Source organism: Aerococcus sanguinicola (assembly GCF_008726925.1).
In the GTDB taxonomy this organism is placed as follows: Bacteria; Bacillota; Bacilli; order Lactobacillales; family Aerococcaceae; genus Aerococcus.
Genome location: NZ_VYWO01000001.1, coordinates 574792 through 805477, shown reverse-complemented (window position 1 = coordinate 805477; position 230686 = coordinate 574792). Strand labels below are relative to the sequence as shown.

Annotated in this window: 213 protein-coding genes, 4 pseudogenes, 1 CRISPR repeat array and 1 riboswitch (2 of these 219 running past the window's edge); of the genes and pseudogenes, 170 read left to right on the top strand and 47 right to left on the bottom strand. The window is 45.9% G+C overall.

Features of this window, described 5'->3' with window-relative positions; all coding sequences use genetic code 11:
* The 5 genes in view from gtfA to F6I03_RS03820 are tightly spaced (at most 27 nt apart) and all read left to right on the top strand, a layout consistent with a single transcriptional unit that may run on beyond the window.
* On the top strand, positions 1-689 hold the final stretch of the coding sequence (gene gtfA / locus F6I03_RS03840; RefSeq protein ID WP_070430492.1) for an accessory Sec system glycosyltransferase GtfA. 823 nt of this gene lie to the left of the window's left edge; 689 of the gene's 1512 nt are visible here — the last part of the coding sequence; its start codon lies beyond the left edge, outside the window; it ends in the stop codon at positions 687-689.
* Positions 686-2020 carry an accessory Sec system glycosylation chaperone GtfB gene (gtfB, locus tag F6I03_RS03835; RefSeq protein ID WP_070430491.1) on the top strand — a complete coding sequence of 445 codons (1335 nt, stop codon included), beginning with the start codon at positions 686-688 and terminating at the stop codon, positions 2018-2020. Before gtfA ends, gtfB begins: the two co-directional genes overlap by 4 nt.
* A 7-nt stretch (positions 2021-2027) precedes the next feature.
* Positions 2028-2222: a hypothetical protein gene (locus F6I03_RS03830; protein WP_070430490.1), complete on the top strand. Its 195-nt coding sequence runs from the start codon at positions 2028-2030 to the stop codon at positions 2220-2222.
* 27 nt (positions 2223-2249) lie between these two features.
* Positions 2250-4913, top strand: a complete 2664-nt coding sequence (locus tag F6I03_RS03825; protein ID WP_150983068.1) for an SP_1767 family glycosyltransferase — start codon at positions 2250-2252, stop codon at positions 4911-4913.
* Positions 4913-6193, top strand: coding sequence for a glycosyltransferase (locus F6I03_RS03820; protein ID WP_070430488.1), 1281 nt, complete (start codon positions 4913-4915; stop codon positions 6191-6193). The genes F6I03_RS03825 and F6I03_RS03820 overlap by 1 nt, the downstream gene beginning before the upstream one ends.
* Before the next feature lie 105 nt (positions 6194-6298).
* Here the strand turns inward: F6I03_RS03820 and F6I03_RS03815 are convergent, their stop codons facing one another.
* Both F6I03_RS03815 and nth read right to left on the bottom strand, forming a co-directional pair.
* Entirely contained in the window at positions 6299-7447 is a 1149-nt protein-coding gene (locus F6I03_RS03815) for a M20 family metallopeptidase (protein ID WP_070430487.1), read from the bottom strand.
* A 14-nt stretch (positions 7448-7461) separates the two neighbouring features.
* On the bottom strand, positions 7462-8100 hold the full coding sequence (gene nth / locus F6I03_RS03810; protein ID WP_070430486.1) for an endonuclease III: 639 nt from the start codon (positions 8098-8100) through the stop codon (positions 7462-7464).
* Between the two features lie 115 nt (positions 8101-8215).
* Between nth and F6I03_RS03805 the strand changes: the two genes are divergently transcribed.
* Positions 8216-9157, top strand: coding sequence for a CPBP family intramembrane glutamic endopeptidase (locus F6I03_RS03805; RefSeq protein WP_070430485.1), 942 nt, complete (start codon positions 8216-8218; stop codon positions 9155-9157).
* A gap of 15 nt (positions 9158-9172) precedes the next feature.
* Positions 9173-10129, top strand: a complete 957-nt coding sequence (locus F6I03_RS03800; protein ID WP_070430484.1) for a nucleoside hydrolase — start codon at positions 9173-9175, stop codon at positions 10127-10129.
* Between the two features lie 85 nt (positions 10130-10214).
* Here F6I03_RS03800 and F6I03_RS03795 read toward each other — a convergent pair whose 3' ends face one another.
* Both F6I03_RS03795 and F6I03_RS03790 read right to left on the bottom strand, forming a co-directional pair.
* A complete protein-coding gene (locus F6I03_RS03795; protein ID WP_070430483.1) occupies positions 10215-10745 on the bottom strand; it encodes a QueT transporter family protein in 531 nt (176 codons plus the stop codon).
* Positions 10746-10969: 224 nt separating this feature from the next.
* The gene (locus F6I03_RS03790) at positions 10970-11479 is read right to left on the bottom strand and encodes a hypothetical protein (protein ID WP_070430482.1); all 510 of its coding nucleotides are present in this window, start codon (positions 11477-11479) and stop codon (positions 10970-10972) included.
* 341 nt (positions 11480-11820) lie between these two features.
* Between F6I03_RS03790 and F6I03_RS03785 the strand changes: the two genes are divergently transcribed.
* Positions 11821-12429, top strand: coding sequence for a nitroreductase family protein (locus F6I03_RS03785; RefSeq protein WP_070430481.1), 609 nt, complete (start codon positions 11821-11823; stop codon positions 12427-12429).
* 533 nt (positions 12430-12962) lie between these two features.
* Complete coding sequence (gene gdhA / locus F6I03_RS03780; RefSeq protein ID WP_070431089.1) at positions 12963-14312, top strand: NADP-specific glutamate dehydrogenase; 1350 nt, start codon at positions 12963-12965, stop codon at positions 14310-14312.
* Positions 14313-14393: 81 nt separating this feature from the next.
* On the opposite strand, the gene F6I03_RS03775 is transcribed toward gdhA, so the two are convergent.
* The gene (locus tag F6I03_RS03775; protein ID WP_141737860.1) at positions 14394-15077 is read right to left on the bottom strand and encodes an RluA family pseudouridine synthase; all 684 of its coding nucleotides are present in this window, start codon (positions 15075-15077) and stop codon (positions 14394-14396) included.
* Positions 15078-15233: 156 nt separating this feature from the next.
* On the opposite strand from F6I03_RS03775, the gene galE reads away from it, so the two are divergent.
* Positions 15234-16250 carry a UDP-glucose 4-epimerase GalE gene (gene galE / locus F6I03_RS03770; protein ID WP_070431091.1) on the top strand — a complete coding sequence of 339 codons (1017 nt, stop codon included), beginning with the start codon at positions 15234-15236 and terminating at the stop codon, positions 16248-16250.
* Between the two features lie 33 nt (positions 16251-16283).
* Positions 16284-16640, top strand: a complete 357-nt coding sequence (locus F6I03_RS03765) for a hypothetical protein (protein ID WP_070431092.1) — start codon at positions 16284-16286, stop codon at positions 16638-16640.
* A gap of 124 nt (positions 16641-16764) precedes the next feature.
* Here F6I03_RS03765 and F6I03_RS09915 read toward each other — a convergent pair whose 3' ends face one another.
* From F6I03_RS09915 to F6I03_RS09825, 3 genes and pseudogenes are all read right to left on the bottom strand, one after another.
* A complete protein-coding gene (locus tag F6I03_RS09915) occupies positions 16765-17175 on the bottom strand; it encodes a hypothetical protein (RefSeq protein ID WP_256365976.1) in 411 nt (136 codons plus the stop codon).
* Between the two features lie 51 nt (positions 17176-17226).
* A pseudogene (locus F6I03_RS09910) lies at positions 17227-17946 on the bottom strand (FAD/NAD(P)-binding oxidoreductase); the annotation flags it as partial.
* A gap of 51 nt (positions 17947-17997) precedes the next feature.
* A complete protein-coding gene (locus F6I03_RS09825; protein WP_070431093.1) occupies positions 17998-18123 on the bottom strand; it encodes an NADH peroxidase in 126 nt (41 codons plus the stop codon).
* Positions 18124-18263: 140 nt separating this feature from the next.
* Here F6I03_RS09825 and F6I03_RS09735 point away from each other — a divergent pair, with 140 nt between their 5' ends.
* The 7 genes from F6I03_RS09735 to F6I03_RS03725 all read left to right on the top strand — a co-directional run bounded on the left by F6I03_RS09735 (position 18264) and on the right by F6I03_RS03725 (position 23534).
* Positions 18264-18431: a hypothetical protein gene (locus F6I03_RS09735; RefSeq protein ID WP_168160475.1), complete on the top strand. Its 168-nt coding sequence runs from the start codon at positions 18264-18266 to the stop codon at positions 18429-18431.
* 3 nt (positions 18432-18434) lie between these two features.
* Positions 18435-18932 (top strand): GNAT family N-acetyltransferase, encoded by a 498-nt coding sequence (locus tag F6I03_RS03750; RefSeq protein ID WP_150983067.1) that lies wholly within the window; start codon positions 18435-18437, stop codon positions 18930-18932.
* 176 nt (positions 18933-19108) lie between these two features.
* The gene (locus tag F6I03_RS03745; RefSeq protein ID WP_070431095.1) at positions 19109-20047 is read left to right on the top strand and encodes a metal ABC transporter solute-binding protein, Zn/Mn family; all 939 of its coding nucleotides are present in this window, start codon (positions 19109-19111) and stop codon (positions 20045-20047) included.
* 88 nt (positions 20048-20135) lie between these two features.
* Positions 20136-20876 carry a metal ABC transporter ATP-binding protein gene (locus tag F6I03_RS03740; protein WP_070431096.1) on the top strand — a complete coding sequence of 247 codons (741 nt, stop codon included), beginning with the start codon at positions 20136-20138 and terminating at the stop codon, positions 20874-20876.
* The gene (locus F6I03_RS03735; RefSeq protein ID WP_070431097.1) at positions 20869-21747 is read left to right on the top strand and encodes a metal ABC transporter permease; all 879 of its coding nucleotides are present in this window, start codon (positions 20869-20871) and stop codon (positions 21745-21747) included. Before F6I03_RS03740 ends, F6I03_RS03735 begins: the two co-directional genes overlap by 8 nt.
* Complete coding sequence (locus F6I03_RS03730) at positions 21747-22835, top strand: metal ABC transporter permease (RefSeq protein WP_070626253.1); 1089 nt, start codon at positions 21747-21749, stop codon at positions 22833-22835. Before F6I03_RS03735 ends, F6I03_RS03730 begins: the two co-directional genes overlap by 1 nt.
* Before the next feature lie 102 nt (positions 22836-22937).
* A complete protein-coding gene (locus tag F6I03_RS03725) occupies positions 22938-23534 on the top strand; it encodes a DUF4230 domain-containing protein (protein ID WP_070431099.1) in 597 nt (198 codons plus the stop codon).
* Positions 23535-23595: 61 nt separating this feature from the next.
* Here F6I03_RS03725 and gcvPB read toward each other — a convergent pair whose 3' ends face one another.
* The 6 genes from gcvPB to F6I03_RS03695 form a co-directional block, all read right to left on the bottom strand.
* On the bottom strand, positions 23596-25086 hold the full coding sequence (gene gcvPB, locus F6I03_RS03720; RefSeq protein ID WP_070431100.1) for an aminomethyl-transferring glycine dehydrogenase subunit GcvPB: 1491 nt from the start codon (positions 25084-25086) through the stop codon (positions 23596-23598).
* On the bottom strand, positions 25086-26450 hold the full coding sequence (gcvPA, locus tag F6I03_RS03715; protein WP_083290575.1) for an aminomethyl-transferring glycine dehydrogenase subunit GcvPA: 1365 nt from the start codon (positions 26448-26450) through the stop codon (positions 25086-25088). The genes gcvPB and gcvPA overlap by 1 nt, the downstream gene beginning before the upstream one ends.
* A 91-nt stretch (positions 26451-26541) precedes the next feature.
* Positions 26542-26907, bottom strand: a complete 366-nt coding sequence (gene gcvH / locus F6I03_RS03710) for a glycine cleavage system protein GcvH (RefSeq protein WP_070431101.1) — start codon at positions 26905-26907, stop codon at positions 26542-26544.
* A gap of 94 nt (positions 26908-27001) precedes the next feature.
* The gene (gcvT, locus tag F6I03_RS03705) at positions 27002-28114 is read right to left on the bottom strand and encodes a glycine cleavage system aminomethyltransferase GcvT (RefSeq protein ID WP_070431102.1); all 1113 of its coding nucleotides are present in this window, start codon (positions 28112-28114) and stop codon (positions 27002-27004) included.
* A 217-nt stretch (positions 28115-28331) separates the two neighbouring features.
* On the bottom strand, positions 28332-29624 hold the full coding sequence (locus F6I03_RS03700) for a putative glycoside hydrolase (RefSeq protein WP_083290576.1): 1293 nt from the start codon (positions 29622-29624) through the stop codon (positions 28332-28334).
* On the bottom strand, positions 29614-30231 hold the full coding sequence (locus F6I03_RS03695; protein WP_070431103.1) for a YkyA family protein: 618 nt from the start codon (positions 30229-30231) through the stop codon (positions 29614-29616). The genes F6I03_RS03700 and F6I03_RS03695 overlap by 11 nt, the downstream gene beginning before the upstream one ends.
* A gap of 194 nt (positions 30232-30425) precedes the next feature.
* On the opposite strand from F6I03_RS03695, the gene F6I03_RS03690 reads away from it, so the two are divergent.
* From F6I03_RS03690 to F6I03_RS03680, 3 genes are all read left to right on the top strand, one after another.
* Entirely contained in the window at positions 30426-31370 is a 945-nt protein-coding gene (locus F6I03_RS03690) for a hypothetical protein (protein ID WP_070431104.1), read from the top strand.
* A gap of 48 nt (positions 31371-31418) precedes the next feature.
* The gene (locus F6I03_RS03685; RefSeq protein WP_070431105.1) at positions 31419-32114 is read left to right on the top strand and encodes a zinc metallopeptidase; all 696 of its coding nucleotides are present in this window, start codon (positions 31419-31421) and stop codon (positions 32112-32114) included.
* An 84-nt stretch (positions 32115-32198) separates the two neighbouring features.
* Positions 32199-32915 carry a DUF975 family protein gene (locus F6I03_RS03680; RefSeq protein ID WP_070431106.1) on the top strand — a complete coding sequence of 239 codons (717 nt, stop codon included), beginning with the start codon at positions 32199-32201 and terminating at the stop codon, positions 32913-32915.
* A gap of 98 nt (positions 32916-33013) precedes the next feature.
* On the opposite strand, the gene F6I03_RS03675 is transcribed toward F6I03_RS03680, so the two are convergent.
* The gene (locus tag F6I03_RS03675) at positions 33014-34357 is read right to left on the bottom strand and encodes a glutamine synthetase family protein (protein ID WP_210383794.1); all 1344 of its coding nucleotides are present in this window, start codon (positions 34355-34357) and stop codon (positions 33014-33016) included.
* A gap of 266 nt (positions 34358-34623) precedes the next feature.
* On the opposite strand from F6I03_RS03675, the gene F6I03_RS03670 reads away from it, so the two are divergent.
* On the top strand, positions 34624-35235 hold the full coding sequence (locus F6I03_RS03670) for a cyclodeaminase/cyclohydrolase family protein (RefSeq protein WP_083290577.1): 612 nt from the start codon (positions 34624-34626) through the stop codon (positions 35233-35235).
* Positions 35236-35311: 76 nt separating this feature from the next.
* On the opposite strand, the gene glnA is transcribed toward F6I03_RS03670, so the two are convergent.
* A complete protein-coding gene (glnA, locus tag F6I03_RS03665) occupies positions 35312-36652 on the bottom strand; it encodes a type I glutamate--ammonia ligase (RefSeq protein ID WP_070431109.1) in 1341 nt (446 codons plus the stop codon).
* Between the two features lie 228 nt (positions 36653-36880).
* Positions 36881-38047 carry a pyridoxal phosphate-dependent aminotransferase gene (locus F6I03_RS03660; RefSeq protein WP_070431110.1) on the bottom strand — a complete coding sequence of 389 codons (1167 nt, stop codon included), beginning with the start codon at positions 38045-38047 and terminating at the stop codon, positions 36881-36883.
* Positions 38048-38463: 416 nt separating this feature from the next.
* Here F6I03_RS03660 and tyrS point away from each other — a divergent pair, with 416 nt between their 5' ends.
* From tyrS to F6I03_RS03535, 25 genes are all read left to right on the top strand, one after another.
* Positions 38464-39726 (top strand): tyrosine--tRNA ligase, encoded by a 1263-nt coding sequence (tyrS, locus tag F6I03_RS03655; protein ID WP_150983066.1) that lies wholly within the window; start codon positions 38464-38466, stop codon positions 39724-39726.
* A gap of 359 nt (positions 39727-40085) precedes the next feature.
* Positions 40086-40625: a C40 family peptidase gene (locus F6I03_RS03650; RefSeq protein WP_070431112.1), complete on the top strand. Its 540-nt coding sequence runs from the start codon at positions 40086-40088 to the stop codon at positions 40623-40625.
* 159 nt (positions 40626-40784) lie between these two features.
* Positions 40785-42788 carry a methionine--tRNA ligase gene (metG, locus tag F6I03_RS03645; protein ID WP_070431113.1) on the top strand — a complete coding sequence of 668 codons (2004 nt, stop codon included), beginning with the start codon at positions 40785-40787 and terminating at the stop codon, positions 42786-42788.
* 134 nt (positions 42789-42922) lie between these two features.
* Positions 42923-43720, top strand: a complete 798-nt coding sequence (locus F6I03_RS03640; protein ID WP_070431114.1) for a TatD family hydrolase — start codon at positions 42923-42925, stop codon at positions 43718-43720.
* A gap of 4 nt (positions 43721-43724) precedes the next feature.
* Positions 43725-44309, top strand: a complete 585-nt coding sequence (rnmV, locus tag F6I03_RS03635) for a ribonuclease M5 (protein WP_070431115.1) — start codon at positions 43725-43727, stop codon at positions 44307-44309.
* Positions 44306-45190 carry a 16S rRNA (adenine(1518)-N(6)/adenine(1519)-N(6))-dimethyltransferase RsmA gene (rsmA, locus tag F6I03_RS03630; RefSeq protein WP_070431116.1) on the top strand — a complete coding sequence of 295 codons (885 nt, stop codon included), beginning with the start codon at positions 44306-44308 and terminating at the stop codon, positions 45188-45190. Before rnmV ends, rsmA begins: the two co-directional genes overlap by 4 nt.
* 99 nt (positions 45191-45289) lie before the next feature.
* On the top strand, positions 45290-47209 hold the full coding sequence (gene asnB / locus F6I03_RS03625) for an asparagine synthase (glutamine-hydrolyzing) (protein WP_070431117.1): 1920 nt from the start codon (positions 45290-45292) through the stop codon (positions 47207-47209).
* 14 nt (positions 47210-47223) lie between these two features.
* Positions 47224-48441, top strand: a complete 1218-nt coding sequence (locus F6I03_RS03620; protein WP_070431118.1) for an ATP-grasp domain-containing protein — start codon at positions 47224-47226, stop codon at positions 48439-48441.
* Between the two features lie 23 nt (positions 48442-48464).
* Positions 48465-49178, top strand: a complete 714-nt coding sequence (locus F6I03_RS03615; protein ID WP_070431119.1) for an aspartate/glutamate racemase family protein — start codon at positions 48465-48467, stop codon at positions 49176-49178.
* A 110-nt stretch (positions 49179-49288) separates the two neighbouring features.
* Positions 49289-49525: a Veg family protein gene (locus tag F6I03_RS03610; RefSeq protein WP_070431120.1), complete on the top strand. Its 237-nt coding sequence runs from the start codon at positions 49289-49291 to the stop codon at positions 49523-49525.
* 146 nt (positions 49526-49671) lie between these two features.
* On the top strand, positions 49672-50541 hold the full coding sequence (gene ispE / locus F6I03_RS03605; protein WP_070431121.1) for a 4-(cytidine 5'-diphospho)-2-C-methyl-D-erythritol kinase: 870 nt from the start codon (positions 49672-49674) through the stop codon (positions 50539-50541).
* Between the two features lie 137 nt (positions 50542-50678).
* Complete coding sequence (locus F6I03_RS03600; protein ID WP_070431122.1) at positions 50679-51671, top strand: metal ABC transporter solute-binding protein, Zn/Mn family; 993 nt, start codon at positions 50679-50681, stop codon at positions 51669-51671.
* An 11-nt stretch (positions 51672-51682) separates the two neighbouring features.
* Positions 51683-52387 (top strand): metal ABC transporter ATP-binding protein, encoded by a 705-nt coding sequence (locus tag F6I03_RS03595; protein ID WP_070431123.1) that lies wholly within the window; start codon positions 51683-51685, stop codon positions 52385-52387.
* Entirely contained in the window at positions 52336-53133 is a 798-nt protein-coding gene (locus tag F6I03_RS03590) for a metal ABC transporter permease (RefSeq protein ID WP_070431124.1), read from the top strand. The genes F6I03_RS03595 and F6I03_RS03590 overlap by 52 nt, the downstream gene beginning before the upstream one ends.
* Positions 53134-53422: 289 nt before the next feature.
* Entirely contained in the window at positions 53423-54463 is a 1041-nt protein-coding gene (locus F6I03_RS03585; protein ID WP_070431125.1) for a YeiH family protein, read from the top strand.
* Positions 54464-54690: 227 nt separating this feature from the next.
* A complete protein-coding gene (locus F6I03_RS09980) occupies positions 54691-54879 on the top strand; it encodes a helix-turn-helix transcriptional regulator (protein ID WP_070431126.1) in 189 nt (62 codons plus the stop codon).
* Positions 54880-54997: 118 nt separating this feature from the next.
* A complete protein-coding gene (locus F6I03_RS03575; RefSeq protein WP_070431127.1) occupies positions 54998-57787 on the top strand; it encodes a CRISPR-associated helicase/endonuclease Cas3 in 2790 nt (929 codons plus the stop codon).
* Complete coding sequence (locus F6I03_RS03570) at positions 57774-59459, top strand: type I-E CRISPR-associated protein Cse1/CasA (protein WP_070626249.1); 1686 nt, start codon at positions 57774-57776, stop codon at positions 59457-59459. Before F6I03_RS03575 ends, F6I03_RS03570 begins: the two co-directional genes overlap by 14 nt.
* 1 nt (position 59460) lies before the next feature.
* Positions 59461-60096: a type I-E CRISPR-associated protein Cse2/CasB gene (gene casB / locus F6I03_RS03565; protein ID WP_070431129.1), complete on the top strand. Its 636-nt coding sequence runs from the start codon at positions 59461-59463 to the stop codon at positions 60094-60096.
* Positions 60089-61174 carry a type I-E CRISPR-associated protein Cas7/Cse4/CasC gene (gene cas7e / locus F6I03_RS03560; protein ID WP_083290580.1) on the top strand — a complete coding sequence of 362 codons (1086 nt, stop codon included), beginning with the start codon at positions 60089-60091 and terminating at the stop codon, positions 61172-61174. Before casB ends, cas7e begins: the two co-directional genes overlap by 8 nt.
* Position 61175: 1 nt before the next feature.
* Positions 61176-61883 (top strand): type I-E CRISPR-associated protein Cas5/CasD, encoded by a 708-nt coding sequence (gene cas5e, locus F6I03_RS03555; protein ID WP_070431130.1) that lies wholly within the window; start codon positions 61176-61178, stop codon positions 61881-61883.
* A 1-nt stretch (position 61884) separates the two neighbouring features.
* Entirely contained in the window at positions 61885-62526 is a 642-nt protein-coding gene (gene cas6e, locus F6I03_RS03550) for a type I-E CRISPR-associated protein Cas6/Cse3/CasE (RefSeq protein ID WP_070431131.1), read from the top strand.
* 2 nt (positions 62527-62528) lie between these two features.
* Positions 62529-63473 carry a type I-E CRISPR-associated endonuclease Cas1e gene (gene cas1e / locus F6I03_RS03545; RefSeq protein ID WP_070431132.1) on the top strand — a complete coding sequence of 315 codons (945 nt, stop codon included), beginning with the start codon at positions 62529-62531 and terminating at the stop codon, positions 63471-63473.
* Positions 63473-64369, top strand: a complete 897-nt coding sequence (cas2e, locus tag F6I03_RS03540) for a type I-E CRISPR-associated endoribonuclease Cas2e (protein ID WP_070431133.1) — start codon at positions 63473-63475, stop codon at positions 64367-64369. The genes cas1e and cas2e overlap by 1 nt, the downstream gene beginning before the upstream one ends.
* Positions 64370-64386: 17 nt before the next feature.
* Positions 64387-65146: a CRISPR direct-repeat array (repeat unit 28 nt; unit sequence CTTCTTCCCGCATACGCGGGGGTGATCC).
* A gap of 46 nt (positions 65147-65192) precedes the next feature.
* Positions 65193-65432, top strand: a complete 240-nt coding sequence (locus F6I03_RS03535) for a helix-turn-helix domain-containing protein (protein WP_070431134.1) — start codon at positions 65193-65195, stop codon at positions 65430-65432.
* 23 nt (positions 65433-65455) lie between these two features.
* Here F6I03_RS03535 and F6I03_RS09730 read toward each other — a convergent pair whose 3' ends face one another.
* The gene (locus F6I03_RS09730) at positions 65456-65629 is read right to left on the bottom strand and encodes a plasmid mobilization protein (protein ID WP_168160476.1); all 174 of its coding nucleotides are present in this window, start codon (positions 65627-65629) and stop codon (positions 65456-65458) included.
* 436 nt (positions 65630-66065) lie between these two features.
* Here F6I03_RS09730 and F6I03_RS03530 point away from each other — a divergent pair, with 436 nt between their 5' ends.
* Positions 66066-66320, top strand: coding sequence for a type II toxin-antitoxin system RelB/DinJ family antitoxin (locus tag F6I03_RS03530; protein WP_070431135.1), 255 nt, complete (start codon positions 66066-66068; stop codon positions 66318-66320).
* 485 nt (positions 66321-66805) lie between these two features.
* On the opposite strand, the gene F6I03_RS03525 is transcribed toward F6I03_RS03530, so the two are convergent.
* The 5 genes from F6I03_RS03525 to F6I03_RS03505 form a co-directional block, all read right to left on the bottom strand.
* The gene (locus F6I03_RS03525) at positions 66806-67144 is read right to left on the bottom strand and encodes a helix-turn-helix transcriptional regulator (RefSeq protein ID WP_070626247.1); all 339 of its coding nucleotides are present in this window, start codon (positions 67142-67144) and stop codon (positions 66806-66808) included.
* Positions 67145-67397: 253 nt separating this feature from the next.
* On the bottom strand, positions 67398-67730 hold the full coding sequence (locus F6I03_RS03520) for a hypothetical protein (protein WP_141737863.1): 333 nt from the start codon (positions 67728-67730) through the stop codon (positions 67398-67400).
* 28 nt (positions 67731-67758) lie between these two features.
* A complete protein-coding gene (locus F6I03_RS03515; RefSeq protein ID WP_070431138.1) occupies positions 67759-69006 on the bottom strand; it encodes an aminopeptidase in 1248 nt (415 codons plus the stop codon).
* A 14-nt stretch (positions 69007-69020) separates the two neighbouring features.
* Complete coding sequence (locus F6I03_RS03510; RefSeq protein ID WP_070431139.1) at positions 69021-69479, bottom strand: flavodoxin; 459 nt, start codon at positions 69477-69479, stop codon at positions 69021-69023.
* 159 nt (positions 69480-69638) lie between these two features.
* The gene (locus F6I03_RS03505; protein WP_070431140.1) at positions 69639-70343 is read right to left on the bottom strand and encodes a winged helix-turn-helix domain-containing protein; all 705 of its coding nucleotides are present in this window, start codon (positions 70341-70343) and stop codon (positions 69639-69641) included.
* 307 nt (positions 70344-70650) lie between these two features.
* Here F6I03_RS03505 and map point away from each other — a divergent pair, with 307 nt between their 5' ends.
* From map to coaD, 4 genes are all read left to right on the top strand, one after another.
* Positions 70651-71466 (top strand): type I methionyl aminopeptidase, encoded by an 816-nt coding sequence (map, locus tag F6I03_RS03500; protein ID WP_070431141.1) that lies wholly within the window; start codon positions 70651-70653, stop codon positions 71464-71466.
* A 242-nt stretch (positions 71467-71708) separates the two neighbouring features.
* A complete protein-coding gene (locus tag F6I03_RS03495) occupies positions 71709-73163 on the top strand; it encodes an LCP family protein (RefSeq protein WP_070431142.1) in 1455 nt (484 codons plus the stop codon).
* Positions 73164-73177: 14 nt separating this feature from the next.
* Positions 73178-74095 carry a ribokinase gene (gene rbsK, locus F6I03_RS03490; RefSeq protein WP_070431143.1) on the top strand — a complete coding sequence of 306 codons (918 nt, stop codon included), beginning with the start codon at positions 73178-73180 and terminating at the stop codon, positions 74093-74095.
* Positions 74096-74104: 9 nt separating this feature from the next.
* Positions 74105-74599 carry a pantetheine-phosphate adenylyltransferase gene (coaD, locus tag F6I03_RS03485; RefSeq protein ID WP_070431144.1) on the top strand — a complete coding sequence of 165 codons (495 nt, stop codon included), beginning with the start codon at positions 74105-74107 and terminating at the stop codon, positions 74597-74599.
* A 73-nt stretch (positions 74600-74672) separates the two neighbouring features.
* On the opposite strand, the gene F6I03_RS03480 is transcribed toward coaD, so the two are convergent.
* Positions 74673-75194: a PTS glucose transporter subunit IIA gene (locus F6I03_RS03480; RefSeq protein WP_070431145.1), complete on the bottom strand. Its 522-nt coding sequence runs from the start codon at positions 75192-75194 to the stop codon at positions 74673-74675.
* Between the two features lie 104 nt (positions 75195-75298).
* The gene (locus F6I03_RS03475; RefSeq protein ID WP_070431146.1) at positions 75299-75934 is read right to left on the bottom strand and encodes a YigZ family protein; all 636 of its coding nucleotides are present in this window, start codon (positions 75932-75934) and stop codon (positions 75299-75301) included.
* A 191-nt stretch (positions 75935-76125) separates the two neighbouring features.
* On the opposite strand from F6I03_RS03475, the gene F6I03_RS03470 reads away from it, so the two are divergent.
* The 20 genes from F6I03_RS03470 to trxB all read left to right on the top strand — a co-directional run bounded on the left by F6I03_RS03470 (position 76126) and on the right by trxB (position 100372).
* A complete protein-coding gene (locus F6I03_RS03470) occupies positions 76126-77457 on the top strand; it encodes a DEAD/DEAH box helicase (protein ID WP_224788486.1) in 1332 nt (443 codons plus the stop codon).
* The gene (locus F6I03_RS03465; RefSeq protein WP_070431148.1) at positions 77450-78139 is read left to right on the top strand and encodes a ComF family protein; all 690 of its coding nucleotides are present in this window, start codon (positions 77450-77452) and stop codon (positions 78137-78139) included. Before F6I03_RS03470 ends, F6I03_RS03465 begins: the two co-directional genes overlap by 8 nt.
* A gap of 126 nt (positions 78140-78265) precedes the next feature.
* The gene (gene hpf, locus F6I03_RS03460) at positions 78266-78823 is read left to right on the top strand and encodes a ribosome hibernation-promoting factor, HPF/YfiA family (RefSeq protein WP_070431149.1); all 558 of its coding nucleotides are present in this window, start codon (positions 78266-78268) and stop codon (positions 78821-78823) included.
* A 171-nt stretch (positions 78824-78994) separates the two neighbouring features.
* Positions 78995-80114, top strand: a protein-coding gene (gene prfB / locus F6I03_RS03455; protein ID WP_150983064.1) for a peptide chain release factor 2 whose coding sequence is annotated in 2 segments (ribosomal slippage) — positions 78995-79066 and positions 79068-80114 — 1119 coding nt in all. Because the reading frame shifts where the segments join, the coding sequence is not laid out codon by codon here.
* A 25-nt stretch (positions 80115-80139) separates the two neighbouring features.
* Complete coding sequence (locus F6I03_RS03450; protein WP_070431150.1) at positions 80140-80916, top strand: response regulator transcription factor; 777 nt, start codon at positions 80140-80142, stop codon at positions 80914-80916.
* On the top strand, positions 80913-82751 hold the full coding sequence (gene pnpS, locus F6I03_RS03445; RefSeq protein ID WP_070431151.1) for a two-component system histidine kinase PnpS: 1839 nt from the start codon (positions 80913-80915) through the stop codon (positions 82749-82751). The genes F6I03_RS03450 and pnpS overlap by 4 nt, the downstream gene beginning before the upstream one ends.
* A 174-nt stretch (positions 82752-82925) precedes the next feature.
* Positions 82926-83822, top strand: a complete 897-nt coding sequence (locus F6I03_RS03440; RefSeq protein ID WP_070431152.1) for a substrate-binding domain-containing protein — start codon at positions 82926-82928, stop codon at positions 83820-83822.
* 96 nt (positions 83823-83918) lie between these two features.
* Positions 83919-84797: a phosphate ABC transporter permease subunit PstC gene (pstC, locus tag F6I03_RS03435; RefSeq protein WP_070431153.1), complete on the top strand. Its 879-nt coding sequence runs from the start codon at positions 83919-83921 to the stop codon at positions 84795-84797.
* A complete protein-coding gene (gene pstA, locus F6I03_RS03430; RefSeq protein ID WP_070431154.1) occupies positions 84797-85615 on the top strand; it encodes a phosphate ABC transporter permease PstA in 819 nt (272 codons plus the stop codon). The genes pstC and pstA overlap by 1 nt, the downstream gene beginning before the upstream one ends.
* A gap of 1 nt (position 85616) precedes the next feature.
* Positions 85617-86408, top strand: coding sequence for a phosphate ABC transporter ATP-binding protein PstB (gene pstB / locus F6I03_RS03425; protein WP_070431155.1), 792 nt, complete (start codon positions 85617-85619; stop codon positions 86406-86408).
* A gap of 195 nt (positions 86409-86603) precedes the next feature.
* Entirely contained in the window at positions 86604-89426 is a 2823-nt protein-coding gene (gene uvrA, locus F6I03_RS03420; protein WP_150983063.1) for an excinuclease ABC subunit UvrA, read from the top strand.
* Positions 89427-89486: 60 nt separating this feature from the next.
* Entirely contained in the window at positions 89487-90647 is a 1161-nt protein-coding gene (locus F6I03_RS03415; protein WP_070431157.1) for an exonuclease SbcCD subunit D, read from the top strand.
* The gene (locus F6I03_RS03410; RefSeq protein WP_070431158.1) at positions 90644-93730 is read left to right on the top strand and encodes an SbcC/MukB-like Walker B domain-containing protein; all 3087 of its coding nucleotides are present in this window, start codon (positions 90644-90646) and stop codon (positions 93728-93730) included. Before F6I03_RS03415 ends, F6I03_RS03410 begins: the two co-directional genes overlap by 4 nt.
* 80 nt (positions 93731-93810) lie before the next feature.
* Positions 93811-95175 (top strand): DUF4097 family beta strand repeat-containing protein, encoded by a 1365-nt coding sequence (locus F6I03_RS03405; protein ID WP_070431159.1) that lies wholly within the window; start codon positions 93811-93813, stop codon positions 95173-95175.
* A 13-nt stretch (positions 95176-95188) separates the two neighbouring features.
* Complete coding sequence (locus tag F6I03_RS03400; protein ID WP_070431160.1) at positions 95189-95485, top strand: PspC domain-containing protein; 297 nt, start codon at positions 95189-95191, stop codon at positions 95483-95485.
* A 180-nt stretch (positions 95486-95665) separates the two neighbouring features.
* On the top strand, positions 95666-96601 hold the full coding sequence (hprK, locus tag F6I03_RS03395) for an HPr(Ser) kinase/phosphatase (protein ID WP_070431161.1): 936 nt from the start codon (positions 95666-95668) through the stop codon (positions 96599-96601).
* Between the two features lie 7 nt (positions 96602-96608).
* Positions 96609-97463: a prolipoprotein diacylglyceryl transferase gene (gene lgt, locus F6I03_RS03390; RefSeq protein ID WP_070431297.1), complete on the top strand. Its 855-nt coding sequence runs from the start codon at positions 96609-96611 to the stop codon at positions 97461-97463.
* Positions 97464-98537, top strand: a complete 1074-nt coding sequence (locus tag F6I03_RS03385) for an NAD(P)H-dependent glycerol-3-phosphate dehydrogenase (RefSeq protein WP_070431162.1) — start codon at positions 97464-97466, stop codon at positions 98535-98537.
* Between the two features lie 22 nt (positions 98538-98559).
* Positions 98560-99441: a UTP--glucose-1-phosphate uridylyltransferase GalU gene (gene galU, locus F6I03_RS03380; RefSeq protein ID WP_070431163.1), complete on the top strand. Its 882-nt coding sequence runs from the start codon at positions 98560-98562 to the stop codon at positions 99439-99441.
* Positions 99442-99445: 4 nt separating this feature from the next.
* Positions 99446-100372: a thioredoxin-disulfide reductase gene (trxB, locus tag F6I03_RS03375; RefSeq protein WP_070431164.1), complete on the top strand. Its 927-nt coding sequence runs from the start codon at positions 99446-99448 to the stop codon at positions 100370-100372.
* Between the two features lie 60 nt (positions 100373-100432).
* Here the strand turns inward: trxB and F6I03_RS03370 are convergent, their stop codons facing one another.
* On the bottom strand, positions 100433-101482 hold the full coding sequence (locus F6I03_RS03370) for a hypothetical protein (RefSeq protein ID WP_070431165.1): 1050 nt from the start codon (positions 101480-101482) through the stop codon (positions 100433-100435).
* Positions 101483-101850: 368 nt separating this feature from the next.
* Between F6I03_RS03370 and F6I03_RS03365 the strand changes: the two genes are divergently transcribed.
* The 14 genes from F6I03_RS03365 (at position 101851) to F6I03_RS03300 (ending at position 115248) form a co-directional block, all read left to right on the top strand.
* On the top strand, positions 101851-102729 hold the full coding sequence (locus F6I03_RS03365) for a DegV family protein (protein ID WP_070431166.1): 879 nt from the start codon (positions 101851-101853) through the stop codon (positions 102727-102729).
* A gap of 21 nt (positions 102730-102750) precedes the next feature.
* Positions 102751-103212, top strand: a complete 462-nt coding sequence (locus tag F6I03_RS03360; RefSeq protein WP_083290582.1) for an NUDIX hydrolase — start codon at positions 102751-102753, stop codon at positions 103210-103212.
* A 27-nt stretch (positions 103213-103239) separates the two neighbouring features.
* On the top strand, positions 103240-104022 hold the full coding sequence (locus F6I03_RS03355; protein ID WP_070431167.1) for a CpsB/CapC family capsule biosynthesis tyrosine phosphatase: 783 nt from the start codon (positions 103240-103242) through the stop codon (positions 104020-104022).
* Positions 104023-104039: 17 nt separating this feature from the next.
* Positions 104040-104780: a YveK family protein gene (locus F6I03_RS03350; RefSeq protein WP_070431168.1), complete on the top strand. Its 741-nt coding sequence runs from the start codon at positions 104040-104042 to the stop codon at positions 104778-104780.
* A gap of 12 nt (positions 104781-104792) precedes the next feature.
* Entirely contained in the window at positions 104793-105527 is a 735-nt protein-coding gene (locus F6I03_RS03345) for a CpsD/CapB family tyrosine-protein kinase (protein ID WP_083290583.1), read from the top strand.
* Positions 105528-105797: 270 nt separating this feature from the next.
* Positions 105798-107519, top strand: coding sequence for a phospho-sugar mutase (locus F6I03_RS03340; RefSeq protein WP_070431169.1), 1722 nt, complete (start codon positions 105798-105800; stop codon positions 107517-107519).
* Positions 107520-107578: 59 nt separating this feature from the next.
* Complete coding sequence (rapZ, locus tag F6I03_RS03335) at positions 107579-108469, top strand: RNase adapter RapZ (protein WP_070431170.1); 891 nt, start codon at positions 107579-107581, stop codon at positions 108467-108469.
* A complete protein-coding gene (locus F6I03_RS03330) occupies positions 108466-109494 on the top strand; it encodes a gluconeogenesis factor YvcK family protein (protein WP_070431171.1) in 1029 nt (342 codons plus the stop codon). Before rapZ ends, F6I03_RS03330 begins: the two co-directional genes overlap by 4 nt.
* 15 nt (positions 109495-109509) lie before the next feature.
* Positions 109510-110442, top strand: a complete 933-nt coding sequence (gene whiA / locus F6I03_RS03325; RefSeq protein WP_224788485.1) for a DNA-binding protein WhiA — start codon at positions 109510-109512, stop codon at positions 110440-110442.
* Positions 110443-110655: 213 nt separating this feature from the next.
* Positions 110656-111255: an NfeD family protein gene (locus F6I03_RS03320; RefSeq protein ID WP_070431173.1), complete on the top strand. Its 600-nt coding sequence runs from the start codon at positions 110656-110658 to the stop codon at positions 111253-111255.
* Positions 111248-112228: a flotillin-like protein FloA gene (gene floA / locus F6I03_RS03315; protein ID WP_070431174.1), complete on the top strand. Its 981-nt coding sequence runs from the start codon at positions 111248-111250 to the stop codon at positions 112226-112228. Before F6I03_RS03320 ends, floA begins: the two co-directional genes overlap by 8 nt.
* Entirely contained in the window at positions 112228-112644 is a 417-nt protein-coding gene (locus F6I03_RS03310) for a hypothetical protein (protein WP_070431175.1), read from the top strand. Before floA ends, F6I03_RS03310 begins: the two co-directional genes overlap by 1 nt.
* Positions 112645-112735: 91 nt before the next feature.
* Positions 112736-113710, top strand: coding sequence for a GMP reductase (locus F6I03_RS03305; protein WP_141737868.1), 975 nt, complete (start codon positions 112736-112738; stop codon positions 113708-113710).
* A 128-nt stretch (positions 113711-113838) separates the two neighbouring features.
* Positions 113839-115248 (top strand): aldehyde dehydrogenase family protein, encoded by a 1410-nt coding sequence (locus tag F6I03_RS03300; protein ID WP_070431177.1) that lies wholly within the window; start codon positions 113839-113841, stop codon positions 115246-115248.
* Between the two features lie 415 nt (positions 115249-115663).
* Here F6I03_RS03300 and F6I03_RS03295 read toward each other — a convergent pair whose 3' ends face one another.
* Positions 115664-116017, bottom strand: coding sequence for a single-stranded DNA-binding protein (locus tag F6I03_RS03295; RefSeq protein WP_070431178.1), 354 nt, complete (start codon positions 116015-116017; stop codon positions 115664-115666).
* A gap of 163 nt (positions 116018-116180) precedes the next feature.
* On the opposite strand from F6I03_RS03295, the gene F6I03_RS03290 reads away from it, so the two are divergent.
* The 3 genes from F6I03_RS03290 to F6I03_RS03280 are packed head-to-tail and all read left to right on the top strand — an operon-like array spanning position 116181 to position 119533.
* Positions 116181-116924, top strand: coding sequence for a response regulator transcription factor (locus F6I03_RS03290; protein ID WP_070431179.1), 744 nt, complete (start codon positions 116181-116183; stop codon positions 116922-116924).
* A 1-nt stretch (position 116925) separates the two neighbouring features.
* Positions 116926-118368: a sensor histidine kinase gene (locus F6I03_RS03285; RefSeq protein WP_070431180.1), complete on the top strand. Its 1443-nt coding sequence runs from the start codon at positions 116926-116928 to the stop codon at positions 118366-118368.
* Positions 118346-119533: a class I SAM-dependent rRNA methyltransferase gene (locus F6I03_RS03280; protein ID WP_224788484.1), complete on the top strand. Its 1188-nt coding sequence runs from the start codon at positions 118346-118348 to the stop codon at positions 119531-119533. Before F6I03_RS03285 ends, F6I03_RS03280 begins: the two co-directional genes overlap by 23 nt.
* 150 nt (positions 119534-119683) lie before the next feature.
* On the opposite strand, the gene F6I03_RS03275 is transcribed toward F6I03_RS03280, so the two are convergent.
* Positions 119684-120952 (bottom strand): NAD(P)/FAD-dependent oxidoreductase, encoded by a 1269-nt coding sequence (locus F6I03_RS03275; protein WP_070431181.1) that lies wholly within the window; start codon positions 120950-120952, stop codon positions 119684-119686.
* 109 nt (positions 120953-121061) lie between these two features.
* Between F6I03_RS03275 and F6I03_RS03270 the strand changes: the two genes are divergently transcribed.
* The 16 genes from F6I03_RS03270 to F6I03_RS03195 all read left to right on the top strand — a co-directional run bounded on the left by F6I03_RS03270 (position 121062) and on the right by F6I03_RS03195 (position 141562).
* Positions 121062-121763: an ABC transporter ATP-binding protein gene (locus tag F6I03_RS03270; protein WP_070626243.1), complete on the top strand. Its 702-nt coding sequence runs from the start codon at positions 121062-121064 to the stop codon at positions 121761-121763.
* A gap of 8 nt (positions 121764-121771) precedes the next feature.
* Positions 121772-124558, top strand: coding sequence for an ABC transporter permease (locus F6I03_RS03265; protein ID WP_070431183.1), 2787 nt, complete (start codon positions 121772-121774; stop codon positions 124556-124558).
* A gap of 170 nt (positions 124559-124728) precedes the next feature.
* Positions 124729-125898: an ABC transporter substrate-binding protein gene (locus F6I03_RS03260; RefSeq protein ID WP_070431184.1), complete on the top strand. Its 1170-nt coding sequence runs from the start codon at positions 124729-124731 to the stop codon at positions 125896-125898.
* 126 nt (positions 125899-126024) lie between these two features.
* A complete protein-coding gene (locus tag F6I03_RS03255) occupies positions 126025-126903 on the top strand; it encodes a branched-chain amino acid ABC transporter permease (protein ID WP_083290585.1) in 879 nt (292 codons plus the stop codon).
* Positions 126904-126911: 8 nt separating this feature from the next.
* Positions 126912-127898 (top strand): branched-chain amino acid ABC transporter permease, encoded by a 987-nt coding sequence (locus F6I03_RS03250; protein ID WP_070431185.1) that lies wholly within the window; start codon positions 126912-126914, stop codon positions 127896-127898.
* Between the two features lies 1 nt (position 127899).
* Positions 127900-128664: an ABC transporter ATP-binding protein gene (locus F6I03_RS03245; protein ID WP_070431186.1), complete on the top strand. Its 765-nt coding sequence runs from the start codon at positions 127900-127902 to the stop codon at positions 128662-128664.
* A gap of 1 nt (position 128665) precedes the next feature.
* The gene (locus F6I03_RS03240; protein ID WP_070431187.1) at positions 128666-129373 is read left to right on the top strand and encodes an ABC transporter ATP-binding protein; all 708 of its coding nucleotides are present in this window, start codon (positions 128666-128668) and stop codon (positions 129371-129373) included.
* A gap of 132 nt (positions 129374-129505) precedes the next feature.
* Positions 129506-130132, top strand: coding sequence for a glycoside hydrolase family 73 protein (locus F6I03_RS03235; protein ID WP_070431188.1), 627 nt, complete (start codon positions 129506-129508; stop codon positions 130130-130132).
* Positions 130133-130208: 76 nt separating this feature from the next.
* Positions 130209-130865 carry a GntR family transcriptional regulator gene (locus F6I03_RS03230; protein WP_070431189.1) on the top strand — a complete coding sequence of 219 codons (657 nt, stop codon included), beginning with the start codon at positions 130209-130211 and terminating at the stop codon, positions 130863-130865.
* A 248-nt stretch (positions 130866-131113) separates the two neighbouring features.
* Entirely contained in the window at positions 131114-133588 is a 2475-nt protein-coding gene (locus F6I03_RS03225; RefSeq protein ID WP_070431190.1) for a UvrD-helicase domain-containing protein, read from the top strand.
* Between the two features lie 19 nt (positions 133589-133607).
* Positions 133608-135602 carry an NAD-dependent DNA ligase LigA gene (gene ligA / locus F6I03_RS03220; RefSeq protein WP_070431191.1) on the top strand — a complete coding sequence of 665 codons (1995 nt, stop codon included), beginning with the start codon at positions 133608-133610 and terminating at the stop codon, positions 135600-135602.
* Between the two features lie 66 nt (positions 135603-135668).
* Entirely contained in the window at positions 135669-136808 is a 1140-nt protein-coding gene (locus tag F6I03_RS03215) for a CamS family sex pheromone protein (RefSeq protein WP_070431192.1), read from the top strand.
* A 175-nt stretch (positions 136809-136983) separates the two neighbouring features.
* The gene (gene gatC / locus F6I03_RS03210; protein WP_070431193.1) at positions 136984-137289 is read left to right on the top strand and encodes an Asp-tRNA(Asn)/Glu-tRNA(Gln) amidotransferase subunit GatC; all 306 of its coding nucleotides are present in this window, start codon (positions 136984-136986) and stop codon (positions 137287-137289) included.
* Positions 137289-138743 carry an Asp-tRNA(Asn)/Glu-tRNA(Gln) amidotransferase subunit GatA gene (gene gatA / locus F6I03_RS03205; RefSeq protein ID WP_070431194.1) on the top strand — a complete coding sequence of 485 codons (1455 nt, stop codon included), beginning with the start codon at positions 137289-137291 and terminating at the stop codon, positions 138741-138743. Before gatC ends, gatA begins: the two co-directional genes overlap by 1 nt.
* 11 nt (positions 138744-138754) lie before the next feature.
* Complete coding sequence (gatB, locus tag F6I03_RS03200) at positions 138755-140182, top strand: Asp-tRNA(Asn)/Glu-tRNA(Gln) amidotransferase subunit GatB (RefSeq protein WP_070626237.1); 1428 nt, start codon at positions 138755-138757, stop codon at positions 140180-140182.
* Positions 140183-140308: 126 nt separating this feature from the next.
* Complete coding sequence (locus tag F6I03_RS03195; protein ID WP_224788483.1) at positions 140309-141562, top strand: hypothetical protein; 1254 nt, start codon at positions 140309-140311, stop codon at positions 141560-141562.
* Positions 141563-141701: 139 nt separating this feature from the next.
* Here the strand turns inward: F6I03_RS03195 and F6I03_RS03190 are convergent, their stop codons facing one another.
* Together F6I03_RS03190 and F6I03_RS03185 are read right to left on the bottom strand one after the other, a co-directional pair.
* Positions 141702-142766, bottom strand: coding sequence for a methyltransferase domain-containing protein (locus F6I03_RS03190; protein WP_070431196.1), 1065 nt, complete (start codon positions 142764-142766; stop codon positions 141702-141704).
* Positions 142767-142818: 52 nt separating this feature from the next.
* Positions 142819-143193: a TIGR02328 family protein gene (locus F6I03_RS03185; protein WP_070431197.1), complete on the bottom strand. Its 375-nt coding sequence runs from the start codon at positions 143191-143193 to the stop codon at positions 142819-142821.
* A 118-nt stretch (positions 143194-143311) separates the two neighbouring features.
* Between F6I03_RS03185 and F6I03_RS03180 the strand changes: the two genes are divergently transcribed.
* The 5 genes from F6I03_RS03180 to F6I03_RS03160 all read left to right on the top strand — a co-directional run bounded on the left by F6I03_RS03180 (position 143312) and on the right by F6I03_RS03160 (position 148527).
* Positions 143312-144139 carry an exodeoxyribonuclease III gene (locus F6I03_RS03180; RefSeq protein ID WP_070431198.1) on the top strand — a complete coding sequence of 276 codons (828 nt, stop codon included), beginning with the start codon at positions 143312-143314 and terminating at the stop codon, positions 144137-144139.
* 421 nt (positions 144140-144560) lie between these two features.
* Positions 144561-146033 carry a C40 family peptidase gene (locus F6I03_RS03175; RefSeq protein ID WP_070431199.1) on the top strand — a complete coding sequence of 491 codons (1473 nt, stop codon included), beginning with the start codon at positions 144561-144563 and terminating at the stop codon, positions 146031-146033.
* Positions 146034-146119: 86 nt separating this feature from the next.
* On the top strand, positions 146120-146851 hold the full coding sequence (locus F6I03_RS03170) for a helix-turn-helix domain-containing protein (protein ID WP_070626008.1): 732 nt from the start codon (positions 146120-146122) through the stop codon (positions 146849-146851).
* The gene (locus tag F6I03_RS03165) at positions 146776-147669 is read left to right on the top strand and encodes an IS3 family transposase (RefSeq protein ID WP_070430008.1); all 894 of its coding nucleotides are present in this window, start codon (positions 146776-146778) and stop codon (positions 147667-147669) included. The genes F6I03_RS03170 and F6I03_RS03165 overlap by 76 nt, the downstream gene beginning before the upstream one ends.
* Before the next feature lie 510 nt (positions 147670-148179).
* Complete coding sequence (locus F6I03_RS03160) at positions 148180-148527, top strand: hypothetical protein (protein ID WP_070698450.1); 348 nt, start codon at positions 148180-148182, stop codon at positions 148525-148527.
* 91 nt (positions 148528-148618) lie between these two features.
* On the opposite strand, the gene F6I03_RS03155 is transcribed toward F6I03_RS03160, so the two are convergent.
* Positions 148619-149599, bottom strand: coding sequence for a nuclease-related domain-containing protein (locus F6I03_RS03155; protein ID WP_070430349.1), 981 nt, complete (start codon positions 149597-149599; stop codon positions 148619-148621).
* 326 nt (positions 149600-149925) lie between these two features.
* On the opposite strand from F6I03_RS03155, the gene F6I03_RS03150 reads away from it, so the two are divergent.
* From F6I03_RS03150 to F6I03_RS03085, 14 genes are all read left to right on the top strand, one after another.
* On the top strand, positions 149926-151341 hold the full coding sequence (locus tag F6I03_RS03150) for an alanine/glycine:cation symporter family protein (protein WP_070430348.1): 1416 nt from the start codon (positions 149926-149928) through the stop codon (positions 151339-151341).
* 764 nt (positions 151342-152105) lie between these two features.
* A complete protein-coding gene (locus tag F6I03_RS03145; protein ID WP_083309249.1) occupies positions 152106-152873 on the top strand; it encodes a YveK family protein in 768 nt (255 codons plus the stop codon).
* On the top strand, positions 152873-153604 hold the full coding sequence (locus F6I03_RS03140; RefSeq protein ID WP_070626201.1) for a CpsD/CapB family tyrosine-protein kinase: 732 nt from the start codon (positions 152873-152875) through the stop codon (positions 153602-153604). Before F6I03_RS03145 ends, F6I03_RS03140 begins: the two co-directional genes overlap by 1 nt.
* 61 nt (positions 153605-153665) lie before the next feature.
* Positions 153666-155465 (top strand): nucleoside-diphosphate sugar epimerase/dehydratase, encoded by a 1800-nt coding sequence (locus F6I03_RS03135; RefSeq protein WP_150983062.1) that lies wholly within the window; start codon positions 153666-153668, stop codon positions 155463-155465.
* Between the two features lie 93 nt (positions 155466-155558).
* A complete protein-coding gene (locus F6I03_RS03130; RefSeq protein WP_070430345.1) occupies positions 155559-156671 on the top strand; it encodes a DegT/DnrJ/EryC1/StrS family aminotransferase in 1113 nt (370 codons plus the stop codon).
* A gap of 6 nt (positions 156672-156677) precedes the next feature.
* Complete coding sequence (locus F6I03_RS03125) at positions 156678-157295, top strand: sugar transferase (RefSeq protein ID WP_070430344.1); 618 nt, start codon at positions 156678-156680, stop codon at positions 157293-157295.
* Positions 157285-157911: an acetyltransferase gene (locus tag F6I03_RS03120; protein WP_070430343.1), complete on the top strand. Its 627-nt coding sequence runs from the start codon at positions 157285-157287 to the stop codon at positions 157909-157911. The genes F6I03_RS03125 and F6I03_RS03120 overlap by 11 nt, the downstream gene beginning before the upstream one ends.
* A gap of 10 nt (positions 157912-157921) precedes the next feature.
* Positions 157922-159046 carry a glycosyltransferase family 4 protein gene (locus F6I03_RS03115; RefSeq protein WP_070430342.1) on the top strand — a complete coding sequence of 375 codons (1125 nt, stop codon included), beginning with the start codon at positions 157922-157924 and terminating at the stop codon, positions 159044-159046.
* A gap of 32 nt (positions 159047-159078) precedes the next feature.
* A complete protein-coding gene (locus F6I03_RS03110) occupies positions 159079-160383 on the top strand; it encodes an O-antigen polymerase (RefSeq protein ID WP_070430341.1) in 1305 nt (434 codons plus the stop codon).
* Between the two features lie 14 nt (positions 160384-160397).
* The gene (locus tag F6I03_RS03105; protein WP_070430340.1) at positions 160398-161315 is read left to right on the top strand and encodes a glycosyltransferase family 2 protein; all 918 of its coding nucleotides are present in this window, start codon (positions 160398-160400) and stop codon (positions 161313-161315) included.
* A gap of 14 nt (positions 161316-161329) precedes the next feature.
* Positions 161330-162106, top strand: a complete 777-nt coding sequence (locus F6I03_RS03100) for a glycosyltransferase (RefSeq protein ID WP_070430339.1) — start codon at positions 161330-161332, stop codon at positions 162104-162106.
* 2 nt (positions 162107-162108) lie between these two features.
* The gene (locus tag F6I03_RS03095) at positions 162109-163206 is read left to right on the top strand and encodes a glycosyltransferase (protein ID WP_070430338.1); all 1098 of its coding nucleotides are present in this window, start codon (positions 162109-162111) and stop codon (positions 163204-163206) included.
* 31 nt (positions 163207-163237) lie between these two features.
* Positions 163238-164731, top strand: a complete 1494-nt coding sequence (locus tag F6I03_RS03090; protein ID WP_150983061.1) for a lipopolysaccharide biosynthesis protein — start codon at positions 163238-163240, stop codon at positions 164729-164731.
* Positions 164732-164874: 143 nt separating this feature from the next.
* Complete coding sequence (locus tag F6I03_RS03085) at positions 164875-167559, top strand: G5 domain-containing protein (protein WP_150983072.1); 2685 nt, start codon at positions 164875-164877, stop codon at positions 167557-167559.
* Between the two features lie 138 nt (positions 167560-167697).
* Here F6I03_RS03085 and F6I03_RS03080 read toward each other — a convergent pair whose 3' ends face one another.
* Together F6I03_RS03080 and F6I03_RS09975 are read right to left on the bottom strand one after the other, a co-directional pair.
* Positions 167698-168561 (bottom strand): acyltransferase family protein, encoded by an 864-nt coding sequence (locus F6I03_RS03080; RefSeq protein ID WP_191622018.1) that lies wholly within the window; start codon positions 168559-168561, stop codon positions 167698-167700.
* Positions 168558-168809, bottom strand: coding sequence for an acyltransferase family protein (locus F6I03_RS09975; protein ID WP_150983059.1), 252 nt, complete (start codon positions 168807-168809; stop codon positions 168558-168560). Before F6I03_RS09975 ends, F6I03_RS03080 begins: the two co-directional genes overlap by 4 nt.
* A 480-nt stretch (positions 168810-169289) precedes the next feature.
* On the opposite strand from F6I03_RS09975, the gene F6I03_RS03070 reads away from it, so the two are divergent.
* Positions 169290-169985, top strand: coding sequence for a hypothetical protein (locus F6I03_RS03070; RefSeq protein ID WP_070430334.1), 696 nt, complete (start codon positions 169290-169292; stop codon positions 169983-169985).
* Between the two features lie 600 nt (positions 169986-170585).
* Here F6I03_RS03070 and F6I03_RS03065 read toward each other — a convergent pair.
* The 4 genes from F6I03_RS03065 to F6I03_RS09725 all read right to left on the bottom strand — a co-directional run bounded on the left by F6I03_RS03065 (position 170586) and on the right by F6I03_RS09725 (position 174302).
* Entirely contained in the window at positions 170586-172211 is a 1626-nt protein-coding gene (locus tag F6I03_RS03065; RefSeq protein ID WP_070430333.1) for a 3'-5' exonuclease, read from the bottom strand.
* Positions 172204-173499: an ATP-dependent nuclease gene (locus tag F6I03_RS03060; RefSeq protein WP_412054928.1), complete on the bottom strand. Its 1296-nt coding sequence runs from the start codon at positions 173497-173499 to the stop codon at positions 172204-172206. Before F6I03_RS03060 ends, F6I03_RS03065 begins: the two co-directional genes overlap by 8 nt.
* Complete coding sequence (locus tag F6I03_RS03055; protein ID WP_150983057.1) at positions 173499-173963, bottom strand: AAA family ATPase; 465 nt, start codon at positions 173961-173963, stop codon at positions 173499-173501. Before F6I03_RS03055 ends, F6I03_RS03060 begins: the two co-directional genes overlap by 1 nt.
* 192 nt (positions 173964-174155) lie before the next feature.
* The gene (locus tag F6I03_RS09725; RefSeq protein WP_168160457.1) at positions 174156-174302 is read right to left on the bottom strand and encodes a hypothetical protein; all 147 of its coding nucleotides are present in this window, start codon (positions 174300-174302) and stop codon (positions 174156-174158) included.
* A gap of 212 nt (positions 174303-174514) precedes the next feature.
* Between F6I03_RS09725 and F6I03_RS03050 the strand changes: the two genes are divergently transcribed.
* The 14 genes and pseudogenes from F6I03_RS03050 to F6I03_RS02980 all read left to right on the top strand — a co-directional run bounded on the left by F6I03_RS03050 (position 174515) and on the right by F6I03_RS02980 (position 191617).
* A complete protein-coding gene (locus F6I03_RS03050) occupies positions 174515-175600 on the top strand; it encodes a DUF5067 domain-containing protein (protein WP_070430331.1) in 1086 nt (361 codons plus the stop codon).
* A 142-nt stretch (positions 175601-175742) separates the two neighbouring features.
* Entirely contained in the window at positions 175743-176924 is a 1182-nt protein-coding gene (locus tag F6I03_RS03045) for an ImmA/IrrE family metallo-endopeptidase (RefSeq protein WP_070430330.1), read from the top strand.
* A gap of 2 nt (positions 176925-176926) precedes the next feature.
* Positions 176927-177321, top strand: a pseudogene (locus tag F6I03_RS03040) (DUF4411 family protein).
* 1096 nt (positions 177322-178417) lie between these two features.
* Positions 178418-179524: pseudogene (locus F6I03_RS03030) on the top strand (PTS transporter subunit EIIC); the annotation flags it as partial.
* Positions 179525-179927: 403 nt separating this feature from the next.
* On the top strand, positions 179928-181514 hold the full coding sequence (locus F6I03_RS03025; protein ID WP_070430327.1) for a sensor histidine kinase: 1587 nt from the start codon (positions 179928-179930) through the stop codon (positions 181512-181514).
* Complete coding sequence (locus F6I03_RS03020; RefSeq protein ID WP_150983056.1) at positions 181492-182253, top strand: AraC family transcriptional regulator; 762 nt, start codon at positions 181492-181494, stop codon at positions 182251-182253. Before F6I03_RS03025 ends, F6I03_RS03020 begins: the two co-directional genes overlap by 23 nt.
* The gene (locus tag F6I03_RS03015; RefSeq protein WP_150983055.1) at positions 182237-183328 is read left to right on the top strand and encodes an extracellular solute-binding protein; all 1092 of its coding nucleotides are present in this window, start codon (positions 182237-182239) and stop codon (positions 183326-183328) included. The genes F6I03_RS03020 and F6I03_RS03015 overlap by 17 nt, the downstream gene beginning before the upstream one ends.
* Positions 183329-183804: 476 nt before the next feature.
* Positions 183805-183918, top strand: a riboswitch (FMN riboswitch).
* A 130-nt stretch (positions 183919-184048) separates the two neighbouring features.
* Positions 184049-185149: a bifunctional diaminohydroxyphosphoribosylaminopyrimidine deaminase/5-amino-6-(5-phosphoribosylamino)uracil reductase RibD gene (gene ribD / locus F6I03_RS03010; RefSeq protein WP_070430324.1), complete on the top strand. Its 1101-nt coding sequence runs from the start codon at positions 184049-184051 to the stop codon at positions 185147-185149.
* The gene (gene ribE, locus F6I03_RS03005; protein WP_150983054.1) at positions 185134-185769 is read left to right on the top strand and encodes a riboflavin synthase; all 636 of its coding nucleotides are present in this window, start codon (positions 185134-185136) and stop codon (positions 185767-185769) included. The genes ribD and ribE (F6I03_RS03005) overlap by 16 nt, the downstream gene beginning before the upstream one ends.
* A 13-nt stretch (positions 185770-185782) precedes the next feature.
* Positions 185783-186991, top strand: coding sequence for a bifunctional 3,4-dihydroxy-2-butanone-4-phosphate synthase/GTP cyclohydrolase II (locus tag F6I03_RS03000; protein ID WP_070430322.1), 1209 nt, complete (start codon positions 185783-185785; stop codon positions 186989-186991).
* 1 nt (position 186992) lies between these two features.
* Complete coding sequence (ribE, locus tag F6I03_RS02995) at positions 186993-187475, top strand: 6,7-dimethyl-8-ribityllumazine synthase (protein WP_070430321.1); 483 nt, start codon at positions 186993-186995, stop codon at positions 187473-187475.
* A 160-nt stretch (positions 187476-187635) separates the two neighbouring features.
* Positions 187636-189504: a flavocytochrome c gene (locus tag F6I03_RS02990; RefSeq protein ID WP_070430320.1), complete on the top strand. Its 1869-nt coding sequence runs from the start codon at positions 187636-187638 to the stop codon at positions 189502-189504.
* 280 nt (positions 189505-189784) lie between these two features.
* Entirely contained in the window at positions 189785-191002 is a 1218-nt protein-coding gene (locus tag F6I03_RS02985; protein ID WP_070430319.1) for a sodium/glutamate symporter, read from the top strand.
* Between the two features lie 111 nt (positions 191003-191113).
* The gene (locus tag F6I03_RS02980; RefSeq protein WP_070430318.1) at positions 191114-191617 is read left to right on the top strand and encodes a VanZ family protein; all 504 of its coding nucleotides are present in this window, start codon (positions 191114-191116) and stop codon (positions 191615-191617) included.
* A gap of 46 nt (positions 191618-191663) precedes the next feature.
* On the opposite strand, the gene F6I03_RS02975 is transcribed toward F6I03_RS02980, so the two are convergent.
* Complete coding sequence (locus F6I03_RS02975; protein WP_070430317.1) at positions 191664-192776, bottom strand: mechanosensitive ion channel family protein; 1113 nt, start codon at positions 192774-192776, stop codon at positions 191664-191666.
* A 135-nt stretch (positions 192777-192911) separates the two neighbouring features.
* The gene (locus F6I03_RS02970; RefSeq protein ID WP_070430316.1) at positions 192912-193283 is read right to left on the bottom strand and encodes a type II toxin-antitoxin system death-on-curing family toxin; all 372 of its coding nucleotides are present in this window, start codon (positions 193281-193283) and stop codon (positions 192912-192914) included.
* Positions 193284-193659: 376 nt separating this feature from the next.
* Here F6I03_RS02970 and F6I03_RS02965 point away from each other — a divergent pair.
* From F6I03_RS02965 to F6I03_RS02915, 11 genes and pseudogenes are all read left to right on the top strand, one after another.
* A pseudogene (locus tag F6I03_RS02965) lies at positions 193660-194367 on the top strand (amidohydrolase family protein); the annotation flags it as partial.
* Between the two features lie 116 nt (positions 194368-194483).
* The gene (locus F6I03_RS09970) at positions 194484-194669 is read left to right on the top strand and encodes an amidohydrolase family protein (RefSeq protein WP_083290495.1); all 186 of its coding nucleotides are present in this window, start codon (positions 194484-194486) and stop codon (positions 194667-194669) included.
* Positions 194670-194760: 91 nt separating this feature from the next.
* Entirely contained in the window at positions 194761-195201 is a 441-nt protein-coding gene (locus F6I03_RS02955; protein WP_070430315.1) for a lipocalin-like domain-containing protein, read from the top strand.
* A gap of 19 nt (positions 195202-195220) precedes the next feature.
* Positions 195221-195976: an SDR family NAD(P)-dependent oxidoreductase gene (locus tag F6I03_RS02950; RefSeq protein ID WP_070430314.1), complete on the top strand. Its 756-nt coding sequence runs from the start codon at positions 195221-195223 to the stop codon at positions 195974-195976.
* 379 nt (positions 195977-196355) lie between these two features.
* Positions 196356-197654, top strand: coding sequence for an SLC13 family permease (locus F6I03_RS02945; protein ID WP_070430313.1), 1299 nt, complete (start codon positions 196356-196358; stop codon positions 197652-197654).
* 166 nt (positions 197655-197820) lie between these two features.
* Positions 197821-198522: a DUF969 domain-containing protein gene (locus F6I03_RS02940; RefSeq protein ID WP_070626188.1), complete on the top strand. Its 702-nt coding sequence runs from the start codon at positions 197821-197823 to the stop codon at positions 198520-198522.
* Positions 198523-198524: 2 nt separating this feature from the next.
* Entirely contained in the window at positions 198525-199448 is a 924-nt protein-coding gene (locus tag F6I03_RS02935) for a DUF979 domain-containing protein (RefSeq protein ID WP_070430355.1), read from the top strand.
* 18 nt (positions 199449-199466) lie between these two features.
* The gene (pcp, locus tag F6I03_RS02930; protein WP_070430311.1) at positions 199467-200117 is read left to right on the top strand and encodes a pyroglutamyl-peptidase I; all 651 of its coding nucleotides are present in this window, start codon (positions 199467-199469) and stop codon (positions 200115-200117) included.
* A 307-nt stretch (positions 200118-200424) separates the two neighbouring features.
* Complete coding sequence (locus F6I03_RS02925; RefSeq protein ID WP_070430310.1) at positions 200425-201084, top strand: TVP38/TMEM64 family protein; 660 nt, start codon at positions 200425-200427, stop codon at positions 201082-201084.
* Between the two features lie 88 nt (positions 201085-201172).
* A complete protein-coding gene (locus F6I03_RS02920) occupies positions 201173-202066 on the top strand; it encodes a methylated-DNA--[protein]-cysteine S-methyltransferase (RefSeq protein ID WP_070430309.1) in 894 nt (297 codons plus the stop codon).
* Between the two features lie 34 nt (positions 202067-202100).
* Positions 202101-202847, top strand: a complete 747-nt coding sequence (locus F6I03_RS02915; protein WP_070430308.1) for an SDR family NAD(P)-dependent oxidoreductase — start codon at positions 202101-202103, stop codon at positions 202845-202847.
* Between the two features lie 96 nt (positions 202848-202943).
* Here the strand turns inward: F6I03_RS02915 and F6I03_RS02910 are convergent, their stop codons facing one another.
* Positions 202944-203444, bottom strand: coding sequence for an ECF transporter S component (locus tag F6I03_RS02910; protein WP_070430307.1), 501 nt, complete (start codon positions 203442-203444; stop codon positions 202944-202946).
* A gap of 250 nt (positions 203445-203694) precedes the next feature.
* Between F6I03_RS02910 and F6I03_RS02905 the strand changes: the two genes are divergently transcribed.
* The 13 genes from F6I03_RS02905 (at position 203695) to F6I03_RS02845 (ending at position 215720) form a co-directional block, all read left to right on the top strand.
* Positions 203695-205182: an FAD/NAD(P)-binding protein gene (locus F6I03_RS02905; protein WP_070430306.1), complete on the top strand. Its 1488-nt coding sequence runs from the start codon at positions 203695-203697 to the stop codon at positions 205180-205182.
* 9 nt (positions 205183-205191) lie between these two features.
* Positions 205192-205785 (top strand): sugar O-acetyltransferase, encoded by a 594-nt coding sequence (locus F6I03_RS02900; protein WP_070430305.1) that lies wholly within the window; start codon positions 205192-205194, stop codon positions 205783-205785.
* Positions 205786-205845: 60 nt separating this feature from the next.
* Complete coding sequence (locus F6I03_RS02895; RefSeq protein ID WP_070626186.1) at positions 205846-206310, top strand: hypothetical protein; 465 nt, start codon at positions 205846-205848, stop codon at positions 206308-206310.
* A gap of 15 nt (positions 206311-206325) precedes the next feature.
* Entirely contained in the window at positions 206326-206685 is a 360-nt protein-coding gene (locus F6I03_RS02890; protein ID WP_070430304.1) for a metal-sulfur cluster assembly factor, read from the top strand.
* 118 nt (positions 206686-206803) lie between these two features.
* Complete coding sequence (locus tag F6I03_RS02885; protein WP_070430303.1) at positions 206804-207394, top strand: YdcF family protein; 591 nt, start codon at positions 206804-206806, stop codon at positions 207392-207394.
* A 223-nt stretch (positions 207395-207617) separates the two neighbouring features.
* The gene (brnQ, locus tag F6I03_RS02880; protein ID WP_083290494.1) at positions 207618-208949 is read left to right on the top strand and encodes a branched-chain amino acid transport system II carrier protein; all 1332 of its coding nucleotides are present in this window, start codon (positions 207618-207620) and stop codon (positions 208947-208949) included.
* A gap of 142 nt (positions 208950-209091) precedes the next feature.
* Positions 209092-210060, top strand: a complete 969-nt coding sequence (locus F6I03_RS02875; protein ID WP_083290493.1) for an LCP family protein — start codon at positions 209092-209094, stop codon at positions 210058-210060.
* A gap of 54 nt (positions 210061-210114) precedes the next feature.
* Positions 210115-210993 (top strand): DUF975 family protein, encoded by an 879-nt coding sequence (locus tag F6I03_RS02870; protein WP_070430301.1) that lies wholly within the window; start codon positions 210115-210117, stop codon positions 210991-210993.
* 367 nt (positions 210994-211360) lie between these two features.
* Entirely contained in the window at positions 211361-212413 is a 1053-nt protein-coding gene (locus F6I03_RS02865; protein WP_070430300.1) for a methionine ABC transporter ATP-binding protein, read from the top strand.
* A complete protein-coding gene (locus tag F6I03_RS02860; RefSeq protein WP_371325719.1) occupies positions 212410-213090 on the top strand; it encodes a methionine ABC transporter permease in 681 nt (226 codons plus the stop codon). The genes F6I03_RS02865 and F6I03_RS02860 overlap by 4 nt, the downstream gene beginning before the upstream one ends.
* A 26-nt stretch (positions 213091-213116) precedes the next feature.
* Positions 213117-214028 (top strand): MetQ/NlpA family ABC transporter substrate-binding protein, encoded by a 912-nt coding sequence (locus F6I03_RS02855; RefSeq protein ID WP_070430298.1) that lies wholly within the window; start codon positions 213117-213119, stop codon positions 214026-214028.
* Positions 214029-214174: 146 nt separating this feature from the next.
* Positions 214175-214690: a GNAT family N-acetyltransferase gene (locus tag F6I03_RS02850; protein WP_070430297.1), complete on the top strand. Its 516-nt coding sequence runs from the start codon at positions 214175-214177 to the stop codon at positions 214688-214690.
* A 10-nt stretch (positions 214691-214700) separates the two neighbouring features.
* Positions 214701-215720 carry a lipoate--protein ligase gene (locus F6I03_RS02845; protein ID WP_070430296.1) on the top strand — a complete coding sequence of 340 codons (1020 nt, stop codon included), beginning with the start codon at positions 214701-214703 and terminating at the stop codon, positions 215718-215720.
* A 287-nt stretch (positions 215721-216007) separates the two neighbouring features.
* Here the strand turns inward: F6I03_RS02845 and F6I03_RS02840 are convergent, their stop codons facing one another.
* Both F6I03_RS02840 and spxA read right to left on the bottom strand, forming a co-directional pair.
* Positions 216008-216655 (bottom strand): adaptor protein MecA, encoded by a 648-nt coding sequence (locus F6I03_RS02840; RefSeq protein WP_070430295.1) that lies wholly within the window; start codon positions 216653-216655, stop codon positions 216008-216010.
* Positions 216656-216833: 178 nt separating this feature from the next.
* On the bottom strand, positions 216834-217229 hold the full coding sequence (gene spxA, locus F6I03_RS02835; protein WP_070430294.1) for a transcriptional regulator SpxA: 396 nt from the start codon (positions 217227-217229) through the stop codon (positions 216834-216836).
* A gap of 449 nt (positions 217230-217678) precedes the next feature.
* Here spxA and trpS point away from each other — a divergent pair, with 449 nt between their 5' ends.
* From trpS to pepF, 3 genes are all read left to right on the top strand, one after another.
* The gene (trpS, locus tag F6I03_RS02830) at positions 217679-218671 is read left to right on the top strand and encodes a tryptophan--tRNA ligase (RefSeq protein WP_070430293.1); all 993 of its coding nucleotides are present in this window, start codon (positions 217679-217681) and stop codon (positions 218669-218671) included.
* Between the two features lie 126 nt (positions 218672-218797).
* Positions 218798-219817 carry a competence protein CoiA gene (locus F6I03_RS02825; RefSeq protein WP_070430292.1) on the top strand — a complete coding sequence of 340 codons (1020 nt, stop codon included), beginning with the start codon at positions 218798-218800 and terminating at the stop codon, positions 219815-219817.
* Between the two features lie 26 nt (positions 219818-219843).
* Complete coding sequence (gene pepF, locus F6I03_RS02820; protein WP_070626183.1) at positions 219844-221643, top strand: oligoendopeptidase F; 1800 nt, start codon at positions 219844-219846, stop codon at positions 221641-221643.
* A 63-nt stretch (positions 221644-221706) separates the two neighbouring features.
* Here the strand turns inward: pepF and F6I03_RS02815 are convergent, their stop codons facing one another.
* The gene (locus F6I03_RS02815) at positions 221707-222444 is read right to left on the bottom strand and encodes a DsbA family protein (RefSeq protein WP_070430290.1); all 738 of its coding nucleotides are present in this window, start codon (positions 222442-222444) and stop codon (positions 221707-221709) included.
* A 33-nt stretch (positions 222445-222477) separates the two neighbouring features.
* A complete protein-coding gene (locus F6I03_RS02810; RefSeq protein ID WP_070430289.1) occupies positions 222478-223068 on the bottom strand; it encodes a CYTH domain-containing protein in 591 nt (196 codons plus the stop codon).
* 356 nt (positions 223069-223424) lie between these two features.
* On the opposite strand from F6I03_RS02810, the gene F6I03_RS02805 reads away from it, so the two are divergent.
* From F6I03_RS02805 to metA, 4 genes are all read left to right on the top strand, one after another.
* Positions 223425-224219 (top strand): NAD kinase, encoded by a 795-nt coding sequence (locus F6I03_RS02805; RefSeq protein WP_070430288.1) that lies wholly within the window; start codon positions 223425-223427, stop codon positions 224217-224219.
* Between the two features lie 32 nt (positions 224220-224251).
* Positions 224252-225175 carry an RluA family pseudouridine synthase gene (locus tag F6I03_RS02800; protein WP_083290491.1) on the top strand — a complete coding sequence of 308 codons (924 nt, stop codon included), beginning with the start codon at positions 224252-224254 and terminating at the stop codon, positions 225173-225175.
* 31 nt (positions 225176-225206) lie between these two features.
* Positions 225207-226577, top strand: a complete 1371-nt coding sequence (gene mgtE, locus F6I03_RS02795; RefSeq protein ID WP_191622022.1) for a magnesium transporter — start codon at positions 225207-225209, stop codon at positions 226575-226577.
* Between the two features lie 379 nt (positions 226578-226956).
* Positions 226957-227895 (top strand): homoserine O-acetyltransferase MetA, encoded by a 939-nt coding sequence (gene metA, locus F6I03_RS02790; protein ID WP_070430286.1) that lies wholly within the window; start codon positions 226957-226959, stop codon positions 227893-227895.
* 69 nt (positions 227896-227964) lie between these two features.
* Here the strand turns inward: metA and F6I03_RS02785 are convergent, their stop codons facing one another.
* The 3 genes in view from F6I03_RS02785 to ppdK are tightly spaced (at most 30 nt apart) and all read right to left on the bottom strand, a layout consistent with a single transcriptional unit that may run on beyond the window.
* Positions 227965-228789, bottom strand: coding sequence for a pyruvate, water dikinase regulatory protein (locus tag F6I03_RS02785; RefSeq protein WP_070430285.1), 825 nt, complete (start codon positions 228787-228789; stop codon positions 227965-227967).
* Positions 228786-229418, bottom strand: a complete 633-nt coding sequence (locus tag F6I03_RS02780) for a CBS domain-containing protein (protein ID WP_070430284.1) — start codon at positions 229416-229418, stop codon at positions 228786-228788. Before F6I03_RS02780 ends, F6I03_RS02785 begins: the two co-directional genes overlap by 4 nt.
* A 30-nt stretch (positions 229419-229448) precedes the next feature.
* Positions 229449-230686: the end of a pyruvate, phosphate dikinase gene (ppdK, locus tag F6I03_RS02775; protein ID WP_070430283.1), read on the bottom strand. The gene runs 1402 nt beyond the window's last position; the window shows 1238 of its 2640 coding nt (coding positions 1403-2640); the start codon falls outside the window, past its right edge — the gene reads right to left on this strand; the stop codon is at positions 229449-229451.

Here is a 230686-nt window from a genome sequence, read left to right as displayed (position 1 = left end):
TCATTGCCTCTACTCAGGCTCAAAAGGAAGTCTTAGACCAGCAATTTGCCCATTATTATAATAAAGAAGCTAAGGTTTATGCTATTCCTGTGGGGAGTATCTCGAACTTAAAATATCCCCAGCCTGGCGAACGACAAGCCTTTAGCTTGATGACGGCTTCGCGATTAGCGGCAGAGAAGCATGTAGATTGGCTCGTTGAAGCAGTAGCAAGGGCGAAAGGGGAAATTCCACAAATTACTTTTGATATTTATGGTAAGGGCAGTAAAGAAACTAGCCTGAGGGAATTAATTAAAGATCTAGGGGCAGAGGACTATATTCAGCTTAAGGGCCACCAGGATCTTGCCCAGGTTTACCAAAAATATGATTTATATTTTGCTGGATCGACGAGCGAGGGTTTTGGCCTGACACTACTAGAAGCTATTGCTGCTGGCCTACCCATTATTGGTTTTGAAGTGAATTATGGCAATGTCACCTTTGTTGAAGATGGCAGCAATGGCTACCTGGTTCCTTACCAGCCGGGCTGCGATGCGGAAGACAATATCGCGGCCTTAACAACTAAGCTACTTAAGTATTATCGCGAAGCTGACCGGCAAGCCATGCAGGAGGCTTCTTACCAGAGAGCTCAAAATTTCTTAGATGAGAAGATTATAGCTGCTTGGCGCAAGTTATTAGAGGAGGTACAGTCATGATTAATTTATTCGAAAATTATAATGAAGCAAGTCGCGACTTACACCATTCTTTAATACAGGCAGGTTACCAGTGGCCAAGCATTGTTCTTAAGGATGAAGGATTCTTACCGCAGGAAGTTCAGAGCCCCTATCAATTCTTTATGGGAGAAGAGGATGAGTCAGGCAAGGCACTTTATTTTAATGAACTGCCTATGGATCCTTTTTGGGAAATATCTGGTGACAATAGTAAGGCCCAGGTCAAAGACTTAGGTCAGCTAAAAGCACAAATCTATTATGCAGACCCTAAGGAGCAGCGTTTAATCAATAAAGTCGACTGGTTGGATGAACAAGGACGGGTGGCTTTTGTTGATCTTTACAATCAATTTGGTCGTCACTTCAGCCGAATTGCTTTTGATACGGCTGGTGGTATGTCCATGCAGACCTACTATGATACTAAGGGACGAGAGGTTATTGTTCATAACTTAGTGACCGCTGCTGTCAGTCTGGCCTATCAAGATAAGCATTATTTCTTTAAAGATTTAATTGACTTTTTCTGCTTTTATCTGAAGGCGAGTGGCCTAGACTTGTCGGAGTTATTGATGAATTCTCTAGGGCTGCCCTTTTTAGTTTCCCACCGTCTGAACTTAGAAGGAGAGGATATCTTGTTCTGGCAAGAACCCATCACAGATGAAATTCCTGGAAATATGCAGTTGATTTTCAATGGAGGAACTGGACGGGCTAAGCGGGTGATTACGGATGATCTGGGAAACTTTGAACGCTTACACCAGTTGATGGACGCGCAAGGCATTGCGTCTATTGATGATAAACTCGATCATTTAGGTTATATCTATCCCCTCGAACAGCCGATGAGTCAAGCAAATGAGGCACTCATTTTGACCAATACGGATCAAGTGGAGTCATTGGAATATATCGTTAAGATGCTTCCTGAATGGGAATTTCATGTGGGAGCCATTACCGAAATGTCGGACAAACTAATGAATCTTGACAGCTATGATAACCTACACCTCTATCCTAATATTTCTAAGGACAGGGTAGCCGACTTATTTAAGAGGTGTAACTGCTATTTAGACATCAACCATAGTATTGAAATTTATAAGGCTGTCCGCCAAGCCTTTAACCATAGTCAAATTGTCCTCGGTTTTAAGGAGACCCTCCACCAACCTAGATATATAGCACCTAGCCATCGTTTTAGCGCTGAGCAACCAGTAAATTTAGTTGCTTTAATGCAGACCTTAGCTCAGGACCAGGAAGAACGTGATAGAGCTTTAGCGGTCCAACTTTCCTATGCTGGCCAAACGACAGTGGCAGATTACCAGAGAGTGTTAGGTTAGAGATGCGATGAAAGATAAAGAAAAGAATGTCCTAGACCAAGAAATTAAACGCATGGTAGCCAAGGAACGCAATGAAAAAATCGAAGATCAGGATAAGGAAGAAGATAAGCTCTCCAAACTCCCAGTCATTTTGGGGATACTGATGGGCCTATCAATAATCCTAGGGCTGGTCTTATCCTTGTTAGCTGTATTTAATAGTTGAGATTTGTAGAGTGAAAGGATAGTTAAGATGAAAAAATTTCTCACAGTGCTCTATGGCCATGCCCAATCTAGCACCGCACAGATTTCACAACACCAGGTCGCTAAGATAGCCAAAGATTTTGGCTTCAATGAACTGGCTATCCCTACCTTAAGTCATGGGCGAGAAGGGGCGGCTGAGCGATCAATTCGGATTGAAGGTATCCTAGCAGGTGTTGAAGCAGGTGACTTAGTGCTGGTGCAATTTCCAAGTTGGAATGAATTGGCCTTTGACCGGGCTTTAGTTAGTCAGTTAAAGCAAAGGAAAACGCGTCTGGCTCTCTTCGTTAACGATGTGCCTTTCTTAATGTTTGAGAGCACGTCGTCGCTAATCCAAGAATATGTGGCGATCTTTAACCAGGCCGATTTACTTATTGTGCCAAGTGAGACTTTGTATAAGCAATTAGTTAGCTATGGCGTCCAAGTTAACCGCTATGTAGTCCAAGAAATGTGGGACTATATCCAGCCCCTCCATCTGGACCAACCGAGATTTACGCGCCAGGTCCATTTTGCTGGAATTCCTGAGAAGTTTCGTTTGGAGAAAGAATGGCCCCTTGATTACCCCCTGACGGTATACGGTGAGGCTCCTGAGGAAAAGAACCACCCAGCTTTTAATTACCAGGGTTGGCTTCCGCAAGAAGACTTGATGCGTCGCTTGTCAAAGGGCGGCTTTGGTTTAGTTTGGGGTGGCAGTGAAGGCCCTTGGCATGATTATTACCATTACAACTGTATTTATAAATTATCGACCTATCTGGCTGCGGGAATTCCAGTGATTATTCCAGAAGATATTGGTCAAAAAGACATAGTGGTCGGTAATGGCTTAGGGCTAGCTATCAGCAGTCTCGATGAATTACCAGATTTATTAGAAAATTTTACCAAAGCAAACTATGATAAACTCCTAAAAAATGTGGCAGAATTTAATCTCTTGATCAAGAATGGCTATTTCACACAAAAAGTACTGGTTGAAACAGTCCACCAGATGATAAGAAAAGATGGACATAGGGCTCAGTCCTTCAAGGGGAAACTTACCGTCTTTACATATTCCCAGGAAATCGAAGCCATCGAAGAGCTGATTCAAAATATGCCGGATTATGCTTTTCGCATTGCAGCTCCCACGAATATGAGTCCCAAGCTTTTGCAGCTCAAGCAATATGCGAATTGCAGTCTCTATCCCTCTGCCGATCAGAGTCTATTTGATCGCTTAATTGAAGAGACAGATATTTACTTAGATATCAATTACCAGGAAGAAATTTCGGGGACTATCGAATCCTGTGTTGCCCAAGAGCTACCGATTCTGGCTTTTGACAGTACCTGCCACCGTCCTGATTTGATTTCGAGACGGCATATTCATTCTAAGGGTGATGTCCAGGGCCTAGCTTGCCATATTGACTGTCTCATGAAGGAAAAAGAATCAACAGCAAGTTGTCGGGCTGTCATCTGTACTAATACGGACCAATTAGAACAGCTCGAAAGCCTGGTTGTTGGATGCCCAGAGATTAGCTTCCATATTGCCGCACCGACCTTGATGGGAGACCGGCTACTGGACCTGAAGTCTTACAAGAATGTCATGCTCTACCCCCAGGCAGGTTCAGAAGAAATGGCGGACCTCTTAGCTGGAGCAGACCTTTATTTGGATATCAACCACTTCACTGAAGTGGGACACAGTGTGGAAACCGCCCACCGTCTGGGCCTTGAGATATTTACTTTTGCCGGCTTGGCCCACCAAGCTGACTTAGCGGGGCAGCATGTTTATGAAACTGAGCAGATTGATACGATGGTCGCTGATCTAAGAAAATTTGCTGAGAAAGTAGGAAAACAGAGCGAGCAGTTGAGCAGTTTCCAGCCTCAAATTTTATCCATTGATGAAAGCCTAGACTATATCGAGGCCCATCACCCTTCAGTGGCACGTTTCGGCGATGGTGAAATGGCTATTATTTCAGGCCTTAGTATCCACTACCAACATTACGATGCAAAATTAGCAGACCGGCTCAAAGAAATTTTGGGGCGGACAAGTGATGAAGACTTTATGGTTTGCTTAGCCGATATCTTCACTGGTTGGGATCGTTATCAGAAACATTTTTATGATTTTTGGAAGGATAATTTGAGCATCTATAGAAAAACTTATGCCCGCTTATGTCCAGCGGAGTGGTATGGGAATTCATTTATTTCAAGGCCTTATAGTGATTTAGTCGATAAAAGGCCGAGTGCTCGCTACTTCGAAAAATTAAAGGCCCTGTGGCAGGACCGTGACCTATTGATTGTTGAAGGTAAATATTCCCGTTCGGGGGTAGGAAATGATCTCTTCAAGGGGGCCAAGTCCATTCGGCGGGTTATTGCTCCACATAAAAATGCTTACAGTCAAATTGACCGAATCGAAGCTGCAATTTTGGATGAACATCAGGGAGCGCTAGTCCTTTTGATGTTAGGGCCAACAGCTAAGGTAATTGCTTATGATCTTTACCAAGAGCTTGATCAAGTTATTGACCTCGGTCATATTGACTCCGAATACGAATGGTTTTTAATGGGGGCAGAGACGAAAGTGAAACTGCCTGCCAAACACACTGCTGAGCACAATTACGATGAAAACATTGCTGAAGCAGTCGACGCAGACTATCTTTCTGAAATTATTTTAGATTTTAGTGATGGAGGAGAATAATGAATATACCTATATCGATTATTATTCCTATCTATAATGAGGAAAAATACCTTATCGAATGTCTCGAATCTGTGAGAAGGCAAACTTTTACAGACTTTGAAGTCATCATGGTCAATGATGGATCCACTGATGCCTCACCTGTTATTGCAGATAATTATTGTCAGAGAGACGAGCGTTTTAAATTGTATCATCAAGAAAATCAAGGCCTGTCTGCGGCACGAAATTTTGGAATTAGCCAGGCTAAGGGAGACTACATTTTTTTCTTAGATTCAGATGATAAGATTGTAGAAAATAGCTTGGACGTGATGTATCGACTCGCCCAAGCAAAAGATGCAGATATTGTGATGTCCTCTCACAGACTGTTTAATAACCAAGGAAATATATTTTATAAATCAATCGGGGATATTGACATTCTTCTTTATGATCCCATTGAAGCAGTTGAGAGAATAGAAACAGCCAATTTCTGGGATTCTTTTGTTAATGTTGGAGGGAAGCTTGTTAATTCAGGAATAGTTCGTAAGCATTTATTTCCAGTGGGAATGTATTATGAAGACCTAGCTGTTACTTATAAATGGTATTTAGAAGCAAACAACATATGTTATATCAGTATTGATTTATATCATTATCGCCAACATGACAATTCTATTATGTCTACTGAACTTACTAGCTTACCCAAGCGTCTAGGTGATTACATCAGTCACTATCAAGAAAAAATCGATTATATGGCTGAGTATGATATCTATCTTCCAGCAACCCTCGCTCTCCACTTATCTAAGCTACACCAAAGTCGGACGGTGTATCAAGATTTCGAAGAAGATTCAAGAGAAGTTTGGAAAGAGGAATACCAGCGTTACTTCAGTCTTAAAGATTTTTCATATCATGCATTCATTTTGACCTATTCAGCTGACTTGGAGCACGTTGAAGACTTAGCTCGTGAACTTCCTGATCTTTGCATTCATATCGCAGCATATACTTCTGTAGCGCCAAACCTCATTGACCTAGCAGAAAGACTCGAAAACATCTTTATTCACCCCTTAGCTCATAACGATCTAATTGAAGACCTACTAAACCAAGCCGACATCTACCTAGATATCAATTATTATGAAGAAGTTGATGATATTGTCAGTCGCGCGATCCAAAAGGGTCTTCCAGTGCTTGCTTTTGACTCGACAGTCCATAGACCAGACTTAATCGAGCCAGAGAATATCTTTACAGGGGATGAAGTGAATCAAATGGCTGAGAAAATTAAGGAACTAGTCCTTGAAGTTTCAGAGCGCTAATTTGTTCCCTAGCTAGAATATAAGATGGTTAAGAGCCTTGTGCGGTATCATTTAGAATAAAAAGCGTTAGCTCCTCTTATCAGTAGAAAAGCTAACGCTTATTTTTTATCCCAAATAGTCTCCAATCAGCTTCTCAAAGAAGCTGATCGCCTGGTAGAAGTCGTCCAAGTCAAGGTGTTCGTCAACCTGGTGCTGGGTCTTGCCAGGTCCAAAGATGACCACTTCCAGTTCGGGATTCTGACTGGCAATAGCCACGCAGTCTGTGCCGCCGAAGAAGGGGGCGAGCTTGGCTTCCTTATTGAATGTTTGCTGGTAGGCTGCCTGGCTGGCTTGGATGAGCTGGGCAGAATGGTCGGTGGCAAGGGCGGACATGTTGGCAATAAGACTGAGCTGGATCTTGGGATAGGGTCGGTTTGCGCTAAGCTGGTCGCTTAGCTCTTGGTAGTTGGCTAGGATCTGCTTGTGGTCTTCCTGGGGCAGTGTCCGCCGGTCCAGGGTCATCCAGGCATAGTCGGGGACGAGATTGGCTTTCTGCCCGGCGTGGAGGCAGGAGATTTGCAGGGAGGGCTGGCCTAAGATGGGGTGGTTGAGGTCAGCTGCTTGGGCTTGGAAGTCTTGGCGGATAGCTTGGGCTAGATCCAAGATAAGATGGAGGGCATTTTCTTCCACTGGAGCAGTCGCCGCATGTCCGGCTTGGCCGAAGCTCTCGAATTTAAGGGAGAGGCCGCCCCGGTGGCCGGTGCAGATGGTGAGGTCAGTGGGTTCGGCGCAGATGAGGGCGTCGAGTTCTGGAATGAGGCCGGCTTGGGCTAAGGCTTCAGCACCCTTGCCTCCGCTTTCTTCATCGGCTGTGATGATAAAGTAAAGGCTACCAGTTTCGATGGTCTGATCCTGGATGAGCCGACTGGCAGCTGCGATCAGAGCGACGAGACCGCCCTTCATATCGGAAGCGCCTCGGCCATAGATCTTGCCGTCTATGATTTGACCTGCAAATGGGGGATAGGTCCAAGCATCTTCCTGGCCGCAGGGAACCACGTCCAGATGCCCGGTCAAGCCGAGCCGGAGTCCAGGCCGACCTGAAGACCAGGCAGCGATTAATTGGTCACGGCCGGGAGCATAGGCTATGGTCTGGCAGTCGAAACCGAGCTTTTCCAAATAAGGGATTAGGCAGTCTAAAGATTGGCTTTCCTGACCTTCAACGGTGTTGACTTGGATAAGACCTTGGAGGATTTTGAGGGCTTCTTCTGAATTCATAATGCATTTCCTTTCTAGTGAGTAGGGGTCTGGTCCGGGCAGGGCCAAAGTTCAGGAATTTCATGGCATTTGGGATGCTTAGGGGTACAGATTTCCCGGCCGAAAGCACCCATGGCCTGGTGGGCGTGGAGCCAATCTTTTTTGGGGAGGAGCTGGGTCACCCGCTCTTCAATGTCTAAGGTAGAGGCTGAAGAATCCACGATTTCATGCCGCTTACAGATGCGGATAACATGGGTATCCACCGCGAAGGCAGGGATTTGGAAGGCATTGGAGAGGACCACATTGGCACACTTCCGGCCAATGCCGGGCAGGCTTTCTAGCTCTTTTTGGCTTTGGGGAACTTGGCCGCCGAAGTCGTTGAGGAGTTTCTGGGCACAGGCAATCATGTACTTGGACCGGTTGTTGTAGAGGCCCAGGCTTTTGATGTAGGGGATGACTTCCTCTTGGCTGGCTTGGGCCAGGTCTTGGGGGCTAGGGAAGGCCGCAAAAAGGGCAGGCGTGATCTCGTTCACCTTGGCGTCTGTTGTCTGGGCACTCAGCATGGCAGCGATCAGGAGTTGGTAGGGGTTATCGAAGTTAAGCGCGGATTGGGTATGGGGATAGCGCGCCATGATAGCCTGGATAACCTGGTGGGCGCATTGGTCAGAGAGCATGGGATTTCCTCCTTAAAACTATATCTAATCAAACACATCTATGCTAAAATTATAGCCAAAGTTTGTCGATAAGGCACGGAAATCCCCTTTTTAGGGGGCTAAAGGAGGGAATCTTTTGAAAGAAAAACAAAATACGGTCAGAGAAGACATGTTACGCAGCCTTGGGGTTGCCTTTGCCTATTCAGCCTTGATGTTAGTTGGCGCTTTCATATATGTTATCGCCTATCTCTTGGTCAAGGCTTGGCTGGTGGGGGACTTCAGCATGGACCAAGCCCTAAGCGATACCATCGATAGCGGTTGGCCCTATCTCATTGCTTGTGGCTTGAGTTTCTTGCTTCTTAGCTATCTCCACCGTAAATGGCCGATCGTTTGGCGGCGGGAGGAGGCGCCTCAGATGACAGGGGGACGCTTTCTTCAGCTGCTGGCTGTTTTTATGATGGGGCAACTTATATTTTCGGGTCTCGCCTATTTGGGAGAAGGCTTAGCCAATGCGTTGGGTTATACGATTCTTCCAGAAGTTGAGATGGCTTCAGCTGGGAGTCAGACGGTGTCCATGTTCCTCTACGCCGGCTTCGTCGGTCCCATCCTTGAAGAGATAGCCTTTCGTGGGACTATCCTGCCCTATCTGGTCAAACACGGTCGTCTCTTTGCGATGACCGTATCGGCCTTTTTCTTCGGTTTGATGCATCTGAATGTGATCCAATCGCCCTTTGCCTTCTTAATTGGTTTGGTCCTGGCTTATGTGAGCCTGACTTATGGGCTTTTGTGGGCGGTAGTCCTTCATATCGTCAACAACTTTGTCTTTGGCGATTTAATGATTTATCTCTTATCTCCCCTGCCGATGAGTCTGCAGGAGGGGATCAACAACTTGATTTCGGTCGGCTTCTTCCTAGCAGGGGCTTGGGTCCTCTACCAGCATCGGGAGTCGATTAAGGCTTATATCAAGACTTATCGGACGGAGCCAGGCACCTACCGTCAGGCAATAGTGTTTTGGCCGGTTTTAATCTATTGTGCCTTGGCTCTCTACCAAATGATCAGCAGCCTACAAGCTTTATAGGAATAGGAGCTTACTATGCGAAGAAAAGTTATTTTAGACCTTGATCCAGGTATTGATGATAGCCTGGCGCTCATTTATACGGTCCTTAGCCAAGCATTTGATATCCTAGGAATTACCACGGTGGCTGGGAATGTGGATCCTAGCCAGGGGGCCTGTAATGCCAGCTATCTCTGTGATGTTCTGGGCCTCGACCAGGTCCCTATCTATGAGGGAGCCCAACAGCCCCTCGAACGTCCCTATCGTGATGCCCGGGATACCCATGGGGAAGATGGCCTAGGCGAAGCAATCTGGGCTAGGGAAAAGCACATCCAGCCCGAGTCTGCTCGAGCCTTCATCCAGTCCATGCTCCAAACTTACCCGAACGAGGTGGAGATCCTTGCCCTGGGCCCCCTGACCAATCTGGCCCAAGTGATCCAGGCCCAGCCTGGTCTCTTAAGTCAGGCCAAGGCCTTGCGGATTATGGGTGGGGCCTACCAGGTGACAGGCAATTGCTCGCCTTATGCGGAATATAATTTCTGGTGCGATCCCGAGGCAGCCCGCCTAGTCTTTCAGAGCGACCTGCCTGAAACTTACCTCTACCCCTTGGACGTCACCTACCAGATTCTAATGACCCCTAATTGTCGCGAATTGATCCGCCAATTCGATACCGAGCTGGGGCAGCTGATCCATGCCATTACCCGCTTCTATGTGGACTTCCACTGGCAGGCCGAGCGGACCCTGGGCTGTGTGATTAATGACCCTCTGGTGCCTGTTGACATGGTGACTGGGATTTGCCAGTTTATCCCAGCAGATATCCAAGTCCTAACCAGCGGCGAGCGCGATGCTCAGTCGGTCATCCAGCCGCATCCAGCCGGTAAGGTTCAAGTTGCTCAAGCAGTGGATGCCCAGGCCTTCTTCAAGAACTTCCTTGGTCAAATCTTCCCTGACCAAGTCCATGATATCCAACACGCTTACGACAAGGGCTGGTTATAATAAATAAGACTAAAAAATACGCACACCGAACAAGTCAAGGGGCTTGTTGGTGTGCGTATTTTGATGTGTTAGTCATTTTTAGAATTTAGTCATAGAAATTAATCCGCTTGCTGATGGGATAGATGATAAAGCCACCGACCACCATGGCGAGGGCTTCTGTTCCAGCCATATTAAGGTAGAGGGGCCAAATCGGACCATCATAGCCGAGGAAGACCACCAAGAAGGTGATGGTGAACATGGACAGGGAGAAGACAATGGTGAGGACAATGTACTTAATGATCATCGGATCAATCTTGAACTGGCTATGTTGGACCACCTGCTCACCCAGCCAGCGTCCAATCCAGAGAAAGATGAAGGTGGAGATACTGCCCACAATCATATCCCAAATCCCATAGCTGAAGTAGTTGACGATGAAGACGCCAAGAGTAATGGCATAGATATAGCGCTTATGGTAGAGGCCTAAGAAGTTGAGCCCCTCTGATAAGCGGATGCCAATGGGCCCAAAAGTTAAGGGCGCGAGTAAGAGAGACATCGCGACATAGAGGGCCGCAATGATGGCAGCCTTGGTCAGGTCTAAAGTCCGGGCCGAGGAAGCCCCGTGTGTATATTTTTGCATAATATCGTCTCCTTTATAGTGGCGGCGGACCGCCCTAGTAATAACTACGACCAAAGGACAAAGAGTAGCTTAATCTACTGAAGAATCGTAGTGTGAGCTTTCCTCAAAGCTAACAGACTTATTTTACAGGACCCTTATCAAAAAAACAACGCCTTTAAAAAGCTTTGTTAACAAAAAAAGCTAGGCGCTTTGCCTAGCCAAACTGTTGTAGTTCTGTCGAGGAATTAGAAGTCAAGTTGGTCGCGCTTAACTTTTCCTTTTTCATTGAAGTAGAATTTGGTTACCTTATCCGTATAAGGCACAGCGTCACCACCGGTACCATTTTTCTTTAAGGCAATTTCATGGAAGACCTTGTCGGAAGTCCCATGTTCTTTAGTGAAACGTTTTAATAATTTTTGTAGAGAAACAGGTTGTTCAGGATCCTTTAAGGAAACGAAAGCAGCTCCAGGGGTTTCAATTGCCTTATAAATTAATTCTTCTAAATCAACTTTAGGATTACCAGGGATCAAGTAATAATCGGCTTCTTTTTCGAAGGCTGACTCATCTTTAACTTGAACAGCTGAGTGTTCAGACTTAGCAGCACCTGAAATCGCCGCAAAGAGTGGTCGGCTACCTGTTGACCGGTGGCCGGCAATAATAACAGATTCTTTGTTCTGGATAGCTTCCTCTAAGTAATTACCAACAGTCTCATTGAATAAACCGCTTTCAACATTACGTTCAATAAATTTATTCATATTCTAAGTCCTCCTCAAAATAATTAACAACTACAGCTTAGACTAGGTAGTGGGGTCAAAACTGTAGTGTCTTATTACTACCATTAATCATATTAGATAAGGGCATTCCGGGCTAAGTGAAAACGCTAACTTATCTAAGTAAGTTGATTATAACATAAAATTCCCCTGTTTTTAAGCTAGGACTCAGAATTGCAGGACTTTTCCTGAATTGTTTCCATCAGTTCTTATTTAAAGGGAGGAAAATAAAAAAATAGCCGAGACTTATTGCTTTACAAGTTGGATTGAACAATTTAAGATGAAATTAAGCAAATAAACTTTTAAAAAATAAGGAGGACGTTTGTATGCAATCGACATTTAATGATTTAATTCAGAAACGCCGCTCAATCTATGGTCTGGGTAAGGATGTTGAGGCGTCAAATGAGGAAATTACTGCCCTCGTTAAGGATATTATCCTACACACCCCCTCAGCCTTTAATAACCAAACGACACGTGCAGTTGTTTTATTTGAAGGTTCCCACGATAAATTATGGGAAATTGTTTGGGACCATGTGAAGAATGCTAATCCTAATGCAACAGAAGAGGATGTAGAAAATACCCGCCAAAAAATTGCTTCCTTCCAAGCAGCCTATGGGACGATTTTATTCTTTGAAGACCAAGAAATTGTCCGTGAATATGAAGAGCAATTTGCCCTTTACGCAGAGAACTTCCAACCTTGGTCGGAACAAGCTAATGGGGCAGCAACCATGAATGTCTGGACAGCCCTAGCAGAACAAGGAATTGGCGCTTCTCTCCAACACTACAACCCCTTAATTGATGAAGATGTTCGTCAAACTTGGGACTTGCCTGAAACTTGGAAGCTCAGAAGTCAAATGCCATTCGGGTCTATCGAAGCAGCTCCTGGCGACAAGGATTCCTATCCTATCGATGCCCGGGTGCTTGCCTTTAACTAGAATACAATGAGAGTGTGACAAAAGTCGGTTAGCCCTGAATCAGCTAACGCATACTATATCTGTAACTCGCTTCGCTTCGAACAGCTATAGCAACTGTCCGCGAATTATGGAAGAACCTTGTCAAAGGATCTTACATAATTCGTAGTTGGGTTCACAGAGGCAAAAAGGGAGTGACTTCAGCAAAGTGGAACGATCGGCTAAAGCCGCTCTTATCCTCTTTGCCTCCAGTCATCCCTTTTTGGACGCCTTTGCTCACACCCTGTACGAAGTGGATGTCAGGGCTGACTTTTGGAGCACATTTTTAAAGAATAGTTCGTATTCTATATAGAAGCCGGGACTTTTATCCCAGCTTCTTTTTTTAGTGCCTATAGATATCATAGTTAAGAAGTATCATGCCTTAGCTAAAAACTTATGGGCAATTATGACAAGTCAATGAGAAACTGTTATAATAAAAAGCAGAGAATATTCGTTCATAAGATAGGGCGAACTAATTACTCAATTGAAAATCATAAAGATGAATGGAGTGGAATGTGATGTCAGAATACATTGATCGTGTACTCAAAGCGACAGAAGAAAAAAATAGCCACGAACCAGAATTTATTCAGGCTGTGGAAGAATTACTATCAACAATCGAGCCTGTGATTGAGGCCCATCCTGAATATGAAGCGAATGGTATCCTTGAACGGATGGTGGAACCAGACCGTGTAATTGAATTCCGCGTGTCTTGGGTAGACGATGAAGGCAAGGTCCAAGTTAACCGGGGCTACCGGGTACAATTCAATAATGCCATTGGGCCTTACAAGGGGGGCTTACGTTTCCACCCATCAGTTAACCTATCTGTGGTTAAGTTCTTAGGTTTTGAACAGACATTCAAGAACTCTTTAACGACTTTATCCCTAGGTGGGGGTAAGGGTGGTTCAGACTTCGACCCACGTGGTAAGTCAGATAATGAAATTATGCGCTTCTGCCAAGCATTCATGACTGAACTCTACCGCCATATTGGTCCAGATACTGACGTCCCTGCTGGGGATATCGGTGTAGGTGGCCGTGAAGTGGGCTATCTCTTTGGCCAGTACAAACGTATCGTAGGCGCCTTCGAGAACGGTGTCTTGACAGGTAAGGGTCTAGAATATGGGGGCAGCTTGATCCGTCCAGAAGCAACGGGCTATGGTGCGGTTTACTTCGCCAATGAAATCTTCAAGCACGAAAACGAAAGTATCGAAGGGAAGACCTTCCTCGTTTCTGGTTTCGGCAATGTGGCTTGGGGGACCTGTACCAAGGTGGCTGAACTCGGTGGTAAGGTTGTGACCCTATCTGGTCCAGATGGCTATATCTATGACGAAGATGGGATCAATACCCAAGAGAAATTGGACTTCATGCTTGAAATGCGTAACAGCGGGAATGACCGTGTTCAAGACTATGCGGACAAGTTTGGTGTGCCTTTCTATGCTGGCGAGAAGCCATGGGGTGTCAAGGCTGATGTGGCCATGCCATGTGCCACCCAAAATGATATTGACTTAGAAGAAGCTAAGCAACTAGCTGAAAATAATGTCAAATACTTGATTGAAGTGGCTAATATGCCTTCAACCAAGGCAGCCATTGATTACCTTAAAGAAAATACTGATACGATTATTGCACCATCCAAGGCTGTTAATGCCGGTGGGGTAGCAGTATCAGGTCTGGAAATGGCGCAAAATAGTGCCAAACGCGCTTGGAAGGCTGAAGAAGTGGATGCCGAATTACACCGTATCATGGAAAACATCCACGAAGCTGCTGCCAGTGCTGCTGAAGAAGCAGGCCTCGGCTATGACTTGATTGCTGGAGCTAATATTGCCGGCTTCAAGAAGGTAGCTTCTGCGATGATGCAAGAAGGCGTCTATTAAAATTTAGGTGATAAATAAGCTGAAAGGCCTCCCGGTCGATTGGACGGGGAGGCCTTTTTTTGCCTATACGAATGGTCAATTTCAAAGCTGGCTGAGGTCAAAGTGTGACCAGATCCCTGTGGCTGGGGGTAGGGCCTGGACGGTAAGGTCTTCTTTTTTAACGGGATGTTGGAGGTGGACTTGATAGGCCCATAGCGCAATCTGTTGGCCCACTTGGTTGACTTTAGCCCCATATTTTTGGTCGCCATAGAGGGGATGGCCTAGGTGCTCCATCTGCACCCGGATTTGGTGGGACCGTCCTGTCTGTAATTGGATGCGGACCAGGCTGAAGTCTCTCGTCTGGTCGAGGACTTGATAGGTCAGTTGGGCTTTCTTGGCTCCTCTATGGTCGGAAGCGACAACATAGGATTGGTTCTTCTTCTTGTCCTTCCATAAGTAATCCGTTAACTGCCCCGAGTCCTTCTTAGGCTGGCCGTGGACAACTGCTAGATAGGACCGGTCAAGAGCTCGGCGCCGGAGGGCATCGGATAGGCGGCTGGCTGCCTTGGAAGTTTTGGCGAAGATGATGAGACCGGCTACGGGACGGTCTAGGCGGTGGACCAGGCCTAAGTAGACATTGCCCGGTTTGTCATCCCTTTCTTTGATGAATTGTTTGTAGAAGGTCAACAGGTCCAAGTCCCGGCTGTTGTCTGCTTGGACAGGCATGTTGGCTGGTTTTTCGACAATGAGGAGGTGGTTGTCTTCGTAGTAAATTTTAGCTTGCACAGTGACTCTCCTTCCTAAGAGCTTTAGCTCCATTGTACCATTCCCTCTATTGGAAGTGCGAAGACTTTGAATTAATGTCAAAAGCTTAGCGCTTCCTTAAAGCTGTCATGTGTTATACTTACTAGTAAGAATAAGCGATAAGGAGTGACGAATGAGATGGCAATCTTAGTAACAGGTGGGACAGGTTATATCGGGTCTCACACCAGTATTGAATTGATCCAGGCGGGCTATGAGGTTGTAATTGTTGATGACTATTCCAATTCCAAACCCACCGTCTTGGACCGAATCGAAGCCTTGTCCGGTCAGCGCCCAAGCTTTTACTGCATTAATGTCTTAGACCAAGAAGCTCTCAGCCAGGTCTTTGAGGCCCATGATATTGAGGCAGTGATTCATTTTGCAGCCTTTAAGGCGGTAGGGGAATCTGTGGCTAAGCCTCTGGAATACTATGAGAATAACCTGGGAGGCTTGCTATCCGTCCTTAAAGTGATGCGCCAACATGGGGTGAAGCGGATTGTCTTCAGTTCGAGCGCTACGGTCTATGGGATGACCAATCCTTCCCCTCTGACAGAAGACCTGCCAGTCAGTGCAACCAATCCCTATGGTTATACCAAGGTCATGAATGAACAAATCCTGAGTGACCTGTATACTTCAGATGACGAGTGGTCTATTCTTCGCTTGCGTTATTTCAACCCTATCGGCGCCCATGAATCCGGTATGATTGGGGAAGACCCTCAGGGGGTGCCTAATAATATTATGCCTTATATCACCCAAGTAGCCATAGGTAAATTGGACCAGCTCCATGTTTTTGGTGATGACTATGACACGCCAGATGGAACCGGGGTCCGTGACTATATCCATGTGGTGGATCTGGCTAAGGGACACGTGGCCGCTGTTGCCTATGCCTTGGGCCATCAAGGCTTAGAAACAGTTAACTTAGGTCGGGGCCAGGGTTATTCGGTTCTTGATTTGGTCCATACTTTCGAAGAGGTCAACCAAGTAGAGATCCCCTATACCATTGATGCCCGTCGTCCTGGGGATGTGGCGACCTGCTATGCGGATGCTAGCTATGCCAAGGAACTCTTTGGCTGGCTTGCTGAGAAGGATTTAGCCGATATGTGCCGGGATTCTTGGCGCTGGCAGGAGAAGAACCCCCAAGGCTTCGGTCAGGATTAGACCGTTCTAGGCTAGCGAAAGGAGTTAGGGCCGATGACAGAAGAATTTCCTAAAAAGAAACTTGTAGCTTATCTAGGATCAGCCCTGGTTGCCTTGCTAGGAATCTTTCTTCTCTTCCAATGGACAACACCTAATCTGACGGATGATCCAGGAAATCCCTTGGGTCTAAGCAAGACGGAGGACTCGCTGAAAGCGCGTGAGACCTATTCGGCGGCCCCCATCCTTGACCAAGAAGCCAGTGATGAGGGCTTTGAGCTCAAGCCAGTGGACCAGGAAAGCGAAAGTAAACCAGGGCTTCCTCCTGAGACTTCGCCAACAATTGACCAAATCAGCCAAAAAAACTTAGACCAATTAGAAGCAGAATATGAAAACAAGTTCGGTTCCCCATAATCGAGCGATGTCACAAAGAAAGGCCACTCCCTCATCCTGTAAGGAATTGAGGAAGTAGCCTTTTTTGAATGCTTCGACTGACAGCTAGGAAAGGCTTGCTGCTAATCGTTAAGCTATGGATAAGTTAGAAGAGTAGCTTATCTGCGCCGCCAATCTTGTAGTCTAGAGCTGCCATTGCAAGCACGTTGAGATAGTGCCATGGCCGGTCAAAGCGAGGCATGAAGTGGATATCGGCTAGGGCCAGGTCTTCAAGTGTCCAACCTGAAGCAATGGCAATGGATAATCCTGTGATACCATCTGTAATATCTTTTTTAGACATTAATTGGCCGCCGAGGATACGGTGGTCATCCGCATCATAATAAATCTTCATGGCAATTTTACCCTCTTTGCGCATGAAGTCAGGATACAAGGGTTCTTCAACATAGCAGGAAGCAACTTGCCCTTGGTACTGGTCAGCGCTAGCTGCTTTAAGCCCGGTTGATACAAAGTTATAGCCAAAGAGCGAGAGGGCAGATGTCCCTGTGAGTTCTGGCATTTTAACTTTTTGTCCCATGGCATTCAGAGCGGCAACAATCCCTTGCCGTCTGGCGATTGTTGCCAGGGAAATATTTACTTGTTGGTGGGTAGGAGCGAAGGGCACGCAAGTTGAATCGCCACCAGCATAGACATCGGGAGCAGAGGTCTCGAGATATTCATTGGTAACGATAAAGCCGCGCTCATCCATTTCCAGACTACCACGGAGCCATTGGTCATCTGCTTTGACCCCCGCTGCAAGAATGACGGTATCAGCAGGATAGGTCGCTTGGTCGGTAACTACCGCTTTGACCTTGCCGTCTTGGCCTTCAAAGGCTTTAACAGTTTCGGCTGGTCGGAAGTTGAGCCCGTTAGTCTGAGATGCTGCTTCGAGAACATCTGTGAACTCTTTATCGAGTGAAGTTGCTAAGAGTCGGTCTTGCATGTCGATAACAGTTACTGGAATACCAACCTGTGCATAAGCTTCAGCCACTTCGATTCCGATATAACCCCCGCCAATAATCACAGCAGATTGACAGCCGGCCATTTGTTCTTTAACCGCTGCTGTATCTTCTGGTCCGCGGAAGGTGTTGATGTTTTCCAGATCAATCCCTTCGATTGGGGGCTTAACAGCATAGCCACCGGGACTGAGCAAGAGTTTATCGTAGCTTACAGTATGTTCGCCATCCGCATCTTGAACAGTGATAGTTTTCTCATCGGTTTGGATAGCCACAACATCACTATTGCAATGGATATTAATGCCTTGTTCGCGGTAAGACGCTTCATTGGCAAAGTGTAATTCATCTAATGATTGAGAGGTCCCCTCTACATATGATTGGCTCCCTCAACCCATGAAGGAAGCAGAACCTCCACGTTCATAGAGATGGATTTCTGCATCAGCTTCTTGCTTTAAGATGGTTTGAACAGCTTCATAACCAAAATGGGAAGTTCCCACAACAATATATTTCATTTACTTATCCTCCTATTTTTAATTTATAACCATTACAATTATAAGTAGAGGAATTGAGAATGTCAAATCAAGTCGCTTTTAAAAATTTTGTCAGTTTGTGATTTTGTTGGTAAAATAGAAGTAGAAAAGGAGATGGTGAGATGTCAACTCATGAAGACAAGACCTACGAAGAAATACCAATTGAAGAACCAGATAAACAAGAAGGCTTAGAATGTGGGGTTTGTGCAGCGACTAAGTACCAGGCAGTGACGAGTGAGGAAGACTTCCAGGCCCTACTCAAAGCCTTGAATGTTGACAAGGACGATTAAGCGATGGCGGATATACAGATTCGTCATGCCCGTCTAGCGGATTGTGAGCGATTGGCCGCTATCTACCGGCCCTATGTGGAAGAGACGACCATCAGCTTTGAATATGAAGCACCAGATACAGAGGAAATGGCCCAGCGCTTGCAAGGTATTCAAGCAGCTGGCTATCCTTATCTGGTCGCTGAATATGAGGGCGAAGTCTGGGGCTATGCCTATGCCCATCAGTTAGGTGACCGCCAGGCCTTCCAGCATAGTGCGGAACTGAGTATCTATGCAGACCGCCAAGCTCCCATCAAGGGCATTGGCTACCGTCTCTTCCAAGACTTAGAGACAGAGCTTAAGCAGCAGGGGATTGTGAGCTTAGTGGCTGTCATTACAGCTTCCAACCAGCGGAGCTTAGCCTTTCACGAGCGCCAGGGTTTTTATCAGGTGGGCCTCTTGCCCAAAGTTGGCTATAAGTTCGAGCAATGGTTAGATGCAGCTTATTTATATAAAGAACTCTAATACTTAAATATTGTGGAAGCAGGCTCAAGCGGGCCTGTTTTTTCTGTTTTTGAGATGAATCTATTTTCATGTATTTATCTGCAAAAAGAACTTGAGAACTAATCTCAATTACATTATAATGTTTCTATAAACTTTGTTTTAGCTTAACCTAAAAATATAAAAAGGGGGACTTTATTTTGTCTAAATGGTTAAAGGCACTTTCACTCTTAGTGCTTTCAGTTTTTGTCTTAAGCGCTTGTTCCCAGGGCTCAGAAAAGTCAGCCAAGCAAGCGGAAGATGGCAAGTTAAATGTGGTTGTCACCACTTCTTTCTTAAATGATATGGTCCAGCAGTTAGCGGGCGACTATATCACAAGCGATATGATTATTCCTGCGGGGGAAGATCCTCACTTGTATGAGGCCAAGCCCCAAGATTTGGAGAAACTCAAGGGAGCTGAGCTCTTGATCTACCATGGCTTACACTTTGAAGGAAAGATGGTCGATGTCTTAGAGCAACGAGGCAAGGCTGTAACAGCTGACTTCGATGAGAAGGCCTTGGGGAATATGGACCAAGATGGGGAAACGATTGTTGACCCCCACTTCTGGTTCGATATTGACCTCTACAAGCAGGCTACTGAGAAGTGCAGTGCCTACTTGATTGAAGCTCTACCAGACCATAAGGAAGCCATTGAAAAGAATACAGCGGCTTATCTCAAGGAATTAGATGCCTTAGATAAGGAAAATAAAGAAAAAATTGCTGGTATTCCGGAAGCACAACGCTATTTGATTACACCACACGATGCCTTTAACTACTTCTCTCGCCGCTACAATATTCCGGTGAAGGCCCCTCAGGGGATTTCAACCGATACAGAGGTTGCGAATAAAGACATTGAAGACACCGTGAACTTCATTGTGGACCACAAGATTAAGGCCATCTTCTCGGAGTCAACGACTGATCCTGCCCGGATGGAGAAGCTAAAGGAATCTTGCAAGGCCAAGGGCTTCGACGTTAAGGTTGTCAGCGGTGAAGGGCAAGAACTCTTCTCGGATTCCCTGGCGCCAGTTGGTCAAACAGGGGACAACTTTATTGACATGTACCGCCACAATGTCGACTTAATTACGACTAATTTAAAATAAGACCACAAAGGGCTGGAAATAGAAGCATTTCAAACTTGCTTCTTAAACTCCAGCCTTTTTATCCAAGGATATATGAGGAGGAATTGGAATGAGTCAAGCAATTATCAGTGTGAACCACCTAACCATGGCCTACCATGAGAAACCGGTGCTATGGGACGTTAGTTTAGATATTATGGAGAATTCCATTACAGCAATTATTGGACCGAATGGGGCAGGGAAGTCCACCCTGATTAAGGGTATCCTCGATTTGGAGAAGACCTTATCCGGCCAAGTCAAGATTATGGGTCAGGACTTCAAAGAGGTCCACAAAAAGATCGCCTATATTCCGCAGACTTCTTCTGTCAATTGGGACTTTCCAACTACAGTTGAAGATGTGGTCTTGATGGGGCGTTATGTTCACCTGGGTTGGTTAAAGCGTCCGAGCCAAGCTGACCGCAAGAAGGCAGAGGAAGCCCTGGCTATGATTGGTCTGTCAGACTATAAGAAGCGTCAAATTTCTCAATTATCTGGTGGCCAGCGGCAGCGGGTCTTCATTGCACGGGCCATTGCCCAGGATGCCGACATTTACTTCATGGATGAACCCTTGGCAGGGGTGGATAAGCGAACGGAAAAGATTATTATTGACTTCCTCCGTGATGCCCAAAGCCAAGGGAAGACGAGTATTGTGGTCCACCATGATTTGAACACCATTCGGGATTACTTTGATCACCTGGTCATCCTAAACAAGCAAGTCATTGCCCAGGGGCCTGTTGAGACCAGCTTTACAGCAGAGAACCTCGTTAAAGCGGACATGCTGGCCCGAGAAGTGGCAGGTGTTTACCATGCTTAATTGGGAAATTTTGACCTCTTATTCTTTTTTATTGATTGCAACAGGAACCTTTTTGTTAGCCAGTGCAGCGGGGGTGGTAGGGTCCATCTCTGTTCTTAAGGGCCAGTCCCTGATTGGCGATGCCATTGGCCATGCCGCTTATCCAGGCATTGTTTTAGCCTTTATGATTTTTTTGGTAAGGGATCCTTTAATCCTCCTATTAGGGGCAATGGGAACGGGGATTCTCGCCTTTGTCCTCATCCAATTGGTTAACCGCCAATCGAAGTTACGCTTGGATGCCGCTCTAGCGGTTACCCTGTCTTCCTTCTTTGGTTTAGGGATGGTTTTAAAGAGCTATATCCAGGGTCATCCTGAATATGCCTCAGCTTCCCAGGCAGGCTTAAAGAATTATATCTTCGGCCAGGCTGCTTACATTATGGAAGATGATATTAAGTTAATTCTAGTGATTGCGATCTTATCGCTCCTACTCTTTGCCTTATTCTATAAGGAAATCAAAGTTTTTATTTTTGATGAGGTTTATGCCAAGACCATTGGCTACCGGACCTCACTTATGTATGGGGTCATTATGGTGATGACCATGTCCATTATTGGGGTTGGCCTCAAATTGGTCGGAACGATTTTAATTGCTTCCCTCTTGATTATCCCAACCATTACCGCAACGATGTGGTCCGACCGCTTCCATGTGGTTCTGCTCTTAGCGGCTTTCTTTGGCGGCTTGTCTGCTGTCATCGGGACCTATTTCTCAACCATCTACAATGGGCTTTCAACCGGGCCTACGATCATTGTGGTGATGACACTTTTTGCTATGGTTTCCCTGGTTTTTGGCCGGAAGGGAATCTTACGTCAAGCCATTGAAAGGAGCAAATACTAATGCCAAGTCTTGAAAGTTTTATCTCTTTATTGGTGGCCAACCAGGCGAGTCTCTGGGTCCTTATCGTGACGGCAGTTACTTGCGCTTTAATTGGCTCTTTTCTAGTTTTGCGGCAGTTATCTATGGTTTCGGATGCGATTTCTCACTCGGTTCTCCTAGGAATTGTCTTAGCCTTCTTTATCACCGGTGACCTGCGTTCGCCCCTCTTGATTGTTGGTGCCGCAAGTTTTGGCCTCTTAATGGTTTGGTTAACCGAACTTTTGGCCCAATCTCCCTATATTAAAGGAGATGATGCGGTAGGGATTATCTACCCCTTCTTCTTTTCCGTCGCTGTTATCTTGATCACACGTTATGCGGGGAATGTCCACTTGGATACGGACATGGTCTTAATGGGCGAGGTGATCTTAGCCCCGCTTAATACCATTTCTGTCTTTAATGTTGAACTTCCCAAGGCCTTGTTTGAGATGGGGATCCTCTTAGTGCTTAACTTAGCCTTCATTGTGATCTTCTTCAAGGAGCTTAAGTTAACTACTTTTGACAAGCAGTTTGCCCATATTGCGGGCTTTTCAGCAGGAATCTTATCTTATAGTTTAATGGCCCTCTGCTCCTTAACTACTGTGGTGGCCTTTGATGCGGTAGGGGCCATCCTCGTCGTTTCTTTCCTCATTGCGCCAGGTGCTTCAGCTTACCTGATTGCCAAGGACTTGAAAGTTATGTTGGCCTTGTCAGCGGGATATGGGGTATTAAATGCTGTTTTGGGTTATAGCCTCTCCCTCTACCTTAATGTCTCCATGTCCGGGATGACTGCGACGGTTGCTGGCTTGAGTTTCCTTTTGACCTTCTTCTTGAACCGCAAAGGCTTGCTCACTTCCTTGGTCATGTCCTACCAGCAAAGAAAGGAAATTAAACGGGCGATTCTCCTACAAGGGGTCAAGAAGGCCCAAGCCATTAACCCTGCCTTACCTACGGAGCAAGTTGACTTCCTGGTTCAGGCAGGTTATATCAAAGAAGAAAATGGTAAATATTGCCTCCAAGCCCAAGGCCAAGCCTACTTGACAGAATTGGAAGGCAAGTATGGGCTCAGCTAGGTCCTAGGGCTGATTTTTAGCTGAGTAAGCATTTTTTGCTTGGGTAAGGTCTTCTAAGGATGGTAGAATGAAGGCGAGATTATCAAGCAAAAGAGGTGTCATATGCGCTTAAGTAAAAAATCAATAGGAGGCCTTGTCCTCGCTGGCTTGGTCCTGTTGGGGCTAGCCTTTGCTTTGGGGCAGCATGTCAGTGTAGATGGTGAGGAAGAGATCACTTCTGAACTGGTTGGCAACCGTCTAGAAGAAGCTAAGGAGCTGACGACGAGCAAGTATTTCTATACCAATACGGGAGCTTATGAAAATGACCGTGAATTTTACGGGCTTAAGCTGCCTTTTACCAATAAAAAATTCATTGTTTCTTATGATGGGATTATCCATGCCGGGGTTGACCTGACAGAAGCAGAGATTGCCGTGAATGGGGATAGGATCCAGGTTAAACTACCTAAGGCCAAAATCTTATCCCATGAAATTGATTCGGATTCAGTTAAGGTCTTTGACGAGGAAGCCAGTATCTTCAACCAAGTCAAGGTCGAAGACTACAGCAAGTTCTCAAATGAGCAAAAGAAAACGGCGGAAAAGAAGGCTGTCGACAAGGGCTTATTAGAAGAAGCAGAAAAGCAAGCCCAAGCAGCAGTTGAAGACTTGCTCAACATGGACCCTGAAATTCATGAGAATTATCAAGTAGATGTTCGTTTTTAAATCAAAAGGAGCCTGGCCTAAGCCAAGCTCCTTTTTTTCGTTTGATCATTTTCAGCAAAACTTATTTGTCTTCAGTTTCTAATTGGTCGAAATCGTAAGTCACGATAATCTTACGAGCTGCTTGAGCTTCGTCTAAGCGAGCAACTGGTGTATTATGTGGGGCTGTGTTGACGATTTCAGCGTCTTCCTCAACTTCCTTAGCAATCTTAATCATGACATCGCAGAAGTGGTCGAGCGATTCCTTGTGTTCGGTCTCGGTTGGCTCAATCATCAAGCATTCATGAACGATTAATGGGAAGTAAGTTGTTGGTGCATGGATGTTATGGTCTAAGAGGCGTTTGGCAACGTCCTTAGCATTGGCACCCAATTTCTTCTGAGGGGTACAGTCAATCACGAATTCGTGCTTACAATGTTGTTTGAATGGCACGTAATAGTAATCTTCTAAGCGGGCTTTCAGATAGTTGGCATTAAGTACGGCGTCTTCAGAGACTTGGGTCAGGCCTTCGCCACCATAAGTTAAGATATATGCCCATGCCTTCAAGTTAACGCCGAAGTTACCGAAGTAAGCCTTCAAGCGGCCATATGAGTCTGGGTAGTTACTATTAAGAACATACTCGTCGCCTTCTTTTTCAATCCGAGGGACTGGCAAGAAGGGAGCTAGTTCTTTCTTCACTCCAATTGGGCCAGAGCCTGGGCCACCACCACCGTGAGGACCTGAGAAGGTCTTGTGCAGGTTCAAGTGGACGATATCGAAGTCCATGTCGCCTGGGCGGGTATGGCCTAAGATCGCGTTAGAGTTGGCCCCATCATAGTAGAGTAAGCCGCCAGCTTCATGGATGATTTCGGCAATTTCAAGGATATCGTGTTCAAATAGGCCTGCTGTACTTGGATTAGTAATCATCATCCCTGCGGTATCTGGGCCAACCGCTGCACGTACGGCATCCACATCGATTGTCCCTTCAGGATTAGATTTCACTTCAATCACGTTGAAACCACCGATTGCTGCTGTGGCAGGGTTGGTCCCGTGAGCGGAGTCTGGGATTAAGATATTCCGGCGTTGTTCCAACTCACCATTGTGGTCATGGTAGGCTTTAATGGTTAACATCCCAGCCCATTCGCCGTGTGCTCCGGCACAAGGTTGCATGGTGACTTCATCCATCCCAGTGATCAGCTTGATCATCTCTTGGAGTTGATAGAGCACTTCAAGCGACCCTTGGGCTGTTTCACTTGGTTGAAGCGGGTGAACTTGGGCGAAACCAGGTAGGGCTGCCAAGACTTCATTAATTTTTGGATTGTATTTCATGGTACAAGAACCGAGCGGATAGAAGCCAGTTTCAAGACCGAAGTTACGGTTAGAAAGTAGGGTGTAGTGCCGTAATAATTGGAGTTCTGAAACTTCAGGTAGGCGGGCTGGTTCTTTACGGACGAGATGGTCAGGAATGTCCTGAGTCAAATCATATTCCTCAACGTCATTCTTAGGTAAACTAATGGCGCGACGTCCAGGACGAGAAATTTCAAAGATCGTTTGATTATATTCAGTAGATGCAGTCATTATTTCGTCACCTCCACGAGAGCTTCAACAAAAGCATCAATCTCTTCTTTTGTTCTCTTTTCCGTAGCGCACAGAAGGACGGTATTATCTTGGCCGTATACTTCAGAGACGTCGTAGCCCCCAACAAAGCCTTTGTCAAGGAGGGCTTTATTCACCTCTGCAACAGGTTGTTTTAAGTCAACAATGAATTCATTAAAGAATGCGCTTTCATTTAAGACGTCAAAACCTTTAGCTTTAAGGGATTGGGCCAGATAGTGTGCTTTGTTGATGTTGCGTTTGGCCATTTCGATAATGCCTTCTTTACCTACAGCAGACATGAAGATCGCTGAAGTGAGGGCCATCAGACCTTGGTTAGAAGACATATTAGAAGTAGCTTTTTCGCGGCGGATATGTTGCTCACGTGTCTGCATGGTCATGGCATAGCCGCGTTGGCCATTGGCATCTACGGTTTGACCAATGATACGACTAGGCAGCTTCCGCATATATTTCTTAGTGGTTGCGATATAACCAGCATGTGGACCACCGAAGGACATTGGAATCCCAAATGGTTGGGTGTCGCCGACAACAATATCTGCGCCTAAGGCACCTGGGCTTTCTAATACGCCTAGGGCAAGCGGATTAGCTGAAACAACTAAGAGGGCTTTCGACCCTTCCATTAATTCCTTAATCGCTTTAAGATCTTCGATGGAACCTAGGAAGTTAGGGTATTGGACAACGACTGCGCCGACTTCATCAGCAGAGAAAGCTTCTTTTAATTTGTCGAAATCCGTTACATCACCCTTGAGTGGGATATCTTCAACTTCATAGTCCATACCATAACCATAAGTATGAAGGACTTCACGGCCTTGGGGATGGACACCCATCGAAAGAAGGACTTTATCTCGTTTAGCTTGTTTGGTTGCAAGGTTACAAGCTTCACCTAAGGAAACAAAACCATCATAAGTCGAGTCATTAGTAACGTACATCCCAGTGAGCTCAGCCAACATGGTTTGGTATTCAAAGAGGGCTTGGAGTTCCCCTTGGCTAGCTTCTGGTTGATAAGGGGTGTAAGCTGTTAGAAATTCTTGGCGTTGTGTGATAGAATTGACAACAGCGGGAATGAAATGATCGTAAGTTCCTGCGCCAAGGAAGTAGGCATAGTCATCAGCGTTCACATTCTTAGCTGCGATTTCAGCAGCGTATTTCTTTAATTCACTTTCAGTGAGCGCTTCTGGCAATTGCTTGAAGGCTTCTTTGACAGAATCTCGAACAGAGGCTGGAATATCTTCAAAAAGCTCATCAACGCTTTTCACTCCGATGGTTTCAAGCATTTCTTTCCGGTCTTCTTCAGTAACCGGTAAGTAGCGGTGTTTGTAATCTGACACTAGATTCACATCCTTTGTTTATCGATTATAGCTTTTTTATTTAAGAAAACGGGTTCAGTGGGGCTGAACCCGTTACTTTTTTTAAAAGGGCTTATTCAGCAGTAAATTCTTTATAAGCTGCTTCGTCCATGAAGTCAGAAGTGTCAATTTCTTCTTCTGTTTCAATGACTGCAATCCAAGCGTCTGCTGGTGATTCATTCATGAATTCAGGTTCGTCATCTAAGCGTTCATTAACTTCTACAATTTTACCATCTGCTGGTGCATAAACTTCAGAAGTTGATTTAACGGATTCTACAGATGAGAAATCTTCTTCTGCTTCAACTTCATCATCTACATCAGGAAGTTCAACGTATACAATTTCACCTAATTGTTCTACTGCATAGTCGGATAAGCCGATACGAACCTTCTTACCATCAATTTCTAACCATTCGTGTTCTTCAGTATAAAATTTAGCCATTTTCCTTGCCTCTTTCTATAGTTTATTCGTCACTCAGTCAAGTGACACTTATATTGTATAATAAAATTTTAATGAACTCAATAAAACGCTTTAATTAGCGGCGTAACCAATCTTTCTTGCAAACTTCAGCAGGGACTTGTTTCTTCCGTACTTGGATCAGGACTTCATCCCCTAATTCGGTTGCTCCCTTGTCCACAATCATATAGCCGATTGACTTGCCAAATGTTGGTGATTTCGTTCCAGAAGTCACAAAGCCGATTTCTTCGCCATCTTTGTTATAAACGGTATAGCCTTCACGGGCAATACCTTTACCAGTGAGTTCAAAGCCGCGTGATTGACGCTTTTGTTCGCCTTCTTTTTGGGCTTTCAGATAGTCTTGGCCAATGAAAGGCACGTCTTTGTCAACTTTTACCGCAAAGCCGATGCCGCCTTCAAGAGGATTGATGTCTTCGCTTAAGTCTTGGCCGTATAAGCACATCCCACCTTCTAAGCGTAAGGTGTCTCGAGCACCGAGGCCGCATTCTTGAATACCGAATTCTTCCCCAGCTTCAAGCAATGCTTTCCATAAATCAGCGGTATCTTCCCATTTTAAGTAAAGTTCAAAGCCATCTTCACCCGTATAACCTGTCCGTGAAATCATGACATGGTCAATTCCGGCTACGGTTTGGTCATCTAAGAAGTGGAAAGGCTTAATGCTGTCAAGGTCTGCGTCTGTTACTTTTTCCAATACAGCTTGAGCTTTTGGCCCTTGAATAGGAATTAAGCCGACTTGGTCAGAAATATCGGTGATTTCAACTTGACCATCATTATGTTCGTTTAGCCAGGCTAGAATCTTATCTTTATTGGCACCGTTAGGGGTGACCATGAATTCATCTTCCGCCTTGCGGTAGTTAATGAGGTCATCGAGTGTCCCACCATCTTCTTTAACGACTGCCGTATACTGGGCTTGGTTAACCGAACACTTACTGAGGTCGTTAGTAATCAAGGAGTTGAGGAAGTTTTCTGCTTCTTCACCCTTGACAATGATTTCTCCCATATGTGAGGTCTCAAATAAGCCAACCTTGTTACGTACAGCGTGGTGTTCATCGATTTGAGAGGTAAATTGGATAGGCAAAGCCCAACCCCCAAAATCGGTGAGGTTTAACCCTTGTTCCACATAATAATCGAAGAGTGGACTGTGTTTAAGTCCTTCTAAATTAACGCTCACTATACGTTTCCCTCCTTAAATTTATTTGCAATTAAAAGTTACAAGCTAATACTATCATAAAATAAAACGCTTTCAAAGCTTTTTCATTAAAATTTAGCCATAAATAATAAGAAAATGAGATAATCTGCGCCATAAAAGCATTAGAGGCGCAGATTATTTTTAAAAGATAAAAAAATCCTTGCCCCTGATAGTCATCAGAAGGCAAGGAAGCTATGGTTTATTTATAATCAACATTAGGGTTGTATTCATTGGCAGCGTTCCAGAAGAGGTATTCATTGACACCATGTTTGGCAAGGGCATCAATTTGATCCTGGTAGGCTTGGGCATCATATTCTTTGTAGTTGCCTGAACCTAAGTAGGAAGCTGTAAAGGCTTGGAGCCATGGACGAACAATCGGTTTATCTTGGACTTGTTCTAACTGGTCTAATTCAGCTTGCGTATAAATGTCCACTACCTTGTATGGTTCTAAGTCAGGAGCAGCCAGACCGAAATCCCCATTATTCCAGTGACTTGGATAAATCATGGCTGAGATAGCGTCCACTTGTTCGGCGATATCGTGGTAGTTTTGGCCAATACCAGGGGCACTCCCAGTGGTCGTTACATAGCCAAAGATATCAGCAGACACATTGACGCCGTAAGGTTGGAGGGCATCATGGGCATAGGCTAAGAAGTCCGTAATCGCCTGTTGCCGGGCTTCGATACTGTCTTTACCGTATTCTGCGTAATCCCCCATGTCATAGTCTAAGCTCGTACCGAAAGTTTCAAAGCCTTCAGGGAAGCGGACATAGTCGAATTGGATGTCCTTGAAGCCGGCCTTGGCTGCAGCTTGGGCCACATCGACAATATAGTCCCAAGTTTCTTTGTTGTAAGGGTTCAGGAAGGTCTGCCCGCTAGCGTCCTTCCAAATCTCACCATTGGAACGCTTGAAGCTCCACTCAGGGTGTTCTTCTGCGGCAAAGGTATCCTTGAAAGTTGTAATCCGAGCAATGGGGTAGATCTGCTTGTCTTCAAAAATTTTCATCATTTCTTTGACATCGAAGGTTTGGTCGAGGAATTTACCAATCAATGGATTATCCGATTCAAGTGGGGTAGTGATGGATCCCCAGTCTGACTTCACATCGATCACGACTGAGTTTAAGCCGCTGTTGTCAATTAAGTTAATGTTATCTTGGAGGAGCTTGGGTGTTCCCATCCCTGTCGCTGAGAGGTAGATCCCTTTGACCCCTTCTTTAGGATAGGCAATGTCGACGCCACTATCCACATAGAATCGAGAGGGGAGGGTGGCTGGTCGGCCGATCAGTTTTTGGTCGTAAACCTGTAAGTCCGTTGTCGAGACGTCAGCCTTTTGGTAGTCCGTATTGCCTGCTGAGGAGAAGACGTTGCGGAATAATAAAATACCTAAAATAGCGACAACAAGGATCGCCATCAAAGCGGCAGAAATAATCTTCCAAGAATTATTTTTTTCTTTTCTAACTTGTTTTTTTCGATTTTCTGGGCCTCTATTTGCCATTGTCGGCCTCCTTTCTTTGCTCGCTTAACTGGTTGAGGGTTTCCAAGGCTTTTTCACTTGCCTTTAGCTTGTCTTGGGCTTGTTGATGTAATTGGTTGATTTCTTTCATCCCGCCTTGGAAGGTCTCAAAGTTAGCCTCCTCCGATTTGAGGGACTGGTAGTAGTCGCTTTCCTTGTCGAGCATTTGTTGGTAGCTATCCAAGTAGGCGGATAGGTTATCAATCACAGTCTGGGCAGGTTCCGCCACATCTGTATGGGCATAGGCTGCTTCATCAGAAGAATTTTTGCCTTCTTCTAAGGCCTGCATGCTCTGGCTAAAGTCATCGAAAGCTGACTTTAATTGCTCGTAATTCTTTTCCCGGTAGGAAAGGTTTTGTTGGGTTTCGCTGCCGCGCTGGCTCAGGCTTTTCAAGCTTTCATCAGCCGCTATATCATGGTCGAAGGCTTCTTGCAGTTTGTCTTCTCCCACTTGGAGATGGTTGAGCGAGCCTGTCATTGTTGCGGCAGAATCGTACAATTTATCCACGCTTGCTTCTGGACTGGACGAGCAGGCGCCGAGGAAGAAGAGGCTACTAGCTGCTAGCACCCATTTCAATCGTTTCTTCAAAATGTTCACCTCATTAAAATTTTATAAAAATGTATATCAGTTATTAAGTATATAAGAAATGTTAGTCATTTAAAAGTGAAAAGTATAAACCCTTAATATTCTCCTATAAAACACCAGATAATCCGTCCTAAGACGGTGGGAGCCAGAGAGTAAAATGATTATAATGAAAGCAAAGTGAGCGAAGGAGAGAAAATATGGGAAGACATTCATCTAATCAAAAACGTGTGTGGCGCCTGGCTTATGCCCTGGCTTTGACAGGATTGGGCTATGCTTACCATGCCCTAAGTCAGGGGCGGAGTGTGAGAAGTAAGCTCCTGAGTGACAAACATAAATTAGCCCAGGCCAAGGATTACTGGCAAAGCTCGGACCAAGTCCAAGAAAAACTTAGCCGTCAAAGCAAGGAATTAGGAGATGGCTTGTTGGATCCTGACCAAGCTGCCCGTTATAATATGGACCTGAAGCAGACAGAGGCTGGCCCTTATTATGAAATGCTTGGAGCCAACAGCCAAGGAGGGCCCGCCCTTATCTACTGGCATGGCGGTAAGCGGGTTAAAGCGGTTACTGACCGGGAGTGGCACTTCTTAAAGCAAGTGGTTGACCGCCTCCAGCTGCGCTGCTATATCCCGGTCATCCAGCCCTTAACCCTAAGAAAAGTCGATGCAGAGGCTGACCGACTGAAGGAGCTCGTCCAAGAGATTTTAAGGGATAAAGACGTGCATGCATTTCATTTCCTTGCTAGTGAGTCAGGGGCAGTCTTTTCCCTGGCCCTAGCTCCCTACTTCCAAGAAGGCTTAGAAGGGCAAGTCCTCCTCTCCCCCTGGTTCGCCAGTGGAGGGGCTGAGCTGGGAGGGGGACTAGAGGACCAAGTGATGGAAGAAGCCTTTGACGCAGAAGCCCTTGACGCCCTGCTAGACCAAACAGAATTCAGCCGGGAACCGGCAACGGACTTTATTGTTGGCACTGAGGATAGTGAGCAAGCGGCTAGTCTTCGAACCTACCGGCGTTTGCGGGCTAAGGGGGTAGCTTGCCGTTTTTATCGTTTCGATTTAATGCCAGCTGATTTCTACCTCTATGCCATGCCTGAACAAGAGGAAGTCATGGATTTACTAGATGAGCGATTGAAAGAGTCGTTAAATTGACCAAAATTCGTTATACTAGTAGAAAGATTGATGAAGGAGTGATATCGGATGTTTTTCCCTTTTTTTGACCGAACGATTATCCTTGTCCTAATTGGGATGGGGATCGCAGCCCTGGCTAGTGCTAATGTGAACCGGACCTTTCGTAAATATAGTAAGTATCAGAATGAACGGGGCTTTACAGGACGTGAGGTGGCGGAGTATATTCTCCAGCAGTCAGGCATTCATGACGTGCAAGTCGAAGGCGTTGCCGGCGAGCTCACTGACCACTACGACCCCCGAGGCAAGGTGCTCCGTCTATCGGAGCCTGTTTACAATAAGACTTCCGTGACGGCTATCGGTGTGGCGGCCCATGAGTGTGGCCATGCAGTCCAGGATGCCAAAGATTATAGCTTCATGCGCTTTAGGGAGCGCCTGGTACCAGTTGTTAACTTTGGTTCCAGTGCGTCTTTTCCTATCCTTATGCTGGGTGTCCTCTTTGGTATGAATAGCTTCCTGATTAAATTAGGGATTGTACTTTTTGCCCTAACCCTAGTCTTTCATTTAGTGACCCTGCCCGTTGAATTCAATGCCTCTAACCGGGCTTTAACGATCTTAGAAGAGGGGCAGATCTTATCGGCGGCTGAGCTGCCCTATGTGAAGAAGACCCTGCGTGCAGCGGCTTACACCTATATCGCAGCAACCTTAGCTTCTGCCCTCTCCCTTTTACGAATTATCCTCTTATTTGGCGGTAATCGCGATGACTAGGAGGATTTGTTTAAGAAATAAGCCTTAAGACGGAAGGCGGCAGGGGCTTAATTTGCTATAGTAAGTTAAAAAGGAGGTTCTAGAGTGGAAATCGCTGACATGAAGGAGCAGGCGAGACAAAGGATGCAGGCTAATTGGCCGCGTTACGTGATGATCAGCATCGCCTACATGCTCTTGACAACTTTTTTATCTTCAGCCCCTGCTATTTTTTGGCCCTTTGGCTTAATTTTTTCCTTTTTCCTCTATTTACTCGTCCAGGCTTGTTCCGTCGTTTACCGGCAAATTTTTTTGCAGGATTGGCGAGGTGAGGAGATCAAATGGGGCCAGACCTTGTTAAACCCTTTGATCCAGAATTTCTGGCGCTATGGGATGACTAAGCTTCTGCAATATATTTATATCTTTTTTTGGACTTGTTTATTTGTTCTTCCGGGAATCTATAAGGCGCTTTCTTACAGTATGGTGACCTTTATTTTGAATGACCAGGATGATCTGGCTTATAATGACGCGATTCGGGAAAGTGAACGGCTCATGCAGGGCGGCAAATGGGCCTATCTGCGCTTGAATTTGAGTTTTTTAGGCTGGGACCTGGTCAATCTCTTCTGTGCGGGCTTACTGACCGTCTATATCTTACCTTATCGCAGCTTAGCCCAGAGCCAATTCTATTTGACTCGCATCCAAGCCAAAGGACGGATGGGGCGCCCAGATAGTCATCAATATGCTGAATCAGATGCGCGCGGACCGCGGCCTAGCTTCCAATCTGCGAAATCCAGAGTAAGTGAAGAGGATTGGGATGATTTTTAGGGATTAACAGACTAAAAGAAGAACAAAAGCCATCAACAGGAGGGAAATTCCTTTCTGCTGATGGCTTTTCTTTTCTCGTACGATTGGTTAAGAAGTGGCTAATAGGCTTGGAAGTAATGGTCTAATTCCCACTGGGAGACTTGCATGGCATATTCATTACATTCTAAACGTTTGCTTGAAATAAAGTTATCCGTAATGTGTTGGCCGAGAGAAGACTTAACCACGTCATCAATTTCGAGTTCATCAAGGGCGTAATCTAGGGTCATTGGCAACTGTTCAATGCCAGCATCAGCTAGTTCGCTCTCAGTCATGCTATAGATATTGCGGTCGGTCGGTGCGTCAGGTTGGAGTTCGCGTTCGATGCCATCGAGCCCTGCTCCAATCAAGCTAGCCATGATTAAATAAGGGTTGGCAGAAGGATCGACGGACCGTAATTCGATACGGGTGGAATTTCCACGTGCGGATGGAATGCGGACGAGAGGCGAGCGGTTTTGTTGCGACCAGGCGATATAGACAGGCGCTTCGTAACCAGGGACCAAGCGCTTATAGGAGTTCACAATAGGATTGCCCACCGCTGTGATGGCCTTGGCATGGTCCAGAATGCCAGCCATGAATTGATAGGCTGTTTCTGATAAGCCGATTTCGTCATCAGGATCATAGAAGGCATTGCCCTGGTTATTAAAGAGCGACATATTACAGTGCATGCCAGATCCCGCAATATTAGCTACTGGTTTTGGCATGAAAGTCGCATGTAAATTGTGCTTGCGAGCAATACTCTTAACGATTAGCTTGAACATCTGAATCCGGTCACAAGCGGAAACTACGCTATCGTACATAAAGTCAATTTCGTGTTGGCCGATAGCGCCTTCATGGTGGGAAGCTTCCACTTCAAAGCCCATTTCTTCCAGGGTCAAGACAATATCGCGCCGGCAGTTCTCGCCCAGGTCAACTGGGGCCAGGTCAAAGTAGCCACCATGGTCGTTAACTTGGGTAATCGGTAGGCCGTTCTCATCACGCTTAAAGAGGAAGAATTCAGCTTCTGGTCCAAGGTTGAAGTCGGTGAAGCCCTTGGCATTCATCTTGGCGACCATCCGTTTTAAATTGCCTCGGGGGTCTCCAGGGAAGGGCCGGCCATCAGGGAGGAAGATATCACAGATCAAGATGCCAATGTGCTTACCCGATTCGGTGGTCCAAGGAAAGATCATCCAGGTATCCAGGTCAGGAATGAGGTACATGTCCGATTCTTCGATGCGTACAAAGCCTTCAATAGAAGAACCATCGAACATCATCTTATTGCTCAGTACCTTATCGAGCTGGCTAATCGGGACTTCAACATTCTTTAAGACACCGTTAACATCAGAGAAGGCCAGGCGGAGGAAGTGGACATCTTTCGCTTCGGCTTCTTCACGGATTTGATCAGCTGTAATCTTTGCCATAAAAATACTCCTATCTCTTGTTTTTCCTTTTTACCACTTACAATAGCTTCATTATGAAACATAAGAAGCAAGAATGCAATGGATAATTCACATCTCTTGTCACAAAATATTACATAAATAAAGCTGAAATATTGAGCTTTATATTATAGCTTGGGATAATTAAGTAAAAGAAGTTTTAGTGTCATATAACATCACAAAGGATTAACTTTTAAAGAAAGCGTTTTTATGATAGAATAGTTGTAAGTGAACTTTGTGAAGGGGGTCCGTTTTCAATGGATTTAAACACTTATATTGCTGATGTGGCGTCATCTAAGTCTGCGCCAGGAGGAGGCTCAGTGATTCCCTTAACGGGGGCTCTGGGTACGGCTCTAGGCTGTATGGTTCTCGAAATTACTAAAGAAAAAGTAAAAGATGCGGATATTGATCGGATTGATCAGATTCTTAAGCAAGGGCACACCTATATTGACCAGCTGAAGGACTTAAGCGAAAAAGATGCTGAAGTATCTGGCCACATGTTTGCCCAGTATGCCTTGCCTCGGGAAACGGAAGAGGAGAAAGCTCAGCGCACAGCTGCTATCCAAGAAGCCTTGTTGGGAGCCACAGAAGTGCCTCTGCAAGTGATGGAGACTAGCCTCAAGGCCATGCGCTTGTTAAAGGAAATTGCTGAAATCGGACGAAAATCGGTCTTGGCTGACGTGGAAGTAGGGGTTCAACACCTCTATACGGCCTTGCACTGCGCCAAATATAATGTCTTAGAGAATGTGAAACTGATTAAGGATGAGGACAAGGCCCAAGCCTACCAAGAGCGGGCAGACCAAGCTCTCCAAGGCTCCGAGGAAGTTAAGGAAGCGGTCTTAGCAGCAGTCGATGCTCGCCGGAGCTAGGTGAGTTTTTAATTGAAAAGATAAAGTGAAAAAAGCCTCTGAGTAAGTTAGTCGACTTACTCAGAGGCTTCTTCTATTAGTAATTTCTAAAGTAATGGTCAAGTTCCCACTGGGAGATTTGGAGGGCATATTCATTGCATTCCAAGCGTTTGCTGGAGATGAAGTTTTCGGTGATGTGTTGGCCTAGCGCCTCTTGGATGCTGGTGTCTTGTTCGAATTCATCCAGGGCATGGTCGAGCGAATTCGGTAATTGTTCAATACCAGCTTGGCGCAGTTCGCTTTCTGTCATGCTGTAGATATTACGGTCGGTCGCTTCAGCAGGCTGGAGTCCTTCTTCGATTCCTTCTAAGCTAGCACCGATGAGGGCAGCCATGATGAGGTAGGGATTAGCTGACGGATCGACGGACCGCAGCTCAATCCGAGTCGAGTTCCCGCGAGCAGACGGGATGCGGATAAGAGGCGAGCGGTTCTGAGCTGACCAAGCAATGTAGACAGGGGCTTCATAGCCTGGAACGAGGCGCTTATAAGAGTTAACCAGGGGATTACCGATGGCTGTGAGAGCTTTGGCGTGTTTAAGGATCCCTGCCATGAATTGGTAGGCGGTTGTAGACAGCCCGGTCTCGCTACTGGCTTCATAGAAGGCATTGCCTTCCTCGGTAAAGAGGGACATGTTGCAGTGCATGCCGGAGCCTGCAATATTAGCTACTGGTTTAGGCATGAAGGTGGCGTGGAGATTGTGCTTGCGGGCGATACTCTTAACAATGAGCTTAAACATTTGAATCCGGTCGCAGGCGGTCACTACGTCATCATACTTGAAGTCAATTTCATGTTGACCGATGGCACACTCGTGGTGGGAGGCTTCGACTTCAAAGCCTAGCTTTTCAAGGGTTAAAACAATATCGCGCCGGCAATTCTCGCCCAGGTCGACTGGGGCCAGGTCGAAGTAACCGCCGTGGTCGTTGACCTGGGTGGTTGGCTGGCCGTTTTCATCCCGCTTGAAGAGGAAGAATTCGGCTTCAGGTCCAAGATTGAAGGCGGTGAAACCCTTGGCATTCATTTTGGCAACCATGCGCTTGAGATTGCCTCGTGGGTCTCCAGGGAAGGGGTCGCCGTTAGGTAAGAAAATATCACAAATCAGGATAGCGATGCGCTTGCCTTCATCGGCTGTCCAAGGGAAGATCATCCAGGTATCCAGGTCAGGCACGAGGTACATATCGGATTCTTCAATGCGGACGAAGCCTTCAATGGAAGAGCCATCGAACATCATTTTATTGTCTAAGACTTTATCGAGTTGGCTGATAGGGACCTCAACATTCTTTAGGATGCCGTTGACATCAGAGAAGGCCAGGCGTAGGAAGTGAACATCTTTTGCGACAACTTCTTGGCGGATTGCTTCAGCAGTCATATGATTAGCCATTTGTGGTTCCTCTTTCTAATTCCGAGTCGTTTGATGCTTTTATTATGACTTAAATTAAAAATAAGAACAAAAAAATATTCACGCATCATGTCACTAAACATAACAATAAAAATAAGGCTTACATCGCTGCTAAACTAAGCTTTTTTAATGGAATGGCTAAATTTCTCACAAAAAAATCGTCATTTTAATCTAAAATGACGATGATACTTTAAAACTATGTTAGTAAATCTAACCCATATACCTTTGGGAAAAGTTCTGCAGCCCTGTGACTAATTTCTCTAACTTCGTCTGGCTGGCAGCAAAGGAGATGCGGATGAAACCCTCCCCAGCAGCGCCGAAGCTAGAACCCGGAATAACAGCTAATTTCTCTTCTGCGATTAGCCGGGTGACAAATTCCCAAGAGCTGAAGGGGAAGTCAGAAATATCGGCGAAGGCGTAGAAGGCTCCCTGGGTATCTGCACAGCGGATACCCTTAATCTGATTGAGCTGTGGGATTAGGAATTGCCGGCGCTGGTCGTAGGCTTGGCGCATGGCTTCTGTTGCTGCTTGGCCTTCTTCTAAGGCGAGCTGGCAGGCATCTTGGATAAATTGGGGGATGGCAAAGCCAATACCTTCCTTGAACTCTGCCATGACCTGGGCCATTTCTGGATTGGGGCAGAGGGCGAAACCACAGCGGTAACCCGTCATGGCGAAAGACTTAGAGAAGCTGTCGACGACGATGGTCTGATCAGCGTTGGCTAAGTCAGGCTGGGCGAAGCTCGCATGGGCAGACTGGGGGTAAGTCAGACTATGGTAAACTTCATCAGCTAGGATGAAAAGGTCATGGTCATGAGCAAGCTGACTAATGCCCCTGACGGTATCGGCTTCAATCACGCTACCTAGGGGATTGTTGGGCGTGTTTACGATGATGAGCTTAGTGCGGTCAGTGATGGCTGCTTCCAGGTCTGTTAGCTGGGGTTGGAAGTTGTGACTGGCCTTTAGGGGAACGAGAACGACCTTAGCCCGCATGGCTTCGACTTGGCCCAGATAATTGGGATAGTGGGGGGTGAAGATGATGGCTTCGTCTCCAGGGTTGAGAGTAGCCATGATCGTCAGCAAGCATGCCTCTGTTGCTCCGAATGAGACGACAGCTTGCTTGGCTTGGTAGCTGCTCTGATAGTGGGCGTTATAGTAGTTAACAATGGCTTCTTGGAGACCGGGTTCCCCCATATTGGGGCCATAGTAGGTGCGGTCGGCATCGATTTGTTCTTTGGCCCGGTCTTTCACGATTTGGGGCGAGGCGAAGTCAGGTTCGCCCATGGTGAAGTATTCAACATCCGAGAATTGTTGGGCATAGCGGGCGAGCTTTCGGATGGTTGAGGCTGGATAATTTTGTGCAAGATGTGATAGGTCCATGGAATCCTCCTTTTCTCTTCAAGCTTACTACAGGGCTCGATTTTTGACAAAGACTTTTGCAGCTGATTGGAAAATATTTTTATTTGGTTTGACTTTTCTTAGTGGGTCGCTTATACTAGGCCCACATAGATAAATATCGAATTGCAGTAGCCTTGGCAGATGCGAGAGAAGAGAGCTAGTGGTTGGTGGAAACTAGTCCGTCGTCAAGTGTGAATTACGGTTCCTCAGTCTAAGATATTAGGTTCATGCCCTTTAATGCATGTCGAGTGGCTAGTTCGCTAGCAAACTGGGTGGTAACACGGCAAGGTCGTCCCTAGGCTTCACAAGGAGTGAGGCTTAGGGACTTTTTTCTTGTTTAGCGTGTGCTAGGAATCGAAATATTTTGCCTGCATATTAAAACTTTAAGGAGGTTTATCATGAATATTATTGATGAATTAGAATGGCGGGGAGCCATTAACCAGCAGACGGATCCAGAGGGCTTGAGAGACTATGTTGAGAACCACAAGATTAGTCTCTACTGTGGGGTCGATCCAACGGGCGATTCGCTCCACATTGGGCACTTGATTCCTTTCATTATGTTGAAACGCTTCCAATTGGCGGGCCACCGTCCAGTCATCTTGATTGGGGGAGCAACTGGGACGATTGGCGACCCTTCAGGCAAGTCTGAAGAACGCCAACTCCAATCCTTGGACAAAGTGAATGATAACGCTCGAAAACTGAGTGAACAGATGAAGAAACTCTTCCTCAAGGATCCAGAGGCGGACTTCCGTATGGTGAACAACTACGATTGGACCAAGGATATTAGCCTCTTGGAATTCTTACGGACAGCCGGCAAACGCTTCAATGTCAACACCATGCTGGCTAAGGACATTGTGGCCTCGCGCTTAGAAGTCGGGATTTCCTTTACCGAATTCGCTTACCAAATTCTCCAATCCATGGACTTCCTCCACCTCTACCAAGAAGAGGATGTCCGTCTCCAAATTGGGGGTGCCGACCAGTGGGGGAATATTACTTCAGGTTTGGATTATATCCGCAAGGTTGAAGGGCCAGAAGCCCAAGCTTTCGGTTTAACCATTCCTCTGATGCTCAAGGCCGATGGAACTAAATTCGGTAAGACCGCTGGCGGGGCAGTATGGTTAGACCCTGAGAAGACATCACCTTATGAATTCTATCAATTCTGGGTCAACCAACAAGATGCTGATGTGGTGAAATATCTCAAGTACTTCACCTTCTTAGACCAAGAAGAGATTGCAAACTATGCCGAAAAAGTTGCCAATGAACCGGAAAAACGTGAAGCCCAGAAGGCCCTAGCAGAAGAAATGACCCGCTTCGTCCATGGGGAGGAAGGCCTAAAGGATGCCTTGGCGATTACAGATGCCCTGTTTAAGGGAGATATCAAACAATTGACTGCCCAACAGATTGAGCAAGGTTTCGGCAAGATGCCCGGTAAAACCATGCCTAAGCAAGCAGCCAATTTAGCTGTGTGGCTAGTCGATTCAGAAGTCGAAAGTTCCCGCCGCCAGTCGCGTGAAGATATTCAAAATGGCGCGATTTATATTAATGGGGAACGCATCCAAGACCTTGATTATGAAATTTCTGAAGCAGATGCGATTGAAGGGCGCTATATCGTTGTCCGCCGTGGGAAGAAGAAATACTTCCTGATTACCCTTGCGGGCTAAAAGCTTTACTGATTCTCTTCAGTGAAATACTAGGAGAGTGTGACAAAAGTCGGTTAGCCCTGAATCTGCTAACGCATACTATATCTGTAACTCGCTTCGCTTCGAACAGCTATAGCAACTGTCCGCGAATTATGGAAGAACCTTGTCAAAGGATCTTCCATAATTCGTGAAGTGGATGTCAGGGCTGACTTTTGGAGCACGTTTTTAAAGAATAGTTCGTATTCTATATAGAGGCTGGGACTTTTGTCCTAGCTTCTTTTTTAATATAAATGCAAAGGATTATTTACAGCTTCTTAACGCCAGCATGCTAGAGTGGAAGTGGTTCAGGGTGGAATACTTAAGAATTGAGGATTTCACCGATGAAGAAAATATTTACTGTTGCCTTTGTTTCACTTACTCTATTTGCTTGTCGCGAGGAGACGGTCTTTGCTATCCAAGCCCCTTCAGAATCAAGGGACCAGGAGCTTTGGTCTTGTCCCCAGCCCTGTTGTCGGTTACTGGGTCAGGTCAACTGGGAGGATGACTCGGCCCGAGATCCAGAAGCTTCTGATTTAGGGGCAGCGATTATTGCTTCGGCTGAGGCCTACTTAGGGGTGCCCTATGTCTGGGGTGGCTCGACAGCAGCTGGTTTTGATTGTTCGGGTTTGGTCCAGCAGGTCTACTTGGAGAATGGCATTCAGATTGGCCGGACCACCTATGCTCAGGAATTACTTGGCCCTCATGAAGCGATCGACCAAGCAAGGCCTGGTGGGCTTTATTTTTGGGAAGGGGAGGGCGGTGCTTACCATGTAGCGATTGCCCTAGGAGATGGGGCTTATATTCACGCGCCTCAGCCTGGCCAGTGGGTTAGCTACGGCCATGTGGATCATTTTCGACCTTCCTTCGTTATTAATCTTTAATTAGACTTACGGCAAAGAGGCTAGGACATTCGTTCTGGCCTTTTTGTGCTTGCTTTGGCCGAACAGGGGTGATCATTTATCCGGTCCCTGACTTTAAAGTCAGGGCTTATCTATGCTATACTATTAAGGAAAAACAATTAAATTAGGAGGCACTCATTCGTGGCTGAAGAAAAGAAAACATTTTACTTAACAACTCCCATCTATTATCCGAGTGGGAAATTACATATCGGCAATTCCTATTCAACCATCGTCGCAGATACACTCGCACGCTATAAGCGCTTGATGGGCTTTGATGTCTTCTTCCTGACAGGGTCTGACGAACACGGTTTAAAGATCCAACAAAAGGCGGAAGAAGAAGGAATTAGCCCCCAAGCTTATGTGGACCGGATGGCCCAAGGCATGCAAGACTTATGGAAGCGCCTGGATATCTCCAATGACAAGTTTATCCGCACAACCGATGACTATCATGAAAAAGCTATCCAAAAAATCTTCGAGCAATTGCTAGAACAAGGGGATATCTACCTAGGGGAATATGAAGGTTGGTATTCCGTTTCTGATGAAGAATACTTCACTGAAACCCAGCTGGCTGAAGTCTACCGTGATGATGACGGTAAGGTAATCGGCGGTAAGGCCCCTTCAGGCCATGAAGTGGAGTTGGTTAAGGAAGAATCCTACTTCTTCAAGATGAGCAAGTACGCAGACCGTTTGCTCCAGTATTATGAAGACCATCCAGACTTCATCCAACCCGAATCACGGAAGAATGAAATGATTAATAACTTCATCAAACCGGGTTTAGAAGACCTAGCTGTCACCCGGACCTCCTTTGACTGGGGGATTGAAGTGCCTTCCAATCCTAAACACGTGGTTTATGTTTGGATCGATGCCTTAGCCAACTATATTACAGCTTTAGGCTATGGTACGGACGATGACGCCAACTTCCAAAAATACTGGCCAGCTGATATCCATATTGTAGGTAAGGAAATTGTCCGTTTCCATACGATTTACTGGCCTATCATGCTGATGGCCTTGGACCTGCCTTTGCCTAAGAAAGTCTTTGGCCACGGTTGGTTGCTCATGCAAGATGGGAAGATGTCTAAATCTAAGGGGAATGTGGTTTACCCAGATATGCTTGTTGACCGTTATGGACTAGACGCCCTACGTTACTATCTCATGCGCGAAGTGCATTTTGGTTCAGATGGCGTCTTTACCCCGGCTAATTTCGTTAACCGGATTAACTATGATTTAGCCAATGACTTGGGCAACCTCTTAAATCGAACCATTTCCATGGTGAACAAGTACCTCGATGGCCAAGTAGGAGCTTATCCTGGACACGTCACCGCTTATGATGCGGCCCTTGAGGAAACAATCGAGAAAGGGATTGCGAGCTACCATGACAATATGGACCACCTGAAATTTAGTGTGGCCTTGGATAATGTCTGGGAAATCATCTCCCGGACCAATAAATATATTGATGAAACCATGCCATGGCTCCTAGCTAAAGAGGAGGATAAGGCAGATGAGCTCCAATCTGTGATGTATCACTTGGTGGATACCCTGCGGATGATTGCTATCCTTATCCAACCCGTGATGACTCAGACCCCGGTTAAAATCTTTGACCAGTTAGGGATTGCTGGGGAAAACCACCAATACGATGCGCTTAGCATTGGGGGCTATCCAGAAAGTGCCCATGTTGTCGCTAAGGGTGAACCCATCTTCCCACGTTTAGATAAGGACGAAGAGGTGGCCTATATCCAATCGCAAATGACTAGCTCAAGTCCAGACCAAGACGAGGCATGGGACCCTGAAAGCGTAACCTTGAATTCAGCCAAGGATAAGGCCATTAAGTTTGACCAATTTGACCGGGTGGAATTAAAGGTAGCTGAAGTGGTGGCTTGTGACTTTGTTGAAGGGGCGGATAAATTGCTGAAATTCCGCTTGGACGCCGGTGATGAAGGCCACCGTCAAATCTTATCGGGTATCCGGGAATTCTATCCTGATCCCCAAGCCTTAGTGGGCAAGAAGGTCATTATTGTGGCTAACTTGAAGCCCCGCAAGATGCGCGGTGAAATTTCACAAGGTATGATTCTTTCAGCGGAACATGACGGCGACTTATCCCTAGTATTTGCGCCTGACCATGTAGCAAACGGAAGTTTAATTGGCTAATCCTTAAAGGCTAGTCTCCGGGCTAGTAATGATTGCAAAAGAAATAAAGGTTGGACTTTGGTCTCCAACCTTTATTTATTACTTGAGGCTGGAAGCGACTTGTTTTGAAAGCTTTAGAGAAAGAAGGAAAAAAGATGCTATTTGATTCGCACACCCATCTTAATTCGAGTGAATTTGATGAGGACCGTGACCAGGCCCTGGCCAAGGCCAGAGCAGCAGGCGTAAAGGGAATGACCTTGATTGGCTCGGACCGGGCAAGTATTGACCAGGCCAATGAGATGTTGGCCCAAAATGACGACTTATTGGCAGTCTTTGGCTGGCACCCCGTGGATGCCATTGATTTTGGACCGGAAGAGGAAGCCATCTTGCGCCAGCAATTGACTCATCCTAAGGCTGTGGGACTGGGAGAGATCGGCTTAGACTTTCATTGGGATAAGAGTCCTCGAGAAGTTCAAGAAGGTGTCCTCCGCCAACAAATAGCCTTGGCACGAGAATACCAGCTGCCAGTCGTCATCCACTCGCGTGATGCTCAAGAGGCTACTTATCACATTCTTAAGGAAGAAAAGATTGGGGAAATTGGTGGCGTTATTCATAATTTTGGCGATGGGCCAGACTTGGCCAAGGCCTATCTTGACCTGGGCATGTATCTTTCTTTCAGCGGGGTGTCCACCTTCAAAAAGTCAAAAGAGGTTCGCGAAGCGGCTCGCTTATGCCCTGAAGACCGGCTCTTGATTGAAACGGATTCACCCTATCTGACGCCAGAGCCTAAGCGCGGGCAAAAGAATGGAAGCCATCTCATTCGTTATGTCTGCAACCGGCTAGCGGATGAACGGGACATGTCTTATGAAGCCTTTGCCCAATTGACTTTCGACAATGCCTGCCGCTTCTTTAATGTGACCTATAACGGGCAAAGCTTCCAGAAAAAAGGCTAAGCTCATGGCTAAGAAGAAAATTAAAGAAGTTATTGTCGTGGAGGGGCGTGATGACAGCCGTCGCCTCCAAGAAATTTTTGATGTTTATACGATTGAAACAGGAGGATCGGCCCTGAATGCCCGTATCCTTGACCAGATCCGCCAGGCCCAAGCTTTGAACGGGGTCATTGTTTTTACAGATCCGGATATTTCGGGAACTAAGATTCGTCAAAGCATCGCCTCGGCGGTGCCAGGGGTCCAGCATGCTTTCATCTCGAGAGAGGAGGCTCGTTCTTCCTCTACGCGGGCAAGTCTGGGCGTGGAACATGCTTCAGACCAGGCCATCCGCCAGGCCTTAGACCGGGTTTATACGGTGGTGGATCCAGCCGACCGAGTCGCAGCCATTGACCGCGCAGCCCTTCTTGACCTGGGCCTTCTAGGGGGCAAGGATGCCCAGCAGCGCCGGGATTATTTGGCCGAGAAACTCTATATCGGTCACAGTAATGGCAAGCAGTTGTCCAAACGCCTGCAGATGTTTCAGATTCCCCTTGAACGTGTCGCAGAAGTCATGGCCCACTATGAAGCGGACCAAGCTGAGGAGGACCTATGAAAAAGAAATTAATCGCAACCCCTTCACGTACCAATGAGATTCTCAAGCGCTACCAGCTTGAAGCCAAGAAGAGCTTGGGACAAAACTTCCTGATGGAGCCACAAGTCCTAGCCGATATGGTGGCCACAGGAGAAATCGACCAGGAGACGAATGTGATTGAGATTGGCCCTGGAATTGGCGCTTTAACAGAGGTCTTGGCCCAGGAAGCTAAGGAAGTGCTAGCCTTTGAATTGGACCAACGCCTCTTGCCAGTTTTGGCTAATGAGCTAGCGGATTATGATAATATCCATATCCGCCATGCTGATATCCTAGAAGTGGATATTAAAGCCACGGTCAGTCAATACTTCTCAGCAGATGAACGCTTGTTGGTAGTCGCCAACTTGCCTTACTATATTACGACGCCGATTATCTTTAAGCTCTTAGAGTCGGGTTTGCGCTTCGATGGCTTTGTTCTGATGATGCAAAAAGAAGTTGCCGAACGTTTGACTGCTTCACCGAATTCTAAGGCTTACGGCTCTTTAACCATTGCAATCGACTACTACTGTGAGGCCGAGATCGCCTTCACCGTACCGCGGACCGTCTTTAAGCCCCGGCCTAATGTCGATTCAGCGATCCTCTACCTGAAGCGGCGTCCCGAAGCCAAGCTCTCTGTCCAGGATGAAGACTTCTTCTTCCGTTTAGTTAGAGCAAGCTTCAAGCAGCGGCGCAAGACCTTGTGGAATAATCTTCGCCAATTCTTTGGCAAGGATCCCCAAGTTCTGAGCCGGGTCGAGGAAGCTTTGGACCAGGCGGGGATTGATCCCAAACGCCGGGCTGAAACGCTGACGATTGAAGAGTTCGCTCGCTTGAGTGATGCCTTGGTCCAAGTTGGCTGTTCTTAATTTTTACAAATCTTTTAGACTTAAAGGCCCGAGCATTGGTTATAATAGATAGACAGAAGATAGAGAAATGCGAAAAAATAAAAAAATGAGGTAATAATTATGTGTGGTTTTGTCGGATATATCTATGGTGCCGACCGTAAACTTGAAAATGACAAAGAAATACTAGATGCCATGATGGAACGAATTGTCCACCGTGGGCCAGATAGTGCAGGGGTCTATACGGATGAGGACATCTCCCTAGGCTTCCGCCGCTTGTCCATTATTGACTTGAGCGACTGTGGCAACCAACCTTTCTATAGTAAAGATGGCCGTTATGTGATGGTCTTCAATGGTGAAATTTATAACTACAAGACCTTGCGCAAGGACCTCAAGGCCAAGGGCTATGACTTCATATCAGAAACCGATAGTGAAGTGATTATCCGCGGCTTCGAAGAATATGGTGAAGATATTGTATCTAAGTTACGCGGGATGTTCGCCTTCTGCATCTGGGATACCCAAGACAAGCGTGCTCTCTTAGCGCGTGATGGATTCGGGATTAAGCCCCTCTACTATACGGACTATACGACAGATGGCAGCTTGCTCTTCGGTTCTGAGATCAAGAGTTTCCTCGACCATCCGAATTTCATCAAGGCCCTAAATAAAGAGGCTATCCGTCCTTTCTTGACCTTCCAATATAATCCTTTAGATGAAACCTTCTTCAAAGGGGTCTACAAGTTAGAACCTGCCCACTACATGCTCTACCAAAATGGCAAAATGAAGACAGTAAAATATTGGGACAAGGCCTTCCACGATGAAACCAGCGAGCCTGCCCAAGAAGACATTGACTATTATGTTGAGAAGATCAAGGATTCTGTGAATGAATCCGTGGAACTCCATGCCATGTCTGATGTGAAAGTTGGCTCCTTTTTATCGGGTGGGGTTGACTCAAGCTTAGTCACTGCCTTGCTTGACCCTCAACAGTCCTTCTCAGTAGGTTTCAAAGAATATGAAGACATGTTCAACGAGACCGTCCACGCCCAAAAATTGTCGGAACAATTGGGGATTGAGAATAAGAGCCGCTATATTTCAGGCCAAGAAGCTTTTGATCACTTAGAAGATATTGTCTACTACTTGGATGAACCGGATGCCAACTATTCGATTGTCCCCCTCTACTTCCTCAACCAATTAGCTGCAGAGAATGTTAAAGTGGTCCTATCTGGCGAGGGAGCCGATGAACTCTTCGGTGGCTATGAGTGGTACCAACCCTCTCATATTGAAACTGACTATTATAACAAGCTGCCCCTGGGGATGCGTCGCTTTATCAACCGCCTCTTACCTTCTGGGCAAAAACCTTCCCGCCTTAAACAATTAGCGGAACGGTCAGTAACCCCTGTGGAAGAGAAATTTATTGGCCAGGCTCTGGTCTTCCCCGATGCCCAAGCCAATGCCATCCTTAAAGAAAAATACCGGTCCAAACAAACATCAACAGATATCTGTGCACCTTACTATGCCCAAGTGGCTGGCCAAAGTGACCTGCAAAAGATGCAGTATTTGGACTTGAATGTCTGGATGCCAGGCGATATCTTACTCAAGGCAGATAAGATGAGTATGGCCCATTCTCTTGAACTTCGCGTACCTTTCTTGGACAAGGAAGTAATGGAGATGGCTAAGGGCATTCCAGATGAATACCGGACAACGGCCAAGCAAACCAAGGTCGCTCTGCGTAAGGCAGCTGAAGATGTCTTGCCTGAAGAGTGGGCCAAACGGAAGAAATTAGGCTTCCCTACCCCTATCCGTCACTGGTTACGGGAAGAGCCTTTCTACTCCAATATTAAGGCGATGTTTGAGAGCGATTTGGCTGCTGAATTCTTCGACCAAGAAGCGATCCTTCAATTGCTCGAGGACCACCGCCAAGAGAAGGCTGACCTCGGTCACCAAATCTATGCGGTCTATGTCTTCCTCTTATGGTATACCATCTACTTCATCAAAGACCAGGGTGCTTGCAAGACCCTAGCCCCTGAAGTATCGGATATTGCTTAAAAAGGAGCCTAATGATGTCAAATTTACCAGCATTTGTTCCTATTTTGTTCCTGGGTAACAAGGGAGCCTACAGCATTGCTCGGGCCTTCCATGAGCAATACGGCATAAAAACGGACTTAAATGTCACCATGGATGCCGGCCCAGTTGCCCATTCGAAGATTGTTAACAAGCATATCTATCCTGACTTAACAGATAACTTGCGTGAACATTTTATTGAAATTAGAGACCGGGTGGACCGGGATTATCCAGAAGCGGCTAAAATTGTCTTAGCTTCTGAGGACACCTTCACGGAGCACTTGATTACCCACCGCGATGTCTTTGAAGAAGCGGGTTGGACCGTTCCTTATGTGGACTTAGCGACCTTAGAAGAGGCAACGGACAAGGCTAAATTCTATGCTAAGTGCGAAGCTGTTGGTGTTCCTTATCCCCATACCTGGCAAGTGACAGATGACCAGCTTCCAGCTGAAGCTAAGGGCAAGCTGGTCGTTAAGCCAGCTATTACCCCAAGCTACCAAGTCCTTCACTTTGAGGGCAAGCGTAAGATTTACTTCTGTGACAATCCAGAGGAAGCTCAGACAGCCATCCAGCTCATGCGTCAAGGCGGGTATCCAGACCCTATTATTGTCCAGGACTTCATTGAAGGAGCGGATACGGACCAGGCAGTTGTGACAGCCTATCGGTCGCCCCATGATAAGAAGATTAAACTGACAGCCTTTGGGCGCGTGATGGTGGAAGACCGGTCGGCGAGTGCCGCCGGTAACCACTTGGCCATCTTGAGCGAGAACGGCCATGAGGATGTTTACCGCCATGTGGAAGCCCTGATGACCGCCTATGATTTTACGGGCTATGCCAATTTTGACTTAATCTATGACCGAGACCGGGAAACTTTTGTCTTCTTTGAATTAAATCCGCGTTTAGGCCTATCCAATTATTATGTCACGGCAGGGGGACAGAATCCTATCTACTATTACATTGAAGACTATCTCTTCCAACGGCAAGTGCCCAACAGCTTTGAAGCCAAACCCGCCCTCTTTACGGTCTTACCCCGGGGTTTGGTGAAGCGTCGCCTAGTTGGAACGCCTTATGCGGACCAGGTGAAGGGGCTCTATCAAGCCCACCAAGTCTTCAATCCCTTAGCCTATCCTTATGACAATCACTGGCGCCGCAAGCTCTATGTGAAAGCATCAGAACTTAATTACTACCGCAAATTTAAAGAAACAGGCCAGCTCTAGCCGGCCCTGTAGAGGGAGGTACTATGAAACATTTCTTTGGGATTATAGGGGGGATGGGGACCGTTGCAACCACCAACTTTTTAGAAGAAATGAATAAGCTTTACCGTCCTGAGAGTGACCAAGCTTATTTGAACTATATCCTCTTTAACCATGCAACTGTTCCCGATCGGACGGCTTATATCTTAGACCATAGCCAGGCAAGTCCGGTTGAACCCCTGATTGAAGATATTAAACAAATAGAAAGTTTAGGCCCTGATTTCTTGGCGATTCCTTGCAATACAGCCCACTACTTCTTCGATGACCTGCAAGCAGCAACTGACCTACCCATTATTAACATGCTGACCTTAGTTGAAGACGCTCTCGCAGCCCATCGCGGGGAAAAAATTGGTATCTGTGCGACTAAGGGAACGACTCAGAGTGGTCTATACCATGAGACCATTGAGCGGGCAGGCTGCCAAGCCCTGGCTCCCGATGATGCCCTCCAGGAGAAGATTATGAGGCTGATTTATGACCAGGTCAAAAACCAGGCCATCGCTGACCTTAGTCTGTACGAGGAAATTCTATCGGACTTTATGGACCAGGGGGCCTCAGCCATCATCCTGGGCTGTACAGAAGTTTCTTATGTGAATAGCCATGACCCTAAGAAGGCTTACCCCATTATCGATGCCGAGAAACTATTGGTTGCAGAAGTTGTCCGCCAAGGCATCCAAAGCCAAGGAAAAGAAGCAAGTTCTTAAATAAAAAATGACTAAGAAAACAAAGTCAAGTCTTGACTCAATCGCTCATTTGTGGTATTGCATAAAGTCAACTCATGTGTTATAATAGTTAACATTAGAGGAGTGATAGAATGTCAGGGAACTTAGCAGCGATCAAAGCAGCTTTGGATGAAAAGCTTGGGCGCCGTATCCAGGTTACCCAACAGACAGGACGTAAACGGATTACCGTGCGCCAGGGGATTTTGAGTGATACCTTCCCAGCTGTTTTTGTTGTTGAACTTGACCAGGATCAAAATCAATTCGAACGTGTCTGTTACAGCTACACAGATGTCTTAACGGAAAGCGTTGAAATTGAATTTAATAATTAGAGAAGTCTAGGCTAGGCATGGTGTCCTGGCCTTTTTCTCATATTAGCGGCTAATGACCCGACGGCAAAGCGGCTTTACTTTATTTCAAGGGGATCTCATGCTAAAATTCAAGGTAATCAGTCATTGCGAATAAGGGAGGTGGCAGTGTGTCGATTATAGAGAAAGCAGCAGCAAAGATAAACCTATCCCAGGACTTGATCTACCATGAAGCGACTGGGAGCTGGCATTATGACATGGTGATGGCTTCGGTTGACCTCTCAGACCGCCTGACAATCCAAGAGCGTTCCGACCAAGAGATTGTAGTGCGTACGAGCCGGAGCTTCCTTCCTAATGATGCGCGGAACCATGCCTATCGCGCCGCAAGTTTGATTAGGGAGGCCAGTCAAGTTAAGCGGGGTTTAGAGATTATTATTGAGAAGCAAATCCCGGTCTCTGCCGGCCTAGGCGGGGGGAGCTCGGATGCGGCGGCTGTTTTACGGGCTGTGAATAAGCTCTGGGACCTGGATTATTCTAGAGAAGAGCTCTTAGACTTGGCCCTAAAGATTGATGCGGATGCTCCTTATTGTTTATTAGGTGGTATCCAGCACGTTAGCGGACAGGGCGACCAGCTCCAGCCGCTCTCCGCCCTGCCTGCCTCATGGTTGGTTCTCGCTAAGCCACCGCTCTCTGTATCTACCGACAAGATCTTACACGAGCTGACTCCGTCTGACCTGCCTGACCAGGCCAATACCCCGGCCGTCCTCCAAGCTATCCATAAGCATTCCTACCAGGACTTAGTCCAAGCAACAGGCAATATGCTAGAAGACTTGGTCTTTTGGAATTATCCTAGCCTAGCTAAGTTAAAGGCTAAGATGCAAAAATTTGGGGCCCAAGGGGTGACTATGACCGGGACGGGGTCGACAGTTATTGGCTTTGCCCCGTCTTTGAACCGGGCCAAACATGTCTATAATGCCTTGCGCGGTTTCTGTAAAGAAGTCTATGTGGTCCCTGTCTTGCAGCAGGGGACTGGCCTCTAACAGGAGCCCTATAGGAAGAAAAAAGTTGAGGGGACTCAGCTTTTTTTCTTGCGACAGGGGAGGAAGTGTGGTATCTTAAAGGGTATTAAATCGTAACAGTTACGACTAACCTTTAATCTTGATGAAAGGAGTCAGCGATGAAGAAAAAATATCTTTACCTTTTCGCTTTGGGCTTAGCCTTGCTTGTGACGGCTTGCCAAAGCTCCCAGAAAGAGGCTGAATCGGGGGATAAGCTGCAAGTGATGACCAGTTTTTATCCCATCCAGGCCTTGACCCAAGCGGTGGCAGGAGACCATGCAGACGTTCAAGTGATGATTGCTAATGGGCAAGAGGTTCATGACTATGAACCTAGCGCTAAAAATTTAGCGGATTTGGAAGCCTCTGATCTCTTTATCTATAATAGTGATGAAATGGAGACCTGGGTACCGACTATGGTGGAGAGCCTCAAACAAGACCAAGTCGCTGTCCACGAGGCAGCAGGAGGACTTGACCTGATGGCTGGCCAGGTAACCACCATTGATGGGGCCCAGCATGAGGGCCATGACCACGCCCATGATGGGGAAGGAGACGATGGTCACGATCACCCGGAAGGCGACCTCCATGTCCATGCCAAGGACCCTCACACCTGGTTGGATCCTGTCCTGGCCCAAAAAGAAGTTCAGGGAATTGCGGATGCCCTAGCTGGTCAGGACCCTGACCATCAAGCGGACTATCAAGCCAATGCCGAGGCCTTTATTAAGGAATTGGCGCAATTAGACCAGGACTTTAAGACTGCCTTAGCGGATAAGAAGGACCGGCACTTTGTCGTGGACCATGCCGCCTTTAACTACCTGGCTGCCCGCTATGATCTGGAACAGATTGCCTTGACCAGTGTGGATTCGACCGCCAGTCTATCTCCAGCCAAATTGGCCCAATTAGAAGACTATATTCGCCAAAGAGGCATCGAAGTGATCTTCTTCCAGCAGGGGGGATCTTCTAAGCTGGCTGATGTCATTGCCCATGATACAGGGATTAAGACCAGCAGTCTCAGCTCAATGGAGTCTCCTGATGCCAGTATCGAAGCTAATGGAGAAGGCTATCTCCACTTGATGCGGCAGAATTTAGACCATCTCGAAGCGGGCTTGAAGTAAAGGAGTGTCCTATGCATTATATTGAAGTGGAAGACTTGCGCTTCTCATACAATGAGGAGCCGGTCTTAAATAATATTAGTTTTACCGTAGATCCGGGCGAATTTGTGATCCTAACGGGGGAAAACGGAGCCGCTAAGACGACCTTGCTCAAGAATATCCTCGGTCTGCTCGAACCAGAAAAAGGCCAGTGTCGGATTGCCCAGAAGAATTTCCAAGGTGAAAAATTACAAGTCGGCTATGTGCCCCAAAGTATTTCTTCTTTCAATGCTGGCTTCCCTTCAACGGTCTATGAATTTGTTCAGTCGGGCCGCTACCAGCAGAATCGCTGGTTCAAGCGCTTAGACCAGGAGGATGAAGACCATATCCGACGGGCCTTTGACTCCGTGGGGATGTGGGAACAACGAAATGAACGGATTGGGGACTTGTCGGGCGGACAGAAGCAGCGGATCTGTTTGGCCCGGGTCTTCGCAACGGATCCAGACCTCTTTATCTTAGATGAACCGACGACAGGGATGGATATTGAATCGCGCAAGAATTTCTATGACTTGCTCCGCCACAATACCCGTAACCATGGCAAGGCAATCCTTATGGTGACCCATGAAGACTTGTCCCTAAAAGATTATTTCGATAAACAAATCCACTTAGTCAGAGAGGAGGGGACCCCATGGAGATGCTTCAGTATGACTTCATGCAAAGAGCCATCATCGCTTGCCTAGCGATGGCCCTCTTCACGCCTATCCTTGGCCTATTCTTAATTCTGCGTAAGCAGTCGCTAATGGCCGATACCTTGGCCCATATTTCTTTGGCGGGCGTGGCCTTGGGTTATCTCCTCGGCTTGGAGCCGACCTTGACAACCATTGCCTTGGTTATCTTGGCGGCCTTATTGTTAGAATATCTCAGACGGGTTTACAGTAATTATTCAGATATCTCGATTGCTATGCTAATGTCAGGGGGGATGGCCTTGGCCCTCCTCTTGCTTTCCCGTGTGGACTCTGCAGCCAGTATTGAGTCCTATCTCTTCGGATCGATTGTGGCCATTTCGCCGCTTCAAATCGGGCTATTGATCGGTCTAACGGTCCTTGTCGGGCTTGCTTACCTGGTCAACCAACGGATCCTCTATGTGCTTTCCTTCGATGAGGATACGGCCTATACGGCAGGCCTACCCACACGTTTGATTTCTATTCTTTTTTCAGTTGTAACAGGGATCGCGATCTCTATCATGATGCCCATCGCAGGGTCTCTTCTGGTTTCGGCGATTATTATCATGCCAGCAGCCATTGCTATGCGGATTGCCCGCCACTTCAACCAGGTGATTTACCTAGCCATCTGCTTAGCCCTGGTTGGGATGCTAGGGGGGCTGACGGTCTCCTATTACTTCGATACCCCACCTGGCGCCACCATAGCGGCCCTGTTTATCCTGATCTTTATGGTTCAGAGCCTCTATCTCAAGCTCAAATCATAACTTAGCTAAGCCTACTTCTTAGAAGTGGGCTTTTTTGTTAATAGTTAAGATAGCTAACGCTGATCCTTTTGAAAATAAAATTGATTGGAAATTAATGGATCATTGTGATTTAATGAAAATAAAGTGAGACAAAAGTCGACCAGCCCTGGACCACGAGGGTGAATGAAGGCCGAGCATTGTGAGATGATCGCCTGAATTCGCCTAGTGGATGCCAGGGCTGACTTTTGGCATCCGTCGTGAAAAAGGCGAGACTTTTGCCCCATCTTATGATTTAGAAAGAAGGCATCTTATGAAAATTAATCGTCACTTGTTGCCAGGCCTGGCCTTATCCTTAGCCATTGCCCTGCCTGCACACTTTTTGGGACAGGCTTTTCCTATCATTGGCGGACCTGTTTTTGCTATTTTAATGGGGATGATACTGGCGCTATTTTGGAAGGCAGGAGCGATCTTCCAACCCGGTATTCGCTTTTCGAGTAAGGTCTTACTGCAAGCAGCTGTGGTCTTGCTCGGTTTTGGTCTCAATCTTTCTGTCGTTATTGAGACGGGAGTGACTTCTTTACCGATTATCCTCTCCACCATTTCCATCGCCCTCTTGGTAGCCTTTATTTTTAGCCGTTATTTAAATATTGATACGAAGACAGCTAGCTTGGTAGGGGTTGGGTCATCGATTTGTGGAGGATCAGCGATTGCTGCAACAGCCCCTGTCATTGAAGCGGAAGAAGAGGAAGTCGCCCAGGCAATTTCGGTTATTTTCTTCTTTAATGTCCTGGCCGCCCTAATTTTTCCAAGTTTAGGACAATGGTTGGGCTTCGATACGACGAGCGGGGAAGCCTTCGGGATCTTCGCAGGGACAGCGGTCAATGACACCTCTTCTGTGACAGCCGCTGCTTCCACCTGGGACAGTCTCTTTAATCTGGGGACAGCGACTCTCGATAAGGCGATTACGGTGAAACTCACCCGGACCCTGGCTATTATTCCGATTACGCTAGGATTGAGCTTCTGGCGCAGCCGCCACGGGGAAGAGACGCCAACTGGTCTAACTTGGGGGCAAAAAATTAAGGCGAGTCTACCTCAATTTATTATTTACTTTGTCCTCGCTTCTTTACTCACAACGATTTGCTTGGCTCTTGGTCTACCTGAAGGACTCTTTGCTCCCTTCAAATGGGCCAGCAAGTTCCTGATTGTATGGGCCATGGCTGCGATTGGTTTGAATACGGATCTCGTCAAACTCCTGCGTTCAGGGGCTAGTGCCCTGGGCTTAGGGGCAGCCTGCTGGATTGCCATTACCCTGGTCAGTCTGGGACTCCAGTATGTTATGGGCTTATGGTAAAAAATGAAGAAAAATGCTGAAGTTTTCTGGCTTCAGCATTTTTTTATTGGAATGGTGGGATTAAATCTTCCTTGCTTGGAGCTCTCTGGGCCTAATGAGCTTTGCAGGGAAGGAGGAAGCTGTGAGGCCTCAATATCTTTGGGTTGCAAAATATTTTTTTTATTGCTATAGTACTGTTGTAAAGTAAATTGAATTAAATAGATTATGTAAAAGAGAGGGTTCGTAAAATGAAAATAGCTGAAATTTTAAGACAGAGCCGCTTAGATTTGAATTTAACTCAACAAGAGGTAGCTAATAAAATTGGAGTCCAGGTTGGCAGTATAGCCAATTGGGAGCGAGGACGTTGTCTTCCCTCGGCTGATTATTTGCTAGATCTCGTATCCATTTATAAAATTGAATTCAAGGATTTTAAATGAGATAATAGGGCTAACTTCTGCCTGCTTCAGCAGGTGTGATCCTTAAATGGATTAGGTAATATCTTTTCTTCCTGCGTTAGCAGGGGTTAGCCTTATTGTATGTGAGGAGAGGATAATTATTCAGACCGCAGTTAACCCAGTTTTCTGGGCTAAGAAGAAAGAAGAGGGCGGGCGCTATCTATGGCTGCCTCTCAGCCAACATGCCTTGGATACAGCCCAAGTTTCGGGCTTACTCTGGGAGCATTGGCTGAGTGACGGCCAGCGTCAACTCCTAAGCGATTCGTTGAACCAGCCGGATGAACAAGTTGCTAAGCAAGTGGCTGTGTTTTTGGGTGCAAGCCACGACCTAGGCAAGATTTGTGGGAGTTTCCAGGCCAAAAAAGGCTTCAGCAACTCCGCCGATTTAGACCGACAATTGATTGAACAGTTAGAATTTGAAGGCTTTGAGGGCTTGGGTGATACTCTATTTAGGGATGTTGGACGCACGCCCCATGCTACCGTTGGCCAGGTGATTCTTGAAAAAATGGGAGTTAACCGAGGGATTGCCTCGATAGTTGGTGGCCACCATGGAAAGCCTGTATCAGAGCCAAAAACGTTAAAACTTCAGCGGGGCTATAGCGAAAATTACTACCAAGTTCCTAATCCTAATCATCCCGTTTATAAATTATGGGAAGCTGAGCAGAAGCGGCTTTTAGATTGGGCGTTAGACTTTTCGGGTTTTGACCGGGTAGAGGACCTGCCCCAAATTAGTAAGAATGGTCAAGTGATCTATTCAGGCCTCTTAATCATGGCAGACTGGATCGCAAGTAATGAACATTATTTTCCTTTAATTGACTTCAATGATCCTGTAGCTATTGACCAAGACCAGCGGATTCGTTCGGGCTTCAGCCACTGGTTCAAGACCCGTCCTATCCATTTCCAAGAAATTGCTTCTGTTGATGCCATCTATAATGACCGATTTGGAGATCCGGAGAGCGACCAGGCGTTTGTGCCAAGAGATTTTCAACGCAAGTTTACGGAATTGTTATTGACTGTCGAAGATCCAGGAATCTTTATTTTAGAAGCACCCATGGGTCTAGGGAAGACAGAGGCAGCCTTGGTTGGTGCAGAAGTCCTGGCTAATCGTCGGGGACAGAGCGGGATATTCTTTGGCCTACCTACGCAAGCGACATCTGATGGGATTTTTCCACGTGTCTCCCATTGGTTGTCCCGAGTGAGTGATGATTATATGGAAGATACATCGCTTCAACTCGTCCATGGTAAGGCAGCCTTGAATCCAGACTATGAGAGCCTTGCCTCGAATATTAATATTGATGGGGAGAGCGGACTAGGCACGGTGACAGTCAACCAGTGGTTTAAGGGACGAAAGACGTCCAACCTCGATGACTTTGTTGTAGGAACAGTAGACCAATTCCTCTTGAATGCCTTGAAGCAAAAACACCTGGCCCTGCGCCATCTAGGCTTTAGCAAGAAGGTTGTCATTATCGATGAGGTCCATGCTTGCGATGCCTATATGAATGTTTACTTAAACCAGGCGCTGAGCCTAATGGGAGCTTATGGGGTTCCGGTTATCATCCTATCGGCGACCCTCCCTGCTTCTAGTCGTAAAAAGATGGTGAAATCTTATCTTCAAGAGCGAGGGGATACAAACGAGAAGATTCAGTGGCCAGAAGACGGCTTGCTAGAAGATGCTTATCCCCTAGTGACTTATTCAGATAGCAAGCGTGTCCAGCAATTCGCAGACTTTGAACCGCAAGAAAACCATCCCGTGGAAATTCAACCATTTGAAGAAGACCAATTGTTTGACCAATTAGATAATTGGCTCAAGGGTGAGGGTGTTGTAGGCATTGTGGTCAATACAGTGAAAAAAGCCCAGGATTTGGCACAAAAATGTGTGGCACGCTATGGGGATGACGTGGTCGATGTCCTGCATGCTTCCTTCATTGCAACGGAACGCAAGAAGAAGGAAAGACAGCTCCTCCAAGACATTGGTAAGGGAGCAGGTCGGCCAGCTAAGAAGATTATTATTGGTACCCAGGTGATTGAACAATCCCTAGATATTGATTTCGATGTCATGGTCAGCGATTTAGCCCCCATGGACTTACTCATTCAACGAATGGGCCGGCTCCACCGCCATGCCATCCACCGCCCATCCCAACACCAAGAAGCCCGTTTCTATGTTATGGGGTTGTCAGATAGCTTGGACTTCGATAAGGGATCCAAGAGTATCTACGGAAAGAATCTATTGATCCGGACCCAGGCTTTTCTACCGAAAGTATTAAATATACCTGGAGACATCTCCCCCTTGGTGCAAAAAGTCTATGGCAGCGCCGAACCTGACCTGGCGGATGATCTGAAACCAGCTCTTGAGAAAGCTGAGACAAAGGAAGTAGAGCGTAAAGAAGCTAAAAAAAGTAAAGCTAGCGAATATTTATTAGCAGTAGAAGATTTCTCATTGGATGATGAGGAAGAGTCTCTGGTCGGATGGTTAAATAATGGTAGTCCAGATCAGACGGAAGCGGGGGGCTATGCCCAAGTCCGAGACAGTGATGAGACCATTGAAGTGATCTTGTTGAAGCAATTAGCAGAAGGATACGGTTTATTAGGTGATGAGCGCGATATTTCAGAAGAAGTCGCAGATCCAACCATAGCGAAAAGATTAGCCCAAGAGACCATAAAGTTACCTGGCATCCTAAGTAAGGGTTACAATATCGATGAAGTTATTCGAATCTTGGAAGCTTATACCGCCAAACACTTTAGGTCTTGGCAAGACTCCCCTTGGTTAAAGGGTCAGCTAGGCGTCTTATTGGACGATACTAATAGTTTTAGCCTGCATGGTTATCATCTCACTTATAGCCCAAAATTTGGTTTAAGCATGGAAAAGGAGGAAAAGAATGAGTCGCTTTAATTTGATTGACGAAGCCTGGATCAAGGTTCTAGACCTAGAAGATCAAAACCAGGAAGTCTCACTGAAAGAAGTCTTCCAGAATGCCCATCTCTACCAGCGTTTAGCTGGGGAGACAGAGACGCAAAATTTTGCGGTATTGAGAATTCTTCTGTCTATCTTACAGACGGCTTTTGATCGTTTTGATCTCGAGGGTGATCTTAGACCACACTACCAGGACGATTGGGATGCTGAAGATCGTAATGATGTAAAAAAATTATATAAAAAATTGAGAAAAGATTGGCACAGATTGTGGGAAAATAAAGAACTTCCCAAAAATATTTTCAGCTATCTCGACCACTGGTACGACCGCTTTTATCTTTTTGATGAGGCTTATCCCTTTATGCAAGTGGCGGCGGATGAAATTTCTGAAGATAAGATCAGTAAGAAAAAGGCCTCGAGTGTGTCGGGTAAGAATATTAATCGGTTAATTTCAGAAAGTGGAAATAAACCGGCCCTCTTCTCTCCCAAGTATGCGGCGAAGAAGAATAAAGAAATCCTGAGTGAAAGCGAAGTTGCTCGATGGTTGATTACCTTGCAGGGCTATATTGGTTTATCCGACAAGGTAATCTTTGGTCAGGATAAGTATAAGGCCTCTAAGGGCTGGTTATTTGATATCGGCGGTATTTATCTAGAGGGCGATAATTTACTAGAAACCTTACTTTTAAACTGTATAGCTGTTCATCCTTATGATAAATTTTGGGGTAAGCAACAGAAGCCGGCTTGGGAATTTGCTCCCGCTGAAAATATAGAAGGTTATTTTACAGACTTTGCTCCAGATAATTTGGCTGAACTCTATACCCTGTGGTCAAGGGCCGTTTATATTGATCCGGAAACGGACCTCAGCCAGCCCTTCGAATGTCAGCTGGTGAAGCTGCCCGATCTGAGGCATACAAACCAATTCCTCGAACCGATGACTCTTTGGCGTCATAACGATTCGGGAGAAAATAAGGGTCGTTTTACCCCGCGTAAACACCGGCCAGGTCAAGCGATTTGGCGGTCCTTTGGTTTACTCGCTCTGCCAGATTCCGATGCTGAAGATGAAAAACAGAGGCAGCCGGGGATTATCCAGTGGTTGAATAAATTAGATGAGACGATTAGCGACAAAGTTATCACCCTGCGCGCGGTGAGCATGCAAGACGACGGCAATGCCACTTCTTGGGTACCAGTAGATGAGATTTGCGATCGCTTAGATATTCGTTCGTTTGTCCTTATTGATGTGAAGGAGAGTAACTGGATGCCACGGATTAATGATACGGTGGATAAAACCAAGAAGATGGTTGAGGTCCACTTCCAGTATTTCCTCAAAGACATCAACCAGATACGAAATATCAAGCGTGATGATCCTAAGTATTACGCCTTTATCAATCAAAACATCGAAGAAGTTTACTTTAGGATTGACCGGCCCTTCAGAGATTGGCTGCTCTCCTTAGAAATGTATGAATCGAAGAATCAAAAGGTTCAGGATTGGCAGGATTGCCTCTATGACCTGATTAACCAGCAAGTCAGTCAGATTATAAACGAGGCGGGGCCACGGGATTATACGGGAATTGTCCAAGACAAAGAAGTGATGAATATTGCAACGGTCCACAATAAATTTTCTCGGTTCTTATGGAAAGCTTTAAAGGAGGAATGACATGACAAAAAGAATTCAGCTATCGCAAGTGACTGAACGGCTCTTACACCAGCTCAGTCATAGCCTAGACCAGCCCGTAACCAAGGCAAGATTAGCTAGCTTAAGGCATTCAATCGGACGCGATATGAGTCAAAGCATTGAAATTTGGCCCTTCATTTTTGAAAATATACCGGAGGACTATCTCGGGCAAAGCTCAATTTTAACTGATCAAGAAGAAGCCATTCTGCTTACCCTCCAACTCTATGCGGTCTACCAACAAGGTAAGGATCAAGCAGTATGGACGGATGAAGTCGATCGGCGCAAGAATTTTGGGCATTCGCTCGCTTACTTAAGAAGAAATGAAGAAAATAAGGTGGCAACCGACCGGCGTTTTAATGCCATGATAACAGCAACGACTTATGAAGAGTTCAAGTATCACTTACGGCAAATGCTACAATTACTTAAATCGAAAACTAAAGCAGAAGTTCCCATTAACTTCGGAGGCTTGAGCCGCGATATTTATAAGGTCAAAGGGGACCGTTATGATTTTAAACATGATCGTCCCTACGTCGAAAGTTTGCGTTTGAGCTGGGCTAAAGCCTATTATAGTTATCAAAGTAATGAAACGGACAAAGAAAAGGAGACTGACAATGACTAAATCACCTTTATTTTTAGATATCCATGCCATCCAGACCCTGCCGCCATCCAATATCAACCGGGATGATACAGGGAGTCCGAAAACAGCAAGATACGGTGGCGTCCAACGAGCTCGGGTGAGTTCACAAGCTTGGAAGAGAGCTATGCGGGATTACTTTAAGGAATTCGGTGCTCTCGATAATGTAGGGGTCAGAAGCTTAGAGATTGTGCGTTACCTTGCCCATAAAATTCAAAAATTATCAGCTGATATGAGCGACGAAGAGGCCATGGCACTAGCTGATAAAACCATCAATGCAGCAGGCGTAAAGACCAAGGACCAACGCGCCAAGGCGCTCTTCTTCCTCGGTGATATTCAAGCAGAAAAATTAGCCCAAGCTGCCCTTGACGGTGTCACAGACAAGAAAGAATTGAAGGCCCTCTTAAAAGAAAATCCGGCCATTGATATCGCACTGTTTGGACGGATGGTAGCGGATGATCCTTCCCTTAATGAAGATGCTTCCGCTCAGGTTGCCCATGCTATTTCAACCCATGCCGTACAGACTGAATTTGACTTCTATACGGCGGTTGATGATTATGGTAAAGAAGATAATGCGGGAGCTGGCATGTTAGGAACCATTGAATTCAATTCATCAACCTTATATCGCTATGCGGATGTCGCTGTTCATGAATTTCTCCAACAGTTAGGCGGTGATTTAGAGACGCTTCAACGGAGCCTAAACTTATTCCTCAAGGCCTTTCTAAATTCATTACCTACGGGGAAAGTGAATACTTTTGCCAACCAAACGATTCCTCAGGCGGTTCTGCTTTCGCTTCGCTCTGACCGACCACTTAGCCTAGTGACTGCTTTCGAGTCTCCAGTTAGAGCAGAGGATGGTTTTGTTAATCCTTCTGTTGATCGCTTACTGGCAGAAGTGAATAAGGCGGAAAAATTATTAGATCCAGCTATTGCGACCTTCTACCTCAATCTTGATGGGGATGCAAGCGACTTGGCTAGTGTAGAGACAGTCAATTCATTAAGCCAGCTCCAGGAAGCCATGGATCCGGTGCTTGCAGAGCAATTAGATCAAGCAGGTGAGTAAGGTGAAATCAATCGTTTTGAAGTTTGCCGGTCCCTTACAGTCTTGGGGCACACAATCTCATTTCGAAAGTCGCCATACAGATTTATATCCCTCGAAGAGCGGGGTTATCGGTTTAGTAGCGGCAAGTCTAGGTTATCGGCGTGACCAAACAGAGGACATCCAAGCCCTCAACCAATTAGATTTCGCAGTCCGGGTTGATCAAGAAGGAGGACTTAGGCGAGACTATCAAACGGCTCACAAGTACAAAGCCAACGGTCAGCCCGACCGAACCTATGTGACCAACCGCTATTATCTTGAGGACGCGGTCTTCCTAGTCGCCCTAGCCCATAGTGATGACGCATTCATGGCAAAGATTATCCAAGCCCTAAAGAATCCCTACTTTCAGCCCTTTATGGGGCGGCGGTCCCTCCCCTTGCCCCTAGACTTCATTGTTGCTGAGAATGATCTGGGAGCTGTGGAGAGCTTGCAGCGTGTAGGCTGGCAGGCAGCTCCTTGGTACCAAAGACAGCACAGCCGTGTTTTGGAAGCCTACGCAGATGCAGGGCTAGTAGAAATTAGCAAGCGCGACCAGTGGCGAAAAGACTTGGTGGTCTCTTTTGACCAAAAAAACCGCCATTTTCAAACCCGACGGGAGGTTAAATTTCAAATTGAGCTTCCCAGCCCTGTTCATGAAACCGAACATGATGCTTTTGCTGAGTTAGGAGGTTAAAATGTATCTTTCACGTGTACAGATCGATAGTCACAACCGTCAAAAAATTAAAGATCTGACCCATGCAGGAGCTTACCATAACTGGGTAGAGACGAGCTTTCCTGAGGAGTTTAAAGCAGGGGAGAGGAGCCGAAAACTCTGGCGTTTAGACCGCTTGCAGGGCAAAGATTATTTGTTGATTGTGAGTGAAGAGGAGCCAGACCTAGACCAATTAGAGCGCTACGGGGTGCCGGGGACAGCTGCCAGCAAGTCTTATGATCATTTTCTCAGCCAAATTGAAACAGGCATGCGCTTAGGCTTTCGAGTGACTTTAAACCCAGTCATTTCTAAAAGCTCGGGGGAAAAGGGAGAGCGCGGACGTGTGATGCCCCATGTGACCGAAGCGCACCAGCGTCAATTTCTACTGGATCGAGCAGAAAAAAATGGCTTTTTATTAAAAGAAGATGATTTTAAAATTGTGGAAAGCAAGCGCGCTTTAGTTAAAAAATCAGGGCAAAGGAATTTGCGCTTAATCCAAGTGAGCTACGAGGGACAGCTGACAGTGGCGGACAAAGACCAATTTATTAAAACGCTAACCCAGGGCTTCGGCAAGAAAAAAGCTTACGGCTTTGGCTTGATGACAGTTATTCCATTGAGGGATTAGAGATGGAAAGAAAATTTGGGGCTAAAAAGACGGAACTCCAGGAGCTGCCACGAATAGGCGATCGCGTTAGTTTTATTTATATTGAACATGCCAAAATCAACCGCATAGATAGCGCGATTACAGTAAGGGATAAACGTGGTGTTGTTAGGATCCCCTGCGCTATGATTGGAGTTCTTCTTCTGGGGCCTGGTACTGATGTAAGTCACCGAGCGATTGAGTTAATTGGTGACACTGGAACTTCTATAGCCTGGGTCGGCGAAAGAGGAGTACGCTTTTATGCAGGGGGCCGCCCCTTGGCCCATTCGACACGCCTTCTTGAGCGCCAGGCTAAGTATGTATCCAATCGGCGTTTACGACTGACAGTAGCTCGTAAAATGTATGCCCTGCGTTTTGAAAATGAAGATGTATCCAAGTTAACCATGCAGCAGCTAAGGGGCCGTGAAGGGGCAAGGGTGCGTCGGACCTATCGCTATTATGCTGATAAATATGAGGTCCCTTGGGATAAGCGGCAGTACAATCCAGATGATTTCTTAGCCAGCGATGTGGTCAACCAAGCTTTGTCGTCGGCTAATGTTGCCCTTTATGGCTTAGTCCATAGTATTACGGCAGCTCTAGGCCTTTCCCCAGGCTTAGGTTTCGTCCATACAGGCCATGATAAGGCTTTCGTCTATGATATTGCAGATTTGTATAAAGCAGAATATACCATTCCCTTGGCTTTTCAGATAGCGAGTGAATATACGCCTGAGGACGATATTGGTCGACTGACCCGCTTGAAATTAAGGGACCGTTTAGTTGATGGTAAATTAATGAAACGAATCGTAAAAGATATACAAGTTTTGTTAGACATCTCTAACGAAGATGAAATAATTGCAGAAAATTTTGGACTCTGGGACGATAAAGAAGACCTAGTAAGTTATGGGGTAAGCTATGATGAGGAGGAAGATTGATGCCCTTTACCGTCATCACACTCTCTAAAACTTCAGCATCCTTAAGGGGAGATTTGAGTAAATGGATGCAGGAAATATCTACGGGAGTCTATGTTGGTAATTTTAACCGACGGATTCGCGAAAAATTATGGGAAAGGGTAAAAGAGAACGTAGGCAATGGTGAGGCTACTATTTCCTATGCTGCTCAGAATGAAATTGGCTATCGTTTTGAATCGTACAATACATCACGCCAGATGATCGAACTGGAAGGGATTCCACTTGTCTTCTTGCCTCAAATGGAGGAAAAATCAGGATATCCAAAACAGAAGGGTTTCAGCAATGCTAGTAAGTTCCATAAGGCTAGGAAGTTCTCAAAATCGACCCCTTCTGCTCCATTGAGCTATATTATTTTGGATATCGAAACAACTGGCTTAGAGCCAAATAAAGATAAAATTATCGAAATAGCAGCTATGAAGATAAAGGGACAAGAGAAAGAAGTCTTTCATCATTTAATAGCTGAGCGGACAGTTCCCATGCAGATTCAAAAACTAACGGGGATTAGCCAGCGAAAAATAGATGAAGAGGGGATAGATGAGAATGAAGTGTTAATAGATCTTCTTCAATTTATTGAAAATCAGGTTATCGTTGGATACAATATTAATTTTGACATTAGCTTTATTAATAAGCAGCTGAAAAAGATGGGTCAAGAAAATTTATCTAATCCTATCTTAGATTTAAGGACTATTGTAAAAAAAGAAAATATGTTCTTAAAAAATTATCAATTACAGACAGTCCTACTGAGTTATGGAATTGATAAAAAAGTTCCCCATCGAGCTTTGGGGGATGTCGAATTAATAGCAGAGCTAATTTCAAAAGTGAATAAATTTCCGACTTACTTGAAAAAGAAAGCCCGGTAATATAGGGATCCTTTAGTCTTCTTCCCGCATACGCGGGGGTGATCCCAGAATTCTTCTAGCAAAATTTGGAGTCAAAGGCTTCTTCCCGCATACGCGGGGGTGATCCTGCTTAGGGGAATAGACCTGAACCAAGAGTACGCTTCTTCCCGCATACGCGGGGGTGATCCCTTTGTCAGTAAGACGGCGGATAGCTATCGTCCCTTCTTCCCGCATACGCGGGGGTGATCCCTGGTTTCTCGTTGGTTCTTTATACAAAAGAGCCTTCTTCCCGCATACGCGGGGGTGATCCCTGAGTTTTGTTCAGCCTTCTCCACAGCAGTTGCTTCTTCCCGCATACGCGGGGGTGATCCCCGGAAGCTTGCACAATGGCTGAAAGAAAAAGGCTTCTTCCCGCATACGCGGGGGTGATCCCATTTCTGGCCCTGTTTCAGTATGGACAATCCACTTCTTCCCGCATACGCGGGGGTGATCCTATAAGGAGGAGCCCATGACAGAAATCATCTGCCTTCTTCCCGCATACGCGGGGGTGATCCTGACAGACTTTGACCCGCTTATAGACACAGTGGCTTCTTCCCGCATACGCGGGGGTGATCCCTACGTCCATTCTTACTTCGAGTCTCCAGAAGCCTTCTTCCCGCGCAAGCGGGAGTGATCCTACTAAGTTTTCTTTGGCATATCCTTGTGTGATCTTCTTCCCGCGTAAGCGGGGGTGATCCCATCAAAGTAGCGCGCCACTTCTTCGCTGTGGGCTTCTTCCCGCATACGCGGGGATGATCCTGATTTAGGATTAGGATATTATATACTATGGAAAAGAGGTGTAAAAATGAATGATTTTATTTCTGATAAAGTTGTAGCTGAAAGATTAAAAGCTTTAAGAGAAGAAAAAGGCTACACGCAAAAAGATCTAGCTAATTTAATTAGTGCAAATTATGAAACAGTTCGGGGCTGGGATTATGGTAAGTCTTTGCCTAAGCATGAAATGCTGGCAAGATTAGCAAAGCTATATAATGTAAGTATAGATTACATACTGGGCCAAACTAATACTAAAGAAAGATATAAATAAAAAAGCCCATCTAATCGATGGACTTACTTATCATTAGTAACCAGCGTCATTAAATAGTCGGTCATGCTCAAGCCGTTCTTTTTGGCCTGGTCTTGTATCAGCTGCTTTTCTTGTGCGGTAAGTCCTAGCTTTAAAGACTTATCACGCTTGCGACCAGTAGCGGGGCGACCTCTTGGGCGTTTCTTTTCTTGGGGCATTCTTGTCACTTCTTTCTTATCATGCTAAAATGAGCTTAAAGGCTAGGGCACTAGCTAAGCGCTAGCAGCCTAAAATGTTATGGTATTAAGTCTATTAACGTTTTTACTAGTTTAATGATGGCGGTCATTAATCTAACAATTCTTTACGATTAATAGGCTTTTTATATTTACTAGTCATAACATCCACTTCCTCCCCATTAAGCGATACCTGGAAGCGAATGCGTAAGCTGATTAAATCAAGTTATATTCATATTATGCGTGAACATACTTAATATATCAATACTTTTATTTTGCTTATTTATATAGTGCAATATTTTTATGCCTCTTATATATAGGCCCATCTCATCAGGAGGGACTAGCTTTAGTGTTGGTCCCTTTTTAAGTATTTACAACGTATATATAATAGTATACGATATATACAAAGGAGCTGATTGAAATGGCTAAGAAAGCGAGCATCATGGTACGAGTTGATGAAGATTTAAAGAAGAGTTGTCAAGAAATCTTTAAGGACCTAGGGCTTGATATGACTACCGCAATCACTATGTACTTAAAGAAAGTCAATGCGTGCCAAGGGATTCCTTTTGACCTTAAGCGTACCAGCATTCAAGAAGCTTTAGCAGAAGTTGAACGGGGAGAAGTTGAAAGCTTTGATAGTATAGAGGAGTTCAAAGAGTGGATGGAAAAAAATTAAGGGTCGAGTTATCAAGCAATTTTGTGCAAGCAAGAGGGGAAACTTACCATCAGCCAGGATGCTGTGCTAGTCGTCTTCTTCCCCATACGTGGGGTGATCCTCGTTTCCTCTGGTATATAGTTGTGTTTAAGCACTTTGTAAGTTGTCACATTGCTCTCTGCTATAAATTCGTCAAGTAAAAGTTTAGTAACAAATTCATCTTCTTCTCGTTCTGTTTTGGGGCGTTCATTAAAGTCTGTATGATAAAGCATAAAAATTTCTTCATGATATAATATAAAGCATGGAAAAGTTCATGAGCTATTCAAAAATATTTTCGTCTTGTGTATCGCAAGTCGTTATTTAAAATAATAATTTTTTTGCTGTTTACCTTTATACAAGTTCCGACAAAATCATCACTGATATCATCTGTCCAAGAAAAAGTGTGGCTTCTTTTTCTGCTATCTCACAAGGGTTATTTGTATTTAGTGACTAAACTAGATATTAAGCTATTTATTCCCACCTTCATCACCGCCAAGCAGCGATTCCACTATGCCTCCAAGAACTTTTAGGTCGTGGTCGCTTATTTCCTTGCCGCCATAGGTCATGTTGGCATTTTTAATTAGTCTTTTAAGATCAACCTTTTCTTCAATATTAGCTCCATTCAGGGTATCTAAAGATACACCAAAAAAGTTGGCAAGCTTTTTCTGATCATTAACACTTGGTTCGCTTCTGCCACTTTCCCAGCTCCAAATCGTTTGTTGTGTGACATTTACAGCCTTGCCTAGATCAGCTTGGGTCATTCTTCTGCTTTTTCTAAAATCTTTTATATTTGCACCAATTCTCATCTAAATCACCTCTTTTTTCTTTTATTATACTACTAAAAGTAGTTTAAAAGGGAAGTATTACGCAAATACTTCTTCCTGCGTAAGCGGGGGTGATCCCGCCCACTATGGAACCCTCGGGTGGAACTTGTCCTTCTTCCCGCTGCTGTTAACTCTTTATCACAAAGAATAAATTTAAAATAATGATCTAAATTAAGACAAGAAAAAAGCCAGGAAAATATGCTTCCTGGCTTCTTTTTATCGTGAAATATTCTCCTTAGGGGGCCTTGCCTTCCAGTGTGGAGATACGTTGTTCGAGTGAAGAGATTTCTTCATGCATCGTTGAAATTTCCTCGGTCATTTCATCAATAGTATTCGGGGGGACTTCGTCTTGTCTGGGATTACTTTCGATGACGAGCCAGGCGATAAAGAAGATGGCTGTCACTGCAAGGATGACGTAGATCCAATTGAGTTTGGGTGAGCCATGATCTAATTGTTCGAGCGCTTCGTCAACCGTTAGATTTTCCAGGCGTTTCCGCTCGCGTTCGCTAAGATTTTCTAAATCTTTTAAGCGATAATATAGTTTTTGTCGTTTCCCTTTTTTAGTCATTTTTGTCCATCCTTTTTGCTAGCGGTCATTACACTGAGAAGGCCCATTCACCTTGCTTAAAGATAGGAACCTCTTCGCCATTTGAGCGGATCCCGTAGATATCCATAGCGTCAGATCCAATCATGAAGTCGACGTGAACATTCGAGACGTTTAAACCAATCGCCTGTAGCTCTTCATCGGAGAGACCTTCCGTATTCTGAACGGTCGTGGGGTAAGCCGCACCGATGGCTAAGTGGTTGGAAGCATTCTCATCAAAGAGGGTATTGTAGAAGGTGAGATTGCTCAAAGAAATTGGTGAACGGTGGGGCACTAGGGCAACTTCTCCTAGGCCGCGAGCCCCATCATTATTTTGAACGAGGTCTTCGAGAATCTTTTGCCCTTGGTCAGCTGTAATTTGACTAATTTGTCCATCTTTGAAATGCACTTCGATACCTTTGATGGTGGTATTGGCATAGGACAAGGGTTTAGTTGAACGCACATAGCCCGACATCCGACGTGTATCGGGGGCCGTAAAGATTTCCTCCGTTGGCATATTGGCGATGAAGGTCTTGCCGTCTTGGCTCAAGCTTTCAGCGGACGTCCAAATATGGTTCTTTGGAAGACCTAAGTAAAGATCGGTTCCAGGGGTTAGATAATGAAGGCCGTCAAACTGTTGGTCATTCATATAGGCTGCCCGTTTTTCAAGGTTATCTTTGTGCTGGTCCCAAGCGGCTACCGGATCCTCTTCGTAGACCCGACAAGCTTTGAAGATTTCATGCCAGAGCGCATCCACGCAAGCTTCGCGATCATCTGCTAAATCAGGAAAGACGTGGCGAGCCCAACCATAGGAAGCAGCCGCCGCAACGCCCCATTTGATGGTATTCTTCATGGTGGCTTCCCGCCGTGTTTCAAAGGCTAAACTATTGGCTTTTTGGACGCGGTGGACTTTCTCATCGGGGATGTCATCTAGTAAATTGGGATCGCTAGAGATGATAGACAGGCGGCTAATTTTTTTATTTTCAATGAGATCTTTGTCGCGAGCAATTGTATACTCTTCAATTGTTGTTAAATTCTCACTCGCAACGTATTGGTAGTCCATCTTCTTTAGGTAGTCATCCTGCCAGGTGAAGTAGACACGCTTGGCTCCGGCTTCATAAGCATACTTGGCGAGCAAGCGGGCTAGGGGGGCCTGGTCGATATCAATATAGATCATCACATTCTCTTCAGCTTCTACTTGGATGCTTTTTTGGATGAGGAGTTGGGCATACTTGTCGAGTAGCTGATCAAAATTCTCCATAAGGGCCTCCTTTTTTAAGCGTTCATAGATTGGTAGGTTTCAAGACATTCAGCGGCAAGCTTTTCGATGGCTTGGATATCATCTTCTTCTGGGTTCAAGTCAACCTTAACGCTTTCGCCGCCGCGCTTTGCTCCTGTTTCGGCTAAGCGCTCGTCAAAATCAATGACAGACTGGCAGAATTTCTCATAGAAGAGGTCACCTGAACCTAGAGCAGCATAGACCTTGCCTGTTAAGTCCACCTCTTCTAAGTCGTCGTAAAGGTCAACAATTTCGTCAGGCAGGTCGCCATCTGTCCCGTAAGTGTAGGTAGCAACCACACAAATATCTGCATCTAGGAAGTCCTCGCCATAAGCGTCCGTGCATTCGACCATTTCACAGTCGACACCAAGGTCTTCGAAGGCAGCGGTCATGACATCAGCAATTTCTTCGGTGTTACCAGTTAAGCTGGCATAAATAATTAAGGCTTTAGGCATAAAATTTCCTCCATTACTCAATTAAAGCTTTCTCTTCTAAAGTATAACAAATTATCTCTCAGCCTGCGACTTCCAATGGTTAAGGAAGGAAAGGAATAAATAAGAGAGGCCGAATGGTCACAAGAGTGAGACATTCGGCCAGGCCGGAGTTAATTAAATTTAACGTAGGGCATAGGTACTGTGACTTTCGAAATCATTTTGGATGTCTTCGGGGAGCCAGTTCAAGGTAGAACGGACCAGCATCTCAGCAATCACTCGTGTATCATCAAAGCGATTGTGGGTCATCAGGAAGGAGATGTTTTCCACATACATGAGAATCCAAATTTGGGTGGAGAAGAAATCATTCTCCTCGGTGCCCAAACTTTCATTGACGGCAGCAATTAAAGCACGGCAGGCTTCGACGCATTCTTCTTCTAAGAAGTCGTGGTCACCTAATGAGGTCAAGGTTCTTAGGATTTCAAGTAAACCGTTGTAGAAGTTTTCACGATGATGGTCATCGAAAGCTTGCTTGAGCCCTTTTAATAACTGGTCACATTTGTCCTTAATAACAGAACCATCTGTTTGGTTCTTCACCATCCGGTCCAATAAGCGGAACCAGAGGATGAGGGCATAGCGACCTCTTAAGGCGATGATGCTCTCGTTAGTTGGCGCTTCTTTAACAAAATAACCGCGATAAGGACGTGTTTCAACAATTCCTTCTTCTTCCAGCACACTAAGAGCTGCCCGAATCGGACTCCTACTCATACTCAAGCGGTCAGATATATCCGCTTCAACAATGTGGTGGCCTGTCTTCCAATTATCACGTAGGATTTGGTCTTTAATATACAAATAGGCTACCTGCTCAAATTTCTGTGTTTTACCCATAGTGAATCACCCTTTGCCTTTTTGTCCTTTTTTTATTTAAGAATTATATATACCGTTCAATTTAATTTTGCGTGAATATCGCAAAAAAGTCAATTATTATGTTTTTTAAATCCTTTAATTATGCGAAAGTATTGATTCTAACAGCTTCCATAAGTACGATATTGTTTTTTATGGCTTTCGATACTATGGAGCTATGGAAGATAAATTTAGGTTATCCAAAAAATGTTGAAGTTGGGTCCTGTCAAAACTTGTATTTTCATGTATACTAGGAACAGTAGTAGAATGAAGAAAGGAAGTCAAATTTTTTATGATTACTTTGAAATCCGCACGTGAAATTGAAGCAATGGACCGGGCAGGGTCAATCATTGCGATGATTTTTGAAGAGCTAAGAGATGTTGTCAAACCTGGGATTACAACTGGAGAGATTGACCAGTATGTGGAACGTCGCATTCGTGAGGAAGGGGCAATTCCAGAAGAAGTTGGTTTCGAAGGCTATCCCTATGCAACTTGTACATCAACTAATGATGAAATTTGCCACGGCTTCCCTGACCGCAACCGGGTTTTGAAGGCGGGAGATATTTGCTCGGTCGATACGGTCCTATCCATCGATGGCTTCTTTACGGATTCTTGCACCACCTTTGCAGTGGGAGAAATTGATCCTGAGACCCAACGCTTACTCGATGTGACTAAGAAAGCCATGTATCTTGGAATTGAGCAGTGTGTCGCAGGTAACCGCATTGGTGATATTGGGGCGGCTATCCAAGAATATGTTGAAGCAGAAGGTTTCTCTGTGGTGCGTGAATTTGTCGGTCATGGTATCCAACCCACCATGCATGAAGAACCAGCCGTTCCCCATTATGGCACAGCTGGACGGGGGCTACGTCTGAAGAATGGGATGACCCTTACGGTGGAACCCATGGTCAATGTTGGGGCCTGGAAGTCAAAGATGGACGACAATGGCTGGACAGCACGTACTATTGATGGGAGTCTCTCTGCCCAATATGAACATACTTTAGCGATTACACCTGATGGTCCTAAGATTCTTACCATGCAATCTCCGGCTCCTGGTGAAGAGGCTTTAGGGCTTGATCAATTAAAGATCGATTACAATTATCCCAAATAAGTTTGCGATTATGAAGCAAGACTGGTGCAGAAGTGCCGGTCTTTTTTTACTCTTAGACTTCTCAAAAACTAAAGCTAGCCTGCTTGCTACTGTTAACCCATCGCTTTTAACTAGTAATGGTCAATAAGATAGCTTTCTTTCCTAGTTTAAGAAATGCTAAAATTTGGCTAGTATTTGCTGAGCTATGGTATAATTCATCTATATATTAGTGACAGTAATTAAGTTAAAGGAGATTCGAGCCCATGGATGAAGATAAGTATTTAGCGCGTCGTGAAAGGCGGCGGTCGAAAAGCTTAAAAAAGAAGCGGCCAGGCTGCCAACTTCTGCTAGCCCTATTGCTTATTCTGCTCTGCTTAGCGGGTTTTGGAGCCTATAAGTTCTACGGCAGCATCTCTCAGTTTACTAATAGTATCTATCAGCGGGTCGCTCGGGATAATATGCGGGAAGCGAGTGTCTCCTTGCGTAAGGGGGAGCCAGTCTCCATTCTCTTAGCAGGTATCGATAATGGAGCCCTCTTCTATGAAGATGTTCCGGATGGTCGCTCAGATGTTATGATGGTCATCACGATCGATCCCCAAAATAAAAGCTCCCAGCTCTTGAGTGTTCCGCGGGATGCTCTTGGGCCCATAGATCGTACGGATAACTTCGACAAACTTAATCATGCTTATATGGACCATGGCATCAAAGGCACGATTAATTCCTTGCAGCGCTACCTGGATGTGCCGATTGATTATTATGTTGAAGTTAATATGAAGGGCTTTATTGATATTATCGATGGGATGGGAGGAATTGAGATTACTCCCAACCAGACCTTTACTCAGAATGGCGCTAAGTTTGAAGAAGGGGTGACTCGAAACTTATCTGGTGAAGAAGCCATCCATTATGTTCGGATGCGTAAGGCTGATCCAGAAGGTGATATTGGCCGGGAGAAGCGTCAACAACAATTGGTCAAGGCTGTGATCGATAAGGTACTGACGCTCGATACGATTACGAATTTCAGAGAGATTATGGCAGCCCTAGGTAACAATCTCAAGACAGACCTGAGCTTAAATGATATGGTTGCCCTACAGAAGAATTACCTCCCAGCCCTAGCTTCTATTGAACGTTTGGTCTTTGAAGACCATCAAGACTTAAACTTAGACTTTGGCTATTATCTCTTGGTCCCTGAGGAAGAGCGCCGTGAGATGTCGAATAAGTTGCGGGCAAACCTAGGCTTAGGCCCTAGTCAAAAAGTTATCGTCTATCCCCCTAGCTATGGGGTGGTGAATCGCTACTTTAGAGTAATTGATGAGGACGGGGATGGTCAGATTACTGATGATGACCTCTTAACCTCTGCCAGCGACTATAGTATTGCTGATCTTAAAGAACGGATCCACAAGGCTTCCATGAAGCGGGGGATAAATTATTTTGAAGAGGTTTATATGGATGACGAGGGTGTGATGCAGCCTTCGCTCCTCTATACGCCTAAAGACCAGATGTTACTCCAAGCTAACCAGCTGAAACGCGCCAATCGTTTGGGCGGCTCCTTCGATACTTCAGAAGGAAATGAAAGCCAAGAGCTCTTAGATCCGAGCCAGGGGTTGGGGCCAAGTGAACAGGGTGCGAACACTTCGCCCGAGCCTTCGGGACTTGCAGAGCCGTCTTTAACACCAGCGGCAGATGGAGCAGCAGGTACAGGAACAGAGAATGCATATTAAGGAGGCCAGCAGTTATGATTGCAGTAATTGGAAGTTTATCAACAGACTTTGTCGTCGAGACGGATATTTTAGCTGACCGTGGTGAGACTGTAACAGGGCGTGGTTTTCATACGCTCTTTGGGGGGAAGGGAGCCAACCAAGCTGTTGCCGCAGCACGTCTAGGTGGACAGGTCACGATGTTCGGCTGTGTTGGAGACGATGTCTTCGGGGCGGAAATCCTGGCTAACCTAAAAAAAGAAAAAATTGATAGCCAGGCGGTTGAAATTATCCCTAATCAGAGCTCGGGTTCCGCTCACATTACGGTCTACCAGGCAGACAATGCGATTATTTATATTCCAGGTGCCAACCAAGAGGTAAGCGTTCCTTATCTCAAACGCCACCAAGAAGCGCTCTTGGCTGAGGATTTTTTTGTCATCCAAAATGAAATTCCAATCGAGAGTATCCAGTATTTGATTGACCTCGCCCAGGCCCATGGTAAGCAAGTGATTTATGACCCGGCACCAGCCATTGTTTTGGATGAAAGCTACGTGGAAAAATGTAGCTACCTGACCCCTAATGAGTTTGAGTTGAGCAATCTGTGTCCTAATGCTTCGATTGAAGAGGCGATCCAGCGTTATCCTGAGCGTCTATTAGTTACCCTGGGTAAGGATGGGGTGACCTATGCCGAGCAAACTGACCGGGCGATCCAGCATGTGCCAGCTTACTCTGTTGAAGCTGTGGATACGACAGGGGCAGGGGATACCTTCACTGGTGCCTTTGCCTATGCGCTTAGCAAAGACTTGCCCCTTAAAGAGGCGGTAGCCTTCGCAAATGGGGCAAGCGCTCTCTCGGTTCAAAAACTTGGCGCGCAGACAGGCATGCCAACTTGGGAAGAAGTCAAATCTAGTCCTTATTTCCAAGAGGATTGGATGGCTTATTTTGCAGAGAGTTAAGGAGGATTTATGAGCAAGAAAGCCTTATATGCAGGGAGCTTTGACCCCATTACGAGGGGGCATCTCGATATTATCCAACGGGGGGCTCGCTTATTTGACCAGGTCTATGTTGCTATTGCGAGCAATACGTCTAAGCAAGCCCTCTTCGGTCCCGAAGAGAAAGCAAGCTTAGTTGAAGAGGTGACGGCAGACTTGGCCAATGTCCAAGTGGTTCAGTTTACCAATGGACTGACGGTTGACTTGGCCCGCGAATTAGGAGCCACGGCCCTTCTAAGGGGAATTCGGAATAATACAGACTTTGAGTATGAAATGAATATGGCTGAGATTAATAAGCTACAAGCACCAGATATTGAGACGGTTATTCTCTTATCAGATGCGGCTTACCGTGCTTATTCCTCGAGTATGATTAAAGAGGTCGCAAGCTTTGGGGGAGAGATCGAGGCGGCGGTTCCCCAGGTCGTTGCCCAAGCCATGTCAGCTAAATACAAAGCAAATCGCCCATAGAAAAATGACTCCTGTTCAGCCTAGCTGGTTCAGGAGTCATTTTTATTGGGAATGATTACTAAGTTCAGTCGAATTAGTCGGCACTGATTTGCCCAACCACCTCATCATGTTTGACTTGGCCTTGGCTTGTAATCGTTAAGTTGGCAACATCTTGCATATTGGTACAGATGACGACGAAGGTATCATCCTTGCCAGCTTGGCGGATGGCTTCTAAGTCAACCTCGGTTAAGAGGTCACCTTGTGCAATGACTTGCCCTTCATGGACATGGTGTTCAAAGGGCTTACCTTCCAGCTCAACCGTATCGAAGCCCAGGTGGATTAGAAATTCGAGGCCGGATTCGGTTGTGATTCCCATCCCGTGCTCGGTTGGGAATATGGTCTTAATTTCCCCATTAATGGGGGCATAAACTTTGCCTTGGCTGGCTTTGAGTGCATAGCCATCGCCAAGCATTTTTTCTTGGAACATCGGATCACTGACATCCTCTAATTTGACCATCTCGCCGTCGGAAATGGCATAGAGTTCTTGCACATGGTCGTTATGGACTGTTTCTTTCGGATTTTCCTTATGCTTATTTCGTTTAAAGAAGTCAAACATCTGTACTCCGCCTTTCTATACTCTAAGTGTATTATAGCCCTTCTATGAATTGTTTCGCAACAGCAATCAATAAAAGAAGTCTTTCGTAAAAAATCACCCGGGTTCTAAGCTTCAACCGGAACATCGACATAAACCTTGTCCCCCAGTTCAAAGCTAGCCTGGCCGGAACTGAGATTGGTAATGGCCTCTTGGCAGGCCGTTACTTGGTCTTCTGCCACACCCAAGTGGTAACAAACATCGGCGAGATAGGTCGTATCTAATAATTGGTAGGGGCTGTTCTCAATCCAATGCTCCATGGGGCCTGTCAGTGGATAGTCTACTCGAACCGCAAGTTCTTGCTGGACTTGCCGTTCGACAATGCCAATAGCTTGTAGGGCTTCGCTGACGGCATGGCTATAAGCACGGACTAGCCCGCCAGCCCCTAGCTTAGTTCCGCCGAAATAACGGGTGACGATGACAATGATATTTTTTAGATCCATTTGCTTAAGGACTTCGAGCATCGGCACACCAGCCGTACCGCTGGGCTCACCATCGTCTAAGGCTCTTTGTATCTGATTATGTTCGCCAATCTGGAAGGCAACGCAATTGTGGGTGGCCTTCCAGTGTTTTTTATTAATTTCTTGGATGAAATCTTGGGCCTCTTCCTCGCTAAAGACTCTTTTAGCCTGGCAAATGAAGCGGGATTTTTTGATTTCAATCTCATGTTCTCCGGCTTGGCGTATGGTGCGATAAGCTAACATCGCATTCACCTCATTTCTATACTTACTTTCATTTTACGTGAATGCGAGCAAGAATTCGACTTTTTTCTCCTTTTTAGAAAGTTTATTTACTTTGACAAAAAAATTGATGAATTTTGAAGTTTTTCGTTTATATCTAAATAAGGAGGGAAAATGATGGAAGAAAATTTTTTGAAGGCCTGAGGGGGAGACTGGTGACGGCAGAAGAACTAGGTCTGACCCCTTCGCAAATTGAAAGTATAGACGGAATCCAATGCCTTAATGCGGTCACTGGTCAACCTGGCAACTTAAGCTGCCAGCGCTGCCAGAATAGAGACCAGCAGGGCTTTCATGTGAACCCATGCTTTAAACGAAATGACTGTTATTATTGCCTATCCTGCCTACAATTTGGCAAGCTGTCGTCTTGTGACATGCTCTATCATTTGCCTCGCAATCCGGCTAGGGACTTGCAAGCATCTGAAGTCCGCCTGGCCTGGCAAGGACAATTATCAAGCCAACAGGAAGAGGGAGCGCGGCGGATCCAGCAGAGTTTTGAAGAAAGAAGAGATTGTTTTATCTGGGCGGTCACAGGTGCGGGGAAGACGGAGATGTTGTTTCCTGCCCTGAAAAGTGCGATGGCTGGAGGCAAACGACTTGCTTTAGCTAGTCCTCGTCTGGATGTATGTAACGAACTTTATCCACGCCTACAAGCCGCCTTTCCCCAAATTGATATAGCCCTCCTGCACGGCCAGTCAGACCAGCCATTTCGTGATTGTCCGCTTACGATTTGTTCGACCCACCAACTGATTCGCTTTAAAGCATATTTTGATGGCATTATTATCGATGAAGTGGACGCATTTCCTTATGTAGATGATCGAATGTTACATTTGGCAGCGGACAGGGCCTTGGTGGCGGATGGCGTCCGTATCTTCCTTTCGGCAACTCCTAGTCGTCGACAGGAAGCAGCGATTCATAAGAAAGAAGTGGCGTCCTTCATCCTACCGGCGCGTTATCATCGCAAGCCTTTGCCCCTTCCCCATTACATATGGGTAGGCGATTGGCGGAAGCTTTTGGAACAAGGGCGTTTACCCCAACCACTCAGAAGATGGGTTGCCAAGCACTTACAAGACCAGCGACGCTTCCTCCTCTTTTTGCCCCATATTCCCTTAATGCTTGCTCTGGAGGAGATCCTTCATCAGACTTTTCACCAGGCGCGCTTAGCGAGTGTTTCAGCTAAGGATCCTGACCGCCCGGGCAAGGTCCAAGCCATGAGGGATGAGGCCTATGACTTCTTGCTGACAACAACAATCCTTGAGCGAGGGGTGACCTTCCCTGATATTGATGTTGCTGTGCTCGGCACAGAGGACAGGACCTTCACCCAGCAAGCCTTGGTGCAGATAAGTGGCCGGGTAGGGCGGAAGGCAGATGCAGCGACAGGCGAGGTTGTTTTCTTCCATCATGGAAAAACGAAAGCGAGCCAGTCTGCCATTCGACAGATTAGGCAGATGAACCGACTGGCTCATGAAAGGGGGTTGGTCGATGACTAAGTGCCTCTTATGTCAAGAAAGTATGCCTTCCTTATTCTCTATCGAAGACTTTGTTGCTTTTAAACCCATCAAAGAGCCTAGCTTATGCTCAAGCTGCTGGCAGGCCTTTGACTGGATTAAAGGAAAGACTTGCCAACAGTGTGGGCGTTCTATGGATATTCAGACGGATAACTACTGCAAGGACTGTCTAAAGTGGCAGGCCCAAGGTTGGCATTTCCATAACCATGCCCTCATGCACTATGATGATGCTTTTAAGGCTTGGCTCCACCAGTTTAAACGCTTGGGCGATGTCCGCCTAGCCCCTTCTTTCTACCAAGTGTTGCAAGACTTCCACAAAACGCAAGCAGGGGCGATTTGGCTGCCCCTGCCATCCAGTGAGGCAAATTACCGCAAGCGTGGCTTCCACCAAACGGAATGTATCTTAGAGGCTGTTGGCATACCCTATGCCCAAGCCTTCTTACCCAGTCAAGCAAAGGGAGCTAAGCAAGCGCTCAAAGGACGCCAAGCTCGGCTTCAAGCAGACCGGGGCATTCAGCTAGTTCCCGACTTCTCTTATGCTAAAGATCAATCCTTTATTCTCTTCGATGATGTTTATACGACTGGTGCTACGATGTATGCCTGCTACCAGGCGCTCAAACAAGCAGGCTATCAGAATTTATCGGGCTTTAGCCTGGCACGATAGATTGAACAAATTAAAATTCTAAGGCCTTTTCATTGAAAAAGAAAGCGTTATTTTTTATAATAAGATTAGAATAAAGAAAGCGAATGAGCTTTCGCCAGGAAACTGGTTAGAAAGGAATGAGTATTTATGTTTACTTATAATGTTAGAGGAGAAAATATTGAAATTACTCCGGCTATCCGTCAATATGCGGAAGATAAGATTAGTAAGCTAGAGAAATATTTCGATAATGATCCAGAGGCAACAGTATACGTGAATGCTAAGGTTTATCAAAACCATGATGCGAAAGCAGAAGTTACCATTCCTCTCCCACGGTTGACGCTACGTGCAGAAGTCACTTCACAAGACTTATATGGGAGCATCGATTTAGTGGTGGATAAACTAGAACGTCAAGTTCATAAGTATAAAACACGTATGAACCGCCGTTCGCGGGAAAAAGGACTCGGTGAAATCGCTGCTGACGAACAAAAACAAGGGAATAATGACCAGGACATTGAAATTGTTCGTCAAAAGACCTTCTCTGTTAAACCGATGTCTGCTGAGGAAGCGGTCCTACAAATGGACTTGCTAGGCCACAATTTCTTTATCTTTGAAAATGCTGAAACAGAAAGTTTCGCTTTGGTTTACAAACGTCATGATGGCAAGTATGGCTTGATTGATATTGAGGAAGAATTTACTCAAGAATAAAGAAGAAGCGATTAGGCATCATATGCACTTAAAGAGTCAGTTGCGAGCTGGCTCTTTTTCTTATGGCCAGGAAGTTGTAGAAAGAGGATTCAACTTGTGCTTGCTAAAAATTCCTTTATAATTAGAATTGAAAGCTTTTAGCTAATTTGTATAGAGAAAGTGTGGGATATAATGGAATTATATGAAATTCGTCACTTGCTTGATGAAAACCGCGATCAATTGGAGAGCTTCAGGGGGTCTCTTTGACTTAGAGAGTCTTAAAGAAACGATTGCTGAAAATGAAGAAAAAATGCTGGACCCGAGTTTTTGGGACGACTCAGACAAGGCCCAGGCATTAATTCAATCCAATAATCAAGCCAAGTCGATTTATCAAACTTTCCATGACCTAGAGACAGAGCTAGAAGAATTGGAAACCTTCTATGAATTAGTCAGTGAGGTTCCTGATGATCCAGACCTAGGAGCAGAAATGCAGGATAAGCTGCAAATTTTTAACCAAGAATTGGCTAAGTATGAACGGAATATGTTACTGAGTGGAGAGTATGATAAGTTCTCAGCTATTCTGGAAATTCACCCTGGTGCTGGAGGAACAGAGTCCCAGGACTGGGCGTCCATGCTAACGCGGATGTACGAACGTTGGGCTAGTCAGCATGGCTATAAAATTAATTACTTAGATTATCAAGCGGGAGATGAAGCGGGAATCAAGACTGTTTCCATGGAAATTCTTGGTCACAATGCCTATGGGCTTTTGAAGTCGGAACATGGTATTCATCGTTTAGTGAGAATTTCACCCTTTGACTCGAATAGTCGCCGCCATACGTCTTTTGCTTCAGTCGAAGTGATGCCGGAGATTGACCAGCAGACAGAGATTGAAATCAATCCAGATGATATTGAAATGGATGTCTTCCGGGCCTCAGGGGCTGGGGGTCAGCACGTTAACAAGACCTCGTCCGCTGTACGGCTCAGACACTTACCGACTGGCATTGTAGTGGCTTCGCAAGACCAACGTTCGCAGATACAGAACCGTGAAGTCGCTATGCGTATGCTCCAAGCTAAATTGGCCCGGATCCTAGAGGAAGAGAATGCTAAAGAATTGGATGAAATCCGTGGGGAAAAGTCTCAGATTGCTTGGGGCTCACAGATTCGGTCCTATGTTTTCCATCCCTACAATATGGTCAAGGACCATCGGACAAATTGTGAAACGGCTGATGTTGATGGTGTCATGGATGGAGCTATCGATTCCTTTATAGATGCCTACCTTAAGGCTCAGTTGGATAATGAAGTGACAGGTTAAGTGTGATGAAGATGGGGTGTAAGTAATGAAGAAGGTACTAATTGTTGATGATGAAGCGTCAATTCGTAAGTTATTGCAATTTAACTTGGAGAAGGAGGGCTATGAAGTCACCACAGCAGAAGATGGCAACCAAGGCTATGAATTAGGGAAGTCCAACCAGTTTGACCTAATTATTTTAGATATTATGTTGCCCGGCATTGATGGTATGGAAATCTGCCGACGACTGCGCCAAAAAAGTATCGAGACGGCTATCCTCATGTTGACAGCTAAGGACCAGGAATTAGAGAAAATTATCGGCCTGGAACTAGGGGCAGATGACTATATGACCAAACCCTTTAGTCCACGAGAAGTTTTGGCACGGATGAAGGCTATCTTGCGTCGGTCAACACGTCAGGCTGACCAAGAGGCGAAATCGCAAGCGGAGGCAGCCTCCTTACGCCAACAGGTGGCAGAGACAGCTTCTCCCGTCCAAGCAGATGATTTAGAAGAAGATGAACTCGTTAAGGTGGGGGATATTGTCATTAACACTGGTGATTTCTCTGTAACCGTTCGTGGTCAAGTGGTCGATATGACACCTAAAGAGTTTGACTTGCTTTACTATATGTCTAAACGGGTGAACCGTACTTTGTCACGGGAACAACTTTTACAAAAAATCTGGGATTTTGATTATCCGGTTGAGACACGGATCGTTGATGTGCATATCAGCCACTTGCGTGAAAAGATCGAGGAAGACACCAAAAAACCCCAGTATATTAAGACGGTTCGTGGCTTTGGCTACAAGTTTGAGGTGCCTAAGCCATGAGGCGGCTGACGGCACGTTTAACGGGCTTTTTTGCATTATTATTTATCCTTTACAGCTTTCTCTTTGCTTATAATGCCAACCTAGTCGTTGAACATGCTGTGGGGGAAGAGACCCAGGAACAGATGACGGAGACGGCAGCAACCCTGCGCAAGTCTTTTATGTCCTTGGATGAGGAGAATGTTCAAAACCGCGACCGTAAATGGGTAGGGATGATCAATAATCTGATTGGCGTTCTTAATCCAGCCGAGCGGATCATTATTTATGACATGGATAAGCAGGAATTGATTGCTATGGGGAATGCAGACCTGCCTGCTGCCCCCAAAGACAGCCAGGCCTTTGATCGGGCTTGGAAGAATACCACTGACTTTAAGACCCACGATAATAATTCAGAGGATAATACCATCTACCAGTACACTGAATTTATGCGCAATAGTAAGGGGGACCCTATTGCCTATATTCAAATCATCCGGGCAGTGTCTGACCTATCAGCAGCCCAGTCCCGTTTGATGGGGATTGCTTTTATCTGTTCGATACTGGCCATGACCGTCTTGCTAGCCCTGCTTTATTATTACTTTAAGCGCTTATCTAATCCTGTCCAAGCAATCACGCAGATTGTTGATGACCTTTCCCACAATGATTACCAGAGCCGCTATGCGAGTAAGGGAATCGAGGAATTCGATGAAATCGGCCGTAAAATTAATGGCTTGGCGGAGAACTTAGAGACACAACAGGGCCAGATTTTAACCCAGCAGAAACGCTTGAACCAGTTGATTGATTATCTGATTGTCGGGGTGCTCTTGATCGATGACCAACAACGCATCCAAGTGAGCAATTCTGCCTTCTTTACGATACTGGGTATCGATTCGGATGATATCCAGGGCCAGCGCTACGATAATATCCTCCACGGTTACCGACTCAAACAGATGATTGAGAATTGTTTCCAAGAAAAAAATAATTACAATGATGAAGTCTATTTGTACTATCCCAAAGAAGTTATTTTGGATGTGAATGTCATCTACATAGAAGAATCGCCGGCTGGTCCCGATACAGGCAGTCAGGTGATTGTCTTAATTTATGATATTACGGAGATTCGACGCTTGGAGAAGGTGCGGACAGATTTTATCTCGAACGCTTCGCATGAGCTAAAGACGCCCATCACTTCCATCCAAGGTTTTGCTGAAACGCTTCTGGATGGAGCCTTGGAAGATCCAGACCTAGCTCAAGAATTTGTTGGCATCATTGCTTCTGAAAGTAACCGACTAACATCATTGATTTCAGATATTTTAGACCTTTCTAAGATTGAACAGGACCAGATTGGTCATAAAATTGAAAGCATTGATTTAGAAGTCTTAGCCAATGGGGCAGTGGTCCAAGCTGAAGAACTCGCTCTGAAGAAGGGCATCTCCCTTCATACTGTTAATCTTAGAGAGGAGCCTATTATCTTTAATAGTGAGCCGGGACGGATTGATCAAATTTTAACGAATCTAGTTAATAATGGGATCAAATACACGAATCCGGGCGGTGATGTCTGGGTTATTTTAGATGTGATGGAAGCGGAAGGCTATGTTCACATTAGTGTTAAAGATAATGGTGTAGGGATTCCACGTGAAGATTTACCTCGGATTTTTGAACGCTTTTACCGGGTGAGTAAGGACCGGTCGACCAACTCCGGGGGGACGGGCTTAGGCTTGTCTATCGTTCGTAACTTGGTAACGAGTATGAACGGGAAGATCCATGTTGAGAGTCAATATGGTCAAGGATCCTGTTTCAATGTTTACTTGCCGATGCTTGAATTGGAAGATACGGATGATGGCATTGAAATACTAGAAGAATAGTTTTTAAATTTTTGTAAAGGGCATCTTTACAAAAAATTTACAAAACTTTAACAATACTCGGTGATTTTTAGCCCAAACTATACAATAAATTTACAATTAACGTGTATGATTAAAGTATAGCAAAAAAATATTAATCCAAATGAACTCTGAGAGTTTAGGAAGGACGGTTAATTCATGGTAGAAATGAAGAAATTTTCGAAGTTGATTACTGTATTAGGGAGTGCAGCACTTTTAGCTGCATGTGGCAACTCAGCTAGCGACAGCGGCAATTCTGAAGCTGATGCTGGCGGTGCTTCAGGTGCTCCTGAAGGTTTAATCCAAGTGATCAGCCGGGAAGAAGGTTCTGGTACTCGCGATGCCTTTGTTGAAATCACAGGTGTTAAAGAAGGCGACAACGATAACACGACGGATATGGCAGATATCCAAAACTCAACAGATGGCGTGATGACTGCTGTAGCCGGCGACCCAGCAGCTATTGGTTACATTTCTTTAGGGTCATTAAACGATACCGTTAAGGCTTTAAATGTAAACGGGGTTGAACCAACTGAAGAAAATGTTGCTTCTGGTGACTATGCCATTGCTCGTCCATTTAACATTGTTCATAAGGGCGACTTAGAAGGCGCAGCTCAAGACTTCCATGATTTTATCTTCTCTAAGGAAGGTCAAGACATCGTTTTAGCTGAAGGTTATGTTCCAGTGAAGAGCGATGCTGAAGCTTATGCTGGGGACGGTTCTGCTGAAGGGAATATCAATATCTCTGGCTCTACCTCTGTTGGCCCAGTAATGGAAAAATTAAAAGAAGAATACGAAAAATTAAATCCTGGCGTAACCATTAACATTACTCAAAATGGTTCTGGTGCAGGGGTACAGGCTGCACAAGAAGGAACTGCTGATATCGGTATGGCTTCACGTGAACTTAAAGAAGATGAAACTGATGTTGAAGCAGAAGCAATTGCCCAAGACGGGATTGCTGTCATTGTAAACAAGGAAAATGGTTTAGAAGATATCAGCTTAGACAGTGTTAAGGGTATCTTTGTCGGTGAAATTACAGACTGGTCAGAAGTTAAATAGTGACCGAGCTTTAGAAGAGAGGAGGACAGCTACTATTAAACGCTAGTAGCTGTTTTCCAATGTTTATGAGACTTGTATATTTTAGAGGAGAAAGCAATGAATCAAAATAATACACTTGAAGTTGTAATGAAGTGGATTTTCTTCATTTGCGCTTTGCTGTCTATCTTTGCTTTAGCAGCAATTTGCTACTTCATTTTTGCACGCAGTATCCCTTTCTTAGCGGATTATGGCCTGGGAAGCTTTCTGTTTGGTGATAGCTGGAAACCAACGAATGATATCTATGGGATTGCCCCAATGCTGGTTGGCTCTCTTTATGTCACTTGTTTAGCTATTTTATTTGGTGTTCCTACAGGGATTTTTACAGCGGTTTTCATGGCCTTCTATTGTCCTGACAAATTGCATAAAATCTTAAAACCTGGAGTTAACTTGATGGCCGGGATTCCATCGATTGTCTACGGTTACTTCGGTCTTGTGGTTTTAGTTCCGATTATCCGGAAGACAGTCCGTTCAATGGGCATTCCTTCCAGTGGGATGAGTGTATTTACTGCTGGCTTAGTATTAGGTATTATGATCTTGCCAACGGTTATTACCATGTCTGAATCCTCCTTGCGTGCGGTTCCTAAATCTTACTATCAAGCTTCTGTTGGTTTAGGGGCAACACACGATCGTACGGCCTACCGCATCATGGTACCGGCTGCCCGCTCAGGAATTCTCGCTTCAGTTATTATGGGGATTGGTCGGGCTGTTGGTGAAACTATGGCCGTTATCATGGTAGCTGGGAACGCGGCTGTTTTCCCCAAAGGACTCTTCCAAGGGACGCGGACGATGACAGCTAACATTATGTTGGAGATGGCCTATGCATCAGGTGACCACCGGAGTGCCCTGATTGCAACGGGTGCTGTGCTCTTTGTTATCGTCTTAATGATCAACGGGATCTTGGCAGTCGTGAAGCGTAAAGGAGGCGTACAAAGCTAATGGATAAAGCATTAAAGTACCTGACCTATTTCTTTACTATTATAACTTTTGCTTGGTTAATCTATATTGTTGGCTACGTATTAATTAATGGGATCCCTCACTTATCAGCTGATCTCTTTGCCTTGGAATATACAACCGATAATGTGTCGATGATGCCAGCTATTATCACTACAATCTACGTGATTCTAGGCGCTCTGCTGATTTCAGTCCCATTGGGCGTTTTTGCTGGATTCTACTTGATTGAATATGCAGGGAAGAATAACAAGTGGGTAGAAGCTATTCGTGTAGCAAGCGATACCTTATCTGGGGTTCCTTCTATTGTTTATGGTCTCTTTGGTATGTTAGCCTTTGTAATTGCTGCTGGCTTCCAATATTCTCTAATTGCCGGTATCTTGACGATGTCAATCATGGTTCTACCCTTAATTATTCGGAACACCGAAGAGGGTCTGATGTCTGTTAGCGACAAGATGCGGGAAGGGAGCTACGGCCTTGGTGCTGGTAAATTGCGGACCATCTTTAGGATTGTTTTACCAGTGGCTATGCCGGGTATCCTATCTGGGATTATCTTAGCCATCGGGCGGATTGTCGGGGAAACGGCTGCTCTAATGTACACCTTAGGGTCAGCGACCAACTTACCAGACAGCTTGTTTGCCTCTGGTCGGACACTCGCCTTGCACATGTACATTCTATCAACTGAAGGCTTGCACCGTGACCAAGCCATGGCAACAGGTGTTGTCTTACTATTATTTGTATTAATTATTAATGGATTATCGACTTGGTTATCCAATAAATTAGGAGCTCAAGGGGGACAAAAGTAAAATGGCAGAAGAACACAAAGTAACAATGACTGCTCGGAATATGAGCCTATTTTATGGCAATTTCCAAGCTTTAGAAGACATCGATATGGATATTTATGAAAATCAGGTAACTGCCTTGATTGGACCATCAGGTTCAGGGAAATCCACTTTCTTAAAGAGTTTAAATCGAATGAATGATTTAATTGAAGGCTGTAAAATTACAGGTGAAATTGCCCTAGATGGTAAAGATATCTATGCAAAAGATGTTAATGTTAACCACTTGAGAAAGCGGGTCGGCATGGTTTTCCAACAACCTAACCCCTTCCCTATGAGCATTTATGATAATGTGGCTTACGGACCACGAACTCATGGTACTAAGGATAAAGAAGAACTCGACGAAATTGTTGAAACTTCTCTTAAGGGAGCTGCCATCTGGGACGAAGTTAAAGATGACCTCAATAAATCTGGTTTGGCCATCTCTGGTGGTCAGCAGCAACGGGTGTGTATCGCACGTGCCCTTGCCGTTAAACCTGAAATTCTCTTGATGGACGAACCAACTTCAGCCTTGGACCCTATTTCAACGCTTAAGATTGAAGAGCTTGTTCAAGAATTAAAAGAAAAGTATACCATTGTCATTGTAACCCACAACATGCAACAAGCAGCCCGAGTTTCTGATTATACTGCTTTCTTCTATGCAGACCCTGATCGTGCACCTGGCCATTCACGGATTATTGAATTCGGTCCAACCGAACAAATCTTTAATAATCCAAACAATGAACAGACTGCAGACTATGTGGCAGGACGTTTTGGTTAATCAAGCTAACATATATTTAGCTCGCCGGATCCTAGGTCCGGCTTTTTTTATTGCGAATGATTTGAGAATTCGAATAAAAAGCTTTAGAATGGGGCCTGGAGTATAATAATAGTTAATCGAGCAAATCCATGCTATAATTAATCAGAACACTTGTTTGTATTTGTAAATAATTTCTTAAAGAAAGAGTGACAGTCTGTGAGAGATGAAATAGTGGTTCGTGGGGCACGTTCTCACAATTTAAAAAATATTGATGTTGAAATTCCACGCAATGAAATGGTCGTTGTAACAGGCTTATCCGGTTCAGGGAAGTCTTCTTTAGCTTTCGATACCCTTTATGCGGAGGGACAGCGTCGCTATATTGAGAGTTTATCCGCCTTTGCCCGGCAATTCTTAGGGAATTCCCGCAAGGCAGATGTCGATAGTATTGATGGCTTGAGTCCTGCCATATCCATCGATCAGAAGACAACCAACCGTAACCCGCGGTCGACAGTAGGGACGATTACGGAAGTTAACGACTACCTGCGCTTGCTCTATGCCCGTGTCGGCCAGCCAATTTGCCCCAATGATGGGACACCGATTGCTAGCCAGTCCATCGATCAGATGATCGAACGGGCAGAGGCCCTCGAGGAAAGAACCCGTGTTCAAGTCATGGCGCCGGTCGTTTATGGCAAGAAAGGCCAGCATAAGCGTCTACTTGAAAAGATTCAGCAGCAGGGTTATGTTCGGGTTCAAATTGATGGCGAACTTTATGATATTGACGACTTGCCAGAACTGAATAAGAACCAAAAACATAATATTAATATTGTAGTTGACCGCCTGGTGATTAAAGAAGGCATCCGGACACGCTTGGCGGATTCTTTGGAGAATGCCCTGCGTTTAACGGATGGTTATGCGCTTTTGGATATCATTGATGGGGAAGAAATTCTTTTCTCTGAGCACTATGCTTGCTCCTTGTGTGGCTTCACGGTAGGTGAACTTGAGCCCCGCCTCTTCTCCTTCAATGCCCCCTACGGACGGTGTGAAGTTTGTGATGGTCTGGGGCAAAAGCTTGTAGTTGACTTGGACTTGCTTATTCCAGATCCTGATAAGAGTTTAGAAGAAGGCGCTCTGCAAGCTTGGAATTCTAATTGGTCTGGTTATTACCCAACCCTCTTGAAGCAAGCCGCTCAGGCCTTTGATATTCCTACAGATAAGCCGTTCAAGGACCTAAGTGAAGACCAGCAGAATTTATTGCTTTATGGTTCTGGGGATGAGACCTTCCATTTCCACTATGTTAATGACTTCGGTAAGGTCCAAGACAAAGACATGGCCTTTGAAGGAGTAGCTCATAATGTCAGCCGGCGCTACCATAACAGCACATCTAATATGGTGCGCGATAATATGCGGCAATATCTCGCTGAATTACCTTGTGATAAATGCCATGGCAAACGCTTAAATGAACGAGCACTTTGTGTCAAAGTGGAAGGTGAAGATATTGCTGATGTGACGGCTATGCCAATTGAAAAAACTATCCAATTCTTTAGCCAGCTCCATTTGGGTGAACAAGATAGTGAAATTGCCGCTCCTATTCTTGAAGAATTAAGGTCTCGGCTCGGCTTCCTGCAAGAAGTTGGTCTAGACTATTTGACCCTGGATCGGTCAGCAGGCACCTTATCAGGAGGGGAGGCCCAACGCATTCGTTTAGCCACCCAGATTGGCTCGAACTTATCGGGTATCATGTATGTTCTGGATGAGCCGTCGATTGGCCTCCACCAAAGAGATAATGACCGTCTAATTCGGTCTTTGCAGCGGATGCGCGACTTAGGGAATACTCTTATTGTGGTGGAACATGATGAAGAGACCATGTTAGCAGCGGACTATCTCATTGATATGGGCCCCGGTGCTGGCGAACACGGGGGCGAAGTGGTTGCTAGTGGAAGCCCTGAAGAAGTTGCTCAAAATCCTGCTTCCCTGACTGGACGCTATTTGAGTGGAGACCTCACGATTGAGCTCCCTAAAGAACGCCGGCAGGAGGACAAGGGTTGGTTGGAAATTAAAGGGGCGAAGCAAAATAACCTGAAAGGGATTGATGTGCGCCTACCAATCGGCCGTTTGGATGTTGTTACCGGTGTTTCGGGATCAGGTAAGAGCTCATTGATCAACGAAGTGCTTAAGAAAACCCTAGCTCGAGATTTAAACCGAGCCCAGATTCATCCCGGTAAAGCTGATAGTGTCTCTGGCTATGAAGGTCTGGATAAGATCATTGATATCGACCAGAGCCCAATTGGTCGGACACCCCGGTCAAACCCAGCCACCTATACGTCAGTTTTTGACGATATCCGTGAATTATTTGCTCAAACGAACGAGGCTAAGATTCGTGGCTACAGCAAAGGGCGCTTTTCTTTCAATGTGAAGGGGGGGCGCTGCGAAGCTTGTAAGGGCGACGGTATCCTCAAGGTAGAAATGCATTTTCTGCCGGATGTTTATGTGCCTTGTGAGCTCTGCAAGGGAACGCGCTACAATGCAGAAACCTTGGAAGTGACCTACAAAGGGAAAAATATTGCTGAAGTCTTAGATATGCGGGCTGAAGAAGCCTTAGACTTCTTTAGTGCTGTTCCTAAGATTAAGCGCAAGTTGCAGACCATGGTAGATGTGGGCTTGGGCTATGTCAGCCTAGGCCAACCTGCCCCTTCACTCTCTGGAGGTGAGGCTCAACGGATGAAATTAGCCAGTGAACTTCAACGAGTGGCTACAGGTAAGACGGTTTATATCTTGGATGAGCCGACAACAGGCTTGCACAGCCACGATATTAAGCGCCTCTTGGAAGTTCTCCAACGCCTAGTCGATGCGGGCAATACCGTGATTATTATTGAACATAATCTGGATGTGATTAAGACCGCTGACTATATTGTCGACCTTGGGCCAGAAGGGGGCGAGAAGGGTGGCCAACTCGTCGCTTGTGGAACGCCGGAAGAAGTGGCCCAGGTGGAGGCTTCCTATACCGGTCAATATTTGAAAAAATTATTGGAAAAAGAATAAGCAGCGTGAAAGAGGGTGGGAGTGATTGCCAGCCTCTTTTTCACCGAGTGAGGAGTTCCTATGAAAATTATCCATACTTCCGATTGGCATATCGGAAAAGTTATTAATGAAAGAAGTTTACTCGCAGACCAGGAAGAAGTACTGACAGCCTGGATCAGCCAAGTTGCAGAGATGGAAGCGGATCTTGTGATAATTGCTGGTGACCTCTATGACCGCTCACTTCCCAACCGCGAGAGCGTTCACTTGTGCAATCAGTTACTGACACAGATGTCGGAGGAAATTTCTTGCCCGATTTGCATTATTTCTGGGAACCATGATAGTGGTGAACGCATCGACTATGCCTCAGCTATCCTGGAAAAGGAGGGCTTGTATTTAGAGGGGATGGTCAAAAAGGCTATCCGCTGTGTCCGCTTAGAAGAGGCTGATGTCTACTTGTTACCTTATAGTGACTACGGTCAGGTCCAAAAATTATACCCTGACCAGTCGATCCGTTCGATGGAAGACGCGTTGAGGGTCCAAATCCAAACGATTAAGTCAGGGGATTGGCGTCCCGACCGGCTTAATCTGCTTGTTTTCCACGGTTATGTGACTAATGTTGACTTAGAAGAAGCAGGAGCTGATTTAGAACACACTGAGTCTGAACGCCCCCTATCGATGGGGAATTCCGCCTATGTGCCGGCTGATCTCTTGGCAGACTTCGATTATGTTGCCCTGGGTCACCTGCATGGCCGCCAGTATGTCAAGAACCAGCATATCTACTACAGTGGGTCCCCCCTAAAATATTCGAAATCGGAAGCTAGGCAGCGCAAGGTCTTTTTAGAGGTTGATTTGACTAAGGAAAGTCTTAGGGTGATCCCTCACCCGATTCAAGCCAAACACGATTTAAGACGGGTGAAAGCCAGTTTTGAAGAACTGATGGCAGGACAGTCCGATGACTATCTCTATGTGGAATTGACCGATTCCCAACCTATCCATGAGGCCATGTCACGGTTACGCCAAGTCTATCCCCATATCATGGCCCTCTCTTATACTGCCCTTGAAGTGGACCAACCTGGCCCAGACACTAGCTACCAAGCCAAGCCCAAAGAGGACTTGGACCAGGTGTTTGCGACTTTCTATGAAGATCAGACGGGGCAGACTTTGACAGCCTATCAAAAGCAATTAGTAAGCAAAATCTTGGCTGAAACTAGAGAAAGAGGAGAGGAGGAAGTGGCCAAATGAAACCCATCCAATTAGAAATGCAAGCCTTTGGACCCTACCGTGAACGAACGCGGATTGATTTTCGCAATGTAGGACAACAGCAACTTTTTCTCATTACTGGACCGACAGGAGCAGGCAAGACGACGATCTTCGATGCCATTGTCTATGCTCTGTACGGTAAGACAAGTGGGACGTCGCGCCAGGAAGCTGAGCTTAAATCTGATTTAGCGAGTGACCAGGACTTATCCTATGTTTATTTGGAATTTGAACTTGGCGGAAGGAATTATTCGATCAAGCGGATTCCCCAGCAAAAAGGCCCCAGCCCCAAAACCCAGCGGCCCATTAATTTGAAGGCCAGTGTTACATTTGACCGTGGCGACCGCATCTTTCAGAAGACCCAGGAAGCTAACCAGGCCATAGAAGAAATTCTGGGTTTGACTGTGGACCAGTTTCGTCAGATTGTTATGCTACCCCAGGGCGAATTCAAACAGCTCTTAGAAGCCCCTAGTCGGGAAAAGGAAGTCATTTTTCGAAAGATTTTTACGACCTATCATATTAAGACATTCCAGGACGAGCTATTAGCCCGAAAGCAAGACTTAGAAAAGGAAATGGGCCAAGATTACCGGTCGCTCAAGCAGGACCAGGAGACAATCGTTCATATTCTAGATGAAGTGATCCGAGCTGATTTCGAGGAGGCCCTTAGCCATGAAGATTTTACTGCCTTTGCAGACCAGCTCGCAGGGACTTTGGACGATCAAAGGACCAGGCTTAGGCAGGCAGAAGACCAGCTTGCTAGCTGGAAAGCAGAAGCGCAAGACCTGGAACGCAGCCTAACTTTGCTGAAAGAAGCCGACCACTTGGCCCGGCGCCAAGCAGACCTAGACCAGAAGGCTCCAGCTTACCGTAAGGCCAAGGCGGATTGGCATTTCTATCAGCAAATTCTGCCTCTGACCAAAGACAAGGACGATTTAGATCAATTAGACCAGGCCATTCAAGAAGAAAGCAAGCGAATCCAAGGAATAGTGGAAGAAGTCAACCAGCACCAGGCGGCCAAGGAAGCTGCTCAAGCGCGTTTAGAAGCGAGTCAGGAAGCTTATGGTCAGTTAGAGACTTGGGAAAAAGACTTGGAACAAATGCGACTAGAGGCGCGTGACCTTAGAAGCTGGTTGAAAAAAACGGAGCAAGCCCAAGAGCTCGACCAAGCCATCCAAGAGAGCAGGCAAAGTTGGGAGAGCAACCAGGAAGCCCAAGCCCTTCTTGCAGGGAGGATTGACCAGGCGCAAGCAGAGGAGGCGAAGCTGCAGAAGGACTGGTTGAATCCTGATAACCTGGTCAAGGAAGCTTACCAAGTCCAAACTAGACAGAAGGCCTTTAGGACTTACCGCCAACAAGTGGAAGCAAAGCAGAAAAAAGAAAAGGAGATCAAGCAAGCTGAGGCGGATTACCAGGCGGCTCATCAAACTTGGCGGCGGAGTCAGCAGGCTCTTGAGGCTGGTCGGCAAAGAGAACAAGCTGATTACTTAGGGCAATTAGCTAGTGAATTAGTTTCTGGCCAAGCTTGTCCACTCTGTGGGAGCCTAGACCATCCCGCTCCTTACCAAAGCCCTACTGATGATAATGAGTGGGGCCCAGATACAGCGACTCTGGAAGCTGAGGAGCGGCAGGCCTATCAAGCCCTGACTCGCTTGAGTAGCCAGCTTAACTATAGACAACAGGAAATCAGTGAACTCAGCCAGCAGCTGAAAGAATTAGCAGCAGCCGATAAGTTTTCTTCTGACCTTGAAGCTGAAGCCCAGATCTTGGAAGACCGGGCAGCCCAAGTTTCAGCCAAGGAGGAGGCCCAAGCAAAACGGCAGGCAGCCTCTGACCAGGTCAGCCGCGATTTAGCGACTTACCAAGAGGACCTGCTTAAGCTAAAACAAGTGGAAGGCCAGGTCAAGGAACGTCTGCTTAACCAGGAAGCTCAGCTTGAAGCCCTAAAGGCAGAAGGACAAGACCTCCTGGCTAAGCTGCATTACCAGGACATGGATGAGCTTCTAGCTGCCCAGAAAAGTCTAGAAAATAAGCTCCATGAAGTGAAAGAAAACCATCAGTCTGCCCAAGCCAACTTCCAAGCAGAAAAGGACAAGCTCTTAGCTTTACAAACCCAAAAGGAAAGTTTAGAGGAAGCTTTGGCTCGGCAAAAGCAAGCTTATCAAGCAAATGATACCGAGCTCAAAAAGGCTATGGCGGCCTTTAATTTAACAGCTGAGAGCTTAGCGTCTTACCAAAAGTCGACTAAAGATTGGTCAGCTGTCGAAAAGTTCTGGCGGGACTTTGAGCAAGAGGCCTATGCGCTAGACCAACAGCTAGCAGACAACCGGCGTGCCCTGGCAGCGCGTAAGGAAGACTTGAACCAAGAGGAAAACCAAAGCCGGCTCCAGCAAGTCCAAGCGAAGATTCAGGAAGAGCAAGAGCTTCGGGATAGGGCCCTGACTCAGCTGGCTCGCCTAGACCAAGTCGACCAGTCCTTTAGAGCAACTTTGGCCCGTTATCAAGACCAAGCTCAACACTACGGAGACTTGGTCTTATTAGCAGAGGTTGCCAATGGTAACCGAGCCGGAAGCCAGCGAGTTTCTTTTGAACGTTATATACTGGCTTATTACTTCGAACGGATTATCCAGCAAGCCAATCGCCGCTTTAAACAGATGACGAGTGGCCGCTATCAGTTCTTACGTGAGACCACGGCTAAGGGCGGGACAGCCGCTAAGGGGCTAGACCTAGCTGTCATGGATTATTATTCTGGTAGCAGCCGGAGTGTGCAATCTTTATCTGGGGGAGAGAGTTTCAAGGCCTCTCTGTCCCTTGCCCTAGCTTTAAGTGATGTCATCCAAAACCATGCAGGGGGGATCGAAATTTCAACCCTCTTTATCGATGAGGGCTTCGGGAGTTTAGACGAAGAGTCCCTCCACCAAGCCATGGATACGCTCATCGAGCTTCAAGAGTCGAGTGGTCGTTTAATTGCTATTATTTCCCATGTTGAGGAATTGAAGCAAGAACTCCCTGTACAGTTAGCTGTTAGCGCCAGTCCATCAGGCAGCCGCTGTGCCTTCAGGGGCCTATGACCATAAATACATCTCAGGGCCTATGCTAAAGGGGCAAATAATTGAGATAATAGAGCCAAGATAAACAAGGAGGCGACACGATGAGTGAGGATAAACAACGGATATTGAAATTAGTTCAAGAAGGTTTACTCAGTCGGGAAGAAGCTTTGGTGCTGTTAGAACAGCGTCAAGCCAAGGAAAACAATAAGCAAGACCATAAGCAGCCCCTCTCATTTGAAGAAGCACAAGCCCTGGCGGAATTCTACCAAGACCAGGGACAGGCAGACTTAGCCCAAGCCATTCTAAAGAACTATTACTTAGATCGGGAAGAAGCCTTAGAAGCCGACCTAGCGACTAAGGCGGCAGACCTAGAGGGATTGGGCCTTGCTGAATCAACAGATGAAGCTGAAAGAAAATTGGCCCTAGAGGAAGAAATTAAAGGCCTTAAAGCAGAATTAGCCTGGCTGCGCGAACAAGCGAGCCAAGAAGCCAATCCCTCATCTGCTGACCAAGAAGAAGAGGCCGATACTAAGACTAGCCAAGAGCAGAAACCATCATTAGGTCAACTGGTTAAAGACCTTAAGACGGCGGTTGAAGGGACAGTTCACTTTGACCGTGGGCGGTCGGGGATCCCACGCCCCCACTTAGTGACCCGACAGTTTGAGGAGCACTTTAGTTTCGACGAGATTGCTAAGGATTTTGACTTTTCGATTAGTAAGGGAGATATCCTGGTCGAACTAGCAGAAATTGACCGGGTTGAGCTCAAGGTGACGGGAACAATCTTAGGGAAATACCAGGAAGAGACGGTTGAAGAAGCCTTCAGGCAAAGGACCTTGATTGAAAACCAGGACGGCTGCCTACGCTTTGAATTAAATAACCGTTTGCTGTCTACCAATATCCACCTGCGTCTGCCCAAACAAAAATTTGGTCAATTGAATTTTAGGACTTTATTAGGAGGCATCCAGCTTACAGGCCTAGAGGCAGAGGGTTTGGACCTCTACACGATTGATGGCAATATCCGAGTTGCTGAAAGTCGAGCAGTAAATGGTCGGGTAAATACCAAGAATGGCCTTGTAGTTTTAGACCAAGTAGACTTTGACCGACTCGATGCGCAAACAGCTAATGGGGACCAACGCTTCATTGGGGCTGTTCGGGCCCTAGCTATGGATACCCTCAATGGGCAATTACGTCTGACAGTGACCAATCCTGACTTAGAAGCAGTGGACTGCCAGACCACCTCGGGTGACATCAAGCTGAATGTCAACCCAGCGACTAGCTTGAATGCTGACCTACGCACTAACAACGGCACGATCCGTTGGCGCCAAGAGAGCTTTAAGGTAGATACTCTGGCTGATTCCCGCTTTAAGCAAGCTAAGGCGATTTATTACTTAGCTGAAACACGTCCTGCCCAAATCAATTTATCATCGGTTTCTGGTGATATCTGGTTGAAGGCAGAAGCGAAATAATAGGAGGTAAATCATGACTAAAAAACTCAGAAGATCAAAAACGGACCGCGTCTTAACTGGCTTACTAGGTGGCCTGGCTGCTTATTTTGCTGTTAGTTCAACGGTAATTCGTTGGCTCTATACTATCTTTACTTTCTTTAATCCTTTCCTTATCTTGATTTACATCGTGGCTGCTTACCTTATCCCTAGCGAAGGAAATTCTTTTAAGCGCAAGCATGAAAAGACCCACCGCCATCCCCGCGGCTTCGGTCGTATTAAGGAAGCTGAGCATATTGATGATGACAAGCAGGGAACTTGGAACGACTTCTAAATCGGCTGCCATAGCCATAAGAAAAAAAGGAGCTGAAATCTTACAGCTTCTTTTTTCTTATGGTTGGACTTTCTGACTTATGGAAAGTTTACCGCCTTGATCTCGGTGAAGCTTCTTAGAGAAATCTATGGTAAAATAGGAGAAAAACAGCACTGATGCTAAGGATGGAAGGAGTTCTACATGGCGGTTGTTACAGTTCGTGAGCTAGTAGAGGCACTCAAGATGAATATTATTTCTGGCGAGGACTATCTGGATCGAGAGATTACAGTATCTGATATTTCGCGTCCAGGTTTGGAATTGACCGGTTATTTTAATTATTATCCTGAAGAACGGATCCAGCTTTTTGGCCGCAATGAGCATTCCTTTATGAGTAAGATGACAAGTGAGGAACGTTTGTTGGTTATGCGACGTTTGGCTCGTGATCGGACGCCGGTCTTTGTTTTCTCACGGGATCTGAGACCAGAGTTTGAAGTTATTCAAGCGGCTAATGAAAACCATATCCCAGTGATTGGCATCAACACGTCGACTACCCACCTCTCCTCGCGCTTGACGACCTATCTCCAGGAACGCTTAGCTGCGCGCACTTCGCGCCATGGCGTCTTTGTTGAGGTGTATGGCTTGGGCGTGCTGATTATGGGTGAGAGTGGTGTCGGCAAGTCAGAGGCCGCTCTCGAATTGGTTAAGAATGGCCACCGCCTCGTGGCTGATGACCGGGTGGAGCTCTATCAAAGAGATGAATATACAATTATGGGAGAGGCACCAGCCATCCTAGAAAATATGATGGAGATTCGCGGTCTAGGGATTATTAATATCATGACCCTCTATGGAGCGGGAGCGGTCCGTCAGAAGCAGCAGGTGAACTTAATTATCCAACTCAAGCTTTGGCATAAAGGAGATAAGTATGACCGCTTAGGAACGGCTGCTGAAGAGGAAGAAATCTTTGGCGTGAAAGTAGCTAAGATTACTGTGCCGGTTCAGATGGGGCGAAATATCTCCAGTATTGTTGAAGTGGCGGCTATGAATTTCCGAGCCAATGACCTCGGGTATAATTCAGCTAAAGAATTTGAAGACCGCCTAACTCATTTAATCGAAAGCAATAGCCAAGAGGAAGGATAGAATGTTAATGGATCGAATTCTAGGGGCCATTGACCCTGTCGCTTTTGACTTATTTGGTTGGCCGATTCGTTGGTATGGGATTATTATAGCGGCTGGTATTCTCTTAGCTATCCAGCTAGGAAGCCGGGAAATAAGGCGTCGGGGTTGGCCGGAAGATCTTATTTTGGACGTCTTGGTCTGGGCCATCCCCATCGGTTTTGTCGGGGCCAGGCTTTACTATGTGATCTTTGAATGGGACTATTACCACCAGCACTTGGATGAGATTATTCAAATTTGGAATGGTGGGATTGCTATCTATGGGGGCGTTCTTGCGGCCCTAGCGACGATATATATTTATTGTCGGACTAAGGGTTGGCGTTTTCTCCTCTTAACGGATGTTATGGCGCCTTATCTCTTGTTAGCCCAGGCGATTGGACGCTGGGGAAATTTTGTCAACCAGGAAGCCCATGGGGGACCTGTATCGGCGGATTTTCTTCGCCAAGGCCTGCACTTACCTGAATTTATTGTTGAAGGCATGCAGATTGATGGGGTCTATTACCATCCGACCTTTCTCTATGAATCCCTGTGGAACCTTCTAGGCTTTGCCCTGCTCTTGTATTTGCGCAATATTAGCGGCAAACTGAGAGTGGGGGAGACGACCTTCCTCTATTTAATTTGGTATGGGACAGGCCGCTTCTTTATCGAAGCTTTGCGGACAGATAGCCTCTACTGGGGGCCCTTCCGCGTCTCTCAAGTTTTATCCTTGATTTTAATTCTTATCGCTGTGGGCGCTATTATCTGGCGGCGTTGGAAGCAGGCTCCGCCCCTCTACCAAGAAGCGAGTCTCTACGCGATTGAGCAGAAGCAAAGGAAGGAGAAATAAATGCAGACTTATCGTATTGCGGTTTTAGGAGCTGGCTCTTGGGGGTCAGCTCTAGCCATGGTATTAAATGATAACCAGCACCAGGTCCGGCTCTGGACAATTGATGAAGACCAGGCAAGAGAAATCCGGCAAACCCGGGTGAATTCAGCCTACCTGCCTGACCTCCACCTGGCTGAAGATATTGTAGTGACGACGGATTTAAGCGAGGCCATTGACCAGGCAGACATGATTTGTTTCGTTGTTCCGACCAAGGCCATCCGGTCTGTGAGCCAGCAGGTCAGGGATGTCTTGGCGAAGGAGGAGACTTCAGGAGAGGGACAGGCGCCTATTATCCTCCATGCCTCTAAAGGCTTAGAACAAGGGACTCATCTGCGGATTAGTCAAATTATTGAAGAGGTCTTAGAAGGTTGTCGCTACCGCGGAATTGTCGCGCTCTCCGGGCCTAGCCATGCAGAAGAAGTCGCTGTCCGCCATATCACGACGATAACAGCTGCCAGTCAAGACCCAGAGGCAGCTAAAGCCGTGCAAGCAGCCTTCCTTAACCGTTACTTTAGGGTCTACACCAATAGCGACTGTATTGGTGTCGAACTCGGAGGGGCCTTAAAGAATATTATTGCGGTAGCTGCGGGTGGTGTGGACGGCTTGGCCTATGGAGATAATACCAAGGCTGCCCTAATCACACGCGGTCTGGCTGAAATAACCCGCTTAGGCTTAGCCATGGGGGCAGACCCCCTAACTTTTTCTGGCTTAAGTGGGGTTGGCGACTTAATCGTGACCTGTAATTCCGTCCACTCCCGCAATTGGCGGGCAGGCAACCAGATTGCCCAGGGAGCTAGTCCCAAAGAAGTTGAGGACAAGATGGGAATGGTCGTTGAAGGTATTCCAACGACTAAGGCGGCTTACGAATTAGCTGGTGAATTGGGTGTGGATATGCCTATTACCAATGCCCTCTATGCCATTCTTTATGAAGGCATGCCGGTGGAAGAAGCCTTGACCCAGCTGATGATGCGCGAGGGCAAGGAAGAGACCCAGTTACGAAGCGCATTAATTGACTATCTGGCGAAAAGAACTTAAAGTAATTTCTTAAGGAGGACTTATGAAAAAAGTACGTAAAGCAATTATCCCAGCCGCTGGTTTTGGTACTCGTTTCTTACCGGCAACCAAGGCCATGGCAAAAGAAATGCTACCAATCGTTAATAAGCCAACCATCCAATTCATTGTGGAAGAGGCCCTAGCGTCAGGAATTGAAGATATCCTGATCATCACGGGTAAAAGTAAACGTCCCCTCGAGGATTATTTTGACTCGAATATCGAGCTTGAGAGTGTCCTTAAGCAGAAGGGTGAAGATGAATTATTGGAATTGATCCAGGAGAATGTGGGACTTAACCTTTACTTCAAACGCCAGTCCTATCCTCTGGGTTTAGGCCATGCTGTCCTTCAAGCCAAAGCCTTCGTGGGAGACGAACCCTTTGTAGTGATGCTAGGGGATGACTTAATGGTCGATAAAGAGCCCTTAACCAAGCAATTAATTGGAGCTTATAATGAAACGCATGCTTCTAATATTGCCGTGATGCCTGTCGCTGAGGAAGATACGGACAAGTACGGCATTATCGATCCTGAAGCCAAATTTAGAGACGGCATCTACAATGTGCGGCGCTTTGTCGAGAAGCCGGATCCTTCCGTAGCCCCTTCTAATCTGGCAATCATTGGGCGTTACTTGCTAACACCAGAAATCTTTGAGCTCTTGGAAACCCAAAAAGCAGGGGCAGGTAATGAGATCCAATTGACCGATGCCATTGACCGCTTGAACCGGACCCAGCGGGTATTTGCTTATGAGTTCAAGGGGCAACGTTACGATGTGGGCGATAAACTCGGCTATATGAAGACAACGATTGAGTACGGTTTAGGCCAAGAAAGTATCCGCCAAGGCCTAAGCGACTACCTCCTGAGTCTTGAGGACGAATTAAATAAGGAGTGAAAGAATGACCGAAGAAATCAAACAATATGATGTACTTGTAATTGGCTGTGGGCCAGCTGGAATGACGGCTGCCCTCTATACCTCACGCGCAGCCCTGTCCGTTTTAATCTTAGAGCGGGGAGTGCCTGGCGGGGAGCTTCTGAATACGGCTGAAGTAGAGAACTATCCAGGCTTTCCGAGTATCCAAGGACCAGATCTGGCGACCAGCATGTATGAAGGCGCGATGCGCTTTGGAGCGGATTATGCCTATGGAAATGTGAAAGCTATCCATCCGGGCCAACCCTACCATACGATAGAAACGGATACGGCAACTTACCAGGCCAAGGCCATTGTGATTGCGACAGGGTCTACCCACCGTCTATTAGAGGTTCCTGGTGAGGCCGACTATGCTGGACGGGGCGTTTCTTATTGTGCGGTTTGTGATGGGGCCTTCTTCAAGGATAGTAAATTGATTGTCGTAGGTGGCGGGGACTCTGCTGTTGAAGAAGGCAGCTATTTGACCCAGTATGCCAAAGAAGTGACGATCGTCCATCGGCGTGACCAATTGCGGGCCCAAGCTATTCTCCAAGAGCGGGCCTTCGCTAATGAGAAGATTGATTTCACCTGGGATGCCCAAGTGCAAGAGATCCTGGGCGATGGTCAGAAGGTAACTGGAGTCCGTATTATGAAGAAGGATGGCAGTTCTTATGTTGAAGACTGTGATGGCGTCTTCATCTATATCGGCCTTCTCCCCAACCAAGCCGGTTTCGGGGACCTGGGGATTACGGATGAAGAAGGTTGGGTCATCACTGATGAGAACATGCTCACAGCGATCCCTGGCATTTTTGCCGCGGGTGATATCCGGCAAAAGAAATTGCGGCAAATTTCAACCGCAGTAGGCGATGGCGGTCAAGCTGGCCAAGAAGCTTATAATTATATCCAAGGTTTATAAAAGAATAGACATACAAAAAAGCGCCTTTTAACAGGCGCCTTTTTTTGTGCGAATGATCGCTTAGATATGGCTTTCCTTGGCTTCTTCAGTGACAAGTTTGGTCCCAAAGAACCCACCGACTGATGACAGGATGGCTCCAAGTAAGAGTCCAACAAAGGCCCAGATGGAAGCTTGGGCAGTGTTATCAGAGGCTTTATTGGCTTCATTGCGTAATTGGGCAAGGGCGTCTTGAGCTTCTGCTTTCGTTTGATCAAGGGCTTGGCTAGCTTGGTCGATTTGTTGACGCGCTTCACTTGCCGCACGGTTATAGCCTTCGACAATATTTTGTGTTGTTTGCTCAGCTTCAGCTTGGCTTAGGTCAGGGTTTGATTCCAGGGCATTAGCGACAGCTTGCTCATCTACATTTTCAGAGATGATTTCTGTCCGTGCTTGCAATTGACTGCTCAATTGGTCGAAGATAGCGTCTGAATTATCTGGATTGCTTACCAAGTCTTTAGCAGCCTGGCTGATATCGTCCGTGGCAGCTTGGAGTTGCCCCTTTAAGTACTCAGGTTGGAGTTCTTTAATATCAGTATCACGCAGAACCTCGTTGACATTGCTTTCTAAGTTTTGGATGTCTGCTTGGTCAACGTTAATCTGATCTGTCAGGGCATTAACGCCATTTGAGATGCTATCCGCAGCTGATGAGCTAACACTTTCAACCGTTTGACCAGCTGTTTGGGCCACTTGACCAAAGAAGCTGCCAACGGATGACAGAATCGATACGGTTGCCACTGAAAGTAAGATGAAAGTGGCGATGGTTGATACGGCCCAGGTTAAGAAACCATGAACGACACCGACGCGACGGGCAGTGACCCCAGCGACGAAGCCAGCTCCTAAGAATGACAGGATTAATTGGATCACAGTCCAAATTAAAAGACCTGTTCCAACACCTGACATGGGATCACTGGCTTTAGGACTCACTGTCCCGAAACCAATGGCATTACCAATAAAACCGAGGGTGATCATTAAGGCGATGAAAGTAACAACGCCGGCAAAAATCGCTCCCCATGATAGGTTATAGCCGGCTTCTTTATCGCCAGCTCCTAGATAACGATTAAATCTATGCATAAATAATTCCTCCTTTTTTATTAATTTAATCTTTATCTTTAATAAATTCAAGCCATAAGCCTTGCTGTGACAGGGATTCATCGCTTTCTTCTATGTAAGCGTCACCTTTAATCCCTTTGAGAACAAAAAATGTTCTAAATACTTGAAGAAAACCAATGAAAAGAAAAGTCTAGGCTTGAGGATTTATATATTCTTAAAAATTAATTGCAAGGATTGAAAACAAGAATATGCTATGCTTAGGGAGTAAAGCTTCCTTTTCGCTTCCATATCATTTAAAGGTCAGATTTGTTATAATAAAAATAGACGCTTGTAAGCCAAGCGAGACTCTATGAATGAAGTTATTTTGTGATAACTTGGAAAGGTTAGTTATGAAAACAGCATATATTATTGATAGTACAGCTTCTTTACCAGACCAATACCAAGACCATCCCGATGTCTACCAAGTCTATTTATCGATTCATTATGCCAATGGCGATAGTTTACGGGACACAACCGATCCTGAGGCCTTGCAGGCTTTCTATGAAGATTTACCTAAGCAAGAAGAAATTCCAACAACCTCCCAGCCCCAACCCCAACAATTCTATGACATTATGGATGTCCTCGTGGCGGAGGGTTACCAGGCGGTCTATGGCTTCTTCTTGTCTTCAGACTTTAGCGGAACCTATCAGACAGCCTATTCGGTTATGCATGAATATGATGATCGACTGACCGTCCATGTGATTGATTCCAAGTCAATTTCTCTAGCCATCGAAGCCCTGCTTGACCATACGATTAGGCTTCAAGAAGCAGGCGCTAGCCAAGAAGAAATCTTAGACCACCTAGAAAAAATGACCGACCAAACGGCCCTCTTATGTTGCTTTGAGGACTTGTCCTACTTAGTCAAGGGAGGACGGGCCGGTAATGCTTCTGCCTTCATTGGAAAAATATTAAATATTTTCCCTGTGTTAGAGGTGCATGGCAAGGTGGAGGTATTTGCCAAGGTACGTTCACGGAAACGCGTCTATGCAACGATTGTGGATGAAATTGCTAAAAGGGTGCAAGACTATCCGGACGGCCTGGAACGGCTCATTATCCTAGATGCCTTGAATCCTGAAGGGGTGGCAGCTCTGGAGGAAGCCTTTAGTGCAGCTTATCCTGAGATTACTATTGAAAAGACTTACTTAACGCCGGTGATAGGGATCCATGCTGGTCGAGACGCTTACGGCGTGATCGCCATCCCCAATTTACCGAGCGCTTACCAGGCTTAATACAGACAGGGGTGGAAGCAGGTGCAATTAACTAGTTTAGTTTATTTAATCGATGGGGATGAGGTTTTAATGCTCCACCGAACGAAGAAAGCTAACGATATCAACCATAATAAGTGGTTAGGCGTGGGCGGTAAATTTGAATGGGGCGAAAGTCCGCTTGAATGTGCCCAAAGAGAAGTAAAAGAAGAGACGGGCCAAGAGCTCTTAGAGGCCCAAGCCCGTGGCGTCGTTACTTTCTTCTATGCGGAAGACGATCCCCTCTATATCTTTCTTTATACCGGGCGTTTAGCCTCTCGGGAAGTCATCCAGACTTATGAAGGTGATCTGGCCTGGGTAGCCCGGGATCAAATTCCCCAATTAGAACTCTGGGAAGGTGATCGCCTCTTTTTAAAGAAATTATTTGAAAGCGACCAATATATCGATATGAAGTTAAGCTATGATGCGGAAAGTCGTTTGCTTGCTTGTGAGGACTTCTCGCACTAGCCTTATTTTTGAGAGGAGTTGATGCTTGTGCTTGTCGATGTTCATGCCCATATTCTGCCAGAAGTAGAGGAAGGCTTGCGCTTTGAGCAAAGCTTGCCTAGGGCCAATCAAATGCTTCAAGCCGGCATCAGCCATGTTCTGTCTCTGGCTCCCTACCAACATGACACTTCCCTAGCTCCTATTGGCAAGTTAGAAGCGGTGGCTGAAGCCTACCAGGAGGCGCTCGACCGTCGGGGCCTCCCCCTCCGCGTTTATCCTGGCCATGAAGCTCTCATGGAGGAGACCCTAGCTGAAGATGTCTTTTCTGGGAAAGTTTCTTTTGCGGATTTAAACCAACGTTATCTATTCATTCGTTTCCCAGACCAAGAGCTACCATCTTATACCCAGGAGGTTCTTTTTGCCTTGTTGGCTAACAATATTCGGCCGATTATTAGCCAGGCGGAGAAGCAAGCTTGCTTTCAAAAGCAGCCCCAGCTCCTTTTTGATTTTTGTGACCAGGGCTGTGGCATCCAAGCCTCAGCGACTTCCTTGCTCCCGTCCAGCCCGGCGCCAGCCTACCGCCTAGCTTGGGACTTGGTCGACCGACGCTACTTGCATGTGATTGCTTCCGGCGCTTTCTGTGGCAGTGACCGTTGGCAAGAAGACAGCCTAGCTAGCGTTTACCAATATTTAGAAGAGACCTACGGTGAAAGTTTTAGCTTTGATTTAAAACAGAATGCCATCAGCCTACTGAATGGAGATCCCATGGTGACCCATTACCAGTTAAAAAAGAAACGAAGTATTTTTGACTTCTTTAGGCGTCAAAAATAAGAAGAAAGGTGGTTCTTATGGTAAAAAAACAGCGTAAACCTCTAACAGAGGTCCTTAAAATTATGAAAAACAAGCTGGCCTTCATTATGATGGCGACGGTCATTGGGATGATTCTGGCTAGCCTGATCTCCTTTCTCGTCCTCGAACCTCAATACGAAGGGACAGCCCAGGTGATTGTCCACCAGAATCCATCGGAAGAGACGACTGCTCCGCTAGCCGACCAGGCTAAGACATTGACTGACACCTATAAGGAAATTGTCTTAACACCGGCTGTTTTGGAACCAGTCGCTCAGGGAGCTGAGAAAGATCTGTCCTATCAAGCCCTGCGCGACCAGGTTGAAGTAAGGACGAATGACGAGTCGCTCGTCTTACAGATTGCAGTTGTCGATAATTCGCCTTATGCTGCTTCCGACTTAGCCAACCAGATTGCTTCAAGTTTCGCCAAGCAAGTGGGGGAAATCTATCCCAATAGCCAGGTCAAGCAAGTGGCTGACGCTAAGACCCATACGGAGAAAGTCCGGCCTAAGCCCATCCTGGATATCTTAATCGGAGCAGGTCTGGCCTTCCTCCTAGCAACGCTTTGGGCCCTCTGGCAAGCTTACCGGGACAAGACAGTACGGAGTGAAGAAATTGTCAGTGAAATGGGTTGGCAGCTCATCGGTGTCTTACCTGAGATGAGTCAGACCCAGGTCCGAGAAACCCGCTTCAAGCGCAAGGGACGGTCTGCTAATTCTGATGACAGTAAACGTCGTATCTAGGAGGTGTTAAGTATGTTTTCTCGTTTCAAACAGAAAGAAATTGTCAAAAAGAACCGGGAGCAGCGCCAAGGTTCTAGTCTGATTACCCTCCAGCGTCCGAATGATATTGTTTCCGAGCAGTTCCGAACGATTCGAACGAATATTCAATTCGCAATGGAAGAACAGAAATTTAAGTCGATCATGTTTACCTCATCAGGGGCCTGGGAGGGGAAGTCAACGATTGTGGCCAATATTGCAACTGTTATGGCTGACCTTAATTTGCGGGTCTGTATTGTAGACTGTGACTTGCGCAAGCCGACGATCCACAAGACCTTCGATGTGGATGGCCCCTCTGGTCTGACCAGTTTGCTCACGCAAAGGGAACTGAAGACTATGAACTATGTGCAATATGTGCCAGAGGCCAATCTATATGTTCTTCCAGCTGGTCCTAAGCCCCCTAATCCGGCTGAACTCTTGAGTTCCCAGCGGATGACAGATATTATTGATGAACTCGAGCAACTCTTTGACCTTGTGATCATCGATACACCACCAATTCTGCTAGTGACTGATGCCCAGATCATGGCGTCACGTGTGGATAATGTGATTTTTGTCTTACGCGAGAATGTCTCGCAAATCCGCAATGTCCAAAAATCAAAAGAACTCTTAGATGCTGTCAATGCTAATGTCCTCGGCGCGATTTATAATGGCGCTGTCGGAGATGCAGTGAATTCCTATTATGGTTACGGTTACCATGATGAGGAGGTCTAAGAGCCCCCTTTAAGCCTTCTCAATTGCTCTATGGAAGGAGCAATTGAGAAGTTTTTTATTTGCCTTTCTTTCCCCCAAGGGCTAAGCCAGCAAACGAGACTAGCCCAATAGTATAGACCTTGTTCGGGGGCCTAAAATCTTTTCTTGCCGCCCTGGGGATGACATTTTTTGTGAAGGCTTACATCTTTTTTAAATTAGGATAAGATTAGAAGCCTTTACAGGTAAAATTTGCTATAATAAAAGAAAAGAATATGATGAGGAGTGTTGAGCATGACTTGGCAAGAAAACTTTAAACACTGGGATGAATTTGAAAATTTGGATCCGACTTTAAGAGAAGAATTAGATGCCTTAAAAGAAGACCCTGAAGCCTTGGAAGATGCTTTCTACCAAAGGATTGCCTTTGGGACAGCGGGGATGCGCGGCCTTATGGGACCTGGGATTAACCGCTTAAATATTTATACCGTTCGCTTATCAACAGAGGGCCTGGCCCGCTTAATGGAAGATTATGGGGAAGAAGCTAAGAAGGCAGGTGTGGCTATTGCTTACGATGGCCGTCATGATAGCCAGCGCTTTGCCTATGAATCCGCAGCTGTCCTAGCTAAACACGGGATTCCAAGCTATGTTTACGAGTCCTTGCGTCCTACACCTGAACTTTCTTTCACTGTTCGTGAATTAGAGACTTTTGCAGGCATTATGATTACGGCTAGCCATAATACCGCTGAATATAACGGCTACAAGGTCTATGGGGCTGACGGGGGACAGATGACACCAGAGGATGCGGATGCCTTGGTGGCCCATACAGAGGGAGTTGACCTCTTGACTGTTCCAAGCCTTTCCCAAGATGAACTTCAGGCAAGTGAGCTATTAACCGTTATTGGCGAAGAGCTGGACCAAAAATACCTGGCCCGGGTAGCCGAAGTAACGATTGACCAAGACCTGGTTAAGGAAATGGGGGACCAAGTGACGATTGTCTACACCCCGCTTCATGGGACAGGCATGATGCCCGTTTCACGAGCTCTAGACTATGCAGGCTTTGAATCCGTTGTATTTGTGGATGAACAGAAGAAGCCTGACCCTGATTTCACCTATGCCCCAGATCCTAACCCCGAAGATGCGGCGGCCTTTGAATATGCCATCAAGTATGGTGAAGCGAACACAGCCGATATCCTCTTAGCAACCGACCCTGATGCTGACCGGATGGGGGGCGCTGTCCGCCTACCTAACGGTAACTACCAAATCTTAACCGGTAACCAGATTGGGGCCCTGATGACTCATTATATTCTCCAGGCCAAGAAAGAAGCGGAAGATTTGCCAAGCAATGGTGTGATCCTGAAGTCTATCGTGTCTTCTGACTTACCAGCAAAAATTGCAGCCGCTTATGGGGTTGAAACGGTCAATACCCTGACCGGCTTTAAGTGGATTGCTGACAAGATTAAACAATATGAAAAAGATCAAAGCAAGATCTTCCTCTTTGGTTTCGAGGAGAGCTATGGCTACTTGGTGAAACCCTTCGTCCGGGATAAAGATGCCGTTCAAGCTATCCTTTTGATGGCAGAAATGACAGCCTATTATAAGAAACAAGGCAAGACACCTTATGATGGCTTACAAGAAATCTTCCAGGAATATGGTTACTTTAAAGAAAAGACGATTTCTGTTAAATTACCTGGACAGGCAGGGGCGGCAAAGATTGAGCAATTAATGAAGGGCTTGAGAGCAGAACCATTAAAGGAAATTGCGGGGGTTCAAATCGAAGCTACTTCGGACTTTGCTGACCAAACGAAGACCTATGCGGATGGTAAGCAAGAAGAACTCGAACAAGCTCCATCCAATGTTTTGAAATATGAACTGGCTGATGGCACATGGATTGCCGTTCGGCCAAGTGGGACAGAACCTAAGATTAAGTTCTATATCGGTGTTGCCGCCGAGGATGAGTTAGCGGCTCAGAAGGCCCTTGACCAATATGAAGCTGCCATGAAAGAATTTACAGCGTAAAAGTTGTTGGCAGTACATGGTTAAGATGCTAGGAGCCTATCTTTTATAGGAGTGATAGAATGACCAAAAATAATATTAAGCTTGTGATCATTACGGGGATGAGTGGGGCTGGTAAGACAGTTGCCTTGCAATCTTTTGAAGACATGGGATACTTCTGTGTAGACAACCTTCCACCGTCTTTATTGACATCTTTTTGGGACCTCTTGCAAGGCTCAGATACCATCAGTAAGGTTTGCTTGGTGATTGACCTGCGTTCCCGGGATTTCTTTACCGAACTTAACCAGGTGCTCAAGAATATGGACCACAAGGACTTTATGAAGCTACAGATTATCTTCCTGGAGGCTAGCGACAGCAAGCTAGTATCCCGCTACAAAGAATCTCGCCGTAGCCACCCCCTTCAACAAGATGGGACAGTCCTGAGTGGTATCCAGCGTGAACGGGAACAACTGGCAGCAGTTAAGGAAAATTCGCATTTGGTCATAGATACCAGCTCCTTGTCACCAAGAGAGCTCCGGGCAACCCTGATGCGCGAATTTCATAGTGGTGACGATGCGATTTTTACGGTCGAAGTGATGTCTTTTGGCTTTAAATATGGGATTCCAATTGATTCGGACATCGTCATGGATGTCCGCTTCCTCCCCAATCCTTACTATCAGACCGATCTTAGACCGCTGACGGGTCAGGATGCCCCGGTTTATGACTATGTGATGGCTCAGTCAGACACCCAAACTTTCTTCGATAAATTTACCGATATGGTAGACTTTACCCTTCCGCTCTATGAAGCAGAAGGAAAGAGCAGTGTGACGATTGCAATTGGTTGTACCGGAGGCCAACACCGGTCCGTTGCCTTGACTGAACGCATCGGCGACCACATTAAAGCTCTCGGCTACAATGTTCATGTGTCCCACCGGGATGCGAAGAAGAGCCAGGCGGCGGTGAAGCATTCATGATTAATCGCGACTTACTCAACCAAGCCAGAAACGATAAGTTAAAAATTACTGTCATCGGTGGGGGGACGGGGCTTCCTATCCTCCTATCGGGGCTGAAGAAGGCCAATTGTGAGATCACAGCGGTCGTCACGGTGTCTGATAATGGTGGGAGTAGTGGCAGTATTCGGACCTCTTTGAATACCATTCCACCTGGGGATATCCGCAATTGTATTGTGGCCCTATCTGAAGTGGACGCCATTTATAAGGATATTTTTCAATACCGCTTTGCACCTGAAGACCAGGAGTTCTCGGGCCATGCTATCGGTAACCTAATTATTGCAGCGCTAGCAGAGATGCGGGGGGATGTTTTTAGCTCCTTGCGTCTCCTATCAGCTATGATGAAGGTCAAGGGACGGGTCTTACCAGCTGCGGAAGAACCCCTGGTCTTACGCGCTCACTATAGTGATGGTCAGGTAATTGATGGGGAAACGGAGATTGTCAGTCAGCGGCGGCCAATCGAACGCGTGAGTGTGCATTGCATAGAGGAGGACGCGGGGAAAAATCGCATTCCCCAAGCGGGGCGCCAGGTGGTTGCAGCCATCCGTGAAGCGGATCTGGTTGTCTTAGGCCCGGGTTCGCTCTATACCTCCATTCTTCCCAACTTAGTGATTGAAGACATCCGCCAAGCGGTCCTGGAGAGCCCGGCTAAGGTGATTTATATCTGCAATATTATGACCCAATTAGGGGAGACGGAGCATTTTTCTGATGCGGACCATGTCCGGGTCATTAACGACCACCTCCAAGCCAAACGGATTGATTACGCCTTGGTTAATAAGGCACCCGTGCCCTATGAATACATGGAGTCTGATCAGACCCCTGAGTATTTGGTCCAGGTGGAAAGGGACCGGTCAGGCATTCTTCATGAAGAAGCACAAATTGTCGCAGCTGATTTCCTTGACCTCAGAGAGACGGGCGTGTATCATAATCAAGATAAACTTGTCGAAACGATTTTGCGTCTTTATGAGGCGGACAAGGGTTTCGAGTAGAGAGGAATGCCAGTCGTGAGTTCATTTGCTGCAGATGTCAAAAAAGAATTAACCCGGATTGAAGTGACTAAGGATGAGGCCCAAGCAGAGCTATCAGCCCTGGTGCGGATGAATGGGTCGATCAACTTGCTGAGCCAAGGTTTGGTTTTAAATGTTCAAACAGAGAACGCGGCTATTGCCCGTCGTATATATAGTCTCTTTAAAAAAACCTACCAAGTGACAGGCGAGATTATTGTACGCCGGAAGATGAAATTGAAGAAAAATAATGTCTATATTGTGCGTATCCACCGGGAAGCCCAGGAAATCTTGTCTGACATGGAAATTTTAGACCGGCTTATGATCATTCCCAAGATTCCTCAGTCGATTAAAGCAAATCCTCGCTTGGCCAAGGCCTATTTACGGGGAGCTTTTCTTGCTGCTGGATCAGTGAATAATCCAGAAACTTCTAGTTACCACCTGGAGATTTATTCCATCCACCAGTCGCATAACCAAGATATTATTGACTTGATGAATGTTTATCATCTCAATGCCCGGCAAATTGAACGACGGAGTGGCTATATTAGCTATCTCAAGGAAGCTGAAAAAATTTCTGACTTCTTAGCCTTGCTGGGCGCTAACCAAGCTATTCTCCGCTTCGAAGATGTTCGTGTTATGCGGGATATGCGGAATTCGATTAATCGGATTGTTAACTGTGAGAGTGCTAATTTGAATAAGACGGTCACTGCGGCAGGTAAGCAGATTGAGAATATTAATTATATCGAAGACCGGGTCGGTTTAGCTGAGCTCCCCGTCAAATTACGTGAAATTGCTGAAGCCCGCCTGAAGCACCCGGGGGCCAGCTTGAAGGAGTTGGGGGAGACATTGGAGAGTGGCCCTGTTTCTAAATCGGGTGTTAACCACCGCCTGCGTAAAATTAATCAATTTGCGGAAGAATTGCGCCGGCAATAGGACCTGTGGCATAACTTGTTGAGTCCTGGATAAGTTTTCTTATGCTTGTCATAGCTAATAGATTTTATATGTAGAGAGTTGGTCTTTGACTGACTCTTTTTTTCTTCTTAGCTTCTTGCTGGCTAGTTTGAGAATTGCGGTTGCCGGCTTAAATGTTGTATACTCGAAGCAGAAGATAACCGTCAATGGGCACTTGATGAGAGGAGGGCTAGGATGGCGCTTATCGTATGGATCTTTTCCGTTCTCTGTTTACTATTTAGCTTCCAGACTAGGCAAGGCTTGCTGACCACGGCTCTTAGCTTAGTCCTGGCTATACTTGGTCTCTACTTGTGGGGCCCTAGTGACTATGTCTTTATTTGGGGCCTAGCTCTGGGCTTAGCCCTTGTCATTTTTGAAGCCTGTTTGCCTTCTTTTGGCATCTTGGGTATTCTAGGCTTTCTCCTGATAGCTGTTGAAGTTTACTTGCATCACTTAGTTTTGGGTCCCCTGCTTTTTGAAATTTTGGCCGCTGTTTATTTAGGCTTACTGCTAGCCCTCTGTCTGATTCGCTTAGTTCTTGATAATCCCCAAGCCCAAAGTCTGGTTTTAAAGGACCGACCAGGCCAGCACAGGCAGTCAAGATTAGAGGAAGAAGTCCTGGGACAGGAAGCGGAGGTCGTCGCACCACTGCGCCCCGTTGGCAAAATATGCCTAAAAGATGGTCGGATTCTGCAGGCAATCAGTGAACAAGATTTTATTGACCGGGGCCAAGCGGTTGAAGTTATTGCTGTTCAGACAAATGAAGTGAAAGTGAGGAAAATTGATTATGACTAATGTATGGTTAGGCGCTTTACTTGTGTTTTTACTGTTTATCCTAGTCATTCTATTCTTTATCTTTGTCCCGGTTGGGCTTTGGGTGACGGCTCATTTCTCAGGGGTAAAGGTTGGCTTAGGAGACCTTGTGGGGATGCGCTTGCGTCGGGTAAATCCTTCTCGTATTATCAAGCCCATGATTAAGGCCACCAAGGCAGGGCTTGATCTAGACCTCAATGACCTAGAAGCCCACTACCTGGCAGGAGGAGATATCAATATGGTAGTGGATGCCTTGATTGCTGCCCAACGTGCGATGATTGACTTGGAATTCGAACAAGCTGCAGCCATTGATTTGGCGGGTCGGGATGTCTTTGAGGCGGTCCAAGTATCAGTGAATCCTAAAGTCATTGAAACACCAGTGATTGCTGGGGTGGCTATGGATGGGATTGAAGTGCGGGCCAAAGCCAAAGTGACTGTGCGCGCGAATATTGAACGTTTAGTGGGTGGGGCCGGTGAGTCGACGATCATTGCCCGGGTTGGTGAAGGGATCGTTACGACAGTGGGCTCTTCTAAGACCCATACCATCGTTCTGGAGAATCCAGATTCCATCTCACAAACCATCCTCAGAAAGGGGCTGGATTCAGGGACAGCCTATGAAATTCTCTCCATTGATATCGCTGATGTCGATGTGGGACGAAACATTGGGGCTAAGCTTCAAGCTGAACAAGCAGAAGCAGACAAGCGGATTGCCCAAGCCAAAGCTGAAGAAAGGCGGGCTATGGCAGTGGCTAATGAACAAGAAAATATTGCCAAGACCCAGGAAATGCGGGCAAAAGTAGTGGAAGCCCAGTCCCAAGTTCCTCTGGCCTTAGCGGAAGCTTTACGCTCAGGACGCTTAGGGGTCATGGACCATTATCAATTAGAGAATCTCCAGGCCGATACCAAGATGCGGCAGGCCTTTGGAGAAGAGGAAAGTCCAGCGGGTGATGACTAATGTGGGCTTGGATTTTACTGGCTTATGTGATCTATCGCTTAATTAAGGGCCTAGCCCAGGCTTTAGGGCCCCAGCCAACTGAGCCAGAAGATTTAGAGGAAAACCAGGAAGAAGAAGGGCTAAGTCCTGACTTAGTGCCAGATTTCGAAGCCCTAGCTGAGGCTGGACTTGAGAGGGATGAGATGATCGAAGGGGCAGTTGACCGTTTTCATGAAGACCATGAGGATTTTAAGGCCTATCTGGATGCCCATGCCAAGGCTCTTTTGGATGATCAAGAAGAAACGGAGCTCCTTTCTCCTGGCACGTCGCAAAGGCGTGCAAGCCCCAAGCGCCGGCCAGACAAAAAGAAGATCCGCCAAGGCTTGAAGTGGCAAGTCTTGCTTAGCCCACCGCCCAGCAGCTGGCATAAAAAATGAGCTGATTTTAAGAAAGTTTTGCTTTTGCAGGCGAGATAGAGTAAAATATTCGGCGGACAATTATAATTATTAGCCAAGCAGAAAGGTGAAAATCGTGCAAACTTTTGATTACGAACAGGTTCAATTAATTCCCGCTAAATGTATTGTAAAAAGCCGCCGCGAATGCGATACGAGTGTTGAATTCGGCAAGCGCCGTTTTAAAATTCCCATGGTGCCGGCCAACATGCAAACCGTGATCGACGAAAAGCTAGCTATCAAGCTAGCTGAACAGGGTTATTTCTATATTATGCACCGTTTCCAACCCGAAAAACGCCTAGACTTCATTAAAATGATGAATGACAAGGGCCTCTACGCTTCCATTAGCGTAGGAGTTAAGGATGAGGAGCGCGACTTTATCCGTGAAGTCAAAGCTTCGGGACAGCCAGTGGATTATATTACCATTGATATTGCCCATGGTCATTCGCAAACGGTCATTGATATGATCCGCTTCATTAAGGAACAATTACCTGATAGCTTTGTCATTGCAGGGAATATTGCGACTCCAGAAGCTGTTCGTGACTTAGAAAACGCTGGTGCTGACGCGACCAAGGTCGGGGTTGGCCCAGGTCGGGTATGTATTACGAAGATCAAGACAGGCTTCGGGACAGCAGGTTGGCAGCTAGCGGCGGTCCGCCTCTGTGCTAAAGCAGCTCGGAAGCCTATCATTGCGGATGGGGGGATCCGGACGAATGGAGACCTAGCTAAGAGCATCCGTTTCGGTGCCAGCATGGTCATGGTCGGCTCGCTCTTAGCTGCCCACGAAGAATCTCCTGGTGAACAAGTCGAAGAAGATGGGGTGACCTACAAGGAATACTTCGGTTCAGCTAGCCAATTCCAAAAAGGCATCTATAAGAATGTAGAAGGTAAGCGTATCTTAATTGAGAGCCGGGGCAGTTTATTTGCCACACTTAAAGAAATGGAAGAAGACCTCCAAAGCTCGATTTCCTATGCTGGCGGTCGTGATTTGGGCGCCCTGCGGACGGTGGACTATGTGGTCGTTCCAAGCATTTACAATGGCGACCGTTAATTTATTGCAAAGATATAAGCAATAAATCGATAATTTTGGTTAAACTGTGTTACAATGAGATAACCCTGAGTTAAATGTGGGTTTAACTTAGCGTATTCTCATTAAAATCAGAAAGAAGTGATATTGACATGACAGATTATCAATTTTATATTGATGGTGAATGGCGCAACGCCTCATCCAATGAGTGGATGGAAGTTAAAAACCCAGCCAATGGCGAAATCGTTGGTCGTGTTCCACGTGGGACTGCTGAGGATATGAATGCTGCAGTCGCAGCGGCTAAGGCAGCCTTTCCAGCTTGGAATGAAACCAGCTTAGAAGAGCGGACAGCCTTATTGAAGAAGGTCCGTGACGGCATTGCAGCTCGTCAGGATGAAATTGCTGATATCATTGTCCAAGAGTTAGGGGCACCTATTAGCCTCGCCCGTTCTAAACATGTCCAACAACCGATTAAGGAAATGGACGACATGTTCGATGACTTAGAGAATGTTCATTTTGAAGAGGATATTGATGGGACCCAAGTGGTTAAAGAAGGCTTTGGCGTCGTAGCTTGTGTGACCCCTTGGAATTTCCCACTGACCCAGATTGAACGTAAGATTGGTCCTGCTCTGATTGCTGGGAATACCGTTGTTGTTAAACCAGCGACCGATACCCCAATTACAGCGGTGCTATTGGCTGAAATTTGCCATGAAGCCGGCTTGCCTAAGGGTGTCTTTAACCTGGTAACGGGACAAGGAAGCCAAGTCGGGGATGTTCTAACCGAACACAAGGATGTCGATGTGATTTCCTTTACAGGTTCAACCACAGTTGGCCGTCACCTCTACCAACATGCCAGCTTCACGATTAAAAAGTTAATCTTAGAATTAGGTGGAAAATCACCACTCATCTATATGCCAGGTGGCGACCTTGATTATGCCGTGAAGAAATCTATGGATACGGTAGTCAATAACTGTGGCCAGACATGCTCAGCCTTGACCCGCCTCTTAGTTCCACGTGAGGAATTAGAAGCTGCTAACCAAAGTATCCTCGATTACTACGAAAAGAATGTCGTGATTGGTGATCCAACCGATCCCGATACCGTAGTAGGCCCTGTTGTTTCTGAACGCCAAAAAGAAACCGTTGAATCCTATATTCAAAAGGGTAAAGAAGAAGGCGCTCGTGTCCTTCTTGGTGGCGGTAAGATTGACCGTGAAGGTTACTATGTTGAACCAACAGTCTTTACAGATGTTGACAACAAGATGGTCATTGCCCAAGAAGAAATCTTTGGCCCAGTGCTCTGCGTAATCCCTTACGACAGCCTAGAAGAAGCCATTGAAATTGCTAATGATAGTGAATATGGTTTATCTGGCGCTGTGGTTGGCCCAAGCGATGAAGAAGCAATCGCCGTTGCCCGTAAGATTCGGACAGGATCTGTTTACATTAACAAGTCCGGCAAGAGTAACAAGGCCCCTTACGGTGGTTACAAACAATCCGGTATCGGACGTGAAAACGGCCGCTACGGCGTTCAAGACTATCTCGAAATCAAATCCATTTATAAGTAAAGGGTGTGAGAGGATGCGGGAGAAAGGGGCCTCTGGAGTAAAAGGCTAGAGAAGCTCGGAGAGTTTCGGCAGCCTTTTGCGAAGAGGAGCCCTTTCTGCATCCTCGAACCCGACTAGTAAAGGGTGTGAGCAAAGGCGTTCAGAAAGGGATGACTGGAGGTAAAAGGGATAAGAGCGGCTGCAAGCCGGTCGTTCCCTTTTGCTGAAATCACTCCAATTCTGCCAGACCGAACCCAACTAAAGGATGTGAGGGCGCGCGTTTAGAAGTGGACCTCTGGAGCAAAAGACCGAAGAAGTCTGAAAGACTTCGAAGGGGTTTTGTGAAGAGGAGCCAGTTCTGCGCGACCGAACTCAACTAAAAAGAAACAGGCTGCTTTGATGCGGCCTGTTTTTGATAGGGGAGGGATTCTTTATTTTAGTCTTTGGCGACTTGGATTGTCATGACCTTGTCTGTATCTGTCAACTTCTTACGCAGGAAAGTGACATCACTAATAACAATTTCAATGGCGGTTTGCTGTCTGCCTTCTTTAGTCTCGTAGCGTCGGCTTTGGATCCGACCAACGAGACCGATTTCATCGCCTTTTTCTAGATATTTGGCAATCAGGCGGGCAGTCCCATTCCAAGCGACTATCGGGATAAAGTCGGCTTCTTGCTTTTGGTTAGTGTGTCGGTTAATCGCAATTAGATTATTCAAGACCGCATTGCCATTGGGGAAGTCTTTGATTTCAACCTCAACAGCCAGGCGGCCGATGCAAGCTACTTGATTCATTTATTCTCACCTCCTATTAGATATATAAACGAAAAAAGCTGAAATTCACGAAACAATTTTAAAAAGTTTTTACTTCAAGTCATGTTAAATAAGGTACAATAGTTTTGAAGACTCACATAAGATTTATTTTACTTGTGAAGGATAAAGAAAGTGGGGACCTGGAATGCATATACTAATGATTGATGATGACGCTTCGATCTGCGAAATGATGGGCATGTACTTTGATAGAGAAGATGGTTGGACAGCTGACTTTATTGCGGATGGTCAGGAGGGTTGGGAGTATTTTCTAGACCATGAAGACGAGATTGAGATGATTATTTTAGACTTAAACTTGCCGTCTTTAAATGGCAGGGAAATCTGTAAGAAAATTCGGGCCCGAAATAAGATGGTACCCATCATCATGCTAACGGCTCGGGATAGTGAGAGCGATCAGGTTCTCGGACTGGAATTAGGGGCGGATGATTATGTGACCAAGCCCTTTAGTTTGCTCACCATGGTTGCCCGAATGAAGGCCCTCTACCGCCGCTACCAAGAAGAGCAAGACCAACTATCCAAGCTAGACCAGGGCGAGGGAGTAGCTGACGACCAGGCTTCGGGTCATATTATCAAGACCCGGTCGATACGGATTAATACCAAGACCCGGGAAGCCTATTACGGAGATCAAGAAATCAAAGACCTGACCCCTAAAGAATTTGATATCCTAGCTCTCTTGGCTGCCCATCCTAAGCAAGTTTTTACCCGTGAGAATTTGCTCAGCAGCCTTTGGGAAGAGCCCTTCTATGGGGATGAACGAACCGTTGATGCCCATATCAAGAAACTGCGCCATAAGATGGAAGCCCTGGGCCCACAAGTGATCCAAACAGTCTGGGGTGTAGGCTACAAGTTTGACGAAACTGAGGAGGGTTAGTTTGCGTTATTTTTACCAACTCTTGCTAGCCTTTATTGTTGTTATTTTGTTCACTTTATCAGGCCTCTCCTATACAATGTTAAGGATTCCTGAGGAGCGCTTCCAGAACCAGACCGCCCAGAAATTGGACGCCATGGCTGATTATTTTCAGGGCCATGCAGTGAGTTCAAACTTCTTGGCGGATAAGCAAGAGCTCCTGGAGCGTGCCGGCATTAAGATTTTTCTCTATGATCAGAATGCCCAGCTTATATACCCCAAGCAGGAACCTGAGGGCGCGGAAGTGGTGTCCGCTTATCTCGACCGCCAGGATTTAGCGAGCTTGGAGGCAGGAACGCGCCAGCCAATGCGAGCCTTTGATATGGGCTTCTCCAAGGAAGATGGGGATGCCTTAGCCACCTTTGTCCCCCACTTTGACACTGAGGGGCGTTACCAGGGATTTGTTGCGATTGGGATGAACAATATGGCGTTTGGCCACCGTTTCTGGGGGAGCCGGATGTCTACCCTGCTCGCTGTCTTAATGGTAGGCGGTGTCGCTTTCCTCATTGCTTTAGGCATTTCTTACTTTATGAACCAGCGCCTCGGACGCATCCGCCATGCCACTAAGGAAGTAGCGGATGGTAACTATGCTGTTCGCCTGCCCCAAGACTACGATGATGAGATTGGGGATTTGACCCGGGACTTTAACCGCATGGCAGCATCACTTGAGCATTCAATTGAGGAAATTAACCGCCAGGAGAACATCCGCCGCCAGTTTATGCTGGATGTTGCCCATGAGATGCGTACGCCCTTAACGACGATGAATGGACTCTTGGAAGGCTTGCGTTACCAATTAATTCCTGAAAAACATTATAAACGGAGTATTGAACTTGTCCATAATGAGACCCAGCGTTTGACCCGACTGGTTAATCAGAACCTGGACTATGAGAAGATCCGTTCCCAGGAGATCTTCCTCATGCCGATGACCTTTAAGGTGCGGCAAATGTTTGAAGATCTTGCTTTACAATTGGATGAGGCAGCTAAAAGTAAGGGGGATGAGATCCTCATTGATTGTTCGGAAGAAACCGAGGTTTATGCGGACTGGGACCGGCTCCGGCAGATTCTCTTTAATATTAGTCAGAATGCCATTCAATTTACGGACCAAGGCCAGATTAAGTTGCAAGCCCGGGAGACGAGCCAGGGCACAGAAATTCAAATCATGGATACAGGTATAGGAATGACAGAAGAAGAATTAGCTAATATTTGGGAACGTTTCTACAAGGCTGATGAGTCCCGCAAGTCGTCTGCTTATGGCGAATCTGGGCTCGGTTTGGCTATTGTCCAGGAACTGGTCCATGCGCATGGTGCCCAGGTAGAGGTTGAGAGTGAACCTGGCCAAGGGACGCGCTTTATTTTAAACTTTCCCAAAGCAAAGGAGGAAGACCGTGACGAAGAAAATGAAAGTTAGACTCAAACACGAGGCTGCCCAGGCCCTGCGCCAAGGCCGTCCCCTTTTGCAAGCGGATGATTTTATGGAAGACCTCTCCTTCAGTGAAGGGGACCAGGCTTATCTGACCGATCCGAAGGGGAACTTCCTTGCCATGGCCTACCTGGCTAAGCAAAACAAAGGCTTGGGCTGGGCCTATAGTTACCAAGAGGGGCAAGCCTTAGACCAGGCCTTCTTTGGTCAACTCTTTAGCCAGGCTAAGGCTAGACGCCAGAGCTTATTTGAAGACGAATTGACCACCGCCTTCCGCTTCTTTAATGGGGAGGGGGATGGTCTGGGTGGCTTGACTGTAGACCTCTATGGGGACTATCTGCTCATCCAATGGTATTCTTTAGGAATCTATGCCTATCGTTCAGCCATTGTAGCTGCCCTCCTGGAAGTCATGCCAAACTGCTTGGGTATCGTAGGCAAAAATCGCTTCCAGAGTCAAGACCAGCTGGCTAGTGAATGGCTGGCTGGGGAGGAGGCACCTGAACATTTTACCGTACTCGAGGAGGGACGCCGCTATGTGGTCCGACTCAATGACCATTGGATGACAGGAATTTTCCTCGACCAACGTGAGGTAAGAACTTATATCCAAACCGAATTGGCTATGGGTAAGCGGGTGCTCAACACCTTCTCCTATACGGGAGCCTTCTCGGTGGCTGCTGCCCTGGCTGGGGCTAGCCAGACCACTAGTGTGGACCTAGCTAACCGCAGCCGTGATTTAACCGAAGAACAATTCCGTGCCAATCATATTCCTGTAGAGGACCAGGAAATTTATGTGATGGACACCTTCGACTACTACAAGTATGCCCAACGCCATGACAAATTCTATGATTTGATTATCATGGATCCTCCTAGCTTTGCCCGCAATAAGAAGAAGGTTTTCAAGGTTAATAAGGACTATCCCAAGCTGCTTGCCGGAGCTCTAGATATTCTAGCTCAACATGGCTACCTAGTCTGCAGCACCAATGCGTCGAATTATAGTCCTGCTGCCTTTAAAGCAGATATTAAAAAAGGGGCTAAAAAGGCCCAACGTCACTTACAATTAATCCAAGAATTTAAATTGCCTGGGGACTTTCCTGTCCCTGCTCATAGTCCGGAAAGTGACTATCTGAAGGTATTGATTTACCGGGCTGATTAAAAAACAGCACCGCTTGAACTCTCCGGTTTAGGCGGTGCTGTCTTTATAAGATCTTTTATTGTTAAGTCTGGATCTTTCTTCTATTCCTCCAGTCAAAAGCGGCAGGAATGGCTCCCAAAGCTTTTCTTGACCAAGGCTTTGCCCTAGCAGTTAAGCCATACTGAGCGCTTGGTAAGCTGCACTTTCGCCTGCTGCATGGCCTGTGACGAAAGCTGCGGTGATGTTATAGCCCCCTGTATAGCCGTTGATATCAAGGAGCTCGCCGCAAATAAAGACTTGCGGATGGCGCTTACTCTGCATACTATAGGGATCGACCTCATCTAAAGTCAGGCCACCGCCTGTGACGAAGGCTTTGTCAAGCGATAGACTCCCATCAACCTTGAAGCGGAAATCTTTGATGACCTCGACCAGGGCTGCCCATTGCTTCTTAGAAAGGTCTTGGCAGGGGGTCAGGGGCGGGACACCTGCCTGCTGACAAAGAAATTCCGCATAACGTTCGGGCAAGCTTTCTTTGAGGGCATTGCGGATGGCCTTGGCCCTGTAGTCCGCTTGGAGGTCAGCATAGGCTTGTATGAGACTCTCTTTGCTGCGACTGGGCAGGGCATCGAGCTTCAAGCTGACGGCTTTCTGTTTGCCTTGGCTGAGGAGCTGGTGGACAAACATGGAGCAGCGGAGGACCGCTGGGCCACTGACACCAAAATGGGTAAAGATCATATCCATTTGATGGCTGACCACTGCTTTCCCCTTGGCATCCAGGACCGTTAGCTCGATATCACGCAAGGATAAGCCGTGGAGGACTTTCTTTAGGATGAAAGACTCCGAAGAAGTGAGGGGGACTTCGGTCGGATAGATGGTTTGGATACTGTGGCCGAGGGCTTCTAGGATAGGGTAGGCGTCTCCTGTGCTACCTGTCCGAGGGTGGGCCCGACCTCCCATGGCGAGGACAACGGTTCGGGCCTGGAACTGGCGTTGGTCATCGATTCGAACACTAACGCCTTCTGCTTGAAGTTTGAGCGCCTTGACTTTAGCCTGGCAGATAATTTCAACTTTCAGACGCTTTAATTCATCGATAAAAGTTTGTAGAATCGTTTTGGCTGAATCGGAAACAGGGAACATCCGGCCATGGTCTTCTTCTTTGAGGGCCACGCCACGCGCTTCAAAGAAGGCCATAATATCTTGATTATCAAAACGAGAAAAGGCACTATAAAGAAATTTGCCGTTGCCAGGAATATGGTCAATAATATAGCGGGCTGGGCGCTTATTGGTTACATTGCAGCGGGTACCGCCTGTAAGCAAGAGCTTCTTACCCAGCTTGGGATTTTTTTCTAAGAGGAGGACCTTGGCCCCCGTTTGGGCAGCAGAACAAGCAGCCATGAGACCACTAGTGCCCCCACCAATGACAATGACATCATAAATCATAAAGAACTCCTTAAGTTTACTTATTTTAATTGCTTTTATTTTTAGCTGGTTTTTACTATTGATATACTAACAAAGTAACATATTATATAAAGAAAGGGAATGGTCAACGATGGCATATATTGAATTCAAAGATGTCGTTAAATCTTACGGTGAAGGCCGGTCCCAAGTGTTGGCAAATGACCACATGAACTTTGAGATTGAAGCGGGGGAATTTGTCGTCATCTTGGGGCCATCAGGAGCAGGCAAATCGACAACCTTAAATATTCTAGGGGGGATGGATAAGCCAACATCTGGTGAAATTTGGGTCGACGGTCAGGAAATTGGCCAATTTAACGACCGACAATTAACTAAATTTCGCCGGGATAATGTCGGCTTTGTCTTCCAATTCTATAATCTAATTCCCAACCTAACCGCCCGGGAAAATATTGAATTGAGCGAGCAAATTGCCCAGCAAGCGATTGCGGCTGACCAAGCTTTGGCAGCAGTGAGTCTAACGGACCGGCAAAATAACTTTCCAGCCCAGCTGTCGGGTGGAGAGCAGCAAAGGGTTTCGATTGCACGGGCCTTGGCTAAGAATCCTAAACTCTTGCTCTGTGATGAGCCGACAGGAGCTTTGGATAATGAGACCGGTCAACAGGTCCTGGCCTTGCTCCAGAAGCAGTCCCGTGAACAAGATACGACGGTCATCGTGATCACCCACAACCGGGCCATTGCGCCCATGGCTGACCGCGTCATTGAAATTAAGAACGGTCAGGTGGCAGACAGTTACTTGCAGGCTGAGCCCAAGACTGTTTCAGAGATTGAATGGTAGGGGTGACTATGAAGAAAACAGCTCTATGGAAAGATAGTTTCCGCGAAATTAAAAATAGCTTTTCCCGTTTCATTGCGCTATTAGGTATTATTTTCTTAGGGGCCGGCTTTTTCGTAGGGATCCGGGCAGCGGCACCGAATATGCGCCATACGGCTAACCTTTACTTCCAAGACCAGCACTTACAAGATCTGAGCTTACAGGTAGACCAGGGCTTAACGGCCGAGGATATTGACCGAGTGGATGATTTGGAAGGGATTAAGGCTTATCCTTACCGCAGTGTCGACCGGGAAGAAACCCAGCAAGAAAGTCTCTTGCGCTTCCTGCCGAATTTTAATCAAATGGGTGACATTAACCAGTACAAGTTAAGGTCAGGTCGACTTCCAGAAAAAAATGATGAAGTTGCCCTAGATGCTCGTTTGGCTGAAGAAGGAGGCTATAACTACCAGATTGGCGATGTGATTGAGCTGGCTGAGCCTGACCAGGAAGTCAGCGATCAAGCACCTGGTCTAGCTAATAATCGCTTTACAGTGGTGGGCTTTGTTACGTCTCCCATGTATATCGACCAGAGTGCCCGGGGCAATAGCCCAATCGGCAAGGGCTCAATCGACGGCTTCGCTGTTGTCCAACCCGAGGCCTTTACCGGGGACTTGTATAGCCAGGTCGCCTTTAAGCTGGAGGGTGCAGAAGACCTTCCCGCCTATAGTAGGGCTTATGAAGAAGAAGTTGACCGGGCGAAGACAGAAGTGGAAGAGGCCCTGGATGGTCGGGCAGAAGAACGCTATCAGAAGAGTCAAGAGGACTTAGACCAGGAGATTCAGACAGCTGAAGAGGACTTGAAACCTGCCCAAAAGGCTATTCAAGAAGCCAAGGACCAAGTAAAAGCGGAGAAAGAAAGTTTAAAGGCCCAGGAAGATCAGGTCAAACAAGCGATAGACAGCTTAGGGCCTGGCGCTGCTGACCTGCCTCAGTTTGCCCAAGCCAGAGAAGGCTTAGACCAGGGGAAGTCGGCGATTAACCAGGCTGAAGAGGAAATTCAAGAAAAAGAAAAGGACTTGGCAGCAGGTCAAGAGAAATTGGACCAAGCTAAGACCTACAAGGAAGAAATGGAGGCGCCTAACTACCAGGTCAATGACCGTAGTCAGCTGAGCGGCTACAGTGAGTATGAGGATAATGCGGACCGAATTGCAGCCATTGCTCGGGTCTTTCCTCTTATTTTCTTCCTAGTGGCAGCCTTGGTGAGCTTCACGACGATGACACGCATGGTGGATGAGCAGCGGATCCAGCTCGGAACCCTCAAGGCTCTGGGCTACCGCTCTTCAGAAATTGCCATCAAATTTCTCCTCTACGCTGGACTAGCTAGTGTCACAGGAACCTTGCTCGGTGTGGCAGTGGGCAATTACCTCCTGCCAAATATCATTGTCAATGCTTACGGCATGCTCTATGACTTAGGCCAAGAAGTCTACTATGGTTTCTACTGGAAGGATTTCCTACTGGCCCTCTCCATCTCCCTGCTCACGACAGTTGGGCCAGCTTGGCTGGTCACTCGCAATTCTTTAACTGAACCAGCAGCTGTGCTCATGCGACCTAAGCCGCCTAAACAAGGCCAGCGGATTCTCTTAGAGCGCTGGACTTGGTTCTGGCAAAGATTAAGCTTCAACAATAAGATTAGCTTGCGCAACCTCTTCCGCTATAAAGGCCGCAATGCCATGACCTTGATTGGGGTAGCTGGTTCGACAGCCCTCTTGCTAACAGGATTTGGGATATCGGACTCGATATCTGGTTTGGCTGACCGGCAATTTATTGAGCTTGAGCATGCCCAAGCTATCGTCCAGTACCGGCCTAAGCTTTCCGAGGGAGAAGTGGACGACTTGAACCAGACCATCCGCCAGCACGACCAGGTGGCAGATGCCCTGCCCCTCTATAGTGCCAGCTATCAAACGACGGATGAAGGGGTCAACCAACAGACGGTTTCTCTCCATGCTCTGGACCCATCCAGTAATTACCAAGACTTCTATGCCCTAGCCGATGTGAAGACAGGGGAACGCATGAGCTTACCCGAAGATGGCGTGCTCATTAATCACAAGCTCGCTAAATTGCTGGGGATTCAAGCAGGAGACGCCATCAGCTTAGAAGATCCTGATGGTCAAGTGGTTGACTTGCCGGTCAAGGGCGTTTTTGAAAGTTATATTATGCACGATGTCTTTATGAGTCAGTCCGTCTATGAAGACTTCATCGGCCGCCTCCCTAGCCAAAACCAAGTGGAAATTAAGTTAGCGGACAATAGTCCTGAAGTAAAGGACCAGGTCATTGATGACCTAATGGCTGAAGAGGGGATTGTGACGGTCGTTAATATTGATCAATTCCGCCAGATGTTTAATGAAACCTTGGAGACCTTAAACTTGGTTACCTTGGTCTTGATTATTGCAGCGGCTATCCTGGCCTTCATCGTGCTCTATAGCCTAACAAATATTAATGTGTCGGAACGGATCCGTGAACTATCAACCATCAAGGTCCTAGGGGCTTACCCGCTCGAGGTCACCCTCTACATCTACCGGGAGACCCTCCTATTGACCCTGGCAGGTATCCTAGCCGGTCTAGCTATGGGCCAGGTCCTGACTACTTATATCCTGCAGACGGTTGAAGTGGATATCATGATCTTCCCCGCACAAATTCAAGGCCTGTCCTATCTCTATGCCAGCCTTCTAACCTTGGCCTTCTCCCTTATCGTGATGGCGATTATGCACTATAAATTGAAACAAGTGGATATGGTGGAAGCCCTCAAAGGGGTAGAATAAGATAGGAAAAAGCAGCTCCTAGCAGCTGCTTTTTTTGATTTTATAGAAACATTCTATTAAAAAAATAAGAAAGATGAGAAAAATCTGATAGAAATTTTAAAAAAAGCTTGACTTAATTGTCTGAAAATTCTAAACTATATCTCATAGCAAAAAAACAAGGAGGTTCAGGCATGTCAATTAAGAAATTTATGCTATTAATGATGAGCGCCCTGACTTTGGGAGCATGTTCCGCGCGAGCAACCCAACCAGCCAGTGGCGAGCAGGAAGAATACGATACGATCAAAATTGGTGGCAATCTGGAATTGTCCGGCGGGGTATCAGCCTATGGGATTGTCCAGAATAATGCCATCAAGTTAGCTATTGATGAGAAGAACGCCCAAGGTGGGGTCAATGGCAAACAAATTGAATATGAAGAGTATGACAATAAGTCGGCACCAGAAGAAGTGACCACAGGGGCAGCTCGGCTGGTCGATTTAGAAGATGTGGCAGTCCTCTTAGGGCCTGCAACGACGGGAAGTGTTGAAGCCCAGATTCCAATCGCCTTGCAGAGTCAGACGCCAATGATTACTCCGACTGCAACAGGGGACACCATCACCCTAGATAACCAAGGCAAGACCCTGCCAGAAGTCTTCCGGACCTGCTTCCAAGACTCTTTCCAAGGGGCCGCCTTAGGAGCTTTTGCCAACCAAAAAGGCTTCAAAAAAGCAGCAATTATTAAAGATAATGGGTCAGATTATGGGCAAAACTTAGCGGATGAATTTAAAAATACCTACCAGGGTGAGATTGTAGCCGATGAAAGCTATGTCACCAAGGAGACCGATTTCAGCGCGATCTTAACTAATGTGAAGCGTCAGGATGCGGATGTTATCTTCGTGGCAGGCTACTATGAAGAAGCTGGTCCCTTGATCAAGCAAGCAAGGGAGATGGGCATCCAAGCCGCTATTCTTGGGCCTGATGGTTTTGGTAACGAGGAGATTGTTAACCTAGCTGGTAAGAAGAACTTTACGGATATCTACTACGCTGCTCACTTCGTAGCCGATGAGAATTCTCCTCAAAGGACCAAGGACTTTATGAAGAATTACAAGGCCAGATACGGCACGGATCCTGATATGTTTGCGGCCCTGGCTTATGATGCGGCTTACCTCGCCTTCGATGCCATGGAACGTGCAGGCTCAGAGAAGCGGGAAGCGGTACGCCAGGCCCTCGAGGCAACCAAAGATTTTGAAGGGATTACAGGGACCTTCTCTATTGATGACAAGCACAACACAGTGAAGACAGCCTTTATTCTAGAGGCAAAGGAAGGAAAGGTCGTTGATTCAACAGCGATTGATCCAGAATAAAAGAAGTTCATGAGACCAGTGGACAGGCCACTCAGCAAAGCTTACAAGCTTTGGAAGTGGACTGTCTTCTCTCTTTGCGAGCGGCTGGTCCTTTGAACATTAGGCATAAAAGGAGGACGGATCAAAGTGGCTAATTTCTTGCAACAATTAATTAATGGGGTATCGCTCGGCAGCATCTATGCCTTGATGGCTCTTGGCTATACCATGGTATACGGCATTATTGGTTTGATTAACTTTGCCCACGGGGATATTTACATGGTGGGCGCATTTGTAGGCTTCAGCCTAGTGACTCAGACGGGCTTAGGGGTCTTACCTAGTATCTTAATTGCTATGATTTTCACAGCAATTTTAGGGGTAATTGTGGAACGTTTGGCTTACAAGCCTTTGCGTGGTCAGGCTCGGATTTCGGCTCTGATTACAGCAATCGGTGTTTCTTATCTCTTACAGAATGTCATGATTTATTTAGTGGGGCCAGAAGTTCGGGCCTTCCCGACGAACTTACCTAATCAAAGCTTTCACATTGGCCCCCTAGCTGTGTCGACCCAGCAGCTCTTGATTTTAGTGGTAACCATCATTCTGATGGCTGGCTTGCAGTTTACCGTGCAGCGTACCAAGATGGGCCAAGCCATGCGAGCTGTTTCTGTGGATGAGACAGCTGCACGCCTAATGGGGATTAACGTAGATCACGTGATTTCCTTTACCTTCGCCCTAGGTTCTGCCCTAGCTGGAGCAGGTGGGGTTTTGGTCGGGATCTACTACAATTCTATTTCCCCTTTGATGGGGCTGACTCCAGGGATTAAAGCCTTCGTTGCCGCTGTTCTTGGCGGGATTGGATCGATTCCAGGTGCCATGGTCGGCGGCCTCTTGATCGGTTGTATTGAAACCATGGTCTCCATGGTCGGCTTATCAACCTGGAAAGATGCTGTGGTTTATGGCGTATTGATTCTTATCTTACTGATGAAGCCAACGGGTCTCTTTGGTAAGACGGTTAAAGAGAAAGTGTAGGTGGTTTTGTGAGAACGAATTCTTGGGCAAAAAATTTCTTTAGTAAGTCGAGCCTTTCATGGATAGCCCTAATCCTGGGCGTCTTTGCCTTTATCCTAGCTTCTTATTGGACGGGCCAGGTCACTGCCTTTACACAGAATATCCTGATGAAGATTGGTATTAATATTATTCTGGCGGTTGGCCTGAACTTAATTGTAGGCTATGCCGGGCAATTCTCCCTGGGCCATGCCGGCTTTATGGCGATCGGGGCTTACAGTGCAGCCTTAGTTTCTAAGGCAGTCCCAGGTGTCCAGGGGATGTTTCTTGGTATGGGCATAGGCCTCGTGATTACCTTTGTTTTGGCTTTGCTAGTAGGGATTCCAACTTTGCGCTTGCGCGGGGACTATCTTGCTATTGCGACGCTAGGGATTGCGGAGATTATTCGGATTACCATCATGAACTTGGAGATTACCAATGGGGCAGCAGGGGTTGCCGGTATCCCACAAAATGTGAACTGGATTACCCTTTATGTCTTTGTGGTTATTACGACTTTGATTGTGGTGAATTTCATTCATTCTAGTCCGGGTCGGGCTATGATTGCGGTACGCGAAGATGAGATTGCAGCCGAATCAGTTGGCCTACAGACCACCCGCTATAAGACGATTGCCTTTGTTTTAGGGGCTTTGACTGCAAGCATTGCAGGTTCCCTCTATGCTTCTTACTTTGGGGTGATCACACCGAGCCAATTTACCTTCCAGAAATCAATTGATATTTTGATTATTGTTGTTTTCGGGGGAATCGGATCGATTACAGGGAGCTTTGCGGCAGCCATCCTCTTGGAATTATTGAATGTTATCCTAGCCCCTTACGGCCAGCTGCGGATGATTGTCTATGCGCTCGCCATCATTGCCATTATGATCTTTAAACCATCGGGCTTGATGGGAGAATTTGAACTGCGCTTTTCACCTTTCTTTAAACAAAATAAACAGTACTCTAAATTGAAGAAGGAGGATTAAAATGACTTTGTTAAAAGTAAATCATTTGACCAAAACATTTGGTGGCTTGACCGCCGTCTCCGACGTCAATTTAGCAATTGAAAGTAATGAACTGATTGGTCTGATCGGGCCGAACGGGGCAGGGAAAACGACTCTCTTCAACCTGATTACGGGAGTCTATGAACCGACGACTGGCAATATTGAATTTGCTGGTCAGGATATATCGGGGACCCAGCCGGAGAAGATCAACCGGGCAGGGATCGGCAGAACCTTCCAGAATATTCGTTTGTTTGCTAATCTAACGGTTTTAGAGAATGTGCTGATTGCTCTCCATGCTGAACATGGGGCCGGCTTCTTGACGAGTGTCTTACGCTTGCCAGCTTATTACCGCAACCGCAACCAGCTCTACCGTCGGGCGATTGAACTGCTTGAACTCTTTAACCTAGAAGACTTAGCCAATGAGAAGGCTAAGAACCTAGCCTACGGTCAGCAGCGGCGCTTAGAGATTGTCCGCGCCCTGGCAACTGAACCTCAATTGCTCTTCTTAGATGAGCCAGCAGCTGGGATGAACCCTCGTGAGACGGCGGAATTAACCGAATTAATCCACCGAATCAAGGATGAGTTAGGCATTACCGTTGTTTTAATTGAGCATGACATGTCCTTGGTCATGAATATTTGCGAACGAATCTATGTGCTAGAATACGGCAAAGTGATTGCTGAGGGAAGTCCAGAAGCTATCCAGTCTGATGAGCGCGTTATTAAAGCTTACTTAGGAGGTGTCGATTAAGATGTTAGATATCCGAGATATCCATGTCTCATATGGGATGATTGAGGCCCTCAAAGGGATTGATCTTAAGGTAGAAGAAGGTCAAATTGTTTCCCTGATTGGCTCCAATGGGGCAGGAAAAACGACCACCCTAAAGACCATTTCAGGTTTACTGCGGCCGACGACAGGGGAAATCCTCTTTGAAGGCAAGCCTTTGGAGAAGATGTCAACCATTCAAATAGTCCGCCAAGGTATTTCCCAGGTACCCGAAGGTCGACATGTCTTTCCGAAGATGACCGTCTATGAGAACCTCTTAATGGGAGCTTATTCGCGGACCGACCGTTTACAGATTATTGAAGATATTGAACATATGTTTGAATTCTTCCCGATTTTAAAGGAACGCCTGAACCAAGATGCTGCCACACTATCTGGCGGTGAACAGCAAATGCTGGCTATGGCCCGGGCATTAATGGCTAAGCCAAGATTACTCCTGCTCGATGAACCCTCCATGGGGCTAGCACCGATTATTATTCAACAGATCTTTGAAATTATTCAAAAGATCCATAAAGAAGAAGGTACTACGGTGCTCTTGATTGAGCAGAACGCTAAGTCTGCCTTAGAAATTTCCGATTATGCTTATGTCCTCGAAGTTGGTCAGATCACAGCAGAAGGCCGTGGCAGCGACCTTCTCAATTCAGAAGAAGTTCAAAAAGCTTACCTGGGCGGCTAATCGAAAGCTATCCACTGCATCCTTATTGACGCTTAACGTTGCGATAAGGGTGCAGTTTTTGAGTACTTGATTAAGTGACAAAGTTTCTTTTTGCAGGTGAATTGTGTAAAATAGAAGAGAAGGGGGAGTGCTATGGCAAAGCTTAAGAAAGCTCGATCAAGAAGACGTTCAAAGCGTTCGTGGGGGCAGAAGCTCCTCTTAGGCCTGCTTTTTATCTTTGCTTTGGGGCTCCTAGTCTGGCCCTCCTTTAGATTAGAGCGCCATGAGGAAGACCAGACGGCTGAAGAATTTCTGGATGAGATTGGCCAATACGCCATGGCCAATGCCAAAAATTCTGGGGTCTTGCCTAGCCTCGTTGTGGCCCAAGCAGCTATTGAATCGGACTTTGGCCGCAGCCAGCTCGCTCGGGATTATAATAATCTTTTTGGGCGTAAGGCTTATGGCGGCGAGCGCTCTGTTGACTTACCCACCCAGGAATACACAGAATCGGGCTATCAGACGGTAGAGGCGCCCTTCAAAGTGTATCCGTCTTGGCGGGCGGCAGTGGTCGATCACGGACGCTTGATGCAGGAGGGGACAGATTGGAATCCAGACCTTTACCTCGCCGTGCGCCAGGCTGAGGATCCCAAGACAGCGGCCTATGCCCTCCAGGCAGCAGGCTATGCGACAGACCCCCATTATGCAGAAAAATTAATTGAAATCATCCAAACTTATGGTTTGGATAAGTACGATAAGATGGATAGAAATACAATATTTTAAACTTTGCATTTTTAATTCTTTGTGCTATATTAAAAGTAAGTTAAAAAGAACTCACAGTCGATTGGAGGGGAATTTGGTGGCCAAGTCACAGAGCTATAAAGATACGGCTTATGAGTATCTAAAAGAACGTATAGATAATAATATTTTGTTGCCTGATACCCACTTGAAGGAGGTCGAAATCGCCAACAAGTTAGGGATGAGTCGGACACCCGTACGTCGTGCCATGGCCCAACTTGAAGAAGAAGGTTATGTTAAGATTGAGCCTTATAAAGGAGCGGTTGTGATCAAATCTTCTTTAACTTCAACGGCTATTGTGGAGCGGCTACAGTTTGTTGAATTGATGGCGATGCACTTATTCCAACATATGCAGAACAAGGATATCCATGTGGATAAAGAAGAGTTACATGAGATTGTCCAGGAAATGGAACGTGGCAGAGACTCTGAGGATGATGCGACTTATTATGCAGCGGAATTTAAACTTTTTCGCTTTTTAGCCTTCTATCATCCTAATTCTTACTTCCGTCAAATTGGCTTAAGCACCATTGCTACCCTGCATGAACTTTACTTAAAGAATGTCAAGGCAGACCAGCGGAATTTTGCCAAGGAACGGAATGAAACCTCAGATGTATATCCCGAATTTATCCGCGCCATTGAAGAAGCAGACTATCCCAATGCCAGAAAACAAGTTCGGATATGGATGAACCAGCTAATACTCAACCAAATCAATAGCTAAACAGGGTGCGAGCAAAGGCGTTTAGAAAGGGATGACTGGAGGCAAAGCGGAAAAGAGCGGCTGCAAGCCGGTCGTTCCACTTTGCTGAAGTCACTCCCTTTCTGCCTTTGCGAACTCAACCACAGTCAACTTACCGATAAAGAAGGCCTTTACTTGGGCCTTTTTTCTTGTCTTGACAGGGCCCTAGTGATTGAAGGGACCAGGGATAAATGATAGACTTGAGAAGTATTTAGTGAAGGGAGACGAAGATGGCAAGCAGGGAAGAATTAATCAAAGGACTTAACGATAAACAAAAAGAAGCCGTGCAAACGACAGAAGGGCCGCTCTTAATTATGGCCGGGGCGGGTTCGGGGAAGACCCGGGTCTTGACCCACCGGATGGCCTATATTCTCAGTGAAAAAGATGTTCGCCCTTGGAACTTATTGGCGATAACCTTTACCAATAAGGCTGCCAAAGAAATGCGCGAACGGGTAAACCAATTGATCGGACAGGGCGCAGAAGCGATGTGGGTTTCAACCTTCCACTCCATGTGCGTCCGTATCCTCAGACGTGAGGCTGAAGCAATTGGACTCTCACGGTCTTTCACCATTGCGGATCCAGCCGAACAACAGACCCTGATCAAACAAGTGATGAAGGATCTGAATATCGACTCGACGAAGTTCAAACCCCGGATGATCTTAGGCAAGATCTCGGATGCTAAGAATAACTTGCAAACGCCTGACCAGTATGCCGATAGCCATTCAGGCCTGATTGAAGATATGGTTGCCAAAGCTTACGCAGCCTATCAGAAGCAGTTACTGGCTGCCCAATCTTTGGACTTCGACGATCTCATCATGTACACAGTCCGCCTGTTCGACGAGCAGAAGGACGTCTTGCGCTATTACCAGCAGAAATTCCAATACATCCATGTCGATGAATACCAGGATACCAACGAAGCCCAGTACCGCTTAGTCAAATTATTGGCCGCCTATTTCAAAAATATTTGCGTGGTCGGCGATGCCGACCAGTCCATCTATGGCTGGCGGGGGGCCAATATGGAGAATATCCTGAACTTTGAGAAGGATTATCCAGAAGCTAAAGTTGTCCTCTTGGAGCAGAATTACCGGTCGACAAAGACGATTCTGGCTGCAGCTAACGACGTCATTGGCCAAAACCAGAAGCGGAAAGAAAAAGACCTCTGGACCGACAATGACCAAGGGGAGAAGATTCACTATTACCGGGCTCAAACGGAACAAGACGAGAGCTATTTTGTCATTGAAGAAATTAAAAAAGCCCTTCAAAAAGGTTACCAGCATAAAGATGTAGCTGTACTCTATCGGACCAATGCCCAATCCCGGGTGGTCGAAGAAAATCTCGTTAAAGCCAACCTCCCCTATCGGATTGTAGGCGGCCTGAAGTTCTATGATCGTAAAGAAATTAAAGATATCTTGGCCTACCTGCGCCTCCTGGCCAATCCCCAAGATAATCTCAGCTTTACCCGGGTTGTTAATGTGCCTAAGCGAGGTGTAGGACCAGGCAGTCTAGATAAATTGCGGCAATTTGCAAATGACCAGGGCTTGACCCTGCTCCAAGCAGCAGGCCATGTGGACTATGCTCCCATATCAGGCAAGGCGGCTAAGTCGCTGAAGCATTTTGCTCAGTTCTTAGCCGACTTAAATCGTGAGCGTTCAGAGCTCAGTATTCGTGAGCTTACAGAGAAGGTCTTAGACCAGTCTGGCTACCAGGCAGACCTAGAAGGGCAGAAGACCCTAGAAGCCCAGACACGTCTGGAAAATATCCAAGAATTCCTATCCGTTGCGGATGAATTCGACAAGCGCTGGCGCGAGGAAGCAGGAGACCGTCAATTAGCGGCTGAGGCTGATGACCAAGGCCAGCCTGTTCCAGTGGAAGCCATTCAATTGCCGGAAGGGCCGGGGCAACCTGCTCAGAGTCAGGAAGCCGTTAGTCTCTTTGGGGACGACACCTTGGACCGCTTGTTGGAGGAAGACGGCGTAGCGGGGCCTGAACTGGAAGAAGACCGCCTACTGGCCTTTCTTACCGACCTTTCCTTAGTGTCAGATACCGCTGAAGAGGAGGAGACATCTAGCGGGCAAGTGACCCTTATGACCCTCCATGCGGCCAAGGGCTTAGAATTTCCCATTGTCTTCATGATTGGTATGGAAGAAGGCCTCTTCCCGTTGTCCCGGGCAGCCCAGGATCCTGATGAATTAGAAGAAGAGCGCCGTCTGGCCTATGTTGGGATTACCCGGGCCGAAGAGAAACTTTACCTCAGTAATAGCTATAGTCGCATGCTCTACGGCAAGCGCGAGGCCCACGCCCCCTCACGTTTTATTGAGGAGATTGATGCAGACTTGCTTGACCATTCGACTGGTTCAGCTGGCAGTCTAGCTTCTTACTTTAGCCGGAGCCAGGGGCAGTCAGGCAGGTCTTATCGCGACCATATCAAGCAGGGACGGCAGGAAAGGGCAGGGGCCCAGACCTATTATGACCGTCAAAGAAAAGAAGCCAAACGTTCTGTCTTTGATAAGCCCCAGGTACCGTCTGACCAGGCAGACCAAGCAAGTACCTGGCGCGTGGGCGACAAGGCCCAACATAAGAAGTGGGGCTTAGGAACCGTGGTGAAAGTGACAGGCGAAGGAAATGACCAAGAGCTCGATATTGCCTTTAAAGCCCAGGGGATTAAACGCCTGCTCGCAGCCTTTGCACCAATTGAAAAAGTTTAAAAAGGAGGGGTCAAAGTCAGTGGATGCTAAAGAAGAAATTCAGAAATTGACCGAGGAATTGAACCACTACGCTTATGAATATTATGTTTTAGACCAGCCGAGTGTGACCGATGCGGATTATGACCAAGCCTACCGCCGTTTGGAGCAATTGGAAGCCCGCAATCCTGACTATATTCAAGCCGATTCGCCGACCCAACGTGTGGGAGATAAGCTAGACAATCGTTTTGAAAAAGTTCAGCACCCAACCCCTATGTTATCTTTGGGAGATGTCTTTGACCGCCAGGAATTAGAAGACTTCATGGCCTCTGTTGAACGCGGCCTAGGCTTTATGCCGCGCTTTGTTTGTGAAATGAAAATTGATGGCTTATCTGTCTCGATTCGCTACCAGGGGGGCGCCTACCAGGGAGCGGCCACCCGGGGAGATGGAAGCGTTGGCGAGGATATCACAGCCAATGTGAAGACGATTGCTGCTGTACCTATGCGTCTCCGTGAGGCCCATGACCTAGAAGTCCGCGGGGAAATCTATATGCCTAAGGATTCCTTCAAACAATTAAATGACCAACGCGAAGAGGCAGGTCAAGCGACCTTTGCCAATCCCCGTAATTCAGCAGCCGGCTCGGTCCGTCAACTGGATCCTAAGGTGACGGCTCAAAGAAAGTTGAATGTTTTTCTCTATAGTGGCGTCTTCGATGAGTCATTAGGGGTGGCGAGCCAGTCTGACTTACTCGCTCGTCTGCCAGAACTTGGCTTGCGCGTCAATCCCCATTACCGGGTCTGTGAGAATGCAGAAGAGGTTTGGGCTTATGTAGATGAAGTCCAAGAGCAACGCCATGAGCTGGCTTATGAAATCGATGGGATCGTGATTAAGGTTGACCGCTTTGAAGACCAGGAAGCTCTGGGCTATACGGTCAAAGCACCGCGCTGGGCCATTGCCTACAAGTTTCCGGCTGAACAAGCCCAGACAGAATTACTGGACATTGAGTGGACGGTGGGACGGACAGGTGTGGTTACTCCAACCGCGGTTATGACCCCTGTCCTCCTAGCCGGCTCGACCGTCCAACGGGCGAGTCTCCATAATGCGGATTTGATCCAGGATAAAGACCTGCGCTTAGGGGACCAAATTATTATCCACAAGGCGGGGGACATCATCCCGGAAGTAGTTCGGGTCCTCGAAGATGAGCGCCCAGCAGACAGTCAAGCCTATAAGATTCCTGAAACTTGTCCGGTCTGTGGGAGCGACTTAATCCATTTAGAAGATGAGGTCGCCTTGCGCTGCGTGAACCCTGCTTGTCCTGCCCAAGCTAAGGAGAAGCTCTATCATTTCGTTTCACGCCAGGCGATGGATATTAGTGGTGTGGGCCCGCGTTTATTGGAGCAACTCTATGACCGGGACCTGGTAGGGGATCCTTCTGACCTCTATCATTTAGATAAGGAAAGCCTACTAGCCCTCGATAAGGTCGGGGATAAGTCAGCTGATAATATCCTAAGAGCCATTGAAGACTCCAAAGAGAATTCTCTGGAGCGCCTGCTCTTTGCCCTGGGTATCCGTCATGTTGGGGCCAAGGCGGCCAAGGACCTGGCAGCTCACTTCCCGAGTATGGATGCCCTGGTCGCGGCCAATAAGTCAGCCTATCTCGCAGTGGATGGAATCGGAGAAATTATTGCCGATTCCCTCGAAGAATTCTTTGCCAATGATGAGGTTTTGGCCTTAGTCGACCGCTTGCGGGCCAGTGGGCTCAATATGACTTATCTTGGTGCCAGTCCTGAGAGCCTAGCCGACCAGGATTCTTTCTGGCAAGGAAAGACAGTGGTTTTAACGGGTAAGCTGGAACACTATACCCGCCAAGAAGCCAAGGCCGCCATTGAAGCCTTAGGTGGGAAGGTAACAGCTTCTGTGTCTAAGAATACGGATATCCTGGTTGCAGGTGCTGAGGCAGGGAGTAAGCTAGCTAAAGCTCAGTCCCTGGATATCACCATCTTTACAGAAGCAGATATGGTCGACCGCCTCGGTTAAAGAACTTGCAAGAAAATTATGCTAAAATAAAGGAAAATAGTTTTTAAAATAAGGGGAACACGAGTCATGAAACGATTACACTATAAGTTAGGCCTGCTTGCCTGTTTGGCCCTGGCTCTCGCGGGCTGTCAGACGCCAGACCAGGCAGAGGAGGGCCAGGCCCAAGACCAGGCGCAAAGTGGGCAGGAGGCGCAGACTGATGACCAGGAGGCGCCAGCTCTCTCCATCAACCACTACCCTGCTGCGATTGAAGAGGGTCATTATAAGATGAGTGAGAGCCGGGGCTTGATGGCCCGTCCGACTTCAGAGGCTAATATGCGCAATTTTGAAGAAGGCCTCTACCGGATAGCGGAGGGTCAGTTCTCAACAGAAGAATACTACTTCCAAGAGGGTCAGCTGATTACCCGTGAGATGGCCAACCAATGGCTAGGGGCAAAGACCGAGGATAATCCTGAGGGCCTCAACCCGGAAGCTAGCGCTTCAGATAAGCGAGAGGATTACCAACCCAAGTATCTGAACAGTATCCTAGAATATAATTTCATGAAGAAAGATGATGAGGATAATTACAAGCTAGAAGGTGTAACGATCGGGCTAGCCCTCAATTCAGAAGATACCTTCAGCAATGGAGAAAGCCAGGAAAAGATTGCGATTGACAAGGACCAGGCCTTAGAACATGGTAAGCAAATTGCCGAGGAAGTGGTGGCACGAATTCGCAAGGACAAGAAGTATGCCAAACTTCCTATCCAAGTGGCCCTCTTCTATAATGGGCCCACGGATAGCCTAGCTGGGGGTGCCTATGCGGCAGAAGTCGTCTCTGTTGCGGGGACAGCTTTCTCAGATTGGGAGAATTATGATACCCAGAACCATGCCCTCGGCGTCGATTCTGGAGCAGCAGAAGAGGATAATGTCGCTTTTGCACGTTTTACTTCTGAAGTTGAAGATTTCTTCCCTCGGTTGAGCGGCATTTCTGGGGTTGGGACTTATGAAGAAGGCCGACTGAGTCAGATTGATATTGAAATCAATACTCAATTTGATGGTTACTCAGAGATTATTGCCCTTGTCCAACATACCATGAATACTGCCAATACGATCTTTAGAAATAACCGCGGTGCTATCACGATTCGAGTTGAAGGACCGAGTGGGATGCGAGCCATTATGGAAAGGCAAGCCGGTGAGAATAACTTCACTTATGAGATGATCTCATAAGCTTGGGCTGGATCCTGGCCGTTGTGACCCTATTCTGATTATGATAAAATAAGAAAGATGACAGTCTATACTGGACATCTCCCACTAAGTGTTGGTGCTGACCGGATCTTTTATAGGCAATCCAATCGAAATTTGAACTGAATGTTATTAAGCAATCGACTAAGGAGGCGACAACATGGAAGTCAATCAAGATTTAATTCAACATGTTGCAAAATTAGCAAAATTATCCTTTACGGATGAAGAAATTGAGAAAATTACCGGTAAATTTGAAAATATTATCCACATGGTCGACCAGTTAGAGGAAGTGGACACGACAGATACACCGATTATGACTTGGGGCATTGACCTAGAAAATGTTTTGCGTGAAGATGAGCCTGTACCAGGCCCAGGCGCTGATGTGCTCTTGAAGAATGCGCAAACCCCTCGTGATGGTTTTATTGGTGTGCCAACAGTTATCGATGAAAGTGAGGACAATGCCTAATGAGTAAGAGATTTGAGGAAACAATCCGTGGCTTGAATAAACAGTTGGTCGACGGCGACATCACAGCTGTTGAGCTAGTTAAAGAAACGATTGCACGGATCAAAGACCTAGACAAGACTTACAATGCTTTTATCAGCTTGAACGAGGAAGCCGCCCTAGAAGCAGCCAAGGCGAGTGATGAAGCTGGCTATAGCGAAGAACGTCCTCTTCAAGGGATTCCTTTGGGGATCAAGGACAATATCATTACGGAAAACCTGCGGACAACAGCCGCTTCTCGGATGTTAGAAAACTTTGTGCCGGTTTATAATTCGACGGTCTGCGAGCGCTTAGAAGCTGCTGGTGCGATTATTATTGGTAAGCTTAACATGGATGAATTCGCCATGGGTGGCTCAACCGAAACTTCCTATTTTGGTCCAACCCGCAACCCATGGGACACTGACCGGGTACCTGGTGGGTCTTCCGGTGGTTCTGCTGCAGCGGTAGCCGGGGGCGAAGTGGTTGCAGCCCTAGGTTCTGATACTGGGGGCTCTATCCGCCAACCAGCTGCTTTTACAGGTATCGTGGGTCTAAAGCCAACTTATGGCCTCGTTTCGCGCTGGGGCTTAATTGCCTTCGGGAGCTCATTTGACCAAATTGGCCCAATGACGCGGACAGTGGAAGATAATGCGATTATTTTAGAAGCTATTGCTGGCCATGATGACCATGATTCCACAACAGCAGACCTCAGTGTGCCTAAATACAGTCAAAGTCTCCAAGATGGGATTGAAGGCTTGAAGGTCGCTGTTCCTAAAGAATTCTTCGCAGAAGGTGTCGATGAAAAAGTACAAAAGAATGTCCGCCAAGCGATTGCTAAATTAGAAGAATTAGGGGCTGTTGTTGAAGAAGTAAGCATTCCCCATTTGAAATACGGGATTCCAGCTTACTATATTCTTGCCTCATCAGAAGCTTCCTCTAACCTCCAACGTTTTGACGGTGTCCGTTATGGCTACCGGGCAGAAGACGTTAAGGACTTGGAAGACCTCTATGTGCGTACACGTTCTGAAGGCTTCGGCTCAGAAGTTAAGATGCGGATTATGCTAGGGACCTTTGCCTTATCTTCAGGTTACTTTGATGCCTACTTTAATAAGGCAGGTAAGGTCCGCTACCTCTTGCGTGAAGAGTTGGCTTCCGTCTTTGAGAAATATGATATTATTGCGGGACCTGTCGCAACCACACCAGCCTATAAATTGGGTGAACGGGTCGACGATCCTCTACAAATGTACATGGCTGACCTCTTAACCGTGCCTGTCAACCTAGCTGGTCTTCCAGGTATGTCGGTTCCAGCTGGATTTGATGAAGATGGCTTGCCAATCGGTCTGCAATTAATCGGCAACTACTTCGATGAGTCCACGCTTTACAAGACAGCTTATGCCTTCGAACAAGCAAATGACTACCAAAGCAAACACCCAGAATAGGAGGAAACAGCGTGAATTATGAAACAGTCATTGGTCTAGAAGTCCACGTCGAACTTAAGACCAAGTCTAAAGTCTTCTCGAGTGCTCCCACAAGTTTTGGAGCGGCCCCAAATGAAAATACCAATGTGGTGGACTGGGGCTATCCTGGTGTCCTGCCCTTTACCAATAAAAGAGCCGTTCAGTATGGCTTGAGAGCAGCCACTGCCCTAAATTGTCAGGTGAACCCTCGCCAATACTTTGACCGGAAGAATTACTTCTATCCTGATAATCCCAAAGCTTACCAAATCTCCCAACTCGATAAACCTCTCGGCGAACATGGCTATGTAGATATTGAGGTCAATGGTGAAACTAAGCGGATCGGGATTGAACGGATCCACCTAGAGGAAGATGCCGGGAAGAGTATCCACTCCGGCCAAGGCTCTCTCGTTGACTTGAACCGCCAAGGCACCCCGCTGGTTGAAATTGTTTCCGAAGCAGACATGCGCTCACCTGAGGAAGCCTATGCTTACCTGGAAAAAATTCGTGAAATTATGATGTTTATCAATGTTTCGGACGTGAAGATGGAAGAGGGGTCTATGCGTTGCGATGCTAATATTTCCCTCCGTCCTTATGGCCAAGAAGCTTTCGGGACCAAGACGGAAATTAAGAACTTGAACTCCTTCAATAACGTCCGCCGCGGCCTGGCTTACGAAGAGAAGCGCCAAGCCCAAGTCCTAAATAGTGGGGACCAGGTCTTGCAATCTACCCTGCGCTGGGACGATGCCAACAATAAGACGGTCTTAATGCGGGTGAAGGAAGGGGAAGCAGACTACCGTTACTTCCCAGAGCCTGACCTCCCACCATTCACTGTGAGCCAGGAAGAATTGGATCAGATTAAGGCCGATATGCCAGAGATGCCAGACCAACGGCGTCATCGTTATATTGAAGAATTTGGCCTACCAGAATACGATGCTAAGGTGTTGACCCTAACGCGTGAAATGTCTGAGTTCTTTGATGCAACGGTTGCTGAAGGTGCTGATCCTAAACAAGCTTCTAACTGGTTGATGGGTGAAGTTTCTGCTTATCTCAATGACAATGCCAAGGGACTCGATGAAATTGGTCTGACACCAGACAACCTAGCTGAAATGATCCAGCTCATCCAAGATGGCACCATCTCTAGCAAGATGGGTAAGAAGGTCTTCAAGCACCTCGCTGAAGAAGGCGGCAGTGCTAAAGAATACGTTGAATCAGCTGGCCTGGTTCAGATTTCTGATCCTGAGCAATTAGTGCCAATGATTAATGAAGTCATCGATGCCAACCCACAATCCTTGGAAGACTACCAAGCTGGTAAGAAGAAGGCAATGGGCTTCTTAGTTGGACAGATTATGAAGGAAACACGAGGACAAGCCAACCCACAAGTGGTTAACCAACTCCTCAAGGAAGAATTAGATAAACGTTAGATTTTGTTTGACTCCTCTGTCTTAGGGCAGGGGAGTTTTTATAGGTCTGCTCTTATCACTAGCATTAAAATAATTTGTCATTATAATTAAAGTAAAGACGATGCTAGTGAACGGAAAGGACTTATTATGGATAGTAAAATAAAGAACATGTTCCATATTGGACTGGCTTACTTGGGTGTCATCATTGGGGCTGGTTTTGCAAGCGGTAAGGAAATGTTGCAGTACTTTGTCAGCTTTGGTAAGCAAGGGATTTTAGGAGTGGCTCTGTCAGCCTGTCTCTTTATTATAGGGGGCATTGTCCTCCTCCAATTTGGGTCCTACTACAAGGCCCAGGAGCACAGTGAACTCTTCAACCATATTTCTTCACCCATCGTGTCAAAAATTATTGATTTTATTATCAATATGAACCTCTTTTGTACAGGTTTTATTATGATTGCTGGTGCGGGGACCAATCTCAACCAACAGTTTGGCCTGCCAATTTGGCTAGGGGCCTTGATCTTATCAGGCCTAGTCATTGTCACAGCCTATATGGATGTTGACCGGGTGACGACCTTGATAGGGGCCATTACACCTTTTGTGATTATTTTTCTCATTGGTATTTTGATCCATACCCTGATCCAACAGCCCATTCCCTTTGATGAGGCCATGGCAATGTCCGCCGCCCAACCGACTACCCTACCAAATTGGTTGATTTCCACTTTAAATTATTCCTGCCTAGCCTTGATGTTGGCCATGTCGATGGCTGTCGTGATTGGCGGGGAACAGTATAGTCCCAAGCAGGCGGGTTTTGGAGGCCTCTTCGGCGGGCTTTTGGTGGGTGCCTTGTTATTTGCTTCCTTCTTCTCAATCAGTTTAAATATTGACCAAGTGGCGGGAACTTCTATGCCACTGTTGGCCCTCTTTAATGCGATCAACCCGACGCTGGGCGTAGTTATGGCGCTGATTGTTTTCGGGATGATTTATAATACGGCGATTGGGACTTATTATGCCCTAGCTAAGCGGGTATCCCGGGCCCAACCGGAGAAATTCAGCCGTAACATGATTCTTTTAATCGGGGTGGGTTTCCTGCTGTCCTTTATCGGTTTTGAAACCTTGGTGGCTTATCTCTTCCCCTTTATTGGCTATTGTGGTTTCTTTGTGATTGCCTTACTGATCATCCAGTGGCTTCTGCGCTACCGTCGGATTAGTAAAGAGAGCGGCATCCGCGACCGTTTACTTGAACATGAGGAGCGCCGTTTGTCGGATGACTATGATTTTGACCGCGAGGATGCGGCTCAAATGCGTGAACTCTACGATGCTTCACGTGTAGATAATAAGGAGCTTTATGATGAAGTGACAGAGATTGGTCAGGAAGAGTTTGAAGATGAATCGGAAGATTAAAGGCTCATAGACGCGAGGGAATCCAATAGATACTGAGTCAGAGTAAAAGGCGCCCAGAACATTTGGAGATGTTCTGGACGCCTTTTGCTTTGAACTTTTATCAGTTTTCCTTCATCAGATGAATCAAGTCAAGCTTATACTAGCAGCAGCAAGACGAGCCAGCTTGAGCGCTCGATGTTTCAGCTTCTTTGCCTGACTGTTGGCAGTTAAAGTGGCCAAAGTGTTGGCTACGGTCCCCAATGATTTGGAAATAGGGGGAGAAACGACTGTGTTCGAGCATGGCACAGCTATTGCCGCATAGTTTCTGGGGCAGTCCCTTATCGAAAGAATGGTCGAGGTCGAGGAAGAAGCGGTCTTCATGTTCAGGAATACCCCCTTGGTAGATAGCAATCTGTCCATATTCTTCACAGGCATCTTCCAATAGATCAGGTAATTTAAAGGCACGGACCGTTGCGGAAACAAAACGAATGTTACCGACTAGCTTCTCGATCCGACCGTTGCCGATCGGTGCGTCTTGCTTAGCCGTATAGCGAAAGTCTAACCAGCCGACCTTCTGCATCAACCGTCTAAAATCAGCCTCATACATGGCTCCAGCTAGGCATTCGCCGAGGAGGAGGGTGTTTTGGCTAAGGTCTTCCGGTAGGCGTCGGTCAGCGAAAATATCAGAGAAATAGAGTTCGCCACCGGGTTTTAGGATGCGCCATATTTCTCTAAAGACGTCTTCTTTATGAGGTGAGAGGTTGATGACACAATTTGAAACGACAACATCAACGGATTCGTCAGCGATACCCAGGGATTTAAGGTCTTCAATATAGCCTTGTTTAAAGGTTACATTTGAAGCGGCATAAGAGAATTTCTGAGCCATCTTATCTTGGTATTTTTGGGCAATAGCTAATTGGTCTGGATTCATATCCACGCCAATCACCCGTCCCTTCTCACCAACGAGATAAGATAAGGTATAGACGTCCAAACCCGTACCACAGCCTAAGTCGAGCACAGTTAGGCCTTCAAGTAGGTCAGGGATGGGCGAGCCGCAGCCATAGAAGCGGTCTTTAATTTCTTTTGGAATTTTAGAGCGGATCCGCTTGATTTGGCGAGGAAGGCTTTGTCCAGCTAGTGAACAAATTTGTGTGGCCATCTCACCCTCCTGTTCATTGGTGATTTGGCTGTAATAGTCTTTAACGGTTTCTCTTTGGTCTGTCATAATATCCTCCTTAATTCATAGCTGTCCTTACCTTTAATTATAAAGCAAAAAATTAATTGTCAAAAGATAAGTGGATCCCCTTTGCTCTAAGATTTTCTAAGCATTCTTCCCTATAAGAAGCGTCGTGTTCTGGATAAATGGGCTGGGGCAAGGAAAGGGGCTCTAAGTCGGGGTAGGGGGCACAGCGCTTTCCCCGGTAGTTCTTGTCCTCCCAGGCGGGGTCAGGCTGGTAGCCGCGCCGTTTCATTTCTTCAATAACAAGTTGGTGGTAGGCGTAGAGCCGGTAGGGGGAATACTTGAAGATATAGTCCACTGTTGCGTGTTTCTTCCCCCAGCCTGCTCCTCTTAGGGCGGCACATTCCCGGTGCTGGCCGAGGAGTTGCTGGCGGGGGAGGGCTTTGATAAGGTCTTGGTGCCAGAGTCTCATGTGGCTTCTCCTCCTTTATAAATAGTTTAACATAGTTTCTAATCAAGCTTTGGATGGAGCAGGAGGCGCTTTTTATGTTAAACTAGATGCACGATTAGACGAAGGAGTTAGTTAGACTATGAAATTTATCTCTTGGAATATTGATTCGCTGAATGCAGCGCTCACGAGTGATTCTAACCGGGCGCAGATGTCGCGGGAAGTTCTAAAGACTATTCAAGGCTATGAGGCCGATGTGATTGCTATCCAGGAAACCAAGCTATCGAGCAAGGGACCGACAAAGAAACACCAGGAAGCTTTAGCTGAATGGTTCCCTGCTTATCGTTATGCCTGGGTCTCTTCAGTTGAGCCAGCGCGCAAGTCCTATGCGGGGAACATGGTGCTCTATAAGGAAGACTTGGATCCCGTGATTACTTACCCACAGATCCAGGCCCCTGATACCATGGACCAAGAAGGACGGCTGATTACCCTCGAATTTGAAGACTTTTATTTCAACCAAGTTTATACCCCAAATGCTGGTAATGGCTTGAAGCGTCTGGCAGAACGCCAAGTTTGGGACCAAAAGTATGCCGACTATCTGGCCAGTTTAGACCAAGACAAGGCCGTGGTCGCTACAGGAGACTACAATGTCGCCCACCAGGAAATTGACCTGGCCCATCCAGAGAATAACCGCCGCTCGGCCGGCTTCACGGATGAGGAACGTCAGGGTTTTAGCCAGCTTTTAGACCGCGGCTTCACGGATACCTTCCGCTATCTCCATGGCGATGTGGAAGGGGTCTACTCCTGGTGGGCCCAACGTGTCAAAACCAGCAAGATCAATAATTCAGGCTGGAGGATTGATTATTTCTTGACCAGTGACCGGCTTCAAGACCAGATCCTTAAATCAGAAATGATTAATTCTGGTGACCGTCAGGACCACACGCCAATTTATTTGGAACTGGACCTCTAGAAAGGAACCCTCATGCAGAAAAGATATCCTAAATTCTTCCTCTTTGTTTTCATTATTCTAATTCTCGCAACCATTTTCTGGCTAGCTAAGGGCTAAAAGTCTATATTGGGGCAAGAAAAAGAGGGCTTTAACAAAAAAATAGCCGGTTTACTTTACAGTTGTGTTACAAAACTTTGAATTTTATTTGAAGAGACGGGTCTTGGCGAAAAAAGTGTAAAAATATTTTGAGTCCGATCAAAGGCTTAACTTAAGGAAAAATTGGCCTGACAAGCTTTCTAAGCTTATTTATTGGAAGTCGTCAAGGATTTTTTTGAAATAAAGTGAAATAATTTGTAATCTAACTGTTATCCCAATTTGGGGGAAAGATGGTTATAATAATAGAGAATTAAATTTTGAGTAAAACTCAGGGGGTAAAATTTAAATGAGTAAATTAAAAACTATGGTAGGAACTTCATTAGCAACGACCACAGCTTTACTAGCATTCGCACAAACAGCGTCTGCTGATGAATTATACAAAGTAAATGCTGGCGACACCTTGTCAGCTATCGCTAACAGCTTTGGCACAAGCGTTGATGCCATCGCTAAAGAAAACAATATCAAAGATGTTAACCATATCTTAGTGGGCCAACAATTCAATATCCCAACAGAAACGGTTAAAATCGACACCCAAGCTAGCCAAGCTGCTAGCCAGGCTGCAGATGCAGTTTACCACGTTCAAGCGGGTGACACCTTGAACCAAATTGCTGCTAAATTCAATACAACGGCTGATGCGCTTCGTCAATTGAACCAAATCAGCGGGGACCTTATCTTAGTTGGCCAACAATTAAAAGTTAAGGGCCAAGTAGAAGCAGCACAAACGACACAAGCTGACCAAGGAGAAAACGGTAAAGTTGTGGCTGATACAGTAGCGACTGAAGCACCTGTCGTTGAAAAAGAAGCTCATGTGATTACTATTAATGGTAATACTTATACCGTTAAAGCGGGCGACACCCTTCCTGCGATTGCACAAGCTGCAGGAACTTCTGTTGAAAGCTTACGTGCTTTAAATGGTTTATCCAGTGACTTTATTTATGCTGGCCAAGTTTTAGTCCTCTATCCTGAAGTAGAAGAAACAGCACCTGTTCAAGCAAGTGTTGCAACTTACCAAGCTGCTCCAGAAGATGCTGAAGAAATCGTAATTGCACCAGCTGCTAAAGAAGAAGTTGTGGCCCAACCTGCTAAGCAAGAAGTTAAGGAAGAAGCAGTAGTTGCTCAACCTGCAAGCCATAGCCAAGAAAATGCTCAGGCTGAAGAAGCTAAGGCTCAAGCAGACGCCCAAGCAGCAGAAGCTCAACGTCAGCAAGAAGCCCAAGCAGCGGAAGCTCAACGTCAAGCTGAAGCTCAAGCAGCAGAAGCCCAACGCCAACAAGAAGCGCAAGCAGCAGAGGCTCAACGTCAACAAGAAGCCCAACAAGCTGAAGCTAAGCGCCAACAAGAAGCTGCTCAAGCTCAAAAACAACAACAGCAACAAGCCCAACAAAATAACCAAGGCAACCAAAATGTTGTAGCAACTGCTCGTCAATACAAAGGGGTTCCTTATGTATGGGGTGGTAAGACACCAAATGGTTTCGACTGCTCAGGTTTCACTAACTATGTTTACCGTGAAGCAACTGGTCAAGACATCGGCGGTTGGACAGTTCCTCAAGAGTCAGCTGGCCCAACTATCGCAGTTAACCAAGCACAAGCTGGCGACCTCTACTTCTGGGGCAACCACGGTTCTAGCTACCATGTAGCCCTTGCAACCGATAACCAAGGTGGCTACATCCACGCACCTGCTCCAGGTCAAACCGTAACCGAATCTAACGTTCAATATTATGCACCACACTTTGCTGTAAGCATGCAAGCTTACCAATAAGATTAAAGAAAAAGTCGAGACCTACCCTGGTATGCTCCCCCTAAAGTAGACACTAAAAAAAGTAAACTACTTTAGGGGGAGTTTTTATGCGTTCAAATAGAAAACATTCACCAGCAGAATTGGCTAACTATATCCATCTATATAAAGAGGGAATTTCCTATGATGAACTTTGTGATCAATATGGTCTCTCAATCACTTCATCTGTCTTTAGACGATATTATCTCAAATATCTAGAACATGGCTTTGCAGGACTAGAATCACAGATAAAGAATAATTCTTATAGTGAACAATTTAAGCAGAAAGTGGTTCAAGAGTACTTGAAGAAGGAAATATCCAGCCTAAAACTTGCTAGAAAATACAATATCCCTAGTGATTCGACTGTTAGAAATTGGATTATCAAGTATACTAAAGGGGAAGAATTAAAGGATTACCATCCGAAACCCGAGGTGTATACAATGAAAGGTCAGAAGAAAACATATCTGGAAAAAATTGATGTCGTTAAAGATTTCCTTGAACTAGGTATGTCTTATAAAGAGACTGCCGAAAAACATAAAGTTTCTTACAACAACGTCTACTCATGGGTGCAAAAGTATAAGAAATATGGTCCTAATGGACTTATTGATAGTAGAGGACGGCGCAAACCAAGTATCATTCAAACCGAAGAAGAGAAATTACGAACAGAATTAGCTGCGCTTAAAGCGCGTAATGAGTACTTAGAAACAGAGAATGCTGCTCTAAAAAAATTGAAAGAAGTGGAAAGAGAGTTGATGTCCGGCGGACAAAATACCAAGCGGAATTTAAAACAATCGAAAAATTAAGCCAGGATGGGCACAAAATAAGCTTCTTGTGTGAATCGTTAGGTGTCAGTCGATCGGCTTACTATAAATGGCTCAATCGATCCCCATCCATGACAGAACAGCGCTTAATATGGTTGATGGATTTGATTCAAGAAACGTATGACAAATATGATGGCATCTATGGTTATCGCCGAATCACAATTTATCTTAATTATTTTAAGCATGCGAAGGTTAATCATAAGTGTGTTTACCGCCTCATGAAAATAATGGGCTTAAAATCTGTCATCCGACGTAAGCGCTACCGATACAAAAAAAGTAAGCCTCAACACGTTGCAGAGAATGTACTGAATCGTAGATTTGATCAAGATTATGAATCGATGCAAGTGCTGTTGACGGATATTACAGAATTTAAATACGGCTATAACTATAGTTATAAAGCTTATTTAAGTGCAATCCTTGATTACGGAGCTAATAAGATTGTTGGCTTTAAATTATCAAGAAGGAATAACAATCAGCTCGTTAAAGATACGATTATTCAGGTAGAAGAAGAGTTTATTCCCAACGAAACCATTTTCCATAGTGATCGCGGTTTCCAGTATACGTCGTATTTCTTTAAGAACTTTATCGACGACAAGCAATTAATTCAAAGTATGTCTCGTGTAGGAAAGTGTATTGATAACGGACCAATGGAAAATTTCTGGGGCATCATAAAAGAAGAGATGTATCGATTGAAGATATATGAAAGCTTTGAACAACTTGAGGAAGATATCAAACGCTACATAGAATTTTATAATACAGAGCGTATAACACTAGATATGGGACTCAAAATTCCAGCTTAGATCCAAGAGTAATTAGCCTTTTGGCTAAAAATTTAAAATTGAATTTAGTTTTCAGTTAGACTGTCGAGGCTTGTTTGGCTTGCCTATCTTTTAAAACAGCTGATAGGCTTTGTCAAGGTGGAGAGCGGAGCGGACCTTGACAAAGACTTGAAGCTGTTTACGCTCCATCTTTGACAAACAAGCCTAACCTCTACACTACCTTTCATATTAAATGTTATGAAATATCGTATTCACTTTAAATGTTATGAAATATCGTATTCACTGATAAATTCTATTTTAAAATCCAAAATAAAAACCATGCATGACAAAAATCACACATGGTAAAAATTTATTTATTTGCCTGTCTACTTGACAGGGGGCAGTTCACCCGCCGTGGCGGTGCTTTTCCTTTGGGATAGAGTGGTTGGCGGGCGTTGGCCCGCCGTCCTTATTTTGGATGAAGAAGGGGGAAAGCAGAGGCGGGGGCCTCTGCTTTGACCTTATGGGGGTGCTGAGTTAGGGAAGAGTGCGATGTTTAGAATAGATACGGATGCAAGCAAGGTAGATCTGACCGTATCTCGTGAGGAAACGGTCATAAGTGAGGTCGTTCTGACCGTATCTCGGGACGAAATGGCCATAAGTAAGGTCGTTCTGTCCGTATCTCGGGCGGAAACGGTCATAAGTGAGGTCGTTCTGACCGTATCTCGGGCAGAAACGGTCATAAGTGAGGTCGTTCTGTCCGTATCTCGGGACGAAATGGCCATAAGTAAGGTCGTTCTGTCCGTATCTCGGGCGGAAACGGTCATAATTAGGGTCGATCTGACCGTATCTCGTGAGGAAACGGTCATAAGTGAGGTCGTTCTGACCGTATCTCGATAAGCACCGGCCAAAAGCAAGCTAGAACTGTCCGTTACTTTTTCAATTCAAGGATAATTTAGTAGCAATGAATAGGGTATAGGGTATTTTTGATTTATGTCAGATATTTTTCATGGATTCGGTAGTAAACTTGCGCTAAATGCAGGGGATATACAATTTTTTCATACATATCGTTATCCCTCTTATAAGGATTGTCGTAGGTATTCCGCTTTATTCGTTCAAAGCGACCTGTTAACACACGTCTTAGCCTCCTTTCACCACACTGATCGCCTAAAAACTTTCTTGCTAGAGAAAAACTCAGTGGCTGATCATATAGGAGCACAGCTAACTCATAAAGATGGCGCGTAATTAGCTGGCTTGAATCTTCAACAAATCCACACTTGTCACAAGGAATGCGTCTACGATTATGAATATCTCCTAAACGCCCCCGACACCGCCAACAATATAGCCCGCATCGCATCCGTGCCCAGTTGTAGGCTGTGACTTGGCATTGCGCATAGGGGTTGGCGACCAGCTTGTCTTGGACACGGGTGAGGACTTGGTCGGTTCGATAGCGTGCGGGTTGTTGGGCTAAGTCTTTCAAAAAGGCCAAAATATCGTTGCGGCATAGGATACCGTGGCTAAAAGAGTCGTCCACAGTCACTTGGTGGTGCTCGTTGATGAAGACGAGGTAGCCTTGCTTGGCTTGGGGACGGCCGAAGCCAGACAGCTCTTGGTTGAAACGGTCCACCATCCGGTCCAGTTGGATAAAAATATTGTGGCGCCAACGCTTATCATTGTGGTAAAAAGTTCCTGCTTCATAACGGACGGGTGCCCGATAATTCTTGACATCAAAGAGGTAACAGCCGCTGGAACAGACTAGGACCAAATCAACCTGGGTGGGGTTGGCATCGCCAAAGTAACAGTCCGTCAACAAGGCAAAATCACCTGTCAAATACTTCTTTAAAACTCGGTGGAATTCCCATTCACCCCAATAGCCCTGGCGCAGGGCCTGCAAGCGCTCGGTCTGATCGTCATCCAAGGCCTGGCGATGGGCTAAAATTTCTAAAGATAATAATTCATGATTCTTCTGCATATGATATCCCTCCTAATGATATATAAACGAAAAAGTCTAAAATTCATCAAAAGAAAAAAGATGTCATAAAATCTATCTCATATAGGTGCAAAAATTGTTCAAAAATGTAAAAGCGCTCATGAACTAGGTGATAACGTAATAAAACATAACATCAAACAAATTCCCAAAATCACAACAAATCCCCTCTAAGATACGTCATAAAATCTTACGCCGTTCATCTAATCATAAGCACAACCAATCATAAAAACCTTATCTAAAATTGACGGCAATTATATCTTCCCTTATTCTAAAGGCAAAGAAAACTTTTTAAAGAGGAGGAGATTTGGATGTCAGAAATGATCACAGGATTCCTAAGTCCTATCAGCGACTTCCTATACTATCCAGTCCTGATTGTCTTATTACTTGGAATCGGCCTTTATTTCACATTCCGAACCAAATTTGTCCAATTGAGTAACTTGAAGGAAGCCATCCAGGTGGTGCTAGAGGCGCCGGAAGAAGAGGGATCGGTGTCTTCCTTCCAGGCCCTGATGATTTCAACCGCTTCCCGGGTGGGGACGGGGAACATTGTGGGGGTCGCCACTGCCATCTGCCTGGGTGGCTACGGGGCGGTCTTCTGGATGTGGGTGGTGGCCCTGATCGGTGGCGCCTCCGCCTTCATTGAATCGACCTTGGCCCAGATCTATAAGCGCCGGGACATCTATGGCGAGAGCTATGGGGGACCTTCCTACTATATCGAATCGGCCCTCCACAGCCGGACCCTAGGGATTATCTTCTCCATCTTCCTGATCCTGACCTATGCGGTGGGCTTCAACATGCTGGCTGCCTTCAACCTGCGCGACTCCTTCCAGGTCTATGACTTTTACAGCCCTCAGTGGACGCCAATTATTGTCGGCGCCGGCCTGGCCCTCGTGACGGCCTACTGCGTACTAGGTGGGGGTAAGCGGATTATCCAGTTCACCAGCTTCCTCGTGCCCTTCATGGGGATGATCTATGTGGCGGTTGCTGTTCTGATGATTATCCTCAACCTCAACTACATGCCGACCGTCTTCAAGCTCATCTTCCAGGATGCCTTCAACTTCAAGGCCATCTTCTCCGGGATCGCTGGTTCCAGCATGATGTACGGGATCAAGCGGGGACTCTTCTCCAACGAAGCGGGGATTGGGTCTGCTCCGAATGCTGCAGCCGCTGCCCATGTCTCCCATCCGGTCAAACAAGGTCTGGTTCAAATGATGTCCGTCTTCATTGATACCCTGGTCATCTGCTCGGCCACAGCCTTCATGTGCCTGAGCTCAGGCGTCCAACCAGCGGCTGAACTATCAGGAGCGCCCTATGTCCAAGCCGCCCTCTCCACCTTCCTGGGCGGCTACGGCAACCTCTTCATCACCATCTCGCTCATGCTCTTTGGCTTCACGACTCTGATCGGTAACCTCTACTATGTGGATAACAACCTGGCCTATATCTTCGGCAAAATGCCCCGGGCCTCCTTCATGGTCGCCTTCCGCTTGACCGCTGCTGGGATCATCTTCCTCGGCGCCATCCAAGAAGCGGACCTGGTCTGGCTCATGGCGGATGTCATGATGGCACTGATGGCCCTGATCAACTTGCCATCCATCCTGATTCTGTCTAAAACAGCCCTGGCTGCCCTCAGCGACTACAACAAGCAACGCCGAGCAGGACAAAAAGCAGTCTTCTACGCCCGCGATATCGGACTCGACGACAGCCAGCTCGATTATTGGAAATAAAACCGTATCCCAATAGTGCTAGAGAGCATTCGCTCCGCTTTGAGTTTGGTCGTTAATAAGCCGCGGAATCGGTTCGAGCCAAGGTCTCTCACCTAGCGAGATTCAAACGGATCGTACGGCTATTCGCCTACGATCCGTAATTCTCTTTAGTCGGGTTCGCAAGAGCAGCTTTGGAGTGCTTTCGTAAGTCGGAAACGTGCAAGTGGTACTTGCCCTTATTCCGTCTTACTCCAAGCATCCAAAGCTCACCGCTCTTGCTCTCACCCTTGGCCGTGCTTGTTCGCGGCTAACAACCAAACTCAAACTCCGCTACTGCTCAAAAAATATGGCCGCCATGACTGGTGCTTAGTTAATTACATTCGGGCTATAAAATAATAGCTAACAAAGTTCCCCTTAGAGTAGAGGCTAGAAAAACTACGCTAAGGGGATTTCTTTAGTCCGTTGGCCCATCCAATAGGCAAGTGATTGACTTGTTAAGGACCAACTTCAAAAGCAAAACGGATGCTCATGAGGCTAATTCATATAGGCATCAAGCAATCTATTAATCGCACAATCGTTTAGTTAGAGGAGGGATTGTTAAATTAATGTATACTGTCACAGATTTGTAACAAAAAAAGTGTGAAAAAAGAGTGAAATATCTTATAATTTCCTTTAAGATTATAGATAGTGTAAAAAAGTGTCGGCTAAAAGAGACCTGACTTTAGACGACCTTTTTTTGTGAATAGAAGCCGGTGACCGCTAAGGGGCACCGATGAGGAGGCAATATGGAAACGACTGAAGAAATCTCGCTAGTAGAACTCTTTCATATTCTACGGCAGGGCTTAGGACGCATTATCGTCACCACCGTGGCAGGCTTGGCTATCGCAGCCGTGCTCACCTTTGTCGTGATGACACCTAAGTATCAATCAACGACCGACTTGGTGGTTAATGACACCAACTCAAACAGTGAACAGGTGGACCAATCCACCCTCCAGGCGAACTTGACGCTCTTGAATACCTATCAGAGCATCATCAAGAAGCCTGTCGTCTTGGAGAAGGTGATTGAGGAAACCGGTGTGGACCTGAGTGTGCAAGAACTCAACGACATGATCAGTGTGCAAAACGACAACAACTCCCTGGTCTTCTCGGTAACGGTTCAGAGTACCTCACCTAAAGTGTCGGCGACCCTGGCGAATTCCATTGCCAAGCACTTCTCTGAAGAAGTCAAGCGGATTATGAATGTTAACAACGTGTCGATCCTGACCGTTGCGGAACCTGCCCAAGGACCCGTCTCGCCCAAACCGATTCTCAACCTCTTAATTGGGGCCATTATCGGAGGCGCGATTGGCGTCATCTGGCAGCTTATCCGCTATGCAACAGACCGGACCGTTAAGGACGAGGCCTTCTTCGATGAGATCGGCCTTCCCGTCTTGGGCATGATCCCTGAAATCTCAGACAAAGAAGTCGCTGAATCCCGGCTCAAGTCTCTCTCGAGCCAAAAAACTTCAGAAGCACGTCGGACCTTCCGCCGGCGCAAAGGAGGCGAGGACTAATGTTTAACCGCAAAGGCAAGAAACTCGAACAACTCAACCGCAACCAGCGTCTGGGGGCCTCCATGATTACGGCGGTCAAGCCTAACCATCCGACCTCGGAAGCCTTCCGGACCGTGCGGACCAATATTGAATTCTCCATGGTGGATGGGACTCTTCATTCCCTGATGTTAACCTCAACTGGACCCTTCGAAGGTAAGTCCACGGTCGCCGCTAACCTGGCCTCCGTCATGGCGGACACCGGCAAGCGGGTCCTCCTGGTTGATGCCGACATGCGCAAGCCAACCGTTCGGAACACCTTCAACTTGAAGACCAATTACGGCCTGACCAATCTCTTAACCCAGTCTGAAGCGCAGACCATGGACATGATCCGCTATGTGCCAGAAGCCAATGTCTATGTCCTGGCAGCTGGTCCTAAGCCACCTAACCCCTCGGAACTGCTCCAGTCCAATAAGATGAATGATCTCATGAAGACCCTGGAGACCATGTTCGACCTAGTCATCTATGACGCGCCACCCCTGCTCTCAGTGGCCGATGCGCAGATCCTCTCGCGCAAGGTGGACGGCGTGGTCTTCGTGGCCCGGGAAGGTATCGCTGAGCGGCCCAATATCGTCAAGGCCAAGGACCAACTCGATGCCGCAGAGGCCAACATCCTGGGTGTGGTCTTCAATGGCGTGTCCAAGGCCCATGCGGGTTATGGTTATGGCTATGGTTATGGCCATGAGGAAGAATAAGACGACTTAATTAGCCTATGACTCTTCCTGGAAGTTTTAGAATTAGAATAGGAAGTGACACATGTCTCGGAAAACAAAAAAACTCATCCTCATGCTCAACGACTTGGTCTGTGTGGGCATTGGGGCTCTCTTAACGGTTTATTTAATCAGTTACTATGTGCAAACCGACTTCAGCCACTATTCGCTGATTACCGGAATCTACTATCTGATCTACGTCCTAGCAGGGCTCTACTTCCATAACTTCTCTGCCCTGGTCCGTTTCTTCGGCCTAAGAGATGCCCAGGAAATTGTGATTAGCAACCTTCTGGCAGGAGCAGGGGCCTTCATTGCAGGGACCATTCTCTTCACGGTCATCAGCCACCGCTACCTCTTCCTCTTGACTCTCTTTGCCATTGTAGGAATGTTACTGACCCGGGTCATCTGGCGGCTCTATATCGACCGGAAGAACGGGGTCAAGCTGGCTGAGCAGGAAGCAACCCGGCTCCTCATTGTGGGGGCAGGCCAAGCAGGCAATCTCTTCATTGAGAACTTCTCCAAGCATCCGGAGAAATATGCTATCATTGGGGCCGTGGACAACGATCCTCAGAAGCAAAATATCTATATCAAAGGCGTTCCCATCCTCGGAAAGCTGGACGATATCCCACAGATTGTCGACAAGAAGCGGATCGATATGATCACCATTACGGCGCCTTCCATGCCGGCAGAAGTTGTAGAACAAGTCGTCCGCATGGGCAATGATTTGGATATCACAGTCAACCAGATGCCGGCAGTAGAACGCCTTCTGGCCGGTGAATACAAGATGGCCATGAAGGAGATTGAAATCTCTGACCTCTTAGGGCGAAAGGAAATTGAACTGGACGATGAACCCGTTATCGATTCCATCTCCAACCAGGTGATTTTGGTTACAGGGGCAGGGGGCTCGATCGGGTCGGAAATCTGCCGACAAATCATTCGTTTCGGCCCAGCCCAATTGATCCTCCTCGGCCATGGGGAGAATTCTATCTACCTGATCAACCAGGAGCTCCGCAATCTGGGCCAATCTAATATCAAGATTACGCCCGTGATTGCTGATATCCAGGACAGGGAACACTTGGACTTCCTCATGCAGCGCTACCAGCCAGACATTGTCTACCATGCCGCGGCCCACAAGCACGTGCCCCTCATGGAATGGAACCCAACAGAAGCTGTGAAGAACAACATCTATGGGACCTACAATGTGGCCAAAGCAGCAGAAAAAGCTGGCGTCAAGAAGTTCGTCATGATCTCAACCGATAAGGCCAACAACCCGCCGAATGTCATGGGAGCGACCAAGCGCATTGCTGAGATGATTGTCACTGGCCTCAACAAGGACAGCCAGACCACCTTCTCCGCCGTCCGCTTCGGCAATGTCCTGGGCAGCCGGGGCTCGGTCATCCCGCTCTTCAAAAAGCAAATTGCAGCAGGGGGACCGGTCACCGTGACCCATCCCGACATGCGCCGCTACTTCATGACCATCCCCGAAGCCAGCCGCTTGGTGATCCAAGCCGGTGCCCTGGCAGAAGGGGGCGAACTCTTTATCCTCAACATGGGTGAAGAAGTCTACATCAAGGACTTGGCCAAGAAGATGATTGCCCTGTCCGGTCACTCGGAAGACGAGATTGAAATCACCTATACCGGCATGCGGCCAGGGGAGAAGCTCTACGAAGAACTCCTCCTCAACGACGAAACCACCGACCGGCAAATCGACGAAAACATCTTCGTTGGCCGCGTCCACAACAAGAGCCTGGAAGAAATCAAAGCCTTCGTTGATAGCCTAGACCTCGTCACAGACCGGGGCGACCTCAACGAGAAATTGACTAGCTTTGTTCACCGGGATGTGTAACTTTAGAATAAAGAAGAACTCATTCTTCTTTGAGTATTTAAGTGAGTTCAATTTGAACTCACTTTTTTGAAAGTAAGGGAGTAATTTAGACAAATGGAAAGAATCTATTTAGCATCACCACATATGAGTTCTGAAGGCTATGAACAAGCTTTCGTTCAAGAAGCTTTTGATACCAATTGGATTGCTCCGCTAGGTGAGAATGTTAATCAATTTGAGGCAGAATTAGCCGAAAAAGTTGGAATTGAGAATGCAACAGCTCTTGTTTCTGGAACATCAGCCATTCACCTAGCCTTAAAACATGTTGGCGTTAAGCCAGGAGATATTGTCTTTTGTCAAAGTTTAACTTTCTCAGCCTCTGCCAATCCAATTGTTTATGAAGGAGGAAAACCTGTATTCATTGATTCTGAACCTGGAAGTTGGAATATGGACCCTAAACGCTTAGAAGAGGCTTTCACTAAATATCAACCTAAAGCCGTCATTGCTGTTCATCTGTATGGTTTAGCCGCTAAAATTGATGAAATTAAGGCGATCTGTGACGAGCACGGTGTACCCTTAATTGAAGATGCTGCTGAAAGTCTTGGGACAATTTATAAGGGCCAATACACTGGAACTTTTGGCGACTACGGCATTTACTCTTTCAATGGGAATAAAATTATTACAACGTCTGGTGGAGGGATGTTAGTTGCTCATGATGCAGCAATTACGGATAAAGCCCGTTTTTGGGCCACTCAAGCACGTGAGAACGAACGTCACTATGAACATAAAGAGATTGGCTACAATTATCGGATGAGTAATATTGTAGCTGGCATTGGTCGTGGACAGCTTAAGGTACTAGATGAACGGGTTGCGCAAAAACGTCACATCTTCCAACGATACCAAGAAGCTTTCCAAACGATTGATGATATTCAAATGATCACTGAATTCGATAATGAGCGTTCGAATTATTGGTTATCAGCGATGTTAATCGATCAAGAATCTCGAGTGACGCCTACTATGGTGATGGATGCGCTCGAAAAAGAGAATATCGAATCACGACCTATTTGGAAGCCTATGCATCTACAACCTGTATTCAGTGACTGCGATGTGATAGGGGGAGAAGTTGCTGAAGATTTATTTAATCGTGGGCTCTGTTTACCAAGCGATACTAAGATGACTGATGAAGAAATCACACGTATCATTAGCATCATTAAATCATTATGGAGCTGATAAAACATGTATAGAAATTTCCTTAAAAGAGGAATAGATTTCTGCTTAGCCTTTATTGCTTTGCTTCTTTTATCACCTGTTATGGTGGTGACAGCGATTTTAGTCCACAATAAATTAGGTAGTCCTGTTCTCTTTAAGCAGCTACGCCCAGGTAAAAATGAGAAAATCTTTGCTATGTATAAATTTCGTTCCATGACGGATGAACGTGATGAAGACGGAAATTTATTAGCAGATTCTGTGCGTCTAACAGACTTTGGGAAAAAATTGCGTTCAACTTCTCTAGACGAACTCCCAGAATTATTCAATATCATTAAAGGGGATATGAGTTTTGTGGGGCCTAGGCCCTTACTTATTGATTACTTAAAGCTGTATGATGAAAAGCAAAAACAAAGACATCAAGTTCGGCCAGGTCTAACGGGCCTCGCACAAGTCAATGGGCGAAATGCAACAACTTGGAAAGAACGCTTCAACTATGACATCTATTACGCCAACCATGTTTCCTTGTGGTTAGATATTAAAATTCTAGTCAAAACGGTAAAGACAGTTTTGACTAAGGATGGGATAAATAATGAGAATGCTGCAACAATGGTAGCCTTTAAGGGGAATGAAGTAGATGAAGACTAAGCTTTATATTATTGGAGCAGGTGGTCATGGAAAAGTCGTTGCTGATGCGGCCTTACTTATGGATCAATGGCAAGCGATTTACTTCCTTGATGACCATAAAATCGGTGAAGAACTCCTAGGTCTAGAAGTTATTGCTGGCAGCTGCGATTATGCTGATTTCAATCCTGATGAATCAGAATTTATTGTAGCGATTGGTGATAATATGACTCGGGAAAAAATTCAAAGTGAAATCAAAAAGGCTGGCTACCGTTTAGCTACAGTAATCCATCCGAGCGCAATTATTGGACGAGATGTATCTATTGGTGAGGGATCAGTTGTCTTTGCTCAAGTTGTAATCAATCCGTCAACGACTATAGGTGATGGTTGTATCTTAAATACAGCTTGCTCCGTTGATCATGATAATAATATTGGTAATTTCGTTCATCTATCACCTGGTGTCAGATCGGCAGGAACAGTAACTGTGGGAGAGCGAACCTGGTTAGGTATTAATGCGACTATCATTAATAATTGCAGCATTGCTAGGGATGTAATAATTGGTGCAAGTACGGTTTGTATTGATAGCATTATAGAGTCAGGAACCTATGTGGGGAATCCCGCTAAAATGCTAAGCTATTAGGAGGAAGTTAATGAAAAAAGCTTTGATGTATGCCTCAGTGGCTTCAATGATTGATATGTTTAATATGAATAATATTGAAATTCTAAAAGACTTAGGCTATCAAGTGGATGTTGCCTGTAATTTTGAGGATCGCAGTACGACCACAGATGCTAAAATTGAAGCTTTCAAGCAAAAACTCCACGATTTAGATGTTTCCTACTATCACCTACCCATACCAAGACAAATGAGCAAAATTGGGGATATCATCAAATCTTATCAATTATCTAAAAAACTAGCTGAAAAAAATTACGATTTAGTTCATTGCCATTCACCAATAGGCGCAGCATTATGCCGTCTGGCCTTTCGTCAATCTAGGACAAAAGTTATCTATACTGCTCATGGCTTTCACTTCTATGATGGAGCTCCTTTAAAAAACTGGTTAATCTTTTATCCTGTTGAAAAAATATTAGCGCGGTATACAGATATTTTGATAACGATAAATCAGGAAGACTATGAAAGAGCCAAGGGATTTAAAGCTCCTAAAGTAGAATATGTTCCAGGTATAGGTATAGATATTAAGAAATTTAAAAATGGTGAAATAGCATCAAACATTAGAACTGAATTAGGTATTAACGATACAGATATGATTTTATTATCAATTGGAGAGTTGAATGATAATAAGAACCATAAAGTTGTTATAGAAGCCTTAAATGAAGTTAATAAAAGTAATATTCATTATGTTATATGTGGCGAAGGACCTAATCACCACAAACTTGAAGAACTTGCACTACAATTAGGATTGGACAATAATGTTCATATATTAGGATTTAGAGCCGATATTGCTTCTATTTTAAAGCAAGCAGATATTTTTGTTTTCCCATCTAAAAGAGAGGGGTTACCAGTTTCATTAATGGAAGCAATGGCAGCTGGATTACCTTGTATTGTTTCGGATGTTAGAGGGAATAAAGACTTAATTGTAGGAGATAACGAGATTAAATTTTCTCCATATGACATTCAACATATTTCCAATTCAATTGTTAAGTTAAGTATGGATAAGAAATATAGAGAAAGATTAGGAGACGCAAATTTAAATAGAATAGAAATGTTTTCTTCAGAGAGAGTAAAAAATAATATGAAACAAATCTATTTGGTATAAATATCATGTGATGTTGAAACGAGGGGTGAGGGATGTTTATTTTATGGTTGCCCATATTAACTTCTGTTGTATTTTTATTTATATATAATGCTATAAAGAAAAGATTAGATTTGCCAGTAATTTTATTTAATGTTGTATGGAGTGTTTTATTTACTAAAGGCCTACTCAATTTGCAAAATATTCAAATAATAAATTTCGAAAAATCATATTTTATACTTATATTTGAAGTATTTTTGATTTGTTTTAATCTTGCTCAGATTCTTTTTATAAAAGATAATAATAATTTATTAGAAAAACAATCCTATAAAATAGCAGAAGGAAAATATACTATTGTATTAACCTGTATTTTAGTAGCGTTATTAGTCTTATTACGTAAGTCAATAGGATACATTCTTTCTGGGAATTTTTATGCTATAAGGGCGGCAATGTATTATGAACAAGTAGGCCAAAGCAATAGTTTATATTCGAGTGGAGTAGAAACTGTTTTGGTTCAATGGGTAATTAACGGGATCTTGATAGCACTGGCGATAATTATCACGAATCTAAACATCCAACATAAATGTAGTAATAAATTGTTTTTATATACTATTGTTGTATGTACGACATTTGCCCTATTAACAGCTGGTCGAATAATGCTATTAAAGCTTATTATTATTTTTATTATTAGTTATTTAACAAATAATATAAAATTTTTAATGAGATATAGTAAAAAAAATAATCAAATATATATTCGAAAATATTTAACGAGTACAGAAATAATATTTATTGTATTATTTTTATTAGCTATTTTTATAACTATTGGAAGAAATTTGTCAGCTGGCTTTAATACAGCTTCTATTTCAGAAACGTTTATAAATTATTTACTATCACCAATAGAATACTTATTAGTTTTAGTTGATCATGCTTTACCATTTGAACAATATTTTTATGGAAGTGTATTTTTTGGTGGAATATTTCAGATAATTGAAATTATTTTAAAAAATATAACTACAATAAATTTCACATTTGGGTTCCAACAAGTAATAGATGAAACTTCTCAATTTTTACAATTAAGTGATGGATCATATTATAATGCATTTCCTACTGCTATATATTATTTTATTAGAGACGGTGGGTTACTAGGAGTAGCTATAGATTCATTTTTATTCTCATTCATTACCGCTAAATTATTTAATAATAAGAATAAAAATTTAATTTTTCAAGGCTATTATATTCTTGGATTATTTTTAATCATATATTCTGTATTTAGGTGGGAACCGATGATAGCAGAGTTTTGGTTTACAGTGATAGCTATTCCACTGCTATCATCAAAATATTTTAATAAACCTATTAAGTAAAGGAAGTGGGATACATGATATCAGTTATAATTCCTATGTATAATGCAGAAAATTATATAGAGAAAACGATCACTTCAATTATTAATCAGGACTTTGATGATTATGAACTTATAATTGTTGATGATGGGTCAACAGATAAGTCCAAAGAAATTGTTGATAAATATGTAGATAATAAAATCCATTATTTATATCAAGAAAATTCTGGCGCGCCTGCAGCAAGAAATTTTGGATTTAGTAGAGCTAAAGGTGACTATGTACTTTATTTTGATGCTGATGATACACTAAATTCACAGGCGCTGAGAATATTTACCAAATATACTGAAGCAGGCTATGATCTAATAATTGGACAGTATGACAGAATTAATGAAACAGGAAATAAGATTTCTAATAAAAATAATTGTAAAGATAAGTATAGTCCATATTTTATAGATCCTCTTCCTGGAAATAAACTTTATAGAAAGCAATTTATAATTGATAATCAATTAAAATTTGAAAAATTAAAGATAGGTCAAGATTTGAATTTTTACTTACAGGTTTTAGCACATAATCCTAAGGTAAAACAAGTTAAGGAGTCTATCTTTAGTTACTATATACACGAGGGAAGCATTTCAAGGTCATATAATGTATCTATTTTAGATATTATTACTTGTTTTGAAATAATTGAGAAAAAAAAGTATAGTATTTACGAAGAAAATAAAGAAATATTAGAAACCCTAAAATATAATCATTATTCATATCATTTTTATAAGATCCCACTATATAGTGATCGAAAAATGAAAATAAAAATTTATGACACATTTAAAGAAGCTTATAATAAATTAAATTATGATTATTTATTAGAACAATATATTGATGTTAATAAGAAAAAAGTAAATTTAGCACTTCGTTACAAATACTTATTCATATCGCCATTAGTAAAATTATTATATTAAAAGGGGAATAAATAATGAAAATTTCAGTGATCATGTCTGAATATAATACAAGTCCTGAAATATTTACTAAAGCTATCCAAAGTGTATTAAATCAAACTTTTTCTGATTTTGAATTAATAATTGTAAATGATGGGAATCCAGATTTTAAAAAAATGATAACGGATTTTACTGATCCAAGAATTAAAATTATTGAGAATACGAGTAATTTAGGCCTCCCCTCTTCTCTGAATAAAGCAATTAGTCAAGCAAGAGGCCGTTACATAGCTCGGATGGATACTGATGATATATCACATCCAGATCGATTACAGAAGCAATATGAATTTATTATTCAAAATCCTCAATATTCCGTCGTCGGTACATCAATTAACTATTTGACAGAAAAAAATGAATTAATTCCTAAAATATATAGAGGTCAAATAACTGAAAATGATTTGATGAATAGAATAGCTCCAGTTCATCCTAGTGTCTTAATGGTGAAAGATGATTTAGAAGCTATTGGATGTTATGATACTAAGAATGTAAAACGATGTGAGGATTTTGTTTTATGGGCTAAATTTTTATTAAATGGTAAAAAAATATATGTAATGGAAGATATCTTATTAGACTATAGAGTTGAGTTAAAAGATTATCAAAAAAGAACTCTATCAACAAGAAAAGATGAAATTAGAAATAGATTTATTTATTATAAAAGATTAAATGCTACCCCATTTCAATATTTATCTATTTTTAAATCTTTTTTAGCTGCGATTGTACCTGCAAAATTAATTGCAAAATATCATAGAAGGAGATAAAAATGGTAAAGATCCTTCACTATGGACTGAGTGAAAATTTAGGTGGTATAGAAACATATTTAATTAAATTAAATAAAAAATTATCAAGTGACCATTTAAAGTTTGATTTTGTAATACTTGGTGATAAATATTTTGAAGGGTATCAAGAATTATTAGTCAATGATTCCCAAATATATTTTGTCACTCCCCGTAGAAAAAGTATATTAAATAATTTTTTTGAAACTAGAAAATTATTTAAAAATAATTCTTACGATTTAATTCATTTTCACTTATTAAGTTTAAGCGATATAATGCCCATTGTTCTTGCTAAATTTTATAAGATTCCAGTTGTTATTCATAGTCATAGTAGTAATTGTCCTGATTCAAAAATAACTAAGCTTCTTCACGACATTAATAAAAAGATTATACATTTTTTTGATTTTAAAGGAATTGCTGTATCAAAATTAGCAGCTGAATGGCTATTTAATAAAAATGATAATGTTGAAGTTATAAATAATGGAATAAATATTGAACAATTTCAATTTAATGAAGAGAAGAGAAGTTTAACTAGAACTGAATTAGGGTTAACAGATGAATTGATGGCTATTCATATAGGTACCCTAAAGGAAGTGAAAAATCCATTATTTGTAGTAGAAATATTTAATGAAATGTTAAAAATAAATAAAAATTGTAAGTTGTACTTTGTTGGTGGTGATGGCGAATTACGAGATGAAGTAAATGCTAAGATTAATAGATATCAAATTGAAAATAAAATAGAGTTTTTAGGATTTCGAACAGACATTCCAAATTTATTATCTGCGGCAGATGTTTTAATTTTTCCATCACTTTATGAAGGTTTTCCAGGAACTGTACTTGAAGCAGAAACAAACGGTCTTCCTTGCGTTATATCTGAAAATATAACCGAAGAAGTTCAAGTTTCTGACCAATGTTTACGATTGTCTTTAAAACTCCCAGCTAAAAACTGGGCTAGAGAAGTACTTTCTAATAAGCCGATTTCTGAACGGCAATATGCAGTTAACGATATTCTAAATAGCGACTTAACTGATGATCATGAAGCTCAAAAACTTCGAGCTATTTACAATGAAGTTTTAGATAAATGAATTTGCAACTTAGATAGGAAAGAGCGTGAAAATGAATAACATTTCAAAGTTAAGGATAAATTCAATAACGGCTATTGTTAACCAATTAATTTTAATATTATCTGGGTTAATTCTTCCACGATTCTTTTTAAGTGTGTATGGATCAGAAATTAATGGTTTCCAAGCTTCAGTAGGCCAATTTTTATCTGTCATTAATTTTCTTGATTTAGGGGTTAGTTCGGTAGTTCAATCAGCTCTTTATGGACCACTTGTTAGAAAAGATCATACTAAAGTTAATGAAATCATTTCTGCAGCCAGCTCTTTCTTTAAAAAATTAGCGTTAATATTGTTAGCTTATACGATTATTTTATGCATTATCTTTCCTCTAATTACAGATAGCCCTTTAACTGATGCACCATCACGCTTTTTAATTTTAGCAATGTCTATTAGCTTATTTGCACAATTTTATTTTGGAATTGTTAATCAAGTTTTTCTAACGGCTGATCAAAAAAATTATATTCCTTTATTAGCTAATATTGTAACGACCATTCTTAATCTGGTTTTATCTATTATATTAATCCAAATTGGTTCAAGTATTGTTACAGTGAAGTTCGTATCAGGTTTTATTTTTCTTTTAAGACCTGTTTATATGTCATATTATGTCAATAAAAATTACAATATTAACTCTGATGTTCCTTTTTCAAAAAATACGATTCCACAAAAATGGAATGGTATGGCTCAACACATAGCTTGGGTAATTGTAGAAAGTACGGATATTGTTGTTCTTACTATTTTTTCTACTTTACAAAATGTTTCTGTATATACAGTGTACAATTTGGTAATTAATGGAATAAAGTTACTAATCACTTCATTAACTAACGGATTTAAATCATTTTTCGGACATTTATTAGCCGAAGAGAAATTAAAAGAGTTGAATCAATATTTTACAGTTATTGAATGGCAGATGCATACTATCTCAACACTATTATTTGGGTTAACCGCAAGCTTAATTGTTCCATTTGTTAAAGTGTATACATTAGGTATCAATGATGCAGATTATTATGCACCTATATTTGCTATTATTTTATCTACAGCTCAATTAGTTAATTGTATTAGGATTCCATATAACTCATTGATCATTTCAGCGGGACATTTTAAAGAGACGCAGACAAGCGCAATTATTGAAGCTTTGTTAAATGTGGTACTTTCTATTTTGCTGGTTAAGAATTTTGGTTTGATAGGCGTAGCGGTTGGAACATTGTTAGCTGTATCTTATCGAACAATTTATTTTGTAATCTATCTATCAAAAAATATTTTATATCGAAATGTAAGTATTTTTATTAAGCAATTGTTCATCGATATGCTAGCTTTTCTCTTAATGATCTGGATAGGAAGTTTCTTTAATATAGATATTGTAAACTTTTTGGAGTGGATCAAGCTAGCTATTGTACAGGGAATAATTTTTACTACTATTATTTTAGGCATTAACTATATTTTTAATCGAGATCAGTTAATGAGTTATATTCATAAATTACTCAAAAGATAAAATTTAAACTTAGAATAAAAATTCAGGCAACTGAAATGTGGATGCTTAACTGTTATAAACATCCTTAATACATGTTCAGTTGCTTTTAGTCTATCATTACAAATTGTATTTCTAACATAAAATAAACGAAAGCGAGAATAGCCATGAAAAAATCCTTCCTACCCCTAGCCACGACGTCCTTGATCCTCACCGCATTTCTTGCCCAGGGTGAGCAGGTCCAGGCCGAAGAGCAGCCCGCCGCAGAATACGCTGCGACTGATAAGCTAGCGGAAAGCAGACCAGCACCAGAGTTAGCTGATCCAGTAGAAGCAACATCAACTAGTCCTGAAGCAGCGGCTAGCGAGAATTCAGCTTCAAATGCCACTGATGATAGTCATCAATCTTATCGTCAAGAACAGGATCAGAAGGTGATTGAAGAGTATGAGAAGTTGGTTGAAGCACCGGTTGAGGTTGAGATTCGTGATAGGAATGAGAGTGTTGTTAGACCTGCTCAGGATGAAGACGAAGAAGTCATTTATAAACAGACCTATACGGGTAAAGCTGTTATTCCCAAAGGTGAACATATACCAACTCTGGACTTGAATATTAATTTAGATGCGCCTATTATTCTGCAATCATTTGTAAATCTCGACCAGGAAAAAGCAAAAACAGACGGATTAGCAGCGATTAAAGAATTGCGGTCAATCGTTTGGGATATTGAAGCAAATAGTGAACTAATCGGTGAACAAGTTAACCCTGAAACTGGCGAGGGAGTTGAGGGTGTTTGGATTAATGGCGAGCGGCTTAGTGATCGTTTAAAGGCTGAGGGGATTACTTCTAAGGAAGAATATGTTAATCGTGTTTCTTGGAATAATGATTTAGAGAATTTAGCTTTGTTGAATCTAGGGGAAGCTAAGGGCGCTTATCTTTCTTTAAGAGATTATGATGAGCTTTCTAAAAAGACTAATGCTAATGAAACTTATTCCGATAAAGTAGTCCTCAAAGATATTAATAGTTCTTTAAATTTAAAAGAAAATATTATTAAACATTTCGGTTTAGATGCTATAAATCAGCATAGTTATAATCAAGGCATAGAAAAATCAAATGTTTCAAAATTTTTGAACATAGCCTTGAATCCTAGAAATAAATCATTCGCCTTAGCTGTAGATTATCAGCCTTGGGAATCTGCCATGCCTAGATCATTTAGTCTAATATCTTCTGATAGATATCAGGAAAAAACTCCTTCTAAAAATTACAAAGGCGAGTTTATTATTCTGTATAACCAAAATTTTAAAGAGCGTAGTCAATATCAAATTATTGATTTTTCTCCTATCTTTGAAGGAACACAATATGAATTGCCAATTATTGTAAATTCTTACAGTACGACTCATAGATTGGTAAATAGTTTTGAAGGAAATAGCTATTCTTTAGATTCTGAAATTATTAAATTCAATGAAGATGGTTCAATAACAGCCCTTAAGCCTGGAAAAACTATTTTATTTATTAACATTAACGGCATATTGAAATCAATTACAGTAGAAGTTTTACCTTCACCAATTGTTGAAGATAAAATCACTGTTTGGGATAGGGGATATGCTTATACAAAATACATAGAAAATCCTGATATGTATGAAGGTCAAGAAAGGGTGGTTGAGGAAGGAAGACCTTCTTTAACCTATTATTTAATTCGGGATACTTTATTAGCTGATGGTAAGTTTTTAAATCGAGAATTCTTGAAAGACTGGGAGATTCCAGGCATTGATCAGATTATTGAGTATGGGACTAAGAAAATTCCAGAGAAGACAGCTTCCGACAAGCTTGCTCCTCCAGGGGACATTATCATGGGCCAACCTTACGAAGTCATCCCCGGTTATTTCGAAGCCCTCCCAGGCTACCACATCCGCCTAGTTCCTGAAAGCGAGGACCAGGTGCTCCGTATCAATGAGCAGAATCTCAAGACGGTGATTGAGCCGCGCGATGACCTTGCTTTGGGTGAGCATGTGATCATCCAGGACGGCGTGAATGCTTATACTGAGATCACCAACCGGATCTACAAGGACCACCAGAATAATATCCTCAAGACCCAGGAGATTTCGCGCCAGGACTTCCCTGGTCAAGACCTGATTATTGGGGTTGGCACGGGCAAAGGGATATCAGGGCTTCCAGCTGAAGAGGAGCCAGCGCTACCCGTTCATTCGAAAGAGCCTGATAGCCCAAGGCCGCCATCCACTGAGCAACCTGTTGATACCAATCCAAGTGGCGACCTAGAGGGCAAGGGGACGTCTCGAGGACCGGTAGAGAGACCGCAAGCTATGCCTCAAGGACAAAGTGAAGGGGAAAGAGCCCCCTCTACTCATACAGAAGAGCCTATGACTTCTGATGACTCACTTAGGACAAGTGACGACTCGGTGTCTAATTCCTATGACCAGGTTAACGAAGAGGCTGGGATGGATTATATAAGCCTTATATCGGAAAGCGTGGCCCCAGTTTCTGTAGCTCCTGAGCACCTGGTTTCAGCCAATCCAGATAAATCTACTAAGGCCCCAACCTTGCTTCCAACTTCTAAGCTAGGGGTTCGATCCGAAGCTTTAGCAAGTCAAAAAACTGATCGAGTGAAGGTAAGTTCAGTGAAGTCCCAACTCCACCACCGACCTTTTCAGACCAAGCTTTCTAACCAATCAGGCTTAAGAACAAGTGCCAAGGCGACCGCTAATGCTCCAAGGGTATTCACTCAGCTCCCTCAAACCGGGGGAGGGTCGGACCAAGCTATGTTAGGCATCGGCTTGTCCAGTCTCGCAGTCGGACTACTTTTGCGCTTGACTAGCCTTAAGAAAAGAAGGAATAGTTAGAAACGCAGCCAATAAAATATCCCCCTAGAAAAGATGCTTTCTAGGGGGATATTTTGTTTTAAATGACTTTTTGTTGAAGGAGGTTAGCCCAATCTTTCCGAGTGCTTATAATTAATGTTTAGCGGCTTTCTAAACAGATCAGCCGAATACCAGCCTTCTACAAAACTGCCCAAGTTTACTCAAAAGTTTTAACAGCTTATCTTCATGGCGATCGACCCAGCGAATGAAGGCTTTTTCTACAAACTTTTGCCTGATTAAATCGATGAGTGCACATGCGCTATAAACTAAACCCACCACAAGAATAGAGTAGGGGATTAGGAGGAGTGAATCTTGATAGTGCTGGTTTTGGAAGATATCATGCCATAAAAAAGGTCTTAGTATGCGATGGTCATGTAATAGGTAGATACCGAATGTGGTGGATGCTAAGAGGTTGATGAATTTATTGTAAGGCACATCAAGCTTCATAAAGCCCAGGAATAAGCTTAAGGCGATTAATAGAATCGATAACTTCTCCATCCCATAAAAGTGTGTGGCATAGGCAGCAAGCTTTTCCCACTTTGTGCCTAATACTGTAAACGTGATGTTAGAAAGATAGGTGAAGGCTGAAAAGATACCCGACCAGAAAAAATATTGTTTGCTGGTCAAATTATGGTTAAAGCCATACAATCGCGCATAGCCAGCAATCACATATAAAGTAACGAACCACCATAAGTAATTGCTTTGAAAGTTTGAAGCTGTTAGTGTCGGAATGACAGACCACATTGTTACCAGTAATATAAGAAGGCTTTGATAGGCTTTCTTGTCGAGTCCATTGAGCAAACGATTAAGAAATGGGTGGATGAGGTAGAGGACAAAGTATGTACTCGCGAACCACCATGAAGAGAAAGTAATCGGGAACAGGGATTTTAAGGTCATATTATTGGCATAGTCATGAACTGGAAACAAGGAGAATATGACAAAGAGACCGATTGAATAAAAAATAATTTGCCCCCAAAGTTTCAAAATTTTTTCACATCAAAGAGCTTGTCCTGTTTCGTGATGAGGAAGTAGCCTGAAATCAAAATAAAAATATTAACGCCAACCTTCCCTCCTATGACGATGAAATTATACCAGAAGTGGGGGATAGTAATAGCGGTTGCTTCCCAATTAAAACCACCATGCACTGCAAAATGATGAAAAATAATCATTATAATCGAAATGATTCTTAACAACTCAATATTGGTCTGTCTCTTGATCGGTGAATGTTTCATAGGATCGCGTTAACCCCCACTTTGTGATGTGACATGGTGGATTATATCATCAACTTAGCTAGTATTAAGGTAAAAATAAATACGCCATGTATCGTTCACTTATCAGACAACCGACTTACGTTTAATAAGTAGTCGCCAATCTTGCCATGAGATAAGCATAACAAAACGGCCATTAAAGGTAAATATCTAGACGGTTCAGAATACGGAATTATGGCATTTTTAATGCATCCCGAAGCAAATGATGGGGGCAAGCTGCAGCTTTCCTGGATGGCTAGTAGATTGCTATCGCCCAGAAGCTAGGAATTAGAGTGGGCTCCTGGCTAAGTCTAGCTGACAAAAAGATCGGGTTCCCCTAGAAATAGTAATTTCTAAGAGAATTTGTTGTCAATGAAGCAATTGACTCTATCAAGCTGGTATACTAAGACTAGCTAAGAGATACAGAGTAAGCCATCTTATCTTCTCAATGAAAGGAAGGATCTTATGACAGGCAAAATAAGTTTAGTTTTACTCGCTAGCCTGGCCCTGTCCGCCTGCTCTGGATCAACTACGGACCAGGAAGAGGCATCAACAGCTTCTGAATCTGAACCCAAGCAAGACGTTTCGTCGGTCGCTGAAGCTCAAGTTTCTAGCGCTTCATCCAGTGAGCGCTCAAGCCAAGCAACTCGTTCTGAGATTCAGCCTTCAGTTCAGCATGAAGAAGTCCAAGCCGCACCAGATCTCAGAGCCCGCTACCAGGCGGAGGAGTACCAAGAGTTCAAGGAGTATCCAGGCTATACTAACAAAGAAGTCGAAATGGTAAGGGTCTACCTGACCGTGATGAATAATACCGACCTCTTCCCTTATGGTAACGATGGTGACCATATCGATGCCAGCTTCATACCGGCAGGGAGTCCGGTAGCTACCAATGCCCCGGGACTTTCTCCAGTTTGGCCTCAAGACACTTGGAACCTGGCAATGGGAAAAACGATGGCCAGCTCCTCGATCTTTCAATATACCAGCAATTACGACGGTACCGTTACCATCTACCGTAGCTTGTATCATTGGCATAGTAGCCCAGAATCCGACGCAGCTATTGCGCAGGAAGTCTTAGACAATGCCTTTGTCCTACCTGTCGAACCCTTCACCCCAAGCCAAGTCCAACCCCTACTCGAAACCTTGCAAATCTGGGGCGAGTGAGAGGAGAGTTCCCACATAACGCGAAACATCCCCCTAGAAGTGGTGGCCTCTAGGGGGATGTGTTGTAATGTAGACTTACATGAGCTCAGTGCATTGCGGTAGTGACTGAACGATATTTTGGTGGTTGAACAAGAAGTGATAAGTGATTAGCCCATATTAATCCATACGCTTATTCCACACGTAAGCGACTCATATTCCGTGAAGCTAGAACTTCAAGGGAATGAGCTGACGTGGTTGGTCTACTTACTTTCTGCGGTTATTATAGCATTGAATGGGCGATTGGCTAATTGTTGGAGGGAAGTTGTTAACTATGACCCGATTTTAATTGCAGGGTGGGTCCAATTTTTAATTGATATATAACATTACGTATCGTCAGATATTCAATATATTCCTAATTATATTATTAGCTTGCGTCATGCTAATTCATTCTTTTCATTAATTGGACTAACTAAATAATAATATGAACTTCACATGGCACTTTTGTGCATAATAGGTGGCTGAGTTAATTCTTAAATGTACTATTGGATTTTATAGAACAATTAATATTTTTGTTGAATGCACCAATAATTATTTTGGAAAATGATATGAAGGTGGACTATCTTAATAAAAATACCATGACTTTAAATTGGCTAATCTTTGGCAATTGTTTTCAGATAAAAAGGGGGATGGTTGGCAATTTTTAATTTCTCCTTTAGCATTGATTCTTTTTTCAGGAATCATTATAAAACATCTCTTTTTGGCTCGTGTAACAGCTACATAAAATAAATTAAAATCCTTGTTAAGTTTTTGATAGTTATCTTTATCATTTGGGCCATCGTATATATAAGGAATAATAAATCTATACATATCAAAAATAAATACAATATCGAATTCCAATCCTTTACAATTATGCATAGTCATTATTTGAATTTCATTAGACTTAGCAGGACAATAATTTTTTAATTCTGAACGATCCGATATAATTTCTTTAATGAAAAATTTGAAGTTTTCGTCAGTAATTTTAATTTCTATAAGCTCGAATATCCGTTTAAATTTATCTATTTCATCATGATAGTCAGACAATTTTGCATTGAGTAGGTAATCGATATTTTTTTCGATCTCTTGTTTTATATGATAGTTAATATTAATTATTTTTGAAAAATATTTCGACTTGATTTCAAGTGAAGTTATTTCATTATTTTTATACTTAAAATAATCAATTAAAAATTCATGGAATTGTCTTAAGGCAGGATCGTTTTTCTTCAGTAGTTTAAATGGCGAATAATATTTATAGGGGATATTTAAGTGCTTAGCTATAACTTGGCAAGCATCATGAGTCCGTGCAAATATTGCAATCTGATTTTCAGCTTGAATATTATACTTGCTTTTTATATATTCGATTGATTTAGGTAATTTTTTTGCAATATCTATAGGGGATGAACTGAAATTATCTGATTTAGTATAAATATAACTTACGCTTTTTTCAGATACTTTTTTAGGATTATAATTTTGAGATTTTAGACAATTTGAATATTCTATAATTCCCTCATTAGATCTAAAGTTTAAAGTTAATTCATGATGTGTAAATGCAGTATCATGGATTAATAATTTAAGATATTTTGAATCCTTAAAAATAGATTGATTCAAATCTCCTACTACAAATCCGCAAAGGTTTAGTTCTTTAACTAAGTAACAGAATATCTGATGTTGATATTTTCCACAATCTTGATATTCATCAATCATAATATGACTGTATTTTGCTGCAATATATTTTTTTATTTGAGGTACAGTTTCAAGTAAATAAAAGGCTAGATCACCAATTTGTTCAATGAATATAATGTTTTTGTTGAAGTAATCTAAAATTTCATCTAATTCTAATTTTCTGTCAATAGATTTTTTAAATATATCATGAACATGAAGTATTTGAAATTCTCTGATTTCTTCAAAATAATGCTTTGAAAATGGATAGATTATCTCTTGTAGATAAAAAGAATCTATAGTGCCAAAAAAATCATACTCATCAATATTAGTAGATTTATAGACTTTTTTCTTCAAATTGTCGCTTGCTTTATTAGTATAGGATATTCCTATTATCCCTTTGAAATCGTTATCCGACTTTTCCTCTTTAATGAACTTGATTTTTTCTACTAATGTAAAAGTCTTCCCACTTCCCGGTACAGCTGTAAGTACCATATTTTCAGTAGATTGAATAGCAAATTTTTGCTCTTCAGTAGGCTTTTTACTCATTAGTTTCACCTATTGATAAATCTAATATACTTAGGAGTGGAGCAAATAATATTGAAGTATCTGGTATTTTTTCAAATTCTGAGAAGTAACTTTGAGAAAAGTTAAACATATTTTCACCTTTTTTCTTACACATTTTTTCATAGATAATATCTCTATCAGTTTCGTTATAAAATTCTTTTAATGAGCTAAATAAAGGACTGTCGATAATGTCCTTTTCAAGATCCTCAGTAGCTAAGTATAAATTATGTTTTGAAAGTTTATTAATAAACTCAGGAATAGGCATACTATTTGAAAGGGTACTTGGCTTCTTTCCTTCTTTAAAGGAAATATCTTTTTTTATAGTTTCGTAATCAATAGGACTATATGGCAAAAAATCTATTGAATAGTTTAAATTATTTAGCAGATTAATTAGTCTGTTAATTCCAGAAAAACGAAGCATACCAGTTTTGTTTTGAATTTTATTTAAATCGTTATCAGTTCTTATAGAAAATGGAATTTTAAGAGAGAGACATATTTGCGCATAAGGTTCAAAACCAACACCCTCTACTGATAATATTTCCGTGTTGTATTGATTTAGATCAATGCTCTTAGATTTCGCCAGAGTTTTATAAAAAATAACTTCGGAAACACCTTCAACAAGTAATACTGAATTTAGAAAATATAATTGTGAATTAATCAGGTTTCTTCTATGTGCAAAATCATTGAAAAAATTTATCAATTCTTCATTGATTCCTTCGTTAGCAGCGATTGAAGATTTGCTATCTGATGAATATAATCTTATAATATTTCCAGGATTTATTTCGTTAGCAATACTTGGTGAATGTGAAGTAATTAAAATTTGTTGGTCAAGATTATCAAATATATGTCTAGCTAATCTGACCTGCTGTTGAGGATGCAAATGTGCTTCGGGTTCTTCTAGAGCATAAAATGTAATACTTTTATCATCCGCTAATTCTTTTTGTTTTGATATCCAAGTAGATAAATATATTTGATTATTCCTTCCATCTCCTCCTAAAGTTAATTTTTTGTCATCTGTTTCGTATATTAGTTCAACATTATCAATAAGTTGTTCTGCATCACTTGAAATACTAGAGAATCTAAGTTTTTTATTTTGATTATTTACTGATAATGTTTCCATCTCAGTATTTATAGAATCTAGGGATTTTTTTATATACGAAATGTCGTCAATTTTTGCATTGATACTAATTAAATTGTTATCAATATCCTCGATTAAAGAATTATCTTGATTAACTATCTGATCAGATCTTTTACCTTTAGTAAAATCAATTAAATTATTTTTTCTCTTTTTATAAATTGTTTTAAATTACGACTACTATTAACAACTTCCATATTTAAAAATCTTAGATAGAATCTACTGGTTGCTTCTTCTAAAGTATCTATAGTTGGACCAGTAGAAATAACGTGTATACCATCTTTCCTATTACTATATCTTATATAAGTTGTTCCGTTTTGAATATTTTCTTTGAATCCAGCAACTAGGCAATCTTCTGATATATTAGATACTTTTACGGTAATCATAATTTCATTAGTTTCTTCATAGGCGTAATAATCATTAGAAGTTAATTCTAAATCTCTGTAACTGAGACTCTTATCAAAAAGTAGTCTCAAGGCGTATATTAAATTTGATTTACCTATATCGTTAGCGCCCAAGATTAAGTTTTTATCTGTGAAATGAATAATAGCATCTTTAAAACAACGAAACCCTTTTATATGAATAGTATCAATTAGCAAAAAATCCTCTCCTTACAAGATACATATAATAATTTAGATGATTTTTTTATTAATATAGTAGAAAATTATTATCAATAATCGTATCACCTTTTTAGTAGAAAAATTTTATCGAATTCACTTTCCATATCTATGTGATTTGATTTATTAAAAAAAGAACATTAAATTGATGTAGCAAGTAAAATTTAAATTACATTATCTATCTTTCCCTCTCAAATAAGCATACACCAAACAAATCCCCACAGTAATGATGGCGTATAGAACAGTAAAGCGATCATTTGGGGATTTTGAGATGAAGACTCCCCAGAAGATTAAGGCTAGGGCGGTAATAAAATCTTTCAATGTACTTACCTCCTGATTCGTTACTCGCTTAAATAGTGATCGTTAATTAGAGTATATCACAATAAATAGAAGTTTTATGCCTATACATAGCCCATCTAATAGAGTAATTCGTAACCTAATCAAAATCTTTCACCTCCATTAAGATTTTTGATACACCCCCATCACTCAATTTGCTATAATTCTCTCATTATAGATATGGAAGGAAGTGACTGATGAGGAAATTATACCGCTTGGCCTTGGTAGTTGTAGCAGGGGTGGCCTTGTGTGGGTGTGCGAAGGAGTCGCCGTCGTCTGCCTTGCCGGGAGCTTATCGCTCAGACAAGGCTAAGCTCTATGAGAATATTCCGGAGACTTTTGACGGCAGATACCTGGACACGGTGGATATTGATATCGAGATTGAAGAGGTCCGCGTCCTGCCTGCTGGGGCCAAGGGCAATGAGAAAGGGGAGGGGCCTGTGATTGCCTTCTGGTACCAGGCAACTAACCAGTCAGAGGAAGAGCTGTCAGCTTTTGATGCTTGGATCCGCTGTTTTGTCGCAACTCAACACCAAGACCAGCTGGATGATAATTTTGAGAATGACTTGGCGATAGCAGACCAACCTGATGCGCGCTATGAGAGAACGCAGAACAAGAAGTTGAAGCAGAAGGAGTCTGCTAAGAGCGCCATTGCCTTTGAGATCAATGATATGCGTTCACCCGTGACCCTGTTTGCCAAGACGGCGCAAGGGAAGAACTTGGGCAGTCAGGACTATGACCCAATCAGCTTACTGAAGGAGAGCCTAGTCAAGAAGACAGCTGCGTCAGACAAGGCTGATGCCACATCGACGGCAGCTGGGGCTAAGCCCAAGCAAAAGGGGAATTTTCCTTCTAAGCGGGTGGAAGGCGCGATCATCGAGAGTTTGAACGCCATGCTGAATGGAGCCGTCACTAAAGGTAATATTATTTATTGGCTGAAGGCGAGAGGGTACACAAATGTCGAGATTAATGAGGCCTTGACTTATATAGATCTTGATGACTTGTATGGTTCGCCAAATTATAATGGACAAGATCCTTATGATGCCACACCTGAACCCATCCAGCCTAAAGAATTAGCGGATACGATTTTCCCTGAGGGTGTCCCATCTGATGATGGCCAAGCGCCTTATATACAGGACCAAGCCTCATTACCCTCTCCTAATCTGCCATCTCTTGGACCTGGAACTAGCGATTATACGTCTGATGCACCGGTAGATAATTACGATTACACAGCTGATTGGCCAGACTGGAGTGCAACAGATCCTGCACCACCATCCAATTAGATGTGTTTTGAATAAGGGCTCTCCCTTAGGTCACTTAGATGGCTTAGGGGAGAGGCTTTTTTCATTTGTAAGGGTGTGGCTAATAGTCGTTTTTATAAGTTATTTTTGCTACAATGAAGTTAACTAGAGAGGGGGGAGTCGAATGTCAACAGCTCGAGTGCCTGTTAATCCGAGGCTTATTAAGTATTATATGGAACAAGCCTTTTTAACTGAAGACGACCTGTCGAAGAAGCCGACCTTTAAGAAGCTAGAGGACTGGTTATCAGGGAAGCTCAATCCAACTTTTAAGCAGCTGGTTGACTTGAGTAAGGAATTGAATGTGCCTGTTGGTTACTTCTTCCTTGAGCAACCAGTTGATGATACGCCAGACCTGATTGCATATCGGACCTTGGAATCTAAAGAAAATCATTCAAGTGCTTCTCGTGAATTGATCGAGAATATTCAGTGGGTAGAGGACCAACAGGATTTTTTATCGGATTACCGTCAAGGGCAAGGATTTGAGAAGTTGGACTATGTTTCCAAATATGAGGCATACACTTTGAATGATGTTGAAAAGCTTGCAGATGAGTCTAGGAAATTATTAGATCTTCCGCTTTTTTGGCAGAAAGATTTGAAAGGGCAGACTGCTTTTAAGTATTTTAGGCAGCGCTTGAATGCGATAGGTACGAGCGTTGTTGTCCAATCGCAAGTTGCCTTGAATACACATCGTTCGCTTGATTTGGATGAATTTAGAGCTTTTGTCTTACTGGATGATTATGCTCCATTTATTTTCATCAATGGCAAAGACTCAGAGAATGGGCGTTTATTCTCTCTCCTCCATGAATTTGGCCATATTTTGTTGGGCCAAGAAGATGTCTTATCAGATAATGAGCTATCCGACGAAGTTAGCCAGGCTGAACAACTATGTAATGCTTTTGCGGCAGAAATTTTAGTGCCTCAAGCCAGCTTTCTGGATACTTGGCAGGACCAGGTCCCTCCTAAAGACTTAATTGAAGATTTATCGCGAACATTTAAAGTGAGCCAAGTTGTTATTGCGCGTCGGGCTTTAGATGCCAAACTAATTGACCGAGACCTCTATCAAGGCGTCGTTAAAGAAGTCCGTGAACAATTTAACCAATCTGAAGCTAAGCGAAAACGAACTTCTGGTGGACCTGATTTTTGGACTACGCTAAAGTCCCGCCTCGATCCTCTTGTAACGGAGAGTGTGTTCAATGCTTATTATGAGGGAAACATCAGATACAGTGATGCCGCTAATTTATTAAATTTGCCCGTTGGTACATTGAATAAGCTTGAACGAAGACTTCAAGATAAGAAAGGAGAATAAGGATGTATTTAATTGATGCCAATATTCTTATTGATGCAGGAAAGAAAATATATCCTCAAGATGTCTTTCCTTCTTATTGGACTGAACTTCCTTTAAAAGCTAAGTTTGCGCAGTCTTTTATGTTAACGAGAGTCTTCAATGAGCTTCAACAGGGGGATGATGATACGTTTTCATGGGTAGATGAACATTTTCATGATTTTTTGATTAAAGAAGATGAAGACTATGAAATTATAAAAAAATGGGCCGAGGTTATTCATCTGTAACCAGTGAAACCAAGGCCAATCCTCAGGCAAGTGGGCCAAGTAAAAATGCTAAAATCCCTGATGTAGCTGGACAATTTGCCGTTCCTTGCATCAGTCATATCGAATGGCTTAGACGATTAGGGTTAAGCTTATAGATGTTGATGACTTGAACTGAGAGAAGATTTAAAAGTTGGATTCTATTCAAAAGACAGCAATGATTCCTATACGTCACTATTTCCTTTAGATAGTGATGTGGAAGATCAATGCTCTAATGAATATGAGCACTAATTTATTTCTGTTAGCCTGAACCCGACTAAAGCGAATTACGGTGCGTAGGCGTCAGCCCTTCTTGACCTGCTAAATATTCAAGGACCGAATTAAAAAGCAAAGCACCTGTTCCAACTTTTATCATTTCTTTAACTAGCAATGTGGAAACCAGCACTTCTATAGTTTGAACATCAATTTATTTCTGAGCAAGAGTGAAGCGTTGGAGTTGGTCCTTAGCCGTGAACAAGCAAGCGATGTGAATTAGGGCTAGTAGGCGTAACTGTACTAGCCCTTTGAAGCTCGCTAGGTGAGGGACCATGGCCCGAGCCGGTGCCACGGCTCTGTAAGGACCAAATTCAAAAGCCAACCGCCTTTCCTCCCCGGTGCCATCTCAATAGCTAGCAATGTGGAACCCAGCACTTCTAGAGTTTGAACACCAATTTACTTCTGAGCAGAAGTGAAGCTCGAGTTTGATCGTTAGCCATGAATAAGCAAACGAAGCGAATTATGGAGAGTTGGCGTCAGCCTTACTCTCCGTTTGAGTCTCGTTAGGCGAGAGACCAAGGCTCGAGCCGGTGCCATGGCTTTTTAACGATCAAACTCGAAGCGAAACGGATGCTCACAAGCACAATCTATTTCTTGGAATCCAAACAGTATAGAATTTTCCACATTCTAGCTCATTTCTTCCCTATTTAAGCCTTTTCATTCCTTCTATAATCAAGCTATAGAAGTTATGAGGAGGTTTTTCTTGTGTTTGAACAGGAATCCCGGGCGATTTTGGCTGCACTGGCCGGCTCGGACAACATTAAATACATCGAATTAGTGGATGAGGGCATTGAGCTAGAACTCAAAGACCTCTCCTTAGTGAAATTGGACCAGTTAGCCAGCCTGGATGGCATCCAATCTCTGGACTTGGACGGCTACCAGCTGACCCTCCACATCCAGAACAGTCGCCAGGAAATCTACGAGAAAGTCCTGGAAGTGATGGATGGAGGGGAAGAAGCAGAAGATAAGGAAGAGAAGAAGGAATCAGTCTTCAACAAGGCGATTAAGGCAATCACAGCTTCGCTATCTCCTGTCGTGCCAATCATGGCGGGGGCTGGCCTAGGCAAGGTCATTGTCCTGGTCCTTAACCTGACGGGGGTCCTAGCTGAGGACGATAGCTTGTATATCTTCCTCAAGTTTATCTTTGATACGTCTTACTACTTCCTGCCCGGCTATGTGGGCTTCTCTGCGGCCAAGGTCTTCGGGGCTAACCGCTATCTAGGGGCTTTCATGGGCTTGATGACCGTCCATCCGACTTGGGTCAAGATGATTGAAGCGGGGACGGATGTGAACTTCCTGGGTTTCCATATTCCTTTGATTGAATATGACACCACCCTAGTTTCGGCCCTCTTGACGGTCTGGATGATGTCCTATATCGAACGCTTCTTCCGCAAGTATATTCCGGACATGATCAAGGTCTTTGGCGTGCCGTTGATGACCATGTTAGTGACGGCACCACTGACCTTCCTCGTCTTCGGGCCAGTGGGGGACTGGGTCTCCCATGTCATTGCGGACGGGTCGGTTTGGCTCTACGATAACATCGGTTTCATCGCCATTCCACTCCTAGCAGCGGCTTATCCATGGCTAGTCTCAATTGGGATCCACAAGTCACTGAGTCCGATCTCTATTACCTTGGTGGCAGAACAGGGCTATGACCCCATTATTCGGGTGGTTGCCCTCTGTGCCAACATGTCCCAGGCAGCCGCTGGTCTGGCAATCGGCTTGCGGGCTAAGAATAAGGAACTCAAATCTTTGGCCTTTTCGACAGGTCTGACAGCCTTACTGGGCGGGACAACCGGTCCTGTCATGTACGGGGTCAACCTTCCTTTGAAGAAACCAATGTATGCTTCCATGATTGGAGCCTGCGCTGGTGGGATCTTCGCCAGCTTGATGAAGATGAAGGCCTTTATCTATGTGACGCCAGCCCTTCTGAGCCTGCCGATGTGGGTATCCAAGGACCAATCCTATTTGGTGGAAGCTATTATCACCATCCTGATTGTTACGGTAGTGACCATTGTGGCCCAATTCTTACTCGGCTTCGATGAATCGGACTACAAGGTTAAAGATTAAGTCCAAACGAACAGAAATTTTATCTCAGAAGATAGGGTTTCTGTTCGTTTTTCTTAAATTTCAACTAAAATATCCTAAGAAGCCTTCGTTAGACATTAGGATTTGTTCCCTAAAAAGAGAAAGAGCTAAAAGTAGGGCTCTTTTATTTCTAACGGCATATTCGCGAGAGAAGGTGGCGGATCACGAGTCGAACCGGCATATTCGTGTGGGAAGCTGCCGTATCACAAGTCCAACCGGCATATTCGTATGGGAAGGTGGCGGATCTCAAAGCAAATCGGCGTACTCAGCAAGTAAAGGGGCTTTATTCAGAGACTAAAGAAATATTTTTCTTCATTCTCTCTCGAAATGGACTATACTAGATAAGCAAGGAGGTGGGGTGATGGCAAAAACTTTTCGTGAATCGCTGGAGAAAGATATGGTGCGGATTGGGACACTCTTGGTCTTAATGGTATCTGGTCTGCTAGTGTTGGTCTTTATGGCTTATGCCTATATTGAACAGACCACCCAATTGCGGCGGGATACGGCCCGGCTGGCAGCGGACTTCAGGGAGGACTTGGCTGGAGCTGACCGTATCCTCCAAGAGATGTTGGGGGCAGAGGGCCCGGACCGCGACTTGGCCTATCATTTCTACCGGAGCCAGGCGGCTGAAGGATTAGAGGGGCAGGTCTTCCTGCTCGACCGGTCGGGGCGCGAACTTTATAGCAATGCCCCTGACCACCGCCTGCCTGGGACCTACCGCCAGCTCTTAGTTGAGGCCCAAAAAGAAGCCGGCTGCCTGGCTTATTATGATGCGGCGGCCAAACCCTATCTAATGGTCTACCGCCGTCAACCAGACCAGATCGCCCTATACCTGATCAAGGGGGAAGACCTGGTCAAGTCTGACCAGCCCTATGCGGTATCTTATGCGGTCTTGACGGCCTATGACCGCGTCCTCGCGGCAGATCAGGCCAGCGCCCAGCTCAGTCCTGGAAGATCGGGACATTTTGCCTTAGTCAATAACCAGCTTTATCTCCAGCGCCAAGAAGATCTGCCTGCTGGCTTCAAACTTCATACCCAGATTCTCTTCCTGCCAATCTTGTCACTCTTGGCCATCTCTTTTGGCGGTCTCTTGCTTTTGATTCTCTTCATGGTCGCTCTGACCAATCATTTTGCGGCTTATCTGGCCAGGCACAACAGCCAGTCGATCGATGCCTTAGTGGCGGAGACCCAGCTGATTTCCCAGGCTGCCCAAGACCGCTTGGAGGAGGACTACGAGGCCGAGTTCGCCTACCTGGCCCAGGCCATGAACCAGATGCTCGAGCGGATCCACCAGCTCAACCTTGACCAGATTGACTTGGAGCGGGACAAGGTGAACTATGAGCGCAAAATGTTGGAGGCCCAATTCAATCCCCACTTTCTCTACAATACCCTGGAGACTATCCGGATTACCAGCCAGTTCGATCCCAAGGTCTGCAGTCAATTGATCCGGTCCTTGACAACTATCTTGCGCTATTCCATGGATAGTCAGATGGCGGATGCGTCTTTGGCAGAGGACTTGCAGGTGATTGACCACTATCTCCAAGTGACCCAGGTGCGCTTTCCCCAGTTTTCTTATAGCATCAGCTGTCCCGAGGCTTTGGGGCAGGTCCAGGTCCCTCGGCTTTTCCTGCTTTCAGCCATTGAGAACGCCATTAAGTATGGTCGGGACCAGCGGCCGGACTTGCGAATTGAGCTGACGGTGGGCTGCCAGGCTGAGCGTCTTTTCTTTTGTTTAAGGGATAATGGCCCAGGCTTCGACCCAGAAGCGCGCGACCAGTTAGCGGCCGATTTGACAGCTAATCGGGGGCAACATGGTTTGATGAATTCGATCAAGCGCCTACGCTATCTCTATCCCGAGGCGCAGCTGGAAGTGGCAGAGGTGGACCAAGGGACATGTTTAATCTATTGGATAAGGAGGCCGGCTCATGTACCGGATGGTAATTGTTGAAGATGAGGAATGGATTCGTAAGTGGTTGGTCTACGGGGTGGACTATGCCCAGCTGGGAGGTGTGGTGGTCGGTGAGGCTGCTAATGGCCAAGTGGGGGCTGAGCTGATTCGTGAGACTCAGCCAGACCTTGTGCTGACAGACATCACGATGCCCGTCATGGGGGCCTTTGATATGTTCGATGCGGTATCTGATCTGTCTTTTGAGAAAATTATTATTTCAGGCTACAATGATTTTACCAATGCCCAGGCAGCTATCCGCTATGGGGTGGTGGACTTTGTGACCAAACCTATTGATGAGGAGGAACTTCTAGCTTCAGTCCGGGCTGCCTTCGACCGTCTGCTTCCCCAAATTGTTGCGGATAGTCAAGCAGACGGACTCCTGTCTGGCCTCGTTACGAGTCCTGATGACCTGGTTCAGGAGGTCTTAGCCTATGTCCACGCCCACTACCGCGATAAACTTACTATGGCAAGGCTAGCCAAGGCTTTGGGCTACAGCGGGTCCTACCTCTACCGCAAAATCAAAGCTAGCCTCTCGGTCAGCCTGAGTGATTATATCCAGCGCTATCGGATTTCTCAGGCGGTCCAAGCCTTAGAAGGCTCAACCGACATCCGGATCGCTGACCTCGCCAGTGAACTGGGCTTCTCTGACTATAATTATTTTGACCAGGTCTTTAAGAAGTATGTGGGCATGACCCCAACGGCTTTCAGGAAGGGCGGACAAGATGGCAAGAAAGACTAAAAAGAAATGGCCCAGCTACCTGGGGATTAGCTTCCTTTTAGCCATGGTCTTGGGGCTGGCATGGGCCTTGCATTGGGATCAGGAGGTCCCCAAGTCTTCGGTTCCTGAAGCTCGTTTAGTGGTCTATTCTCCGAATTCAAATGGGCTCCTGGCAACTGTCGTTCCGGCCTTCGAGCAGGCTTATGGGGTCCGCGTCCAGCTGGTCCAAGATTCAACTGGCAATCTTTTTGACCGGCTTAAGTCAGGGGATAGCAAGTCCGATGTCGACTTGGTCTTCGGCGGGTCGACACTCTGGTATGAAGCCAACCAGGACTATTTTATTCCTTATGCTGCGAAGGGGGCTGAGAATCTGCCAGCCAGCTACCGAGCCAAGGACCAGACCTATACGCCCTATGCCATGGAAGGGACGGTGATCTTGGCCAACCGCCAGCTGACCCAGGGCCTGACTATTCATTCTTATGATGATCTGTTGAATCCTAGCCTGCAGGGGAAGATTGGCCTAGCCGACCCGCGTCTCTCTTCTAGCGGCTTCTCCCAACTCCTGACTATTCTTTTGGCCAAGGGGGGCTACCAGTCTGAAGCAGCTTGGGATTTTGTGGGCCAGCTCTACTTCGACCAGGAAGCCCAGATCTATAAGGAATCTTCAGAAGTCAACCGGGGCCTGGTCCAAGGGCAAGTGGCTGTGGGCTTGTCGACGGAGGCGGTCGCCCAGCAGCTGATCGCCGAGGGAGCAGCCCTAGACTTAATCTATCCGGATGAAGGCTCCCTCTACCTGCCAGCTGGGGTCGGCATCGCCAAGGGGACCAAGCACTTGGACCTGGCTCAAGCCTTTGTCGACTACCTCCTCTCAGATACCGTTCAAGCTAGCCTGGCGGAAACCCTCTACCAGCGCCCCATCCTGACTGACCAAGAGCAGAAGTCTGACCTGCGCGACTGGCAGACCATTAAGCGCCTATCGGACGAAAGCTGGGATATCTTAGACCAACAAGACCAACTCCGCCAACGATTTGAAAAAGAGGGTGTGAAGGCTAGCGGTAGAAATAGACCTCTGGAAGCAAAAGCCAGAGAAGACTGAAAGTCTTCGGCGGCTTTTGATGAAGAGGAGCTATTTCTGCTAGCCTGAACCCGACTACAGGGTGTGAGCAAAGGCGGTTAAAAAGGGATGACTGGAGGCAAAGAGGATAAGAACGGCTTTAGCCGGTCGTTCCACTTTGCTGAAGTCACTCCCTTTTTGTCTTTGCGAACCCAACTAAGGGTGTGAAGGCTAGCGGGAGGAATAGACCTCTGGAAGCAAAAGCCAGAGAAGACTGAAAGTCTTCGGCGGCTTTTGGTGAAGAGGAGCTATTTCTGCTAGCCTGAACCCGACTACAGGGTGTGAGGGTGCGCGCTTAGCTGCTTTTCACTGGAGCAAGTCAGAATAAGAGCGAAGCATTCGCTCGTTTCAAGCTCGTTTCAAGAAAGTTCGATTCTGACTGTCAAGGGTGATGTAAACCTTTCCATGCTTTTCCTTGACATTAGGAATGGGGCCGGCTATAATATAGGCAATTGAATAACTATCTTCAGGGCAGGGTGCAAGTCCCTACCGGTGGTAAAGCCCACGAGCCGCGAGGTTGATTTGGTGAGATTCCAAAGCCGACAGTATAGTCTGGATGAAAGAAGATCGAAAGAATGAATAAGTTTTTAAGATGCTCTGGAATGATATGAATCGTTTCAGAGTTTTTTTATTAGCAAAATAAATTCTTTGTAATGTCTTGGATAGCTCTATTCAAGGCATTATTTTTTTGGAGGTGTTTGGATGCAGGATGAAGAATGGATGCGAAGGGCGCTGGACCTAGCCAAGAAGGGGCAGGGCTGGGTGAATCCCAATCCCCTGGTGGGAGCTGTGATTGTAAAGGATGGACGGCTCATCGGCCAAGGTTACCATGGGACTTATGGTCAGGCGCATGCGGAGCGAGAGGCTCTGGCTGCCTGCACGGAAGATCCTGAGGGGGCAACGCTCTATGTCAACCTGGAGCCCTGCTGCCACTATGGTAAGACCCCGCCCTGTACGGAAGCGGTGATTGCGAGCGGGATCCAGCGGGTCGTTGTGGGCGCCTTAGACCCCCATGATAAGGTAGCTGGCAAGGGGGTTCAAGCCCTTAAGGAAGCGGGCCTAGCGGTCGAAGTGGGGGTGGTCGAAGCGGACTGCCATCACTTGAACCGGGTTTTTGAGAAATATATTGTCAGCCAAAGACCCTATCTCGTGGCTAAGTACGCCATGACCCTAGACGGCAAGATTGCCACACGGACTGGTCAATCGCGCTGGGTGACGGGACCGGAAGCCCGCCAGCGTGTCCACCAGACCCGCCATGCCTTGGCAGCCATTATGGTAGGTGTGAATACGGTCTTAGCGGATGATCCCCAGCTGACCTGTCGGATTGAAGGGGGCAAGGACCCGGTCCGGGTTATCTGCGACTCAAAGTTGCGCACGCCCCTGTCCAGCCGAGTGGTTCAGACAGCGAATCAAGTCCCTACTTATCTCGCAACGACCTGCCTGGATGCCGACCGCCAAGCCCCATACCGCGAAGCGGGTTGCGGCATCATCGAACTGGGCCAGCGCCAAGGCCATCTCGACTTGGTTGACTTAATGGATCAGCTCGGTCAGCTGGGTCTGGATAGCGTGCTCTTAGAAGCTGGAGGGACCCTGACCTGGTCCGCCCTAGACCTGGGCCTAGTGGATGAGGTCCATTCCTATATCGCCCCTAAATTATTCGGTGGCCAGGCCATGTCGCCGGTAGCTGGCCAAGGGGTAGCAGAACCGGACCAGGCCATCCAACTTGAACCCTTTGCCTGGTCCCAAGTCGGTGCGGATTATTTGATTGAAAGTAAGGTGGTGACGACATGTTTACCGGATTAATTGAAGAAGTGGGCAAAATCAAGGCCATCCAGCGGTCTTCCCAAGTCTGTGTGGTTCAAATTGGAGCGACTAGCGTTTTGACCGACCTCCAAGTGGGTGATAGTGTGGCGGTGAATGGGATTTGCCTAACCGTGACGGCCTTCGACCAAGCGTCTTTTACAGTTGATGTCATGCCCCAAACTTGGAAGCTCACGGCTCTCGCCCAGCTCGAGCGGGGGTCAGCCGTTAACTTGGAACGGGCCATGGCGGCTTCTGACCGCTTCGGGGGGCATTTTGTGTCAGGCCATATCGATGGCAAGGCCCAAGTCCAGTCTATCCGTCCCCAAGCCAATGCCGTCTTATATGACTTTAGGGCTGACCAGGACCTCTTAGATACCATGGTCAACCAGGGCAGTGTCGCCATTGACGGCATCAGCCTGACCCTGGTCCAAGTCGACCGCCAAGCTTTTCGGGTCTCGATCATTCCCCATACCCTGGATCAGACCAACCTGGGTCAAAAGAAAGTTGGCGACTGGGTGAATATTGAAACAGATATGATTGGAAAATACGTGAAACAATTTATGGCTAAGGCAGAATCTTCTGAACTGACCGAGGCCTACTTGCGTGAGCAAGGATTCTAGGAGGAGGACAAGGATGTTTAAAGAACGTGTGGAAAAAGCGCTGGCTGACCTGCAAGCAGGCAAGCTGGTGCTAGTAATGGACGATGAGGACCGCGAAAATGAGGGGGACCTGATCTGCGCCGCCGAATTCGCGACGACAGATAATGTCAACTTCATGGCGAGCCAGGCCAAGGGCTTGATCTGTATGCCGATGGCGGAAGAAATCGCGAAAGCCCTCGACTTCCCACCCATGGTCAGCCACAATACGGACAACCACCAGACGGCCTTCACCGTCTCTATCGACCATGTGGCAACGACGACAGGGATTTCAGCGGAAGAGCGGGGACTGACTGCTCGCCAAGTGGTGGCGGAAGGGGCCCGTCCAGAAGACTTCCGCCGGCCAGGGCATATGTTTCCCTTGGTAGCCAAGGCGGGCGGTGTCTTGGAACGTAATGGCCATACCGAAGCGACTGTCGACTTGATGAAACTCGCTGGCTTGGCGGCTTGCGGGCTCTGTTGTGAAATTATGGCGGACAATGGGCAGATGATGCGGGGGCCAGAGCTCAAGGCCTTTGCAGCTGACCATGGCCTGACCTTCCTCACCATCCAAGACCTTCAAGCCTATCGCAAGCGCTATGACCAGCTCCTGGACCGGGTGGCGGATGTGGCTTTGCCCAGTACTTATGGGGACTTTCGTCTAGTCTGCTTTGTGGACCGCCTGACTGGTCAAGAGCACCTGGCCTTGACCATGGGGGACCTGGATCAGGCAGAAGACGTGATCTGCCGCCTCCATTCCGAATGCTTGACTGGGGATGTCTTTGGCTCACAACGTTGCGATTGCGGCGCCCAGCTGGACCAGGCTCTGACCCAGATTAGCCAAGCGGGGCGGGGCGTCCTCCTCTACATGCGCCAGGAAGGCCGGGGGATTGGCCTGGTGAACAAGCTTAAGGCCTACCACCTGCAAGAGGAAGGGCTAGATACCCTGGAAGCCAACCTTGCCCTGGGCCAGCCTGCTGACGCTCGGGAATACTATCTCGGGGCTCAGATGCTGCGGGCCTTGGGTGTCCAGTCAGTCCGTTTGTTGACCAATAATCCAGACAAAGTCCAGGAACTTGAAGCCAACGGCATGCCTGTTAGCCAGCGCCTGCCCTTAGAAATTCCAGCCACTGCCCATGACGCTAATTATTTACTGACCAAGAAGATTAAGATGGGTCACCTATTAGACCTAAAGGAGGAGCATTAAGATGACAACATTTGAAGGAAATTTATATACAGCAGATATGCAAGTAGGAATTGTGGTTTCCCGCTTTAACGACTTTATCACGTCAAAACTCTTAGCCGGAGCGATCGACAGCCTCAAACGCGAAGGGGTTGCAGAAGAGGCCATTGATGTGGCCTGGGTGCCGGGAGCCTTTGAAATCCCCCTCCTGGCTAAAAAGATGGCTGAAACGGAGCGCTATGACGCTGTGATTTGCCTAGGAGCAGTTATCCGTGGGGCTACTTCCCACTACGACTATGTCTGCGCGGAAGTCTCTAAGGGCATCTCCCAAGTCAGCATGGCGACAGGGCTCCCTGTCCTCTTCGGTGTGATTACCACCGATACCATCGAACAAGCCATTGAGCGGGCCGGGTCCAAGGCTGGCAACAAGGGGTCCGAATGTGCCCAGGCTGCGATTGAAATGGTCAATGTGATCCGGTCTTTAGAAGAAGGGTCAGATAAGGACTAGTGATAAGCTAGTTTGTGGTCTTGCATAAATTTTGATATGAGAAAAGAGTAGCCGAGATCATGGGCTGCTTTTTTCTATTTTCGGGGCTTGAAGGCTGAATTAATGCCTGAAATATGATAGGCTGATTGTGACAATAATCACGAAAGAAGGGGAAGATCAAATGACTGACAAAGAATTACGCTATCAACCGGGGACCTACCAGGTGGAGGCGGCGGGCCATAACAGCGCCTTACCCATGGAGGTTGAACTATCGGAAGATCGGATTGAACGGATTGAAGTGGATTCAAGTTCCGAGAGTAAGGGGATTGCTAATCCGGTATTCGTTAAGGTACCAGCTGATATTATCGAAGGGCAGACCCTGAATGTCGATGCAGTTTCGGGAGCCACGGTCTCCAGTCAGGGGATTATTGACGGGGTAGCAGAAGCTGTGCGCCAGGCTGGGGGCGACCCTGATATCCTCAAGGCCCGGCCCAAGGTCCAGCGCCAGGCAGCCGAAGCCCTAGACACAACGACCGATGTCCTCGTTATTGGGGCTGGGGGTGCTGGCCTGTCTGCCGCTGCTTCAGCTATTCAAGCGGGTAAGCAAGTGATTGTCCTCGATAAGTTCCCAGCTATTGGGGGGAATACGGTGCGGACAGGTGGTCCCATGAATGCGGCTGATCCAGACTGGCAGAATCAATTCCCAGCTCTTCCAGGGGAGGGACATACATTAGAAGAGATCGCTGCCACACCAGAATCGGAGATTGATGCGGAATATTTGGAAGATTTCCGTCAGCTCCGCCAAGAGATCCAAGTCTATCTCAAGGCCAGTGAAGAGGCTGACGCCTATCTCTTTGACTCCGTCCTCCTCCACCGTATCCAAACCTATCTGGGTGGGAAGCGGCAGGACTTGGAAGGTCATCGCGTCTATGGCAACTACGACCTGGTGAAGACCCTGACGAATAATGTCTTGGATTCTGTCAATTGGCTAAGTGAGCTAGGGGTGGACTTTGACCGCGACCATGTCGACATGCCGGTGGGGGCTATGTGGCGGCGCGGCCATAAGCCACGTTCGGATGAAGGCTATGCCTATGTCCATACCCTAGAAAGCTTTATCGAAAAGGAAGGCGGCTCTATTTATACCGAAGCCGACGTCACCGAGTTGATCCAAGATGACCAAGGTCGGGTGACCGGTGCGACAGGGACCTACCAAGGCGCGTCCATGCGGGTCCAAGCCCAGGCAGTCGTCCTGGCAACAGGTGGTTTTGGGGCCAATACCCCCATGCTTCAAAAATACAATACTTACTGGGAGCGGATTGATGATGATGTGAAGACATCTAACTCTCCCGCCATCACGGGAGACGGGATCCGCCTCGGTCAGGCTGTGGGAGCGGACCTGGTCGATATGGGGATGATCCAGATGCTGCCAACTTGTGATCCAGAAACTGGGGCCCTCTTCACTGGACTCCAAGTGCCACCAGCTAACTTCCTCATGGTCAACCAGGAAGGTCAGCGCTTTGTGAATGAATTTGGCACCCGTGATGAGATTTCTGCCGCAGCGATTGCTAATGGTGGGCTCTTCTACCTCATTGCGGATGAGCAGATCAAGGCAACCGCCTATAATACTAGCCAGGAGAAGATTGACCAACAAGTGGCTGACGGAACGCTCTATAAGGCCGATACCATCGCTGACTTGGCCCAGCAGATCGGCATGGACCCTGGCCAATTGGAAGAGACAGTTAAGCGTTATAATTCTTATGTAGACGCCGGAGAAGATCCTGACTTCAACAAGGGGGCCTTCGACCTCAAAGTTGTCCAAGCTCCTTTCTATGCCACACCACGTAAGCCAGCTATCCACCATACCATGGGAGGCCTGCGAATTAATCCAAGAGCCCAGGTACTCAAGGCAGACGGGCAAGCCATCCCTGGTCTCTATGCTGCCGGAGAAGTTGCAGGCGGTATCCATGCGGGCAACCGTCTCGGTGGAAACTCCCTAGCGGATATCTTTACATTTGGTCGGATTGCCGGTCAGGAAGCAAGTCGTCTATAAGGATTAACCCTCACTTTTCCTAGTCCCTATGAGCCTGAGCCCAGCGCTCCTGGCTGTATAGGGGCTTTTTTTGTCTTTTAAGAGCGTGTAAAGTAACCTTACATCTCATGGGATGAGTCAGCCCAATCTATAGCAAAAATAAGCAAATCAAGATTATTTTATGCTTAGATTCACCTGATCAGTAATTTTTTATGGGCAATACGATAGCTTTTATCACATAATTCGTTTAGATTATGTTAAAATAGTCAGTAAGAAAAACTGATTATGACGAGGTGCGCTTATGATAACAATTGAATTTGATAGTATCCAGTCGATGGGTTTTGCTGTTTTGACCCTTATATTTGGTAAATGGATCATCAATAAATTTCCCAAGCTCGAAGAATACTCCCTCCCACCAGCTATTGTCGGGGGCTTGATCTTCGCTATCCTGAATACGATTTTGCGGTTAGCTAATATCATGGTCTTTAAGATAGATACCGAGTATGCCATGCTCTTTATGGTGATTTACTTTACAACGATTGGTTTTGAGGCAAGCTTGCAGGCCTTAGTCCGAGCCAAGACCATTGTCAGTAAATTTCTCTTTGTATCGGTGTTAGCGATCTTTGTGCAGAATATTCTGGCTTTGGCTCTGGGCAAGGCTTTTGGCATTCCAGGTCCTCTAGCCCTCCTGCTAGGGTCACCTGCACTAGTTGGCGGTCCCGGAACGGCCGCGGCAGTGTCGCCTTCGATTGAGGCATTGGGCTTCGATACGGCAACTTCTGTCGGGGTGATCGCGGCGACCCTAGGCATTGTCCTCGGCTCGATTTCGGGGGGGCCGGTGGCTTCGACAGCTATCAAGCGCCACCAATTATCTGCCAAAGATCCCGATGCGTCAGCCAATACAGGTGACCGCTACAAGTCGCACAGCCAACGCCAGAAGATGAGCGGTCACCGGATTGCTGTCATGCTCTATGGCACCCTGGTCATCATCTTCTTGGGGATTTTCTTGACGAAAATCTTGAACTTCTTTGTTGGCTACCTGGTGGGGGGCATTTCTTTCCCTCTCTATATTGGCCCCATGATTGTGGCGGCGACCGTACGGAATATCTCAGATGCTCGAGACAAGCCAATCCTAGATGACGAGGCCTTGGTTTTTACCTCAGATATTTCCCTCAATATCTTCCTTTCCCTAACTATGGTAGGCTTGGAGTTATGGACGATTCTCGACATGGCCCTGCCTATGCTTGGAATTATTGCCCTAGAAGCTGTAATCACCATTGCCTTTGCCCGTTATCTGGTCTTTCGAATGATGGGGCATAACTACGACGCGGCCGTGATGACAGCGGGCTTCATTGGCTTTGGGATGGGGTCGTCATCCAATGCCATGGCCTGTATGCAGCAGATCACCACGGAATACGGGCCTAGTCCGCTCGCTTTCCTAGCGGTTTCCATCGTTGGCGCCCTCTTCATCGATTTTGTGAATATTTTTGTGATTTATGGTTTTATCAACTTCCTTTAGAGAGGGGAGTCGCCGGATCCCTTGATTTGGGTCCGGTTTTTTAATACAAATTTTTCCTTTCTTAATCGGTCTTGTGCTATACTGAAAAGACTTTAGGGAGGAGGTATTTTTATGACTGATAAGCAGCTATCTTGGTTGGCGCTGGGCTTAATTGCTCTTGTTCTTATAGGGACTAGCCTGTCCTCTTCCATGCCCTATGAGGCCCAGAGCCTCCAACCTGTCTTGCGCCAAGTGCTTGCTGGTGAGCCTTTTGCTGGACTCTTGAGAACTATCCAGTTCAGCTATGCAGGCGAAAAAATTTCAATCGAAGCCTTGTCCTATGCGGGCTTTGTGGAATTCTTCATCCGTAAGGGGGTCCACTTTGTCCTCTTCGGTAGCCTAGCTGTCCTGATTTACCTGGCCCTCCGTCCTTATTGCCAGGGCAGGGGGCTGACGGTCTTCCTCAGTCTCGCTTTGACTTTTGGTTTTGCCTCCTTCGACGAGCTCCACCAGACCCTCACGACCAACCGCTCAGGCCTGGTCGAAGATGTCCTATTGGATGCCGCTGGCGCCTTGACTTTCCTCCTCATTTACCAAGTTTTAGAACATATTTTCCGTAGAAAACCCATTAAATAGCTGAAAAGCCATGTCCCTCCTTCTGAGAAGTAAGGGCATGACTTTTTTACTTGGGCTGATTATTTTGGCTAGCTTGGGCCGGCTTGGCGTCCATAGAATTGAGGATCCGGACATCTTGTCTAGGATAAGGGAATTCGATGCCTCCTTCTTCAAAGAGTTTGAAGATTTCATAGTGGATTTCTGTTGTGATAATCTGCTCACGCTCGTTATTTTGTTGGCTGAGCCAGAACCAGAGCTCAAAGTTGATGGAGAAATCAGCGAATTCGGTCAAGAAGACCCGGGCCTTGGGTTCGTCGAGGATTTCAGGATATTTGGCCTGGACATTCTTGAGGGCTTGGAGGAGGAGACGTCGGGCGGTCTGGAGGTCGGAATCATAGTCGATGCCGACCGAGATGGTAACCCGGATCTCCGGATCGCCGTAAGACCGGTTGACGAAGGAATTCTCGAGGAAGTAGCTATTGGGGATCAGCATGCGTTCGTTGCGCCGGGTCCGGACAATGGTTTCGCGGATGCGGATTTCTTCGACGGTGGCGACGGTTTCATCGACCTCTACCAGGTCACCGACGCGGATGGGCCGGCTGAAGAGGATGATCAAGCCGGAGATGAAATTGTTCATGATATTGCGGATACCAAAGCCGACCCCAACCCCGATAACACCAGCGAAAACGCTGAGGCTAGTCAGGTCAAAATTCAGCTGCTTGAGGGTGACCAAAACGACAGCAATGAGGACGATATAGGTAAAGAGGGTGGTGATGGTCGCCTGGGCCCCCGGATCAATATCATAGCGCCGGAAGATGGAGGGGAGGAGGAAGCGCTTGACCCCATTGATGAAACGGATAGCTAGGATGAGAGCGAAGCCGACCGAGAAGAGGAGGAAGGCTGAGACATCCGTCTGCCCCAGCTTGAAGAGGGGGTTGAAGAACCAGCGGGAATGGGAGAAATAGGAAATAAAGAAAACAATAAAGACAAAAGAAGCCAGCCAATTGAGGATGGATTGGAGGAGGAGATAGAGGGAGTGGTCCTTGTTGAAGCGTTGGAGCAGCTTGCGGCAGAGAAAGTAGAGGGCGACTAAGAGAAGAAAACTGAGCAGGCCAGCAATCCAATAGCCAATGCCATGGGCACTGAGATAGTCGAGCCAGTCTTTGAGGATTTGGGTCATGGGGCACCTTCCTTTTGTATTTCAATTGTTAATCTATAAACAAACGTTCATATTATAATGAAAGTGTATATTAAATAGGAAATTTATCAATTAAAAGCTGGGAGTTGGAGTCCATAATTTAAAGAAGTAAGTTTCTCATTCAAGTAACTCTTTAATAATATTCTTTAATTCATCTTTATAGATTGAGTTATTGGCTACTTTCACTACAACATCTTCCATTTCTACGATAAAATTATCTACTGCATATGTATAGTGATTTAAGTTCATAAAATAAGCCCCTAGTGATATAGCTGATCGCTTGTTGGCATCAATGAACATGTGAAATTTTATAACCGAAAAGACAAGGTGTGTTAATTTGTCTAAGAAAGTCGGATAGTAATCATCATTTTGTATATGTGTTAATACACTTTCTAGTTGGCCCGGATCTTTAATCCCGCTAAGACCGCCACTCTCTTCAATTACATAATCATGAATTTGGATTGCAAACTCAAAGTCAATATAATTCATGTTATTTCTCCTTCAAACGAATAAAGACATCCTTGTGTTGTTTAATTTGCTTTTTGATTAATTTAAGTTGTCGTTCTTGTATTTCTTTCTTTTCATTTTTATCTTCAGACATTTTTCCTTAACCTTCTTTCTTTAATGGATTAGCTTACTCTGCGCAAATTTCAAAATGTCCTGCTTGTCAGTGCTGTTTTAACATTTTCGAACGATGACAAGTCAGTAATCATGTTCAACCGATTTGAAACTTAGCGAAAGCTTTTTCAATAAAAAAATCCTTAAAGCCTTGAATGATTAGCTTTATAACATTATAGCAAACTTCGCTTTTTCTTTCGCCTTTGAGCTCATTTCACCTATAATAAAATCAGAAAGGGTGGGTCAAATGAAACTTATTACAGTAGAAGAACACTATATGTCTAAGGCTATCAACGACCAGTACCAGGTCTTAAACCAGGCGAATTTATCCCCTGAGCAGGAGGCCAAGGCTTCCTTTGTCTCTGACTATCTGAATCAGATGCTAGCTAGTGGGGGACCGATTGTCGACTTGGATGCCAAACGCTTGGCTGATATGGACCAGGCGGGCGTTTCCGTCCAATTGATCAGCTATGGGAACAATAGCCCCATGGATTTGAAGGGGGAGGCAGCTGTGGACTTGGCCCGGCAAGCCAATGACGAACTCTACCAGGCCTGCCAGAAACATCCTGACCGTTTCTATGGTCTGGCCTGTTTACCAGTAGACCAGCCAGAAGCTGCTGCAGCCGAATTGGAACGGACGGTGAAGGACTTGGGCTTTAAGGGGGCTTTGCTCCAGGGGACTTTCCAAGAAGAATTTTTGGATGCTAAACGTTATGATCCGATCTTTGCCAAGGCAGAAGCATTAGGGGTACCCCTGCAGATCCATCCAGGTGAGGTCAAGGAGGACGTGCTGAAGGCCTATTACAAGGGGGACTGGTCGGACCAAGTGATGACGATCTTATCTGGGCATGGTATGGGTTGGCACTATGAAGCCGGTGTCCACATCTTGCGCTTAATCCTATCCGGCTGCTTTGACCGCCATCCCGGCTTACAAGTCGTTGCTGGCCACTGGGGAGAAGGCCTGCCTTACTTCCTGGAACGCTTAGATGAGAACTTGCCCGTGGAAGTGACTCATCTGTCCCATAACATGGCCTATTATTTAAGCAAAATTTCTATTACACGCCGAGTGGGATGTTCTATGACGCCCCCTTTAAGCTCTGTTTGGATCATTTTGGCGCCGAGCGGATTCTTTGGTCGGTCGATTATCCTTATGTGCGCCGTGACAATGCTTGGGATTATTTGGCTAACTTCGGCTTAGAAGAAGCGGTACTTCAAGCGATCGCTTACGCTAATGCGGAAAGGCTCTACGGCATCTAATGATTGTATTTATAAAAAAATTAAACCCGCTTGCTTTGCCTAAAGCGTGCTATAATGAAAATACCGATGAAAAAAATAAGGAGGAATTTTCATGAGACAATCCATGCGTGACCAAGTGATTGGGGCTTGGGTCTTGCAGTCCTATCAAACAAAAGATGAAGCGGGCCAAGTGGTCTATCCTTTGGGGAAAGATGCGACAGGCTTCATCCTCTATACCCCCGACGGTTACATGTCAGCGCAGATCATGGCCCAGGGGCGGCCTGCCTATGCTTCGGGTGACCTCCATAAGGGGACCCAAGAGGAAATGGCTCAGGCCGCAGCTGGCTACCTGGCTTATTCCGGCCGTTATGAAGTGGACGAGGCCAAGGGCGAATTGACCCACCATATGGAGCTTTCGATGAACCCAACCTGGCTTGGCCAGTCCCAGCCCCGGGTAGCTCAAATTAAGGATGGGCAATTGAAGATTTATAATGGTTTGAAACCTGAAGACCAATTGATTTGGAAGCGGGCCGAAGACCATAGTCAAGCTTAATTGAGGAGGTTATCTTATTATGAGTGAACGTACGGTTGTGATTACTGGTGCAGCCCAAGGGATTGGCTATGCCATTGCCCAGCACTTCATCCAAGCAGGAGACTGGGTGGCGATCCTTGACCTGAACGAAGAAGCTGCTGTAGAAGCTGCGCAGAACTTGGGCCGGGCCCAAGGCTATGCGGTGGATGTCTCGAATGAAGACCGAGTGAAAGCCGTCATGGAAGAAATTATTGACAAGCGCGGAAGGCTGGATGTCTTAGTCAATAATGCGGGCATGCAATATATTTCGCCAGTCGAAGACTTCCCTTATGACAAGTTCCAACAAGTCTTCAATGTGATTATGGGAGGGACCTTCCTCTGCACCAAGTATGCCCTGCCGACCATGAAGGCCCAGGGCAAGGGACGGATTATTACCATTTCCTCAGGCCATGGCCGCCGTCCTGACAAGTATAAGTCTGCTTACTGTGCGGCTAAGTCCGCCCAGATCGGCTTCAGCAATGTGGTGGCCAAGGAATACGCTCAGGATGGAATCACGGCTAATTGTGTCCTCCCTGGTCCAACTCACACCAAGCTGATCGATAACCAATTAGCTAAATTGGCTGAAGAAGATGGGACCAGTGAAGAAGAAGCCCTCCAAAACCATATTATCGGAGGCCAGTGGCTAGGCCGTCTCTTAGAGCCAGACGAGATTGCATCTGCTGTATACTTCCTGGCCTCAGATGCAGCTGCTGCCATTACCGGCGAAGCTCTCGGTGTTACTGGTGGCGAAGCTTAGAAAAGGATTAGAAATAAATTAAAAAATACCTTGACTCTCTCTTAGACTGTGTTATCATAAAGGTAATTTCATAAGGAGACGATGTGGAAGTAGTAGTAACTGGTCAGGTCAGCTCAGAGAGTCCCCGCTAGCTGGAAGGGGAACTGCCTGTCTGGTGAACTCGACTTCTAGGAAGAGTCTGTGACAGAAGTTTCGGACCCTATCCCGCATGTGGTGCCCCCCTTAACCGGCAGCCCTAGGGCAATGAGTTGGCTAGCTATTAATCTAGCAACAAAGGTGGTAACGTGCTTAAGCACCCTTTGAGGACCGCAGTGGTTCTGGAAGGGTGCTTTTTTATCCGAATAATCGTCTGAATATTCCAAAATAGGAGGAAATGTAAATGAATAGTCTTATAATTTTTGGCGCCATTATTTTGGCCATTGTGATGGGTGAACGCTTTCGCTTAAATGCGGGACTGATTGCTGTCGCTTTTGCCTATTTATTAGCGGTCTTTGTCTTTGGTTTTACGACGGACCAAGTCTTCGCGCTCTGGCCCATTGAACTGTTTATGGTTATCTTTGGCGTTTCCTTCTTCTTTAGCTTCGCCAAGATGAATGGGACCTTGGAGGCAATCGGCCATCATATGATCTACCGCTTCCGCCACCACACTTCGCTCATTCCCTTGGGCCTTTATTTAACCGCAGCCCTCTTGTCCGCCTTGGGGGCAGGGACTTGGGGCTCGGTTCCCATTGTTGGAGCTATTGCCCTCCAACTCTGCCGGCAGACCCGGATGAATGAGACAGTAGCCGCTATCTCAGTTATTCTGGGGGGGATGAATGGGGGAAATATTCCCTTTGGCCCCCACGGTGCAATTATCCTAGGGGTCCTTTCTGAGTCGGGCTTTGCTGACCAAGCCGCTGCGATGACCTGGAAGATTTTCGGCGTTTCTATCCTTTATCCCTTAGTCCTGATTGCTGGACTCAGCCTCTGGCAACACTACCGCTATGGGCAAGAGAGTGTGTCTATTGATCCACCCCAAGCCTTCACCTCTAAGCAAAAGCAGACCCTGGCCTTAATCGCTTGCTTTGCAGTTGTCCTCTTAGTGCCAGCCATGGTCACGAACTTTACCGATGCCTTCCCTAGCTTAAGCTTCATTAGTGAACATATGAATCTGAGCTTCTTAACCATTATCTTTGGTATTATTGCTTATATGATGAACTTAGCGCCTCGGGACAAGGTCTTTGACCAGATTCCTTGGCAAACCATCTGGGTGGCTTGTGGGATGACCTTCTTGATTAGCCTGGGTATTGAACTGGGGATCACGGAAGAAATGGCCAAGCTGATTTCTTATATGCCAAACTTGACTATTCCGATTGCCTTGACCATTATGTGTGGTTTGATGTCTATCTTCAGTTCAACTATCGGCGTTCTTGCGCCGCTCTTCTTCCCAGCCTTGGCTGCTATCTCTGGTGCCACGGGCTGGCCAGTCCTTCTTTTAGCTTGCTTGGTTATTGTCGGCGGCTTTTCGACCGGTGCTTCGCCTTTCTCTGATACAGGCAGCCTCTATTTGGCCACTGGCTCCTATTGCCAAGAGAGTCAGCGCGCCCTCTACCGCCGCCTCTTGTTCAAGGTCGCCCCAACCTGTATGGGCGCGGCTGTCGCAACCGCTATGGTCTTGTCGGTGTTAACAATTTTATAAGGCTTTGCCTAGCTAGCAGCCTATTAATTGAAGCGTTGAGTGATGTGGGATTGCCATCACTCAGCGCTTTTTTTATGTTTAGGACGACCGGTCAAAATTTTATCTTAGGCTGGCTGCTGATAAGATGCTATAATAATAGATGAAATTTATATAGGAGGAAAATATTATGTCCTATCTGCCCTTACTAGGCATCCTGATTATTGTGGTCGGCTTTGCCTTGAAGTTGGATACTATTGCTGTGGTGGTGATTGCAGCTTGCGTGACGGCCCTGGCTTCGGGGATGTCCATTGCTGAATTCTTGACCACCCTCGGCGACGCTTTTGTCGCCAATCGTTTGGTGACACTCTTTGTCCTCACCCTTCCCATTGTGGGTTTGTCGGAGCGCTATGGCCTAAAAGAGCAGGCCGTCCGCTTGGTCAACCGCATCCAGGGACTGACGGCGGGGAAATTCCTTAGCTTCTATCTCTTGATTCGGGAAGTGGCGGGGATTATCTCGGTTCGCTTGGGCGGGCACCCCGCCTTCGTCCGACCTTTAGTTGAACCCATGGCCCAGTCGGCGGCCAAGGCGCGTTACCGTGAAAATACGCCGCAGAGTCAAGAGCTGATCAAGGCCCAGTCGGCTGCTATGGAGAATATCGGGAATTTCTTTGCCCAAAATGGTTTCGTCGGTGCGGCGGGAACCTTGCTTATTGTCGGAACTATGGAGTCTCTGGGCTATCCAGTTGATGCGGCGCAGATTGCCCTGGCTTCGCTAGTGGTTGCTGGATTGGCCTTCCTCTACGGTTTGCTTTCGAATTATATCTTTGACCGTAGGCTAGACCGCCTGAATGCGCACACTAAGACAGATAAGGGAGGGCAAAGTAAATGACAATGACCGACGTATTTGACTATGTTTTAGAATTTTTCTTTGTCCTATCGGGTTTAATCTTCTTCTATTCGGCCTACCAGAGCGCCCAGGATACAAGTAATCCTAAGCGCTTGGGGACAGCGGCTTTCTGGGCAATCCTAGGCATCCTCTTTGTCTTCGGCCGCCTGCTTCCTGGCCTATTTTCGGGGATTTTGGTGGTCCTCTTGGGCGCCATTACCCTCTTCAAGCAATTTGGGGCTGGCACAGGCTTTGTGGAAGATAAGAAGAAGCAAGACCTAGCTGCCCGGCACTTTGGGATGAAACTCTTCATCCCCGTTCTCGTGATGGCCTTGTCCGCTGTGCTTGTGGCCCGGCTGATTCCAGAGTCTAGCGCCTCCTCGATTGGGATTGGCTCGCTCTTAGGGACCTTGGTAGCCCTTGTCCTCTTCAAACCTAGCGCCAAAGAAGCGCTTTATGAGACGGACCGGATGACCCAACAAGTTGGGACGACGAGTATCTTGCCCCAATTATTAGCTGCCCTGGGAGTTATCTTTGTCAATGCAGGGGTGGGTGAGATTGTAGCCCAGATCTTGGCAGGCATTGTGCCAGCTGGGTCTCGCTTCTGGGGGAGCGTAGCCTATGTCTTGGGCATGGTCTTCTTTACCGCCGTTATGGGCAATGCTTTTTCCGCCTTTACGGTGATTACAGCAGGCATTGGCGTACCCTTCGTCTTGATGTATGGGGCGGACCCAGTGGTTGTGGGGGCCTTGGGTATGACGGCTGGCTTCTGTGGGACCTTGTTGACGCCGATGGCCGGTAACTTCAATGCCCTTCCTGTGGCCTTGCTGGAGATGACGAACCCCAATGGCGTGATTAAGCGCCAGACGATTTTTGCCTTATTAATGATTGTTAGCCATATTGCCCTGATGTATTTTTGGGCCTTTTAGAAGAAAGGAGTTTCTCTGATGAAAATTTTAGTAACCGCTTTTGATCCCTTTGGTGAGGATAAGATTAACCCAGCAACTGAAGCCGTTAAGATCCTAGCTGACCAGATTGCTGGAGCGGAAGTCGTTAAAGTTGAGATTCCGACGGTCTTTGGGAAGAGTGCTGAGGTGGTCAGCCAGGCTATCGCAGACCATAAGCCTGACTATGTCCTGAATGTGGGGCAGGCAGGGGGCCGCTATGCGCTGACACCAGAAAGGGTAGCCATTAACTGGGATGATGCCCGGATTCCGGATAATGAGGGCAAGCAGCCCATCGACCAGGCGATTCAGGCAGACGGCCCTTCTGCCTACTTCTCTCGCTTGCCGATCAAAGCTATGGTGGCGGCGATTAAAGAAGCTGGCTTACCGGCCGAAGTCTCTAATACGGCAGGGACCTTTGTCTGCAATCACATTATGTACCAGACCCTCTATCTGATTGACAAGACCTATCCCCAAGTTAAGGGAGCAGGCTTTATCCATATTCCCTTCTTACCCGAACAAGTTGTTGACCGTCCGAACACGGCTTCCATGGGCCTAGCTGATATTAGCCGGGGGCTGGAAGCGGCCATCTCCGCTATTGTTGCCTATGATGGCAAAGACGACCTCCACAGTGTCGGGGGCAAGACCCACTAAGCGATTAGAGAGTGTGACAAAAGTCGGTTAGCCCTGAATCAGCTAAAGCATACTATATCTGTAACTCGCTTCGCTTCGAACAGCTATAGCAACTGTCCGCAAATTATGGAAGAACTTTGTCAAAGGATCTTCCATAATTCGTGAAGTGGATGTCAGGGCTGACTTTTGGAGCACGTTTTTAAAGAATAGTTCGTATTTTATATAGAAGCCGGGCCTTTTGTCCCAGCTTCTTTTTTGAAAACAAATTCACAAACTGCTATACTATATAGGAGAATGTGATGCAGGGCTGGATCGAAGGAAGAAGTTGATGGATGAAGTGAAGAATAAAGTCAATTGGTCAAAGTGGGGGCGTAGCCTGGCCCTTGTGGTGATCTTTCTTTTAAGCTGGTGGATCTTTAAGACCTTCAACCTGGACCGGGTACGGGAGCTGGTGATGACGAGTTCATATGCTGAAGTCATTTATGTGCTCTTATGGACCTTTCTACCCATGGGTTTCTTCCCTGTTCCTGTCTTAGCCTTAGCGGGAGGCATGGGCTTTGGTCTCTGGAAGGGCTCCTTACTGACCGTCCTGGGGGCAAGCTTCAATATGTCCTTTATGTTTTTAATGGCCCGCTATCTTTTCCGCCGGCCGGTTCAAAATTTTTTGTTCGAACGTTATCCGTCGACTCGCGATATCCTATCGACCAAGCAAAGACGTTTGCGTATTGTTCTCGCTTTGGCGCGCTTGATTCCCTTGGTTCCTTATAATATTGAGAATTATGCTTTTGGGCTAACTGATATTCGCTTTATCGATTATCTGGGGATTTCTTTAATTACGATTCTTCCAGGAACGCTTATTTATGTGAACGTGGGGGATAAGGCAGTTGCCCCAAAGACTTGGGACTTTGTCTTAGCGATTGGCCTGCTCTTGCTCCTGGTTATAGGCACCGCCTTCCTCACAAAGTATATGCGTGAGCCTGAAGATTAGGCGGTGCTCTTGCTTTCAATCCCTTAAGCAATCTTGTAAAATAAAGTTAAGAAAAGCTACAGATGCTAGCTAAGAAAGGGGGTCTTCGATGCACAAGGCTTATTATGCTTCTGACTTAGGGCCAATTCTTTTGGATTATGAAAAGGATACTTTATATGGCCTGAGTTTTGTGGACCAGTTAGATGATTCTAGCCGCCCCGCCCAGGCTTGCCCCGAACTTGCCGGGCTTTGTCAGGCCCTGGGTGCCTATTTTATCGGCCAGCCTGAACGAGTGCCCCAACTTAATTTGTGCGCGCAAGGAAGCCCCTTTCAGGAACGGGTTTGGCAGCTCTTAAGGGAGATCCCCTACGGTCAAGTGACTACTTATGGCGACTTGGCCCGGACTTATGAAGCCCGCTACCAGACGTCCATGTCTGCCCAGGCTATTGGTGGGGCGGTGGGGCGTAATCCGATTGCTTTGTTGATTCCCTGCCACCGGGTTCTTTCGAGTCGGGGTCAATTGACGGGCTATGCCTACGGTGTCCCGCGCAAACAGGCCCTCTTGGAAGCTGAAGGTCTGACTTTCGATGAGCGGGGACGGATGCTCGATTTTCCGACAAAAAAGTTAAACATAAAAGGAGTTGAAGTGATGGCAAAAAAAGATAAGTACTTGGCGCATTATGAACGGTCACGCCAGCTGGCAAGTTTTAGGGTCAAAGGCTTTCGTTATTATGACGGCTTAGATGTAATCCAAGACCTCGATGTGGGGGCTTCGGTTGACCTTCTAGCTGAACCGGATAATCCTTATGATGGAGATGCTGTGCAAGTGGCCTTCAAGGGAAACAAATTGGGCTACCTACCAGCTGATGACAATCATTTACTGAGCCAATTGCTTTATTTTGGCCATGGCAATATTCTAGAGGCTCGGATTCTGAGCGTAGACCTCGATAAAAATTCGGAGCCCTTGGTCACCGTTCAAGTTCGGATCAAAGATAAACGCTAATTAATGCACATATAATTATAATAAGGAGGATATTATGCTATTAGAAAATAAAGTCGCTTTAATTACAGGTGCTGGGTCAGGTTTTGGTCGGGCGACAGCCTTGCTTTTTGCTAAAGAAGGGGCTAAGGTTGCAGCCGTCGATATTGACCGCCAAGCGGCAGATGAAACAGTTGCTCAAATCGAAGAAGCTGGGGGTCAAGCCTTAGCTATCCAAGCGGATGTGGGGGACGAAGCCGCTGTTAAGGCCATGGTTGAAGAAACGGTTGAAGCCTATCAGACTATTGATATTCTCTTCAACAATGCAGGAATCTATGTGCCAGGCAATGTGGAAGAAACACCTCTTGATGCCTTCCAGAAGAGCCTAACCATCAATGTTACGGCTGCCTTCTTGGCTGCTAAATATGCCATGCCTTATCTGAAAGAAAACAAGGGGAACATCATCAACACTGCGTCTGCAGCGGGTCTGATTGGCTTCCCTGATGCCATCGCCTATGCAGCAAGTAAGGGGGCTGTTGTTTCCATGACCCAAGCGATTGCAGTGGATTACGCTAGCGTGGGTGTTCGTTGCAATGCCATTTGCCCAGGCACTGGTAAGACGGGCATGACCAATGAACTCCTAGAAGATCCAGATATCGCCCAAGGCTTCCTAGCTCCGATTCCTATGCAACGCTTTGGCGAAGCCGAAGATGTGGCTAAGGCAGCTCTCTTCTTGGCTTCTGATCTCGGCTCCTACACCACTGGTCACGCCCTCCCTGTAGACGGCGGTTGGACAATGAGCTAGGCCATGCTTTCTTAAACAATCAAAAAGGACCTTGCTTGTCTCCCCATGCGGGAGGAAGCAAGGTCCTTTTGTTAATGAGCGCCTTTCAGCCCATGTTTATTTGTCGATAAAGGCTTGTAAGGCAGGCAGGCGGAGGCGGCGGATAGTCTGGTTGAGGGGGATGGCCACAAGGATACCGAAGATATTCTGCAGTGAGTTGCCTGGAATAGATGGGATAGCAGCAGCCCAGTTATAGAGGATGCCGGTTCCGATAGCGTAGCCGACCATCATCCAGAGGCTGGCCAGGATGAGGGCGGTCCAATTACCGCCGGGTAAGTTCTTCTTGGCGAGGTAGCCGGCGATATAACCTTGGAGACCATGGATAATAAAAGAAAAGACAATCCATTGGGGATAGCCAGAAATTAAATCAATGAGAGCACCGCTAGCAGCACCTACAATCCCGCCTGCGACAGGCCCTAACAAGAGGGCGGAGGCATAGATGCCAGCGTCACAGAGGGTGAAGATCCCACTTGTGGCTGGGATGGGGATAACTACCAAGATAGAGAGTGCGGTCGTTAGAGCAGTGAGAACGGCAATTAGGGGAAGTTTACTTTTCATGCAAAGGACTCCTTACTTTACTATTTATTTTAAGTATAAGGACTTTTCAAAGAAAGTGCAAATTCTTGTGTAAGGGTTCACATGTTGATGTTTTAGGCAGAAAGTCAGTTTCCCATCAAATAATGAGGAAGAACTGCAATTTCTGCTAAGTATTTTTAAGCCCTGGCGAAATCCTAGCAGAAGCTTTCGCCTTTCGAGCTTGAAATGTTATAATACAAGAAGGAAAAATGGAGAAGGAGCGAGTGGGACGATGGAACGAATTGCAATTATAGGCCTAGGGATTTCTGGCTCTGCCTGTTTGGCTGCCTACCAGCACCTGGCCCAGAGTCATGACTTTGAACTGACGGTCTTTGACCGCGACCCTTATTTTGGTCGGGGGATCCCCTTTACCGAGTCTTATGAGGGGGCCTTGATGAATACGCGGAATGCTGGCTTGACTTATGACCAGGCCTATCCGGGAGACTTTGACGCTTGGCTGCAGGCTAAGGATCCCGACCGCGACTGGCCAGACTATAGTTCCCGCCATCTCTATGGGGCTTATCTCAGGGAACGTGTAGAGGAATTGATCGCCCGCCTTCCCGTTCAGGCGGTTAAGGAATATGTGGTCAAGCTTGACTTTGACCGGGTGCAAGCGGCTTGGCGGCTTGAAACCGAATCGGGTCAGACTTATTCAGGCTTTGACCGGATCCATCTTTGCTGCGGAGACTTGGGAACGCGCGATTTCTATCATTTGCAAGGGACGCCTCGCTATCTCAACCAGGCCTACCCCTTGGAAGCCGAGCGTTATGAGCTGGATAGGGAAGGCCCACGTCGTTTTGCGGTGATTGGGACGAGCCTGTCCGCTATCGATGTCATTAAATACCTGGCAGATACTTGTCAGCCGGACCAGATTCTAGCCTTCTCCCGGGGCAATCAATTCCCTATCGTTAGTGGTGAGGAAGCGACTGACTTGCCTTGGCGCTTCCTAAGTGAAGAAAATTTCCAAGAAGCCCTAAAGTCAGAAGAAGGGCTTTCCTATAAACACCTAGACCAGTGGATCCAGTCAGAATGTCAAAATTTGAACTTAAGCTGGACAGAATGCCAGGAAGTGACCCTGAGCACAGGCCTTGAGGGCATCCGCCGGGCGATGGACTGGACCGACCAGGGGGCTGTTTTGGAAGCTTTGGCCACCCGGGTGACCCGCTTGCTCTTCCATTACTGGCAGTATCTTAGCCTGAGCGACCGTCAAGCCTTCACGGACAAGTACGACAAGGTCTTCTCCTTAGCTAAGGGGAAGATGCCCCTGGCCTCCGCCAATTCTTTGTTGGACTTAGCGGACCAAGGCTGCCTCGTCTCTTGTTCGGGGGTGGATGAGGTCGTCTATGATCGCTTGACTGATCGCTACTACCTGCTCGATGAAGAGGGGATGGCCCTTGAGGAGGTTGACTTTATCGTCAATGCGACCGGGATCAACCTAGATTTGAGGCAGGACTTGCCGGAGGAGAGTCTTCTCTATGACTTGCGCAATGCGGGCTGGTTGAATCCCGATCCTGGTCAAGGGGTCAGCCTCGATGTTAATCATTACCAGTTAATTTCACCGCGTTTTGGGCGTTTGGACCATGTCCATCCTCACGGTCTGCTCATTGCGCCTTCTGTTTACCATAATAATTCCACGACGACTATCCAACGCTATGCCCAGGATGTGGTCAACTGGCATTATTGTGGTCAAGATTACCAACAATCTGGACTTTGGCCTTAGGAGGTTATTATGTTAAGTCATTATGAAAGAATGCGTTCCGGCCAATGGTATGATGCAAATTATGATGCGGCAATCCTAGCTAAGCGTGAAGAAGCCAAGGCTAAGGCTCACCGCTTCAACCAAGTTGCTCCCACTGATCCTGAAGCAGGAGCGGAAGCCCTAGCTGACCTTCTAGGCCCTCTGCCCGAGGGATTAGAAGTGATGGCACCAATCTATGTGGATTATGGGGACAATGTCCGCTTTGGCAGGCATTGCTTTGTCAACCATGCCTGTTATTTTATGGACGGAGCGGCGATTGAATTTGGCGACCATGTCTTTATCGGCCCCTACTGTGGCTTCTATACAGCGGCCCATCCCTTAACTGCCAAGCCCCGTAATGCGGGCTTGGAGCAAGCACGGCCCATTACAGTGGGCTCCGACTGTTGGTTTGGGGCCAATGTATCCGTGATGCCAGGTGTAAGCATCGGTTCGGGCTCAGTCATTGGCGCTGGGACGGTGCTTACCAAGGATATTCCTGAGAATTCTCTTGTCATGGGAGTTCCAGGCCGGGTCATTAAGACCATTGACCAAGACCAAGTCAATTTATTTACAAATGACTTCTAGAATGTTAGAGTTAGAAAGCAAGTTCTTGAAAGCGACAACACAAATAGTAAGGAGTTTGGCATGCCAGCAATTCAGGAGATATTAACCCAGTTATTCAAAGAAATGAAAGTCCCTGTTGAATACCGCCCTTTAGATGGCGGGCAACATCTCTTTGCCTTAGCCTACCAGCTAGGGGAAGATAAGGTGGTGCCATGCCATATTATTGCCCGGGACTTTAGCCAAGGGGAAGTGACCACAGACTTCCAGATCAACTACCGGCAACTGTGCCAAGTGGAGGACTTCCAACAGACGCCCAAGGCACTTGAAGTGATTAACAAGCTCAACCGTGACCGCAGCGGTTACTATAACCTGATTCTCTCTGGTGATGGTGAAATTTATACCCGCTGTCTATCACGGACGGGTGAAGATGTTCGGGTCCTCTATGAATTGATGACTCTAGGGGCAAGTGTGGCGCGAGACCTCTATCCCGAACTTGAGAAGGCCATCAATGATCGAACGGTCAAAGTGGCCCAACGATCAGAATAAAGAAAGGACGTTTACATGAGTGAAGAAAATTTTGCTGACCTTTCCCAATTTGAAGATTTGAAATTAATGGATGAAGCCCTTTATGATGAATGCATCCAGGCGCTAGAAGGTGTCATCGACCCTGAACTAGGGATTGATATTGTTAATCTTGGCCTCATCTATGACTTGCTCTACGATGGTCAAGGGCATCTCTTGATTAAGATGACGCTGACCACCATGGGCTGCCCTCTCCAAGATGTGCTCATGGAATCGGCAGCTATAGCCCTTGATGATGTCGATGAAATTAAAGAAATGAAGATTGACCTGGTTTGGGTGCCAGCTTGGACGACGAAACGTCTCTCCCGTTATGCTCGCATTGCTTTAGGAATCCGCTAGTCGCTTTGCTTGAGGTACTGATTGCTTAGCTGCCTATTATCCGATGAGGGGAAGGCTTCTTAAGGCCTGTTTAGGGTCCTTCAATGGCATTTAACTGGCTAGGCTTGGAAAGGTGAATATGAAACGAATTTTTTTAGGAGCCATTCTAGCTCTCGGGCTAGCTTTGGCTTTTATTTCTTTGTCATATTTTGTGATTATGGACCATCTAATTGTGGATGAAACGCCCCAGCTAGCTGATGTGATTATTGTGCCGGAAGGGATGATTACGGAGGAAAGAGCTGAGCGCGCGGCCAATCTTTATCGCGCTGGCTACAGCCGGTCCGGTAAGTTGATTGTTTCTCCTTATGACCAAATTAATGGGGCCTACTATGCCAAGCATGGGGTTCCTGAATCCGCTATTGTTAATGATGCCACAGCGACAAGTACCTATGAGAATGCGACCCATAGCTTGAAGATGATGAAGGAGGCGGGCTACCAATCCGCCCTGGTCGTTTCTTCAGATTATCACATGCTGCGAACCAAGATGATCTTCGAGCGGGTTAACCGCCGCTATGGTTTTGACTTGACTTTTGTGGCCGCCTACCACCGCCAAGGCGACCATTGGGTGACCTGGAAGGAGGGGCCGGATTATATCCAGGACTTTGCCCAACAGGAATTCTATAAGTATTGGGCCTATCTTCTCTACCTGTATCACTTTGTTAACCATTAGGCTGGAGCGACCTGGCTCCGGCTTTTTTTGTTGCTTTTGCTGACGAGCTAGGGCGGGCCTCTGGCAAGGCGTCGGCATTTTTTGGATAGTCTTATAGCTAGTTAAGGGCTGGTCAATTTAAGCCCTTGCCGCAGCCATCCTCATCATAAATTAATTTAAGTGGCTAAAATTTGTGCTAAAATTTTAATCATTGGTATAAATTTGCGAAAGAGGAGTGATTGAATTGAAAAACAAGCACCAGTCATTGAGCTGGCGTCAGTCCACGGTCATCGGGTCCATGTTGTTCGGTTTATTTTTTGGGGCCGGTAATCTGATTTTCCCAGTTCAGATGGGACAGGAGGCAGGGGCTAATCTTTGGCCAGCTGCTCTAGGTTTTGTCGTGACAGCGGTGGGGCTTCCCCTCCTATCTGTTGTTGCCATCGGTGTATCTGGCAGTAAGGGGCTTAACGATATGTCAGAGCGGGTTCTACCCAAGTATGGGCATATCTTCACAGCTCTCCTGTATTTTGTTCTGGGGCCACTCTTATCGATTCCACGGACGGCGACGGTATCTTATGAAATTGGCTTTAGCCAGTTTAATCAGCATCCGGCTTTGTTATTTGCTTATTCGGTTTTCTTCTTTCTCTGTGTGGCGTATTTTTCACTCAAGCCTTCGGGAATAATGACTTGGGTGGGGAAGTGGATGAATCCCGTTTTCTTAATCTTTCTTGCCATGATTTTGGCAGGGGTCTTGCTGACAGGAGATACTTTTTCCTTTGCAGACTTTCCGGTTGCTCCAAAGTATCAGGAGGCGCCTTTCCTCCAAGGTTTTTTGAATGGCTATAATACCATGGATGTGATTGCTGGCCTGATATTTGGGATCCTGGTTGTTCGGTCCATCCACCAAGTTGGGGTGACGGAAGACCGGGATGTTGCCATGGGAACGATCAAGAGTGGGGCCTTGTCTATGGGCTTAATGGCTGTTATTTATTTCCTCTTGACCATGTTGGGGGCCCGCAGCTTGGAAGATATCGGCTTAGCACAGAATGGGGGCGAGGCCCTCATCCAAATTGTAGCCACTAAGTTTGGAATCTTTGCAGGTATCCTCCTCTTCCTGGTCATGTTTGTGGCTTGTCTGAAGACAGCAATTGGTCTGATTGTTTCCTGCGCGGAGACTTTTGCGGAGATTTATCCTCATATCCTTAACCAAGAGAAGTGGACCTATGTCTTTATCGGCATTTCCTTTGTCATTGCTAATGCGGGCCTGGATGCCATCCTCGCCTGGGCCGTTCCCTTCTTGGCTTTCATGTATCCTCTATCGATTGTGATTGCCCTGCTCCATTTGGTTCCGGCCTGGTCGAAGCGACCCGTTATTATGCGCTGGACCCTGGCCTTTACCTTGGTTCCTGCCTGCTTTGACCTCCAGCATGCCCTGCCTACAGGATCGATTCCAATCCTGGATCAAATCGCGACAGCTATTTTTCCTTTTTATAGCTATGGTTTTGCTTGGGTTCTGCCAGCTATCCTTGGCCTCTTGATCGGCCTGGTACATTCTTATATCATTCGAAAAGATTGATTGAATATATGATTGGGCTGGGGAAAATCCCAGCCTTTTAATCTGTAAACTTTCTTAGAAGTTCTGTTCCAACTTTTATGGATCGCTTTTCCTTAACAATTGTACTCAGCTTGTAAAAGCTTTATAATGAGGGGAGAAGATAATGACAGAAAGGAAGGGTATGATGCCTCAACGTGACCACTACCGACGACAAAAGAGGAGGATCTGGCCATGGCTATTGCTTGGCTTGGCCTTCGTGGTCCTCTTAATCATAGGGGGAACTTACCTTGGTGCCAAAGAAGTAGCAGATGATCTCTATGCCCCAACCCAAGGGGCTGACCAGGCCAAGCAGTCTGCCCAACGCAATCCAGAACTCGGGGAAGACCCTATTTCTGTTCTCCTCGTCGGCATGGACTCGGGCAATGGTCGGACGACGGGTGAGCAGAATACAGATGCCCTCATCTTACTGACCCTGAATCCAAAGACAAATTCAGCTAAGATGCTGAGTATTCCGCGGGATACCTACAGCGAGCAAGTGGGGACGAAGATTAATGCAGCTTATGGGCAAGGAGGGATTGAGGCAACCATTGGGGCTGTCCAAGAGCTTTTGAATGTTCCGGTGGATTATTATGCCCTGGTGAATATGACCGGACTGGTGAATATTGTGGACAGTCTGGGTGGTATTCAAGTGGACAATCCGTTGAGCTTCGACAATATGGGCTATAGCTTTCCCCGGGGGCGCCTTACCCTCCATGATGGTCAAGAGACCATGGCCTATATCCGTATGCGCTATGAAGATCCGGAAGGGGATTTCGGCCGGGCGCGGCGCGAACAAGTGGTCCTCCGAGGGATTCTAGATTCCCTTCGCTCCGTACAGAGCCTGACCCACTTGAAGGACTTGTCAGATATTGTCCGCCAAAATGTCCGTACTGACTTGCAGCTGTCGGATATGATGGTACTAGCCAAGGACTACCGCAGTACGGCTGATTCAATTGAACAGGGCGTCCTCAAGGGGACGGATGATATGTCAACAGGGACCTATCTGAGTATCGTATCGGAAGAGGACCGGCAAGAAGCTTCAAACCGTCTGCGTCAACACCTGGAACTGCCTAAAGCTTCGCTAAGTGACTGAGGGCAAACTTCCATCTAAACGTACAACTTTTCAAGCCACAAGGAGGTTATTCATATGAAACTTGACCTAAGTAATCGTACCATTCGCCAGCATGAGCGGGCCATCAGCCATAATAATTTTTGGCGGATTCTAGGCGATATGGTGATTGCCTTTATTGTTATCCTTGTTGTTGACTATCTGATTGACCAATTGCTTGGCCTAACGAACCCGGAAGGCTTCACGGTAAGAGTCGGTCTCGCCCCCGTGCTAGACTTTATTTCGACTCTGGCTTCTAGTCTCTTCTCTATGGGGATTATGTGGGGGCTAGTAGATCTGACCCGCCAAGGAGGGCCTTATGACCAAGGCTCTCTGGTCAAGCCCTACAAAGAAAAATTGGGCCGCAATATCTTAGCCCTCTTACTCCTTAGTTTGATTTCCTTTATTCCAACTTTCCTTGTCGGTATCCTTTCGGGTTTAGGCCTGATTAGTGCCGATGCTCTCTCTATGGATGCTTGGCAAGTCAGTGCTAGTTTCTTTGCTATCCTCGTTGTGGCTTGGATTATTCTATCCATTATTTTGACTTGGTTAGACTTGTCCTTGGCCCTGGTTGCCCCACTCCTCGGTGACCACCCAGACATGGGACCCTGGCAAGTGATGAAGGAGAGCTTCCGCTTGATGAAGGGGAACCGTTGGAAACTCTTAGGGCTTATCCTATCCTATATCTGGTTTCCGCTCTTGATTATCATCTTGGGGACTGTGGCTTTCTTTTATGTGGCCTTCTTCAGCTCAGCTCAAGGGGCAAATATCTTCTTAGCCATTTCGCTCTTCTTCTTTGTCTTGCTGATTGCTGCCCTTTTGGCCCTCTATTACGGCTTGCGTCTGAACGTGGCTCGGGCACTCTTCTACACGGCCCTTGTGGATAAGGACAAAGCAACGTCTTGCTTCCCTGGATAAGGCTCAGATCGTAATAGAGCAGGCCGCTATAGACTTTCTACAAGCTCAGGAATACTTTTCTTGGGCTTTTTTAGTGATCATAAAGCAATTTTGAATTTTAACCAGATAAAAGCTCGATTCAAATGATAAAACGGTGTGTATTCTCTTTGTTTTGTTATCATCCAGTGATCGCTAAACGCGATCAAAAGCTATTGGAAATCGATACTTTCTAAAAACTGAAAAAATGATAGAATAAATTAGTATAGATACTTGTCTAATTCTTTTGAGGAGCTTAGATAAGGAAATGAATGTTTGAATTTCATTGGCAGTTAGGAGTGGGGCATTGCATGAGCCTCCACTTCAATTGAAAGAGTAAAGGATGATGGCTATGATTGATTTAGAAAATGTTGATGTCACTTTTGACACAGCTGGCGGGAAGGTTCACGCAGTGCGTGATGTCAGCTTATCCATTGCCAAGGGTGAAATATTTGGCGTGATTGGCTATTCGGGCGCAGGTAAGTCAACCTTGGTCCGTACCATTAACATGCTTCAAGCGCCGACTTCCGGTACCGTCCGGGTGAGCGGGGCTGAAATGACCGCGCTTAATAATAATGATTTGAGAAAGGCGCGCAAGAATATCGGCATGATCTTCCAGCACTTTAATTTGATGAATGCACGGACGATTGCTGGTAATGTGGCCTTCCCCCTCCAAGATTCAGGCCTGTCCAAGGAAGAGATTCGCCAAAAGGTTGACCGACTCCTCGAACTGGTCAACTTATCGGACCGCCGGGATTCCTATCCCTCCCAGTTGTCAGGTGGGCAGAAGCAGCGGGTGGCGATTGCTCGGGCCCTAGCCAATGACCCAGATGTCCTCCTCTGTGATGAGGCGACGTCAGCCTTGGACCCAAAGACGACCCGGTCCATCTTACAATTATTAAAGACCGTCAATGACCAACTCGGGGTAACCATCGTTATTATTACACACGAGATGAGTGTGATTAAGGAAATCTGTGACCGGGTGGCCGTTATGCAGGATGGCTATGTGGTAGAAGAGGGCTCTATCTTTGATATCTTCTCTAACCCACAAGCTGAATTAACCAAGAACTTTATTGAATCGGCTAGCCCAACGGAGAAGGGGATTGCCTCTGTCTTAGCCAATTCACAATTGGTGGACGTGAACTCCTCTGACCGAATTATCCGAATTGATTTTGCAGGGGCGGATACGGGTGATCCTCTCGTTGCACGTTTGGCCCGTGACTTCGGTGTCCTGCCAAGTATTCTCTATGCCAATATTGAAGTCCTCCAGGGGATTCCAACGGGGACCATGTTGGTGTCCATCAGCGGGGATGACCAAGCGATGGCTGATGCGGTTCAGTTTATCGATGATAATGGTGTGAAATGGCGGGAATACCAAATTGAAGACAACGGAGGTGTTGAATAATGGACTTTTTGACAAATCTATTACCTAATGTCAGTGAAATTCCTGATGAATTTGTGACAGCGACGCTTGAAACGATCTATATGACCATCCTGACCTGTATTATTGGTTTTGCCTTAGGGATTGTCGTGGGGATCTTCCTTGTGCTCACCATGCCCGGTGGCTTAAAGGAAAACCGTGTCGTCTATAGTATCTTGGATAAAATCGTTAACATCTTCCGTTCGATTCCTTTCGTTATTATGATGGCCCTCCTCGTTGGGGTGACCCGTTTTATCGTTGGGACCTCGATCGGGACAACAGCGGCTATTGTGCCCTTGGTCGTGGCAACGGTGCCTTTCTTTGCCCGTCAGATTCAAAATGCCTTGATTGAAGTCAATCCGGGTGTGATTGAAGCGGCGCTTTCCATGGGCTTGAGCACTTGGCAAATTGTTAGCCGGGTCTACCTTAAGGAAGCCCTGCCTGGGATTGTCCGGGTGTCTGCCTTGTCAATTATTAATGTAATTGGTTTGACCGCCATGGCTGGTACCATCGGGGGTGGTGGCTTGGGTAACCTAGCCATCACTCGGGGCTATAACCGCTTCCAAACCGATGTCACCATTGTGTCCACGGTTATTATTCTGATTATTGTCTTTATTTCCCAAGCGATTGCAGACTGGTATGTCCGTCGCATTGAACATTAAATGAACAGTTAAAGGAGAATTGAACGATGAAAAATAATTTTAAAAAGTTAGGCCTCTTAACGGCTGCTGCCTTCGCCTTAGTCGCTTGCTCTAACGGGGGCACGAGCGAAGGCCAAGAAAGTGGCAATGCGGAACAAAGCAAACTTAAAGTTGGGGTTGTTGGTGATGTGGAACGTGAAGTCTGGGAAGACGTGGCTGAACGCGCTAAGGACAAGGGTGTTGACCTAGATGTTCAAGTCTTTACTGACTATGTCCAACCTAACAAGGCCTTAGCAGATGGGTCACTCGACCTCAATGCCTTCCAACACATGGCCTTCTTGCATGACTTCAACACGAGTGAGAAGCAAGACCTCCAACCTGTCGGCTATACCTATATTTCTGCCATGGCTGCTTATTCCGATAAAGTCGATTCCTTAGATGACCTTAAAGAGGGGGCAGAAGTCGCTATTCCAAATGATGCGACTAATGGTGGCCGTGCCTTACTCCTCTTGGAATTAGCTGGCGTGATTGAAATTGATGATAATGCAGGCATTTCACCAACACCTAATGATATTACCAGCAATCCGAAGAATATTAAGATTACAGAATTAGATGCTGCCCAAGTGCCACGTTCATTAGCTGATGCCGATGCCGTGGTGGCTAATACCAACTATGCCGTTGATGCGGGCTTGAACCCCTTCAAGGATGGCATCTTCATTGATACAGAGGACCTCGATAAGGTAGGGACCCAGTACAAGTGTGTCATTGCCACTCAAAAAGATCGTGCCAACGACGAAGCCATTAAGAAGGTCGTTGAAACCTATCAAACACCTGAAACAGAAGCAAAAATTAAAGAAGTTACGGATGGAGCTGACCAAAAAGCTTGGTCCGACAATGATAATATTTCAGCAGACTACAAAGCTTTAGACGAGCAAGTCAAGGCTGCTGAAAGCAAGTAATGAATGATCTATTAGCTGGTCGAGCCAACTTGTCTTGTGAAGACAAGCCTGGCTTTGGCCAGCTTTTTTATCCGCCGGGGCCAATCTAGATGAAAGCCTTATCTTTTGCTATAATGTAAGTATCTTATTAGGAAAGAAGGGTCGCCATGGAAAGTTTAGCTTATCGCAAGGCGAATTTGGAAGACCTCGATGCTATCGAAAGCATCTTAGCTGCCAGTATCCAGTACCTGGCTGACCAAGGTGTCGACCAGTGGCAGAATGGCGAAGTAACAATCGCCCACATTCGTTCAGCTATTGAGGCAGACCAGGCCTATGTCTTTCTGGGCGAGGGAGGAGAGATTCTTGCCTTCCTTGTTCTAGCAGATGAAGATCCTGCTTATGACCACTTAGCTTCAGGGGCTTGGCAGACAGAACCGCCTTACTATGCTATCCACCGGGTGATGATCAGTTTGGACCAGCGGGGCAAGGGCCTCAGTCAGGCACTTTTTCAGACGGTCAAAGCCCTTGCTCGAGCAGCTGGCAAGCGCTCGCTCCGGGTAGACACCCATCCCGATAACCGGGTCATGCAGCATATCCTTGAACGGGAAGGCTTTTGCCGGACAGGGTCTACCTATTTGTCCAATGGCGGCTTTCGCTGGACTTATGACTATGCATTAATTTAAGGAGGAAACCATGTATTACGTAAAGAATGAATACCAAGGGGAAGAAATTTATGATCCGCGGCTTAATTTAGCCATTGAATACTATCTGCTCAATGAGAAACGTTTAGATGAACCCATTCTTCTCTTTTATATTAATGAGCCTTCTATTATTATTGGTAAGAATCAGAATACCCGGGCAGAGATTAACCAAGCTTATGTGCGGGACCATGGTATCCATGTGGTTCGTCGCTTCTCAGGCGGGGGAGCAGTCTACCATGACCTAGGAAATATTTCTTTCTGCTTTATTACAGATGATGATGGGAATTCCTTCCGCAATTTCAAAAAATTTACAGATCCTGTAATCGATGCCTTACACAAGATGGGGGTTGAAGGCGCTGAATTGCGAGGACGTAACGACTTGGTTATCGATGGTAAGAAGTTTTCAGGCAATGCCATGTACAGCCACAAGGGGCGGATGACTGCCCATGGGACCTTGATGTTTGATGTGGATATTTCGGTTACCACAGAAGTCTTGAAACCTAAGAAAGAGAAACTAACTTCCAAGGGAGTTAAGTCTGTCCGCAGCCGGGTGACCAATATTAAACCTTTCCTGAATGATGATTATCAAAATATTTCTATCCACGAATTTCGTGAAATTCTATTGAAATATATCTTCGATGTGGATCGTTTGGACCAAGTGAAAGAGTATCAATTGACGGACGAAGACTGGGAAGAAATCTTCCGCTTCAGAGACCGTTACACGGGTAATGATGACTGGAATTACGGTAAGGATCCGGATTATGAATTGATCCGGGAAGGGCGGACCCCAGCCGGTCAAATTGAATTCCAGTTCAATATTTCTAAGGGTAAGATCCAAGAAATCTCAATCTATGGTGATTTCTTCGGCCTAGGCGAGATTTCTGATGTCGAAGATGCCCTCCGTGGCTCTGACTATACGGAAGAGGGCTTAAGAGAGACCTTCTCCGGCCTTGATATTAATAAATACTTCGGAAATATTTCTGTGGATGACTTGATTGACTTGATTTACTAGTCGATGGCAGCAAAAAAAGCCGGCATAAGCAAGTTTTAGCTTGCTTATGCCGGCTTTGCTATGTCTTCGGTCAAGCTGTACAGGGAGCTTTCGCTCTAGCAGAGCGGGCTATCATAGCTTTAGTCGGGTTCCAGTCATTCAAGGCTAGGCGCAACTGTTCACACCCTTTATAGTCGGGTTCGATCACGCAGCTTCCTTGTCACTTCACAAGTCTCCGCCGCAGTCCTTCAGAGTGCTTTGGCGACTTGCTCCAGTGAAAGGAAGCTAACCGCGTGCCTTCACACCCTTTATTTAAAGTTTTTGGCTATGCTTTGGTTGGCTCGGCCTTGGATGAGGGCTTGGCCGTGTTCTTTTAGAACCGCTTGATTGATTGGTGGAAGTTGTCCGTATTCGAGTGCGCAGTAGATGGCGTTCTCTACGGTTCCAGGATCATATTCAGTGGGGTTAAAGGTTAAAAGATAATAGAATTGGCCTTTGAGTTGGTAGAGGTCGACTTGGACATCTCTAAGTGGATAGGCGTGGCTGAAAGCGATAAGGTCATCGAAGTTCTGGAAGCCTAGGATGACTTGGTTCCAGTCTTCCTGGTTCCAATCCTTGCTCAAGATATTTTCTTCTTTACGGACTTCTTCATCCATTTCATCGATGACATCGAGCAGTTGCTTATAAGCCTGATGGTCTTCAGAAGAGGAAGGTTCGGCGCTCGTCTTACTGATATAAAGATCAATGCCGCCTTTTTTAGGCATCACTTGGAAGGTGATGGCTTCTGAATCTTGGAAGCGGCGAGAGACATCTACCTCTTCAAGAACAGAGAGGAAGAAACTTTCGACAGCTTTCTGGTCGCCAATAATATCGGTGAAGGAAATTCCTCGGTCGACAAGGTCTTCTGACGCGATAAAGACACGCATGGTATTCTCATTGATATATTCCATTTCCATTGGTTCTCACCTCAATCTCTTGCTATTTATTCTAGTCTATCGTAAAAAGCGAGAATAGTAAATTGATTCTATTTGAAAAATGCGAAAAGAAGCGATTTTAAGCTTTTTTGCTTGAATTATACAGGAATCTTTGAAAAAATAAAAAAGAGTGCGTAAAACACACTCCTTAGATGAATTATTAGCCCATCTTACGTAAAGCTTCATGCAGTTCAATTTTACGAACTTTACGGGGTAGGAAGCGACGGATTTCGTCTTCATTGTATCCTACCTGCAGGCGCTTCTCATCCATGATAATTGGACGGCGAAGTAAGCCTGGTGTTGTTTGAATCAAGTCAAACAGTTCATTCAAACCGATCTCTTCAAGATTAAGGTCCAATTCTTGGAAAGCCTTAGATCTTGTCGAAATAATTTCTTCAGTCCCATTTTCAGTCATACGTAAAATATCTTTGATTTCATCTGAACTGAGAGGGTCGGAAAAAATATTGCGCTCTTCATAAGCTATGTCGTTCTCTTCTAGCCAAGCGCGCGCTTTACGGCATGAAGTGCAACTTGGTGACGTGTATAATTTTACCATTTGCATCTCTCCTTAAGAAATGACTAATGCATCATTCAACATACTTATTATAACAATTATTAAAATCCATTTAAAGCTAGTTTCGAAAGTAAGAATTTGATTAAATAATGAGATGAGTAAAAAGCTTGACATGAAGGGCTTTTAAATTGTAAGTAAATTGTAAAAAAATGGATTTATCTTCAATAAATAAAAAATAAAAACAAATTTTGTATTTATTTTTCCGGCTTTTAATATTTTACTCAAATAAAGCTCCCAAAAATGAAGCTTTCCTGGAGGATGATGCTTTATAAATAAAAAAGAGCAACACTTTATTCTAACACAGTTTCGCCAGAATACCATTAAAAGCATCTTTTGAATAAAAAGTCCCAGGAAAAAACAGTCTACTACTGAATTCCTGGGAGGCTAATGCTATAATAAGTAGGTAATTTACTAACTAGGAGGAAGCAGGAATGAAAAAAATTTTTTCAGGGGTTCAACCGTCTGGTATCCCAACTATAGGGAACTATGTGGGGGCGCTCAAGCAGTTTGTTGACCTGCAAGATGACCACGATGCCATCTATTGTATTATGAACCAGCATGCCATCACGGTACCCCAAGATCCAGAAAACTTAAGAGAGAATACCCGACGTTTAGCAGCTCTCTACCTGGCCTTGGGGGTTGACCCGCACAAATCTACTATCTTTGTCCAAGGAGATGTTGCGGCCCACGCTAAGGCCGGATGGTTGGTTCAATGCCTGATTCCTCTAGGTGAATTGGAACGGATGACCCAATTCAAGGACAAGTCAGCCAAGAAGCAGTCTGTCATGTCTGGGCTCTTGACCTATCCAACCTTGATGGTAGCAGATATTATCCTTTACCATGCAGACTTAGTGCCTGTCGGTGATGACCAGAAGCAGCATATGGAGCTCACCCGGAACTTTGTCGACCGCTTCAACAAGCGCTTTGCTAGCAAAGACCAACCGATCTTGACCAAGCCCGAGCACTTGACGCCAAAATCAGGCGGCCGTATTATGAGCTTGCAAGACCCGAGCCAAAAGATGTCCAAGTCCGATGATAATCAAAAAGCTTTCATCTCCCTCTTGGATGATCCCAAGAAGGCGGCTAAGAAGATCAAGTCAGCAGTGACTGATTCTTCCGGTGTGATTAGCTATGACCCTGAAGAAAAACCAGGTGTATCTAATCTCTTAGATATCTATTCTGCTTTCTCTAATCGTAGCATTGACGACCTTGTGGCAGAATACCAAGGATCAGGTTATGGGGCCTTCAAGGGGGACCTGGCCGAAGTGATGGCTGACTTCCTCTCTCCTATGCAGGCTCGCTACTATGAGCTCCTCGAATCGGATGAGCTTGAAGATATCTTAAGACAGGGGGCTAAAAAGGCAGAAGAGATTGCCAACCAAACCCTAGCTGAAATGGAAGAGGCTATGGGGCTCCGTTATTAGAAATAAGTAAAAAAAATTGCAAGGCTTTCCTTTTAGGGGGGCCTTGTTTTTTTGATTTTTAATCCTGAAATAAAATTCCGTGAATTTGCCGCCATTTGGTTTATATATCTATAGGAGGTGCGTGAGATGTTCTTTGCACATATAGATAACCATCACTTGATTGCAGCCAGTCAGGTGGCAGCCTTGGAAAGCCAGCCACGCTTTTTCTGTCCCACTTGCCATGAACGGGTCATCTTCTGTCAGCCGCGCAGGGGGCGCCCTTACTTTGCCCACCAGGCTAAGGCTTCTGCTGGAGGCGGGGAGTCTGACCGCCACCAAGCCTCTAAGGAAAGTATGGCCCGGATTTTAAGGGAAGCAGGCTATGAAGCCCTGACCGAAGTTCCGATTGCGGGAATCCAACGTCGGGCCGATCTCTGTATCAATAAGCGCTGGGTCTTAGAGGTTCAGTATGCCCAGATGTCAGCTGAAGAGTTAGCCCAGCGGACGGCTGACTACCACTTGGCCGGCTTTAACTTATTATGGTTACTGGGCTACCAATCGCCGCATTTTAAGCTGAAGCCAGCCCATTTAAAACGTCTCTGGCCCTTTGTCAAGCCCTTTGCTGACTTGGGACTCTGCCTGCCTTACTGGCATGAAAGGACGGCTGATGTCCGCCTCTATGCCCTTGATTATTATGGGCGGGCAGGGACGATCTACCGCCTATCGCTGCCGGATTATCTAGCCCTCTGCCAGTTGACCGGCTGGGAGGAGGGCTTTGATTTCCGTCACTTGTTGCCCAAGCAAGCGGGGCAGACCCTGAGTGCTTCTCGCTACCAGCGGCGCTTGCAGGAAATTTTACGCCGGCCGAGTCAGGCAGAGCGGCGCTTGCTTGATTGTCTCTACCGCTTGCGCTTATCCTTAATGGACCTGCCAAAGGGGCTAGTCTTAGTCCGGGAGAAGTCTTTATTGACAGAAGAACCTTTCTGGGTACTTTTAGTCTACGCTTACTTGGTGGACCAGGGCTTTTTGACCCGAGCTGATTTGGCCACTGCCTTGGCTTGGCGCCAGCACCCTGTCTTTGAATTGGGTCTTCGAGAAGACTTCTTGAAGCACTTGTCCCAGGCTTGGTCTCAGTTTTTGAAGCTGGGGCAGACTATGCTAGAATAGGAGGAGAGATTAAAGGAGGATATCAGATGTCAGAAATTAAAGAAGCCCAAAGAAGAGAGGATATGGATCCAGCCTATCAATGGGACCTAAGCTCGATCTATGCAAGCGATGAAGACTTTGAAGCGGATCTCGCAAACTTTAGCCAAGCTTTAGATCGTTTAGCTCCTTACCAAGGCCATCTTCATGAAGGGGAAGACCAAGTCATTGCTGCCTTGGAGCTTTTGCTGGAGATTAGCCGGCGCTTGGAAGTGATCTATGTCTATGCCCATCTCAAACACGACCAAGACACAACCAATGCTAAGTATCTGGATTATAACAAGCAAGCTAGCGCCCTCTTGACAGAGGTGTCCAGCGCCTTGTCCTGGTTTGAACCTGAAGTCTTAGCCTTAGATGATGAAGCCTTAGGTCGGTTAGCTGAGCGTGAGGACTATGGGCAATTTTTCAAGGAATTGCGAGACCAGAAGGCCCATGTCCTCGACCCTGACTTGGAAGAGGCCCTAGCCGCAGCAGGTGAGATTTTCTCGAGCCCGGGACGGATATTCAGTATGATCAATAATGCTGATCTAACTTTCGAGCCAGTGGAAAGAGCGGATGGCCAGACGATTTCCTTAACTCATGGAAGCTATGGGCGTTTGCTGGAGCATTCGGACCGTAACTTGCGCCGCCAGGCCTTCCATAATCTGTACCAGGGCTATGAGGGCTTGATCCATACTTTGGCTGAGAATATGAGCAATAATGTGAAGAGTCACAACTACAAGGCCAAACTTCGTCACTATGACAGTGCCCGCCAGTCGGCCCTCGCTCAGAACCATATTCCTGAAGCCGTCTATGACCGCCTCGTCGAGAAGGTGAATGACCATCTGGGGGACTTCCATGATTACTTAAATTTCCGCAAAGACCAGTTAGCTTTGGATAAGATGCAGATGTACGACCTCTACACCCCCTTAGCTGGCCAAGCTCCTATAAGCTTTACTTTTGAAGAGGCTAAGGACCTGACTAAGAAGGCCCTAGCACCCTTAGGCCAAACTTATTTGGCTGATCTCGACCAGGCCTTTGAGGAGGGTTGGATTGATGTGTATGAGAATATCGGCAAGCGGTCAGGGGCCTACTCATCTGGCGCCTATGATACCAAGCCTTATGTACTTCTTAACTGGCAAGATTCCTTGAGTGATGTCTATACCCTAGTCCATGAACTCGGCCACAGTATGCATTCCTATTACACCCGCAAACACCAAGCCTATGTCTATGGCGATTATTCGATCTTCTTAGCAGAGATCGCTTCAACCACCAATGAGAACCTCTTAACGGAGTATCTCCTAGCGACGGTGGAAGATCCAGCTACACGGATCTATATCCTTAACCAATACCTGGACAGTGTCAAAGGGACGCTCTTTAGACAGACCCAGTTTGCAGAATTTGAACAGTGGATGCATGAAGCAGCGGCATCAGGGCGGAGTTTGACGGCTGAGACTCTCAACCAGGCTTATTTTGAACTCAACCAACGCTACTATGGTTCAGCTGTTGATTGGGAGGATAAGACTATCGCCATGGAATGGGCCCGGATTCCGCATTTCTATTACAATTTCTACGTCTACCAATATGCGACCGGTTTTTCTGCCGCTAATTCATTGGCTGACCGGATCAGTCGCGGCGAAGAGGGGGCAGTCAGCGCTTACCTGGCCTATTTATCCGCAGGTTCCAGCGATTATCCGATTGCCGTGATGCAGAGGGCAGGTGTGGACATGACCCAGGGCGATTACTTAGATAGCGCCTTTGACCAGTTTAAGTCCCGTCTGGCAGAACTCAAACAATTAATGAGCGAATAAAAAAAGAGACCTCTTCTTGAAGAGTGCCTGTTTTGGGGGCAGACTCTTCAAGGGGGTCTCCTTTTATTTGTTGAGTAAGCGTAAGTTATGGGTATTAATGGTTGAAACCTGGTTCTTATTGGCCTTGTTATGATAATGGCTGCTTGGATAAGAGAAGAGCTGGTCTTCGCTAGGATGGATCATTTGGTCCGTGATATAGTCCAAATTGTCCTTAGTAATATCCTGGTCTAATTTGAGGCCATAGCGAAAGTCAAGATTGTCAAAGATAACCAGGCTAGGATTCGCGCGAATCTTCATCTGTTGGGCGATCTTGAGGTCGGTATGGTAGGACTTAAGGGCTGAGCCCGAATCAATATCTTCCTGCCACATTTCAAGGTCGACGCGGGCCTCTTTGGCGAGCTCTAGCATCCGTTCGGTCGTGAATTCTTCTTGGGCCAGGCCAAAGTGTTCCTGCATAGTCATGAGAAACTGGCGCCCAACTTTCTTCCCTTGGAGCAAGGCCGCCTTGTAACCCACTGCAATCTGATGCATTTGGCAGTATAGCTGGTTACGTTCTTTGAGGCTAAGCTTGGTCCAATTTTTTTGTTTGAGATATTCATTGAATAAGCGGAAATCATTACAGGCAATGAAGCGGTAGTAACATCGTTTGTCGGTCTGCTCCAAGAAGTTAAGGACTTCCACTTCACAAGAGTGGCAATTGCTTCCCATTGGGTTGACGAATAGGAAGAGCTCAAAGACATGGTCGTGGTCTTCTGCGCTTAGGTCGGTTGTCTGCTTGTGAGAATATTGAAATTGCTTCATAAGGCTGATAACCCCCTTCCAATTGAGCCTATATTAAAAGTCATAATCGGGTTGAGTCGCTTGCATCCGGGCGACCTTAACGGCGGCAGGTCGTCGGTCGATCTGACGCGCTTCTAAGAATGCTTGGAAAATTTGCCAGCCAGTTTCATGACTCGTCACTTCCATCTCAAGTTCATAGTCTTGGTAATGGTCGAATTGGCAGGCATCGAGTACGACGAGCTGTCCCTTGTAGGGGATTTCCCGTCTCAGAGTTTGAAAGTGTCCAATCATTTCGAGGTCTTGCCAAGCAATACCGGCCTGGTCTAAGACGGCTTCCAATTCTTTTTTAGGAACGGGACGCCCTTGGGAGAGGCTTTGTTCAAGTTCCTTTGCGGTAAGCTTCTCGGTATACTCCAGCATTTCCTGGTCGGCTTGACGGACCTTTAGGGTGAGGTGCTGGTAGTGGTCGGCTTGGCGGATCCTTAAGCCCATTCCCTTCGCTTTAAGTTTCCGGTCAGCTGTATCATAGTAGCTATTGTGTAAGTGTTTAATCCTCTGCTGGCAATCTTCAAATTCGCCAACCAGGTCTTGGTATTCAGCTGGGGAAAGGATATTCTTGTACTCGATTTCTAAGGCTTCTTCCATCTGATCGCTCCTTTCCTTCCCTGTTTCAAAGCCATTATAGCAATTCTTAAGGGAGATAGAAACTAATGTGCTTAGTCAAGCTTTTAATTAATAAGTTTAGGTTTACCAAAAAATAATCTTTAACCATATGAATTGTACCCGATAAAAAAGGCTGAGGCAAGGTTTTGCGCTTATTATAATTTAATATAATAAACATATATCAAAATTATTGTTTGGACCTTTAGCCTTACGGACTAGGCTAAAAACTGCCTTGTTCGCGATCCAGCTTTGGCTAAAGTGAGTGATTTTTCTTTTCTATCAGGTATTTTATGATAAAATAGGGGTGTTTGTTTGATAGGGAAGGGGGACTTGCTCCGATGAAAGTTGCTATTGTAAATAACCCAAATCCACAGTCTTTGGCTGTTAAAGAAAAAATACTAGAATTGTTTTTAGAACGGGGTATCCGCCTGGACCAGGAAAGCCCAGATCTGGTCATTAGCATAGGTGGGGACGGCACCCTGCTCCATGCCTTCCATGCCTACCAAAACCAACTCGACCGGGTGCGTTTTATTGGTTTACATACCGGCCATCTAGGTTTCTATACGGATTGGAAGGATAATCAAGTGGTCGAACTGGTTGATGCCATCAGCCAAGACCAAGGGGAGCATGTTTCTTACCCCCTCTTGGAAGTGCGCCTAGTCCACAGCAATGGCTTAAGTAGCCGGCGCTTGGCCCTGAATGAATCAGCGATTCGCCGTTATGAGGGAACTATGACCTGTGAGGTATATATCCGTGATGAGCTATTTGAGGTCTTCCGGGGAGATGGACTCTGTGTATCGACTCCGACTGGATCAACCGGGCTCAATAAATCATTAGGGGGAGCAGTGGTCCATCCACGCTTACAGACCTTGCAACTGACGGAGATTGCTTCGCTCAACAACCGGGTCTTTCGTACCCTCAGTTCATCCATGTTGATTGCACCTGATGAATGGATCGTCCTCCGTCCAGGTGATGGAGAGATTTCTGGGGTCTATATCTTTGTCGACCAATTCTCTGCTCCCTTGGAAGATGCCCAACAGATTGAATTTCGCATAGCTGAGGAACGGATTCATTTTGCCCGTTACCGGCACTTACACTTCTGGAACCGTGTCAAGACGAGTTTTATTGGTTAGTTGACGAATAATAGAGAGGAGGGACTATAGAGGTGTTATCTTTTGAATGGACCGTCCACCAAGAGATGTATGTCCGGACTTTTTTGCGAGGTAAGGGGATTTCCCGTCGCCTATTGGCTCGGATTAAATACCATGGGGGCGAGGTCCTCTTGAATGATGAGCCCCGTTATGTGGGGAGCCAGGCCTATGTCGGAGACCGGATTAAGGTCTTGATTCCGGACGAAGGCAAACAAGAAGAGATTGAGGGGATGCCAGGGCCTTTGGAGATTCTCTTCGAGGATGACCATTATTTGGCGGTTAACAAACCGGCTTATTATACCTCGATTCCTTCTTTCCATAATCCCCAGGGGTCCATGGCCAATATTCTCAAGGCCTATTACCAAAGCCAGGATTATGACAACCAGGTCATCCATGTGGTCACGCGCTTAGACCGGGATACCAGTGGGGTGATGCTCTTTGCCAAGCACCAATTTGCTCACTCGCTCTTAGACCAAAGTATGCGCCAGGGTGGTATAGACAAGCACTACTGGGCCTTTACCTGTGAGCCTTTGACCCCCAAGGCTAGCGGCTTTATTGACGCTGGCATTGGCCGGAAACCTGGTTCCATCATTGAACGCCGGGTGGATCCGGAGGGGAAGCCGGCGCTGACCGAATATCACTTATTGCGGGAAGGGCGGGCTTGCTACCACTATGGGGTCCAACTCCATACCGGTCGCACCCACCAAATTCGCGTCCATTTTGCCCATGCGGGGGCGCCCCTCTACGGGGATAGCCTCTATGGTGGGGATATGACGGCTGGCTTGGACCGCCAAGCCCTCCATTGCCGCAGCCTATCCTTTGACCACCCTTTAACTGGTGAACACTTGCAGATTATTGCCCCTTTAGCTGATGAATTGTCCAACTGGCAGGAAGACCGCTTTGAATCCCAAGAGAAAGAGTGTGAAGATGGTAGATAAAAAAGAAGTTCTAAACACTGATAATCCTGAAATTTATGAGAGTCAACAGATGACCGACGAGGAAGTTTTTGAAGGCGTTATGGCCTGTTTAAGGCAGAATGACCGCGTGGCTTTCCGCGAAGAATTTTTCAAGAACCATACCTTTGTCCAGGCTCAGATTTACTTAAACTTAGACTTTGCTGACCGCCAGCTCGTCCATGAATTCTTGGAGCCCCAAGAATTGGCTGAAATTTATGATATTATCGATGATGAAGATGAGAGCCTGATCCTAGCCTTCCTCAATGAGATGAATGATGAGTATTCAGCTGTGGTCTTAGGTGAAATGTATACAGATAATGCGGCAGATATCTTGAATGATTTGAAGCCGGAGAAGATGCGTACTTATCTACGTCTGATGCCTAAAGCCCGAGCGGATGAACTCAAGGTCCTGATGAATTACGGGGATGAAACCGCTGGGGGGATTATGACCACGGAATTTGTCTCCATTATGGCGAATCAGACCATCCGTTCAGCCATGACCTTGCTCCGGGCCAAGGCTGAGAATGCGGAGAGTATTTACTATCTCTACATTGTGGATGACGATAACCGCCTGGTTGGTGTTTTGTCCCTGCGTGATCTTATCCTCAGTGAAGGCCATGTCTTGGTATCCGATGTTATGTCCAGCCGGGTGATCTCGGTGGATGTGGACGAAGAGCAGAGCCAGGTTGCTCGGACCATTAAGGACTACGATTTCTTTGCGATTCCTGTTGTCGAAGCCACAGGGGAACTCTTAGGGATTATTACCGTCGATGATATCCTTGATGTCATGGACGACGAAGCCATGGCTGATTACTCCGGACTGGCAGGGGTTGACGTGGATGAGCAGTACGAGAGTCCGTCCAAATCGGCTAAGTCACGGCTCCCTTGGTTGATTACCCTACTTTGTTTGGGGATGGGAACTTCTAGCTTAATCAGCCAATTTGAAGGCATGATCTCTGAAGTGGCCACCCTCTCCCTCTTTATTACCTTGATTACAGGGACGGCCGGGAATGCCGGGACCCAGTCTTTGGCGGTTGCGGTGCGTAAACTCGCCCTCCCGGATGACCAGTCCACCTCGCTCTTTTCCATGATTTTACGGGAAATTATAACGGGACTCCTCTGCGGGGCTATCACGGGACTTACCATTATGTTGATTGTTGGCTTTTGGCAGTCCAACTTTGTTTTAGGAGCCGTTGTAGGCATTGCCATGCTTTGTGCCATCACGGTCGCTAATTTGGCCGGGAGCTTGATTCCTATACTGATGGAGCGCTTGGGCTTCGACCCAGCCGTTGCTTCGGGCCCCTTTATTACAACCCTGAGCGACTTGACCTCGGTCTTGATTTATTTCAGCATTGCCTCACAGTTTCTTCCGCTATTGAAATAAGGAAAGGGACAGAGTCTAGAAACTTGACCTTAGTTTATAATTAGATTAAAATAGTGATAGTTTAGTGATATCAAGATTAACGCGATGAGCAGATGAGTAGATGGTGGTGCGGCACAGAGAATCCGGTAAGCTGAGAACGGATGCGCTGAAGCGATTGAATATGGTCTGTGAGCAGGGAAGGGTGGAATAAGCTGAATCTTAGCTTTTGAGTCCTTCTGTTTAGTGCCCATTAAAGCACTGCCAGATTTTCTGGCGAATGAGGCAGGCGATTTGAGCCTGTAAACTAAGGTGGTAACACGTGATAACGTCCTTACAGTGGGGTACTGTAGGGACGTTTTTATTTCATAAGATAGTCGAATGATTTTAGGAGGTTGAGGATATGCCGATTAAGGTTGCTGGGAACTTACCAGCCATTCACCGTTTAGCTGAGGAAAATATTTTTGTTATGAATGATCGACGGGCGGAGATGCAGGACTTCCGTACCCTGGAAATTGTGATTGTAAATCTTATGCCGACTAAGGAAGCGACAGAAGAGCAACTGCTCCGTTTATTGAGTAATTCGCCCCTGCAGGTGAATATTACCTTCCTCCATACGGCCAGCCATACGTCCAAACATATTTCTGAGAAGCATTTGCGGACCTTTTACCGGACTTTTGAGGATATTAAGGACCGTTACTTTGATGGGATGATTATTACAGGGGCACCGGTTGAAACCATGCCCTTTGAGGAAGTCAATTATTGGGAAGAACTCGAAGCTATCATGAACTGGAGCGAGGGCCATGTCTTCTCCACCATGCATATTTGCTGGGGAGCCCAGGCCGCCTTATACCACCATTATGGGATTAATAAGTTCCCCCTTCAAGATAAGCTCTTTGGTATCTATGAGCAAAGGCTTAACGACCGGGAGAACAGCTTGGGCCGGGGCTTGGATGATGTCTTCCTCATGCCTCATTCCCGGCATACAGAAGTTCGCCGTGAGGATATTGAAGGCCAGGATGAATTGGAAGTTTTGGCCTATTCGGAGGATGGCAGCGTCAGCGTAGCTTATAGTAAGGACCAACGCTTTGTCTTTATCTTCGGCCATGTGGAATATGATGCAGATACCCTGGATAAGGAGTACCGGCGCGATATCGAAGCCGGCAAGCGCATCCAAGTGCCCCATAACTATTACCCACAAGATGATCCTTCGCAACAGCCTCCGTTGAAATGGCGGACAGCTGCCAATATGCTCTTTAGTAATTGGTTGAATTATTATGTCTACCAAGACACGCCCTTCGTGATCGAACAGATCCCTGAAAAATGGCGGGTAGAGAAATAGAAAAAAGGAAGCCAACTTTTCGGCTTCCTTTTTTGCTATAAAAGTTCTAGCGCAGCGTAAGGCGCTTCTTTATCTCGATTGGGGATAGGGATTCTGGAGTAGGTTTTCGATTTCAGAACCGCTCTCTTCAATGGACTTGTATTCAATCGAAATTTCTTGGACGCCCAGTTCTTGGTAGATGGTCCGGGCATGCTGGAGTTCTCGCTTGATGCGGTCTAACTGGCTATAGGGAGCTTCTCCGGTCAGACCGAGGTCCTTGAGCCGGTGGGTCCGCACGTTGAGGATATAGCGGGGAGATGCGATAAGCCCAAAGAGCTTACGGGGCGCTATTTGATCTAGGATTTCCGGCAAGCGGACTTCTGGCAGTAGGGGGAAGTTAGCCACCTTCCAGGAATGGTTGGCCAGATACATGGAGAGGGGTGTTTTACCTGAGCGTGAAACGCCGAGGAGGATAATATCAGCGTCGAGCAAGCTCTTCTGGCTTGATTTGCCGTCATCATGCTTAATGGCATATTCCATGGCCGCCATTCGGTTGAAATAGTCTTGGTTGACCCGGCGTTGGGCTCCGATTTCTTGACTCGGAGCGAGCTGGGTGCTTTGGCTGACCTGGTCAATCATTTCTTGCATGAAATTAACATAGGCTAAGCCATGCTCTTGGGCATAAGCGCGGGCACAGAGGTCTAAGCCTTGGTTGACAAAGGTTGCCGCAAGGAAGGCATCTTCTCGCTTAGCGTCCCCTAGGATAGGAAGCAGGTCCTGGGTCTCCTGGATGAAGGGGTAGCGTTTGATCTGCGGCTTGAGCTCGCTTTGGAATTGGGCAAGAACAGCCTGGGCCATCAGCCGGGCACTTTCGCCCACTGCATCAGAAAGGATATAGATGTTTTTGTGTATCATAGGTCTTCCTCGCTAACTAGGGATTGAACAAATAGACGGACGAGATGGGTTTTTGATAGTTTACCCAGAATCTTAAAGTGCTTGAGGTCCTCGACGACAGGTAGGGAGTCGACCTCGTGCTTGACCAGGATTTTGGCTGCCTCAATTAAGGGCGTATCAGCACAGGTCACCAAGATATTGGGCATCCGAGTCATGATCACGGCCAGTGCGGTGCCAGCTTGGTCTCCGCTCCCTAGACTTGCTCTTAAGAGGTCCTTACGGGAAACAATTCCTAAGAGTTCTTGGTCTTCTGGAAGGCTGACGTAGAGAGAACCTGAATCATAGAGAAAGAGCAGGGTGATAGCTTCCTGAACCGAGGTGTCCGGGCTGACTTGGATGGCAGATCCCATGATATCAGCGACTGTCAGGTCGGCGAATTGGTCGGCCCAGAGAGGTTCAATATTTTCTCCCGTATAGAAGTAGCCAATCTTAGGTTTAGCGTCCAAGATGCCGACCATGCTTAGGACAGCAAGGTCACTACGCAGGGTTGACTTGGTAAGCTGGAAGTGGTCAGCAATGGCATCGGCCGTGATGGGCTGTTTCTTCTTAACGATTCGTATAATTTCCTCTTGTCTTTGGCTAAATTTCATGCATCTTCCTCAATTTCTAATCGATAGCTTCTAGGCTGGCTTTGGTCGGTTTGTAAGATGGGCCTGGGCAGCTGCGAGTTGGGCAATGGGCAGGCGGAAGGGGGAGCAAGAGATGTAATCGAGTCCAATCGCGTCGAAGAAGGCGATGGAAGCAGGATCTCCAGCAACTTCACCACACACGCCAATCGGAATATCTGCCTTGCTTGATCGCGCTTTTTGGCAGGCCAGTTCCATCAGGGCACCCACCCCGTCCTGGTCTAGACTTTGGAAGGGGTCCTTGCTGAGGGTCCCATCTGCCAGGTATTGGTGGATGAATTTGCCCGCATCATCTCTTGAATAACCGAAAGTCATCTGGGTCAGATCATTGGTCCCAAAGCTTATAAAATCGGCTTCTTGGGCAATCTGGTCAGCTGTCAGGCAAGCCCTTGGAATCTCTATCATTGTACCAATTTTGTAAGATAAAGTCATCTGCTCTTCGGCGAGATAGGCTGCAGCTGTTTTTTCAAGCCTATCCTTTAAAGTTTTCAGTTCCTTTTCTAGACTGACCAGGGGGATCATGATTTCAACTTGTAAGTCGTGACCGCTGGCTTTCTGACTGGCCAAGGCACCCGCTAGGATGGCATGGACTTGCATGTCATAGAGCTCAGGATAAGTCATGGCCAGCCGGCAGCCCCTGTGGCCTAGCATGGGGTTGACTTCCTTGAGTTGCTGGATACGGGCTTGGAGCTTGTCTTCGCTGAGACCAAGAGACTGGGCGACACTCTGAATTTCATGCCCGGCTTGAGGTAGGAATTCATGGAGGGGCGGGTCGAGCAGTCGGATGACCGTTTTTTGCCCCTGGCTGAGGTCAAAGATGGCCTTAAAGTCCGCTTCTTGGTAGCCTGCAATCTGGTCTAGGGCAGCCTGGCGGTCGTTAGCCTTGGATGAGAGGATGAAGCGACGGATCTCGCGGAGCCGTTCAGCCTGGAAGAACATGTGCTCCGTTCGTACCAAGCCAATCCCTTGGGCTTTGAAGTCGAAGCCTGTTTGGATGTCTTGGGGTGTTTCGGCATTCATGCGCACGACTAGCCGGCTTTCTTCCCTAGCCCAGGCCATCAGACAGTCGAAGTCTGCTCCGGTCTTGCTAGGACTTGTGGGGACTTGACCCAGGTAGACCCTGCCTGTATTCCCATCGACTGAGATTTGGTCACCTTCCTCAAGGGTCAGTGCTCCACAATGTAAGCGGCCTTGTGCCTCATCGACGGTTAGGTCATGGCAGCCGGTCACAC

Coding starts and splice junctions, on each gene's coding strand:
- gtfB (WP_070430491.1), top strand. CDS start 686: ATGATTAATTTATTCGAAAATTATAATGAAGCAAGTCGCGACTTACAC.
- F6I03_RS03830 (WP_070430490.1), top strand. CDS start 2,028: ATGAAAGATAAAGAAAAGAATGTCCTAGACCAAGAAATTAAACGCATG.
- F6I03_RS03825 (WP_150983068.1), top strand. CDS start 2,250: ATGAAAAAATTTCTCACAGTGCTCTATGGCCATGCCCAATCTAGCACC.
- F6I03_RS03820 (WP_070430488.1), top strand. CDS start 4,913: ATGAATATACCTATATCGATTATTATTCCTATCTATAATGAGGAAAAA.
- F6I03_RS03815 (WP_070430487.1), bottom strand. CDS start 7,447: ATGAATTCAGAAGAAGCCCTCAAAATCCTCCAAGGTCTTATCCAAGTC.
- nth (WP_070430486.1), bottom strand. CDS start 8,100: ATGCTCTCTGACCAATGCGCCCACCAGGTTATCCAGGCTATCATGGCG.
- F6I03_RS03800 (WP_070430484.1), top strand. CDS start 9,173: ATGCGAAGAAAAGTTATTTTAGACCTTGATCCAGGTATTGATGATAGC.
- F6I03_RS03795 (WP_070430483.1), bottom strand. CDS start 10,745: ATGCAAAAATATACACACGGGGCTTCCTCGGCCCGGACTTTAGACCTG.
- F6I03_RS03790 (WP_070430482.1), bottom strand. CDS start 11,479: ATGAATAAATTTATTGAACGTAATGTTGAAAGCGGTTTATTCAATGAG.
- F6I03_RS03785 (WP_070430481.1), top strand. CDS start 11,821: ATGCAATCGACATTTAATGATTTAATTCAGAAACGCCGCTCAATCTAT.
- gdhA (WP_070431089.1), top strand. CDS start 12,963: ATGTCAGAATACATTGATCGTGTACTCAAAGCGACAGAAGAAAAAAAT.
- galE (WP_070431091.1), top strand. CDS start 15,234: ATGGCAATCTTAGTAACAGGTGGGACAGGTTATATCGGGTCTCACACC.
- F6I03_RS03765 (WP_070431092.1), top strand. CDS start 16,284: ATGACAGAAGAATTTCCTAAAAAGAAACTTGTAGCTTATCTAGGATCA.
- F6I03_RS09915 (WP_256365976.1), bottom strand. CDS start 17,175: ATGCCAGAACTCACAGGGACATCTGCCCTCTCGCTCTTTGGCTATAAC.
- F6I03_RS09825 (WP_070431093.1), bottom strand. CDS start 18,123: ATGAAATATATTGTTGTGGGAACTTCCCATTTTGGTTATGAAGCTGTT.
- F6I03_RS09735 (WP_168160475.1), top strand. CDS start 18,264: ATGTCAACTCATGAAGACAAGACCTACGAAGAAATACCAATTGAAGAA.
- F6I03_RS03750 (WP_150983067.1), top strand. CDS start 18,435: ATGGCGGATATACAGATTCGTCATGCCCGTCTAGCGGATTGTGAGCGA.
- F6I03_RS03740 (WP_070431096.1), top strand. CDS start 20,136: ATGAGTCAAGCAATTATCAGTGTGAACCACCTAACCATGGCCTACCAT.
- F6I03_RS03735 (WP_070431097.1), top strand. CDS start 20,869: ATGCTTAATTGGGAAATTTTGACCTCTTATTCTTTTTTATTGATTGCA.
- F6I03_RS03730 (WP_070626253.1), top strand. CDS start 21,747: ATGCCAAGTCTTGAAAGTTTTATCTCTTTATTGGTGGCCAACCAGGCG.
- F6I03_RS03725 (WP_070431099.1), top strand. CDS start 22,938: ATGCGCTTAAGTAAAAAATCAATAGGAGGCCTTGTCCTCGCTGGCTTG.
- gcvPB (WP_070431100.1), bottom strand. CDS start 25,086: ATGACTGCATCTACTGAATATAATCAAACGATCTTTGAAATTTCTCGT.
- gcvH (WP_070431101.1), bottom strand. CDS start 26,907: ATGGCTAAATTTTATACTGAAGAACACGAATGGTTAGAAATTGATGGT.
- F6I03_RS03700 (WP_083290576.1), bottom strand. CDS start 29,624: ATGGCAAATAGAGGCCCAGAAAATCGAAAAAAACAAGTTAGAAAAGAA.
- F6I03_RS03690 (WP_070431104.1), top strand. CDS start 30,426: ATGGGAAGACATTCATCTAATCAAAAACGTGTGTGGCGCCTGGCTTAT.
- F6I03_RS03685 (WP_070431105.1), top strand. CDS start 31,419: ATGTTTTTCCCTTTTTTTGACCGAACGATTATCCTTGTCCTAATTGGG.
- F6I03_RS03670 (WP_083290577.1), top strand. CDS start 34,624: ATGGATTTAAACACTTATATTGCTGATGTGGCGTCATCTAAGTCTGCG.
- glnA (WP_070431109.1), bottom strand. CDS start 36,652: ATGGCTAATCATATGACTGCTGAAGCAATCCGCCAAGAAGTTGTCGCA.
- F6I03_RS03660 (WP_070431110.1), bottom strand. CDS start 38,047: ATGGACCTATCACATCTTGCACAAAATTATCCAGCCTCAACCATCCGA.
- tyrS (WP_150983066.1), top strand. CDS start 38,464: ATGAATATTATTGATGAATTAGAATGGCGGGGAGCCATTAACCAGCAG.
- F6I03_RS03650 (WP_070431112.1), top strand. CDS start 40,086: ATGAAGAAAATATTTACTGTTGCCTTTGTTTCACTTACTCTATTTGCT.
- F6I03_RS03640 (WP_070431114.1), top strand. CDS start 42,923: ATGCTATTTGATTCGCACACCCATCTTAATTCGAGTGAATTTGATGAG.
- rnmV (WP_070431115.1), top strand. CDS start 43,725: ATGGCTAAGAAGAAAATTAAAGAAGTTATTGTCGTGGAGGGGCGTGAT.
- rsmA (WP_070431116.1), top strand. CDS start 44,306: ATGAAAAAGAAATTAATCGCAACCCCTTCACGTACCAATGAGATTCTC.
- asnB (WP_070431117.1), top strand. CDS start 45,290: ATGTGTGGTTTTGTCGGATATATCTATGGTGCCGACCGTAAACTTGAA.
- F6I03_RS03620 (WP_070431118.1), top strand. CDS start 47,224: ATGTCAAATTTACCAGCATTTGTTCCTATTTTGTTCCTGGGTAACAAG.
- F6I03_RS03615 (WP_070431119.1), top strand. CDS start 48,465: ATGAAACATTTCTTTGGGATTATAGGGGGGATGGGGACCGTTGCAACC.
- F6I03_RS03610 (WP_070431120.1), top strand. CDS start 49,289: ATGTCAGGGAACTTAGCAGCGATCAAAGCAGCTTTGGATGAAAAGCTT.
- F6I03_RS03600 (WP_070431122.1), top strand. CDS start 50,679: ATGAAGAAAAAATATCTTTACCTTTTCGCTTTGGGCTTAGCCTTGCTT.
- F6I03_RS03595 (WP_070431123.1), top strand. CDS start 51,683: ATGCATTATATTGAAGTGGAAGACTTGCGCTTCTCATACAATGAGGAG.
- F6I03_RS03590 (WP_070431124.1), top strand. CDS start 52,336: ATGGAGATGCTTCAGTATGACTTCATGCAAAGAGCCATCATCGCTTGC.
- F6I03_RS03585 (WP_070431125.1), top strand. CDS start 53,423: ATGAAAATTAATCGTCACTTGTTGCCAGGCCTGGCCTTATCCTTAGCC.
- F6I03_RS09980 (WP_070431126.1), top strand. CDS start 54,691: ATGAAAATAGCTGAAATTTTAAGACAGAGCCGCTTAGATTTGAATTTA.
- F6I03_RS03570 (WP_070626249.1), top strand. CDS start 57,774: ATGAGTCGCTTTAATTTGATTGACGAAGCCTGGATCAAGGTTCTAGAC.
- casB (WP_070431129.1), top strand. CDS start 59,461: ATGACAAAAAGAATTCAGCTATCGCAAGTGACTGAACGGCTCTTACAC.
- cas7e (WP_083290580.1), top strand. CDS start 60,089: ATGACTAAATCACCTTTATTTTTAGATATCCATGCCATCCAGACCCTG.
- cas6e (WP_070431131.1), top strand. CDS start 61,885: ATGTATCTTTCACGTGTACAGATCGATAGTCACAACCGTCAAAAAATT.
- cas1e (WP_070431132.1), top strand. CDS start 62,529: ATGGAAAGAAAATTTGGGGCTAAAAAGACGGAACTCCAGGAGCTGCCA.
- cas2e (WP_070431133.1), top strand. CDS start 63,473: ATGCCCTTTACCGTCATCACACTCTCTAAAACTTCAGCATCCTTAAGG.
- F6I03_RS03535 (WP_070431134.1), top strand. CDS start 65,193: ATGAATGATTTTATTTCTGATAAAGTTGTAGCTGAAAGATTAAAAGCT.
- F6I03_RS09730 (WP_168160476.1), bottom strand. CDS start 65,629: ATGCCCCAAGAAAAGAAACGCCCAAGAGGTCGCCCCGCTACTGGTCGC.
- F6I03_RS03530 (WP_070431135.1), top strand. CDS start 66,066: ATGGCTAAGAAAGCGAGCATCATGGTACGAGTTGATGAAGATTTAAAG.
- F6I03_RS03525 (WP_070626247.1), bottom strand. CDS start 67,144: ATGAGAATTGGTGCAAATATAAAAGATTTTAGAAAAAGCAGAAGAATG.
- F6I03_RS03520 (WP_141737863.1), bottom strand. CDS start 67,730: ATGACTAAAAAAGGGAAACGACAAAAACTATATTATCGCTTAAAAGAT.
- F6I03_RS03515 (WP_070431138.1), bottom strand. CDS start 69,006: ATGGAGAATTTTGATCAGCTACTCGACAAGTATGCCCAACTCCTCATC.
- F6I03_RS03510 (WP_070431139.1), bottom strand. CDS start 69,479: ATGCCTAAAGCCTTAATTATTTATGCCAGCTTAACTGGTAACACCGAA.
- F6I03_RS03505 (WP_070431140.1), bottom strand. CDS start 70,343: ATGGGTAAAACACAGAAATTTGAGCAGGTAGCCTATTTGTATATTAAA.
- map (WP_070431141.1), top strand. CDS start 70,651: ATGATTACTTTGAAATCCGCACGTGAAATTGAAGCAATGGACCGGGCA.
- F6I03_RS03495 (WP_070431142.1), top strand. CDS start 71,709: ATGGATGAAGATAAGTATTTAGCGCGTCGTGAAAGGCGGCGGTCGAAA.
- rbsK (WP_070431143.1), top strand. CDS start 73,178: ATGATTGCAGTAATTGGAAGTTTATCAACAGACTTTGTCGTCGAGACG.
- coaD (WP_070431144.1), top strand. CDS start 74,105: ATGAGCAAGAAAGCCTTATATGCAGGGAGCTTTGACCCCATTACGAGG.
- F6I03_RS03480 (WP_070431145.1), bottom strand. CDS start 75,194: ATGTTTGACTTCTTTAAACGAAATAAGCATAAGGAAAATCCGAAAGAA.
- F6I03_RS03475 (WP_070431146.1), bottom strand. CDS start 75,934: ATGTTAGCTTATCGCACCATACGCCAAGCCGGAGAACATGAGATTGAA.
- F6I03_RS03465 (WP_070431148.1), top strand. CDS start 77,450: ATGACTAAGTGCCTCTTATGTCAAGAAAGTATGCCTTCCTTATTCTCT.
- hpf (WP_070431149.1), top strand. CDS start 78,266: ATGTTTACTTATAATGTTAGAGGAGAAAATATTGAAATTACTCCGGCT.
- F6I03_RS03450 (WP_070431150.1), top strand. CDS start 80,140: ATGAAGAAGGTACTAATTGTTGATGATGAAGCGTCAATTCGTAAGTTA.
- pnpS (WP_070431151.1), top strand. CDS start 80,913: ATGAGGCGGCTGACGGCACGTTTAACGGGCTTTTTTGCATTATTATTT.
- F6I03_RS03440 (WP_070431152.1), top strand. CDS start 82,926: ATGGTAGAAATGAAGAAATTTTCGAAGTTGATTACTGTATTAGGGAGT.
- pstC (WP_070431153.1), top strand. CDS start 83,919: ATGAATCAAAATAATACACTTGAAGTTGTAATGAAGTGGATTTTCTTC.
- pstA (WP_070431154.1), top strand. CDS start 84,797: ATGGATAAAGCATTAAAGTACCTGACCTATTTCTTTACTATTATAACT.
- pstB (WP_070431155.1), top strand. CDS start 85,617: ATGGCAGAAGAACACAAAGTAACAATGACTGCTCGGAATATGAGCCTA.
- F6I03_RS03415 (WP_070431157.1), top strand. CDS start 89,487: ATGAAAATTATCCATACTTCCGATTGGCATATCGGAAAAGTTATTAAT.
- F6I03_RS03410 (WP_070431158.1), top strand. CDS start 90,644: ATGAAACCCATCCAATTAGAAATGCAAGCCTTTGGACCCTACCGTGAA.
- F6I03_RS03405 (WP_070431159.1), top strand. CDS start 93,811: ATGAGTGAGGATAAACAACGGATATTGAAATTAGTTCAAGAAGGTTTA.
- F6I03_RS03400 (WP_070431160.1), top strand. CDS start 95,189: ATGACTAAAAAACTCAGAAGATCAAAAACGGACCGCGTCTTAACTGGC.
- hprK (WP_070431161.1), top strand. CDS start 95,666: ATGGCGGTTGTTACAGTTCGTGAGCTAGTAGAGGCACTCAAGATGAAT.
- lgt (WP_070431297.1), top strand. CDS start 96,609: ATGGATCGAATTCTAGGGGCCATTGACCCTGTCGCTTTTGACTTATTT.
- F6I03_RS03385 (WP_070431162.1), top strand. CDS start 97,464: ATGCAGACTTATCGTATTGCGGTTTTAGGAGCTGGCTCTTGGGGGTCA.
- galU (WP_070431163.1), top strand. CDS start 98,560: ATGAAAAAAGTACGTAAAGCAATTATCCCAGCCGCTGGTTTTGGTACT.
- trxB (WP_070431164.1), top strand. CDS start 99,446: ATGACCGAAGAAATCAAACAATATGATGTACTTGTAATTGGCTGTGGG.
- F6I03_RS03370 (WP_070431165.1), bottom strand. CDS start 101,482: ATGCATAGATTTAATCGTTATCTAGGAGCTGGCGATAAAGAAGCCGGC.
- F6I03_RS03365 (WP_070431166.1), top strand. CDS start 101,851: ATGAAAACAGCATATATTATTGATAGTACAGCTTCTTTACCAGACCAA.
- F6I03_RS03350 (WP_070431168.1), top strand. CDS start 104,040: ATGGTAAAAAAACAGCGTAAACCTCTAACAGAGGTCCTTAAAATTATG.
- F6I03_RS03345 (WP_083290583.1), top strand. CDS start 104,793: ATGTTTTCTCGTTTCAAACAGAAAGAAATTGTCAAAAAGAACCGGGAG.
- F6I03_RS03340 (WP_070431169.1), top strand. CDS start 105,798: ATGACTTGGCAAGAAAACTTTAAACACTGGGATGAATTTGAAAATTTG.
- rapZ (WP_070431170.1), top strand. CDS start 107,579: ATGACCAAAAATAATATTAAGCTTGTGATCATTACGGGGATGAGTGGG.
- F6I03_RS03330 (WP_070431171.1), top strand. CDS start 108,466: ATGATTAATCGCGACTTACTCAACCAAGCCAGAAACGATAAGTTAAAA.
- F6I03_RS03320 (WP_070431173.1), top strand. CDS start 110,656: ATGGCGCTTATCGTATGGATCTTTTCCGTTCTCTGTTTACTATTTAGC.
- floA (WP_070431174.1), top strand. CDS start 111,248: ATGACTAATGTATGGTTAGGCGCTTTACTTGTGTTTTTACTGTTTATC.
- F6I03_RS03310 (WP_070431175.1), top strand. CDS start 112,228: ATGTGGGCTTGGATTTTACTGGCTTATGTGATCTATCGCTTAATTAAG.
- F6I03_RS03300 (WP_070431177.1), top strand. CDS start 113,839: ATGACAGATTATCAATTTTATATTGATGGTGAATGGCGCAACGCCTCA.
- F6I03_RS03295 (WP_070431178.1), bottom strand. CDS start 116,017: ATGAATCAAGTAGCTTGCATCGGCCGCCTGGCTGTTGAGGTTGAAATC.
- F6I03_RS03290 (WP_070431179.1), top strand. CDS start 116,181: ATGCATATACTAATGATTGATGATGACGCTTCGATCTGCGAAATGATG.
- F6I03_RS03275 (WP_070431181.1), bottom strand. CDS start 120,952: ATGATTTATGATGTCATTGTCATTGGTGGGGGCACTAGTGGTCTCATG.
- F6I03_RS03270 (WP_070626243.1), top strand. CDS start 121,062: ATGGCATATATTGAATTCAAAGATGTCGTTAAATCTTACGGTGAAGGC.
- F6I03_RS03265 (WP_070431183.1), top strand. CDS start 121,772: ATGAAGAAAACAGCTCTATGGAAAGATAGTTTCCGCGAAATTAAAAAT.
- F6I03_RS03260 (WP_070431184.1), top strand. CDS start 124,729: ATGTCAATTAAGAAATTTATGCTATTAATGATGAGCGCCCTGACTTTG.
- F6I03_RS03245 (WP_070431186.1), top strand. CDS start 127,900: ATGACTTTGTTAAAAGTAAATCATTTGACCAAAACATTTGGTGGCTTG.
- F6I03_RS03240 (WP_070431187.1), top strand. CDS start 128,666: ATGTTAGATATCCGAGATATCCATGTCTCATATGGGATGATTGAGGCC.
- F6I03_RS03235 (WP_070431188.1), top strand. CDS start 129,506: ATGGCAAAGCTTAAGAAAGCTCGATCAAGAAGACGTTCAAAGCGTTCG.
- F6I03_RS03225 (WP_070431190.1), top strand. CDS start 131,114: ATGGCAAGCAGGGAAGAATTAATCAAAGGACTTAACGATAAACAAAAA.
- F6I03_RS03215 (WP_070431192.1), top strand. CDS start 135,669: ATGAAACGATTACACTATAAGTTAGGCCTGCTTGCCTGTTTGGCCCTG.
- gatC (WP_070431193.1), top strand. CDS start 136,984: ATGGAAGTCAATCAAGATTTAATTCAACATGTTGCAAAATTAGCAAAA.
- gatA (WP_070431194.1), top strand. CDS start 137,289: ATGAGTAAGAGATTTGAGGAAACAATCCGTGGCTTGAATAAACAGTTG.
- F6I03_RS03195 (WP_224788483.1), top strand. CDS start 140,309: ATGGATAGTAAAATAAAGAACATGTTCCATATTGGACTGGCTTACTTG.
- F6I03_RS03190 (WP_070431196.1), bottom strand. CDS start 142,766: ATGACAGACCAAAGAGAAACCGTTAAAGACTATTACAGCCAAATCACC.
- F6I03_RS03185 (WP_070431197.1), bottom strand. CDS start 143,193: ATGAGACTCTGGCACCAAGACCTTATCAAAGCCCTCCCCCGCCAGCAA.
- F6I03_RS03180 (WP_070431198.1), top strand. CDS start 143,312: ATGAAATTTATCTCTTGGAATATTGATTCGCTGAATGCAGCGCTCACG.
- F6I03_RS03175 (WP_070431199.1), top strand. CDS start 144,561: ATGAGTAAATTAAAAACTATGGTAGGAACTTCATTAGCAACGACCACA.
- F6I03_RS03170 (WP_070626008.1), top strand. CDS start 146,120: ATGCGTTCAAATAGAAAACATTCACCAGCAGAATTGGCTAACTATATC.
- F6I03_RS03160 (WP_070698450.1), top strand. CDS start 148,180: ATGTTTAGAATAGATACGGATGCAAGCAAGGTAGATCTGACCGTATCT.
- F6I03_RS03155 (WP_070430349.1), bottom strand. CDS start 149,599: ATGCAGAAGAATCATGAATTATTATCTTTAGAAATTTTAGCCCATCGC.
- F6I03_RS03150 (WP_070430348.1), top strand. CDS start 149,926: ATGTCAGAAATGATCACAGGATTCCTAAGTCCTATCAGCGACTTCCTA.
- F6I03_RS03145 (WP_083309249.1), top strand. CDS start 152,106: ATGGAAACGACTGAAGAAATCTCGCTAGTAGAACTCTTTCATATTCTA.
- F6I03_RS03140 (WP_070626201.1), top strand. CDS start 152,873: ATGTTTAACCGCAAAGGCAAGAAACTCGAACAACTCAACCGCAACCAG.
- F6I03_RS03135 (WP_150983062.1), top strand. CDS start 153,666: ATGTCTCGGAAAACAAAAAAACTCATCCTCATGCTCAACGACTTGGTC.
- F6I03_RS03130 (WP_070430345.1), top strand. CDS start 155,559: ATGGAAAGAATCTATTTAGCATCACCACATATGAGTTCTGAAGGCTAT.
- F6I03_RS03125 (WP_070430344.1), top strand. CDS start 156,678: ATGTATAGAAATTTCCTTAAAAGAGGAATAGATTTCTGCTTAGCCTTT.
- F6I03_RS03120 (WP_070430343.1), top strand. CDS start 157,285: ATGAAGACTAAGCTTTATATTATTGGAGCAGGTGGTCATGGAAAAGTC.
- F6I03_RS03115 (WP_070430342.1), top strand. CDS start 157,922: ATGAAAAAAGCTTTGATGTATGCCTCAGTGGCTTCAATGATTGATATG.
- F6I03_RS03110 (WP_070430341.1), top strand. CDS start 159,079: ATGTTTATTTTATGGTTGCCCATATTAACTTCTGTTGTATTTTTATTT.
- F6I03_RS03105 (WP_070430340.1), top strand. CDS start 160,398: ATGATATCAGTTATAATTCCTATGTATAATGCAGAAAATTATATAGAG.
- F6I03_RS03100 (WP_070430339.1), top strand. CDS start 161,330: ATGAAAATTTCAGTGATCATGTCTGAATATAATACAAGTCCTGAAATA.
- F6I03_RS03095 (WP_070430338.1), top strand. CDS start 162,109: ATGGTAAAGATCCTTCACTATGGACTGAGTGAAAATTTAGGTGGTATA.
- F6I03_RS03090 (WP_150983061.1), top strand. CDS start 163,238: ATGAATAACATTTCAAAGTTAAGGATAAATTCAATAACGGCTATTGTT.
- F6I03_RS03085 (WP_150983072.1), top strand. CDS start 164,875: ATGAAAAAATCCTTCCTACCCCTAGCCACGACGTCCTTGATCCTCACC.
- F6I03_RS09975 (WP_150983059.1), bottom strand. CDS start 168,809: ATGAAACATTCACCGATCAAGAGACAGACCAATATTGAGTTGTTAAGA.
- F6I03_RS03070 (WP_070430334.1), top strand. CDS start 169,290: ATGACAGGCAAAATAAGTTTAGTTTTACTCGCTAGCCTGGCCCTGTCC.
- F6I03_RS03065 (WP_070430333.1), bottom strand. CDS start 172,211: ATGAGTAAAAAGCCTACTGAAGAGCAAAAATTTGCTATTCAATCTACT.
- F6I03_RS03050 (WP_070430331.1), top strand. CDS start 174,515: ATGAGGAAATTATACCGCTTGGCCTTGGTAGTTGTAGCAGGGGTGGCC.
- F6I03_RS03045 (WP_070430330.1), top strand. CDS start 175,743: ATGTCAACAGCTCGAGTGCCTGTTAATCCGAGGCTTATTAAGTATTAT.
- F6I03_RS03025 (WP_070430327.1), top strand. CDS start 179,928: ATGGCAAAAACTTTTCGTGAATCGCTGGAGAAAGATATGGTGCGGATT.
- F6I03_RS03020 (WP_150983056.1), top strand. CDS start 181,492: ATGTACCGGATGGTAATTGTTGAAGATGAGGAATGGATTCGTAAGTGG.
- F6I03_RS03015 (WP_150983055.1), top strand. CDS start 182,237: ATGGCAAGAAAGACTAAAAAGAAATGGCCCAGCTACCTGGGGATTAGC.
- ribD (WP_070430324.1), top strand. CDS start 184,049: ATGCAGGATGAAGAATGGATGCGAAGGGCGCTGGACCTAGCCAAGAAG.
- ribE (WP_150983054.1), top strand. CDS start 185,134: ATGTTTACCGGATTAATTGAAGAAGTGGGCAAAATCAAGGCCATCCAG.
- F6I03_RS03000 (WP_070430322.1), top strand. CDS start 185,783: ATGTTTAAAGAACGTGTGGAAAAAGCGCTGGCTGACCTGCAAGCAGGC.
- ribE (WP_070430321.1), top strand. CDS start 186,993: ATGACAACATTTGAAGGAAATTTATATACAGCAGATATGCAAGTAGGA.
- F6I03_RS02990 (WP_070430320.1), top strand. CDS start 187,636: ATGACTGACAAAGAATTACGCTATCAACCGGGGACCTACCAGGTGGAG.
- F6I03_RS02985 (WP_070430319.1), top strand. CDS start 189,785: ATGATAACAATTGAATTTGATAGTATCCAGTCGATGGGTTTTGCTGTT.
- F6I03_RS02980 (WP_070430318.1), top strand. CDS start 191,114: ATGACTGATAAGCAGCTATCTTGGTTGGCGCTGGGCTTAATTGCTCTT.
- F6I03_RS02975 (WP_070430317.1), bottom strand. CDS start 192,776: ATGACCCAAATCCTCAAAGACTGGCTCGACTATCTCAGTGCCCATGGC.
- F6I03_RS02970 (WP_070430316.1), bottom strand. CDS start 193,283: ATGAATTATATTGACTTTGAGTTTGCAATCCAAATTCATGATTATGTA.
- F6I03_RS09970 (WP_083290495.1), top strand. CDS start 194,484: ATGTTCTATGACGCCCCCTTTAAGCTCTGTTTGGATCATTTTGGCGCC.
- F6I03_RS02955 (WP_070430315.1), top strand. CDS start 194,761: ATGAGACAATCCATGCGTGACCAAGTGATTGGGGCTTGGGTCTTGCAG.
- F6I03_RS02950 (WP_070430314.1), top strand. CDS start 195,221: ATGAGTGAACGTACGGTTGTGATTACTGGTGCAGCCCAAGGGATTGGC.
- F6I03_RS02945 (WP_070430313.1), top strand. CDS start 196,356: ATGAATAGTCTTATAATTTTTGGCGCCATTATTTTGGCCATTGTGATG.
- F6I03_RS02940 (WP_070626188.1), top strand. CDS start 197,821: ATGTCCTATCTGCCCTTACTAGGCATCCTGATTATTGTGGTCGGCTTT.
- F6I03_RS02935 (WP_070430355.1), top strand. CDS start 198,525: ATGACCGACGTATTTGACTATGTTTTAGAATTTTTCTTTGTCCTATCG.
- pcp (WP_070430311.1), top strand. CDS start 199,467: ATGAAAATTTTAGTAACCGCTTTTGATCCCTTTGGTGAGGATAAGATT.
- F6I03_RS02925 (WP_070430310.1), top strand. CDS start 200,425: ATGGATGAAGTGAAGAATAAAGTCAATTGGTCAAAGTGGGGGCGTAGC.
- F6I03_RS02920 (WP_070430309.1), top strand. CDS start 201,173: ATGCACAAGGCTTATTATGCTTCTGACTTAGGGCCAATTCTTTTGGAT.
- F6I03_RS02915 (WP_070430308.1), top strand. CDS start 202,101: ATGCTATTAGAAAATAAAGTCGCTTTAATTACAGGTGCTGGGTCAGGT.
- F6I03_RS02910 (WP_070430307.1), bottom strand. CDS start 203,444: ATGAAAAGTAAACTTCCCCTAATTGCCGTTCTCACTGCTCTAACGACC.
- F6I03_RS02905 (WP_070430306.1), top strand. CDS start 203,695: ATGGAACGAATTGCAATTATAGGCCTAGGGATTTCTGGCTCTGCCTGT.
- F6I03_RS02900 (WP_070430305.1), top strand. CDS start 205,192: ATGTTAAGTCATTATGAAAGAATGCGTTCCGGCCAATGGTATGATGCA.
- F6I03_RS02895 (WP_070626186.1), top strand. CDS start 205,846: ATGCCAGCAATTCAGGAGATATTAACCCAGTTATTCAAAGAAATGAAA.
- F6I03_RS02890 (WP_070430304.1), top strand. CDS start 206,326: ATGAGTGAAGAAAATTTTGCTGACCTTTCCCAATTTGAAGATTTGAAA.
- F6I03_RS02885 (WP_070430303.1), top strand. CDS start 206,804: ATGAAACGAATTTTTTTAGGAGCCATTCTAGCTCTCGGGCTAGCTTTG.
- F6I03_RS02875 (WP_083290493.1), top strand. CDS start 209,092: ATGACAGAAAGGAAGGGTATGATGCCTCAACGTGACCACTACCGACGA.
- F6I03_RS02870 (WP_070430301.1), top strand. CDS start 210,115: ATGAAACTTGACCTAAGTAATCGTACCATTCGCCAGCATGAGCGGGCC.
- F6I03_RS02865 (WP_070430300.1), top strand. CDS start 211,361: ATGATTGATTTAGAAAATGTTGATGTCACTTTTGACACAGCTGGCGGG.
- F6I03_RS02855 (WP_070430298.1), top strand. CDS start 213,117: ATGAAAAATAATTTTAAAAAGTTAGGCCTCTTAACGGCTGCTGCCTTC.
- F6I03_RS02850 (WP_070430297.1), top strand. CDS start 214,175: ATGGAAAGTTTAGCTTATCGCAAGGCGAATTTGGAAGACCTCGATGCT.
- F6I03_RS02845 (WP_070430296.1), top strand. CDS start 214,701: ATGTATTACGTAAAGAATGAATACCAAGGGGAAGAAATTTATGATCCG.
- F6I03_RS02840 (WP_070430295.1), bottom strand. CDS start 216,655: ATGGAAATGGAATATATCAATGAGAATACCATGCGTGTCTTTATCGCG.
- spxA (WP_070430294.1), bottom strand. CDS start 217,229: ATGGTAAAATTATACACGTCACCAAGTTGCACTTCATGCCGTAAAGCG.
- trpS (WP_070430293.1), top strand. CDS start 217,679: ATGAAAAAAATTTTTTCAGGGGTTCAACCGTCTGGTATCCCAACTATA.
- F6I03_RS02825 (WP_070430292.1), top strand. CDS start 218,798: ATGTTCTTTGCACATATAGATAACCATCACTTGATTGCAGCCAGTCAG.
- pepF (WP_070626183.1), top strand. CDS start 219,844: ATGTCAGAAATTAAAGAAGCCCAAAGAAGAGAGGATATGGATCCAGCC.
- F6I03_RS02815 (WP_070430290.1), bottom strand. CDS start 222,444: ATGAAGCAATTTCAATATTCTCACAAGCAGACAACCGACCTAAGCGCA.
- F6I03_RS02810 (WP_070430289.1), bottom strand. CDS start 223,068: ATGGAAGAAGCCTTAGAAATCGAGTACAAGAATATCCTTTCCCCAGCT.
- F6I03_RS02805 (WP_070430288.1), top strand. CDS start 223,425: ATGAAAGTTGCTATTGTAAATAACCCAAATCCACAGTCTTTGGCTGTT.
- metA (WP_070430286.1), top strand. CDS start 226,957: ATGCCGATTAAGGTTGCTGGGAACTTACCAGCCATTCACCGTTTAGCT.
- F6I03_RS02785 (WP_070430285.1), bottom strand. CDS start 228,789: ATGATACACAAAAACATCTATATCCTTTCTGATGCAGTGGGCGAAAGT.
- F6I03_RS02780 (WP_070430284.1), bottom strand. CDS start 229,418: ATGAAATTTAGCCAAAGACAAGAGGAAATTATACGAATCGTTAAGAAG.